The organism is Cupriavidus sp. FW305-F7, from assembly GCF_058782875.1.
Window position 1 is genome coordinate 1 of sequence record NZ_JBYSYC010000003.1, and the last position, 224,119, is coordinate 224,119.

At 67.7% G+C, this 224,119-nt stretch carries 204 protein-coding genes and 1 pseudogene (1 of these 205 cut by a window edge); 87 read left to right on the plus strand and 118 right to left on the minus strand.

Translation table 11 applies throughout. The features are described from left to right. From AC3WL8_RS03355 to AC3WL8_RS03370, 4 genes and pseudogenes are all read right to left on the minus strand, one after another. Window positions 1-212, minus strand: a pseudogene (locus AC3WL8_RS03355) (allantoinase); the annotation flags it as partial. Window positions 213-250: 38 nt separating this feature from the next. Beyond that, the gene (locus AC3WL8_RS03360; RefSeq protein ID WP_013954002.1) at window positions 251-985 is read right to left on the minus strand and encodes an aspartate/glutamate racemase family protein; all 735 of its coding nucleotides are present in this window, start codon (window positions 983-985) and stop codon (window positions 251-253) included. A gap of 57 nt (window positions 986-1,042) precedes the next feature. Continuing rightward, window positions 1,043-2,566: an NCS1 family nucleobase:cation symporter-1 gene (locus AC3WL8_RS03365; RefSeq protein ID WP_013954001.1), complete on the minus strand. Its 1,524-nt coding sequence runs from the start codon at window positions 2,564-2,566 to the stop codon at window positions 1,043-1,045. Between the two features lie 278 nt (window positions 2,567-2,844). Beyond that, complete coding sequence (locus AC3WL8_RS03370; protein WP_211979487.1) at window positions 2,845-5,007, minus strand: TonB-dependent siderophore receptor; 2,163 nt, start codon at window positions 5,005-5,007, stop codon at window positions 2,845-2,847. A 228-nt stretch (window positions 5,008-5,235) separates the two neighbouring features. Between AC3WL8_RS03370 and AC3WL8_RS03375 the strand changes: the two genes are divergently transcribed. Further along, window positions 5,236-5,466 (plus strand): type II toxin-antitoxin system RelB/DinJ family antitoxin, encoded by a 231-nt coding sequence (locus AC3WL8_RS03375; RefSeq protein ID WP_153956959.1) that lies wholly within the window; start codon window positions 5,236-5,238, stop codon window positions 5,464-5,466. Between the two features lie 102 nt (window positions 5,467-5,568). On the opposite strand, the gene AC3WL8_RS03380 is transcribed toward AC3WL8_RS03375, so the two are convergent. Next, complete coding sequence (locus tag AC3WL8_RS03380) at window positions 5,569-7,245, minus strand: amidohydrolase (protein WP_492377908.1); 1,677 nt, start codon at window positions 7,243-7,245, stop codon at window positions 5,569-5,571. A gap of 70 nt (window positions 7,246-7,315) precedes the next feature. Next, window positions 7,316-8,851 (minus strand): amino acid permease, encoded by a 1,536-nt coding sequence (locus AC3WL8_RS03385; RefSeq protein ID WP_153956961.1) that lies wholly within the window; start codon window positions 8,849-8,851, stop codon window positions 7,316-7,318. A gap of 409 nt (window positions 8,852-9,260) precedes the next feature. On the opposite strand from AC3WL8_RS03385, the gene AC3WL8_RS03390 reads away from it, so the two are divergent. Next, a complete protein-coding gene (locus AC3WL8_RS03390) occupies window positions 9,261-10,937 on the plus strand; it encodes a phospholipase D family protein (RefSeq protein WP_041228748.1) in 1,677 nt (558 codons plus the stop codon). Window positions 10,938-11,083: 146 nt separating this feature from the next. Beyond that, on the plus strand, window positions 11,084-12,016 hold the full coding sequence (locus tag AC3WL8_RS03395; protein ID WP_013953995.1) for a LysR family transcriptional regulator: 933 nt from the start codon (window positions 11,084-11,086) through the stop codon (window positions 12,014-12,016). A 29-nt stretch (window positions 12,017-12,045) separates the two neighbouring features. On the opposite strand, the gene AC3WL8_RS03400 is transcribed toward AC3WL8_RS03395, so the two are convergent. From AC3WL8_RS03400 to AC3WL8_RS03445, 10 genes are all read right to left on the minus strand, one after another. Continuing rightward, window positions 12,046-12,552 carry a DUF6630 family protein gene (locus AC3WL8_RS03400; RefSeq protein WP_211979484.1) on the minus strand — a complete coding sequence of 169 codons (507 nt, stop codon included), beginning with the start codon at window positions 12,550-12,552 and terminating at the stop codon, window positions 12,046-12,048. A 26-nt stretch (window positions 12,553-12,578) separates the two neighbouring features. Further along, window positions 12,579-13,268 carry an ArsR/SmtB family transcription factor gene (locus tag AC3WL8_RS03405; RefSeq protein ID WP_153956963.1) on the minus strand — a complete coding sequence of 230 codons (690 nt, stop codon included), beginning with the start codon at window positions 13,266-13,268 and terminating at the stop codon, window positions 12,579-12,581. Between the two features lie 341 nt (window positions 13,269-13,609). Continuing rightward, on the minus strand, window positions 13,610-14,845 hold the full coding sequence (locus AC3WL8_RS03410) for an adenylate/guanylate cyclase domain-containing protein (protein ID WP_492377909.1): 1,236 nt from the start codon (window positions 14,843-14,845) through the stop codon (window positions 13,610-13,612). 213 nt (window positions 14,846-15,058) lie between these two features. After that, entirely contained in the window at window positions 15,059-16,003 is a 945-nt protein-coding gene (locus AC3WL8_RS03415; RefSeq protein WP_249221143.1) for a SphA family protein, read from the minus strand. Window positions 16,004-16,047: 44 nt separating this feature from the next. Beyond that, window positions 16,048-16,827: a cyclase family protein gene (locus AC3WL8_RS03420; protein ID WP_153954089.1), complete on the minus strand. Its 780-nt coding sequence runs from the start codon at window positions 16,825-16,827 to the stop codon at window positions 16,048-16,050. Between the two features lie 27 nt (window positions 16,828-16,854). Further along, on the minus strand, window positions 16,855-18,453 hold the full coding sequence (locus tag AC3WL8_RS03425; RefSeq protein ID WP_013953988.1) for a phytoene desaturase family protein: 1,599 nt from the start codon (window positions 18,451-18,453) through the stop codon (window positions 16,855-16,857). A gap of 100 nt (window positions 18,454-18,553) precedes the next feature. Further along, the gene (locus tag AC3WL8_RS03430) at window positions 18,554-19,078 is read right to left on the minus strand and encodes a flavin reductase family protein (RefSeq protein WP_013953987.1); all 525 of its coding nucleotides are present in this window, start codon (window positions 19,076-19,078) and stop codon (window positions 18,554-18,556) included. A 75-nt stretch (window positions 19,079-19,153) separates the two neighbouring features. After that, window positions 19,154-20,443 (minus strand): styrene monooxygenase/indole monooxygenase family protein, encoded by a 1,290-nt coding sequence (locus tag AC3WL8_RS03435; protein ID WP_211979481.1) that lies wholly within the window; start codon window positions 20,441-20,443, stop codon window positions 19,154-19,156. An 80-nt stretch (window positions 20,444-20,523) separates the two neighbouring features. Next, window positions 20,524-21,312, minus strand: coding sequence for an SDR family oxidoreductase (locus tag AC3WL8_RS03440; RefSeq protein WP_013953985.1), 789 nt, complete (start codon window positions 21,310-21,312; stop codon window positions 20,524-20,526). Window positions 21,313-21,617: 305 nt separating this feature from the next. Then, entirely contained in the window at window positions 21,618-22,682 is a 1,065-nt protein-coding gene (locus tag AC3WL8_RS03445; RefSeq protein ID WP_492377910.1) for an AraC family transcriptional regulator, read from the minus strand. A gap of 460 nt (window positions 22,683-23,142) precedes the next feature. On the opposite strand from AC3WL8_RS03445, the gene AC3WL8_RS03450 reads away from it, so the two are divergent. From AC3WL8_RS03450 to AC3WL8_RS03465, 4 genes are read left to right on the plus strand one after another with little or no spacing between them, the layout of a single operon-like run. Further along, window positions 23,143-23,820, plus strand: a complete 678-nt coding sequence (locus AC3WL8_RS03450) for an alpha/beta hydrolase (protein ID WP_492377911.1) — start codon at window positions 23,143-23,145, stop codon at window positions 23,818-23,820. A gap of 51 nt (window positions 23,821-23,871) precedes the next feature. Continuing rightward, window positions 23,872-25,494 carry an AAA family ATPase gene (locus AC3WL8_RS03455; protein WP_492377912.1) on the plus strand — a complete coding sequence of 541 codons (1,623 nt, stop codon included), beginning with the start codon at window positions 23,872-23,874 and terminating at the stop codon, window positions 25,492-25,494. Window positions 25,495-25,552: 58 nt separating this feature from the next. Next, complete coding sequence (locus AC3WL8_RS03460) at window positions 25,553-26,146, plus strand: sigma-70 family RNA polymerase sigma factor (RefSeq protein ID WP_041228744.1); 594 nt, start codon at window positions 25,553-25,555, stop codon at window positions 26,144-26,146. Window positions 26,147-26,187: 41 nt separating this feature from the next. After that, window positions 26,188-26,394, plus strand: coding sequence for a zf-HC2 domain-containing protein (locus tag AC3WL8_RS03465; protein ID WP_013953980.1), 207 nt, complete (start codon window positions 26,188-26,190; stop codon window positions 26,392-26,394). 52 nt (window positions 26,395-26,446) lie between these two features. On the opposite strand, the gene AC3WL8_RS03470 is transcribed toward AC3WL8_RS03465, so the two are convergent. Then, on the minus strand, window positions 26,447-26,791 hold the full coding sequence (locus AC3WL8_RS03470) for a hypothetical protein (protein ID WP_492377913.1): 345 nt from the start codon (window positions 26,789-26,791) through the stop codon (window positions 26,447-26,449). Between the two features lie 285 nt (window positions 26,792-27,076). Between AC3WL8_RS03470 and czcI the strand changes: the two genes are divergently transcribed. The 7 genes from czcI (at window position 27,077) to AC3WL8_RS03505 (ending at window position 35,718) form a co-directional block, all read left to right on the plus strand. Beyond that, entirely contained in the window at window positions 27,077-27,451 is a 375-nt protein-coding gene (gene czcI, locus AC3WL8_RS03475; RefSeq protein WP_013953978.1) for a cation efflux protein, CzcI family, read from the plus strand. A 94-nt stretch (window positions 27,452-27,545) separates the two neighbouring features. Continuing rightward, complete coding sequence (locus tag AC3WL8_RS03480) at window positions 27,546-28,814, plus strand: TolC family protein (protein ID WP_492377914.1); 1,269 nt, start codon at window positions 27,546-27,548, stop codon at window positions 28,812-28,814. Between the two features lie 16 nt (window positions 28,815-28,830). Then, entirely contained in the window at window positions 28,831-30,099 is a 1,269-nt protein-coding gene (locus AC3WL8_RS03485; protein ID WP_153954093.1) for an efflux RND transporter periplasmic adaptor subunit, read from the plus strand. A 12-nt stretch (window positions 30,100-30,111) separates the two neighbouring features. Next, window positions 30,112-33,288 (plus strand): CusA/CzcA family heavy metal efflux RND transporter, encoded by a 3,177-nt coding sequence (locus AC3WL8_RS03490; protein WP_492377915.1) that lies wholly within the window; start codon window positions 30,112-30,114, stop codon window positions 33,286-33,288. A gap of 150 nt (window positions 33,289-33,438) precedes the next feature. After that, window positions 33,439-34,569, plus strand: coding sequence for a cytochrome P450 (locus tag AC3WL8_RS03495; RefSeq protein ID WP_492377916.1), 1,131 nt, complete (start codon window positions 33,439-33,441; stop codon window positions 34,567-34,569). Window positions 34,570-34,595: 26 nt separating this feature from the next. Next, complete coding sequence (locus AC3WL8_RS03500) at window positions 34,596-34,952, plus strand: antibiotic biosynthesis monooxygenase family protein (protein ID WP_010810707.1); 357 nt, start codon at window positions 34,596-34,598, stop codon at window positions 34,950-34,952. A gap of 13 nt (window positions 34,953-34,965) precedes the next feature. Continuing rightward, the gene (locus tag AC3WL8_RS03505) at window positions 34,966-35,718 is read left to right on the plus strand and encodes a sulfite exporter TauE/SafE family protein (RefSeq protein ID WP_013953972.1); all 753 of its coding nucleotides are present in this window, start codon (window positions 34,966-34,968) and stop codon (window positions 35,716-35,718) included. A gap of 30 nt (window positions 35,719-35,748) precedes the next feature. On the opposite strand, the gene AC3WL8_RS03510 is transcribed toward AC3WL8_RS03505, so the two are convergent. Both AC3WL8_RS03510 and AC3WL8_RS03515 read right to left on the minus strand, forming a co-directional pair. Continuing rightward, window positions 35,749-36,498: a carbonic anhydrase gene (locus tag AC3WL8_RS03510; RefSeq protein ID WP_013953971.1), complete on the minus strand. Its 750-nt coding sequence runs from the start codon at window positions 36,496-36,498 to the stop codon at window positions 35,749-35,751. Window positions 36,499-36,809: 311 nt separating this feature from the next. Beyond that, window positions 36,810-37,010 carry a DUF3606 domain-containing protein gene (locus tag AC3WL8_RS03515; RefSeq protein ID WP_010810704.1) on the minus strand — a complete coding sequence of 67 codons (201 nt, stop codon included), beginning with the start codon at window positions 37,008-37,010 and terminating at the stop codon, window positions 36,810-36,812. A gap of 132 nt (window positions 37,011-37,142) precedes the next feature. On the opposite strand from AC3WL8_RS03515, the gene AC3WL8_RS03520 reads away from it, so the two are divergent. Then, entirely contained in the window at window positions 37,143-38,240 is a 1,098-nt protein-coding gene (locus AC3WL8_RS03520) for an extracellular catalytic domain type 1 short-chain-length polyhydroxyalkanoate depolymerase (protein WP_492377917.1), read from the plus strand. Window positions 38,241-38,292: 52 nt separating this feature from the next. On the opposite strand, the gene AC3WL8_RS03525 is transcribed toward AC3WL8_RS03520, so the two are convergent. Together AC3WL8_RS03525 and AC3WL8_RS03530 are read right to left on the minus strand one after the other, a co-directional pair. Continuing rightward, a complete protein-coding gene (locus AC3WL8_RS03525; protein WP_153954096.1) occupies window positions 38,293-38,607 on the minus strand; it encodes a 2Fe-2S iron-sulfur cluster-binding protein in 315 nt (104 codons plus the stop codon). Beyond that, a complete protein-coding gene (locus tag AC3WL8_RS03530; protein ID WP_041228740.1) occupies window positions 38,600-39,217 on the minus strand; it encodes an IMPACT family protein in 618 nt (205 codons plus the stop codon). The genes AC3WL8_RS03525 and AC3WL8_RS03530 overlap by 8 nt, the downstream gene beginning before the upstream one ends. A gap of 297 nt (window positions 39,218-39,514) precedes the next feature. Here AC3WL8_RS03530 and AC3WL8_RS03535 point away from each other — a divergent pair, with 297 nt between their 5' ends. From AC3WL8_RS03535 to AC3WL8_RS03545, 3 genes are all read left to right on the plus strand, one after another. Next, window positions 39,515-41,500: a PhoX family protein gene (locus tag AC3WL8_RS03535; protein WP_492377918.1), complete on the plus strand. Its 1,986-nt coding sequence runs from the start codon at window positions 39,515-39,517 to the stop codon at window positions 41,498-41,500. 112 nt (window positions 41,501-41,612) lie between these two features. Next, window positions 41,613-42,125, plus strand: a complete 513-nt coding sequence (locus AC3WL8_RS03540) for a GNAT family N-acetyltransferase (RefSeq protein WP_492377919.1) — start codon at window positions 41,613-41,615, stop codon at window positions 42,123-42,125. 130 nt (window positions 42,126-42,255) lie between these two features. Next, window positions 42,256-42,885: a DUF938 domain-containing protein gene (locus AC3WL8_RS03545; protein WP_013953965.1), complete on the plus strand. Its 630-nt coding sequence runs from the start codon at window positions 42,256-42,258 to the stop codon at window positions 42,883-42,885. A 34-nt stretch (window positions 42,886-42,919) separates the two neighbouring features. On the opposite strand, the gene bcsS is transcribed toward AC3WL8_RS03545, so the two are convergent. Both bcsS and AC3WL8_RS03555 read right to left on the minus strand, forming a co-directional pair. Next, entirely contained in the window at window positions 42,920-43,651 is a 732-nt protein-coding gene (bcsS, locus tag AC3WL8_RS03550; RefSeq protein ID WP_492377920.1) for a cellulose biosynthesis protein BcsS, read from the minus strand. After that, a complete protein-coding gene (locus AC3WL8_RS03555; RefSeq protein ID WP_211979467.1) occupies window positions 43,648-45,807 on the minus strand; it encodes a glycosyltransferase in 2,160 nt (719 codons plus the stop codon). The genes bcsS and AC3WL8_RS03555 overlap by 4 nt, the downstream gene beginning before the upstream one ends. Before the next feature lie 427 nt (window positions 45,808-46,234). Between AC3WL8_RS03555 and cysK the strand changes: the two genes are divergently transcribed. Next, window positions 46,235-47,152 (plus strand): cysteine synthase A, encoded by a 918-nt coding sequence (gene cysK / locus AC3WL8_RS03560; protein WP_153954100.1) that lies wholly within the window; start codon window positions 46,235-46,237, stop codon window positions 47,150-47,152. Window positions 47,153-47,211: 59 nt separating this feature from the next. On the opposite strand, the gene AC3WL8_RS03565 is transcribed toward cysK, so the two are convergent. From AC3WL8_RS03565 to fliF, 9 genes are all read right to left on the minus strand, one after another. Further along, window positions 47,212-47,700, minus strand: coding sequence for a GFA family protein (locus tag AC3WL8_RS03565; protein ID WP_211979466.1), 489 nt, complete (start codon window positions 47,698-47,700; stop codon window positions 47,212-47,214). 84 nt (window positions 47,701-47,784) lie between these two features. Beyond that, window positions 47,785-48,447: a DNA oxidative demethylase AlkB gene (alkB, locus tag AC3WL8_RS03570; protein WP_211979465.1), complete on the minus strand. Its 663-nt coding sequence runs from the start codon at window positions 48,445-48,447 to the stop codon at window positions 47,785-47,787. Window positions 48,448-48,478: 31 nt separating this feature from the next. Then, the gene (locus AC3WL8_RS03575) at window positions 48,479-48,895 is read right to left on the minus strand and encodes a type II toxin-antitoxin system HicB family antitoxin (RefSeq protein ID WP_492377921.1); all 417 of its coding nucleotides are present in this window, start codon (window positions 48,893-48,895) and stop codon (window positions 48,479-48,481) included. A 202-nt stretch (window positions 48,896-49,097) separates the two neighbouring features. Further along, entirely contained in the window at window positions 49,098-50,522 is a 1,425-nt protein-coding gene (locus tag AC3WL8_RS03580) for a flagellar hook-length control protein FliK (protein ID WP_492377922.1), read from the minus strand. A 26-nt stretch (window positions 50,523-50,548) separates the two neighbouring features. Further along, a complete protein-coding gene (fliJ, locus tag AC3WL8_RS03585) occupies window positions 50,549-51,007 on the minus strand; it encodes a flagellar export protein FliJ (protein WP_013953957.1) in 459 nt (152 codons plus the stop codon). After that, a complete protein-coding gene (fliI, locus tag AC3WL8_RS03590; RefSeq protein WP_211979462.1) occupies window positions 50,985-52,460 on the minus strand; it encodes a flagellar protein export ATPase FliI in 1,476 nt (491 codons plus the stop codon). Before fliI ends, fliJ begins: the two co-directional genes overlap by 23 nt. After that, window positions 52,453-53,271 (minus strand): flagellar assembly protein FliH, encoded by an 819-nt coding sequence (fliH, locus tag AC3WL8_RS03595; protein ID WP_153954105.1) that lies wholly within the window; start codon window positions 53,269-53,271, stop codon window positions 52,453-52,455. The genes fliI and fliH overlap by 8 nt, the downstream gene beginning before the upstream one ends. Beyond that, complete coding sequence (fliG, locus tag AC3WL8_RS03600; protein WP_013953954.1) at window positions 53,258-54,268, minus strand: flagellar motor switch protein FliG; 1,011 nt, start codon at window positions 54,266-54,268, stop codon at window positions 53,258-53,260. The genes fliH and fliG overlap by 14 nt, the downstream gene beginning before the upstream one ends. Further along, the gene (gene fliF / locus AC3WL8_RS03605; protein ID WP_013953953.1) at window positions 54,255-55,985 is read right to left on the minus strand and encodes a flagellar basal-body MS-ring/collar protein FliF; all 1,731 of its coding nucleotides are present in this window, start codon (window positions 55,983-55,985) and stop codon (window positions 54,255-54,257) included. The genes fliG and fliF overlap by 14 nt, the downstream gene beginning before the upstream one ends. Before the next feature lie 406 nt (window positions 55,986-56,391). Between fliF and fliE the strand changes: the two genes are divergently transcribed. Continuing rightward, complete coding sequence (fliE, locus tag AC3WL8_RS03610; protein ID WP_041688225.1) at window positions 56,392-56,715, plus strand: flagellar hook-basal body complex protein FliE; 324 nt, start codon at window positions 56,392-56,394, stop codon at window positions 56,713-56,715. Between the two features lie 77 nt (window positions 56,716-56,792). On the opposite strand, the gene AC3WL8_RS03615 is transcribed toward fliE, so the two are convergent. The 9 genes from AC3WL8_RS03615 to AC3WL8_RS03655 form a co-directional block, all read right to left on the minus strand. Continuing rightward, window positions 56,793-57,080, minus strand: coding sequence for an EscU/YscU/HrcU family type III secretion system export apparatus switch protein (locus AC3WL8_RS03615; RefSeq protein ID WP_211979460.1), 288 nt, complete (start codon window positions 57,078-57,080; stop codon window positions 56,793-56,795). After that, the gene (fliK, locus tag AC3WL8_RS03620) at window positions 57,077-58,402 is read right to left on the minus strand and encodes a flagellar hook-length control protein FliK (protein WP_211979459.1); all 1,326 of its coding nucleotides are present in this window, start codon (window positions 58,400-58,402) and stop codon (window positions 57,077-57,079) included. The genes AC3WL8_RS03615 and fliK overlap by 4 nt, the downstream gene beginning before the upstream one ends. Before the next feature lie 70 nt (window positions 58,403-58,472). Next, a complete protein-coding gene (locus AC3WL8_RS03625; protein WP_013953949.1) occupies window positions 58,473-58,814 on the minus strand; it encodes a flagellar protein FliT in 342 nt (113 codons plus the stop codon). 1 nt (window position 58,815) lies between these two features. Next, on the minus strand, window positions 58,816-59,241 hold the full coding sequence (gene fliS / locus AC3WL8_RS03630) for a flagellar export chaperone FliS (protein WP_013953948.1): 426 nt from the start codon (window positions 59,239-59,241) through the stop codon (window positions 58,816-58,818). A gap of 38 nt (window positions 59,242-59,279) precedes the next feature. Further along, window positions 59,280-60,686, minus strand: a complete 1,407-nt coding sequence (gene fliD / locus AC3WL8_RS03635; protein ID WP_013953947.1) for a flagellar filament capping protein FliD — start codon at window positions 60,684-60,686, stop codon at window positions 59,280-59,282. A gap of 33 nt (window positions 60,687-60,719) precedes the next feature. Further along, window positions 60,720-61,097, minus strand: coding sequence for a flagellar protein FlaG (locus tag AC3WL8_RS03640; RefSeq protein ID WP_211979458.1), 378 nt, complete (start codon window positions 61,095-61,097; stop codon window positions 60,720-60,722). A 137-nt stretch (window positions 61,098-61,234) separates the two neighbouring features. After that, window positions 61,235-62,542, minus strand: a complete 1,308-nt coding sequence (locus AC3WL8_RS03645; protein ID WP_211979457.1) for a FliC/FljB family flagellin — start codon at window positions 62,540-62,542, stop codon at window positions 61,235-61,237. 225 nt (window positions 62,543-62,767) lie between these two features. Further along, entirely contained in the window at window positions 62,768-63,094 is a 327-nt protein-coding gene (locus AC3WL8_RS03650; RefSeq protein WP_211979456.1) for an RNA chaperone Hfq, read from the minus strand. A gap of 745 nt (window positions 63,095-63,839) precedes the next feature. Beyond that, on the minus strand, window positions 63,840-64,796 hold the full coding sequence (locus AC3WL8_RS03655; RefSeq protein ID WP_371827363.1) for an oxygenase MpaB family protein: 957 nt from the start codon (window positions 64,794-64,796) through the stop codon (window positions 63,840-63,842). A 235-nt stretch (window positions 64,797-65,031) separates the two neighbouring features. Here AC3WL8_RS03655 and AC3WL8_RS03660 point away from each other — a divergent pair, with 235 nt between their 5' ends. Both AC3WL8_RS03660 and AC3WL8_RS03665 read left to right on the plus strand, forming a co-directional pair. Continuing rightward, window positions 65,032-65,280, plus strand: a complete 249-nt coding sequence (locus AC3WL8_RS03660; RefSeq protein ID WP_194946805.1) for a hypothetical protein — start codon at window positions 65,032-65,034, stop codon at window positions 65,278-65,280. A gap of 287 nt (window positions 65,281-65,567) precedes the next feature. Beyond that, complete coding sequence (locus AC3WL8_RS03665; protein WP_013953942.1) at window positions 65,568-66,008, plus strand: BON domain-containing protein; 441 nt, start codon at window positions 65,568-65,570, stop codon at window positions 66,006-66,008. A 70-nt stretch (window positions 66,009-66,078) separates the two neighbouring features. On the opposite strand, the gene ku is transcribed toward AC3WL8_RS03665, so the two are convergent. From ku to ligD, 4 genes are all read right to left on the minus strand, one after another. Next, window positions 66,079-67,098 carry a non-homologous end joining protein Ku gene (gene ku, locus AC3WL8_RS03670; protein WP_211979455.1) on the minus strand — a complete coding sequence of 340 codons (1,020 nt, stop codon included), beginning with the start codon at window positions 67,096-67,098 and terminating at the stop codon, window positions 66,079-66,081. A 214-nt stretch (window positions 67,099-67,312) separates the two neighbouring features. Further along, the gene (locus AC3WL8_RS03675; RefSeq protein WP_153954114.1) at window positions 67,313-69,322 is read right to left on the minus strand and encodes a response regulator; all 2,010 of its coding nucleotides are present in this window, start codon (window positions 69,320-69,322) and stop codon (window positions 67,313-67,315) included. 311 nt (window positions 69,323-69,633) lie between these two features. Continuing rightward, the gene (locus AC3WL8_RS03680) at window positions 69,634-70,029 is read right to left on the minus strand and encodes a hypothetical protein (protein WP_153954115.1); all 396 of its coding nucleotides are present in this window, start codon (window positions 70,027-70,029) and stop codon (window positions 69,634-69,636) included. Between the two features lie 144 nt (window positions 70,030-70,173). After that, the gene (gene ligD / locus AC3WL8_RS03685; protein WP_211979454.1) at window positions 70,174-72,912 is read right to left on the minus strand and encodes a DNA ligase D; all 2,739 of its coding nucleotides are present in this window, start codon (window positions 72,910-72,912) and stop codon (window positions 70,174-70,176) included. A gap of 255 nt (window positions 72,913-73,167) precedes the next feature. On the opposite strand from ligD, the gene AC3WL8_RS03690 reads away from it, so the two are divergent. Then, the gene (locus AC3WL8_RS03690) at window positions 73,168-74,175 is read left to right on the plus strand and encodes an SDR family oxidoreductase (RefSeq protein ID WP_492377965.1); all 1,008 of its coding nucleotides are present in this window, start codon (window positions 73,168-73,170) and stop codon (window positions 74,173-74,175) included. Between the two features lie 189 nt (window positions 74,176-74,364). Then, window positions 74,365-76,371 (plus strand): hybrid sensor histidine kinase/response regulator, encoded by a 2,007-nt coding sequence (locus tag AC3WL8_RS03695; protein ID WP_153954117.1) that lies wholly within the window; start codon window positions 74,365-74,367, stop codon window positions 76,369-76,371. Here AC3WL8_RS03695 and AC3WL8_RS03700 read toward each other — a convergent pair. Further along, complete coding sequence (locus AC3WL8_RS03700) at window positions 76,356-77,417, minus strand: sigma-54 interaction domain-containing protein (protein WP_013953935.1); 1,062 nt, start codon at window positions 77,415-77,417, stop codon at window positions 76,356-76,358. The two genes, AC3WL8_RS03695 and AC3WL8_RS03700, sit on opposite strands and share 16 nt — an antisense overlap. 356 nt (window positions 77,418-77,773) lie before the next feature. On the opposite strand from AC3WL8_RS03700, the gene AC3WL8_RS03705 reads away from it, so the two are divergent. From AC3WL8_RS03705 to AC3WL8_RS03735, 7 genes are all read left to right on the plus strand, one after another. Further along, complete coding sequence (locus AC3WL8_RS03705) at window positions 77,774-79,174, plus strand: sigma-54-dependent transcriptional regulator (RefSeq protein WP_013953934.1); 1,401 nt, start codon at window positions 77,774-77,776, stop codon at window positions 79,172-79,174. A 141-nt stretch (window positions 79,175-79,315) separates the two neighbouring features. Next, on the plus strand, window positions 79,316-80,122 hold the full coding sequence (locus tag AC3WL8_RS03710; protein WP_041228732.1) for a sensor histidine kinase: 807 nt from the start codon (window positions 79,316-79,318) through the stop codon (window positions 80,120-80,122). Between the two features lie 200 nt (window positions 80,123-80,322). Beyond that, entirely contained in the window at window positions 80,323-80,697 is a 375-nt protein-coding gene (locus AC3WL8_RS03715; RefSeq protein ID WP_013953932.1) for a hypothetical protein, read from the plus strand. An 85-nt stretch (window positions 80,698-80,782) separates the two neighbouring features. Further along, a complete protein-coding gene (locus AC3WL8_RS03720; protein ID WP_010810663.1) occupies window positions 80,783-81,256 on the plus strand; it encodes a PRC-barrel domain-containing protein in 474 nt (157 codons plus the stop codon). Between the two features lie 745 nt (window positions 81,257-82,001). Beyond that, window positions 82,002-82,568 carry a low affinity iron permease family protein gene (locus AC3WL8_RS03725; RefSeq protein ID WP_013953931.1) on the plus strand — a complete coding sequence of 189 codons (567 nt, stop codon included), beginning with the start codon at window positions 82,002-82,004 and terminating at the stop codon, window positions 82,566-82,568. Between the two features lie 54 nt (window positions 82,569-82,622). Next, window positions 82,623-83,816: a DUF3182 family protein gene (locus tag AC3WL8_RS03730; protein WP_013953930.1), complete on the plus strand. Its 1,194-nt coding sequence runs from the start codon at window positions 82,623-82,625 to the stop codon at window positions 83,814-83,816. Then, on the plus strand, window positions 83,803-84,657 hold the full coding sequence (locus AC3WL8_RS03735; RefSeq protein WP_013953929.1) for an alpha/beta hydrolase family protein: 855 nt from the start codon (window positions 83,803-83,805) through the stop codon (window positions 84,655-84,657). The genes AC3WL8_RS03730 and AC3WL8_RS03735 overlap by 14 nt, the downstream gene beginning before the upstream one ends. A gap of 37 nt (window positions 84,658-84,694) precedes the next feature. Here the strand turns inward: AC3WL8_RS03735 and AC3WL8_RS03740 are convergent, their stop codons facing one another. After that, entirely contained in the window at window positions 84,695-85,330 is a 636-nt protein-coding gene (locus AC3WL8_RS03740; RefSeq protein ID WP_211979452.1) for a ParB-like protein, read from the minus strand. Window positions 85,331-85,337: 7 nt separating this feature from the next. Continuing rightward, window positions 85,338-86,390, minus strand: a complete 1,053-nt coding sequence (locus AC3WL8_RS03745; RefSeq protein WP_013953927.1) for a BON domain-containing protein — start codon at window positions 86,388-86,390, stop codon at window positions 85,338-85,340. A 343-nt stretch (window positions 86,391-86,733) separates the two neighbouring features. Between AC3WL8_RS03745 and AC3WL8_RS03750 the strand changes: the two genes are divergently transcribed. The 3 genes from AC3WL8_RS03750 (at window position 86,734) to AC3WL8_RS03760 (ending at window position 88,873) form a co-directional block, all read left to right on the plus strand. Then, complete coding sequence (locus tag AC3WL8_RS03750) at window positions 86,734-87,591, plus strand: SDR family oxidoreductase (RefSeq protein ID WP_013953926.1); 858 nt, start codon at window positions 86,734-86,736, stop codon at window positions 87,589-87,591. 174 nt (window positions 87,592-87,765) lie between these two features. Further along, a complete protein-coding gene (locus AC3WL8_RS03755; RefSeq protein WP_041228949.1) occupies window positions 87,766-88,185 on the plus strand; it encodes a hypothetical protein in 420 nt (139 codons plus the stop codon). Further along, window positions 88,169-88,873 (plus strand): ParB-like protein, encoded by a 705-nt coding sequence (locus tag AC3WL8_RS03760; protein ID WP_041228731.1) that lies wholly within the window; start codon window positions 88,169-88,171, stop codon window positions 88,871-88,873. Before AC3WL8_RS03755 ends, AC3WL8_RS03760 begins: the two co-directional genes overlap by 17 nt. Window positions 88,874-88,964: 91 nt before the next feature. Here AC3WL8_RS03760 and AC3WL8_RS03765 read toward each other — a convergent pair whose 3' ends face one another. The 4 genes from AC3WL8_RS03765 to AC3WL8_RS03780 all read right to left on the minus strand — a co-directional run bounded on the left by AC3WL8_RS03765 (window position 88,965) and on the right by AC3WL8_RS03780 (window position 92,352). Beyond that, window positions 88,965-89,153, minus strand: coding sequence for a DUF3008 family protein (locus tag AC3WL8_RS03765; protein WP_010810654.1), 189 nt, complete (start codon window positions 89,151-89,153; stop codon window positions 88,965-88,967). Window positions 89,154-89,315: 162 nt separating this feature from the next. Continuing rightward, entirely contained in the window at window positions 89,316-89,474 is a 159-nt protein-coding gene (locus AC3WL8_RS03770) for a DUF3309 family protein (protein WP_013953922.1), read from the minus strand. Between the two features lie 200 nt (window positions 89,475-89,674). Beyond that, window positions 89,675-90,331 carry a response regulator gene (locus tag AC3WL8_RS03775; protein WP_013953921.1) on the minus strand — a complete coding sequence of 219 codons (657 nt, stop codon included), beginning with the start codon at window positions 90,329-90,331 and terminating at the stop codon, window positions 89,675-89,677. Further along, on the minus strand, window positions 90,328-92,352 hold the full coding sequence (locus tag AC3WL8_RS03780) for a type IV pili methyl-accepting chemotaxis transducer N-terminal domain-containing protein (RefSeq protein WP_153954120.1): 2,025 nt from the start codon (window positions 92,350-92,352) through the stop codon (window positions 90,328-90,330). The genes AC3WL8_RS03775 and AC3WL8_RS03780 overlap by 4 nt, the downstream gene beginning before the upstream one ends. 313 nt (window positions 92,353-92,665) lie before the next feature. On the opposite strand from AC3WL8_RS03780, the gene AC3WL8_RS03785 reads away from it, so the two are divergent. Next, window positions 92,666-94,060: a hypothetical protein gene (locus AC3WL8_RS03785; protein WP_211979451.1), complete on the plus strand. Its 1,395-nt coding sequence runs from the start codon at window positions 92,666-92,668 to the stop codon at window positions 94,058-94,060. Window positions 94,061-94,154: 94 nt separating this feature from the next. Here AC3WL8_RS03785 and AC3WL8_RS03790 read toward each other — a convergent pair whose 3' ends face one another. Next, window positions 94,155-95,324 carry an NAD(P)H-dependent flavin oxidoreductase gene (locus AC3WL8_RS03790; protein WP_013953918.1) on the minus strand — a complete coding sequence of 390 codons (1,170 nt, stop codon included), beginning with the start codon at window positions 95,322-95,324 and terminating at the stop codon, window positions 94,155-94,157. 270 nt (window positions 95,325-95,594) lie between these two features. Here AC3WL8_RS03790 and ubiU point away from each other — a divergent pair, with 270 nt between their 5' ends. The 3 genes from ubiU to ubiT are packed head-to-tail and all read left to right on the plus strand — an operon-like array spanning window position 95,595 to window position 98,082. Further along, the gene (gene ubiU / locus AC3WL8_RS03795; protein ID WP_013953917.1) at window positions 95,595-96,641 is read left to right on the plus strand and encodes a ubiquinone anaerobic biosynthesis protein UbiU; all 1,047 of its coding nucleotides are present in this window, start codon (window positions 95,595-95,597) and stop codon (window positions 96,639-96,641) included. Window positions 96,642-96,688: 47 nt separating this feature from the next. Next, window positions 96,689-97,621, plus strand: a complete 933-nt coding sequence (locus tag AC3WL8_RS03800; protein WP_211979449.1) for a U32 family peptidase — start codon at window positions 96,689-96,691, stop codon at window positions 97,619-97,621. Beyond that, window positions 97,618-98,082, plus strand: coding sequence for a ubiquinone anaerobic biosynthesis accessory factor UbiT (gene ubiT, locus AC3WL8_RS03805; RefSeq protein WP_013953915.1), 465 nt, complete (start codon window positions 97,618-97,620; stop codon window positions 98,080-98,082). The genes AC3WL8_RS03800 and ubiT overlap by 4 nt, the downstream gene beginning before the upstream one ends. Before the next feature lie 9 nt (window positions 98,083-98,091). On the opposite strand, the gene AC3WL8_RS03810 is transcribed toward ubiT, so the two are convergent. The 3 genes from AC3WL8_RS03810 to norR form a co-directional block, all read right to left on the minus strand. After that, complete coding sequence (locus AC3WL8_RS03810) at window positions 98,092-99,666, minus strand: histidine kinase N-terminal 7TM domain-containing protein (RefSeq protein WP_013953914.1); 1,575 nt, start codon at window positions 99,664-99,666, stop codon at window positions 98,092-98,094. A 210-nt stretch (window positions 99,667-99,876) separates the two neighbouring features. Then, window positions 99,877-100,305, minus strand: coding sequence for a polyhydroxyalkanoate granule-associated phasin (locus tag AC3WL8_RS03815; protein ID WP_013953913.1), 429 nt, complete (start codon window positions 100,303-100,305; stop codon window positions 99,877-99,879). 146 nt (window positions 100,306-100,451) lie between these two features. Beyond that, a complete protein-coding gene (gene norR / locus AC3WL8_RS03820) occupies window positions 100,452-102,017 on the minus strand; it encodes a nitric oxide reductase transcriptional regulator NorR (protein ID WP_041228948.1) in 1,566 nt (521 codons plus the stop codon). Between the two features lie 150 nt (window positions 102,018-102,167). On the opposite strand from norR, the gene ytfE reads away from it, so the two are divergent. Together ytfE and AC3WL8_RS03830 are read left to right on the plus strand one after the other, a co-directional pair. Then, complete coding sequence (gene ytfE, locus AC3WL8_RS03825; protein ID WP_013953911.1) at window positions 102,168-102,884, plus strand: iron-sulfur cluster repair protein YtfE; 717 nt, start codon at window positions 102,168-102,170, stop codon at window positions 102,882-102,884. Between the two features lie 34 nt (window positions 102,885-102,918). Continuing rightward, the gene (locus tag AC3WL8_RS03830; protein WP_013953910.1) at window positions 102,919-105,207 is read left to right on the plus strand and encodes a nitric-oxide reductase large subunit; all 2,289 of its coding nucleotides are present in this window, start codon (window positions 102,919-102,921) and stop codon (window positions 105,205-105,207) included. 72 nt (window positions 105,208-105,279) lie between these two features. On the opposite strand, the gene AC3WL8_RS03835 is transcribed toward AC3WL8_RS03830, so the two are convergent. Next, window positions 105,280-106,188 (minus strand): LysR family transcriptional regulator, encoded by a 909-nt coding sequence (locus AC3WL8_RS03835; RefSeq protein ID WP_013953909.1) that lies wholly within the window; start codon window positions 106,186-106,188, stop codon window positions 105,280-105,282. A 51-nt stretch (window positions 106,189-106,239) separates the two neighbouring features. Between AC3WL8_RS03835 and AC3WL8_RS03840 the strand changes: the two genes are divergently transcribed. From AC3WL8_RS03840 to AC3WL8_RS03850, 3 genes are read left to right on the plus strand one after another with little or no spacing between them, the layout of a single operon-like run. Then, a complete protein-coding gene (locus AC3WL8_RS03840) occupies window positions 106,240-109,713 on the plus strand; it encodes a molybdopterin-dependent oxidoreductase (RefSeq protein ID WP_013953908.1) in 3,474 nt (1,157 codons plus the stop codon). A gap of 30 nt (window positions 109,714-109,743) precedes the next feature. Further along, complete coding sequence (gene lhpI / locus AC3WL8_RS03845; RefSeq protein ID WP_013953907.1) at window positions 109,744-110,688, plus strand: bifunctional Delta(1)-pyrroline-2-carboxylate/Delta(1)-piperideine-2-carboxylate reductase; 945 nt, start codon at window positions 109,744-109,746, stop codon at window positions 110,686-110,688. Window positions 110,689-110,719: 31 nt separating this feature from the next. Then, window positions 110,720-112,168, plus strand: a complete 1,449-nt coding sequence (locus tag AC3WL8_RS03850; RefSeq protein ID WP_013953906.1) for a short-chain fatty acid transporter — start codon at window positions 110,720-110,722, stop codon at window positions 112,166-112,168. A gap of 57 nt (window positions 112,169-112,225) precedes the next feature. On the opposite strand, the gene AC3WL8_RS03855 is transcribed toward AC3WL8_RS03850, so the two are convergent. Then, entirely contained in the window at window positions 112,226-112,888 is a 663-nt protein-coding gene (locus AC3WL8_RS03855; RefSeq protein WP_492377923.1) for a DsbA family oxidoreductase, read from the minus strand. A gap of 166 nt (window positions 112,889-113,054) precedes the next feature. Next, the gene (locus AC3WL8_RS03860) at window positions 113,055-113,456 is read right to left on the minus strand and encodes a hypothetical protein (protein WP_041228726.1); all 402 of its coding nucleotides are present in this window, start codon (window positions 113,454-113,456) and stop codon (window positions 113,055-113,057) included. Window positions 113,457-113,634: 178 nt separating this feature from the next. Here AC3WL8_RS03860 and AC3WL8_RS03865 point away from each other — a divergent pair, with 178 nt between their 5' ends. Then, window positions 113,635-114,015, plus strand: coding sequence for a c-type cytochrome (locus AC3WL8_RS03865; protein WP_492377924.1), 381 nt, complete (start codon window positions 113,635-113,637; stop codon window positions 114,013-114,015). Here AC3WL8_RS03865 and soxR read toward each other — a convergent pair. Then, a complete protein-coding gene (gene soxR / locus AC3WL8_RS03870) occupies window positions 113,978-114,493 on the minus strand; it encodes a redox-sensitive transcriptional activator SoxR (protein WP_049800654.1) in 516 nt (171 codons plus the stop codon). The genes AC3WL8_RS03865 and soxR overlap by 38 nt on opposite strands. A gap of 173 nt (window positions 114,494-114,666) precedes the next feature. Between soxR and AC3WL8_RS03875 the strand changes: the two genes are divergently transcribed. After that, on the plus strand, window positions 114,667-115,119 hold the full coding sequence (locus AC3WL8_RS03875; RefSeq protein ID WP_010810824.1) for a RidA family protein: 453 nt from the start codon (window positions 114,667-114,669) through the stop codon (window positions 115,117-115,119). 157 nt (window positions 115,120-115,276) lie between these two features. On the opposite strand, the gene AC3WL8_RS03880 is transcribed toward AC3WL8_RS03875, so the two are convergent. Both AC3WL8_RS03880 and AC3WL8_RS03885 read right to left on the minus strand, forming a co-directional pair. Next, window positions 115,277-115,663: a nuclear transport factor 2 family protein gene (locus tag AC3WL8_RS03880; protein ID WP_013953899.1), complete on the minus strand. Its 387-nt coding sequence runs from the start codon at window positions 115,661-115,663 to the stop codon at window positions 115,277-115,279. 107 nt (window positions 115,664-115,770) lie between these two features. Then, on the minus strand, window positions 115,771-116,664 hold the full coding sequence (locus AC3WL8_RS03885; protein WP_153954124.1) for a LysR family transcriptional regulator: 894 nt from the start codon (window positions 116,662-116,664) through the stop codon (window positions 115,771-115,773). 87 nt (window positions 116,665-116,751) lie between these two features. On the opposite strand from AC3WL8_RS03885, the gene AC3WL8_RS03890 reads away from it, so the two are divergent. Continuing rightward, window positions 116,752-117,528 (plus strand): NAD(P)H-dependent oxidoreductase, encoded by a 777-nt coding sequence (locus tag AC3WL8_RS03890; protein WP_013953897.1) that lies wholly within the window; start codon window positions 116,752-116,754, stop codon window positions 117,526-117,528. A 30-nt stretch (window positions 117,529-117,558) separates the two neighbouring features. Here AC3WL8_RS03890 and AC3WL8_RS03895 read toward each other — a convergent pair whose 3' ends face one another. Together AC3WL8_RS03895 and AC3WL8_RS03900 are read right to left on the minus strand one after the other, a co-directional pair. Beyond that, window positions 117,559-118,548, minus strand: coding sequence for a Bug family tripartite tricarboxylate transporter substrate binding protein (locus AC3WL8_RS03895; RefSeq protein WP_153954125.1), 990 nt, complete (start codon window positions 118,546-118,548; stop codon window positions 117,559-117,561). 80 nt (window positions 118,549-118,628) lie between these two features. Beyond that, on the minus strand, window positions 118,629-120,083 hold the full coding sequence (locus AC3WL8_RS03900; RefSeq protein WP_153954126.1) for an amidase: 1,455 nt from the start codon (window positions 120,081-120,083) through the stop codon (window positions 118,629-118,631). A gap of 118 nt (window positions 120,084-120,201) precedes the next feature. Between AC3WL8_RS03900 and AC3WL8_RS03905 the strand changes: the two genes are divergently transcribed. Further along, window positions 120,202-121,128, plus strand: coding sequence for a LysR substrate-binding domain-containing protein (locus AC3WL8_RS03905; RefSeq protein WP_013953894.1), 927 nt, complete (start codon window positions 120,202-120,204; stop codon window positions 121,126-121,128). A gap of 36 nt (window positions 121,129-121,164) precedes the next feature. On the opposite strand, the gene AC3WL8_RS03910 is transcribed toward AC3WL8_RS03905, so the two are convergent. Both AC3WL8_RS03910 and AC3WL8_RS03915 read right to left on the minus strand, forming a co-directional pair. After that, the gene (locus AC3WL8_RS03910) at window positions 121,165-122,100 is read right to left on the minus strand and encodes a BON domain-containing protein (protein WP_153954127.1); all 936 of its coding nucleotides are present in this window, start codon (window positions 122,098-122,100) and stop codon (window positions 121,165-121,167) included. 309 nt (window positions 122,101-122,409) lie between these two features. Beyond that, the gene (locus tag AC3WL8_RS03915) at window positions 122,410-123,024 is read right to left on the minus strand and encodes an OB-fold protein (protein ID WP_153954128.1); all 615 of its coding nucleotides are present in this window, start codon (window positions 123,022-123,024) and stop codon (window positions 122,410-122,412) included. Between the two features lie 394 nt (window positions 123,025-123,418). On the opposite strand from AC3WL8_RS03915, the gene AC3WL8_RS03920 reads away from it, so the two are divergent. After that, a complete protein-coding gene (locus tag AC3WL8_RS03920) occupies window positions 123,419-124,093 on the plus strand; it encodes a response regulator (protein WP_013953891.1) in 675 nt (224 codons plus the stop codon). Window positions 124,094-124,141: 48 nt separating this feature from the next. Then, window positions 124,142-125,989 carry a sensor histidine kinase gene (locus AC3WL8_RS03925; RefSeq protein WP_492377925.1) on the plus strand — a complete coding sequence of 616 codons (1,848 nt, stop codon included), beginning with the start codon at window positions 124,142-124,144 and terminating at the stop codon, window positions 125,987-125,989. Between the two features lie 54 nt (window positions 125,990-126,043). On the opposite strand, the gene AC3WL8_RS03930 is transcribed toward AC3WL8_RS03925, so the two are convergent. Further along, window positions 126,044-127,264, minus strand: coding sequence for an MFS transporter (locus AC3WL8_RS03930; RefSeq protein ID WP_153954131.1), 1,221 nt, complete (start codon window positions 127,262-127,264; stop codon window positions 126,044-126,046). 106 nt (window positions 127,265-127,370) lie between these two features. On the opposite strand from AC3WL8_RS03930, the gene AC3WL8_RS03935 reads away from it, so the two are divergent. Then, window positions 127,371-128,393, plus strand: a complete 1,023-nt coding sequence (locus AC3WL8_RS03935; RefSeq protein WP_492377926.1) for a LysR family transcriptional regulator — start codon at window positions 127,371-127,373, stop codon at window positions 128,391-128,393. Window positions 128,394-128,658: 265 nt separating this feature from the next. Further along, complete coding sequence (locus AC3WL8_RS03940; protein WP_153954133.1) at window positions 128,659-130,608, plus strand: methyl-accepting chemotaxis protein; 1,950 nt, start codon at window positions 128,659-128,661, stop codon at window positions 130,606-130,608. Window positions 130,609-130,623: 15 nt separating this feature from the next. Here the strand turns inward: AC3WL8_RS03940 and AC3WL8_RS03945 are convergent, their stop codons facing one another. Beyond that, a complete protein-coding gene (locus tag AC3WL8_RS03945; protein ID WP_041228724.1) occupies window positions 130,624-130,824 on the minus strand; it encodes a DUF2905 domain-containing protein in 201 nt (66 codons plus the stop codon). 469 nt (window positions 130,825-131,293) lie between these two features. Between AC3WL8_RS03945 and AC3WL8_RS03950 the strand changes: the two genes are divergently transcribed. Beyond that, window positions 131,294-132,676 carry an MFS transporter gene (locus tag AC3WL8_RS03950; protein WP_211979443.1) on the plus strand — a complete coding sequence of 461 codons (1,383 nt, stop codon included), beginning with the start codon at window positions 131,294-131,296 and terminating at the stop codon, window positions 132,674-132,676. Here AC3WL8_RS03950 and AC3WL8_RS03955 read toward each other — a convergent pair. Further along, window positions 132,670-133,623: a LysR substrate-binding domain-containing protein gene (locus AC3WL8_RS03955; RefSeq protein WP_492377927.1), complete on the minus strand. Its 954-nt coding sequence runs from the start codon at window positions 133,621-133,623 to the stop codon at window positions 132,670-132,672. The two genes, AC3WL8_RS03950 and AC3WL8_RS03955, sit on opposite strands and share 7 nt — an antisense overlap. A 94-nt stretch (window positions 133,624-133,717) precedes the next feature. On the opposite strand from AC3WL8_RS03955, the gene pcaH reads away from it, so the two are divergent. From pcaH to pcaDC, 4 genes are all read left to right on the plus strand, one after another. Further along, window positions 133,718-134,419, plus strand: a complete 702-nt coding sequence (pcaH, locus tag AC3WL8_RS03960) for a protocatechuate 3,4-dioxygenase subunit beta (protein ID WP_013953882.1) — start codon at window positions 133,718-133,720, stop codon at window positions 134,417-134,419. A gap of 4 nt (window positions 134,420-134,423) precedes the next feature. Further along, complete coding sequence (pcaG, locus tag AC3WL8_RS03965) at window positions 134,424-134,993, plus strand: protocatechuate 3,4-dioxygenase subunit alpha (protein WP_013953881.1); 570 nt, start codon at window positions 134,424-134,426, stop codon at window positions 134,991-134,993. A 107-nt stretch (window positions 134,994-135,100) separates the two neighbouring features. Continuing rightward, the gene (locus AC3WL8_RS03970; protein ID WP_228772415.1) at window positions 135,101-136,456 is read left to right on the plus strand and encodes a 3-carboxy-cis,cis-muconate cycloisomerase; all 1,356 of its coding nucleotides are present in this window, start codon (window positions 135,101-135,103) and stop codon (window positions 136,454-136,456) included. Window positions 136,457-136,526: 70 nt separating this feature from the next. Next, a complete protein-coding gene (gene pcaDC, locus AC3WL8_RS03975) occupies window positions 136,527-137,702 on the plus strand; it encodes a bifunctional 3-oxoadipate enol-lactonase/4-carboxymuconolactone decarboxylase PcaDC (protein WP_492377928.1) in 1,176 nt (391 codons plus the stop codon). Between the two features lie 4 nt (window positions 137,703-137,706). Here the strand turns inward: pcaDC and AC3WL8_RS03980 are convergent, their stop codons facing one another. After that, the gene (locus tag AC3WL8_RS03980) at window positions 137,707-138,612 is read right to left on the minus strand and encodes a helix-turn-helix domain-containing protein (protein WP_211979441.1); all 906 of its coding nucleotides are present in this window, start codon (window positions 138,610-138,612) and stop codon (window positions 137,707-137,709) included. 126 nt (window positions 138,613-138,738) lie between these two features. On the opposite strand from AC3WL8_RS03980, the gene pobA reads away from it, so the two are divergent. Continuing rightward, complete coding sequence (gene pobA / locus AC3WL8_RS03985) at window positions 138,739-139,908, plus strand: 4-hydroxybenzoate 3-monooxygenase (protein ID WP_492377929.1); 1,170 nt, start codon at window positions 138,739-138,741, stop codon at window positions 139,906-139,908. Window positions 139,909-140,034: 126 nt separating this feature from the next. Here pobA and cobA read toward each other — a convergent pair whose 3' ends face one another. The 12 genes from cobA to AC3WL8_RS04045 all read right to left on the minus strand — a co-directional run bounded on the left by cobA (window position 140,035) and on the right by AC3WL8_RS04045 (window position 151,947). Continuing rightward, complete coding sequence (gene cobA, locus AC3WL8_RS03990; protein WP_153954137.1) at window positions 140,035-140,808, minus strand: uroporphyrinogen-III C-methyltransferase; 774 nt, start codon at window positions 140,806-140,808, stop codon at window positions 140,035-140,037. Between the two features lie 35 nt (window positions 140,809-140,843). Beyond that, window positions 140,844-142,343: a cytochrome D1 domain-containing protein gene (locus AC3WL8_RS03995; protein ID WP_492377930.1), complete on the minus strand. Its 1,500-nt coding sequence runs from the start codon at window positions 142,341-142,343 to the stop codon at window positions 140,844-140,846. After that, a complete protein-coding gene (gene nirJ, locus AC3WL8_RS04000) occupies window positions 142,340-143,503 on the minus strand; it encodes a heme d1 biosynthesis radical SAM protein NirJ (RefSeq protein ID WP_153954139.1) in 1,164 nt (387 codons plus the stop codon). Before nirJ ends, AC3WL8_RS03995 begins: the two co-directional genes overlap by 4 nt. 12 nt (window positions 143,504-143,515) lie before the next feature. Beyond that, window positions 143,516-144,016 (minus strand): siroheme decarboxylase subunit beta, encoded by a 501-nt coding sequence (gene ahbB, locus AC3WL8_RS04005; RefSeq protein ID WP_013953873.1) that lies wholly within the window; start codon window positions 144,014-144,016, stop codon window positions 143,516-143,518. Further along, on the minus strand, window positions 144,016-144,480 hold the full coding sequence (locus AC3WL8_RS04010) for an AsnC family transcriptional regulator (RefSeq protein ID WP_153954140.1): 465 nt from the start codon (window positions 144,478-144,480) through the stop codon (window positions 144,016-144,018). The genes ahbB (AC3WL8_RS04005) and AC3WL8_RS04010 overlap by 1 nt, the downstream gene beginning before the upstream one ends. After that, window positions 144,477-145,466 (minus strand): siroheme decarboxylase subunit beta, encoded by a 990-nt coding sequence (gene ahbB, locus AC3WL8_RS04015; protein WP_013953871.1) that lies wholly within the window; start codon window positions 145,464-145,466, stop codon window positions 144,477-144,479. Before ahbB (AC3WL8_RS04015) ends, AC3WL8_RS04010 begins: the two co-directional genes overlap by 4 nt. 7 nt (window positions 145,467-145,473) lie before the next feature. Further along, window positions 145,474-146,709, minus strand: coding sequence for a cytochrome D1 domain-containing protein (locus AC3WL8_RS04020; RefSeq protein WP_153954141.1), 1,236 nt, complete (start codon window positions 146,707-146,709; stop codon window positions 145,474-145,476). Then, window positions 146,649-147,011, minus strand: coding sequence for a c-type cytochrome (locus AC3WL8_RS04025; protein WP_153954142.1), 363 nt, complete (start codon window positions 147,009-147,011; stop codon window positions 146,649-146,651). The genes AC3WL8_RS04020 and AC3WL8_RS04025 overlap by 61 nt, the downstream gene beginning before the upstream one ends. Window positions 147,012-147,023: 12 nt before the next feature. Continuing rightward, a complete protein-coding gene (locus AC3WL8_RS04030; protein WP_153954143.1) occupies window positions 147,024-148,688 on the minus strand; it encodes a nitrite reductase in 1,665 nt (554 codons plus the stop codon). A 220-nt stretch (window positions 148,689-148,908) separates the two neighbouring features. Beyond that, complete coding sequence (gene leuD / locus AC3WL8_RS04035) at window positions 148,909-149,553, minus strand: 3-isopropylmalate dehydratase small subunit (protein ID WP_153954144.1); 645 nt, start codon at window positions 149,551-149,553, stop codon at window positions 148,909-148,911. Next, window positions 149,546-150,964 (minus strand): 3-isopropylmalate dehydratase large subunit, encoded by a 1,419-nt coding sequence (leuC, locus tag AC3WL8_RS04040; protein WP_013953866.1) that lies wholly within the window; start codon window positions 150,962-150,964, stop codon window positions 149,546-149,548. Before leuC ends, leuD begins: the two co-directional genes overlap by 8 nt. A gap of 20 nt (window positions 150,965-150,984) precedes the next feature. Continuing rightward, window positions 150,985-151,947, minus strand: a complete 963-nt coding sequence (locus tag AC3WL8_RS04045; RefSeq protein WP_211979436.1) for a tripartite tricarboxylate transporter substrate binding protein — start codon at window positions 151,945-151,947, stop codon at window positions 150,985-150,987. A gap of 102 nt (window positions 151,948-152,049) precedes the next feature. On the opposite strand from AC3WL8_RS04045, the gene AC3WL8_RS04050 reads away from it, so the two are divergent. Continuing rightward, window positions 152,050-152,976, plus strand: coding sequence for a LysR family transcriptional regulator (locus AC3WL8_RS04050; RefSeq protein ID WP_013953864.1), 927 nt, complete (start codon window positions 152,050-152,052; stop codon window positions 152,974-152,976). 117 nt (window positions 152,977-153,093) lie between these two features. Then, on the plus strand, window positions 153,094-153,666 hold the full coding sequence (locus AC3WL8_RS04055) for a DUF2889 domain-containing protein (protein WP_041228722.1): 573 nt from the start codon (window positions 153,094-153,096) through the stop codon (window positions 153,664-153,666). Here the strand turns inward: AC3WL8_RS04055 and mobB are convergent. The 9 genes from mobB to AC3WL8_RS04100 form a co-directional block, all read right to left on the minus strand. After that, on the minus strand, window positions 153,632-154,189 hold the full coding sequence (gene mobB / locus AC3WL8_RS04060) for a molybdopterin-guanine dinucleotide biosynthesis protein B (protein ID WP_013953862.1): 558 nt from the start codon (window positions 154,187-154,189) through the stop codon (window positions 153,632-153,634). The two genes, AC3WL8_RS04055 and mobB, sit on opposite strands and share 35 nt — an antisense overlap. Before the next feature lie 4 nt (window positions 154,190-154,193). After that, window positions 154,194-154,901, minus strand: coding sequence for a carbonic anhydrase (locus AC3WL8_RS04065; RefSeq protein ID WP_153954147.1), 708 nt, complete (start codon window positions 154,899-154,901; stop codon window positions 154,194-154,196). Window positions 154,902-154,916: 15 nt separating this feature from the next. Next, a complete protein-coding gene (locus AC3WL8_RS04070) occupies window positions 154,917-155,669 on the minus strand; it encodes a peptidylprolyl isomerase (protein ID WP_013953860.1) in 753 nt (250 codons plus the stop codon). 27 nt (window positions 155,670-155,696) lie between these two features. Next, window positions 155,697-156,380 carry a respiratory nitrate reductase subunit gamma gene (gene narI / locus AC3WL8_RS04075; RefSeq protein ID WP_153954148.1) on the minus strand — a complete coding sequence of 228 codons (684 nt, stop codon included), beginning with the start codon at window positions 156,378-156,380 and terminating at the stop codon, window positions 155,697-155,699. 48 nt (window positions 156,381-156,428) lie between these two features. After that, window positions 156,429-157,103 carry a nitrate reductase molybdenum cofactor assembly chaperone gene (gene narJ / locus AC3WL8_RS04080; RefSeq protein WP_492377931.1) on the minus strand — a complete coding sequence of 225 codons (675 nt, stop codon included), beginning with the start codon at window positions 157,101-157,103 and terminating at the stop codon, window positions 156,429-156,431. 29 nt (window positions 157,104-157,132) lie between these two features. Then, entirely contained in the window at window positions 157,133-158,683 is a 1,551-nt protein-coding gene (gene narH / locus AC3WL8_RS04085; protein WP_013953857.1) for a nitrate reductase subunit beta, read from the minus strand. Further along, the gene (locus tag AC3WL8_RS04090) at window positions 158,680-162,417 is read right to left on the minus strand and encodes a nitrate reductase subunit alpha (RefSeq protein ID WP_492377932.1); all 3,738 of its coding nucleotides are present in this window, start codon (window positions 162,415-162,417) and stop codon (window positions 158,680-158,682) included. The genes narH and AC3WL8_RS04090 overlap by 4 nt, the downstream gene beginning before the upstream one ends. 188 nt (window positions 162,418-162,605) lie before the next feature. Then, window positions 162,606-163,991, minus strand: coding sequence for a NarK family nitrate/nitrite MFS transporter (locus tag AC3WL8_RS04095; RefSeq protein WP_013953855.1), 1,386 nt, complete (start codon window positions 163,989-163,991; stop codon window positions 162,606-162,608). A gap of 36 nt (window positions 163,992-164,027) precedes the next feature. Beyond that, window positions 164,028-165,308 carry an MFS transporter gene (locus AC3WL8_RS04100; RefSeq protein WP_013953854.1) on the minus strand — a complete coding sequence of 427 codons (1,281 nt, stop codon included), beginning with the start codon at window positions 165,306-165,308 and terminating at the stop codon, window positions 164,028-164,030. Window positions 165,309-165,567: 259 nt separating this feature from the next. Here AC3WL8_RS04100 and AC3WL8_RS04105 point away from each other — a divergent pair, with 259 nt between their 5' ends. Together AC3WL8_RS04105 and AC3WL8_RS04110 are read left to right on the plus strand one after the other, a co-directional pair. Continuing rightward, window positions 165,568-166,794 carry an NnrS family protein gene (locus AC3WL8_RS04105; protein WP_153954150.1) on the plus strand — a complete coding sequence of 409 codons (1,227 nt, stop codon included), beginning with the start codon at window positions 165,568-165,570 and terminating at the stop codon, window positions 166,792-166,794. A gap of 21 nt (window positions 166,795-166,815) precedes the next feature. After that, window positions 166,816-166,980: a hypothetical protein gene (locus tag AC3WL8_RS04110; RefSeq protein WP_420872283.1), complete on the plus strand. Its 165-nt coding sequence runs from the start codon at window positions 166,816-166,818 to the stop codon at window positions 166,978-166,980. An 11-nt stretch (window positions 166,981-166,991) separates the two neighbouring features. Here the strand turns inward: AC3WL8_RS04110 and AC3WL8_RS04115 are convergent, their stop codons facing one another. After that, the gene (locus tag AC3WL8_RS04115) at window positions 166,992-168,014 is read right to left on the minus strand and encodes an AraC family transcriptional regulator (RefSeq protein WP_228772408.1); all 1,023 of its coding nucleotides are present in this window, start codon (window positions 168,012-168,014) and stop codon (window positions 166,992-166,994) included. A gap of 445 nt (window positions 168,015-168,459) precedes the next feature. On the opposite strand from AC3WL8_RS04115, the gene AC3WL8_RS04120 reads away from it, so the two are divergent. Beyond that, window positions 168,460-169,077 (plus strand): hypothetical protein, encoded by a 618-nt coding sequence (locus AC3WL8_RS04120; protein WP_228772409.1) that lies wholly within the window; start codon window positions 168,460-168,462, stop codon window positions 169,075-169,077. A gap of 77 nt (window positions 169,078-169,154) precedes the next feature. Here AC3WL8_RS04120 and AC3WL8_RS04125 read toward each other — a convergent pair whose 3' ends face one another. After that, entirely contained in the window at window positions 169,155-169,463 is a 309-nt protein-coding gene (locus AC3WL8_RS04125; protein ID WP_010810880.1) for an H-NS histone family protein, read from the minus strand. A 283-nt stretch (window positions 169,464-169,746) separates the two neighbouring features. Here AC3WL8_RS04125 and AC3WL8_RS04130 point away from each other — a divergent pair, with 283 nt between their 5' ends. Continuing rightward, window positions 169,747-170,157: a VOC family protein gene (locus AC3WL8_RS04130; RefSeq protein ID WP_013953848.1), complete on the plus strand. Its 411-nt coding sequence runs from the start codon at window positions 169,747-169,749 to the stop codon at window positions 170,155-170,157. Between the two features lie 181 nt (window positions 170,158-170,338). Here the strand turns inward: AC3WL8_RS04130 and AC3WL8_RS04135 are convergent, their stop codons facing one another. After that, entirely contained in the window at window positions 170,339-171,733 is a 1,395-nt protein-coding gene (locus AC3WL8_RS04135) for an NCS2 family permease (RefSeq protein WP_013953847.1), read from the minus strand. Between the two features lie 467 nt (window positions 171,734-172,200). Here AC3WL8_RS04135 and AC3WL8_RS04140 point away from each other — a divergent pair, with 467 nt between their 5' ends. Then, window positions 172,201-172,407, plus strand: coding sequence for a hypothetical protein (locus tag AC3WL8_RS04140; protein WP_013953846.1), 207 nt, complete (start codon window positions 172,201-172,203; stop codon window positions 172,405-172,407). A gap of 14 nt (window positions 172,408-172,421) precedes the next feature. Here the strand turns inward: AC3WL8_RS04140 and AC3WL8_RS04145 are convergent, their stop codons facing one another. Together AC3WL8_RS04145 and AC3WL8_RS04150 are read right to left on the minus strand one after the other, a co-directional pair. Next, window positions 172,422-173,045: an N-acetyltransferase gene (locus AC3WL8_RS04145; protein ID WP_492377933.1), complete on the minus strand. Its 624-nt coding sequence runs from the start codon at window positions 173,043-173,045 to the stop codon at window positions 172,422-172,424. Window positions 173,046-173,212: 167 nt separating this feature from the next. After that, window positions 173,213-173,398 carry a hypothetical protein gene (locus AC3WL8_RS04150; protein ID WP_013953844.1) on the minus strand — a complete coding sequence of 62 codons (186 nt, stop codon included), beginning with the start codon at window positions 173,396-173,398 and terminating at the stop codon, window positions 173,213-173,215. Window positions 173,399-173,620: 222 nt separating this feature from the next. Here AC3WL8_RS04150 and AC3WL8_RS04155 point away from each other — a divergent pair, with 222 nt between their 5' ends. The 3 genes from AC3WL8_RS04155 (at window position 173,621) to AC3WL8_RS04165 (ending at window position 176,266) form a co-directional block, all read left to right on the plus strand. Beyond that, window positions 173,621-174,781 (plus strand): glycosyl hydrolase, encoded by a 1,161-nt coding sequence (locus AC3WL8_RS04155; protein WP_492377934.1) that lies wholly within the window; start codon window positions 173,621-173,623, stop codon window positions 174,779-174,781. Between the two features lie 27 nt (window positions 174,782-174,808). Next, entirely contained in the window at window positions 174,809-175,069 is a 261-nt protein-coding gene (locus AC3WL8_RS04160) for a MoaD/ThiS family protein (RefSeq protein ID WP_013953842.1), read from the plus strand. A gap of 228 nt (window positions 175,070-175,297) precedes the next feature. Then, window positions 175,298-176,266, plus strand: coding sequence for a chemotaxis protein (locus AC3WL8_RS04165; protein WP_492377935.1), 969 nt, complete (start codon window positions 175,298-175,300; stop codon window positions 176,264-176,266). 278 nt (window positions 176,267-176,544) lie between these two features. Here the strand turns inward: AC3WL8_RS04165 and AC3WL8_RS04170 are convergent, their stop codons facing one another. Next, window positions 176,545-177,201 carry a peroxiredoxin gene (locus AC3WL8_RS04170; RefSeq protein ID WP_013953840.1) on the minus strand — a complete coding sequence of 219 codons (657 nt, stop codon included), beginning with the start codon at window positions 177,199-177,201 and terminating at the stop codon, window positions 176,545-176,547. 94 nt (window positions 177,202-177,295) lie between these two features. Then, complete coding sequence (locus AC3WL8_RS04175; protein ID WP_153954153.1) at window positions 177,296-177,733, minus strand: universal stress protein; 438 nt, start codon at window positions 177,731-177,733, stop codon at window positions 177,296-177,298. A gap of 212 nt (window positions 177,734-177,945) precedes the next feature. Here AC3WL8_RS04175 and AC3WL8_RS04180 point away from each other — a divergent pair, with 212 nt between their 5' ends. Next, entirely contained in the window at window positions 177,946-179,619 is a 1,674-nt protein-coding gene (locus tag AC3WL8_RS04180; RefSeq protein ID WP_153954154.1) for a SulP family inorganic anion transporter, read from the plus strand. A 1-nt stretch (window position 179,620) separates the two neighbouring features. On the opposite strand, the gene AC3WL8_RS04185 is transcribed toward AC3WL8_RS04180, so the two are convergent. The 5 genes from AC3WL8_RS04185 to AC3WL8_RS04205 all read right to left on the minus strand — a co-directional run bounded on the left by AC3WL8_RS04185 (window position 179,621) and on the right by AC3WL8_RS04205 (window position 184,344). Beyond that, window positions 179,621-179,815 (minus strand): hypothetical protein, encoded by a 195-nt coding sequence (locus AC3WL8_RS04185; protein ID WP_013953837.1) that lies wholly within the window; start codon window positions 179,813-179,815, stop codon window positions 179,621-179,623. A 190-nt stretch (window positions 179,816-180,005) separates the two neighbouring features. Further along, entirely contained in the window at window positions 180,006-181,124 is a 1,119-nt protein-coding gene (locus tag AC3WL8_RS04190; protein WP_153954155.1) for a dihydrolipoamide acetyltransferase family protein, read from the minus strand. A 34-nt stretch (window positions 181,125-181,158) separates the two neighbouring features. Beyond that, window positions 181,159-182,136 (minus strand): alpha-ketoacid dehydrogenase subunit beta, encoded by a 978-nt coding sequence (locus tag AC3WL8_RS04195; RefSeq protein ID WP_013953835.1) that lies wholly within the window; start codon window positions 182,134-182,136, stop codon window positions 181,159-181,161. Between the two features lie 45 nt (window positions 182,137-182,181). Next, window positions 182,182-183,267 carry a pyruvate dehydrogenase (acetyl-transferring) E1 component subunit alpha gene (gene pdhA / locus AC3WL8_RS04200; RefSeq protein ID WP_013953834.1) on the minus strand — a complete coding sequence of 362 codons (1,086 nt, stop codon included), beginning with the start codon at window positions 183,265-183,267 and terminating at the stop codon, window positions 182,182-182,184. 255 nt (window positions 183,268-183,522) lie between these two features. Beyond that, on the minus strand, window positions 183,523-184,344 hold the full coding sequence (locus AC3WL8_RS04205; protein WP_013953833.1) for a MetQ/NlpA family ABC transporter substrate-binding protein: 822 nt from the start codon (window positions 184,342-184,344) through the stop codon (window positions 183,523-183,525). 184 nt (window positions 184,345-184,528) lie between these two features. Here AC3WL8_RS04205 and AC3WL8_RS04210 point away from each other — a divergent pair, with 184 nt between their 5' ends. Genes AC3WL8_RS04210 through AC3WL8_RS04220 form a run of 3 tightly spaced genes read left to right on the plus strand, consistent with a single transcriptional unit; the run spans window position 184,529 to window position 186,139 of the window. Then, the gene (locus tag AC3WL8_RS04210) at window positions 184,529-184,894 is read left to right on the plus strand and encodes a hypothetical protein (RefSeq protein ID WP_013953832.1); all 366 of its coding nucleotides are present in this window, start codon (window positions 184,529-184,531) and stop codon (window positions 184,892-184,894) included. A 40-nt stretch (window positions 184,895-184,934) separates the two neighbouring features. Continuing rightward, window positions 184,935-185,183: a hypothetical protein gene (locus AC3WL8_RS04215; protein WP_153954157.1), complete on the plus strand. Its 249-nt coding sequence runs from the start codon at window positions 184,935-184,937 to the stop codon at window positions 185,181-185,183. Next, window positions 185,180-186,139 carry a lysylphosphatidylglycerol synthase domain-containing protein gene (locus AC3WL8_RS04220; RefSeq protein ID WP_013953831.1) on the plus strand — a complete coding sequence of 320 codons (960 nt, stop codon included), beginning with the start codon at window positions 185,180-185,182 and terminating at the stop codon, window positions 186,137-186,139. Before AC3WL8_RS04215 ends, AC3WL8_RS04220 begins: the two co-directional genes overlap by 4 nt. A 105-nt stretch (window positions 186,140-186,244) precedes the next feature. Here the strand turns inward: AC3WL8_RS04220 and AC3WL8_RS04225 are convergent, their stop codons facing one another. From AC3WL8_RS04225 to AC3WL8_RS04255, 7 genes are all read right to left on the minus strand, one after another. Further along, on the minus strand, window positions 186,245-187,516 hold the full coding sequence (locus AC3WL8_RS04225) for an O-acetylhomoserine aminocarboxypropyltransferase/cysteine synthase family protein (RefSeq protein ID WP_013953830.1): 1,272 nt from the start codon (window positions 187,514-187,516) through the stop codon (window positions 186,245-186,247). A 230-nt stretch (window positions 187,517-187,746) separates the two neighbouring features. Beyond that, entirely contained in the window at window positions 187,747-189,120 is a 1,374-nt protein-coding gene (locus AC3WL8_RS04230; RefSeq protein WP_211979430.1) for an LLM class flavin-dependent oxidoreductase, read from the minus strand. A 31-nt stretch (window positions 189,121-189,151) separates the two neighbouring features. Next, window positions 189,152-190,114: a TauD/TfdA dioxygenase family protein gene (locus AC3WL8_RS04235; RefSeq protein WP_153953284.1), complete on the minus strand. Its 963-nt coding sequence runs from the start codon at window positions 190,112-190,114 to the stop codon at window positions 189,152-189,154. A gap of 30 nt (window positions 190,115-190,144) precedes the next feature. Further along, a complete protein-coding gene (locus AC3WL8_RS04240) occupies window positions 190,145-190,939 on the minus strand; it encodes an ABC transporter ATP-binding protein (RefSeq protein WP_013953827.1) in 795 nt (264 codons plus the stop codon). A 33-nt stretch (window positions 190,940-190,972) separates the two neighbouring features. Beyond that, entirely contained in the window at window positions 190,973-191,770 is a 798-nt protein-coding gene (locus tag AC3WL8_RS04245; RefSeq protein ID WP_013953826.1) for an ABC transporter permease, read from the minus strand. A gap of 12 nt (window positions 191,771-191,782) precedes the next feature. Further along, entirely contained in the window at window positions 191,783-192,619 is an 837-nt protein-coding gene (locus AC3WL8_RS04250; RefSeq protein WP_211979429.1) for an ABC transporter permease, read from the minus strand. Between the two features lie 4 nt (window positions 192,620-192,623). Further along, the gene (locus AC3WL8_RS04255; protein WP_013953824.1) at window positions 192,624-193,754 is read right to left on the minus strand and encodes an ABC transporter substrate-binding protein; all 1,131 of its coding nucleotides are present in this window, start codon (window positions 193,752-193,754) and stop codon (window positions 192,624-192,626) included. A 215-nt stretch (window positions 193,755-193,969) separates the two neighbouring features. Between AC3WL8_RS04255 and soxC the strand changes: the two genes are divergently transcribed. The 7 genes from soxC (at window position 193,970) to AC3WL8_RS04290 (ending at window position 200,533) form a co-directional block, all read left to right on the plus strand. After that, window positions 193,970-195,211 carry a sulfite dehydrogenase gene (gene soxC / locus AC3WL8_RS04260; protein WP_492377936.1) on the plus strand — a complete coding sequence of 414 codons (1,242 nt, stop codon included), beginning with the start codon at window positions 193,970-193,972 and terminating at the stop codon, window positions 195,209-195,211. Continuing rightward, entirely contained in the window at window positions 195,198-195,785 is a 588-nt protein-coding gene (locus AC3WL8_RS04265; protein WP_013953822.1) for a c-type cytochrome, read from the plus strand. Before soxC ends, AC3WL8_RS04265 begins: the two co-directional genes overlap by 14 nt. Window positions 195,786-195,938: 153 nt before the next feature. After that, a complete protein-coding gene (locus tag AC3WL8_RS04270) occupies window positions 195,939-196,868 on the plus strand; it encodes a TauD/TfdA dioxygenase family protein (RefSeq protein WP_492377937.1) in 930 nt (309 codons plus the stop codon). Window positions 196,869-196,947: 79 nt separating this feature from the next. Next, window positions 196,948-197,958, plus strand: a complete 1,011-nt coding sequence (locus tag AC3WL8_RS04275) for an ABC transporter substrate-binding protein (RefSeq protein ID WP_492377938.1) — start codon at window positions 196,948-196,950, stop codon at window positions 197,956-197,958. A 2-nt stretch (window positions 197,959-197,960) separates the two neighbouring features. Further along, the gene (locus tag AC3WL8_RS04280; protein WP_153953288.1) at window positions 197,961-198,797 is read left to right on the plus strand and encodes an ABC transporter ATP-binding protein; all 837 of its coding nucleotides are present in this window, start codon (window positions 197,961-197,963) and stop codon (window positions 198,795-198,797) included. Window positions 198,798-198,813: 16 nt separating this feature from the next. Next, window positions 198,814-199,695, plus strand: a complete 882-nt coding sequence (locus AC3WL8_RS04285; protein WP_211979428.1) for an ABC transporter permease — start codon at window positions 198,814-198,816, stop codon at window positions 199,693-199,695. 67 nt (window positions 199,696-199,762) lie between these two features. Then, window positions 199,763-200,533: a class I SAM-dependent methyltransferase gene (locus AC3WL8_RS04290; protein WP_492377939.1), complete on the plus strand. Its 771-nt coding sequence runs from the start codon at window positions 199,763-199,765 to the stop codon at window positions 200,531-200,533. Between the two features lie 276 nt (window positions 200,534-200,809). Here the strand turns inward: AC3WL8_RS04290 and AC3WL8_RS04295 are convergent, their stop codons facing one another. Next, window positions 200,810-201,043 carry a hypothetical protein gene (locus AC3WL8_RS04295; RefSeq protein WP_010810922.1) on the minus strand — a complete coding sequence of 78 codons (234 nt, stop codon included), beginning with the start codon at window positions 201,041-201,043 and terminating at the stop codon, window positions 200,810-200,812. 450 nt (window positions 201,044-201,493) lie between these two features. Between AC3WL8_RS04295 and AC3WL8_RS04300 the strand changes: the two genes are divergently transcribed. Both AC3WL8_RS04300 and AC3WL8_RS04305 read left to right on the plus strand, forming a co-directional pair. Then, window positions 201,494-202,243, plus strand: coding sequence for an IclR family transcriptional regulator (locus AC3WL8_RS04300; RefSeq protein WP_013953816.1), 750 nt, complete (start codon window positions 201,494-201,496; stop codon window positions 202,241-202,243). Between the two features lie 204 nt (window positions 202,244-202,447). Then, on the plus strand, window positions 202,448-203,701 hold the full coding sequence (locus AC3WL8_RS04305) for a GGDEF domain-containing protein (RefSeq protein ID WP_492377940.1): 1,254 nt from the start codon (window positions 202,448-202,450) through the stop codon (window positions 203,699-203,701). A 5-nt stretch (window positions 203,702-203,706) separates the two neighbouring features. Here the strand turns inward: AC3WL8_RS04305 and AC3WL8_RS04310 are convergent, their stop codons facing one another. From AC3WL8_RS04310 to nfsB, 3 genes are all read right to left on the minus strand, one after another. Next, window positions 203,707-204,591, minus strand: coding sequence for a citryl-CoA lyase (locus AC3WL8_RS04310; RefSeq protein ID WP_492377941.1), 885 nt, complete (start codon window positions 204,589-204,591; stop codon window positions 203,707-203,709). Next, a complete protein-coding gene (locus tag AC3WL8_RS04315) occupies window positions 204,588-205,787 on the minus strand; it encodes a CaiB/BaiF CoA transferase family protein (protein WP_492377942.1) in 1,200 nt (399 codons plus the stop codon). The genes AC3WL8_RS04310 and AC3WL8_RS04315 overlap by 4 nt, the downstream gene beginning before the upstream one ends. A 145-nt stretch (window positions 205,788-205,932) precedes the next feature. Further along, window positions 205,933-206,577, minus strand: a complete 645-nt coding sequence (nfsB, locus tag AC3WL8_RS04320; RefSeq protein WP_041228718.1) for an oxygen-insensitive NAD(P)H nitroreductase — start codon at window positions 206,575-206,577, stop codon at window positions 205,933-205,935. Between the two features lie 251 nt (window positions 206,578-206,828). Here nfsB and AC3WL8_RS04325 point away from each other — a divergent pair, with 251 nt between their 5' ends. Next, on the plus strand, window positions 206,829-208,088 hold the full coding sequence (locus tag AC3WL8_RS04325; protein WP_013953811.1) for an Hsp70 family protein: 1,260 nt from the start codon (window positions 206,829-206,831) through the stop codon (window positions 208,086-208,088). A gap of 18 nt (window positions 208,089-208,106) precedes the next feature. Here AC3WL8_RS04325 and AC3WL8_RS04330 read toward each other — a convergent pair whose 3' ends face one another. The 4 genes from AC3WL8_RS04330 to AC3WL8_RS04345 all read right to left on the minus strand — a co-directional run bounded on the left by AC3WL8_RS04330 (window position 208,107) and on the right by AC3WL8_RS04345 (window position 212,168). Continuing rightward, complete coding sequence (locus AC3WL8_RS04330; RefSeq protein ID WP_013953810.1) at window positions 208,107-208,793, minus strand: phosphorylase; 687 nt, start codon at window positions 208,791-208,793, stop codon at window positions 208,107-208,109. Further along, a complete protein-coding gene (shc, locus tag AC3WL8_RS04335) occupies window positions 208,790-210,808 on the minus strand; it encodes a squalene--hopene cyclase (protein WP_013953809.1) in 2,019 nt (672 codons plus the stop codon). Before shc ends, AC3WL8_RS04330 begins: the two co-directional genes overlap by 4 nt. Before the next feature lie 59 nt (window positions 210,809-210,867). Further along, complete coding sequence (gene hpnD / locus AC3WL8_RS04340) at window positions 210,868-211,737, minus strand: presqualene diphosphate synthase HpnD (RefSeq protein ID WP_013953808.1); 870 nt, start codon at window positions 211,735-211,737, stop codon at window positions 210,868-210,870. A gap of 227 nt (window positions 211,738-211,964) precedes the next feature. Continuing rightward, window positions 211,965-212,168, minus strand: a complete 204-nt coding sequence (locus tag AC3WL8_RS04345) for a cold-shock protein (RefSeq protein WP_010810931.1) — start codon at window positions 212,166-212,168, stop codon at window positions 211,965-211,967. Window positions 212,169-213,185: 1,017 nt separating this feature from the next. On the opposite strand from AC3WL8_RS04345, the gene AC3WL8_RS04350 reads away from it, so the two are divergent. The 6 genes from AC3WL8_RS04350 to pelF form a co-directional block, all read left to right on the plus strand. After that, complete coding sequence (locus AC3WL8_RS04350) at window positions 213,186-216,086, plus strand: bifunctional glycoside hydrolase/polysaccharide deacetylase family protein (RefSeq protein WP_492377943.1); 2,901 nt, start codon at window positions 213,186-213,188, stop codon at window positions 216,084-216,086. Next, window positions 216,049-220,137 (plus strand): tetratricopeptide repeat protein, encoded by a 4,089-nt coding sequence (locus AC3WL8_RS04355; protein ID WP_492377944.1) that lies wholly within the window; start codon window positions 216,049-216,051, stop codon window positions 220,135-220,137. Before AC3WL8_RS04350 ends, AC3WL8_RS04355 begins: the two co-directional genes overlap by 38 nt. Window positions 220,138-220,196: 59 nt before the next feature. After that, window positions 220,197-220,763, plus strand: a complete 567-nt coding sequence (locus AC3WL8_RS04360; RefSeq protein WP_041228943.1) for a transporter — start codon at window positions 220,197-220,199, stop codon at window positions 220,761-220,763. Between the two features lie 66 nt (window positions 220,764-220,829). After that, window positions 220,830-222,269, plus strand: a complete 1,440-nt coding sequence (locus tag AC3WL8_RS04365) for a PelD GGDEF domain-containing protein (protein ID WP_013953804.1) — start codon at window positions 220,830-220,832, stop codon at window positions 222,267-222,269. After that, window positions 222,262-223,248 carry a tetratricopeptide repeat protein gene (locus tag AC3WL8_RS04370; protein WP_492377945.1) on the plus strand — a complete coding sequence of 329 codons (987 nt, stop codon included), beginning with the start codon at window positions 222,262-222,264 and terminating at the stop codon, window positions 223,246-223,248. The genes AC3WL8_RS04365 and AC3WL8_RS04370 overlap by 8 nt, the downstream gene beginning before the upstream one ends. Further along, window positions 223,245-224,119, plus strand: partial view of a GT4 family glycosyltransferase PelF gene (gene pelF / locus AC3WL8_RS04375; protein ID WP_492377946.1) — the 5' portion only. The gene runs 724 nt beyond the window's last position; the window shows 875 of its 1,599 coding nt (coding positions 1-875); it begins with the start codon at window positions 223,245-223,247; the stop codon falls past the right edge of the window. The genes AC3WL8_RS04370 and pelF overlap by 4 nt, the downstream gene beginning before the upstream one ends.

Genomic DNA, 224,119 nt, shown 5'->3' on the forward strand with positions numbered 1-224,119 from the left:
ATGCTCATGTGGCGGTCGGGGTAGGCCGCGGCGCCGACGATCTCGGAGAGGAACTGCTCGGAGGCGGCGTCGCCGTGCAGCACGCAGTTTTCGCCGCCTTCTTCGTAGTTGAGGACGAACTGCACCGCAACGCGCGCGCCGCCCGGCCAGCGGGCGTGCGGCGGCCGGGCGCCGTAACCGATGAGATCGCGTGGATAGCGGGACTGGAGCATGGCGGTGGAGTCGGAAATGGATCGGGAAGTCATACGGTTCAGTTCAACGCATAAGGGGCCAGCATGCCCGCATACGCCTTGGGCAGCGGCCGCGCCCAGTCGCCGCGCTTGCTGGTGCCCAGTCGCACCGAGACCAGCGCCTCGGCCATCTTGACCGCGCACACCACGCCGTCGATCACCGGCGCGCCGATGGCGTCGGCGATCTCGTCGCACAAGTCGGTCATGCCGGCGCAGCCCAGCACGATGCATTCGCTGCGGTCTTCAACCAGCGCCTGGCGGCAGGCCTCGGTGATGATGCGGCGCGCGTCCGAGCCCGGGCGCTCCAGTTCCAGCACCGCCAGGTCGCAGGCGCGCACGTTGTTGCAGAAGCGCTTCATGCCGTAGCGCTCGGCCAGGTGCCAGGCGATATTGCAGGTGCGCGCAAGCGTGGTCACCACGCTGAAGCTGCTGCCGACCACGCTGGCCATATGCATGGCGGCCTCGGCAATGCCGATCACCGGCCCGCGCGCCACCTCGCGCGCCGCGTACAGGCCGGGGTCACCGAAGCAGGCAATGACGTAGCCGTCCACGCCTTCCTGCTCGCCGGCCAGGATCTCGTCGAGGATGCCGGGCACGGACAGCGCCTCGTCATAGTGGCTTTCGATGGAAGCCGGTCCCATGCGCGGGCTGACCGCGCTGATGCGCGTGCCCGGTGCCGCCACGGCGACGGCGCACTGCCTGATCTTGTCGGTCATGCTCTGGGTGGTATTGGGGTTGATGATCTTCAGCTTCATGGGCGCGGCTTTGCTAGGTGCGGTCGAAATCGTGCAGTCGAAAGAATGGTTCGGGGATCAGGCCTGGCTGGCGGCGCGGCTGCCGAAGTGGCCGGGCATCATGCGCAGCGCCAGTTGCCGGTACAGCACCAGCGCGATGCCCATGCCGATAAACCAGCTGTAGTTGGCCGCGGGCTGCCACGCCGGCACCACCACGCACAGGATCGGGATGATGGCCGCCGGGATCATGGTGGTCACCGCCGCCGGGTTGAAGCCGTTGCGGTACCAGTAGCGGCCGCGCGGGTTCAGCGTGTACAGGTCGTCGACGTCGATATGCTGGCGGCGCACCAGGTAGTAGTCGGCAATCAGGATGCCGAACAGCGGCCCGATGAAGGCGCCCAGCACGTCCAGCGTGTAGTGGATCACCGCCGGGTTGTTGTACAGGTTCCACGGCGTGATGAAGATCGAAGCCACGGCCGCGATCATGCCGCCGGTGCGCCAGCTGATGTGCTTGGGCGAGACGTTGGAGAAGTCGAATGCCGGCGAAACAAAGTTGGCGACGATATTGATGCCGATGGTGGCGGTCATGAAGGTGAACGCGCCCAGCAGCATGGCGAAGGTGCTGTCGATATGGCTGACGGTTTCCACCGGGTCGGTGATCAGCTTGCCGAACACCGGCAGCGTGGCCGAGGTCGTGATCACGGTCAGCAGCGAGAAACCCAGGAAGTTGACCGGCAGGCCCCAGAAGTTGCCACGCTTGACCGACTCGAAGTCTTTGGCATAGCGCGAGAAGTCGCCGAAGTTCAGCATCGGGCCGGAGAAATACGACACCACCAGCGCAATTGCGCTCAGCATTACCGGCACCGCTTCCCAGCCGGTGTACTTGACAAAGCTCAGCGTGAAATTGACGTTCTCCCAGCCGGCCTTGTTCACCAGCCAGATCGCCAGCGCGATCATCACCACATACACCGCCGGGCCAGCCCAGTCGATGAACTTGCGGATGGTCTCCATGCCGGTCCAGAACACCAGCGCTTGCAGCACCCACAGCACCATGAATGCGGCCCAGCCCAGCGTGGAGAGCCCGGCAAAGCCGTGCAGCTTCACGTCGGCATACGGCGCCAGCGCGGGGAAGAAGTGCAGCGCCAGCACCAGGAAGGCGCTGGAAGCCAGGTAGGTCTGGATGCCGTACCACGCCACTGCGATCAGCCCGCGGATCACCGCCGGGATATTGGCGCCGAGCACGCCGAACGAGGCCCGGCAGATCACCGGATAGGGCGTGCCGGTCACCTGGCTGGGCTTGGCCACCAGGTTGCAGAAGAACTGCACGATCAGGATGCCGACCAGCAGCGACACCAGCACCTGCCAACTGGTCAGCCCCAGCGCGAACAGGCTGCCGGCGGTGATGTAGCCGCCCACGCTGTGCACGTCCGACATCCAGAAGGCAAAGATGTTGTAGGTGCCCCAGGTCTGCTTGCGCAGCGGCGCCAGGTCCTCGTTGGTAAGGCGTTCGTCATAGCTCGGCTTGATCAGGGCGTTGCCGTGTGCGGCACCCCCCGCCTGCACCTGCGGTGCGTCTGCGGTCGTTGCGGTCGTTTGCATCATCTGAGTCTCCTGGCAGATGTGTGTCTTGACGATAGGCGACGTGCGGCCGTTGGGCTCTTTGGTGTGCGCCGATGGGAAGCTGGTTTCTGCTGTCTACTAAATTGTCTACAAAAGTTATTAAGTGTGTAGACGATGTTGTAGATCACGGATTGGTGATTGTCAACATTCGATTTCCCTGAAGTCGCCCCGGGGGCGGGAAGCCAGTTTTCGCTGGACCAAAAAAGAACCCCGCTCCGGAGAGCGGGGTTCTGCGAGGCATCGTTGCGTTCGGGTGAACCTCAATACGCAATCCTGGCCGTCAGGCTCACGCTGCGCGGATCGGCCGGCTGGATGTAGTTCTCATACTGGAAGCCCCAGTAGCGCTTGTTGGTCACGTTGTTCAGCGCGGCGCGCAGCGTCAGGTCCTTGCCGGCGACGCGGGTGTTGTAGCTCGCGCCGAGATTGAACACCGTGTAGCCGCCGGCCTCCAGCGTATTGCCCGCGTTCAGCTTGGTATTGCCGGTGTACTTGCCATCGACACCAAGGCGCAGGCCCGGTACGAACGGCACGCGGTAGCTGATGCGTCCGGCCAGCACCAGGTCAGGCGCACCGGCGACGCGCTTGCCGTTGTTGGCCATGCCCTTGTCGTAGTACGAGTCCAGGTACATCGCGCTCGCGCCGAATTCCCACTGCGAGCCCAGCCGGTACACGCCAGCCAGCTCCAGCCCCTGGTAGATCGAGGTGCCGTCCTGCTGGCGCGTCGGCACGCCGCCGTTGATGTTGTCGTACTCGGCGCCGCGCTCGATGCGGAAGGCGGCGGCGGTGGCGCTCCAGGCGGCCTGGTCGGCCTTGACGCCGATTTCATACTGCTTGCTGCGGATCGGGCTGAGCAACTGGCGTGCATTGGTGTAGCCATCCGGCACGATCGAGCCGGGCTCCAGCGCTTCCACGTAGCTGGCGTAGACCGTGGCCGTGGGCACCGGCTTGAACATCAGCGCCAGCGTGGGCGTGACCACGCCGTTCTTGCTGTAGCTGGAGGTCACCGGCACGTAGCCGTTCTGCTCGAAGTTGGTCACGCGCAGGCCGGCCAGCACCGACCAGCGCTCGCTCAGCTGCACGGTGTCGCTGGCGAACACCGACTTCTGCGTAATGTCGCTGTTGCGCACCTTGTTGAAGGCGGTCGAGCTGTAGTACGTGTTGGTATTGGGCTCGAAGATGTTGCCGGTGCCGATGACGGCGCCGAAGCCGTTGTTGTCATAGCGGTCGATCTGCTTCTGCCACGACAGGCCCGCTACCAACTGGTGCCCGAACGGCCCGGTGCGGAACTTGCCTTCCAGCATCGCCTGCCATTGCCCCACCTGCTGGTTCTGCGCGGTGTCGTAGCGCTGGTCGTTGTAGTCGCCGGCCTGGTTCAGCAGGTTGTAGGTGCTTTCGTTGCGGCTGCGGTTGACCTTGGTGAAGCTGTACTTGGTGCTGACCGCCCAGTCCGGATTGATCTGGTAGCGCAGGCCGGTGCTGTACAGCTGCAGGTTGGTGTTCAGGTGCTGGTCGGCACCGGCGAAGTTGCGGATGCGGCCGGACACCGCGGCCGGCAGGGCCGTGTCGCCGTAGCTCCACAGGCTGAACGACGGCATCTGGCCAGTGGCGCGGCGGTCCTGGTAGATCGAGTCGAAGGTCCACGTCAGGTCCCTGGTCAGGCGCGCATCCAGGCCCAGCGAGACGCTGTCGCGCTGGATATTGCGCGCGTTGTAGGGCGTGCCTTCCTCGTGCGTCACGTTCAGGCGGTAGCCGAACATATTGCTCGGGCCGGCGCGCCCGCCCAGGTCGACGTGCTCGCTCCAGACATTGGCGGCGCGGTAGCCCAGTTCGAACGAGGCGGTGAAGGTGTCGGTCGGCTTCTTGGTGACGTAGTTGACGATGCCGCCCGGGGTGGCAAAGCCGTACATGAAGCCCGGCAGCCCCTTGAGCAGTTCCACCTGCTCCATGTGCTCGTAGGGCAGCGTGATGCCGTAGGCCACGAACGGCAGCCCGTTGATCTTGAAGCCGTTCTGCCAGTCGATCTGCAGGCCGCGCACGCTCAGGTAGCTGGACCAGCTGTTGTAGCCATTGCCGTTGTCGCTGACCGACGCATCCATCGCAAACACATCGCCCAGCTTGGCCACCTGGCGGTCGGCCAGGTCTTCGCCGGTGACGATGGTGGTGGAGTACGGGGTGTCGAGCTGCGTGCGCGAGCCCAGCGCGCCGGTGCAGGCCTTTTTCTCAAGCTGCAGGCCGAAATCGTCGACCGCCGAGGCGCTGACGGTCACTGCAGGTAGTGATTGCGCATCCGCTGGCGCCGCGGCTTGCTGTGCCAGCGCGGCGGTTGCCGGAAAGCCGGCCAGGACGGCCAGTTGTGCCAGCGCGGCGAGGTGGCAGGGTTTGGGTGCGCGCAGGCGCGCGGCGCGAATGACTTGGCGGCTCATGAGGGACAACAGGAGGCAGGCGGGCCTGTATGTAAATACAAATGCGACTTATTCGCATTTGCGAAAAGCCGAATGATGCCTACGCTCGTTGCGGTGGTCAAGGTGTGGGAGGGGGTGTTGCGATGAAAGCAACGGTGGCTGGCGTAGCCGGTTCGCGCTAGCCTCCCTGCTCCCCTATCGATTGCTGGAGCCTGCCATGGTCATGTCGAACATTCGTGTCCGATTGACCTGCGAACCAAGGAAGAGGCTTCTGCCGTGCTGGAAGCAATGGGCCTGCCGGTGTCCGATGCAGTGCGCATGCTGCTGAAGCGCATAGCGACAGACAAGGCACTTCCTTTGGCGTTGATGACGCCAAATGCGGCGACTATTGGTGCGCTGAGGGAAGCGCGGGCCGGCGGGTTGCGCAGGTTCGAGTCGCTGGACGATCTAAGGGCCGATCTCTGTCGTGCAGGCGACTGATGCGGTCAGTTAGCTCCTCTCTCCCGCGTGCGGGAGAGAGGAGTGCTAGCCATGGCTAGCTGGTGAAATTCGCCGCGTGCGCGCGGGATGTCAGGGAAACGCTCAGCGCTTGCCGTCCTTCACGTACACCCGCTCACCCGCCACCCAGGTCTCCAGCACCTGGGTCTTCCAGATGTCGGCAGGCTTGGCCTTGAACAGATCCTGGTCGACCAGGATGAAGTCGGCCCACTTGCCGGCTTCGAGCGAGCCCAGCGTCTTCTCCTGGTGCTCGGCATAGGCCGCATCCAGCGTGAAGGCGCGGAATGCCTGCGGCAGGGTCATGGCCTCTTCCGGATGCCAGCCGCGGATCGGGCGGCCCTCATGGTCGGTGCGGGTCACCGCGGCGTGCAGGCCGTAGAACGGGTTGGCCGATTCCACCGGGAAGTCCGAGCCGCCCGCGATCACGGTGCCTTGCTTGAGCAGCGTCTGCCAGGCATAAGCGCCCTTGATGCGGTCCTTGCCGACGCGGTCCTCGGCCATGTTCATGTCGCTGGTGGCGTGCGTGGGCTGCATCGAGGCGATCAGGTCCAGCGTCTTGAAGCGCGGGATGTCCGGCAGCGCGATCACCTGCGCGTGCTCGACGCGGTTGCGCAACTGGCGCCCGCCCACATCCTTGTAGGCCGCTTCCATGGCATCCAGCACCTGGTGGTTGGTGGCATCGCCGATGGCGTGGATATTGACCTGGTAGCCGGACTTGATCGCGGTCTTGACGGCGGCCTGCATGGCTGCGTCGCTCATGAAGAGCAGGCCGCTGTGCACGTGGTCGTCCGAATACGGCGCCATCAGCGCGGCGCCGCGGCTGCCCAGGGCGCCGTCGCCGTACAGCTTGACCGCGCGCAGGTAGTAGCGGTCGTTGCCATAGCCCACCAGCGGCCCCTTGGCCGAAAGCGCCTTGAAGTCGTCGCCGGTGTCGCGGATCATGCCATAGATGCGCGTGGTCAGCTTGCCCTGGTCGGCGAACTCGCGGTAGATCTTGTCTTCGGCAACGGTCACGCCGGCGTCGCCCGCGGCGGTCAGGCCGAGCGCGTTCATGTGCGCCAGCGAGGCGGCCAGTGCGGCGCGGCGGTCGTCGTCGCTGTACGGCGGGATCACGCTGTTGACCAGCGCCATGGCCTTGTCGACCAGCACGCCGGTGGGGTTGCCGTCGGCGTCGCGCTCGATTCGCCCGCCGGCCGGGTCCCTGGTGTCGCGGGTGATGCCGGCGGCCTGCAGCGCCTTGGTGTTGAGCCACGCGGCGTGGCCGTCCACGCGCACCAGCCGCACCGGGCGGTCCGACACCGCCGCGTCCAGCTCGGCCGCTGTCGGGAAGCGGCCCAGCTTCCAGTTCACCTGGTTCCAGCCATAGCCCAGCAGCCACTTGCGCTGCGGGTTCTTGTCGCCGTAGGCGCGGATCATGCCTTGCGCCTCGGCCAGGGTCCTGGTGCCGGACAGCGAGATCTCGGTGGTCTTGAAGCCCAGGCGGAACACATGGCCGTGGGCGTCGATCAGGCCCGGCAGCAGGGTCTTGCCCTGGCCGTCGATGCGTCTGGCATCGGGGTACTGCGCGCGCAGCGCGGCGGCGTCGCCGGTGGCCAGCACCTTGCCCTGGTCGAACACCAGGCCGGTGAAGCTGGTGATCTTGTCCTGCTTCAGGGTGTAGCCCTGCACCGATTCCACCAGTGTCGGCGCGGCATGCGCGGACAGGCTCAGTGCCATGCCGGCGCCAAGCGCCAGCATGCTCATGCGGATTGCTCTCTTCAAAGCGATGCTCCTTGTTGTTGTGCTTTCTTGCTTTTATGTACTGCTGCTTGTGAGCGCCCGGGAATGGCGCTTATTCACCGGTTGCCGGTACGGCGGCGCGCGCCGGGGCGGCATCGCGTCTGGCCGGCAGGGCGGGGAAATGCATCTCGGCATAGGACACGAAGCGCGTCTTGCGCGCAATGCGGTAGCCCAGCCAGATCAGGAGGAAGATCGGGATGCCGATATAGGTGGCGGCCACGCTGACCCAGTCGATCTTGCCGCTGGTGAAGGCCTGGTAGTTCTGGCCCAACGTGACGATCAGGCACAGCGCAAATGCGAAGACCGGCCCGTAGGGGAAGAACGGCGAGCGGTAAGGCAGCCGGTCCAGGTCCAGCCCCTGCGCGACAAAGCCCTTGCGGAAGCGGTAATGGCTGACCGCAATGCCCAGCCAGGCGATAAATCCGGTCATGCCGGACAGGTTCAGCAGCCACAGGTAGACCGACCGGCTTTCGAACAGCGAGGTGAGGAAGCACAGCGCGCCCACCGCGGTGGTGGCCAGCAGCGCCATCAGCGGCACCCCGTTGCGCGTCAGCTGCGCAAAAATGCGCGGCGCGCGGCCTTCGGTGGCCAGGTTGTACAGCATGCGGGTGGAGGCATACATGCCCGAGTTACCGGCCGACAGCACCGCGGTCAGGATCACCGCGTTCATCACGCCTGCCGCAAAGGCCAGGCCCGCATGGCGGAACACCAGCGTGAACGGGCTTACGCCCACGGTCTGCACGTCGTTCTTGAGCAGGTTCGGGTCGGTGTAGGGGACCAGGATGCCGATGATCAGGATCGCCAGCACATAGAACAGCAGGATGCGCCAGAACACCTGGCGCACCGCGCGCGGGATGTTTGTGGCGGGATCGGCCGATTCGCCGGCGGCGACACCGATCAGCTCGGTGCCCTGGAACGAGAAGCCGGCGATTATGGCCACGCCGATCAGCGCCGGCAGGCCGCCGACAAAGGGCGCATCCCCGATGGTCAGGTTGGCCAGCCCGTGCGTGGCCGATACATCGCCGCGCAGGATGCCGAAGATCATCAGCGTGCCGATGCCGATAAAGGCGATCACTGTCACCACCTTGACCAGCGCGCACCAGTACTCGGCCTCGCCGAAGCCGCGCACCGAGATCGCGTTGAGCAGGAACATCAGGCCCAGGAAGAGCGCGCTCCACAGCACGCCGGGCGTGTCGGGGAACCAGTACTGCATCACCAGCTGGGCCGCGGCCAGCTCCACCGCGATGGTCACCGCCCAGTTGTACCAGTAGTTCCAGCCGAGCGCGAAGCCGAAGCCTTCATCGACATAGCGCGCGCCATAGGTGGCGAACGAGCCCGACACCGGCATGTAGGCCGCCAGCTCGCCAAGGCTGGTCATCAGGAAATAGACCATCGCTCCGATCAGGATATAGGCGGCCAGCGCGCCGCCGGGGCCGGCCTGCGCGATGGTGGCACCCGAGGCCACGAACAGCCCCGTGCCGATCGAGCCGCCGATGGCGATCATGGTGAGATGGCGTGCCCGCAGGGTGCGGCGCAGCGTCGGCGCGGGGGCGCCGGAAGAGATGGGCTGGGAAGGTTGGCTTGACATCAGGATCCGGTCTGGGCGCGCGTCAGGACTAAAGGCGCGAAGGGGGCGCAACTATGCCGGCATCGCCAAGAGGCGGCAAGCTGCGCCAAAGCGCCAGCCGCATGGGTCCCGGCGGCCCGCCGCCAGTGCCACCTCCCGGTTCTACCGGCCGGTATATTGGGCGGCATCATAAGAGAAATCGCTGTGCAGGGAAAGCCGCTGCGCGGGCCGTGCGCCGTCATATGTGCGGCATTCGCCGCGTGGTGCCTTGTTTGTCCATGAGGTGTAGGACAAACACCCGGCGTGGAACAGGAATGGCACCGCTGTTGCGGCCACGGCGCACGGTATATCGTGCGAAGTAGCAGGCGCTGCATGCCGGCCGGTGCGCGGAGCCAGCCCCATCCCATCCCGCCGCAGGGGGACCTCACGGATGTTCCAGACGCTCTGCCATGTCCCGTTCGATGCCCGGCCACTCAGTGCCGCGGGGCATGCGGGCGCCAGCCGCTGCCGGGGCCTGCGCCGGATGACGGCGCTGATGCTGGTGTCCGCGCTGGCGGCCGGGGTGCTGGCAGGGTGCGCCAGCCTGCCGGCCTCGGCGCAGCGCACCCCCTCGAGCGCTCCGGCCAGTACCGCCGATACCCCGCTGGGCAAGGTGCTGGCGCCGCGCCTGGCGCAGCGCCCCGGCGAGTCGCTGTTCTATCCGCTGTCGTCCGGGCCCGACGCGCTCGCTGCGCGGCTGGCGATGGCGCGTGCGGCGCAGCGCAGCCTGGACCTGCAGACCTATATCTTCGAGACCACCGGCACCGGCGCCGCCGTGCTGGGCGACATCCTCGACGCGGCCGACCGCGGCGTGCGCGTGCGCATGCTGCTCGACGACCTGCATACCGGCGGCATGGACCAGATCCTGTCGGCCATCGATTCGCATCCCAATATCGAAGTGCGCCTGTTCAATCCCTTTGCCAACCGCAGCGTGCGCTGGCTGGAAATGCTGGCCGGCTTCAAGCGGCTGGACCGGCGCATGCACAACAAGTCGATGACGGTGGACAACCAGATGTCGCTGGTGGGAGGGCGCAATATCGGCGATGCCTACTTCTCCGCGCGCACCGACATGGACTTCAGCGACCTCGATGTGCTGATTGCCGGACCGGCGGTGCCGCAGGTGTCGGCCGTGTTCGACGAATACTGGAACGACCAGTCCTCATATCCGGTGGTGGCGCTGATCCCGGCAGGCAAGGAAGCGCCGGTTGAGATGCGCAGCCTGCGCAAAGGTTTGGAGGCACGCGGCGACCAGGCCATCGCCAGTCCCTACGTGAAGGAATTGCTGGAGTCGGGCCTGGCCAAGAGCATCGAGAGCGGCCATATGCCTGCTTACAGCGGCAACGCAGTCGTGGTCTCCGATTCGGCCGCCAAGATCACGCACCAGACCGATGACGATCCCGGCTACGCCACCGCCCGGCTCGAGAAAATGATCAACGGCGCGCAGAAGGAAGTGCTGCTGATCTCGCCGTACTTCGTGCCGGACGACGACGGCGAGGCCTGGCTTATCGCGCTGGCAAAGCGCGGCATCCGCGTGCGCATCCTGACCAACTCGTTTGCCGCCACCGATGTCAGCCCGGTGCATGCCGGCTACGCCCCGCACCGGCTGGCCCTGGTGGCCGCGGGCGTAGAGCTGTACGAGCTCAAGCCCAGCGCCTACGCCGAACTGGCAAGCAGCGGCAAGGCCGCGCGCGGTTCACGCTCGCGCTCTTGGCTGTCGTCCAGCCGCGCCAGCCTGCACGCCAAGAACTACATCGTCGACCGGCGCCTGGTATTCATCGGCTCGCTCAACATGGACCCGCGCTCGGCCAAGCTCAATACCGAGATGGGCATCGTGCTGGACAGCCCCGCGCTGGCCGAGCGCATGATCAAGTCCACCGAGAACGCGCTGCTCGACATGACCTACCGCGTCGGGATGCAGACCGATGGCGACGGCGGCAACCGGCGCCTGACCTGGACCACGCGCGAGAAGGGGCAGCTCATGGTCTACGACAGCGAACCCGGCATGGGCCCGCTGCAGCATCTGGGCATCGGCGTGCTGCGCGTGCTCCCGATCAAGGAAGAACTGTAGCTGGCGCGCATCAACAATGCCTTCGACGAACTGCGCCGCGGCAAGCTGGTGCGTTCGGTGATCCTGTTCGATTTAGGGTCGCCGCCCACAGCGCCATTGTTCGCGCTGTGGGACAATCGCGGCGCACCGCAATGACGAGGCGCCGCATGAAGACAATCGAATGGAAGGACTGGGAGATTTTTTGCCGCGTGGTGGAAGGCGGCGGCTTCACCCAGGGAGCCGAGCTGGCCGAGGTACCCAAATCTTCCGCCAGCGCCGCGGTGGCGCGGCTGGAAAGCCAGCTTGGCATCCGCCTGTTCGAGCGCACCACGCGCCGCGTGCGCGTGACCGAACGCGGCCAGCGCCTGTATGAGCGCGTGGCGCCGCTGTTCGCCGAACTCCATGACATCAGTGCCGAGGCCACCTCGGACAGCGCCGAAGTCAGCGGCCTGCTGCGCATCTCCACCCCTTATGAAGTCGGCTCCCAGCATTTGTCCGAAAGCCTGACGCGCGTGCTGCGCGCCCACCCGGGCCTGCGCGTGCAAGTCGATGTCAGCTGGGACCAGCCCGACCTGATCCGGCACGGCTACGACCTTGCGTTCGTGATGACCGACACCGCGCTGCACGACACCTCGTTCGCCAGCAAGCGCGTGGTGCTGATTGAACGCGCTTTCTATGCCGCGCCGGCACTGATCAAGGCGCGCGGGCTGCCGCGCACGCCGCAGGACCTGCAGGGCTGGCCGACGCTGGGCAACGCCGACGACCGGCACTGGGAGTTCCTGCGCGACGGCGTGGAGATTGCACGCCTGGATGTCGAGCCGCGCATCTGCACCCATAACGCCGAGCTGCGGCTCAAGGCGGCGCTCGACGGGCTGGGCGTGACGCGGCTGTCGCCGCGCTTCGTGCAGGATGCGGTCGGACAGGGGCAACTGGTGCGCGTGCTGCCGGGCTATGCCTCATCGCCGCTGAAGGTCTACGTGCTGATGCCGGCGCGCAAGCTCATGCCGGCCAGCGTGCGGCTGCTGCTGGACGTGCTGGAGCAGACGCTGGGGGTGCCGGAGGCGCGGCGCCCGGCCGGCAAGCGGAGGGAGAACGCTTAGCTGCCGCGGCCTCCGCTCGCAGGCATCGGTCAATAAGGCTGCTCGGCCGGCCGCACATCAAAGTGCAGCACTTCGGCAAGATCCAGCATCTCCTCATCATCCTCGCTGCGCGTGATCCAGCCGCCGTAGGCATCGCCGCCCGTATCCCAGTTCCACAGCGTATAGCCGGCCACGCGCAACTGGTTGTGCGCCAGCTCCATCAGTTCGGGCACGCTGGTGGTCTCCAGGAAGGCTTCTTCCTCGGGGTCATCGCTGCCCCAGTTGATCTCCAGGTCGATCCGTTCGCACAGCTGGTTCAGGCAGCCGATAAAGGACTGGGCATCCTTCCAGTCGACAAAGAACCCGGACTGCCAGTCGATGACCTCGCGGATCACCCACAGCAGTTCCTGGCCATCGGTGTCATCGTCCTCGGCATCGAGCAGGGCATCTTCAAACATCGACAGCTGCGCCGAGGTCTGCGCGCTGTCGCCAAGGTTGATCAGGGCGAAGAAACGCGCAATCGCGTCCTGCGTGTCGTCGTCCAGTGGTCTGGCCATCTACTTTCTCCTGTTGCTGCGGTCTTCTAGGCCGCGATGCGCATGATCTCGCGTTGGCCGGCCGGTGTCACGCGCAACGCGCGCGAGGTGCGCGTAGGCTCGACCCAGCCGCGCGCCAGCAGGCTGCCCAACAGCGCCGCGCCGAGCGCGCCGCCCAGATGCGGCTTGCGCTCACTCCAGTCCGGGCAGGTGCAGGCAAACTGGCGCCGCTTGCGCCGGGCGGCCTCCACATCCACGCCCAACCCTGCCAGCGCCTGCGCGCCGTCGCCGCTCAGGTCTACGCGCTGTCCGTCCAGCATCAGCCAGCCTGAATGCGTCATCCGCTCGAACAGGCCCACCGCGAGTTCTCCCGCAAGGTGGTCATAGCACGTACGCGCCTGGCGCAGCGCCGGTGGAGCGGTGCGCGATACCGGCACGTCGCGCAGCCGCGGCGGCTGGCTGGCCAGCGACGCCGAAGCCAGCGCCTCGATCGCCACGCCGATCTCCGGCGCGGCCAGGCGGTAGTAGCGGTTGCGCCCGCGCGTCTCGGCCACCAGCAGCCCGCCTTCGGTCAGCCGGGCCAGGTGGCCGCTGGTGGAAGAGGCCGACAGCCCCGCGATCAGCGCCAGCTCGCCGGCGGGCCGGGCGCTGCCGTCCATCAGGGCCCACAGCATGGCCGCGCGGCCGGGATCGGCGAGCAGACCGGCGAGGTGGCTGATGCCGGGCGTGTAATCCATGGTTTGGCTCCGGATGAAATGTGTCATGCGGAGTATAGGAGATGGGCGGGTCGTTGACCTCGGACATTCGCTGAGTCAGGCTTGGCGACATGTCTGGACTTAACACGATTGTTCTGCGCCGCCGAGCCAGACTTCGAAGAGGCTCCGGAGTGGGGAGATAAGGGATGCGACGAGAGCCAATTGAATGGCCGGCCTTCGGTGAAATAGTGGCTGCCATTAGCCGGAATAGTGATCTGCAACAGCTGCTGATAAATGCGGGGCTTGCAGCGTCGTGACGCGCAGTCGAAAAACGTGGAAGCGAAGATGGCTCGGGGGATCTGGTCAGGGGGAAACAACTATCGCTATAGCGCCTCGCGGCGGCCAGTCAGGAACCAGGTATGCACTGCACCGACCCCCTTTGCCACGATGATGCCGCGTTCTTCGAACTGAAAGGATTCTCCCAATCGATTGCGAGTTGCGTCGGTAACTTGAATCCGTCCAGCCAGACTATGGGATTCCATCCGACTGGCAGTGTTGACGGCATCGCCCCATAAGTCGTAAATGAACTTGCGCTTACCGATAACGCCGGCCACGACCGATCCACTATTGATGCCAATTCGCATTCGGAGGTTATAGCCGGTGCGTCGATTGAACAGTCTGAGCGCGTCTATCATGTCCAGTGCCATGTCGGCAGCGCGGACAGCATGGTCAGAAACTGGTTCCGGTAGCCCAGCTGCTGCCATGTAAGCGTCCCCGATTGTCTTGATCTTCTCAAGTCCGCGACGATCCGCGATTGTGTCGAATTCGGTGAAGATCTCATTGAGCACTGCGACCAGGCGCTCGGCGCTCATGCCCACCGAGAAACGGGTGAATGCCACGATGTCCGCAAACAAGACCGTCACTTCCGGGAAGCTGTCGGCTATGACTTCAGGAATGCTGTTGGCTACGATTTCCGGACGTGCTTTCAGTCGTTCAGCTATCGGAGAGGGCAGCAGGTTCAAAAGCAGCCGCTCCGAAAGCGTCTGTTCGACCATGAGTCGATCGTAAAGACTCTGAAGTTCATCGCGCTGACGGCAGATTAGATCCCAGCTGGCTTGAAGCTCCTCGTTTTTCCGCGCAAGCGCTGCTTCGGTGCGCTTCTTTTCCGTGATGTTGCGCCCTTCAGGCAGCAGGAACACCACCTCGCCATCCGAATCTCTAATAGGTAATAGCGAGAAGTCGACAATGATCGTCTCCTCGCCCATCTTTTGGCCGTATACCTCGAAGTCACCGCGGACGAACTCGCCTTGGCCTGCGCGCCGGATCAGCTCTCGCAAGACGCGCTGGGTCTCCGGAGAGATGACCCACCATCTGGCCTCCCAGAATGGCATTCCGCGAATGTCATCCATTTGAATGCCGATTCCCTCGAGCGCTGCGCGATTGATCTCGAGCATCTTGCCGTCGACGTCTAGCAGGCCGACGAACTGGTACATTGCGTCCAGCATGATGCTTGCAAGCTTGGCTCGCTGGGTTTGGAAGTCGTCGTGTGCGGAAAGCGTTACATCTCGCACCTGAATTTGCGGGCTGGCCGAGAACAGCTGGCGGCTAATAAGGGCCATGCTTCACCTCTTCCGCTCCGCCGCAAATTCATACAGGAGTCAGCCTGACGGGCTGGCTTTCGACGGCAGGGCTTTTGCTATTGGAGCATATCTGCAACGGCGCGGCACGCCCTGACCGGCAGGCCACGTTGCCGTTCGCACCGAGGCGAAAATCAGCGCCGTCTTCTCGCATGGCTACAGAAGCACAGCACAGGGCCTCGCGGGCCCATTCCGTCAGAAAGCGGTGACCACCTTGACCCAGAATTTGTCGCCGCCAAACCGGTTCCTGGCATACGCTTCATGCTGCCATTGGGTGATGAAACTAGTTCCCTTGGCGTTGGTGTAGGAGACGCTGGGGCCGATAGCCAGCACCTCGCCGCGACGGCCACGGCTCCACACCCCAGGCACTTCTGGCACCACGGCGCCATTGAACTTGTCGTCCGTGACCTGTTTCAGGTAGTACCCGCTCAAGCCGACAGTCCACGGGCCGATGTGCTTGCCCAGGGCGTAATCGACGTGCAATTCCTGTCCGGACTGGTAGCTTCCTGTCATGCCGCCGAAGTTGGAGTCCTTGTTCTTCCCCTTAATGTTGTACATGAACTTGGCAGAGATTTCCCAGCCACTCTGGTTCAGCCAGGTGAATGCCGCAACTGGCTCGAAGGCCCAGTAGTTCGCGCCGATGCTGGCCCTGGGATCATTCTGGTCGTAGCGGCCCGTGGGCGCGTAGATGTCCAGACCCGTCGTGACATGCCAGTTCGCACCATGCCAGCCGAGCACTATCGGGTCGATCGTGATGTCACCCAAGCCGGTGGCGTTGCGACGGCCGCCCATCTGGGGCAAATTCATGGACTGGTAGACGAGCGGAACGATGGCCTGCATGCCCCAGCTCGCGCCAAGAAGCGTGATGTTGGTGACCTTCACCACCCGCAACGCGTCGAACCAGGCGTCAACCTTTGCAGGATTGCCGGCGATGTTTGCGTTGTCGCCGTTGCCGTCTTTGAGCTTACCGCCGTAATAGCCGGTGTAGTTGAGGAGATAGGTGCCGGGCGGGGGCAATGCTCCCGACATCCAGCTTTCAGCTCCATTGGGATACTGGTCTGCGCCCTCCTTTGCGAGCGCCTGATTGCCGACTAGCGCAAGCGAACCGGCCAGTACGGCCGAGATTGCTCGTTTCTTCACTTCGTTCTCCTCCTTTTTGTGGTGATGGGCGGGTTAGCGGAATATCAGCCGGGAATAAGAGCCAGGACGCGAAGCGGGCTGCCTGAACCGTCCTTGATCTTCAGCGGGGCGGCGACAATCAATGCACCCTGCGGCGGGAGTTGGTCGAGATTGGTCAGGCATTGCAGACCGTAGCGGTTGTTGCCATGCATGAGGTAATGGCACGGGAACGGTAACTCCCAGCCATAGGACTGGCCCGCGTCGGTGCCAATTGCTTCGACGCCAAATCCATGGACATCGCGCTGTTCAATCATCCACTGGACGACGCCCAGGTCAGGGCCGGGTGTGTGCATGCCGTCGTCACGCGCATTCAGGTACGCCTCGGGACTATTGCGCTTGGACCAGTCGGTGCGCATCAGGACCCAGGAGCGCGGAGGGATGCGGCCATGCCGTGCTTCCCAGGCTTTGACGGCGTCGACAGTGAGCAAGTAGTCCGGGTCTTCCGCGGCCTCCCTCGAGCAGTCGATGACGCAGGCGGTGGCGAAGAATTTTTCGGCAGGGATGGTGTCGGTCGTATTGTCCGGCAAGTCCTTACCAGAGATCCAATGGACTGGTGCGTCGAAGTGGGTCCCGGTATGTTCGCCGCAGGAGAAGTTATTCCAGTACCAGTTCGGTCCGCGATCGTCGTAGCGCGAGATGGTTTCTTGCCGGAAGGGCCAGGTCTGGCCCATCTCCGGAGGCAGCGAGATGGTCGGAAATTCAGAACTCAAGGTCTGCGTCAGATCCACCACGCGGATGCGGCCGGACAGCAACTCTGCTGCAAAGTGGGCGAGGCTGTTGCTCATGGTTGTTGTCTCCTGTGGTTGCTTCACTTATGAGTTAGATTTCGCCCGTTTCTTTGCGAGCGCGTTTGCGACGTGGTAACCGGAGGTACCGCCAAGACCGGGGCCTGGATGGGTCGAGGCGCCGATGTGGTGCAGATGTTTAACCGGGGTAGCGTGATCCTTGACGCCAGGGACCGGACGCCAGAACATGAACTGGTCGATGCTGCATTCGCCGGAATAGGGATCACCGCCGACGAGGTTGACGTTCATCGACTCAAGATCCGCCGGGGAGAGGACCGTACGCCCGACGACGCTCGCCTTGAGATTTGGAACCTGGCGAGCAATGCGGTCGATAATCCGGTCGGCGTAGCGCTCACGGAGTTCGGCGGTCCAGCGACCATCCGCGGGAACAGCGATCTCTCCAAGCGCATCGCCTTTGACTTGACGCGGACACTCCGGAACCTGAATCCAGAGCACCCAGCCTCCGGCCGGGCTTCTGGAAGGGTCAACAGCGCAAGGCTGGGCAACGCAAATCGTGCCTTCGGCTGGAAGCAGGCCTCGCTCTGCTTCGCTGACTGCCCTGGAGACACCGTCCAGACCCGAGGTAAGGTGCAGGTAGATGACGTCGCGCAGATGTTCTTGGGGCCAGTCCGGAGGGGCGGACAGCGCCAAATGGATCTGCATGTTCCCCTTGCCGTAGCGGTACTCGGCCGCCTGCTGACGTAGGCCAGGGGGAACGTGCTTGGCGGCCAGCAGCTTTCCGTAAAGCTGGCCGGGCGTGACGTTGCAGATGATCTCCTTGCCCATGAAAACGCGGTTGTCCCGCGTCCTAACGCCGCGCGCCGAGCCGCCCTCGACCAGGATGTCCTCGACGTCGGCATTGACGTGGAAAGCACCACCCCTGCTCTCGATGATTCTGCGGAAGGCGTCGACGGTACGGGCATTGCCTCCTTGGACGATAGGCAGGCCAACCGCCTCCAGCGTGAAGGCGACGACTTTTCCCATCAATGCAGACATGGCGCTTTCCGGGCCAAGGCCTGTATGCAGTACCCACGGCGCGAGCAGCGCCTGGACCAGGTCGGATTTGACCCGGGTCTCCAGCCAGCTGCGGCAACTCATCAGTGCAGGGGAAAAGAAGGCGACGGTGTCATGCACGCCTTGTTTCCACAGGCGGCCGGCCACGGTCTTTGCAACACCGGCACTCCACAGTTCGTTGCCAAGCAGCGAGAACACCAGGCCGGCGTTTTGCTCGACCTCTTGCATGGCGGCCTGAAAGGCATCACCGTCGCCGCTTGCCAGCGTATTGAATGTGCTGACATTGCGCTCACGGGACGTGCTCAGAACCAGCGAACGGTTATCGGGTAACAGTACGCCAGTGGGTGTACTGTTATTGCGGTAGCTGAGCCCTGCCTGATGAAGTTCATCCTTCAGCTCCGCGTAGCCTGGCGACGTGACAAACAGCGGATGTGCCGTGGACAACGTGTCGTGGAGATAGCCCGGTGCATTCAGGGCCTCCGTGCGAATGCATCCGCCCAGCGTGCTATTGCGTTCCAGCACGCAGACACGCTTGCCGCGTCTGGCTAGGACGGCAGCGCAGACGAGCGAATTGATACCACTGCCGACAATGACGGCGTCATACGTACTCATTGGATTATCCCGGGGGCAAGGATAAGAGAGGCGGGCAAATACGTTCGGTCGCGGCGTTGGCCAGCTTCCTTTAGACGAATTGCCGCGTGCGGTACCGGAATCAGGTCGCGGCGACGTATTCGGTGCGGATCAGCTCTGACAGCTCCGTAAGAGCGTTAGCGGTACGCGCGTAGTTTCCCTTGTAGAAGAGCAGGGATTCCCGATCCGATGTGTCAAAGTGCCGGACCTCGCCCAGGAAGATGATGTGATCGCCGCCGTCATACTGATGCGTGTTTCGGCATTGGAATACCGCTGCGCAACCTGACAGGACAGGCGAGCCATCGATGCCATCCGTGCAGGGGACGCCCGAAAACTTGCCTTCCGCGCCTCGTGCGAAGCGGTTGGAGACATGTTCCTGGTCGGCTGCCAGGACGTGGATCACGAAACTCCCGGTCTTCTGGAATGCCTCGAGGCTGTAGGACTTCTTGGCGAGGCTCCACAGCACCAGGCGAGGCTCCAGCGATACCGAGCTGAAACTATTCACGGTCACGCCCCAGGGTTCTCCGTCGGGGGTGCGCGTTGTGACGATGGTTACGCCCGTGGCAAAGCGGCCGAGGGCATTCCGAAATTCGCGAGCGTCGGTCATGGCTGTCTCCTGTCGCCTGCTCAACCGTTGCACGGTGAGCAGGCTGCTTGCTTTCGTGTGGGTGATCTTTTTGCCTCAGGCGGCCTTGGACTGCGACTCTTCAGCGATCCAGGCCTCGGTGGCTTCCTCGTTGAACCAGTAGCTGCCATAGTCGCGCGGATCGTTGAATCCGTTGGCGATGCGCTGGGCGATGCGCGGCGCGTGCTGCGCTGTGGCCAGCAGTTTGACGATGTGGTCTGGCGGCGGGAAAAGCAGGGAATTTGTCCAACGGATGACCGGTTCGGCATAGCCTTCGTAAAGGCCGTCGAAGGTCTGCTGCATCCATGCCTTATCGAAGGGCTTGTCCCCATGGCGCAGGATGGCCTCGAAATAGTGCAGAGCGCCCTTGGTGGCGTTGTTCGAGCCCTGGCCGGTGATCGGATCGTTGACCATGACCGCGTCGCCGAGCCCCATTACATGCCGGCCGGAAGGCAGGGAAAGAGTAGGGTTGCGCACGGTCGGGGTGACGCGTCCGCTCAGGATCCCATTGGCATCGGTGAGTCGTACATTGGCACAGCGCTCGCTTTCCCACGGCAGGTAGTCGCGCAGGATGCCCAGGCAGACATCCAGATGCTGGTCGGCGGACTTGATGTCTGCCCAGCGGTCCATCGGGCCGCCAGGAATGGCTTCGAAGACCATGATGTCGCAGGCTTGCGTTTCGCAACTGCCCTGGGTGGTGAGGGCCGGGAAGACAAAGTACTCGCCGATGCCGGGAATCAGATTAAAGTTGACGCACTCAAACGGACCACTGCGCTGCATGCCCGTCACGTAAGCAAGTGCCAACTGGCGTTGGGGATGACGAACAGGCGAGCGTGCATCATTGCGTGTCAGCAGATTGACGATCTCTCCCTTGCCACCGGCCAGGAGAACAAGATCATGAGATTCGACCAAGGCTTCAAGCTGGGGAATCTCGACATTTTCGATACGTAGAATGCCGCCACGGCTTTCGAACTCCGCCATCCAGCCTGGCATCTTTACACGTTGATCAACAGACTGGGCGTAGGAATTCAGGCGGGCGCGCCAGTGGATGGCAACTTCGCCCTTGCCGTCGTCGGTGGGGATGGTCAGGCCGATGCCGTCCACCGTGGGGCACTGCCTTTCCCATTGATTCATCCGGAAATTGCGCTCGATCTGGAGTGCTTGGTCGAAGATGCACTGGGACGACATCACTTTGCCGCCCCATACCTCGTCAGCGGTGCGGTTTGTCACTAGCGTGACCTCATAGCCTTGATCCAGCAGGCCGCACCCGAGCAATAGTCCTGCCTGACCCGCGCCAACAATCGCAATCTTGCGTGGCGTGATCTTGTCGATGGAATGGGGGATCATGTGTCTCTCCTGTGGGATTGTCTTGTGTGCAATTCACTTCGTGCCGGGCGAACCGAGGTCGCCCGGAATCACCGGCCGGTTTATGCCGTCAGCCGGTTGATGGCTGCTTGCCGACCCTCGGGGCCGAGGGCGCCGTATCCGCCGTCACATGCATAGTCGGCGCCGGTAACAAAGGCGGAAGCATCTGACAGGAGGAAGCGAACCACTTGCGCGACTTCTTCTGGCTTGCCGAGCCGGCCGAGTGGGTGAAAATCTGCGGCGATACCGTCGGCTTTCGCCTTGTCGCCGCCGCTCAGCGCGCTGATGACGGAGGACCACGTCCAGCCCGGCGAGACGGAGTTGACTCGAATGTTGTCCGGGGCTAGATCCAATGCGGCGCTACGTGTGAATTGCTGCATCGCTGCCTTGGTAATCGGGTACAGCCAGCGCCCCGACTGCGCCACGCCCGCGGAGATCGAGGCAAAGTTGACGACCGCTCCGCCGCCGCGCTTTTTCATCTCCGGCACGCACGCCTTCAGCATCATCGCCGCGCCGACTACATTGACGTTGTAGGACTCCAGCCACTGCTCGCGTGTGGAATCGGCACCGTTATCCACGTAGGTGCAGGCGCAGTTGACGAGCAGGTCGATGCCGCGGAAGGTCTCCATGGTGTCGGCGATGCAGGCAGCGATGTCGGCATCGCTGGTCACGTCCACGGCCACATAGCGGCAGCGCTCCGGATGCCGCTCGGCAACATTGCGGCCGCCTTGCTGGTCGATGTCGACGACAACGACGTTGGCGCCAGCCGAGACCAGGGCCGATACCACGGCCTCGCCAATCATGGTCGCGCCACCGGTGACAATCGCCGTCTTGCCTTCGATTCCTTGCATGTCCGTCTCCACTTGTTGTATTGGCTCGCATGTAGCCATGTGCAACGTAGTTTGGTGTGGCGGTGATGACGCTGCTATCCACAATCCGCCGGCCAATATCCAGATAACGAGCCGTCGCTGGCGGACCGGGAAAAGGAGGCGGTGGAGTCAGGAAAAGGTGGGGCGGCAGCCTTGCCGGATGGCCGGGCGTGCAGGTATCCGTTCACGCGCGAGCGCGGCCTGGCGTTGTTGTATCAACGACTGCAAGTCAGTGAAACGGGTCGATGCCGCAGGGGTATTGCGAGGTCTAAAGAGCCCGCTGATTATCAACGCCCGGCATCGCTGACATGGCGCTCCGCTGCACCCCTGCGCAGGGTCGCCGACGGAGAAACGCCGAAGCGCTTCTTGTAATAGGCCGCAAACCGGCCGAGATGTGTAAAGCCAAAGCGATATGCAAGATCCGTGATGGAGGCCTGCTCCGCTCCGGCGGCAGCAATCAACGCTTGTCGGACGCAGTCCAGTCTCGCATCCCGCAGATAGGCTAACGGCGTCGTATTGAGATGGCGGCGAAAGCCTTCTTCCAGCGCCCGGATACTCACGCAGGCGACTTGCGCCAGGTCGGCGACGGTCAGCGGTGTGTCGGCATTCGCGCGGACATAATCTATCACCCGCTGCATATGACGTGGCCTGGCGGGCTCGGCGCTGCGCGCAAGGAGATAGGTGTGGGTGTGCGGTTGAAGCGGCAGCAGCGTCCGCAGCAGGTAGTCCTCCATCGACGCCACCGCGGCCGGGAACTGGAGCCAGTTGGTGCCGTGCTGGTCGATATTCCTGGTAAGGTCGAGTACGGACTGGCTCCATGCGTGCTGGGGCAGCCCCGGATCGAATGAAAGGGGCCCGCTGGGATCGCGCCCGGTCAGCAATGCGAAACGTTGCTCGATGGCTTCCTTCTGAATCCAGAGCAAGACTTGCGCACAATCCTCATGCCAGTGCATTCGGGTTGGGGTGTCTGGACTCAGCAAGCTGGCGGTGCGGACGTCGGAAAGTATCTCCTGCGAGCCACACTTGATTTCGGCATGGCCCGCAACCGGGATCTGGGCGAGATAGAAGTGCTCTAGGCAGCCAGGGTCGATCTCTACATGGGCGCCATAGGCAAGGAAGTTGAGTGCGGTCTCATGCAGTCGTACCAGGTTGTGCTGGACATGCAATTGCTGCAGTGCACCGACCACTCGCAGTTCATGCGGGCAAAATACCGAAGCGATCTTGCCCTGGGCCTCCTTCACATCCTCGGAGCGGAATGAGGGGTAGTTCGCCAGCATGCCTTGCGGCGCGCAGTTGTGGTCACGCGCCGGAGAAGACGGGATGTCGGCGGGTGACTGGGGGGCGGTCTGCATCGTCTCACTCCTGCAGGATTGCAGCGTGCCTGGCTCGCCTGCGAAGCGAAGGAAGCCCGCGCAATCAGTTACTTTATACCTAAACTTCCTGCGCGCGCCAAGAAGGCGGCCGGGCTGCCCTGTTGGCCGACCGCCAGGGAATCTCTGCGCGATCGTCGCCACGCTCCTTCTTGTCCATATAGTTTAGGCATAAAAATATGATTATGGAAATATGCGCTTCGAGCCGACGCGGGTAATCCGGTCGGCGCCTCGACGGGAGGCGCAGGGGGCAGATGCCGCTGGCGGACCTGATGCAGGGCATCCTGCGCGGGCGGTATTTCTCGCTGCTGGAGAACCAGGAATAGGACTGGTGCAGGTTTGCTTGCGGAGGAGGGAGGCCGCCGTCGGTCTCCGGGTTCATGGTCTATACTTAGATATGTGATATACAATATATTACGTGTGCATAACGCCTCCTGCCGCCATGCTTGATCCCTCGCTGTTCGGTCGCCTGTCATTCACCTACGCGGATCCCGTCGACGGCCCGCTGCCACCCGGGCGTAACCCGCTGGGCGTGGCCCCGGAGCGCGATGCCGTGCTGTTCGTTCCGGACGGCCTGCCGGAGAGCGGGCCGGTGCCGCTGCTGGTGATGTTCCACGGCGCGGGCGGGTTTCCGGAAAAGGTGCTGCCGCATATCGAGCCGCATGCGCGGCGCCACAAGTTCCTGGTGCTGGCGCCGCATTCGCTCTACCCGACCTGGGACATCGTGATCGGCGGCAACGGCCCCGACCTGGAGCGGCTGCGCCAGGCGCTGATCGCGGTGACATCGCGCTACCGGGTCGACGCGGGCCGGCTGGCCTTTGCGGGCTTCTCGGACGGGGCCAGCTACGCGCTGTCGATCGGCATCACCAACGGCGACATTGCCAGCCATGTGATTGCGTTCTCCGGCGGCTTCATGTCGGTGTTCATGCAGGAGGGCGCTCCCAGGGTGTTTGTCGCGCACGGGCTGGCTGACGAGCAATTGCCGGTTGTCACCAGCGGCCGCGCCCATGCGACCAGGCTGAAGGCCGCGGGCTACGACGTGCAGTACGTCGAGTTCGATGGCCTGCATGTCATCCATCCGCCCGTGGTCGAGCGCGCGATCGATTTCTTCCTGCAGTGAAACCCCGGCCGCTGGCCGGCGCGGCCACGCCATTCAACGGGAGTGCGGTACATGGATTTCGAGATTCCAGAGGCGCTGATCCACCCCCTGCTGGCGATGATCGAAACCGGGTCACCGTTGGCGCGGCAGTTGCAGGAGCACGGCGTCTGCCACGGCAATATGCTGGTGTCGAGCAAGCTATTCGATGCGCAGTCGCTGAGCTCGCTCTACACGCTGAGCAAGACGCAAAACGAGCGCGCGCTGATGTTCCAGATGCTGGCGCTGGACAATGTCTACAACGCGCCGCAGGCGCGCGTGATTCCGGGGCTGGACCAGCTGGTGGCGGGGCTGGCCGCCTACCTGTCGCGCGATGCCATCGATGGCTGGCTGTACCAGCGCAGCCGCGACGGCGTGCTGCTGCCCTGGCTGGTGCGCCGGATGCGCTATGTGTCGCCCGAGCAGGGCATGCCTTATGTGGTGGTGGACATGCTGGCCAACACCATGCAGTCGGCCAACTCCACGCTGACTGACCACCACCTACGCCGCTCCGGCATGACCACGTCGATGGTGATCACCCGCGACGACATCGCTAACCGCACCATCCCGGAGTTGCTGGCCGAGTTCGGCTTCTACAAGGAGTGCGCGGAATTCCGGCACGAATACGAGCAGCATGCGCAGCGCTTCGTGCGCTACCAGCGCCGCTTCGGCGCGCAGTTTGTCGCCACCCGCGCGGCGTTCTCGCTCGATGCCAAGGGACCCGCCGAGCTGACGCCGATTGCCGACACCGCGGGCGCGCGCTGCGTGAATGATGAGGAACGGCTGGAGCGCCGCTTCGAGATGACCTGCGACCCGGCGTTCTGGCGCGATGCCGGGGTCATGGAGGGCTTTGAGCGCGTGCCGCTGCATGGCTACGTGCACCTGTTCCACCTGGAGTGGCATCGCAACATCTGGGTGCATGTGCAGCACCTGACCGAGTATCGCTACCAGCCGGCCCTGCGCGACAAGCTGGTCCTGCCCGCGCATCACCGCGACCTGATCGATATCCTGACCTCGCACATGGACATGCTGGTGCCGGACTTCGTGCCCGGCAAGTCCGGCGGTACCACCATCCTGTGCCAGGGCGCCCCAGGCCTGGGCAAGACGCTGACCGCGGAGATCTACGCCGAGGTGGTGGGCAAGCCGCTGTACCGCGTGCATTCCGGGCAGCTGGGCACCACTGCCGCGTCGGTCGGTGCCACGCTGATGACGATCCTGCGCCGGGCCATGCGCTGGAACGCGATCCTGCTGCTGGACGAGGCCGACGTCTATATCCGCTGCCGCGACAACGACCTGGAGCACAACGCCATCGTCGCGGAATTCCTGCGCACGCTGGAGTACTTCAACGGCCTGCTGTTCATGACCACCAACCGCATCGGCGACGTCGACGATGCCATCCTGTCGCGCTGCATCGCGACCATCCATTACGAAACGCCGTGCAAGCAAGACGCCATGCGGCTGTGGCGCCTGCAGGCCGTGCAGTTCGGCGCGGAACTGGGCGACGCGCTGATCGATGCGCTGACCGCCGCCTACCCCAAGGCGAGCGGACGCGACATCAAGGAGCTGCTGAAGCTGGCAACCCGCTACGGCAAGGCCAAGGGGATCCCGCTGTCGGAAGACGTGTTCCGGCTGTGCGGGCAGTTCCGCGGGATAGGGTAAGGCGCCGGTGCGCGGGTATCATGGGCCATCTGTGCAGGCAACCGCGCCCCGATCCCCGATGAGCCTCGACCCCGCCGAACTCCAGGCCATACGCCCCTACCTGCTGCGCTTTGCCCGCCTGCAGCTGCGCGACGAGGCGGTGGCCGAGGATGCCGTCTCGGAAACGCTGCTGGCGGCGCTGGAGCACCCTGAGCGCTTCGCCGGCCAGTCAACGCTGCGCACCTACCTGGTTGGCATCCTCAAGCACAAGATCATCGACACCCTGCGCAGCGGCAAACGTGAGGTCAGGCTGGCGCTGGCCACCGATGCCGAAGGCCAGCCGCAATCCGACGACGATGCCTTCGATGTGCTGTTCACGCGCAACGGCCACTACCAGGACCCGCCGTCCGACTGGGGCAACCCGGAACGCGCCTTTGAGCGCCGCGAGTTCTTCGAGATCCTGCAGCTTTGCGTGGACCGCCTGCCGGAGCGCACCGGCCGGATCTTCATGATGCGCGAGTGGCTGGAGCTGGACACCGAAGAAATCTGTCAGCATTTGCAGATCAGCGCGACCAATGCCTGGGCGATGCTGTACCGCGCCCGCATGCGCCTGCGCGGATGCCTGGAACTGCACTGGTTCGGCCAGCGCGGCCGGCCCGGCAAGGCCGGTTGAGCCCGGCCCCCGCCCATGCAACGGATAAGTCACTGACCTACATGCCAGATTCCCGCCCCTCCCGCCGCCTGCTGCCGAACTGTGAAGAGGTGCATCACCTCACCATGAAGGGCCTGGACCGGCCGCTGTCATGGGGCGAGCGGCTGCGCATGCGCGCCCACCTGGCGATCTGTGACGCCTGCACCAGCTTCAGCGCCCAGATGCGGACCCTGCGCGAGGCCATGCACAGGCTGGGGCGCGACGAATGACAAAAGGCCAGCGGATCCGCTGGCCTTCTTGCTGGCTGGGTGCCGGTATCGCTCAGGCGCGAGCGCCTTCGCCGTAGGGGTCGAAGCGGCCAGCGCGGCTGCCTTCGGTAAAGGTGTCGAAGCTGCGCGACGGCGATGCCGACACGCCGCTGCGCTCCAGCCCGGCCACCGTGCGGGCGCCGTCGACAAACGGATCGACCTTGCCCACGCGGGCGCCTTCCGTGAACACATCGTGGCTGCGGAACTCATAACCATACTTGTCGCCGGGCACGGTGCTGCGGAAGCTGTAGCCGTACTTGTCGCCGGGCAGCTGCTCGGCGACGGTGGCGGCTTGCGCGGCGCCCAGGGCAGCCAGCGACAGGAGCAGGGCAGTAGCGAGGCGGGTGGTCTTGGTCATGATGGTTCTCCTTAAGCTCGTTGAATTTGTCAGAAGGCTTTGCGTTGTGTGCGTGCCGTTCATGTACAGAACTATAGAAGCGCCATCGATACGGAAACAGGCCAGTTGCCGGACAAGTTATTCAAAAAAATTGAAGTTACGGCCGAGGGCGGAAGCGGCCCGTGGCATGACGCAAATGTAATGTCCCCGTCGCCGGAATGCCCGGCGCGGCTCGGTTAAACTTGCGGCTCGCTGCAATCCCCCGTCGCCTGATGCCAGGCGGCCAGGGCAGCTGCCACTTCCCTTATGCAACGGCTCATCCTCATCCTTCTTGCGCTCGTCCTGCCGCTCCAGTTCGCCTGGGCGGGAGCCGCCGCGTATTGCCGACATGAGGTGGCGGCTCCGGCCAAGGCCCATTTCGGGCACCATGAGCACCAGCACAAGGCCGACAGCGGCAAGCAGGACCAGCCCGCGCAGAAGGCGCAGGACAAGGCCAAGCTCGGCCTGCCCGATCCCGACTGCGGCGTCTGCCATATCGCTTCGCTGCCGTTTGCACGGGCCGACGCGCCCGACGTGCACGCCATGCGCCGGGTGGAACTGGCGCCACCGGCGCCGCAGCCCAGCTTCTCTTCGCACAGTGCGCGGGCGCCCGACCGTCCGCAGTGGCCGCGTCTCGCTTAACCGGCGAGACGACGCTTCCATTTCATGGTCTTCCTGATTTCCTGACGTCAGGCGTCTCGCCGAATTCTCCCGGTTTCTTTCCTGGTGCAATTCGATGCGAAGACTTTTGCTGCCGCTTGGGCTGGCGGCCGTTCTATTCAGCCCACATGGCGTCGCGCAGACGCCGCCCCCTGCCATGGCGCAGCCATCGGCATCCTTGCCGGCCCCGGGCCAAGAGCCTGCCGGCACGCTGAGCCTCGACGCCGCGCTGGCGCTGGCCGAAGCCGGCAGCTTCGCGTTGTCCGCGGCGGGCAAGGAGCTTGACGCCACCGAGGGCGATGTCACGCAGGCGCGCGTGCTGCCCAATCCCGAACTGGCCGTGTCGATCGAAGACACGCGCAAGGCCACGCGCTCCACCACCGGCCAGATCAACCTGCCGATCGAACTCGGCGGCAAGCGCGCCGCGCGCATCGGTGTGGCCGAGCGCGGGCGCGAACTGGCGCAGGTCGAGCTGGGCGGCGCACGCGCCGAGCTGCGCGCCGCGGTGATCGCACGCTTCTTTGGCGTGCTGGTGGCGCAGGAACGCGTCAAGCTGGCCGAAGGCTCGGTCGGCATCGCCAGCAAGGCGGCCGCGGCGGCCGGGCGGCGCGTGGCCGCCGGCAAGGTCGCGCCCCTGGAAGAAACGCGCGCCAGGGTCGAACAGGCCAATGCCGAGCTGGAACTGGCCGAGGCTACCGGCGCGCTGCAATCCGCACGTCAGTCGCTGGCCACGCTGTGGGGCAACGCCTTGCCGCACTTTGCGCAGGCGCAGGGCGACCTTGACGCACTGCCCTCGCGCCCCGCGCCGGCAGCACTGCAAGCGGCGCTGGAAGACTCGCCTCAACTGGCGGCAAGCCGCCTCGTGGCCGAGCGCAGCCGCGCCGAAGTCGCCGTGGCGCGCAGCCGCCAGTATCCCGACGTGACCGTGAGCCTGGGCGCCAAGCGCGACAACGAGGCCAACCGCAATATGGCCGTGCTGGGCGTGGCGATCCCGCTGCCGCTGTTTGACCGCAACCAGGGCAACCTCTACGCCGCATTGCGCCGGGCCGACAAGGCGCAGGACACGCACGCGGCCACGCGCATCCGCCTGGTGGGTGAGCTGCAGCAGGCGTCGACGCAGCTGTCGGTATCGCGCGCCGCGGCGCAGACGCTGCAGGCCTCGGTGCTGCCCGCGGCGGAGCAGGCCTATGCCGCCGCCTCGCGCGGGTTCGAGGCCGGCAAATTCAATTTCCTCGATGTGCTGGATGCCCAGCGCACGCTGTTCCAGGCGCGCATCCGCTACCTGGACGTGCTGGCCCGCACCTATGACGCGGCGGCCAGCATCGACCGCATCCTCGGACACTGATACGGACGCCGAAGACATGGCAATGAGCAAGCAACAACGGGCCGCCGTGGTGGCCATCCTGGTCGCGGGGCTGCTGGGCGGCGCGGCGATCCTGTTCACCGGCAAGGGCGGCAGCGCCACCGGCGAGGCCGGGCACGGGCAAGCCGAGCATGGCGACGAGCACGAACATGGCAAGGAAGGAGACAATGCGGCCGCGCACGCTGACGCCAGCGCTCCCGCGGCGAAGCCGGAAGCCGAAGGCAAGCCGCACCTGATCGCGCTGACGCCCGCGCAGATCCAGCAGGCCGGCATCGGCATCGCCAGCGCCGCCGCGGCGCCGCTGCGCAGCAGCGTCGATTTCCCCGGCGAGATCCGCTTCAATGAAGACCGCACCGCGCACGTGGTGCCGCGCGTGGCGGGCGTTGCGCAGGCGGTGCCGGCCAACCTTGGCCAGCAGGTACGCAAGGGCGAAGTGCTGACGCTGCTCGCCAGCACGACGCTGGCCGAGCAGCGCAGCGAGCTGCTGGCGGCGCAGAAGCGCGAGGCGCTGGCGCGTGCCACCTACGCGCGCGAGAAGACGCTGTGGCAGGAGAAGATCTCCGCCGAGCAGGATTACCAGCAGGCCCGCACGGCGCTTGAGGAAGCGCAGATCGCGGTCCAGAACGCGCGCCAGAAGCTGACCGCGATTGGCGCCACGGAGAAGAGCGCGGGCAAGGGCGGCAGCCTGAACCAGTTTGCGCTGCGTGCCCCGTTCGATGGCATCGTGGTCGAGAAGCACCTGGCGCTGGGCGAAGCGGTCCAGGAAGCCACCAGCGTCTTCACCGTCTCCGACCTGAGTTCGGTGTGGGCGGAGTTCGTGGTGTCCGCGCGCGACCTGGACCAGGTGCGTGTGGGCGAAGCGGTCACGGTGCGCTCGAGCGCCTCGGACACGCAGGCCGAGGGCAAGGTGTCCTACGTCGGCGCGCTGCTGGGTGAGCAGACGCGCACGGCCAAGGCGCGCGTGACGCTGGCCAATCCCGGCATGGCGTGGCGCCCGGGGCTGTTCGTCACGGTCAGCGTGCTGGGCGCGCCGGCGCAGGTGCCGGTGACGGTGGCGGCCGACGCGGTGCAGCAGGTCGACGGCAAGAGCGTGGTGTTCATCGCCGTGCCGGGCGGGTTTGCGGTGCAGCCGGTCAAGACCGGGCGCGCTGGTGGCAAGCTGGTGGAGGTGACCGAGGGCCTGCAGGCCGGCGCGCGCTACGCCGCGGCCAACAGCTTCATCCTCAAGTCCGAGCTGGGCAAAGCCAGCGCCGGGCATGAGCACTGAGCGGAGGCACGCATGTTTGAACGCCTGATCCGCTTTGCCATCGAGCAACGCTGGCTGGTCCTGCTGGCGGTGCTGGGCATGGCCGCGCTGGGCCTGTACAGCTACACCCGGCTGCCGATCGACGCGGTGCCCGATATCACCAACGTGCAGGTGCAGATCAACACCGCAGCGCACGGCTATTCGCCGCTGGAGACCGAGCAGCGCATCACCTATCCGGTCGAGACCGTGATGGCGGGCCTGCCCGGGCTGGAGCAGACCCGCTCGCTGTCGCGCTACGGGCTGTCGCAGGTGACGGTGATCTTCCGCGACGGCACCGATATCCACTTTGCGCGCCAGCTGGTCAACCAGCGCATCCAGGAAGCGCGCGACAAGCTGCCCGCCGGCATCACGCCCGCGATGGGCCCGATCTCGACCGGGCTGGGCGAAATCTACCTGTGGACGGTCGAGGCCGACCCCGGCGCGCGCAAGCCGGACGGCACGCCGTATACGCTGTCGGACCTGCGCGAGATCCAGGACTGGGTGATCCGCCCGCAGCTGCGCAACGTGCCCGGCGTGACCGAGGTCAATGCCATCGGCGGCCATGCGCGCGCCTATGTGGTTGCGCCCAGCCTGGAGCGCATGGCGTCGTACGGGTTGTCGCTGGCCGACGTGGTGAGCGCGCTGGAGAAGAACAACGACAACGTCGGCGCCGGCTATATCGAGCGCCGCGGCGAGCAGTACCTGGTGCGCGTGCCGGGGCAGGTGCGCTCGCTCGACGATATCCGCGACGTGATCGTCGGCACCGCGCAGGGCCAGCCGATCCGCGTGCGCGACGTGGCCACCGTGCAGACCGGCGGCGAGCTGCGCACCGGCGCGGCCACCGAGAACGGCCGCGAGGTGGTGCTGGGCACCGTGTTCATGCTGATCGGCGAGAACAGCCGCACGGTGTCGCAGGCGGCGGACCGCAAGATGGCCGAGATCAACCGTACCCTGCCCAAGGGCGTGCAGGCCGTCACGGTGTACGACCGTACCACGCTGGTCGACAAGGCCATTGCCACGGTCAAGAAAAACCTGCTGGAAGGTGCGGTGCTGGTGATCGCCATCCTGTTCCTGTTCCTGGGCAACCTGCGCGCGGCGCTGATCACCGCGCTGGTGATCCCGCTGTCGATGCTGTTCACCTTCACGGGCATGGTGCAATACCGCATCAGTGCCAACCTGATGAGCCTGGGGGCGCTGGACTTCGGCATCATTGTCGACGGTGCCGTGGTGATCGTCGAGAACTGCGTGCGCCGGCTGGCGCATGCGCAGGAGCGCCACGGCCGGCCCCTCACGCGCGGCGAACGCCTGCATGAAGTCTTTGCCGCGGCGCGCGAGGCGCGCCGGCCGCTGTTGTACGGGCAGCTGATCATCATGGTGGTGTACCTGCCGATCTTTGCGCTGACCGGGGTGGAGGGCAAGATGTTCCACCCGATGGCCTTCACCGTGGTGCTGGCGCTGCTGGGCGCGATGGTGCTGTCGGTGACCTTCGTGCCGGCGGCGGTGGCGCTGTTCATCGGGAACCGCGTGGCCGAGCGCGAGAACCGGTTGATGGCCTGGGCGCGCCGCCGCTACGCGGTGCTGCTGGAGCGCTCGCTGGCCGCGACGCCGGTGGTGCTGACGTTTGCCGGCGTGGCGGTGGCATTGTGTCTGGCCATCGGCACGCGCCTGGGCAGTGAGTTCGTGCCCAGCCTGAACGAGGGCGACCTGGCGATCCAGGCCTTGCGCATCCCCGGCACCAGCCTGACGCAATCGGTGGCGATGCAGCAGCAGGTGGAAACCGCGCTGAAGGCCAAATTCCCGGAGATCGAGCGCATCTTTGCGCGCACCGGCACCGCGGAGATCGCCTCCGACCCGATGCCGCCGAATATCTCCGACGGCTACATCATGCTCAAGCCTGTGTCGCAATGGCCCGAGCCCCGCCGCACGCGCGACGAGCTGATCGCCGCGATACGCGATGAGGTGGGCAAGCTGCCGGGCAACAATTATGAGTTCTCGCAACCGATCCAGCTGCGCTTCAATGAGCTGATCTCGGGCGTGCGCTCCGACGTGGCGGTCAAGGTGTTCGGCGACGACAACGCCGTGCTGGAGCAGACCGCCAATCGCATCGCGGCAGTGCTGCAGGGCATCCCCGGCGCGGCCGAGGTGAAGGTCGAACAGACCACCGGCCTGCCGATGCTGACGGTGCAGATCGACCGCAACAAGGCGGCGCGCTACGGCCTGAACCTGAGCGATATCCAGGATGCGGTGGCGATCGGCATCGGTGGCAAGGTGTCGGGCACCTTCTTCAGCGGCGACCGGCGCTTCGACATCGTGGTGCGCCTGCCCGATGCCGTGCGCGAGGACGTGGAAGCGCTGCGGCGCCTGCCGGTGCCGTTGTCGAAGGAGGCAGCGGCGCGCACCAGCTATATCCCCCTGAGCGAAGTCGCCAGCGTGGAGATCGCGCCGGGCCCCAACCAGGTCTCGCGCGAGAACGGCAAGCGCCGCATCGTGGTCAGCGCCAATGTGCGCGGGCGCGATATCGGCAGCTTCGTGCCCGAGGCCGAGGCTGCCATCCGCGCGCGCGTGCAGATCCCGGCGGGCTACTGGACCAGCTGGGGCGGCACCTTCGAGCAGCTGCAGTCGGCCACCGCGCGGCTGCGCATAGTAGTGCCGCTGGCGCTGGGCATGGTGTTCGTGCTGCTGTTCGCCATGTTCGGCAACGTCAAGGACGGGCTGCTGGTCTTCACCGGCATCCCGTTCGCGCTGACCGGCGGCATCCTGGCGCTATGGCTGCGCGGCATTCCGCTGTCGATCTCGGCGGCGGTGGGCTTTATCGCCTTGTGCGGCGTGGCGGTGCTCAACGGGCTGGTGATGCTGTCGTTTATCCGCTCGCTGCGCGAGGATGGCCATGGGCTGGATGCGGCGATCCGCGATGGGGCATTGACGCGGCTGAGGCCGGTGCTGATGACGGCGCTGGTTGCCTCGCTTGGCTTCGTGCCGATGGCCTTGGCAACGGGCACGGGTGCCGAAGTGCAGCGCCCGCTGGCGACAGTCGTCATCGGCGGCATCCTGTCGTCGACGGCGCTGACCTTGCTGGTGTTGCCGGTGCTGTACCGGCTGGCGCACCGGAACGACGAGGCGGTGGCGGACGCGGCGCAGGGGGAGGGGGAGTTTGCGCGGGTGGAAACGTAAGCTGCGAAGCCACGTTGAAGCCACTGGGTTTCCGCGAAGGCGGGAACCCAGTGGCTTTTGCAAAGGCAATCGACCTTTCATGACGCCATGAAGCGTTCACCCCCGCGCACGCGGCAAACTGGCAGCACATCCAGTCCCCAACGTGCCGCCATGCAGACAGCCACCCTGCCCGATACCGGGATCGACCCGCTTCGCGCCGTCACCGATCCCGACCCCTACCCGTACTACCGGGAGCTGGCCACCCGCCAGCCGTTCTACCGCGATGACCGTCTCGGCCTGTGGGTCGCCGCCGGCCCGCGTGAAGTGGCGGCAGTGCTGGCCCATCCTGACTGCCGCGTACGCCCGCCGGCGCAGCCAGTACCGCCCGCGCTGGCCGGCACCGCAGCCGGTGACCTGTTCGGCCGCCTGATCCGGATGAACGACGGCGCTGCCCACGCACCACTGAAGCAGATCCTGATGCCGATGCTGGCGGGCCTTGACGCGGCCGCCACAGCGCGGCGCGCGGCGGCGATGGCAACGATGATCGATGCTGGCGCTGCCGCCGGTACGTCTGGCGAGCGCGTCAACCGCTGGCTCTTCACATTGCCTGTGGTGACAGTGGCCGACCTGCTCGGTTTGCCCATTGCCGAAGGTGGCAAGGCGGCCGAGGTCGCACAACGCGTCGCGGCCTTCGCCGCCGCGCAGTCGCAGCTGGCCGATGCGCACACCGTCCGTGCCGGTGCTGACGCAGCGCAATGGCTGGGCGCGTGGCTTGCCGGTGCCACGCCGGGCGACGGCCCGCTTCCGGCGCTGCATCAAGCCGCGCATGCCGCCGGCATCGACGCGCAGGCTGTCGCCGCCAACATCATCGGCCTGCTGGTGCAGGCCTGCGAAGCCACCGCGGCGCTGGCCGGGAATACGCTGCTGCGGCTGGGTCGCGACACGCCGCAGTCAGAGCTGCCGCTCGATGCCGTGGTGGCGCGGGTCGCCCGGGAGGATCCGCCGGTGCAGAATACGCGCCGCTTCCTGGCCGCCGATGCGCAACTGTGCGGCCACGCCGTCAAGGCCGGCGATGCGGTGCTGGTGCTGCTGGCCGCGGCGTCGTGCAGTGGTGCCGCAGCCGGCGAGCGGCCATGGACCTTCGGCCACGGCCGCCATGCCTGTCCCGGTGACCGCGTGGCGCAGACGCTGGCTGCTGCCACGGTGGCAGCGCTGCGTGCGCGTGGTGCCGATCCGGCCGCGCTGGCGCAGGCGTTCCGCTATCGTCCGTCGCTAAACGCGCGCATTCCGCATTTCCTTTGATCCCCGCCATTGCCCCAGGAGACAACATGATCGCAGTCATCTTCGAAGTCGAGCCCGCACCGGGCCGGCAGGACAACTACCTCGACATCGCCGCGCACCTGCGCCCGCAGCTGGAAGCCATCGACGGCTTTATCTCGGTGGAGCGCTTCCAGAGCCTGACCAACCCCAACAAGCTGCTGTCGCTGTCGTTCTTCCGCGACGAGGCCGCGGTGATCGCCTGGCGCAATACGCTGGCGCATCGCCAGGCGCAGGCGGCCGGTCGCGGCGGCGTGTTTGCCGGCTACCGGCTGCGCGTGGCGCAGGTGCTGCGCGACTACGGGCTGAATGAGCGCGACCAGGCGCCGGCGGACAGCCGCGCGGTGCATGACCACAAGGCGGGCTGAAGGAGGCGCAGCGATGACGATGGAAGCGATCGGCACCCAAGCCGCGTTTATCGGCCTGACGTTCTTGCTGGCAGGCTTTGTCAAAGGGGTGGTGGGCCTGGGCTTGCCCACGGTTGCGGTGGGCATGCTAGGGCTGGTGATGCCGCCCGCGCAGGCGGCGGCGCTGCTGGTGGCGCCGTCGATGGTGACCAACGTGGTGCAGCTGTTCAGCGGCGCGCGCTTCGGGCAACTGATGCAACGGCTGTGGCCGATGCTGGTGGCGATCTGTGCCGGCACCTGGCTGTGTGCGGCATGGGTGCCGGCCGGCATGATGACGCACGCGACCTCGGCCTTGGGTGTGGCGCTGGTGCTGTACGCGGTGGTCGGGCTGGCCGCGGTGAAGCTGGTGGTGCCGGCGGGGGCGGAGCGGTGGCTCGGGCCGTTGATCGGGCTGGTCACGGGTGGCATTACGGCGGTGACCGGTGTGTTCGTGATTCCCGCCGTGCCTTACCTGCAGGGGCTCGGGCTGGACAAGGAAAGCCTGGTGCAGGCGCTCGGGCTGTCGTTCACGGTATCGACCATTGCGCTGGCGGTGAGCCTGGCCATGGGCGGGTCGCTGCTGCATTTGCCGGTGCTGGGCGCCTCGGCGCTGGCGCTGGTGCCGGCGCTCGGCGGCATGTTCCTGGGCCAGTGGCTGCGCCACCGGATCAGCGCCGAGCGCTTCCGCAAGCTGTTCTTCTGCGGGCTGCTGGTGTTGGGCGGCGAACTGGCGCTGCGAGGGCTGTGATCAAGCCCCCATGCTCCCCGCCCTGCACGCTCAGTGGCTGGCCTGCACCGTGCGGCCGTTCAGCGGCTGCACCGGACGGGCGTTCATCGGATAAAGCTGGCGGAATGCGGCCAACTGCGCAGGCGACACTTCCACCGGCGTCTTGAGCACCTGCCAGCGCACGTCCTCGCTGCACGGTGGCGTGGTCAGCGAGCCGGTGAAGGCCCAGTACGACTGCCGGGCCGGCAGCAACGCCGCCACATCCAGCGGCGCCGTCAGTTCACGCGACTCCCCGGCCTTGGCCGGCAGGCTCGCGAAGACGGGTTTCAGCGCCGCATTCTCCCGCCCGGACTTGAACAGCACCGCCACCACCGCCAGCTTGCCTTCTGCATTCTGGTGCACCAGGTGCGCGACCAGCGGATAGGTCTTGCCGTTGATCTTCTCTTCGCTGGGCGTATGGAAGTGGAACTGCAGCAGCTTGTAGGCCACACCGTCGAGTTCGATCTGCCCCGCGGCGGGCAGGTTGACCTGCACGGTGTGGCCGTTGTTGACCACGGTGGCGGGCGCCGCGGCGTAGCCAAAGCCGATCGGCTTCAGGTCCGCGGGTTGGGTCTTGCCGGTGCGGATATCGATGGGCGACTGGTGCTTGCCTAGCGCACAGGTCTTGTAGTCCTGGTCGAGCTTGGCCCAGTGGCTGGTACCGGTTGGTCCGATATAGCTCCAGTGCGGGTCATTGCCGGCCCACGCGGCAGGTGCAAGCAAGGCGGTGCAAACGGTGATAATCGGCAGCCTGATGTTCATTGTCGATGCGTCCTAGTGTTGGTAACCCCTTGGTTTCCGACGTGGTGTTATCAAGCTGTCCCAGTCTTGAGTGCCGGGTCTTTGCCCGGCCGGGAATCATGCAGCAAAACTGCCGTCCAGCGAATAAGGCATTGCTGAATTCCGGTCTGCACTGCATTTAACAGGGGTATGGACTGCATGCACGCATGCGATTGATGCATGCCGCGCATGCCGTCATGGAACGGACACGGCGCCGACATCTCACGTGGCACGCTCCACAGGCATCCCCGCTCAGCCGGGGATGCCTGCCTGCCACCGTTTGTCTCGGGATTTCAGCCAGGCCGCGCGCCGGCCTGGTTCGACTCCAGTTGCGCGCGTACCGCGGAGATATGGTCGCCCGCGGCATCGACGGCGTTCTCCAGGTCGCTGGTGCTGCAGCCCAGCTCCCGGCACCAGTACTGCACTTCAAGCGGATCCATCAGGTTGATGCGGCCAGGATCCAGCGGCCTGAACTCGTTTGTCACATCGCTCATGCTTGCCTCCTGTCCATGTCTCGGGGCGACACGGCCCTTGCATTGTAGGCAGTCATCCGGCGCGCGTTGCATGCAAGACGGCCTGAGCTTGCGCATATGATGTACGGGTTACCCCAGCCGACAGGACGCCGCATGCCCCGCTCATCCGGTGCAAAACTCTGGTCCACGCTGAACAAGGCCGCGGCCCGCAATGCGCGCCGCATGCAGCGCGCCGTCAACCAGAACCTGACCAAGCCGATGACCGAGGCCATCGTGCGCAACGCGGTGAAGCAATCGGCTGCAGTCACGGCCGCCACCCAGCGCGCACTGTCGGGCGTGGTATCGCCGGTGCAGGCGCCGCAGAACCGCGGCAGCGGGCGCTGGGAGGAAGGCGCATGGGGCGCGCCACTGGCACCGCGCCGCTACCGCATCTTCGTGCCGGCCGGCGTCACGGCGTCGCGTCGCGCGCCGATGCTGGTGCTGCTGCATGGCTGCGGCCAGGACGCCGCCAGCTTTGCCGCGGTCACGCGCGCCGCCGCCGTGGCGCGCGAAGCCGGCTGGGTGGTGCTGCTGCCTGAACAGACCTCGCAGGCCAATGCACAGCGCTGCTGGAACTGGTTCCGGCCCGCCGCGCGGGGTGGCGTCGAAGCCGGGCTGCTGATGGCGCTGATCGACCAGGCTTGCCGCGGCCATCCGGTTGCCGTCGACCGCGTCAGCGTGCTGGGGCTGTCCGCGGGCGGCGCGATGGCGCTGATGCTGGGGCTACGCTACCCGGAGCGCTTCGCCGCGGTCGGCTCGCACTCCGGCGCGGTGCCCTGGAGCGCCACCAATGCCGCCCAGGCAGCGCGTGCCATGCGCGGGGGGCACGGGCCCGATGCCAAGACCATGCAGGCGCTGCGGTTCGGGCTGGCGGGGCGCCGCCCGCCGCCGTTGCTATTGCTGCATGGCGATGCCGACCACGTGGTCGACTTCAGCAATGCCACCGCCGCGGCGGGCATGTGGATGCACCTGCAGCCGGAGGATGCGCACCCGCTGTCCGCGGTGCCGGCACGGCGCATCCAGCGCGGCATGCGCCGTGCCATGGATGTCTTCGACTGGATGGAGGGAAAGTCCCCTTACGTTCGCCTAGTGCGGATCGAGGGTCTGGGTCACGCCTGGAGCGGCGGGGCAGGCGGCCAGGCGTTCTCCGATCCGGCGGGGCCGGATGGGTTGAAGCTGGCGTTGCGGTTTTTTCTGGCGGTTTGGGGGTGAGAGAGTAGTCTTGACGCCGCACAACGGGTGAGGTTCTCTTCAGGCCTGAGACCTACCCCAGCCTGACAGGCTCAATCACCACATCACTGGCCGGACAAGCCACACACGGCAGGATCAGCCCCTCTTCCCTCTCATCCAGACTCAACCCCGGCCATTCGATCCGATAGCGGATCGTCCCCGCATGCAGCCGGCTGGCGCAGGCGCGGCAGGTGCCATTGCGGCAAGAGTTGGGCAGCGCCACGCCTTCGAGCAGTGCAGCTTCCAGCAGGCTCAACGCCGCCGGCGCGGCGAAGCGGGTATTGCCTGGCAGCACGCTTGCGGTGAATTCCGCGCGGTCGTCCGGCGCCACCGGCTCGCGTTCAGCCATGGGCCTCATCCTCCGCTTCCGGGAATTGGGCGCGTCCGTGGGTCGCGTCGCGCAGGGCATCGCGCGCGGCGTCGAGCTGGGTTGCGGGCATGCGCAGGACCAGCGTGGCCTGCGCGCCATAGGCGGTGCCGGCCAGCGTGCAGCCTGGCTGCGCTTCATAGTCGAGCCAGCGGCGCACGCGCGGCTCGTCGGCATAGTCGACTGACACCGTCAGGGTGCCGTAGGCGATGCGTTCCACGCGCTCGGCCTTTTTCAGCGCGGCCGCGATGGCATCGGTGTAAGCGCGCACCAACCCGCCCGCCCCCAGTTTGACGCCACCGTAATAGCGCACCACCGCCGCCAGCACGCCGTCCAGGTCATGGTGGCGCAGCACTTCCAGGATGGGCCGGCCGGCGGTGCCGGAGGGCTCGCCATCGTCGGACATGCCCGAGGCGCCGCCAGCCAGCAATGCCCAGCACACGTGGGTGGCGGTGGGGTGCTCGGCGCGCAGCGCCTGCAGTGCCGCCAAGGCGGCGTCACGGTCGGCAACGGGCAGCGCCAGCGCCAGGAAGCGGCTCTTGCGGATTTCGATCTCGGCCTGGACGGGGGTGGCTAGCGTGTATGTGGGCAAGCGGCAGGGCGGAAGGGGGGCAGAAACGGAGGCTGCCGGCATTCAACGGATCCGCGCCTGTGGAGCCGCGGATGCAAAGGGCGAGTGTACCGCAGCGGCATCCGGGGCCTGGCCGAAAGCGCCGCTTTTGTGTCGTATCGTCAACTTGTTGTCACAAACTGCGCCTACGATCCGCTCCGGCCATGCGCAATGCCGCCCGCCGCCCGCCTGTGCCAACAGGTGCCCGGTCCCACCCGCGGGGGCCGGCGCAAATACGCAGTGAACAACATATCCCTTCCTCTTCCCCGGATCGAGAACATGCTTGAACAACCCAATGCTGGCCGCCGCAAGGCCCTGAAGCTCCTGGCCGGCGCGCCGATGCTGCCGCTTGGCCTTGCCTCCACCGGCCTGCTGGCAGGTTGCGGCGGTGGCGACGACGCTGTCGCCGCGCCGCTTCCGCCGGCCCAGGCCGCCACGTTCACCACGGCCGAGTTCGTCGGCATGAGCGCGCCGACGCTGGCTACGCCGGACGCGATGGCGACAACCACGGTGGGCTCCAGCCTCAAGGTGTCGTTCAGCGACGGCAGCAGCCAGACCTACAAGCTGGCCTACCAGCCGTTCTTCATCACCGGCGACACCCTGCCCGACGGCAAGGGCGGCACCATCCTGGCCGGCGGCTACTACGACATCAACAACAGGCCGATCATGGACACCTCCGTGGCCGGCAAGGAACGCCAGTTCTTCTCCGACGCGCCGGACGGCAGCTCGCTGCTGACCCTGGCCAACCCGACCGTGCCCGGCGTCAAGGGCAAGACGGTGTTTGCGGTGGTGCAGTTCGAGTACACCACGCGCAACCAGGGCAATGCCAGCATGTACGGCCTGCTGCCGTCGCCCATCGCGGTGGTGACGCTGGACCAGGACCCGGCCACCGGCAAGCTGACCCCGGTCAAGTACCACAACGTCGATACCTCGGGCGTCAACGGCCTGTGGATCACCTGCGGCGCCAGCCTGTCGCCGTGGAACACCCACCTGTCGAGCGAAGAGTACGAGACCGACCTGCTGAACGCCAGCGCGGTCACGCAGCTGCAGGGCTACAGCCAGAACCTGTACGGCGACCCGGCGCGCGCCAACGCCTACAACTACGGCCACCTGCCGGAAGTCACGGTCAACCCGGACGGCACCGGCACCATCAAGAAGCACTACTGCCTGGGCCGCATCTCGCATGAACTGGTGCAGGTCATGCCCGACGAGCGCACCGTGCTGATGGGCGACGATGCCACCAACGGCGGCCTGTTCCTGTTTATCGCCGACCGCGCCCGCGACCTGTCGTCCGGCACGCTGTACGTGGCCAAGTGGCACCAGACCTCGGGCGTGGGCCCGGGCAGCGCCACGCTGTCGTGGATCAGGCTGGGCAGCGCCACCAGTGCCGAAATCCGCGCGCTGGTCGACGGCGGCATCAAGCTGGCCGACATCATGGACGTCAAGACCGCCGATCCGGCTGATGTCAGCTACACCCGCATCCTCTACAACGGCAAGCCGAACTGGGTGAAGCTGATGCCGGGCATGGAAAAGGCCGCGGCGTTCCTGGAAACGCACCGCTACGCCGCACTGGTCGGCGGCAGCCTGGGCTTCACCAAGATGGAAGGCACCACGGTCAACATCAAGGACAAGAAGGCCTACTCGGCAATGTCGCGCATCGAGTCGAGCATGCTCACGGCCAATGCCGCCAACGCCGGCGACATCCAGGTGGAAGGCCCGTACTCCGGCGCCGTCTATGAGCTGAACCTGAAGGGCGGCCAGGCCGACAAGACCGGCACGGCCATCAACAGCGAATGGGTGCCGGTCGACATGGCGGCGGTGCCGGCGCTGGTCAGCGAAGACCTGGGCGGCGGCAAGATGAAGCAGCAGGATGCGCTGGGCAACTTTGCCAACCCTGACAAGGTCGCCACGCCCGACAACCTGAAGTTCTCGGAAAAGCTGCGCACGCTGTTTGTCGGCGAGGACAGCAATACCCACGTCAACAATTTCCTGTGGGCGTACAACGTCGATACCAAGGTGCACAGCCGCGTGCTGTCGTGCCCGGTCGGCGCCGAATCCACGGGCCTGCACGCGGTGGACGAGATCAACGGCTGGACCTATGTGATGAGCAACTTCCAGCACGTTGGCGACTGGGAATCGCCGCTGCACGACAAGGTCCGGCCCGCGCTTGAGGCGAAGGTGATGGCCAACTACAAGGACCGCTTCGGTGCCGCCGTGGGCTACCTGACGGGCGACCCGACTGGCGTCAGGCTGGCCAAGGCCTGACGCGGTAGCGCAGTGCCTGGATGAAGGCGGCGGGCTTCGGCCCGCCGTTTTTTGTTGGGGCGCGATCGTCTAACATGGCAACTCCGGCATCATGCCCAGCCTCCCGCCCGTCATGCCTGACCAGCTTCCGCACATCCACTCCGCGCGCCTTAGCCTGCTGCCCTTTCGCGGCGACGACGCAGCCGAGGCCTTTGCCTGCATCACCCCGACGCTTGCGCGATTCATGGACTGGGAGCCATCGCCCACGCCGGCGGCTTTCGAAGCCGTGTGGCAAGGCTGGCTGATAGGCATGGCGCGAGGTTCGGAATGTGTGCTCACCATCCGGCGTGCCGACGACGGGCTGTTCCTGGGGCTGGCGGGATTGCACCACGCCGACACGCCCGCGCCGGAACTCGGCATCTGGATCCGCGAGGACTGCCACGGCCATGCCTTCGGCCTGGACGCGGTCACCGCGCTGGCGCAATGGGCGCAGGACAACCTGTCGCCGGCGCACCTGGTCTATCCCGTGGCCGAACAGAACTGGCCCAGCCGCCGGATCGCAGAGTCGCTTGGCGGCACGGTCGTGGGCCAGGCCACGACCCTCAAGTTTGAGCGCTTGATCTACCAGATCCCGGGGCGCCGTTGAGGTACAGCGGCATCGCATCCTGCCCAGGCTGCCGCCCCTCATCAGCTGACACGCTGCCCCTCAGGGCGGAGCGCCCCCCGGCGGGCCGATTCTGCTACGCTAGGCGCTTTCCCCCGCTGAGCATGCCATCATGACCGGCTCGACCCAAGACCCCGACGCACGCCGCATGGCGCCCGCCACCGAGCGCAACCGCGAGCCTATCCTTGCGGTGTTGCGCAACGTGCTGCCCGCCAGCGGCACGGTACTGGAAATTGCCAGCGGCACCGGCCAGCATGCCGTGCACTTTGCCGCAGCGCTGCCGGGACTGACCTGGCAGCCAAGCGATCCGGAAGCCGCCGCGCGCGCGTCGATCGCAGCCTGGACCGCGCATGCGGGCCTGGCCAATGTGCGCGCGCCGCTGGCGCTGGATGTCTGCCGCCAGCCATGGGGCATCGATGCCGCGGATGCGGTGGTGTGCATCAACATGATCCATATTGCCCCATGGGCCGCGGCCGAGGCGCTGTTCGAGGGCGCCGGCAAGCTGCTGGGCCCTGGCGGCGTGCTGTTCCTGTACGGCCCCTATCGCCGCGGCGGCGCGCATACGGCGCCGAGCAACGCGGCCTTCGACGCGCAATTGCGCGCCACCGACCCCGACTGGGGCGTGCGCGACATGGAAGCCGTGATCGCGCTGGGCGAGGCGCAGGGCATGCGCTGCGACGAGCCGGTGCCAATGCCGGCCAACAACTTCAGCCTAACGTTCCATGTCAATGGAATCAAATAGTTAGCGTATTTTCTTGGGTGCGGCACAAGCGCCATCAGAACGCCTTGCTGATTTCCAGCCCGCCATAGAATGCGCGCGGCTGCCCACCGGTCTTCTTGGCACCACCATAGAAGCCAAGCTTCACGGTCTGGCCGAGCGAGATGCCGGTCAGCACCAGACCGCCCTGCGTGGAGTGGTAAAACGGATCGCCATGCTTGATGACCTCCGCGCCGGCCCACGCATCGCCGAAAATCTTGTAGAGAATCCGGCCGCGCGCCCAATACGCCTTGGGCCCGATGTTGTAGCTCGCGATCCCGTTGACGGCCCAGTGTTGCGCGAACTCCTGCTGGCCGAGGACTGTCAATGCCAGGCCCCATTCGCCGCCGTCGGCACGGTTATCGGCGCCTTCTGGCGACACGCGATTGTAGCGATAGCGCGCGCCGGCCGTGGCTTCAACCCAGCCGGTCTTCCAGCCCTTCTGTACGCCAAGCGCCGCCTCGGCCGACTGTCCGTTCACTGACACCGTCGTGCCGTTCGAGCCGTACTTGTAGTGGTAGTCGCTGACGACGAGCTTCTGGGTGAGGAAGGGCACCGGCAGCCAATTGCCGGTGACACCAGCGTATTCGCTACGCTCACCTCCACCGGCGAAGCTTGCCCCGCCGAACAACGTGCCCGCCATAGCCGGCAACGGGACGATGGCCGCGCCACAGAGGGTTACGATGGCGAGCGCACGGTCGGCCCGAATATTCTTGCGCGTGTCCTGCGTCATGCGGCCTTTTTCTTTCATACCGTCGTCGCGTGCGGCGTAATGTTGTAAAGGTGGAAATCGCCGGTTGGCGTCGCTAGCCTGCCCGTGGGCGTCAGCCTGACCGCATGTTCCGTGGCCATGCCTTTCGCTGTGCGACGCAACGTGGCACCAGTGTCCAGATCGAGTTCGATACTGCTGAACAGCAGCGGCGCCGCGCCCTCGATCGTGGCAATGACCACCGGCAACACACCGGCGCGCAGCGGCTGCATCAGCAGTCCCGGCGCCCAGTTCTGCGTCAGCAGTGGCGCGCCCCCGTCGCGGCTCAGCAATTCAGCCAGGCGAGTAAGAGGCGGGGTCTCGGTTTCGGAAAGGTTGCCCATTTCAAGCTGCAGCCGACTGCCGTACAGGAACGTCTCGAGTGCGCCGGTGTTGCCCTGCGCATCCCAGTTGAAGCGCAGTCCCACTGTGGCCTCCCCGGCGACGCCCGCCGCGGCCTTTTCCGCCCACGCCGCAGATCGGTTGACGAACGTTGCGGCGGCCGCATCGCATACGATCAGATTGGGCAGGTGGATGGCTATGTTTACCGTGTCGCCGCGGGATAACGTTGGAATTGGCTCCCCGATGTAAAGCGCGCCGTTGGGGGAAAGGTCCGATGTCAAGCCAAGGTATGACGTGCCATCAAGGGTCAGCGTGATCGGCAGCCGCAGCGGGAAGCGGTACTCGGTGCGGCGGTTGCTTGCATGGCGGTGAGCGTACACGATCACCATTGCTGCCGTGAGAAGGGTCGCGCAGGTCCATATGAGCGTGACGACGCCTGCACCGACCGGAATGCTCCCTGTATGCATCCGGTACAGGCCTGTCGGCACGCTGATTGCCGTAATCCCCGCCAGCACTAGCACCGGCGACATCCAGAGCCACATCCTGCCAGTATCGGAAAGCTGCTTGTCGGTCACGGCAAACGGGATGTTGCGACGAAACAGTCCAACGCTCGTTGACATGAAGGCAAAGAATCGAGTCATGGCGTACTGCTCGCTGAGAAGCAGCGAGTTGTAGCCGCGTCCCAGCTCAAGGTGAACCAACATCGACAGCAGGTAGTACAGGCAGAACAGCAGCAGGAAGGTGTTGAGCGATGCGACGATGGGTAGGTCGCCCGAGAGAAATACTGCCGGCGGTGTCAGAAAGAAAACAAGCTTCTGCCAACCTTCGAAGAAGTAAAGTGCCGACGCGAAATAATTGAGTCGCTGGCCCAGCGTCAGGCCTCGGCTGAAAAGAATTCTTTCGCGCCGGAACACCTGCATCGCTCCCATTCCCCAACGCATGCGCTGCTTCAGGTAGGTGTCAATGCTGTGCGGCGCCAGGCCAAAGGCGAGTGATTCGGCGTAGTACACAGACTTGAATCCCAGCTTGTGCAGCTTGACGGCCGTATGGACATCCTCCGTAACGGTCTCGGTGGCGAAGCCGCCGATTCTCTCCACCGCGGAACGTCGGATCACCGCACAACTGCCGCAGAAGAAGGCCGCATTCAGTGCGTCCTTGCCGCGCTGTATGACTTTGAAGAAGAGCGCCTGCTCATCCCAGACCCGCTTCTTGCCGATGCGGTGGTTGAACGAGTCGATATTGAAGAAGTCCTGCGGTGTCTGCACGAACGCAACGTCTGCATCGTGGAAGAATCCCAGTGTATTCACCAGGAAATCCTTGCGAGGAGCATGGTCGGCGTCGAAGATCGCAATGAATTCGCCTTCGCAGAACTGCAGCGCGTGGTTCAGGTTGCCGGCCTTGGCGTGGGAGTTGTTATCGCGGGTGAGGTAGCGGCAGCCCAGATCCTCGGCCAGCTTGCGCATGTCTGGCCGCCGGCCGTCATCGAGTAGCCAGGTAACATGCGGGTACTCCATCCGCGTGGCCGCCAGCAGCGTACGGCGCAGCAGGTCCACGGACTCGTTGTAAGTGGGCACGAATACATCGACCTTCAGTCCCGCTGGCGGCGGTACTACCTCCCGCACGCTGAGCCGAAAGGTCATCAGCACGAACAGAAGTCCGCTCAGATAACCGTAGACTTCAGCGGCATACAACGGCAGAGACAGCCACGGCGCGTCCATGTTGACGGTTCCTACGCGCCAGGCGAGATACGCGAATCCGCAAGACACGTAGACGGCCACTAGCAAGGCGATATAGCGTTTGGGCTGCTCAGTCTTCATGTTGGCTTCCAATGGGCGCCTTGCCCGTCGAGCTACAAGCGGAGACCTATATCGGCATAGTCATACGACTAGTCCGCATGGTGCCATAGGCGGGAGCTCTTTGACGACTTCATGTCGCATCAGACGGTTGTTGTTTATTTCTGATATGAAGATCATTTAAGGCAGGGGCGGGGACGAGCTGGCTAGTGACCAAAATCTACGCGCAGATTCCACGGTTGCGTGAGTTGATCGCCGAGCGCCTGCGCGATAGAGCGGTGGCCTGCGCAGGGCATACGGTCAATGGTTAAGGAGGGCATTGCAGACGATACGATCCTGGCATGAAGCGTTCCGCCTGCGTGGCGCTTTGCTCTAGAATCGTCCCGTCATTCGATCCTGCGATGCCAGTGCCTTACAGGCCTGCGGCATCGCGCCCGCCACGGAGAACAAGATGAAGGTCCAGAACATCCTGCAGACGATCGGCAATACCCCGCATATCCGCATCAACCGGCTGTTCGGCAACGGCCACGAGGTCTGGATCAAGTCGGAGCGCAGCAACCCCGGCGCCTCGATCAAGGACCGCATCGCGCTGTCGATGGTGGAAGACGCCGAACGCCGTGGCGTGCTCAAGCCGGGCGGCACCATCATCGAGCCGACCTCGGGCAATACCGGTATCGGCCTGGCCATGGTGGCCGCGGTCAAGGGCTACAAGCTGGTGCTGGTGATGCCGGACAGCATGTCGGTGGAGCGCCGCCGCCTGATGCTGGCTTATGGCGCCACCTTTGACCTGACCCCGCGCGAGAAGGGCATGAAGGGCTCGATCGCGCGCGCCGAGGAACTGGTCGCCGCCACGCCGGGCGCGTGGATGCCGCAGCAGTTCGAGAATCCGGCCAATGTCGACGTGCACGTGCGCACCACCGCGCAGGAAATCCTGAACGATTTCCCCGAGGGGCTGGATGTACTGATCACCGGCGTTGGCACCGGCGGTCACCTGACGGGCTGTGCCCGCGTGCTCAAGGACAAGTGGCCGCAGCTCAAGGTGTTCGGCGTCGAGCCGGTGGCCTCGCCGGTGATCTCCGGCGGCGCGCCGGCGCCGCACCCGATCCAGGGCATCGGCGCGGGCTTTATCCCGAAGAATCTCGATACGTCGTTGCTGGACGGTGTGATCCAGGTCGATGCCGAGCCCGCGCGCGAGATGGCACGCCGCTGCGCGCGCGAGGAAGGCATCCTGGTCGGCATCTCGTCCGGCGCCACGCTGGCCGCGATCGCACAGAAGCTGCGCGAACTGCCGGCCAACGCGCGCGTGCTGGGCTTCAACTACGATACCGGCGAGCGCTACCTGACCGTCGAAGGGTTCCTGCCCGCATAAGCAGGCATGAGCGCCCTGGCCCGTGCGGCCCGGGCGCTCAGAACGCTTTGGGCAGCCGCTCAGCGCGACGACAGGCCGTGCCGCTTGTGCCAGTCCGCCAGCGATTCCTTCGGCCAGGTGTCGCAGTGCACATGGCCTTTGCCCTTGGGCACGTCGACCCAGGGCGCGACAGAATCCAGCGCAGCCTCCACCACCTCCGGCGGGCGCGGCAGCGCTGTGTCGATGGCCGATGCATGCGGATGCACCAGCTCTGGCCAGCGCGGGTCCCAAAGCCACAGCGCGCTGCCGCACTTCACGCAGAAATGCCGCTGCGCCGGCGAGCGCCGCGCGCGCTTGCCGGGCTCGCGCAGCACGGCGTGATAGATGCCAAGGTGCTTGCGCCCGCGCACGCGCAGCGTGGCCGCATCGCCGCCCAGGTTGATCGCGTAGCCGCCACTCCCCGCCGTCTTGCGGCAGATTGAGCAATGGCAGTGCATATACGGGTAGGGCGAGTCGGATTCGAGCGAGAAACGGATGGCGCCGCAATGGCAGGAGCCGTCTAGATGCATGGTGTGGGCCTTTGCACGGTGGCGTTCAGGACAGTCCATTGACTGTAGAAAACCCCCGGCAAAGTGCCAAGGCGGCGGTGATGGCTAGAGCGCCTTGCGGAATGTCAGATTGATGCGCAGCCGCCCCAGCAGCGGATGGTCGCCATCGGCCAGTGGCGCCACGCCGTGGAAGGCCAGCCGCGACGGCCCGCCCCACACCACCACGTCGCCATGCGCCAGCCGCACCCGCTGCGGACGGTCCGCGCGGCGCATGCCGCCGAACAGGAACACCGCGGGCAGCCCCAGCGAGACCGAGACGATGGGCGCGCTGAAATCGCGCTCGTCGCGGTCCTGGTGCAGCGAGAGCCGGGTGCCCGGCTCATAGCGATTGATAAGACAGGCATCCGGCTCGAAACCGGCAATGCCCGCTTGCGCCGCCGCGGTGGTGGCCAGTTGCCGGAAACTCGCCGGCATCTCCGGCCACGGCTTTCCGTTCAGCGGATCGACGGGGTCATAGCGATAGCCGCGCGCATCGGAGACCCAGCCGACCGTGCCGCAGTTGACCATCGCCACCGACATTCTCAGCCCGCCGGGGGTGATCATGTGCCGCCAGGGGGCAAGCGCGATGACGGCCTGGACGTCGGCCAGCAGCACTTCGGCATCCGCACGGGCCAGGCCGCGCAGGACTACGGCGCCGTCGGCGAGGGGTTCGATGGCGGGGCTGCCGGAGCCGCTCGGTGGCAGGTCGTCGAACAGGTCGAAAGTCATGAGATGGAGGATTGCGGACGCCTTGGCGCGGTCAGGCGACCGTCAGTTCCAGCCGCTTCCCCAAGGCCAGGAATGCAGCCTCGATCGTATCGATCTTGGTCGCATGGTCCAGGTCGACGATACGCTGCACCTCCTGCTTGCGCGTATGCAGCCGGCGCGCCAGTTCCGCCTGCGTCACGCCCTGCGCGATCATCTCGTTAAGCAGGAGCACCTTCGCCGACACGCTGGCCGGCAGTTCTACCAGATGCTGGCCGCGTCTTGCCTTCGACGGCAGCGGCACCGGGCGGCCATCTTCGAAATAGAACTCCATGGCCGTAGCGAGCGCATCGGCGGCCATCTCGCGGGCCTGCTCGATGGTGTCGCCGCTGGTCAGGGCTTCGGGGATATCGGGAAACGACACAGCAAAGCCACCGTCGTCCGAGACGATGTTGGCAGGGAAACGCAGCATATTGGGACTCCTCCTGCGACAACGGATGCCGGGTGTATGGTAAGCAAAAATGTTTACTGATTCTAGCAGCAATCCGTTAAATCTGGTTGCAGGATTGTGAGCGAAATACATGAACCGGCCGCCGCTGACATGACAAAGGCCGCCCGTCGGGCGGCCTTGCATTCTTCCTTGGCGCAATCACCACGCGCTGCGTAGCGCGAACTCAGGCAAACGTATCGATCTCGCCACGCCCAAGCACGCGTGCGGGACGGGCCGTCGTACTGGCCACCGCCGCCGGCTCAACAGCCGCCAGCGTGCCGGCACCAAAGCTGGTTTGCCCGCGCCCATTCTCCGGTGCCTGCTGTTGCTGCCCGTTGCCATTGCCCGCCTGGCTGGCAAAGCCGTCTGCGCCCACCGAAGTCTGTCCAAGCTGGATGCCGCTTTCCGACAGCGCGGTGCGCAGGTGCGGCAGCGCCGCTTCCACCGCGGCGCGCACGGCCTGGTGGGGCGAGACGAACTGGGCCTGGGCCTGCTCGTTGACCACGTTGAGCACGACCTTGAGCGGCCCGAGGTCGGGCGGGTTCAGCTGCAGTTCGGCGCTTTGCTGGCCTTGCGTGCTCATGCGGATCATCTGCTGGCCAAGGGCCTGCGGCCACTGGCTGTCATACAGCGGCGGGGTGACCACGGGACGGGCGGAGGCGGCTGCAGCGGCTGCAGTAGCCGACGGGGTGGCCTGGCCGGCCAAGGCGGCGGCCGCGGCTTGCGTGTTGTCGGGGCTGGCGGCGGTAGCCTCGCCGGTGCGGGCGGCAGCCTGTGCGACGGCGAACGGTGTTGCCACGGGTCTGGTATCCGCCGTGCCGGGGTTGGCGGCGAGCGGATCGGCGCGGTGCTGGGCGATGCCGCTGTCGGGGCGATTGCCCGATCCGCCGGCAGACTGGCCGGTGGTGTCCTGCTGCTGGACGGCCAGTACGTCGCCCGGGATGGCCTGGGCCGTGCCGGCCTTGCCGTCGGTGCCTGCGCCGGTGCCGGCCTGCATCGCGGCGCGCTGGGATGCGATGGTGGCCAGCGTGTCGGCTACCGAAGGCTGTGCGGGCCGGGCTTCGGTGGTGACGACCTGCAGCGTGTCCGGCTGCGGCGTGGCGGCCGCCGGCATGGCATCGGCCTGGACATCTGCCGTGGCCGGCTGCGTGGCATTTGCCAGCGCCGCCTGCAGTGCGGCGCCGCCGCCGGTGTCGGCAACGCCCGCGAGGGCGGAACCTGGCGCGCACGGTGCGGCAGCAGGGCTGGTCGGGGCGGCGGCAGGCAGCATCAGTGCCAGGGCCGCTGCGGCAGCGGCTGCGGCGTCCGTCGGCGTGGCTGCCGTGGTGTCGTCCTGGTCCTGGTCTTCATCCTTGTGGCCGGCCGTGGGCTTCTTGCCGGCCGCGGCGACTGGCTGGGGCTTGCCGGCATCGGCCTGCGCCGCGGGCTGGCGCGATGCGGGCTGGTCGCGCGCGGTGGTTTCCCTGGCCGGCGACGCGGGGGCCTTGCTGCTTTCGCGAGCGCGCGACAGCGCGTCGCCGAATCCGCTTGCGGTTGCGTCGGCGGTGGCGCGCCTGGCGCTCTCGACCGCATTGGCGGCGCTGCTGACAATCTGGCTGATATCGATCATGGGGTTGGCTACGGGTGTGGCCCGGGTCAGGCTTCGCTGAGGCGGCTGGCCGTGGTGCGGACCAGGCGGGCTGCGTATTCGTCGTTGGCGCGCTGCTCGCGGCGCGCGGCAACCTGGTCTTCCTTCGCTTCGGCGCGCGCGATCAGCGTGTCGAACGAGTTCAGGCGGCGCTTCTGGTGCTGCCAGTGGTTGCGCCCTGCCAGCAGGTCGGCCTCGGCCTTGGCCAGCGCCGCGCCCTGCTGGCGGATGGCATGGTCGAGCGAATCGAGAAAGCGCGAGAAATCCTGCCAGCGGCTCGAGGTCATGCCTTCGGCGGCCACCACCTGCATGCGCGCGCGGTACTCATGGCGGTACTCGGTGAGCTGGTTGAGCTGCTGCTCAGCCTGCGTGCGCAGTCCCTGCAGCCTGCCCAGCTCGCGCGCGGCGGCGTCGGTATCGTTCTGGGCGAGGTCAGCCAGCGTATTAAGCGGTGAATGCCTGGGCATGTTCACTCCTGTCGAAGAGGCTGTGAAGCTGGGCGATGGCGTCGTCGTAGCCGGCGCGCTCGTGGATGTCTTGCTGCAGGAAAGCTTCCATGCGCGGGTGCAGGCGCATCGCCAGGTCCAGCTCCGGGTCGTTGCCCGGCACGTAGGCACCCACGCTGATCAGGTCGCGGTTGCGCTGGTAGCGCGACATCAGCTGCTTGAAGCGGCGCACCGAGCCGAACTGGGCGGCCGGGATCAGCGCGGTCATGGCGCGGCTGATCGATGCTTCCACGTCGATGGCCGGGTAGTGGCCGGATTCGGCCAGGCTGCGCGACAGCACGATATGGCCGTCCAAGATGGCGCGCGCGGAATCGGCGATCGGGTCCTGCTGGTCGTCGCCTTCGGTCAGCACCGTGTAGAACGCGGTGATCGAGCCGCCGCCCTCGGGGCCATTGCCGGTGCGCTCGACCAGCGTCGGCAGCTTGGCAAAGACCGAGGGCGGGTAGCCCTTGGTGGCCGGCGGCTCGCCGATGGCCAGCGCGATCTCGCGCTGCGCCATGGCGTAGCGCGTCAGCGAGTCCATGATCAGCAGCACGTGCTGGCCCTGGTCGCGGAAATACTCGGCCAGCCGCGTCGCATAGGCGGCGCCCTGCATGCGCAGCAGCGGCGAGGTATCGGCCGGCGCGGCCACCACCACCGAACGTGCGCGGCCGTCGGGGCCAAGTATGTTCTCGATGAACTCCTTCACTTCGCGGCCGCGTTCGCCGATCAGGCCGACCACGATCACGTCGGCGCTGGTATAGCGCGCCATCATGCCGAGCAGCACGCTCTTGCCCACGCCCGAGCCCGCGAACAGCCCCATGCGCTGGCCGCGTCCGACGGTCAGCATGCCGTTGATGGCGCGCACGCCGGTATCGAGCACAGTCTCGATCGGCGCGCGCATCAGCGGGTTGATCTGCTCGCCGGCCAGCGGCACCTCCATGGCGGCGGTGATCGGGCCCAGCCCGTCGAGCGGACGGCCCGCGGCATCCAGCACGCGGCCCAGCAGGCCGGCGCCAACCGGCAGGCGCTTGGAGCCCGGCTCGCGCGGCGCGGTGATGCCGGCCGGCTGCGGCGATGGTTCCAGCGGATAGACGCGCGCGCCCGGCAGCAAGCCCACCACATCCGATTGCGGCATCAGGTAGAGCCGGTCGGCGCCAAAGCCCACCACTTCCGCTTCCGCGGTGCGCGGGGCATTGCTGTCGGTGGTGAACTGCCCGGCGGGCAGCTCGATCAGGCAGTCGCTGCCCACCGGCAGGCGCAGGCCCACGGCTTCCAGCACCAGGCCCGCGGCGCGCGTCAGACGGCCGCAGCTGCGCTTGCTGTCGAGCCCGGCGATGCCGGCCGTGGCGCTGTCCAGCGCGCCGATCCAGCGTTGCGCATGAGCCAGCGCGGAATCCGGCGCGGGCGTGGCTTGCTCGGCGGCATCAGGCATGTGGCGGCTCCCACGGATCGTCGCGGCCCAGCGCCTTGACCACGCGGGTCCAGCGCGTAGGCAGCGTGGCATCGCGCTCGCCGCTGGCGGCACTGGCGATGCAGCCGCCGCGCGCCACCGACGGATCGGCGCGCACGGTCCAGCCGGCGGCCGCCAGTTCGCCATGCAGGTGGGTTTCCACCAGCGCCACGTCGTCGGGATGCAGCAGCAGGCTGGGCGATCCGCACAGCGCTGGTTCGCTTGTCAGCAGCTCGCGTACGGCCGGCAGCAGCACTGCGGGGTCGTTTGCCAGGGCGGTGCGCACCAGCTGGCGCGCCACGTCCAGCGCCAGCGACACCAGCGCGCGCGCGACCTGGTCGTCCACGCCGCCGAGCGCGCTGCGAAAGTTGGTGGCCAGCGCCTGCAGCTGCGTGGCCTCGTTGCGTGCGGCTTCCAGGCCGCGGGCGTAGCCTTCGCGGTGGCCGTCGCCGTAGCCCTGGGTCTGCCCCTGGGTGTAGCCCTGGGCATAGCCTTCCTTGCGCGCGCCTTCGCGCATCGCGTCGAGCGCCTCGAAGTCGATCGGCGGCGGTGCGGGCTCGGATGGCATGGCGGCCAGGGCTTCGGGCGGCTCCATATCCCGGGGATCGAGCGAGCCCATCTGCCAGCGCTGCCAGCCGGCTGCGCCGCCACGCGCGCGGCGCGGGGGCTCGAACGGCGCAAAGCCGCCAGGATCGGCGGCCGCGCCGTTGCCGGCAAGGGAAGAGAGCGGGTCGCCGCGCGGCGCGCGGCGTGCGGCCTGGCCGCGCTCAGGGTTTGCCTCAGACATAGGCATCGTCGCCTCCGCCGATCTGCACTTCGCCCGCATCCGCCAGGCGTCTTACCACCTGCAGGATTGCCTTCTGCTCGGCCTCGACCTGCGACACGCGCACCGGGCCCAGCGCGTCCAGGTCCTCGCGCAGCATCTCGCCGGCGCGGGTGGACATATTGCGGATGAACTTGTCGCGCAGCTCCTGCGGCGCGCCCTTGAGCGCGACGATGAGCGACTCGGTGGCGATTTCCTTGAGCACGCGCTGGATGCCGCGGTCGTCGACCTCCAGCAGGTTCTCGAACAGGAACATCTCGTCGATGATCTTCTGCGCCAGGTCGCCGTCGTGCAGGCGCACGCCGTCGATGACGGCCTCTTCGTGCGCGGTGCTCATCAGGTTGATGATCTCGGCCGCGGTGCGCACGCCGCCCATGCGGCTGCGCTTCAGGCTCTGGCCCGCCAGCAGCTTGGTCAGCACGTCGGTCAGTTCCTGCAGCGCGCCCGGCTGCACGCCGCCGAAGGTGGCGATACGCAGGATCACGTCATTGCGCAGGCGGTCGGTGAACAGCGCCAGCACTTCGGAAGACTTCTGGCGGTCCAGGTGGATCAGGATGGTGGCGATGATCTGCGGGTGCTCGTCACGGATCAGCTCGGCAATGGCCGTGGCGTCCATCCAGTTCAGCGAATCGATGCCGCCGCCCGGATCGCGTGATTCCAGGATGTCTTCGATCACCGACTGGGCGCGTTCCTCGCCCAGCGCCTTGTTCAACACGCTGCGGATAAAGGCGTTGGAATCGACGTTCAGGGCCAGGTACTGCTCGGTCTCGGAGCGGAACTCGCCCAGCACCTCGGCCATTTCCTCGCGGGTGACCGAGCTGAGCGTGGCCATGGCCGAGCCCAGCTCCTGCACTTCACGCTGCGACAGGTGCTTGAACACCTCGGCCGCGGCATCCTCGCCGATCGCCATCATCAGGACGGCGCTCTTTTGCAGGCCAGATTCGGACATGCCCTTAGCGGTTGTCATTGGCAATCCAGTTCTTGATCACGCTGGCGACCAGGCGCGGGTCGCGCTGTGCGGCGTCGCGCACCAGCGCGAGGTCGCTTTCATACTTGGCGGCAAGCCGCAGGATTTCCGGGTTGGCGGGCTCGTCCGGCGGCAGCAGCACCGCCTCGGTCTCGTCCCTGGCTTCCGGCGCCGGCAGCGGCGGCGAGGTGTAGCGGCGCAGGATCGGGCGCGCCACCTTGAACCACACGAACAGCGCCAGCACTGCCAGCAGCAGGTAGCCCGCAAGGGTCTTGCCCAGCTCGATCATGTCGGGCTGCTTCCACAGCGGCACCTCGGGCGCGGCTTTCTCGCGCTCGGCGGTGAACGGGCTGTTGACCACGTTGATGGAGTCGCCGCGGTCGGCCGAGAAGCCCATCGCTTCCTTGGTCAGGTTCTCGATCTGCGCCAGCAGTGCCGGCGGCAGCGCTTCGGCCACGAGCTTGCCCTTGGCATCGGCCTGCTGGCGGTAGTTGACCACCACCGCCACCGACAGGCGGCGCACGCCGCCCGGTGCCTGCTGCACGTGGCGCACGGAGCGGTCCAGCTCGTAGTTGACGGTGGAGTCGCGCCGATTGCTGCTGGGGCCGCTGGAAGCCGTGGAATTGGCGCCCGGGGCCCCCTGGCCTGGCTGGGCAGCTTGCGCCGGCTGTCCGGGCTGCCCGGCAGCCGGAGCACCGGCCTGTCCCGGCGCCTGGCCCGCACGCGGCGTCTGCGGCGTGGTCACGGGCGCGGCGGCGGCGGCCGGCGGCTGGTTCGACAGCGCGCCGGGCACGCCGCCCGGCGGCGTGGCACCCTGCTGGGTCGATTCGCTGGTCTGCTGGCTGCGGATGGCCGAGCGGGTCGGGTCCTGATTCGGCTTGTAGCTCTCGTCGGTGTGCTCGACGATGGAAAAGTCCACGTCGGCGGTCACCTGCGCGCGCACGTTGTCCTTGCCGACGATCGGCGTCAGGATCGCTTCGATGCGCTTCAGGTAATTTTGCTCCAGCGCCTGGACGTACTTGAGCTGGGTCGCGTCGAGCATGCGCTCGTTGCCGGTGTTCGACAGCAGGTTGCCGTGCTGGTCGACGATCGAGATCGACTTGGGCGTCAGCTCCGGCACGCTGGACGACACCAGGTGGCCGATGGCCGCGACCTGGCCTTCATCGACGGCGCGGCCCGGGTACAGCTGCAGCACGATCGACGCGGTCGGCTTCTGGCGCTCGCGCACGAACAGCGTCGGCTTGGGGATGGCCAGATGCACGCGGGCGGACTGCACCGCGGCGATGGATTCGATCGAACGCGCCAACTCGCCTTCTAGTCCGCGCTGGTAGTTGACCTGCTCGGCAAACTGGCTGATGCCGAACTTCTGGTTGTCCATCAGCTCCATGCCGGCGGTGCCGCTCTTGGGCAGGCCCTGCGATGCCAGGCGCAGGCGGGTCTCATGCACCTTCTCGGCCGGCACCATCACCGCACCGCCGCCTTCGGCGAACTTGTAAGGCACGTTCATCTGCTGCAGCGACTGCAGCACCGCGCCGCCGTCGCGCTCGGAGAGGTTGCTGTACAGCACCTTGTAGTCCGGGCTGCGCGACCACAGCACGCCCACCGCGATGGCCGCGGCCAAGGCTGCGCCGCCCAGCATCAGCGGCAGCTTCGGGTTGGCCTTCAGGCGCTCGAGCACTTCTGCCGGGCGCCCGGGCAGTGCCACGGCCGCGGTCATGCGCGTGCTCCGGATCCGGCGCCGCGATGCTCGCGACGGCACGGGCGATGCTGACCGCCTTGGTCGTCGGCGCGGCTCACGGCACGGCTCACATTACGCTGCAGAGAAAACACGCGTACTCCCGAATCGATGGTTGTCTGGTGATTTCCGGAGCCAGCACGGGACGACAGCCCGCGCTCTTCCGGCACGGTGGCAATGATCGGCCAGACTTGAGCGCGACAATCCGGCGAACAGACGCGGTTTTTTGTCCGATTTCGGCCCATGGGAGAGCGGAGGCGGCGGGTACTCTGCGGGGGCTGAAACTGGCTGCGAACCGCCTGAGGCCCACCTGCCGGTAGGCCGTTATGTGATGCAAGGGCGCGCCACAAGACGAACTCTGCCGGTGGACCGGCATACGACGAGCCAAATGACCACTATCTCTTCCATCGAGGGCATGCTGCAGCAACTGCGCGGGATGTCCCAGGTTGCCTCGGGCAACAGTGCCAGCCAGTCCGCCGCGCCGGTCGGCGGCGGCTTTGCCGGCGAGCTGCAGCGTTCGCTGGGGCGCATCAACGCCGCGCAGGAGCGTGCCTACGGCCAGGCCGAGGCATTCGAGCTGGGCAAGCCCGGCGTGGCCCTCAATGACGTGATGATCGATCTGCAGAAGGCCAATGTGTCGTTCCAGACCGGGGTGCAGGTGCGGAACCGGCTGGTGGCGGCATACCAGGAAATGATGAATATGGCGGTGTAAGCCTACCGGCCTGCCCAGAAAGCAAAGAGCCCCTGGCGCGCGCAAGCGGTCAGGGGCTCTTGTCGTCCGGGTCAGGTCTACGCTTCAGCGCCTGCGTCCATGCCCGCTTCAAGGTGGTAGATCCACGCCAGCAGTTCTGCCACGGCCACATAGAGCTGCGGCGGCACGTGGCTGTCCAGGTCGACCTGCATCAGCAAGTTCACCAGGGTGGGCGAATCGTGGATATAGACGCCCGCTTCGCGCGCGCGGGCGATGATGGCTTCGGCCACCACGCCATAGCCCTTGGCGACTACGCGCGGGGCCTTGTCGCTGTGCTGGTAGGACAGCGCGATCGCCGTGCCGCGGTCTTGCGCCGCTTCGCTCATCGCGCCTCTCCTTCTGTCATGTTGTCCTGGGTCTGCACGCTCAGGCGCTGCAGCACGATGCCCTGCGCCTCCAGCTGGTTGCGCAGCAGCGGCCGTGCCGCGATGAAACGCGCCGCGACATCGGTCTCGGGCGTTGCCACGCGGGCGTCGAGCCCTGCCGGTCCCAGTGTCAGCACCGCTTCGACGATGCCGAGGCTCGGCAATTGCAGCCGCAGGCGGCTGGACCATGGCCGGGCGTTGTCGTCATGGGCCTGCGCCGCGCCATCCGCATCGGGGCGCAGCAACTCCCACTCCATCGGCACGCCGGGCCAGGCTTCGCCGGCAAAGCGGAACTGCTGCGTGGCGAGCAGTTCCAGCTGCTGGCGGACCACGCCTTCGGTAGCCGGATGGATGGCCGGGCCGGCTGCCGCGGCCTGCCGGCCGGCGTCCGCCGAGGCGATGTCCGGCAGGCCCGCGGCGGCGCGCGCCGCGTGCGGGGCGAGGCTGTCCGGCGCAACAGTGCGCGCGCCAGCCTCCGCGGTAGTCTGGTAGGCCTGCCTGGCCAGCGCCGCGGCGGACTGGCGCTGGGTCCCGGGTTCGGCAGCGGCTTCGCGGCTGTAAGCCGCCGTGGTGGCGGTGCCTTGCCGCAGCGCCTGTTCCGCGGCCGCATGGCTGTGGGCCACGCGCGGATTGCCGGCCGAAGCCAGCGCTTCAGCCAGCACCTGCGAGGCCGGAATCAGCGGCGGCGCCGAGGGCCGCGCCGGCTCCGCCGCTGCGGCACCGCCGGCATAGGTCAGCAGCGCAGACGGCAGCGTTGTTGCTGCGGCCTGCGCAGTGCCACCTGGGGCAGCCGCTCGGGCCGGCACCGGTACTTGCGCCTGCGGCTCCTGGCGGATGCCGGACAACGCGCGCGCCCCGGCAACCCACTGCGCCAGGTGTGATTCGTAGAACAGGCCGCTCTGCCCGACCGTGTTGGCAAAGGCCGCCGCGGCGGCCTGCGCGGACGCTGGCGTGGGCGCGGCGGCCAGCAGCGGGCCGGCGCTGCGAACCGGCTGGGCCTCAGTGCCGTCCATCACCGCAAGGATGGCGCGCGCCGCCGCGCTCAGCGATTCCTGCGTCGAAGTGCCCGGCAGCAACGCAGCCTGGCCCGCCAAGGCGTTGGGGCCGGTGGCCTGCTGGCTGTGGCGGATCGCCTGGCCAGTGGAGTTCTGGACATTCGACTCGGTGGCCTCGGGCACGGGCTGCAGCGCCGCCAGCTTGTCGATGGCAAGCGCGGTGCGCAGCGGTTGTGGGTCCGGGGCCTGACCGGGTGCCAGGCCTGGAGGCAGATGGATGCCGGTCATACGGGTCGCTTGAATGCAGACGGCGGGCTTTCCGGCCCGCCGCAGGGAGCAGTGCAGCGGTCAGGCTGCGTCAGGCCGTGGCGCCATAGGCGGCGGATAGTTCGAACTGGCGGCGCGAGCTGGTCAGCATGTCGCCGAGCTTCTTCAGCTGCGGCATGGCCAGGTCACGGATGCGGGCGTCGTACGTGAGGATGCGGTCCAGCAACTGGTAGCGGCGCATGCGTTCCGCATCGGAAAACGGTGCCTCGTGGTCCATCTGGCGCAGGCGATCCACCTGGGCCAGGTAGCCCTGCTGCAGCTTGGCTACGGTGTCCCAGTCAGCTGCCTGGGCGGCCTCGTGCATGCGTGCGGACAGCGCGAGGATTTCCTCGTAGCAGTCCACGATCGGGGAAAACTTGGGAAGGGAAGCCATGTCAGTTGTCCTGCAAGGCGGGTTGCTGATCCGCGGCCGCGGCCGTGTCGTCGATCTGCGCCCAGGCCGAAGCCAGGCTTTCGAGCAGCGTGTCGACCTCGGCCAGCAGGGCTGCGTCGCTGCGCAGGTTGGCCAGCATCAGCCGGCGCACCATGTACTCGTACAGGGATTCGAGGTTGGCGGAGATCTCGCCGCCAGCCTCATGGTCGAGCACGGCGCGCAGGCCGTTGTCGATGATGTCGATGGCCTTGGAGATGGCGTTGCCGCGTTCGGCAATACTGCCGCCTTCCAGGTGGAACTTCGCCCGCGCAATCGCCGCGCGCGCGCCGTCGTACAGCAGGGTGATCAGCTTGTGCGGACTGGCGCTCATGGCACCGGTCTGGACGCCGACCTGGGCGTAGGCATTGGCGGATGCGCGGGCGAACATGGTTGGGTTCCTTCAGGCTGTGGGATGCGGCGGGACGGTTACTTTTTGGCGCTGTTGTTCAGCGCATTGAACTGCTGCGTCAGGTAGCTGCTTGTGCGGTTCATCTGCGCGACCACCAGGTCCAGTTGCGTGAACTGGGCCTTGTATCGAGCAACCGTGGCAGTAACGCGGTCCTGGACGCGGTCATAGTCGTCTTCCAGGTCCTTCAGCGTCTTGGTGATGCCATCCTGAGCCACCTTCAGCGCGCCATCGGTCTTGCTCAGGCCCTCGATATAGGTGCTGGCGCGCTTGCCGATTCCGCCGTCGCCGGTGGTGCTGGAAAACAGGGACGTGACGCGGCCCAGGTTGTCGTTTATCGCCTTGGTCAGCTTGGTGTCGTCCAGCTTCATCGTGCCGTCTTTGTCGAAACTGATGCCGACGTCGATCAGCGTGATCGTGCCGCCGTTGCCGTCATCCATGGCGCCGCCCAGCATCGACCGCAGGCCGGACTGGATCGTGCGCAGCGTGCCGTCGCCAGTCAATGCCGCGGACGTACCGGCCTTGGTATCGAATGCCGTCAGCGACTTGGCGGAACTCTGAATGTTGTTGTAGGCGGTGACAAAAGCCTGGACGGCGGCCTTGATTGCGACGTTGTCACGGGTCACCACCAGCGATGTCGTGCCTGGCTTGACAAGGTTCATGGTCACGCCCTGCGCTGCGTCCACCACTGAATTGCTCTGGCTGACCACGTCGATGCCGTTGATCTTCAGCGTCGCATTGGCAGGCGGCACCTTCTGTTCCATCTTGTTGGCGGCGGGCGCCGCGGCCGGGTCGAACGCAACCACGCTGTTCAGTGCAGCATCGGTCGACGACACGCGCATGGTGGCTTGCGTTCCGGTCTTGTCCGACGTCAATACCAGGCGGTATGGGCTGGCGCTGCCGTCATTGACGATGCTGGCGGTCACCCCGATGCCGGCCTTGTTGATGGCATCGCGCATCCCTTCGAGGGAAGAATCCGCGGGGATGGTGACCTTCTTGGTGGTAGTGGCGGCGCCACCGGTGGCCAGCGCTTCGCCGAAGTCGAACACGAGCTCGCCGCCGCCGATCGCGGCCTTCTGGTCGGCAACGTTGCTGCTCACCAGCGACTGCGCGGTGGCCAGCGTGTTGACAGTAATGCTGTAGCTGCCAGGCACGGCGTTGGCAGCGGTGGTGACGGTCATCACGTCCGTGTTGCCGACGCTGGCCTTTACGGCGCCGAAGGTGGCAGCATCGGACAGCTTCTTCGCCGCGCCCTGGTAGGCATCCAGCACGCTTTGCACCTGACTGTAGGCCGACAACTTGGTCTGGTAGCTCTTGGCCTGCGCATTGATGGCGTCAAGCGGTGCCTGCTCGGCCTTCTGCAGCTGGTCCAGCAGATCGCTCAGTTGCAGGTTGGAACCGATGCCGATGGAGGAGATCGTTGCCATATTATTGTCTCGTCTTCAACTGATATTCAGGGCTCAGGCCGCGTGGTTGATGAACAACCCCTGCAGCTTGTCGATGGCGCGGGCAATGCGCAGCACCTCTTCGGTGGGCATCTGCCGGATCAGGTCGCCGGTTTCCTTGTCGATCACCTTGGTGATGACGCGGTGCGTGGCGTCGTCGATCTCGAAGCGCAGGCCGATGGTGGTGGTCTTGAGCGCGTCGACCAGCTCGCCGATGGCGGCGCTGGTTTCCAATCCCTGGGCGGCTTCTGTGTGGTCGCTGGTTACGGCACGATCCTGTCGCTGCGTAGCCTGGCTGGCCATGGTGGTGGCGCCGCCAGACGGCATGGCAACGGCTAAGCCTTCGGCTGGCATCCGCACGGTAAAGGGGTTCACTGTCGGGGGAGGCGCCATCGAATACTCCGTCCGGGTTGGGAGGGTTCAGTTCCAGGAGAAACGCTTTGCAGGCAGTCGGGCTGCCTGCGAAATGCTCCTCGGGCAAAAAGGCCGGGCCTTGCGGCCCAGCCTTCTTGCGCGTTTCGCCGACGCGATTAACGCAGCAGCGACAGCACGCCTTGGGTGGTCTGGTTGGCTTGCGCCAGGACCGACGTACCAGCCTGTTGCAGGATGTTCGCGCGGGTCATGTTCGACACTTCCGTTGCGTAGTCAGCGTCCTGGATGCGCGAGCGCGACGAGGACAGGTTGGTCACGGTGGTGCCCAGGTTCGAGATGACGGAGTCAAAACGGTTCTGGACTGCACCCAGCGAGCTGCGCAGGTCGTCGACTTGCTTCAGCGCGGCGTCGATCTTCTTCAGCGCGTTGCCGGTGGGAACGCCCGTGAATTCGGCCGTGGGGGTGGCGCCGCTCAGGGAGATCGTGCCAACGGCCACGTTGAGCGTGGGGGCTGCACCGCCGTCGACCAGCGTATTGGCAGCGACGTAGTTCTTGCCCTGCACGGTGACGTAGCCCGTGGCAGCGCCTGTAGCATCGTTGGCAACGCGCACCAGTTGGTCTTGCAGCGTGACGGCGGCGCTGATGCCATTGGCGGTGTCGTCGAACGCAACATCGGCTTCGTTGAGCTTCACGGCCCCGGTGGTACGGTCGACCGAAGCGGCAAAGTAGTCGTCACCAGCCTTCACGACGAACTGGCCCGAGTTCGCACCGGCAGCCGTCTTGACTTCGTGCAGTTCGAGGTCCGCTGCGGCGAAGGTCTTGCCGGTTGCGGCGTTGATCTTGGTGACGTCGCCTGCAGCGAAGCTCACGTTGAACGAACCGGTACCAGCGGCAGCGTTGATCGTGGTGATCTTCGGGCCAACGTCCAGCGAGTTCTTGGCCACCGAGAAGCCGCTCAGGCCCAGCGTGGTCCTGTCGATCTGCTTCAGATCGATGGAGATGGTTTCGCCGTCGTTGGCGCCAACCTGGACGGACAGCTTGTTGCTGCCGGCCAGAACCTTGACGCCGTTGAAGTCGGTCTGTTGCGACGTACGGTCGATTTCAGACAGGCGCTGGTTGATTTCATCCTGAATCGACTTCAGGTCAGACGACGAGTTCGAACCCGTGGCCGCCTGGACCGACAGTTCACGAATACGTTGCAGGTTGTTGTTGACTTCGGTCAGCGCGCCTTCCGTCGTTTGTGCCAGCGAGATGCCGTCGTTGGCGTTGCGCTGGGCTTGCGTCAGGCCGCGGATGTTCGAGGTAAAGCGGTTGGCGATGGCCTGGCCGGCGGCGTCGTCCTTGGCGCTGTTGATGCGCAGGCCCGACGACAGGCGCTGGATCGCCGTGTTCAGCGACGATTGCGACGTGTTCATGTTGTTCTGAGTCATCAGAGACAACGAATTGGTGTTAATGACTTGCGCCATGGTACGACTCCTATATGCAAAGTTTTGGGCATTCCGGCTAGTGCCGTAACGTTGGCGGCCTGCTTTGCAGGGCGTAGAGTGCCTCCGTTGCTTGGGTTATCGACCGGGCAAGGGAAAGGTTTAGAGTGATCTCCGCGATAGTTTCGCGGGGTGCCGGCAGGGCGGGCGGAGGCCCGGCGCGGCAGGGGGCGCCGGAGCGGGAAGGCGTGTGGGGCGGGCGTTGGCCTAGCGGCGCTTGCGGGTGCGGGGGATGTAGATCGGCAGGAAGTCCGGCGCCGGGGCCGGATCCGGTGCCACCACCGGCGCGTCCGGCGCATTGGCCAGCGTGACCAGGCAGATGGCCCGCTTGTAGACCACCGTGGGCCGGATGTCGTCCGGCTGCCGGCCAAGCAGCACCACGTAGTCGTCGGACGCCAGCACGAGGCCCTGCAGTCGCGCGCCGTTGGACAGGTGGACGATCACAGGCGCCTGGCTGGTGCTGTACGCTGCAAATTGCTGGTGCTGCAGTTGCTTTCGGCTCGGTGACCTGGGCCGGGTTTCCTTCTTCTTCACAACGACTCCGGAAGAGCCCACTAGGGTTCTGGCGGCTGATAATGGTCCGTTGGCCGGCGGCTTGGGGTGCGGCGCGGCCAGGGCGGCAGGGGAAACATCCGCTCTCGGTAGCTGCGGCGTCGCCGGTTGGTGCTGCCAGAAGAGAAGGGGAATACTTCGGGGCTGAGAGTAACAAAGTTCTACAAGCGTTGACGAACCGCGCGCCAATTCGGATCTAGAGTCTTTGCTCTATAAAATGTGTTGCTCTCGAAGCTTGGATATTGTAACAGATTGTGCGCTGCCGCATGCTGCGGCGAGGGATGCAGGCCGGCAGGCCCGGTGTGGACGGGGCCCGTGAGGAAATTGCCAGCCCATGCGAAAAATGCCCTGATGTAGCGTCAGGGCCCAAATTATCAAAAGTGCGCAAACGATCTCATATCGCATGAGGGAATCCCCTGATAGAAACGGGATTTACACCTCATGTAAGCGCGTTTATATTCTTGGCAAGAGCCTTTCGGCTCGAGCAGTCCTGGAAAGCCTACGAGCACCCCGCGCGTAGGCTTCTTTTTTTGCCTGCGTCGTTTGAATCGCGCTCTGTGGCGCTGTGGCTGGTGCGGCTGGTAAATCCGACCGGCCGTTCGGAATGCCGAGGCAGATTTAACGCCACTTTCGCGGCGCGCAATCCTCCGAAATGCGAGGGTTTTTGCCGCCAATTCTCATTTCCCTTCAAGAAGTGTCCGCTGAACGCCGATAGCCGGCGCGGCCCTCAGCCGGCCGTGGTGGCGGTGCCGCGGGCCACGCGCCGCCGTGCACGCGCTGCCAGGCCGGCGCCCAGCACCCAGCGAAGCGCCGGTGCCAGCACATGCATGCCCGCGAGTGCGGCCGGGCGCCGTATCGAAGGGCCGTCCAGATCGAGCTGGTGCCGTGCCCACGGCGGCAGGAGGGCGATGCCGCCGTGGGCCATGATGCGCACCGCCGGCTGCAGCAGCGGGTTGGCCACCGGCATCTTCCGCACCAACCGCACCACTTCGCTGGTGCGTTCGCTGGCCAGCAGCGCAGGCCGCATGGCCTCAAGGTAGGCCGTGACTTCGGCGCGCGAGCGCGGCACGTCGGCCGCGCCCAGCATCTCGGCGATGCGCGCGACCTCGTCGTAGTAGCGATCCTGCTCGGCGCTGCTCAGTGGCCCGACATAGCGCAGGTAGCCAGCCAGGAAGCTCGAGACCTCGGCCACGTGCACCCACGTCAGCAACGCCGGATCGGAGGCTGCATAGTGCCGCCCGTCCGGAGCCACGCCAATCACGCCGGCATGGATGCGCCGTACGCGCCCGATCAGCGCCATGGCATCGGCACGGCTGCCGTAGGTGGTGCCGGCGATGAACTGCGCGGTGCGCCCCAGGCGCCCCTGCATGTCGGTGCGAAAGCTGGAGTGGTCCCAGACCCCGGCCAGCGCCAGCGGATGCAGCGTCTGCAGCAGCAGCGCGCTGACGCCGCCCGCGAGCATTGCCGGAAAGTCGGCGTGCACGCGCCAGCAGACCGCGTCGGGCCCGAACAGGCCGGGATCGCCCGGTGGGTTGTCGTAGTCGAGGGTCAGGCCGGAATTGCTGCGGGTCAGCGCGCGCACGTGCGCGCCAGCGCGCTCACGCAGCCTGGTGGAGAGATGGTTCAGCGGCCCGCGTCCTGGCTGCGCAGGGCGGCCGGCGGCGGGGTCGGTAAAGCTGGACAAGGCCGGTGGTGCCTGGATGGGGAAGTCAGGGCCAGCATACACGGGATGCGGGACGATGTGCGCGCGGTCATGCCGGTGCGCTTGCCGCAAAAAGGGCCGGAGCCCCCTTGCGGGAGTCCCGGCCTGCCAATCTCCGGCGTATGCCCCTGCGGCCGCACCGCATGTTGCTGCCGCACATACCCGGAAAGCTGCCTGTTGTCGTGGCTGTCGCTGGTTACGGCTGGCGTTGTCCGCCTTGCTGGCCACCCTGGCCGCTTTGCTGGCCGCTGCGTTGGCCACTTTGCTGGCCCGGTTGCGAGCTGCCGCGATCCTGCTGCTGTTGTTGGTCCTGCTTGCGGTCCTGGTTACCCATCTGACCGCCGCCTTGTTGTTGTCCCGGCTGTTGCTGGCTGCCGCGTTGGCCAGATTGTTCCTGCTGCTTCTGATCCTGCGGCTTCTGGCCCGACTGCGATTGACCCGGCTGTTGCTGCTGTCCCATTGCTAGCTCCTTGACGCGGCGAACTGCCGCGTTCCCTGATTCGCAATCGCCGTGCCAAGCATGGAAGGACCCGGGTGCCGCCGGCATCGGCCTGTAGCGCGCGATGCAGCACACCGTGCGGCGGGCGCTTTTACAACGGGCGGCCCGATTTACACACCCTGGGTCCCGTCAGGGACGCCTGGCGCGGCCTGGCCGGCAGGTATGGAGCTTGCTGAAAAATGGCTTACCAGTGGTTCCGCGTGCCAGGCAAGGCACGGCAGCGGATGCGCTGGTGACCCGAACAGGAGGCAGCCATGCGTTTTTCCCGAATCCCCGCGCGCACGGTGCGGATGGTCTGTGTTGCTGCGGCGCTGGCGGCGGCCGGCAGCGCGCTGGCGCTCGACAAGAGCGGCCTGATCTTGGTTGCGGCGGACAATACCCCTGCGGCGCCCGTCAATTCCGCGCCGGGCATGCCAGGCCGTGCCGACCCTGACCGGGGCGCCGCCTCGGACATGAGCGTCGACAAGACCAAGCGCGCCGTCGAGGACAGCGCCATCACCACCAAGATCAAGACCAAGCTGCTCACGACCAAGGACCTCAAGTCCACCGCCATCCATGTGAAGACCCAGCAGGGCACGGTCGACGTGAGCGGCACGGTGCCGAGCCAGCAGCAGCACGACATGGCGCTGGACGCGATCCGCAGCGTCGAGGGCGTGACGTCGGTCAATGACAACCTGAAGGTGTCGTCGCGCTGAGACATTGCTCCCTCTCCTGCAAGCGGGAGAGGGAGAACCCCATCGGGATTTGGCGAACCGCAGCGCCGGCCTAAGCCGCGTGCTTCCTGCGCGTAGTGCCTGCACTCTTGCGCGCGGCCGGCGCGTGCGACTCGCGCTTGGCCGGTGCGCGCTTGGTCTTGGCGGCAGTGCTGGCGCCCTTGGCAGGCGGGGTCGCAGCCCGCTTTGCAGCGGGCTGCTTACTGGCGGCGGCATGCCGCGCAGGGGTCTTGCGGCGCGCGGGCGCGGCGCCTTCCTTGTCTTCCTTGCCGCGCTGGCCCAGGCTCTGGCGCAGCAGCGCCACCATGTCGATGACCTTGGCGCCCTGGCGCGGCGCTTCTTCCTCTGCCGCAGGCGGGGTCAGCTGGTGGGTCTTGCCGGAATCGATCTTTTCTTCGATGCGCGCCATCAGGTCGTCACGATAGCTGTCGCGGTACTGTTCCGGCTCCCAGTCTTCGCTCATGTCGTCGACCAGCTTGGTGGCCATCTCGATCTCGCGCGCGTGCGCGCCGGTGGGTTTGCCGGTGGCTGCCTTGGGCAGGCGCAGTTCAGAGATGGGCAGCACCTCGTCGGCAAAGCGCATAGTGTTGAGCACGAGCGCGTCGCCGTGCACCAGCATCGCGGCCAGGTGCTGGCGGGCGCGCAGCACCACCAGCGCCAGCGCGGCACGCCCGGTGCGGCGCATGGTTTCATGCAGCAGCGCGTAGCCGCGCTCGCCGCGCTTGTCGGGCTCGAGGTAGTAGGGCGTATCGAAGTAGTACGGCGGGATGCTCTGCGCGTCGACAAAGCTGACGATATCCACCGTCTGCGTGGCCTCGACATTGGCCTGGCGGAAGTCTTCCTCGTTCAGCAGCACGTATTCGTCCTTGGCGTACTGGTAGCCCTTGACGATATGTTCCTTGTCGACCGGCTTGCCGGTGCTCTTGTTGATGCGCTGGTAGCCCACCGGCGCCATGTCGCGCACGTCCAGCAGGTCCAGGTCCAGCGTCTGGCTGCGCGACGCGGGCCGCAATACCACCGGGATGTTGACCAGGCCAAAGGTTATGGCGCCTTTCCAGATGATGCGTGACACGTGACGGCTCCTTTGCCAACCGCACGGGCACGTTGCGGCGGCGGTGGCGGCAGATCGCCCGGAGGCGGGTCTGCCACCGGCTCGGGCGGGCCCGGCGGAGGCTCCGGCGGCGGGGTTTCAGGCTTGCGCTGCGGGATGTCGGGGTCGGGCGTGGTATGCACGGAGCTTCCTTGTTCAAGGGTGGACGGGATCGGCGGCTGGCATTGGCATCGCGCTAGGGGTGGCCCGCGCTGAGGTCGTCCAGCAGCCGTGTCAGCGCGTCCAGGTCGGCCGGCTTGACCAGATGCTGGTCGAAGCCCGCTTCCAGCGCGCGGCGGCGGTCCTCTGGCTGGCCGAAGCCTGTCAGCGCCACCAGCGTGGCGCCGCGCATCTCGGGCAGCGCGCGCAGCCGGCGCGCGGTCTCGAAGCCGTCCATGGCGGGCATGCCCAGGTCAAGCAGCACTACCTCCGGACGGGCGTCGGTGGCGCACGCCAGCGCGCTGGGGCCGTCGGCGGCGGTCACCACCGTATGGCCGAGCGTCTGCAGTGTCATCATCATGGCTTCGAGCGCGTCAGGGTTGTCGTCCACCACCATGATCCGGCGCGGCACGCCGCGGTGCGGCGCAGCGCGGCCGGAGCCTGGGTGCCACTTCTGCCACGGCTCCAGTGGCAGCGTCACCGTGAAGGTGCTGCCCTGTCCGGGGCCGGGGCTGTCGGCGCGGATGGTGCCGCCATGCAGGCGCACCAGCTTTTGCACCAGCGTCAGGCCGATACCGGGTCCGTCCTGCTGGAACGCGCTGCGCGGCGACTCTGGCTCGGTGCCGTCGTCATGCGGGGCCAGCGGATCGAACAGCTGCCGCTGAAGCGCCTCTGACAGGCCGGCGCCGTTGTCGCGCACGCGCACGCTGACGCGGCCACCGGACGCGGCATCGGGCACAGTGTCCGCCGCGCTGTCTTCAAGACTGGCATCGACGGCGATCTGGCCGCCGGCGGGCGTATAGGCTGCGGCGTTCTGCAACAGGTTGCTGAAGATCTGCGTCAGGCGCACCAGGTCGCCCCGTACCGGCAGGGGCTGCTCGGGCAGCGACAGGCGCAGCGTATGGCCGCAGGCCTCCATCGTGGGGCGCACGGCTTCCACCGCGGTACTGAGCGCGGTGCGCAGTTCCACCAGCTCCTCGCGCAGCGTGATGCGGCCCTGGTTGAAGCGCGAGATGTCGAGCAGCTCATCCACCAGCCGCGTTAGGTGGTGCAGCTGCCGGCCGATGATGTCGCGCGCACGGAACATGTCCTCGCGCGACGGCGAAAGCTGCTGCAACAGGTCCGCGGCGCTGCGCAGCGGCGCCAGCGGATTGCGCAGTTCATGCGCCAGCATGGCCAGGAACTGGTCCTTGCGCCGTTCCTCGTCGTGCAGCGCGCGTTCGGCGCGGTTTTGCAGCGTCACGTCCTGGCAGGTGCCGGCAATGCGCGACGGCGGCGCGCCGGCCTCGGCCGGCGGGCCTTCCGCGCTGCGCACCGGAAACGCCTGCGCGCGGATATCGCGCCGCTCGCCGTCCGGGCGCGTCAGGCGGAACTCGATGTCCAGCCTGCCGTCGCCCAGCATGCTGGCAAAGGCCGCTTCCACGCGCGCACGGTCGGCCGGGGCCACGCGCTCCAGGCAGCGGCGCGGCGCTTGCACCAGCTGCTCGGGTGTATGGCCGCACAAGGCGGTGAGCGAGGGGCTGGCGAACAGCAGGCGGGGCTCTGCCGGGTCGAGGATCCACACCACGTCGGCCAGCGATTCGGCAAGCTGGCGGAACATGTCTTCATGCGCATGCAGTGCCCGCGAAGTGCGGTGATAGGCGTCCTCAGCACCGCGCAGCCGCAGCAGCGCCTGGATCCTCGACAACACCTCGTCCGGCTCCGCAGGCTCGACCAGGTGGCCGTCGGCGCCGCAGTTCAGCAGCTCTGCGCGCTGGCGCGATTGCGCCAGCCCCGGCGAGGTCAGCAGCACCAGCGTGTGCGCGGTCTGTGGATCGGCCTTGAGCAGCCGGCAGACTTCCAGCCCGCTGATATCGGGCAGGCGTGCTGCCAGCAGCACCAGCACGGGCGCATGCTGTCGCACCAGCGACAGCGCCGAATGGCCGGTGGCGGCCTCGATCACGGAATACCCGCCGCGGTGGAGGATGCGGCTCTTGACATAGCGCGGCCCCTCGCGGTCATCGACATTCAGGATCAGCGGGGCCGGGTTGGCGACGTGCGGCTTCATGGCATCACGCTGACAGGCGCTTGCGCGCCGGCGCGGAGGGTTGCTCGGGAGCAAGGCCTAGGATGGTCCGCGGCTCCGTGTAAAACCACGCCGGCCGCGCCGCACCGCTTGCAAGCTTTGCCGCGCCGGCGCGGCTGCCGGTTGTAGTTATTACATGCGTGCAGAAGTCGTCCATCGCCGTTCCCCCTTTTGCATCGGTACGCCTGCGGTCTGTGCCAGGCTGTTGCGCTGGTAGTGGCAAGAGACGTGCCGGGCAGGCGTCGCCCGGCACGCAGCGCGGCAAATGAACTGCGTGGCATGCGCTGCGCGCTTCAGTGGCGGGCCGCCTCGCCGCCATGCGCTTCCGCGCTGGGGGAGGTGCCGCCATGCGGTCCGGTTGAGCCGGTCGCCTCGGCAGCCTTCTGCGGGATCTTGCCGGGCTCGGTGGCGCTGCTACTGGCGGCGCCCTTGCCAAAGCGCGCGGCGATCCGGTCCTGGACCTGGCCCAATGCCTCGGCCTGCTGTTTGGCCGCTTCGGCTTCCTTGGTCTTCTTGGTTTCGGCGGCCTGCTGCTGCTCGGGCGTTGGCGCCGGCAGGCGTGCCTGCACCGGGCTGGCGGCGAAGGACAGCATTGCGCAGGAAACCAGCAGGTGACGCAAGGCGCGCTGGTTGCGTGGCGCGGCGGTGGCGGCTCGAATCTTCGCGGCGATCCTGAGTTGGCTCATCATCACGTCTCCATGTCGTCGCTGCACTGGCAGCAGTGCAACGCGGCGCACGCGGCGGGTGCGCCGGGCCGTGTGCCAATACCGGGATGCGGCAAGAAATGTGCCGCTTGGCGTTAGCTGCGGAATCCGGCAGAACGGGCGGGATGGCTAGCCGGTGCGAGCCAGTCGCGCAGCGGCGCGCGTGATCGCCTGCCGGGTGTCGGCGTAGTCCGCCCATGGGTCGTCGGCGGCCAGGGTGTCGAGCCTTGGGCCCGCATTGGCGACGGTCCACTGCGCCGCGCCTTGCAGGGTATCGAGTTCTTCCCACCACACCGGCATCGACACGCCCAGCCCCGGGCGTGCCCGCGCCGAGAATGCCGCCGCTGTGGTGGCACCGACGCCATTGCGCAGGTAATCGATGAAAATCTTGCCAACGCGGTTGCGTGGCCCGCTCTTGGCCACGAAGCGCTGCGGAATGGTCTTGGCGACATGGCGCACCACGTCATGCGCGAACGCCTTCACCTCGTCCCAGCCCGCGCGCGGCGTGATCGGCACCACCACGTGCAGCCCCTTGCCGCCGCTGGTCTTCAGGAAGCTGGCGAGGCCGAGTTCATCGAGCAGCGCCTTCATCAGCGTGGCGGCTTCCTGCATTTGTGCCCAGGGCACGCCTTCGCCCGGGTCCAGGTCGAAGACGATCCGGTTGGGGCGGTCGATGCTGCGTTTGCTGGCGTTCCAGGTGTGGAACTCCACCACGTTGAGCTGTGCCGCGGACACCAGCGCTTCGGCTGACGCGATTTCCAGCAGCGCGGGATGCCCGGGCCACAGGCCCGGATCAAGCACGTTGAGGCCGTCCACCCGCAGCGTGTCGCCATGGCGCTGGAAGAACTGCTCGCCGCCCACGCCCGACGGCGCGCGCACCATCGCGATCGGACGCCCGCGCAGGTGCGGCAACATCAGTGGTGCGGCGCGTTCGTAGTAGCGCACCAGGTCGCCCTTGGTCAGGCCGGATGCTGTGTCGATGACGCGCCCGGCATGGCTGATCGCGACTTTGCCGCCGGCGGCGGTTGCACGCTTTGCGGCGGTGCCGGCCTTCGGCTGTGTCCCGGTGTGCTTTGCCGCTTTTGGCGCCGGCTTGCCCTTGGCTGCCGGCGTTGCCGGCCGCTCCACCGACACCGCGCGCGCGGGCTTGTCGGTGCGCAGGCCGTGGAAGACGGCATGGCGCACGCGGCCTTCGCGGGTCCAGCTGCCGAACGAGACTTCGGCCACCAGCTTTGGCCGCACCCAGTGCCCTTTCACGCCTGCCGGCACGCTCTCAAAAGGCGCGGAATCGGTGCGCAACGCGTCCAGTTGCGTGCGCAGCGCAGCCAGGGTGCGCGTGTCGAAGCCGGTGCCGACATTGCCCGCGTAGCGCAGCCGCCCGCCGCTGTCGTGCACGCCAAGCAGCAATGAGCCGATGCCGGCGCGGCTGCCCTTCGGGTCGGTGAAACCCGCCACCACGAACTCCTGGCGCAAGGTGCATTTCAGCTTGATCCACGTATTGGTGCGCGCGCTGACATAGCTGGCGTCGGCGCGCTTGCCGATCACGCCTTCAAGCTTCATGCGGCAGGCTGCCTCTAGCATGTCGGCAGGGCTGGCCTCGAAGTCCTCGCTGAACTGCAGGCGCGGCGAGGTGTTGTGCGCGAAGATCCGGCGCAGCAGGGCGCGGCGCTCCACCAGCGGCACCTTGCGCAGGTCATGGCCGGCAAAGTAGGGCAGGTCGAACACGAAGTACTGGATGGCCTCGACGCGCGCGGTATCGAAGGCGTTCTGCAGCGCCTGGAAGTCGGTCGCGCCATGCTTGTCGAGCACCACGATCTCGCCATCGAGCCAGCCGTCGGGCAGGCCCAGGGTGCCGACGTCGCGCGCCAGCGCACGCAGCTTGCTGGTCCAGTCGTGGCCCTGGCGCGTGAACAGGCGCACATCCTTGCCGTCGATGCGGGCCAGTAGCCGGTAGCCGTCGAACTTGATCTCGTAATGCCAGGCCTGCGCGTCCGACGGAGGCTGTTCCACCAGCGTGGCCAGCTGCGGCGCCAGCGCCAGCGGCAAGGCCGCGCGCGGCGCGCCGCGCGGCGGCTTCAGGGACCTCGCCGTGCTGCGCGCATCTGGTGCGGCTTCGTCAGGCGGCTGGGCGGTCTTTGCGCGCTTTGCCGCAGGCTTGCGCTGCGTGCCGCCCAGCACGCTGTCCGGCAAGGCCTCGACCACGTCGAACTCCGATGCCGGCACGGCGGTCTCGTCGCGCTCCTTGATCAGCAGCCAGGCGTCCTGCTCCTTCTGCCGGCTGCCGTGCATGCGCACCAGGGTCCAGTGGCCGTGCAGCTTTTCACCGCGCAGCTCGAACTTCAGCTTGCCGGCGCGGTAGCCGGCCTCGGCATCGCCCACCGGCAACCAGGTGCCGCGGTCCCAGACGATGACCGTGCCGGCACCGTAGTGGCCGGCCGGGATCACGCCCTCGAAGCCGGCGTAGTCCAGCGGGTGGTCCTCGACATGGATGGCCATGCGCTTGTCGGCAGGGTCCAGGCTCGGGCCCTTGGGCACGGCCCAGCTTTTCAGCGTGCCGCCAAGCTCAAGGCGAAAGTCATAGTGCAGCCGACGCGCCGCGTGCTTCTGGATCACGAAGGACAGTTCGCTGGCGCGCGTGCGCGGCTGGCCGCGGGTGCGCGCGGCGCCGCCGGCGGGCTCCGGCGTGGCGCCGAAGTCGCGCATGCGGCGGTATTTATCGAGTGCGGCGGGGGCCTTGGCGGCTGGCGCGCCGCGTGCCGCCGGGCGCGCCGTGCTGGCGCGCTTGCCCGTATGCTTGCCGGCGCCTTTTGCTAAGGCGCGGCGTTTGCCTGGATCCTGTGGCGCTGTCGGTCGCGTGGTCTTGGCCATGGCTGTCGCCGGTTACGTGGGATGTATCCAGCTTAGGCAGCACATGCCGCCGCTGAAATCGGCGCCCGTCCTACAGTGCCCTGTGGCAGCCCCATGCGCGCGCCGCGCATGTGCTTCTTACCGGGCGTTGTAAATCTGCGGCGGCTAGCCTGTCGTGGCGCCGCCACCCAGGGCCGCGCCGGACAGGAACGCTCCTTGCGACTCCCCAGCGGCATGCCCGGCACCGTGCCGGGCCTCCCCGAGGAGGAAGCGGCGATGAAACCAACCCTGAAGAACATTGGCTCGCAGGTCATCGTCCTGACCGGTGCCAGCAGCGGCGTGGGCCTCGTGACGGCGCGCAAGGCGGCGCAGCAGGGCGCACGGCTGGTGCTGGTGGCGCGCAGCGAGGGTTCGCTGCACCAGCTGGCCGAAGAGTTGCGAGAGCATGGCAATGAAGTCATCACCGTGGTGGCCGATGTCGGCAAGCATGAAGAGGTTGGCAAGGTGGCGCAGGCTGCCATCGAGCGCTTCGGTGGCTTCGATACCTGGATCAACAACGCCGGCGTGACCATCTTCGGGCGCCATTGCGATGTGCCGCTGGAAGACCAGCGGCGGCTGTTCGATACCAACTACTGGGGCACCGTGCATGGCTCGCTGGCGGCGGCCGCGCATCTGCGCGAGCACGGCGGCGCCATCATCAACATGGGCAGCGAGGCGGCGGACGGCCCGCTGCCGCTGCAGAGCGCCTACGCGGCCTCGCAGCACGCGATCAAGGGCTTTACGGATTCGCTGCGGCTGGAACTGGAGCAGGAGCAGGCGCCGGTCAGCGTGACGCTGATCAAGCCTGCCGGACTGGAAACGCCGCTGGCGATGCACGCCAAGAATTTCCTCGATGTCGAGCCGCGCCTGCCGCCGCCGCTGTATGACCCGGCGCTGGCCGCTGACGCAATCCTGTTTGCCGCCGCGAACCCGCGCCGCGAGCTCTTCGTCGGTGCGGCCGCCAAGGCGTTCTCGGCCGCGGCGTACCATGCGCCGCACACCTTCGACCGCTTCATGCGCCGCTTCATGGGCCGCGCGCAACAGACGCACCACCCCGCGGGTCCGCTCGAGGACAACGCGCTGTATGGCAGCGGAAGCGGCCTGCAGGAACGGAGCGGCAGCCACAACGCGCTGCAATCCTGCCCCTACACCACTACGGCGCGCCACCCGATGCTGGTCACTGCACTGGTGGTGGGCGCCTCAGCCGCGGTTGCCGCGGTGTACCAGTTGCGGCACAAGCGCTAAGGTCTGTTCCCATATGGAACAGACCCTGCTGTCCGGTGCCGCGCACATTGGTGGCGCATGGGCCGCGAACACCTATCATTGACTCGGATGCCCGCATTTGCGGGCATTCGGCCCTCCGCCTCGCGGCGCCGCCAGGCCGCCCGCGCACGGGGCCTGCTGGCTTCACCCCATCACACAGAAGGTGTGCTCATGTCCGAGCCGCGAGCGGCAAAAGGTGTCCGTGCGTCACCCGTCGGCGAGCCGGACGGCACCAGGGTGGACGATGCCGGCGTCCCGCTGGCGGCACGGTACGGGCGCCTGCTCGACGCGGTGGAAGACTGCGCCGTGTTCGAGACCGATGCGCGCGGGTGCATTGCAATGTGGCCGAATGCCGCGCGGCGCGTGTTCGGCTACAGCGCCGGGGAAATCACCGGCCGTCACTTTTCCTGCCTGCATCGCCCTGAAGATGTCGCTGCCGGCCTGCCGCAGCAATGGCTGCAGGCGGCCGCACTTGGCGGCAGCGCGCGCGACCAGGGCTGGCGCGTGCGGCGCGACGGCAGCCTGCTGCAGGCGTCCTGCCGCATGCGGGCCATTGGCGCGACCGACGAGCCGGGCGCGGCGCTCAAGCATGCCGATGCCTTGTCCGGAGAGTCCGCAGCGGGCCAGGCCACCGGCTTTATCGTGTCGTGCCGCGACATTACCGTGCAGCAGGCCGCATCCGAGCACGCCGGGCTGGCCGATACCCGGCTGCGCCTGCTGGCCGAAAACCTGCCCGGCACCGCGGTGTGCGACCTTGACCTGGACGGCACCATCCGCACCTGGAACGTCGGCGCGCAGGCCCTGGCCGGCTACGCCGAGGCCGAAGCAGTCGGCCAGCCGCTGGCACTGCTCTATTCCCGCCAGGATGCCGCCGCGGGGCGCGACCGCGCGGCGCTGGAAGCCGCGCACGCCTGCGGCCAGTGGGCCGGCGACGAGCGCGTGGCACGCAAGGACGGCTCGGTGGTGCGTTGCCATACGCGCATGGTGCTGGTGCGCGACGCCGCCGGCTGCCCGACCAGCCTGCTGTGGACTGCCCGCGACCTGAGCGATGCGCTGCGGCTGGAAACGCTCGAGGCCGGCAACCGCCGGCTGCAATCGTTCCTGGCCATCCTGGCGCATGAACTGCGCAATCCGCTGGCGGCGGTGCGCAACGCGGTGGAAGTGATCGCGCTGACCCCGGATGCCGACACGCGCGTGGGCCGCTGCGCGGGGATCATCGACCGCCAGCTGCATCAACTGGAGCGGCTGGTGAATGACCTGCTCGACGTGGGCCGCGTGACCGCCGGCAAGCTGAAGATGGAACTGACGCCAACCTCGTACAACGACGTGGTGACCACCAGCATCGAAGCAATCCGCCCGGCGCTGGAGGCGGCCGGCCAGCAGCTCGTGGTGGCGCTGCCGGCAAGCTCGCCTTACGTGCGCGCCGATGCCGCGCGGCTGGGGCAGGTGCTGCTGAACCTGCTCAGCAACGCGGTCAAGTACACCCCGCGCGGCGGCACCGTCAGCGTGCACGTGAGCGTGGAGCCAGCGCGCGTGATCACCGCCGTGTCGGATACCGGCCGGGGTCTCGCGCCGGCGGCGCTGGACCGCATCTTCAACCTGTTCGCGCAGGAGGGCGACGCCGACAGCCGCAGCGGCCTGGGCATCGGGCTGGCACTGGCCAAGGCCGTGGTGGAGGCGCACGGCGGCGCGATCCAGGCCGACAGCGGTGGCGCGGGCAAGGGCAGCACCTTCACCGTGATCCTGCCGCGCGCCACCGCCCGCCGGCGCGAGGCCGCCACGCCGCCGCGGGGGCCGGTGCCGCGACGGCGCGTGCTGGTGGTGGACGACAATGCCGATTCAGCCGACAGCATGGCCGAGCTGCTGGGCCTGCTCGGCCATGAGGCGCGCGCGGCCCATGGCGGCCAGCAGGCACTGGACATGGTCGCCGAATTCCGCCCGGATTGCGTGCTGCTCGACCTGGAGATGCCCGAAATGTCGGGCTTTGACGTCCTGCCGGCATTGCGCCAGGCGTGCGGCCCGCGCTCGGTGCAGTTCCTGGCGCTGACCGGGCGCTGCACTGCTGAACACCAGCGGCGCAGCGAACTGGCCGGCTTCCATGCGTACCTGACCAAGCCGCTGGCGATCGAGGCCCTGTCGCGCGTGCTGGCCGCGCCGGCGCCTTACAAGGAACGGTAGGCGTCCAGCCGGTTGTACAGCGTCTTCAGGCTGATGCCGAGCGCGCGCGCGGCCTGGCGCTTGTCGCCGTCAAAGCGCGCCAAAGTGGCCATGATGATTTCGCGCTGGGTGTCGGCCAGCGTGGTACCCACGCGCACGCTGACCACACCGTCCACCGTGGTGGGTCGCGGCGGCTGCGTGGCCAGGTTGGGGTTGCCGATTTCCACGACCTTGTCCGCCAGGATAAAGGCGCGGTAGACCGCGTTCTTCAGCTCGCGCACATTGCCCGGCCAGTCATAGCGCACCAGCCGCTCCAGCGAGGCGGCGGAGAAGGCCTTGTCGGTGCGCTCCATGGCGTTGTATTCGGCCAGGAAGTGACGTGCCAGCGGCACGATATCATCGGGCCGGTCGCGCAGCGGCGGGATATGCAGCGGGAACACGGCCAGCCGGTACAGCAGGTCTTCCCGCAACTGGCCGGCACGCGCTGCCTCGACCGGGTCGCGGTTGGTGGCTGCCAGGATGCGCACGTCCGTGGTGATGGGCGTGTCGCCGCCGACGCGGTGGAAGGTGCGGCCTTCCAGCACCCGCAACAACTTGATCTGCATGTCGAGCGGCATTTCGGTGACTTCATCGAGAAATAGCGTGCCGCCATGGGCCTGCTCGAAGTAGCCCGCCTTCTGCTCGATCGCGCCGGTAAATCCACCTTTCTCGTGGCCGAACAGCTCTGATTCGATCAGCGTGGGCTGGATCGCGCCGCAGTTGACCGCGATGAAGGGGCCCTTGCGGCGCGCGCTGCGCTCATGCACCGCGCGTGCCACCACTTCCTTGCCGGAGCCGCTTTCGCCTACCGCAAGCATGGTGACATCGGTGGGCGCTACGCGCTCGATCTGGGCCAGCAAGCGCTGCATGACGGGCGACGCGCTTTCCCACAGCAGCGAGACCTGCGAAGGGATGGCGCGGCGCGGCGCGGCCTCGCGCGCCTGCTCGGATAGGCTGGCGGCGTGGCTGGCGGGCTGGCCAGAGGGAGCGGCGTTGCTGCGCCGCGGTGTGCTGGCGGTCACGGGCACAATGAAGGCCTCGGTCGAGATCGGGCTTGTCGTGGGAAGTTCCTATGCTAGCCTTTGGCGCAGTGGCTTGCCATAGATGCACAACCCCGCGCGGAAACATCCGACAGCTGTGTCAGACGGACACCGGCAACGACCGTGCCCGCCCGCGCTTAGACTGGGATTACGCAGTGGACTTGTGCAACCGGCTGACCATGTCGCAGTCGAAATCCTTGCCGCCCCTGTGCCCGTCGCGCCACGCCTCGCATGGAGCGCGCCGGCGGGCGTCCTGAGCCCGGCAGCAATGGCCGCCGTGGCGCGCGAACGCAGGTGCCAGTGGATTTCGCCCAAGTTTCCAATAGGTCTCACTGACGGATCGTATGCCCCACATCCTGATTGTCGATGACGACGAAAACGCATGTGCCGCGCTAGCCGAGATCGTGGCCATGGAAGGCTTCAGTTCCGCCACCGCCGGCACCCTGCGCGAGGCACGGCTGCAGATCGGCTGGCGCATGCCGGAGGCGATCGTGGCCGACCTGCGCCTGCCGGACGGCAACGGCATGGAGCTGTTCGACGAGGTTGGCGCCTCGGGCGTCGAAGTGATCCTCACGACCGGCTATGCCAGCGTCGAAAGCGCGGTCGAAGCGCTGCGCGCTGGTGCCACCGATTACCTTGTCAAGCCCATCAACGTGGCGCGGCTGCAGACCGTGCTCAGGCGCCTGGCCACCACCGGCGAGTTGCGCGCCGAGATCCATTCGCTGCGCGGCGAGTTGCGCCGCTACGGCCGTTTTGGCCGGCTGATGGGCAGTTCCGAAGTGATGCAGGTGGTCTACGACCAGCTCGCGCGCGTGGCGCCGACTGAAGCCACGGTATTGCTGATCGGCGAAAGCGGCACCGGCAAGGAACTGGCCGCGCAGACCGTGCATGAGCTCTCGTCGCGGCGGCGCCAGCCGTTCCTGGCGGTCAACTGCGGCGCGATCTCGCCCACGCTGATCGAAAGCGAGATGTTCGGCCACGAGCGCGGCAGCTTTACCGGCGCGGACCGCCAGCACAAGGGCTATTTCGAGCGCGCCGACGGCGGCACCCTGTTCCTGGACGAGATCACCGAGATGCCCGCCGAGCTGCAGGTCAAGCTGCTGCGGGTGCTGGAGACCGGCACCTTCATGCGCGTGGGCACCAACCGCGAATGCCATGCCGATGTGCGCGTGCTGGCCGCCACCAACCGCAACCCCGAAGATGCGGTGGCCGACGGCAAGCTGCGCGCGGACCTGTTCCACCGGCTGAACGTGTTCCCGGTAGAACTGCCGCCGCTGCGCGCGCGCGGCGACGACGTGATCCAGATCGCCAACCTGATGCTGGAGCAACTCAATGCCGAGCAGGGCACCCGGCGCCGCTTCGCGCCCAATGTGCTGGACAGCCTGCGCCTGCACGCCTGGCCCGGCAATGTGCGCGAGCTGCGCAACTTCGTGCAGCGCGCCTTCATCATGTCCGACGACGATCTCATCACCGAGGTGCAGGTGCCGTTGCAGGTCGCGGCCACGCAGGCGCCGGGCGCGGCGGTGGTGTCGGTGCCGGTGGGCATGTCCCTGGCCGATGCCGACCGGCAGCTGATCTTCGCCACGCTGGAGCAATGCGCCGGCGTGAAGAAGCACGCGGCCGAGATCCTCGGCATCAGCCTGAAGACTTTGTACAACCGGCTGGAAGATTATGCCGCGCGCGGCGAATTGCCAGAGTGGCTGCGCGCCTCGCGCAACGACACCGGATCGTCGGCTACCGGCTGACGGCGCGAGCCAGTGCCTGCGTTTGCGGGGATTGCGCCGGTGCCTGCGGACCGCAGCGCCCTGTGCAGCACGTTTCTTGCTTCCGTCCAATGCATCCAGCCCGGCCAATGCGGCCGGGGACGTGCCAATGCCGAGCCGCACATGACGCAGCAACCCGCGCAGTCCGCGATGCCGGACGCTCCGCTTTCTTCGCCAGCCGCTGCCGTGCGCAGCGTGCAAGAGGTGAGCGCGCTGATCGAGCAATCGGCGCATGACCTGCGTTCCGCGCTGAACGCCATCCAGAGCTGGGCCTACGTGCTGGACCGCGCCTTCGATACCACGCCGGCGCCCGCGCAGCGCGCGCTGGACGGCATTCGTTCCGGCACGCAGCAGCAGCTGGCGCTGATCGAGGAGATGGAAGAAGCCGTGCGGCTGCTGGCCGACGAGGGCGCACCGCGCTGGCAGCGCCTGGACCTGCTGGCGCTCACGGCCCAGGCCGTCGCCGACCGTCGCCCCGCGGCCGAAGCCCGGGGCGTGCTGCTGTCACCGGTCGCCACCGACGGTACGGTCGAATCGTCCGAATCGGCCTACCTGATCGATGGCGACGCCGTGCGGCTGGCCCCGCTGCTGCGGCACCTGCTGGTGCACTGCATCTGGCGCGCGCCGGCCGGCGGCTCGGTCGCCGTGCATGTTTTCAGCGAGCCGGATCACGTGAAGCTGCGCATCACCGAGAGCCCGCCGCTGGACCAGCAGCGCAGCGCCAGCCGGCTGGCCGCGCTGACCGATTTCTTCGGGCGCCGGGCGGCACCGGACGGTGCGACCCCGGCCCGGCAGAGCAGCGCGCTGCTGCTGACGCGCCGCATGGTGGAAATGCACGGGGCGGCGCTGAGCGCGGAAAGCGATGGCTGCGATAGTGACAGGATCAGCGTCTGCATTGTTGTCAGGTTCCCGCGCCACATGCAGGCCTGACGCGGCGCGGCGCATTGATGTAGTTTTTACCGGCATGTCGCATGCGCTACGCGTAGCGCTTGCCGGCCGGCCTTTGCCGCACTCGCCGCCCCCGCGGCGTTACGGCAGCGCCCGCACCGCTCCCGGCCGCTCTGCTGGCCTCTCCCGTTTCTGGCCCGCGCCTTGCATGGATGAATGACCCAACCAAGGAGGGTACAACCATGCCCAAAGCCAGCCGCAAATCCGACAAGGCCGCGCAGGTTGCTCACAAGCCGTCCGGCGCGAAATCCGACAAGTCTCGGGCTGCCCGCATGAGCGGGCCATCCGCAGGCAAGGCCGGCGCAGGCAGCAAGGCCGTCGCCGGCGACAAGCAACGGGGCAAGGAAGCCAAGACCTACCAGGCCGCCGTGGACGACTCACTGGAGATGACGTTCCCGGCCAGCGACCCGATCTCGCCGAGTGCAGCCATGCACGCTGAGAAGAAGACGCAGACCGCGCGCGACGACGTCGACTGGAAGCTCAAGCGGGGCAGCGAAAAGCAGCCCGTGGGCGCCAAGCCGGCCAGCCAGCGCAAGGGGTCGGCCACGAAGCGCTGAAGCGCATGTCCGCAACCCTGAAGTCCAGGTGCCGCGGCGCGGCGGCTCAGTGCCCTGCGCCGCAGCCCGCCAAACGGAGATAGCCATGACCCGAGTCCAACCTGAACCCCCTGAAGAACGGCCGCCGCACGGCGCATCCATCGTCGGCGGCATCGACCGCGATTCCCCGGGTCCCGGCCCGTTCGTGATGGCAGCCGACACGCTTGAGGGCAACAAGGTGGTTGACCCCGCTGGCGATGATATCGGCACCATCGACCACATCATGATCGACGTGCTGGGCGGGCGCGTGGCCTACGCAGTGCTGGCCATGGGCGGCTTCCTTGGCATTGGCGAAAAGCTCTTCGCCTTGCCGTGGTCGGCGCTCACGCTCGACACGCGGCGCAAGTGTTTTGTGCTTGGTGTTGAAAGGGACCGGCTCAAGGCCGCGCCGGGGTTTGACAAGGACCACTGGCCCAGCATGGCGGATTCGCAGTGGGCTACCAGCATTCACCAGTATTACGGGATTTCGCCTTATTGGGAGGCGGATCGGTATGACCCTTGGGATGAGAGGAGGAGGTGAGGGGGAAGGTGGGGTATGGCTCTTGGGCTCTTTAGCTTTGCGCCATGCGGCTGCTTGTCGTTCTTGGCGGGCGTCGCTGTTTCGCCGGCGTAGCCGGCGAGTCACTTTTTGTCCGAGCGACAAAAAGTAACCAAAAAAACGCGTCGCCTGAGCGGCTGGCAATCAATTCCACGGCGTTGGTGGTTCACACGGTGGTGCTTGACGTTAGGCTTGGGTGCCCGTTCGACCCTGCTACGCCATGTGAGTGTGGGACAGTGCCTCCGTTAACCCACTATTGAACGATCCCCATGCAGGGCGTAGGCCGCATGCTGCAAGCGGCATCGCGGGGACGCCTACGGCTGCTGCGCTGGCCCAAAATGCGCTGACGGTCATTGGGCGCTTGCGCGAAGCGCAGCCGAAGGCGTTGATGCGATATCGCTCGAGAGCGCGGGCCACCGCCCGACTTGGGGATCGTTCAAAAGCCGGTTATCGCAGGCACTGTCCCACACTCACATGGCGTTAGCAGGGTCGAACCGCGACCAAAACGGCAAGCACCGCCGCCCATATGACCAACGCCGCGTAATTGATTGCCAGCCGCATAGGCGACGCGTTTTTTGGTTACTTTTTGTAAAGCTAAAGAGCCACGCCCGCCAAGAGCGACTAGCGACCGCATGGCGCAAAGCCAAAACCACCCACGCCCGCCAAACACCCTAAACCAACCACATGAAGGCCATTCCAAACATCCACACTCCATGAGAGCGCAACAATGAACAATTCCAGCCCAATCCCGCCAGGCGTTAGCCATCGCACCGGGTCCAGCAAGCATGGCGTGCTGCATGCCTTTGACCGCTTCGCCGGCGCCGCCACACGCCAGGCCGGATCGCCCGTCGCATTCGTGCTGGCCGTCGCCGTGATAGCCGCATGGGCCATCACCGGCCCACTGTTTGCCTATTCCGAAACCTGGCAACTGGTCATCAATACCGGCACCACCATCGTCACCTTCCTGATGGTGTTCCTGATCCAGCAGAGCCAGAACAAGGACGCGGTCGCGGTCCACCTGAAGCTCAATGAACTTCTCGCCTCGCACCGCGAAGCCAGCAATATGCTGGTGTCGATCGAGGACCTGGATGAGGAAGAACTGCGCCAGCTGGTGACCTTCTATCGCCACCTGGCCGAGCTGGCTGACAAGGAAGACGGTATCAAGTCGAGCCATTCGCTGGACGAGGCGCGCGAGAACCACGCCGCCAAGCGGCAGGCGCGCGCAGCGCGCGGGCGCCGGCTGGCCGGCAGCGATGCCGGGAGCCGCTCACCCACCGTGGCGCCCAGCTCTTAGCCCATGCGGCCCCTCCCACGCCATCGAGCGAGAGCTACCAGCAAGGAGCCGCCCGTGTCCGAACCGAGCAAGTCAACGCATCGAAAACGCGCTGCCCCGGGCAACCCGCCGGCACGCAGCCGCGCGGTGATGGTCTACGGTTGCGAGTCCCTGGGCAAGGCCGACAGCCACCTCGGCACGACCCTTGCCAATATTGCCCGCAAGGTCGCTGACATCGCGGGCTTTTCCTTTGCAGGCCCCTACTCCGCGCCGGATGCGGGGCTGCCTGCGCCATACCTGGTGCCCGCGCAGACTCTGGTAGGCCGTACGCTGGCGCAGGACCTCGGCGTGCGGGACGCGGGCGACCTGTTTGGCGGGGTGGTGCCCTACGCCTTCGTGGCCACCAAGGCGATCACGCACGGCCTGGTGGCGCCCGGCGCCGCAGCGCCGCGGGGCTGGTCCGAGGACTTTGTGCGGCGCGTAGTGGGCGCCACGCTGCCGGGCTTTACCGCCTTCACGCTCAGCGATGCGCGGATTGCGGCAATGCGCCTGCTGGCGCTGGGGCCGGTACGGCTGAAGGAACCGTGCGGCATCGGCGGGTTGGGCCAGCGCGTGGTCCACGACGAACGCTCGCTGGACGAGGCGCTCGCCGCGATGGCGCCCGATGTGGTGCAAGCCCATGGCCTGGTGGCGGAGCGCGACCTGGACGCGCCGCAGACCTACAGCGTGGGGCAGGTGGAGCTGGCGGGCCTGCGGGCCAGCTATTGCGGCACGCAAGGGCTCACTGCCAACAACCACGGGCAGAAGGTCTATGGCGGCTCCACGCTGACGATGGTGCGCGGCGGCCTCGAGGCGCTGCTGCAGCATCCGTTCGACGCCCGCACGCTGGCCGCGGTGCGGGCCGCGATGGTGTACCACGAAGCCGCGCTGGCCTGCTATGGCGATGCCGGGGGCATGGTGCTTTCTCGCTGCAACTACGACGTCGCCTTCGGCCCGCCCGCGGGCAGCGCCGGCCACGGGCAAGTGCTTGGGGGCGTGCTGGAACAGTCCTGGCGGGTGGGCGGCGCGACCGGCGCCGAGCTGGCGGCGCTGGCCGCGCTGCTCGAGGATCCGCGCCGCACCCGCGTGGTGGCTGCCACGCGCGAGGTCTATGGCAAGGGCGTGCGCGTGCCGGACGACGCCGAGATCTACTTCCAGGGAGAGGACCGGCACGCCGGTCCGTTGACCAAATACGCACGACTGGAGCCTGAATCCGATGGCAACGCATGAAGACCTAGTGCAGATACAAAGCGAAGGCGGCACCATTGCCGGCACCTTGATCAGCCCGCAGACCAGGCTGCCGGGCGTGCTGTTCGTCCATGGCTGGGGCGGCAGCCAGCAGCAGTACCTGGCCCGCGCGCGCAAGGTGGCGGGGCTGGGCTGTGTCTGCCTGACCTTCGACCTGACCGGGCACGCCGGGACCCAGGCGCAATACGAGACGGTCAGCCGCATGCGCAACCTGGCCGACGTGGTGGCCGCCTACGATGTGCTGGTGCGCCAGCCCGAAGTGGACCGCAACGCCATCGCGGTGGTGGGCAGCAGCTACGGCGGCTACCTGGCTGCGTTGCTGAGCACGCTGCGCCAGGTGCGCTGGATGGCGTTCCGCGCGCCGGCGCTGTACATGGACTCGGGCTGGGAACTGCCCAAGCGCCAGCTGCATCGCGAACAGGACCTGGTGGCCTACCGTCGCAGCGTGGTGCCGCCCGAGAGCAACCGAGCCCTGCGCGCTTGCGCGGAATTTGCCGGCGACGTGCTGGTGATTGAATCCGAGCACGACCAGGTGGTGCCGCACGCCGCGGTGATGAGCTACGTGGATGCCTGCGTGCACGCCAGCTCCATGACCTACCGCGTGATCAAGGGGGCCGACCACGGCCTGACGGAAGAGGAAAGCCAGCGCGCCTACAGCAGCCTGCTGGTCAACTGGCTGCGCGAGATGATTACCGTCGCGCGCGCCGGCCCGGTCAGCGCCGAACGCGCGGAGCCGCCCGCGCCGCAGGTGCCGGCCGACGAACCGGGCATGCCGCTCGCCGAGTCCGCCAGCGCCCCGGCAACGGCATCCGGCGCGCAATAGCGTGTCGCTGACAGCAGGCAAAGACGGCTGAACCCGCTCAGCACCCCAATGAGCCGATATAGCCCGGTAGGCCGCGCGCGCCCGCTGCGTGCGCCAGCCGGAACGCCTGCGCCAGCGCGATGGCAAAGTGAGGCGTGGTATCGAACGGGCCCGCCACGTGGCGGCGGAAGTAGTCGGCCCAGCGAAAATCCATGTAGGCGGTCTTGACCTTGCGATAGCCGCCGGCCAGCTGCACGAAGGCCTCCAGGCTGCGATACGGGTCGTCGCGCATGTCGTGGATGCCGCCGGGCAATTCCGTCAGCGGACGGCGGCGCCCGTGCTCGTCGTAAGGGTGGACCATATGCTCGGCCACCATGTGGCGCCAGAACGCCGGCACGTTCATGTCGCTCAGGTCGGCGCGCACCAGGCCCGGCACATGGGTGAGCCCGAGATCGTGCCAGGCGCGCACCCAGTGATGGTGATCGACCACGTACAGGGCCTGTTCCGGACCGATCACCAGGTGTACGCGGTGCCGGTCCAGGAACGCGGCGCGGCGTTCCGGCGGCACGCGCCGGGTGACATGGACCTTCTGCGCGACGTGGTAGCCGCCTACCGTGATTTGGGTGGGACGCAGGGCATCCAGCGGCACCATCAGCTTGCTGCCGGGGCGCAGCTTGCGAGGCTGGCGACGCATGGGCGCATCAGCTCTTGTTCAGCGTGCGCTCGGGCGAGGTCCCCGGAGCCGCCGTGCCGGCGGCATCGTCGCCGCCGACCTCTGAGCCGGCCGCCCACGCGGCGCCTGGCTGGCGCTGTACGCGCAGGCGATTGTCCACCTCGGTGACGCCGAACACAGCATCGGCAATGTCCTCGATCACGTATTTCTCGCGGCGCTCGCGCACGGTGCCGTCCAGCGTCACCACGCCGTTGGCCACTTCCACGCTGACGTCGCCGACATCGACATACGGGTTCATCGCCAGGCGTTCGCACACATCCTCGCGTACGCGCTCATCGGTGCGGCGGTAGCCCTTGGGGCCAACCGGACGGCGCCCGCGCTGGCCGCCTGGCGCTCCCGCTTGCGCTGCATAAGGCGCGTAGCGCCGGTAGCCCGGATCATCCGGGTACACACGCTGGCCGCCGCTGTACGACTGGCCACCGCTGCCGGCGTCGCCAAAGTAGCCGCCGCCATAGCTGGGCTGGCCGGCGCGCTGCGCGCGGTCGCGTTCCATGCCTTCGCGCCAGTGCATGGCGCGGCCGCCGCGTTCACCCCAGTCTTCTTCACCGTGCCAGGCACGGCCAGGCCGGCGCGGGTCGTCCGCTTCGCTGCGGCGTCCGCGCGGGCCGAAGCGGTCTTCATCGCGGTAGCCATAGCCCGATTCGCGTTCTTCGCTGCGGTAGCCGCTGTCCTGCGGGGCCGGCCGGTAGCCACCGTAGCCGCTGCTGTACGGATGGCCGGTGCCGCCTGTGTCGGCCGCGCCATAGCCCTGTTCGCCCCAACTACCGCGGCGCTGGCCGGCAGGCGTGTCCTGCTGGTACCACGGCCCGCCATGGCGCGCGGACTCGCTGTCGCGGCCCGCCGGAGCGGATTGGCTGCTGCTGTCGCCGCGCCAGTCCTCACCCCATTCCTGTCCCCAGTCCTCCGAGCCGCGGCCCTGGTCCTGGTCGCGCATCCGTTGCGCCGGGCCGCGCTCGCGGCGCTGCGTTTCGGTGCCGCTGCGGGGGCCGCTGCGGCTGCGCTCGTTACGGAAGTTGAACATGGTTGCCTCCTGGCTGTGGGGCCCGGGCGTCCTCCGCCGCACTGCCTGGTGCGGCAGGCCGGTGCGGCAACTGCCGCAGGCACGCCGGGCCGGTGACGTTCATGCCTGCAATGGCCGCAATATCCGTGCCCCGGTGCGCGGGCGAGGCCATGCTGGCTGTCGCGCATGGCGCGCTGTAAGGATTGCCGGGCGATGTAAGGTTTGCGGGCGGCGTGCCGGCCATGGCGGCGGGCCGTGGCCACGACGCGCGAACTGCGGCGCGGCGTGGGCTCGCCGCTTGCGGCATGGAACTTGCGCGGCACCTGCAAGGGCCGTAATGCGGCCACGCAGACAGGAGCCAGCCATGTCCACACCGACCAGCATCCCGCCCCAGCACCAGCCACGCCAGCCGGGCCTGGAGGCCGCCATGCGGCCGCAGCCGGACAGTGGTGCCGAGGACTATGTCGGCAGCGGCCGGCTGCGCGGGCGCGTGGCGCTGATCACCGGCGGCGACAGCGGCATCGGGCGGGCCATTGCGGTGGCCTTTGCGCGTGAAGGCGCCGATGTCGCCATCGCCTATCTCGATGAGCATGCCGATGCGCGAGAGACCGTCGAGCTGGTCGAGGCGGCAGGCCGCAAATGCCTGGCAATCGCGGGAGACCTCGCCGACCACGCGCATGCCGAGGCCGTGGCGCGGCAGGCGTTGCAGCAGTACGGCAAGCTCGACATCCTGGTCAACAATGCCGCCGAGCAACACCCCAAGGCCTCGCTGGAAGAAGTCGACCCCAGCCAGGTGGAGGCCACCTTCCGCACCAATGTGTTCGCGATGTTCCACCTGACGCGCGCGGTGCTGCCGCACCTGAAGGCGGGCGCGTCGATCCTGAACACAACCTCGGTGACCGCGTATCGCGGCAGCAAGCACCTGCTGGATTACTCCGCCACCAAGGGTGCGATCGTGTCGTTCACGCGTTCCCTGGCGCTGCAGGTGGTCGAGCGCGGCATCCGTGTCAACGGCGTCGCACCGGGCCCGATCTGGACGCCGCTGATCCCGTCGACCTTCACGGCGGAAGAAGTGGCCGAGTTTGGCAGGAAGACGCCGATGGGCCGCCCGGGACAACCATTCGAGGTGGCGGCGGGCTTTGTGTTCCTGGCCTCCGACGCGGCCAGCTACATCACCGGGCAGATCCTGCACATCAACGGCGGCGAGGTCGTCAACGGCTGAGGCGCCAGGGCAAGGCATGTAGTTCCGGGGCCGCCTTTGCAAATATTGCACGCCGGCGTGCGCGCCATGCAGGCCGTGCGCGCGGCGTGACGCACAGCGGGCGCGGGCGTGGCTCTTGCAATGTGGATGGCAGCAGTCATGACCATCGCCACTATCTCATGGGAGTCAGTCATCATGTCAGCGATCGTAGCCGGACGTTTCGATTCGATTGCCAGCGCCGAAGACGTGGCACGGACCCTGTTCTCGCGCGGCTTCTCTGTGTGGGACGTATCCATCATGTCGGTGGGGCCGGACACTGCGCCGGACCGCGTCATGCTGGCGGCGTGCGTCAACAACGGCCTCGGTTCCGTCGCCGTGGACGTGCTGCGCGAGGCCGGTGCGAGCGGACTGGAACGTGCGCAAGGCAACTGGGAATGCGGCCAGTGGACGGATTTCAATCCCGCCCGCCACGGCGAGCCCGTACATGACGGTGAGGGCGAATACTGGCCGCGCCCGCTCACACGCGAAGCGATTGCCGAAGAGAGCACCGGCAACGAAGACCCGGGCAGCGAGCTTGAGCACTTCGTTGACCAGAAGCGTGCCGAGCACGACTGAGCGCCGCGCTGCCGACAGCGCGGAACACCGCGCGCCGCGCAGCAAGGCCGTTGCCGAACTGGCTCGCCTGCGCCCGACCCAGCTGACGCTGGGCTATGCGCACGTCAGCTACAAGATGGACGTCACGCAGCGCCACGCGGACCCGGACGACCACGCGGCGCTGCGGCGCTTCATGCGCCGCCATCGCATCAAGACCGTCGCCGGGCCGGGCGGCGGCCTCTATATCATCGATCACCATCACTGGGCGCGGGCATGGCTGGATCTCGGCTACGAGCGGGCACCCGTGCGCGTGCTGCATGACTTCAGCCGCCTGAGCCCGTCTGCGTTCTGGAAACGGATGCGCCGTCTCGGCCATGTCCATCCCTATGACGAGCACGGCAGGCTGCTGGGCCCGAAGGCACTGCCGCCCACTGTGCGGGGCATGCGCGACGATCCCTATCGCAGCCTGGCGGCCTTTGCGCGCGAGGCCGGGGCCTACCGCAAGCCTGGCAGCGCGGCTGGCGACTTCTCCTGGGTCCGCTTCCTGCGCGAGCGGGTGGAAGAGGACCTGGGCAGTGTTGCGGGATTCGGGCTGGCGCTGACGGAGTCGATCCGGCTGGCGCGCAGCGCCCGCGCAAGACGGCTGCCGGGCTATTGCGGCGGGCCGGTGAGGGGGAGGGTCGGGGGAAAGAAGGGCGGTGCCGGATAATCAGCCAGTCTGGCAAACCGCTTGGGTGCTCCCTTCTCCCGCAAGCAGGAGAGAGGAGCAAACCGGCAGCATTGCTGACGCTGGTTCCAGATCAACTGTCTGACTTGTGCTTCGGCATGCCCTTGGTCTTGGTCGAAGCCATCTTGTCGAGTTCCTTCTCGCTCATCGACTTATACATTGAGCGGGAAGGTCCCTTGAGCGATCCGGCCTTCTTTTCGCCGCGCTTTGCGGAGAGCGCCGCTCCCGCGGCCTGTTGTTGCGCCTTGGATTTTGCTGGCATCTGAGTCTCCTTGCGAAAGGGGGGGAAGGAACCGGGCGATGCGGTGACACACGCCCGCGCTTCGTTATAGGGCGCCGGCGCGGCAGCGACAAGGGTCGCCCCGCGCCGGCGCCGCTGCGTGCGCGTGCCGGCGTGCATCGCCCGCAGGCTGGCCGGGAAACACTAGATCCGGCCAAGCACCACGAGCAGCACCACGATCAGGACGATCAGGCCCAGGCCGCCACTAGGCCAGTAGCCCCAGCCGGAGCTGTAGGGCCAGGCCGGCAGCGCGCCGAGCAGCAGCAGGACAAGAATGATCAGGAGGATGGTGCCGATTCCCATGGCGTGCTCCTTGTTTGTGGATCTGGCAAGCCGGGGGCTTCCGGACCGGGTGGCCTCGGAGAACCAACTGCTTACTGTTCAGCCTAGATCAGGGGGCGCCGGCATCCCCCCGGACTAGGGCTGATATCGGTGTAGGAATCGGACGACGCTGGGGCGCGGGGGGCACATGCAGGGCTGTCGTGGCGGACGCCGCGCCGCGTTCAGCACGCTGCGTTCAGCCCGTGCTCGACGGCATAGACGGCCACCTGCACGCGGCTGGCCAGGTTCAGCTTTTTGAGGATGTTCTGCACGTGGATCTTCACCGTGCTTTCCGCCACGCCCAGGTCGCGCGCGATCTCCTTGTTGCTTTCGCCGCGCGCCAGGCCCTGCACGATCTCGCGCTCGCGCGCGGTCAGCCGTGGCGCTTCGTCCTGGCGCGCCGCGGCCACCGGTGCGGGAGCGCGGAACTGGGCCACCAGCTTGGCGGTCATGCTGTCGGAGATGACCGGCTCGCCGGCCGCGGCACGGCGGATGCCGGCGATCAGCGCCTCGGTCTCGATATTCTTGATCAGGTAGCCGCGCGCACCGCCGCGCAGCGCGGTGGCCAGTTCCTCGGCTTCTTCCGACACGGTCAGCACGATCACGGCGGTCTGCGGCAGGTCCTCCACCAGCAGCTGCAGGGCCTCCAGGCCGGACAGGCCGGGCATGTTCAGGTCCAGCAGGATCACGTCGGGGCGGTGCTGCTTGGCGCGCTTGATGCCTTCCACGCCGTCGGCGGCTTCGTCGACGATCTCGAAGTCGGCCTGCCGCTGCAGCAGCGCGCGGATGCCGGAGCGGAACAAGGTGTGGTCGTCGATCAGCAGGATGCGGATGGTCATGGCTGGGTCTCGGTGGTCGTGGGGGCGGGGCGGGTGTCGGCGAGCTTGCGGGCGCCGGAAGCGCGGCCGGCGGGCAGCACCAGTTCGATGCGAACGCCGTGGCCGGGGCGGGCCTGCACGTGCAGCTGCGCCCCCAGCCGCGCCGCGCGCTCGCGCATGATGTTCAGGCCGATATGCGCTTCGGCGCGCGTGGCAAGTTCCTCCGGATCGAAGCCCTCGCCGTCGTCCTGCACCACCAGGCGGAAATCGCGGCCGTGGCTGAGCGCCACCGCCACGTGTGCCGCCATGGCGTGCTTGCGCACATTGGAGAGCGCCTCCTGCAGGATGAACAGCACCTGCAGCTGCTGCTCCGGCGCCAACGGCCAGGCGCCGCCGCTCTCGTCAATGGAGAGCGTGGCCTCGGTGCGGCATTGGCGGCGAAAGCGGCCTACGGTCTCTTCCACCGCCGGGCGCAGCTCGCCGGTGCCGAGCCGCGAGCGGAAGTTGTTCAGCAGTTCGCGCACGTCCTGGTAGCTCTCTTCCACGCCGTGGCGCAGCATCGGCACGATCTCGCGGGTCTCGGCCAGGTCGTCGCGCTCGACCGCGGCGTCCAGCAGTTGCACCTGCAGGTTCAGGTAGTTCAGGCCCTGGGCAATGCTGTCGTGCAGGCCCTGCGCTACCAGGTTGCGCTCTTCCACCACCGCCAGCTGGCGCGCGGTCGCGGACAGGCGCAGGTGTTCCAGCGCGGTGCCAAGGTGCTGGCCCAGTGTTTCCAGCATCTGGCGGTCTGACGGGGGCAGCGCGCGCGGCGTGCGGAAGTGCAGCGCGAACACGCCGGTGGCGCCGCGCTGGCTTTCGATGCGGAAGGCCGCCAGCGACTGGAAGCCGTTGCGGCTGCAGGGCGTGGCATCCGCGGCGGCGCCCTGGCGCTGCGCCGCGCGCAGGTCGACGATGGCGACCACGGCCTCGCGCGTGGCGTCGCCACAATGGCAGGCGTTGGCCGCCGCGCAGGATTCGGATTCGGCCAGCGCGGCCGGCAGGCCTGCGGCTGCCAGCAGGTGCATCCTGCCGTGGCGGCTGTCCAGCACGCGCACGCTGCCGCCATCGGCATCGAACTGGCGCATCACGCGCTCCAGGAAGCCGCGCGCCATGGCCTCGGCATCGGCGGCCTGGTTCAGGAAGGCGGCCATGTCGTAGAGCGTCTCGAGGTCGCGGTTCTGGCGTTCCAGCTCGGCGGTCTTCTGCGCCACGCGCGTCTCCAGGTCGTGGTACAGCCCCTGCAGTTCGCCGGCCATGCGGTTGAAGCCTTCGCTGAGGGTGCCGAACTCGTCGCGGCTTTCCACCGGCAGGCGCAGCGAGAACTCGCGCGCCGCCATGCGCCGCAGGCCGTCCTGCAGCCGCAGCACCGGCAGGATGATCCACAGGTAGAGCAGGTAGATCACGGCCACGGTGCCCACGCACGCCATTGCCGCCAGCGCGATCTGCGACACGCGCAGCCAGTCGGTCTTGCGCGCGCTGTCATGCTCGATCATGCCGACCAGGCGATCGGCCTGCGCGACGAAGCCGGGCAGTGCGGCGATATAGCGTGCCGGCGCAGCGTCGTTGCCCGCTCCGGCCACTGCCAGCGGGCGCAGCCGTTGTTGCCAGTCCTGCGTGACGCGGGCCATCTGCGCATGAATGGCGGGTTCGTCCGGCAGGAACAGCGGGCGCGCTGCGTCGCCTTTCCTGAGCAGGGCCAGCGTGGCGTCCAGCGCCTGCACCTGTTCGGCCAGTGCATTGTCCTGGCGCGCCTGTGCCAGCGTCAGTTCGATCGCCACGCGGTTGGCGCGCATGCGCAGGCTGCCGGCGTCATTGATGGCGGCACCCGCGCCTTCCAGCTTCCATGACAGCCACAGCGTGCCGGCAATCATGCCCAGCACCACCAGCAGCACGGCCAGCGAGAGCGAGATGATGCGGGTGGAGAGGCGGTCGCGCAGCGCCGGCAGGCCGGCAGCGCCGGAGGCCGCCGTGGCGCTGGCGGCTGGAGGATCGGTTCGGAACATGGCGGTATCGGGGGCTACCAGTCGGGGAAGCCGGGTGTTGGCCCGGCGGCCGGCGCGTGCATGACTGTGCGCTGGCAGTGGAAGCCATTTTCCCTGCGTAGCAGACGGGGCTTCCTGCGCCAGATCAAGAAAGTCCGGCTTTGGTGCAGTGTATGTGCGGTCGGCGGCGCATCGGCGGATCCCACCAGACCTGTCACGTCGTGATATATCGATCCGCCGCATGGGGCGGGGATATGCCGTCAAACTTGGCTGCGGTCAAATCCCCACGACCTGCCCTGGCCTAGCATCCGGTCAACATTGATGGGAGAAGCTCTTGAAGGCAGCCAGTTTCGACTACGAACGCGCCCCGCGCCTGGCCGTGGTGTTCGGCTGCCTGATGCCGGCGCCGTGGCTTGGCGCCGCGGCGGGCGTCTTGCTTGCCGCCGGTCCGCCCGACGGCTTGCCGGACCGCTTTGCGCCACTGGCGCTGGTGGCGGTGCATGTGCTGGCGCTGGGCATGCTGCTGCCGGTCATGGTGGGCGCGCTGTTCCAGATGATGCCGGTGGTGGCCGGCGTGGCCGTGCCGGGTGCGGGGCTGCTTGCGCCGTGCATGGCCGCGGCAGGCGCGGGCGTGGCCACCGCCCTGGGCATTGGGCTGCTCGGCGGCGAACCTGTGGCGATGCAGGCGGCGGTGGCCGTGGCCGTGATCCTGTTGCTGGCCGGGGCCATTCTGCTGGCTGCTGGCCGGCGCGTGGCCGCAGTGGATGCCACCACGCGCACCCTTGCCGGCATCGGCGCGCCGCTGATGGTCGCGGTGCTATGCGGCATGGTGCTGGCCGGCGCCTTCGGCGGCTGGTGGCACGTGCCGGTGGCGCGCTGGCTTGGCCTGCATATGGCGTGGGCGCTGGGCGGCTGGCTGGCCGCGCTTGTGACCGGCGTGGCCACCACCGTGCTGCCGATGTTCTGGCAGGCGCCGCGCCTGCCGGCGGCGATCGGGCGCTGGCTGCCCATGGCGCACTGGTTGCCGCTGGCGCTGTTCAGCGCCGCGGCAATGCTGTGGCCGGATCACCGGGCACTGGCGCATGGCGTGCTGCTCGCGTGGCTGGCGTTCTTGGCGGTGGTGGGAGCATGCGGGCTGGCCGGCACCCTGTGCGCGCGGCGGCGCCATGATCCACTGTGGCTGCTCTGGCCGGTAGCATGCGCCAGCATGATGGGTGCGGCGCTGCTGGGGGCGGCGGCAGTCGTGCTGCCCGCCGCCGGGCTGCCGCTGGCATGGTGGGCCGGGACCATGGCGCTGGTCGGCGTGGGCGTGCTGCCGGTCACGGCCATGCTCGGCAAGATCGTGCCGTTCCTGGCCTGGCTGCACCTGCGCCGGCTGCTGCCGCCGCGCGCGCGGGTGCCGGCCATGCAGGCCATCATCGTGCCGGGCCGGCAACGGCGGCAGGCATGGCTGCTGCTGGCGGCCTACGTGCTGCTGCTGGCGGTACCGCTGGCGCCGGCGCCGCTGGCCCGCGCTGGCGGCCTGCTGCTGGCGGGCGCCAATGCGTGGCTGGGGTGGCAGCTGCTGGGAGCGTTGCGGTGCATGCGGGAGATGAAGAAGCGCGGCGGATTACCGCCGCGCATTGCAGACAAGGTTCCCATGCTGCCGGTTTGCTCCCCTCTCCCGCCTGCTGGAGAGGGGCCGGGGGAGAGGGCAGGCGCTGGCACACCGACGCGCCTCACTTCGTAGACACTCCGGCCCTCTCCCCCACCCCTCTCCCGCAAGCGGGCGAGGGGAGCCTTGTTCGCGCGGCGTTGGGCACGGCACGCACAACAGGCATGCGTCAGGCTGGTGTCGGGGTTTGAGTCAGCCCCGCAGGCTTTTCCCCGGTCAACAGGTAGTGCATCAGCTCCGCCACCGGCCGGATCGCCTCGCCGAAGGGCAGCGCACCCCGGCCGCGGAAGAACAGGCCGCGCTCCACGTCGCCGCGCACGGCCTGCGCCAGCTTCAGGTCGATGCAGAACTGGCCGATGCGGGCAATGCCGTCGCGCAGCCCGCACGCCTGCAGGCAGTCGAAGCCCTCCAGGCATTCACGCGGCTTGGCGCGGCGCTGCAGCCGCGACTCGCTCGACAGGTAGCGCGACAGCCACGGCGTCAGCACCGCGCGCGCGGGCAGCCCGGCTACGCTGGTGAACTCGCGCAGGGTCTCGGGCCGCGCCGTTGCCAGCACCTGTTTGAAGGCCGGGTGGGCATCGCATTCCTCGGTCACGGCGAAGGCCGTGCCCAGCTGCACCGCGGCGGCGCCCTCGCCCAGCCAGTGGCGCACCTTGGCATGGCTGTCGATGCCGCCGGCCAGGATCAGCGGAATGCTGTCCCAGGCCAGTCCCAGCTGCGCAAACAGCTCGCGGCATTCGGCCAGCACGCGCGAAAACGAGAAACGCGGCTCCGACAAGTCCTGGATGGTGGCCGCGCCCAGGTGGCCGCCCGCATGCGCCGGGTGTTCGACCACGATGGCATCGGGCAGCCGGCCCTTCTTCATCCAGCGGCGCAGCACCAGGCCGATGCCGCGTGCCTCGGACAGGATCGGGATCAGCGCCACCCTGGGGTGGCTGGCGGTCAGCTCGGGCAGGTCCAGCGGCAGGCCGGCGCCCATGACGATGGCATCGGCGCCGCTTTCGCAGGATTGCCGCACCAGCGCGGCGTGCGAGCCCACCGCCTTCATCACGTTGACGGCGATCAGCCCGCGGCCTTCGGACGCCGTGCGCGCGGCACGGATCTCGCGATCCAGCGCCTCGAGGTTGGCGGCTTCGATGGCGGGCTTGTCACGGCTGCCGCGGGTGCGTTCCATCAGGTCGGGGTGGTGGTGGCGCAGGTCGATGCTGGCGATGGTGCCGACGCCGTTCTCGCGCGCGACGGCGCCGGCCAGCCGGTGGGCCGAAATGCCGATGCCCATGCCGCCCTGCACGATGGGCAGCAGGCGGCGGCCGGCCAGCTTGAGCCAGGGTTGATTCATAAATACGTCTCCGGGAGAGGATGGGCGCGGGGCCGGCGTGCGGCCAGCCGCGGGGATGACCGGGCAAGCGTGGCACAGCGGCACGGGCCGGCGTTTGCCGCAGGTCAAGCGCGCGGTGGTGGCCTGCCATCGGCCTACGCCAACCGGCATAGGCCAACGCGGGCGGTGTGCCGTTGGCGTGGGTTTGCGCGCGGTCAAGCCCCTGCTGCAAGCGCTTGGCTAGCATCGGCCGCTGTCTTCATCTTCGCGCCGCCGCCGGCGCCATCACCGATGACCCCTGCCTCCCCAGCCCCATCCGCCGCGGCAAGCCTGCCGCGCCGGCCCCAGCTTGTTGCGCCCGCCGGTTCGCTGGCGGCCCTGCGCATGGCGCTGCAGCACGGCGCCGACGCGGTCTACCTGGGCCTGCGCGATGCCACCAACGCGCGCAACTTCGGCGGCCTGAACTTTACCGAGGCCGACATCCGCACCGGCGTGGCCGAAGCCCACGCGTGCGGCGCCGAGGTGCTGTTCGCCATCAACACCTTCGCCCAGATGGGCGCGGTGGCGCAATGGCAGCGCGCGGTCGATGCGGCGGCGGACCTTGGCGCCGACGCGGTCATCATGGCTGATGCCGGCCTGATGGGCTATGCGTGCGAGCGCCATCCTGAGTTGCGGCTGCACCTGTCGGTGCAGGGCTCGGCCACGCATGCCGACGCCATCGAGCTGATGCGCGAGCGCTTCCATATCCGCCGCGTGGTGCTGCCGCGCGTGCTGTCGCTGGCGCAGATCGGCAAGCTGGCGCGCCAGACCAGCGTGGAGCTGGAGGTGTTCGGCTTCGGCAGCCTGTGCGTGATGGCCGAGGGGCGCTGCCTGCTGTCGTCCTACGCCACCGGCGACTCGCCCAACAACAAGGGCGTCTGCTCGCCCGCGCACGCGGTGCGCTGGACCGAGCAGGACGGCACCATGCAGGCTCGCCTGTCGGGCATCCTGATCGACAGCTATGCGCCGGGCGAGCCGGCCGGCTATCCCACGCTGTGCAAGGGCCGCTTCGAGGTGGAGGGCGAGCGCGGCTACGTGCTGGAAGAGCCGACCAGCCTCAATGCGCTGTCGCTGCTGCCGGCGCTGATCGACATGGGCATCGCCGCCATCAAGATCGAAGGCCGGCAGCGCAGCCCGCGCTATGTGGGCGATGTGGTCGGCGTGCTGCGCGCGGCCATCGACGCCGCCTGCGCCGATCCGGCGCGCTTCGTGCCGCGGCAAGAGTGGCAGAGCACGCTGGGGCGCCATGCCGAAGGCGACCAGGTCACGCAAGGCGCCTACGACCGGCCATGGCGGTGACACCCATGACATCGATCTGCGTTGAACCGGCCATGACGGAGCTTCCCATGCCAGAGATTGCCGCGGCCGCGATGCCGCAAGCCGTAGCGATGCCAGACTTCGGCATCGCCCTGGGCCCGCTGCTGTACTACTGGCCGCGCGAGGCCGTGATGCAGTTCTATGCGTCGGTCGCCGATGCGCCGGTCGACCGCGTCTACCTCGGCGAGACCGTCTGCACGCGCCGCCATGAAGTCCGCCATGCGCAATGGCTGGAGATTGCGCAGATGCTGCGCGATGCCGGCAAGGAGGCGGTGCTGTCGACGCCGGTGCTGGTGGAGTCCGACACCGATATCGCCTGGATGCGCCGCGCCTGCGCGCAGGACGACTACCTGGTCGAGGCCAACGACCTTGGCGCGGTGCGCTGCATGGCAGGGCGGCCCTTTGTCGGCGGCCCCCACCTCAATGTCTACCACGCCGATACGCTGGCGTGGCTGGCCGGGCTGGGCGCGGCCGGCTGCGTCGCGCCGGTGGAGATGGACGGCGGCACGCTGGCCGCGCTGGCAGCCGCGCGCCCCACTGGCATGCGTTTGGAAGCCTTTGTCTGGGGCCGCCTGCCGCTGGCATTCTCGGCGCGCTGCTTTACCGCGCGCCACCATCGGCTGCGCAAGGACAGTTGCGAGTTCCGCTGCATGGACTATCCCGACGGCCTGGTGGCCGCCACCGGCGAAGGGCAGGCGTTCTTCACGCTCAACGGCGTGCAGACGCAGAGCGCCACCTGCCTGGACCTGTGCGCGGAGGCGCTGGCGATGGCGCGGATGGGGGTGGGGATGCTGCGCGTGAGCCCGCATTCATCCGGCACGCTGCAGGTGGTGCAACAGCTCGCGGCGATTCGTGCAGGTGAACAGGCACCCGCTGCCAGCGGCATCACGCCGGCCGGCGCCCAGCCGTGCAACGGCTACTGGCACGGCAGCGCGGGCATCGCCTGGGAGGCCCGGGCATGAGCGCGCTGCACAAGCTGATCGCGGGCGTGCACCGGCGCATGCCCGCCCGTGCGCGGGCGTTGCCGCTGGTGGCGGCGCTGGAGCTGGCGCGCCGCGCGGGATGGCTGGAGCCGCCGGCCGCACTGGACGGGCACGCCTTCCTGCTGACGGTGCAGGACCTTGGGCTGGCCGTGCCGTTCCGCTGCGAAGGCGGGTGCTTTCGCGCCGCTGCAGCGGACGCCGAGCCTGAACTGACGCTGCGCGCCTGCGCGGTCGACTACCTGCGCCTGCTGGGCGGCGAGGCCGATACCGACACGCTGTTCTTCCAGCGCCGGCTGGTGATCAGCGGCGATACCGCGCTGGGCCTGGAGGTCAAATACTGGCTCGATGCCGCGCCGCGGCCCGCATGGGTCAGCCAGGCCGCGGCGCGGCTGGTGGCCCTGCACGGGGCCACCGTGGGGCGGGCCGGTGCGGCGTCGTAGCCGTGGCGCTCAGGCGTCGCCGTCCAGCATGAAGCGGTTGCGTCCCGCGCGCTTGGCCCGGTACATCGCGCTGTCGGCGCGGTGCAGCAGCGGCTCCAGCCGCGGCGCTTCCGGCACGGTGCAGACCGCGCCCACGCTGATGGTGACCACCGGCTGCACCGGCGTGCCGTTGTGCGCGATGCGGAGATCGCGCACAACCGCCACCATGCGGCGCGCCACGTCACGGGTCTCGTCGCGCGTGGCGCCGGGCAGCACCGCCGCGAATTCCTCGCCGCCCAGCCGGGCGCAGAACTGCTCGCCGGACAGCGTGCGGGTCAGCGCGCCGGCAATCTGCCGCAGGCAGTCGTCGCCGGCCACGTGGCCATGCAGGTCGTTGTATTGCTTGAACTGGTCCACATCCAGGATCAGCAGGCCCAGCGCCTGGTTGCGCTCGCACGCCCGGGTCACGGCCGCGATCGACTCGCGCTGGAAGTAGCGCCGGTTGCGGATGCCGGTCAGGGCGTCGATGTCCAGGTCGGCCTGCACCTGCCACAACTGCTCTTCGGTCTGGCCGAGCCGCGCGGTCAGGGCCAGCTCACGCGACTGGAAGCGGCTGATGTCGCGCAGGAACAGCAGGCTGCCGATCTGCCTGCCGTCCAGTCGGGCAACCCCTTCCACGGTAAGCTCGAAGGGCGCGCCCGGCGGCACGAAAGGCGTGGCCGCGTGGCTGGCAGTGTCGGCAGGCGAGTGCTGCAGCGCGGCTTCCCAGCCGGAGGGCAGGAGGTCGCCGCGGCGCAGGGCCGGCCAGAGCTGCGCCGCGGCCGGATTGAATTCGACGATGACACCATGGCTGTCGACGATCACGCAGCCTTCGCTGAGGGCATCGAACACCCGCAGGCGGGCGTAGTGGCCGATATCGTCAAGGTGCGTGCGCAGCGCGCAGAACCAGACCAGCGCCGCCATCAGCGAGAACGTCGCCGGCGTCAGGTCCCCGCCCAGCGGCCCGGTCCAGCGGTTGAGGTAGGCGACATTGGCAACCAGGGGCAGGGCCAGGCCCGACGCCAGGATGGCGCGGCCCCGGCGCGACAAGGCCCCGTTGGGCACTTCGGCCGTGACCAGGAAATACAGGCTCACCCCCAGCAGCAGGTATGACCAGACGGCCACTGCGGCATAGCCGATGCCATGGTCGAACACCGCGCCGGGCAATACGCCGGGAGGCATCAGCGTGATGCGCGGCCAGATCAGCCGGTGGCGCTCGTTGGTGAAGACCATCACCACGGTGACGACGGCCACCAGCACGGGCAGCCACAGCCTGGACCAGGGCACCACATAGCGCGGGCGGCTCAGGTGCACCATCGCCACCAGCCAGCCGATCGGCACGGCGACGATCCCGAGGTACTGGATCTTGGCCCACAGGATGCGCCCCTCCAGGTCGGTGGCGCTGATCTCGAGCAGGCGGCCGCCGCTCCAGGTCGCCGCGCCGAATGCCAGCACCAGGAACGCCTGGACGGTCGGATCGTCGCGCCGCGGCCAGGTGGCGATGGCCATGCCGATGCAGGCAACCACGGCGACGGTAAGCAGGAGAACCAGGGAATATGAGGGCATTGAGGGCGGAGCGCGTCCCGAGACCCGGGCGTTGGTTCCGGCGATCCGCGATCTCGTCAGCCAGCATGATACCGGGCTGCGCGGCTGGCTTGGCTGTGGGTGCGCCGATGCAACAGCTGGCAGGCAAGGGACGCGGGGCGCCCCGCTACCTGGCGTCGAGCGAATCGATCGCGATGATCGCCGCGACGGGGCAAGGCGGGGGTGGCCGGGTCATGCCGGCCGCGGGGTTTCGCGGACCAGCCAGAACGGGATATCGGTGACGTCCCTTTGCATGCCTTGCCAGTCAGGCATCAGGCCCTGAGTCAACAGGTGGCCCCAGCCATCGATCCACTTCTGCTGGGCCCGAGCGCACAGCTCCAGCATGGCCGACGCATAGTGCAGCGGGCCGCCGATCAGCGGCAGCTCGCAGGCAATCTCGCGCGCGTAGAAGGCCTCTGGCTCCGGCGCGAGGATCGGGCCCATGGCATCGAACTGGAGTTCTTCATACATGGTGCGGGCGAAGTCCAGGTTGAGCTCGGCCATGCGGCGCCAGTTGTCCGACAGGTCGGCTTGCATGGCCTCAAACTGGTGCGCGCCGGAGTAGAAGGTGGGAAACGGCCAGAAGCCGAGCGGCCAGAAGACTTGCGTTGCGGTCATCATCACGGGAACCTCCGGTGGTGGGCGTGCGCGCAGCGGGGCGGCAGTTGCTGCACACGGCGATGCCGCGATGCGGGCTGCACCCGGACTAGCTTATGCGGTAACGGCGCGCATCGCCATGCCGGCATCCTGGCACCCGAGTGTGTTAATCACTTGCACCCCAGCCGCTTGGCCAGCTTGTGCAGGTTGCTGGCATCGATACCCAGCTGGCGCGCTGCCTGCGCCCAATTGCCTCCCTGGTCCGTCAGTGCCTGTTCGATGCAGGCGCGCTGGGTTTGTTCCACCGCGTCGCGCAGGGTGATGCCTGCGGCAAGTGCCGGGGCGGCGAACGCGCTGGCCATGCCGGCGCCGGCATGGTGTGCCGCGGGCACATCCAGTCCGTAGAGATCGAGCAGTTCAGGCTCCAGCGTCACGATGTCGTTGCGGCCCGCGCCGCGGCTGACGGCACGCAGCGCCGCGCGGCTGATCACGTGTTCCAGCTCGCGCACGTTGCCGGGCCAGCGGTAGCTGCGCAGCGCATCCTGCGCACCACCTGACAGCCGCAGGCTGCGCAGCCCCAGGCGCGCGCGGTTCAGCTCCAGGAAGCGCCCGGCCAGCAGCAGCACGTCGTTGCCGCGCTCGCGCAGCGGCGGGATCGGGATCGGGTAGACCGACAGGCGGTGGTACAGGTCGGCGCGGAACGAGCCGTCGCGCACATGCTCGCGCAGGTTGCGGTTGGTGGCGGCGATCACGCGCACGTTGACGCGGCGCGGGCGGTCCGAGCCCAGCCGCTGGATCTCGCCGTTCTGCAGCGTGCGCAGCAGCTTGGCCTGGATCGCCAGCGGCAGTTCGCCGACTTCATCGAGGAAGAGGGTGCCGCCGTCGGCGGCCTCGAAGCGCCCCGGGCGCTCGCCGGTCGCGCCGGAGAAGGCGCCGCGCGCGTGGCCGAACAGCTCGCTTTCAGCCAGCGACTCCGGCAGCGCCGCGCAGTTGACATGCACCAGCGGCTGCGCGCGCCGGCGCGACTGGCGGTGCAGGCGGTGCGCGAACAGCTCCTTGCCCACGCCGGTCTCGCCCAGCAGCAGCACCGGCAGGTCGGTATCGGCCACCACTTCCAGCTCATGCAGCAGGTTGGCGATGGCCTCGCTCTGACCGATGATCTCGCCGCCGATGTCGCCATGCTGGGCCGTGCCTTCGTCGGCATCGGGCGTGCCGCGCGCCAGCTGCAGCGCGCGGATCTCGCCTTCCAGCCGGGTGGTGCGGATGGCCGCTTCGACGATCACCGTCAGCCGCTGCAGCTCGGCCTGGGCCGCCGCATCGAAGGTGCCGATCGCCAGCGCGTCCAGCGTGAGCGCGCCCCAGGGTTGGCCGTCCACGGCCAGGCTGGTGCCCATGCAGTCATGCACCGGCAGCGGCTCGCCGACGTGCTCGTCGATCAGGCCGTCGTACGGATCGGGCAGCACGCTGTCGTGATGAAAGCAGGTCACGCCGCGCCGCGCCAGGATGGCGGCCAGGCGCGGGTGCAGGCCGACTGCAAAGCGCCGGCCCAGCGCATCGCGCACCAGGCCATCGACCGCGACGGGGCGCAGGTGGTCTTCCTCCAGCCGCAGCAGCGCCACCGCGCCACAGCGGAAATGCGTGCGCAGCATGCTGACCAGCCGCTGCAGGCGCACCGCATGCGGCAGGTCGGTGACAAGGTCGGCCAGCAACTCGGGATACATCGCGCTCGGTAGCATGGTGAAAAACACCGTCAGGGTAATTAGTACCACGAGAAGTATAAGGTATTAATCACCATCACTGTTTCAAGTCATTGATCCGGATAGGTTTTTTTCAGGCACGCTCCTCGCTAAGTCATGCAGGCATAACTTCGACACGGAGCAACCATCATGACTTTGCAGGACCACTCGCTTGGCCAACTGGCCCGTCTGATCCCCGGTGCCACCCGGATCTTCCACGACTACGGGCTGGACTTCTGCTGCGGGGGCAAGCAGACCCTGCGCGACGCCGCGCAGCAAAAGGGTCTCGATGCGGCTGCCGTCGGCACCATCGACGCCCGGCTGCGTGCGCTGCAGGACGAAACCGGGCCGTCGGCGCAGGACTGGAACACGGCGGCGCCGGCCGAGCTGATCGACCATATCCTCACGCGCTTCCATGCGCGCCATCGCGAGCAGTTGCCCGAGCTGATCCGCCTGGCGCGGCGCGTAGAGCAGGTGCACGGTGACCGGCCCGATTGCCCGCTTGGCCTGGCCGACCACCTGAGCGAGATGCTGGGCGAGCTGGAAATGCATATGCAGAAGGAAGAGCAGGTGCTGTTCCCGATGTTGTCGCGCGGCCTGCATGCCGCCGCGGGCCGGCCGATCATGGTGATGCGCGCCGAGCATGACGACCACGGCGTGGCCTTGCAGCGGCTGGCGGCGCTGACCAACGACATCACGCTGCCGCGCGCGGCCTGCAATACCTGGCGCGCGCTCTACCTGGGCCTGCGCACGCTGCGCGAAGACCTGATGGAACACATCCACCTGGAAAACAACGTGCTGTTCGAGATCACCACGGCACCCGCCGCCGCGCAAGCCACCGGATGCGGTTGCTCGACGCACGCCTGAGCCCTCCCGCCACCATAACCAACGACTTCGCATCATGGGTTCCTACCGCAGACTCTGGTTCCTGCTGATCGCCGTGCTGGCGGTCACGTTCTCCCTGCTCGGCTACTACGGCGTCGAGGTGTACCGGCAGGCCCCGCCAATGCCGGCCAAGGTCGTCACGACCGAGGGCCGCACGCTCTTCACCGGTGAAGAGATCCTCGACGGCCAGACCGCCTGGCAGTCCGTGGGCGGCATGCAGCTTGGCTCCATCTGGGGCCACGGCGCCTACCAGGCGCCGGACTGGACCGCCGACTGGCTGCACCGCGAACTGACCGCGTGGCTGGAGCTGGCCGCGCAGGACGCCTACGGCCGGCCCTATGCGCAACTTGACGCGCCGGCGCAGGCCGCGCTGCGCGAGCAGCTGCGCACCGAGTACCGCGGCAATGCCGCCGATCCGGCCACCAAGGTACTGACTGTGTCGAAGCGCCGCGCGCAGGCCATTGCCAATACAGCCGCCTACTACGACAAGCTCTTCTCCGATGCGCCCGCGCTGCACACCACGCGCGAGCACTACGCGATGAAGGAGAACACGCTGCCCAGCGCCGAGCGTCGCGAACAACTCACGCACTTCTTCTTCTGGACCGCGTGGGCCGCATCGACCGCGCGCCCGGGGCACGAAGCCACCTACACCAACAACTGGCCGCATGAACCGCTGATCGGCAACCAGCCCACCAGCGAGAACGTGGTGTGGTCGGTGATCAGCGTGGTGGTGCTGCTGGCCGGGGTCGGCTTCCTGGTATGGGCGTGGGCCTTCCTGCGCGGCAAGGAAGATGCGCCGCCGCAGGCGCCGGCGCGCGATCCGCTGCTGTCCGTGGCGCTGACGCCGTCGCAGCGCGCGCTCGGCAAGTACCTGTTCCTGGTGGTGGCGCTGTTCGTGTTCCAGGTGTTGCTGGGCGGCTTTACCGCGCACTACACCGTCGAGGGCCAGAAGTTCTACGGCATCGACGTCTCGCAGTGGTTCCCGTACGCACTGGTGCGAACCTGGCATATCCAGAGCGCGCTGTTCTGGATCGCCACCGGCTTCCTGGCCGCGGGCCTGTTCCTCGCGCCGCTGATCAACGGCGGTAAGGACCCGAAGTACCAGCGCCTGGGCGTGGACATCCTGTTCTGGGCACTGGTGGTCGTGGTGGTGGGATCGTTCACCGGCAACTACCTGGCGATCGCGCAGAAGCTGCCGGCCCACCTGAACTTCTGGCTGGGCCACCAGGGCTATGAGTATGTCGACCTGGGCCGGCTGTGGCAGATCGGCAAGTTCGCCGGCATCCTGATCTGGCTGGTGTTGATGATGCGCGGCATCCTGCCGGCGCTGCGCGCGCGCGGCACCGACCGCAACCTGCTGGCGCTGCTGACCTCGTCGGTGGTGGCGATCGGCCTGTTCTACGGCGCGGGCCTGGCCTACGGCGAACGTACCAGCCTGACGGTGATGGAGTACTGGCGCTGGTGGGTGGTGCACCTGTGGGTGGAAGGCTTCTTCGAAGTCTTTGCCACCACCGCGCTGGCCTTCATCTTCTCCACGCTGGGCCTGGTGTCGCGCCCGATGGCAACGGCCGCCAGCCTGGCCTCGGCCTCGCTGTTCATGCTCGGAGGCATTCCCGGCACCTTCCATCACCTGTACTTTGCCGGCACCACGACGCCAGTGATGGCGGTGGGCGCCGCATTCAGCGCGCTGGAAGTGGTGCCGCTGATCGTGCTGGGCCATGAAGCCTGGGAGAACTGGAGCCTGAAGCAGCGCGCGCCGTGGATGGCAGACCTGAAGTGGCCGCTGATGTGCTTTGTCGCGGTGGCGTTCTGGAACATGCTGGGCGCCGGGGTGTTCGGCTTCATGATCAACCCGCCGATCGCGCTGTACTACATCCAGGGGCAGAACACCACGCCAGTGCACGCCCATGCCGCGCTGTTCGGGGTGTACGGGTTCCTGGCGCTGGGCTTCACGCTGCTGGTGCTGCGCTACGTGCGTCCGGCCTACCGGCTCAGCCCAACACTGATGAAGACCGCCTTCTGGGGGCTGAACATCGGCCTGGTGCTGATGATCGGCACCAGCCTGCTGCCGATCGGCATCATCCAGTTCCTGGCCAGCGTGGAGCATGGCACCTGGTATGCGCGCAGTGAGGAATTCATGCAGCAGCCCATCCTGCAGACCCTGCGCTGGGTGCGCACCTTCGGCGACGTGGTGTTTATCGTCGGCGCGGTGTCGTTTGCCTGGCAGGTGGTGCTGGGGCTGGCGAATCGGACGCCGCTGGCGGCGGACGCGGTGCCGGCGCGGATGAAGACGGCGGTGCGCTGACGGCCGGTTTAACGAGAAGCAATGCTTGGCCCGCCGGGGGTACGCGGCGGGCTGCTTTTTTTGCCAACACGTCTAACGCATGGTCTCCAGCAGCGCGATCCTCAGGAACTCCCGCAGCGCATGCGTGTGCTCGTCAGGTCCTGGATCGAGTCTCCAGATCAGGCCGACGTCCATGGATGGGACCCGGTCGGAAAGGCTGCGGCGCAGGATGCGCTGGCCCTCCAGTGACCACAGCCGGTAGACCAGATCGGACAGGATGGAGACGCCGCGTCCCGCCGCTACCAGGCTGCGGACGGCTTCGATCGAGCAGCTTTGCAGGCGGACGCTCGGCGTGAGCCCGTACTGCCTCCAGTACTTGATCACGGTGGCAATATGCTCGTCCATGTCGAGCAGTATGTAGTCGTGCCGCGCCACGTCCGTCAGGCTAATCTGCTCGAGCTGCATCAGAGGATGGTCAGGATGGCCCCAGAGTTGCCGCGGCGATCGAAGCAGGGTTTCGCAGCCGATGTGATGCATCTCCGGCAGGTTGGAAACCAGCAGCAATGCCAGGTCGAGCTTGCCGGCCTGGATATCGGCCTCGATATCGCCGCGAGGCCTTTCCAGGATTTCGAGTTCGAGTAGCGGAAACTTTTGTTCAAGCGCCGGCAGCAGCTTGGGCAGCACGTACGCCGTGATGGTTTCGGTGACACCGAGGCGGATGGCGCCTGTCACCGTGCTGGGGGTCACCGCCGCAGCGCTGACGGCATCCCGTACCGCAGCCTCGATCTGCTGGGCATGCCGCAGGAAGCGGATGCCGGCCGCAGTCAGCTTTACGCCGGCTGCGTGCCGGGAGAACAGCGGGGCGCCTACGACGTCTTCCAATCCCTTGAGTGAGGCGGTCATGGACGATTGCGAAACATTGCAGCGTTGCGCCGCTCTCGATACCTGGCCCGTCTCAGCAATCGCCACAAAGTGCTGTATCTGTTTCAAGGTTGGGAGCATCGATTTTTCCGATATTGCAATGTCAGAACTATGAATTAGCTATATCGCCCCATGCTAGCTAGCATCCAGCACAAATACAAGTTGCTGGAAGTGGCGATGAGCGAAGTCGAAAAGAAGGGGTTTTGCACGCTGTGTCGTTCCCGCTGCGGAACGATCAATGTCGTGAACGGAGACACCCTCGTTGCGGTCCGCCCGGATGGCGAACACCCCACGGGCAAGGCGATGTGCCTCAAGGGAAAGGCAGCGCCCGAACTCGTGCACAGCGCCGAGCGGCTGTTGCATCCGATGCGCAGGACGAACCCAAAAGACGCAGCGGATCCAGGGTGGGTGCGCATTTCATGGGAGGAGGCGCTCGATCAGATCGCGGCGCGCCTGATCGAGGCGCGCACCACGCTGGGTGCGGAGTCGGTTGCCTTCGCCGTGACCACACCCAGTGGCACGGCGCTGTCGGACAGCATCGACTGGATCGAGCGTTTCGTCCGCCTCTACGGCAGCCCCAACATCTGCTACGCCACCGAGATCTGCAACTGGCACAAGGACTTCGCGCATGCCTTTACCTTTGGCTGCGGGATGCCGACGGCGGATTACCGCAATGCCGAACTGATTCTTCTGTGGGGACACAATCCCGCCAACACGTGGCTGTCGCAGGCAGAGGCAATCGGCGCCGGACGGGCCGCCGGCGCCAGGCTGATCGTGGTCGACCCGCGGCAGACCGGACTGGCGGAAGAAGCCGATCAATGGCTGCGTGTGAAACCTGGCAGCGATGCCGCGCTGGCCATGGCATTGGCCAACCTGCTGATCGAGGCCAATGCCTTCGATATCGATTTCGTGCGGCAATGGACCAACGGTCCGCTGCTGGTACGCAAGGACAATGGCGCCTTCCTGCGCGGGCGCGACATCGGTATCGGGCAGACAGACGCCTTTGTCGTCTGGGACGCCCACCAGCGCATGGCCGTGCCGGCGGGCGGCCAGTGCCATGTTCCCGGCCGCATCGCGCTGCGCGGAACCTTTGAGGTGACCGTTGGCGATCGCCATGACCAGTCCATGCTGATGTGCCAGCCGGCGTTCGAGCTCTATGCGGCGGAATGCGCGCGCTATCCCGCCGATCGCGCGGCCCGGCTGACGTGGATTCCGGAGGGCGATATCCGCCATGCCGCGAGCATGATCGGCACGGCACGGCGCGTTGCCTATCACGCCTGGTCCGGCGTCGGGCAGCATGAGAACGCCACGCAGACCGAGCGTGCGATTGCCTGCCTCTACGCCCTGACGGGCAGCTTCGACCGGCGCGGTGGCAACCGCATTTACCAGAAGCCGCCGTTCAATGCGGTGAGCCGCCTGGACCTGCTGAGTCCGGAGCAGGGGCGCAAGGCCCTGGGATTGTCAGAACGCCCGCTGGGGCCGCCCGCGCAGGGCTGGATCACCGCGCGCGACCTGTATCGCGCCATTACCGACAAGAAGCCCTATGCGGTGACGACGCTGATCGCGTTCGGCACGAATCCGCTGCTCTCGCAGCCGGATGTGGCAATGGGGGAGCGGGCACTGCGCGCGCTGCCGTTCTACGTGCATTGCGATCTCTTTGAAAATCCGAGCGCGAAGTATGCGGACATCCTGCTGCCCGTGAGCACGCCATGGGAACGCGAGGGGCTGCGCATCGGCTTCGAGGTTTCTGCCGAGGCTGAGAAGTTGGTGCAGCTGCGTCAGCGCATGGTCCCGCCGCGCGGCGAGGCGCGTTCGGACAACGAGATTGTGTTTGCGCTGGCGGCGCGCATCGGGCTGCAGGAAGCATTCTTCGGCGCAAGCCTGGAAGCCGGCTGGGACTACATGCTCGCGCCGATGGGGCTGACCGTGGCAGCGCTACGCGCCAAGCCAGAAGGGGTTCGCATCCCGGTCGAGGACACCGAGATGAAATACCGCATGGGCAAATCCGCCAGGCCTTTCAATACGCCGACAGGCCTGGTCGAGCTGTACTCCGAAGGGCTGCTGGCGCATGGCTATTCGCCTTTGCCCGGCTACCAGGAACCTTCGATTGAACAGGGAGATGCCGCGCGATCTGCGTTCCCCTATTTGTTGACGTCGGCGAAGAATGGCTACTACTGCCATAGCCAGCAGCGCGGTGTCGCGTCTTTGCGGCGCAAGGCGATGCTGCCGCGGCTGGATATCTCCAGGGAAGCCGCCGCGGCACGGGACATCCGCAGCGGCGACCCCGTGCGCATCTCGACGCCGGGCGGCAGTGCATTGTTCACGGCACGCATCGATCCGGGCCTGCATCCCGCCGTGCTGGTGGGCGAGTACGGCTGGTGGCAACGCTGCGACGCGATGGGGCAAGCACCGCTCGCCGTGTGTGGCGCGGACAGTGTCAACTTCAACGGGTTGATCGACGCGCAGCGCCAGGATCCGGTCAGCGGCTCGTCGCCGTTGCGCGCCTATCGCTGCAGCATCGAGCGCGAAACCGCTTTCGATATCCGGCGCCGGCCGTGGGAGGACTTCCGCGTGTTCCGCGTGGTGGCGCTGTGCAAGGAAGCCGCCGATGTCACATCGGTGTACATGGCACCCACCGATGGCGGCCGCCTGCCCGACTTTCTGCCGGGCCAGCACGCGACCATCCGGTTGTTCATCGGCGGCGGGGGGCAGGAGGTGATCCGGTCCTACTCGCTGACCGGACCCGCGATCATGGCAGACCGCCAGTGCTATTCGATCTCGGTGCGACAGACAGTGGCGCGGCTCGCCAATGGTGAACTGGTGTCCGGCCGCGCCTCATCGTTCATCAACCAACAGCTCGCAGTCGGCGACGTTGTCGAACTGCGCGCGCCCGGCGGCACCTTTGTCATGCCGACCCGTACCGCGCGGCCCCTTGTGCTGCTTGCCGGCGGCATCGGCATCACGCCTTTCATCAACTTGCTGGAGTCATTGGCCGGCCAGGCGGAGCCGCCCAGGATCCTGCTGCTCTATGCGAACCAGAACGGTGCGACGCACGCCTTCAAGCGCAGGATTCGCGAACTGGAAGCGGCGATTCCCACGCTGTCGGTGATCAATTACTACGATGCGCCGGCTGACGGGGACATCGCGGGGCGCGACTTCCACGTGCATGGGCGCGTATCCGCCGACGCGGTCCCGCAAGCGCTGCTCGCCATGCGCCCGCTGATCTACATGTGCGGCCCGGTCCCGATGATGACTGCCTTCGCCGAGGGCATGGCCGCCAGAGGCGTGCCGCACTTCGATATCCACAAGGAGATCTTTCGCTCTCCGGCTGTCGCGAAGATCGAGCACGGACAGGCATTCCAGGTGCATTTCCGCAAGTCGGGGGTCGTCCACCAATGGCGTTCCGAGGACGGCGCTCTGCTCGGCTTTGCCGAGGCGCGTGGCGTGCGCTTGCCCAGCGGATGCCGCGTCGGGCAATGCGAAAGCTGTGCCGTCAGGATCGTTTCCGGGTCGGCGCACCACTTGCAAGGCGAGGTACCTGATGACCCCGGTATTTGTCTCGCGTGCCAGGCCGTACCGGCCAGTGACCTGGTGATCGATGCCTGACTCCCTTTCTACTTCTGACCCGATAACGCCATGCTGAATATCGATGCAGAGAGCGCCCGCGCGTCGCTCCCTTTTGACCGGCTTGTTGATGCACTCAAGGAAGCGTTTGCCTCTGGCTGCGAGGTGCCGCTGCGGCATAACCATACCGTCACCACCGCGCAGGGCCAGCAGGGGACGCTGCTGCTGATGCCGGCCTGGAGCCCGTCGCAGGGATACCTTGGCGTCAAGACCGTCTCGATCTATCCCGGCAACTCCGCGCGCTCGCTGCCGGGACTGTTCTCGACCTACATCCTCTACAGCGTGGAGACCGGCGAGCCACTGGCGCTGATCGACGGCAACGAGATCACGTCCCGGCGCACCGCGGCCGCGTCGGCGCTCGGCGCATCCTTCCTGAGCCGCAAGGACGCCAGATCCATGCTCTTGCTGGGCGCCGGTCGGGTGGCCAGCCTGGTGCCGTATGCCTGGCGCAGCGTTCGGCAGATCGAGCGGGTCGGGGTGTGGGACATCAACCCTGCTCAGGGCCGCCGGCTGGCCGAACAGCTTTGCAGCGATGGCTTCGACGCATACGTGGTGGACAGGCTCGAGACGGACACCTGCGCCGTGGACGTCATCAGCGCGGCGACGCTTTCGACCGAACCGCTGATCCGTCGCGAATACCTTCGTCCCGGCACCCATGTCGACCTGATCGGTGGCTTTACGCCAGCGATGCGTGAAACCGATGACGCTTGCTTTGCGGGCACCTCTGTATTTGTCGATACGGACGAGGCGGCAACCAAGGCCGGCGACCTGCTGTCCCCGCTCGGCAACGGCGTGATCGCCCGGGAAGATATCCGTAGCGACCTTGCCGGTCTCTGTCGGGCCCGGCACGCAGGAAGAGTTTCAGACGATGAGATTACGGTCTTCAAGGCTGTCGGTACCGCCCTGGAAGATCTTGCCGCCGCGGCGATGTGTTTCGAAGCCGTGGCAAATAACTAGAACGATCAAGGAAACTGCCAAGGAGTTCAGCATGAAAGAGACAACGAGGATGGCATTTGCCGATGCCGGCAAGCCGCAGCAAGGTGGCCTGGAGAGCCTGGCCGTACGGGTGACGAACTGGTCAGAGCGCTGGTTTCCGGATTCCTACATCTTTGCCGCGATCGCCGTCGTGGTGGTGGCGCTCGGCGCCATGCTGGTCGGGGCGTCGGCACCGGCCGTGGCGAAGGCATTCGGTGACGGCTTCTGGAGCCTGATCCCGTTCACGATGCAGATGGCGGTGGTGGCGATCGCCGGCTATGTGGTGGCGGTCTCGCCGCCAGCGTCGATGCTGATCGCGCGGCTGGCATCGCTGCCGCGTACGGCCCGCGGCGCAGTCGCGTTCGTGGCGCTGGTGAGCCTGCTGACGTCGCTGCTCAACTGGGCCATCAGCCTGATCTTCAGCGGCTTGCTGGTGCGCGCGATTGCCCGACGTGGGGGCTTGCGCGTGGATTATCGGGCCGCGAGCGCGGCGGCCTATCTGGGGATGGGCGCAACGTGGGCGCTAGGGCTCAGTTCCTCGGCCGCGCAGCTACAGGCAAATCCTGTCAGCCTGCCGAAGTCGCTGCTGGATATCACCGGGGTGATCCCGTTCGCTGAAACGATCTTCCTGTGGCAATCGATGGCGATGACCGTCGTGCTGATTGTCGCGTCACTGCTGATTGCATATTTTTCTGCGCCCACCGGGGAGCGGGCCCGCACCGCGGCCGATATGGGTGTAGACCTGAACGATGCCGACGACGGCGTCGCGTGGCCGTCGCGCCCTGGCGAGTGGCTGGAATACAGCCCGCTACTGACGCTGGCGCTGGTGGCGATGGGCGCAAGCTGGCTCTACCAGGAGTTTTCCGCAAAAGACCCGATCCTCGCCATCTCCAACCTGAACACCTACAACTTCCTGTTCTTGCTTCTCGGCATGTTGCTGAACTGGCGCCCGAAGCGCTTCCTGCGCGCCGTGGCCAGGTCGGTGCCGTCGACCTCAGGCGTGCTGATCCAGTTTCCGCTGTATGGCGGTATCGCCTTTATCCTCACCAAGGCGACCGGAGTCGACGGTGCGACGCTATCCCATCATCTCGCGTCGGCCTTTGTTACGATGGCGACCACCGAATCGTTCTCAGCGGTCATGGGCGTGTATTCGGCCGTGCTGGGGTTCTTCGTGCCGTCGGGCGGCGGCAAGTGGATCATCGAGGCTCCGTACGTGATGCAGGCCGCCAATGAACTGCAAGTCCACCTGGGATGGGCGGTACAGGTCTACAACGCGGCCGAGGCGCTGCCGAACCTGATCAATCCCTTCTGGATGCTGCCGCTGCTCGGCGTGCTGGGGATCCGGGCCAAGGATGTGGTCGGCTTCACCTTCACGCAGTTGCTGGTGCACACGCCGCTGGTGCTGCTGATGCTGTGGGCGTTCGCCACGACGCTGCCTTACCATCCACCGGTCATGCCTTGAGTCCCGGGAGGAACGTCGGCAGGGCGACTGAGGTGTCGCCCTGCGATCGAGGCTGGTTCACCCGTTCGCGGGCTGCTGCGGCGCCTCGGCCACGATCTCCCGGATCCCCTGTTCGAAAGCCTCCACCGGCTGCCCGCCGGTAACCAGGTAGCGGTTGTTGAAGATGATGGACGGCACTGACTGGATTCCCATGCGCTGGTACTCCTGGATTTCCGCGCGCACCGCATTGGCATAGTCATCGCTGTCCAGCACCTTGCGCGCCGCCGCGGCATCCAGGCCAACGCCCTGCGCGGCTTCGACCAGTACCTCGTGATTGCTCGGGTCTTTGCCGTCGGCATGGTAAGCGCGCAGCAGCGCCAGCTTCAGCGGCACCTGCTTGCCTTCCAGGCCTGCCCAGTGCAGCAGCCGGTGGGCATCGAAGGTGTTGTAGACATGTGTGCGCTCGCCAAACGGAAAGCCCACGCCGGCGCCGCGCTCGCGGATCATGGCCTGGGTCTCTGCGATCTGCGCCGGGGTGCGCCCGTACTTCCTGCCTAGATAATCGACGATCGCCTCGCCCTCCGGGCGCATCCCCGGGTTGAGTTCAAACGGATGCACGACGATTTCGGCATCCACCGCATCGCCAAGGCGCTGCAGCGCCAACTGCAGTGAAGACAGGCCGATGGCGCACCAGGGGCAGGCAATGTCGGAGACGAAGTCGATCTTGATGGGTTGGGGCATGGCTACTCCTGGCGTGGGCAGGGGCGTGGCCCCGGCCCGGATCTGGAAATTGCCGACAGGGTAGCCTGACTGGCGAATCCTTGCAGGCGGGCGCCGCGGCCGTGGCCGGGCGCCCGCCCCATCAGTCCCATCAGTCCCATCAGTCCCATCAGTCCCATCAGTCCCGTCAGTCCCAGCGGCGCCCGTGGCCGTGGCCGTCATTGTCGCCATGACGATATGCCCATTCGCGCTCGCGCCAGTCGCGGCGGTTGTCTCGATAGCCTTCCCGGTAGTAGTCCCGGTGGTAGTCCCTGCGATAGCCGCGGTCATAGTCATAGCGTACCGGCACCGGTGCCACCACGACGGGGCGCGGTGCCACCACTACCGGGCTGGGCGCATAGGCAACCGGAGCCGGCGCATATACCGGCGCGGGAGCATAGACCGGGGCCGGACGATAGACCGGCGCCGGCTGGGCCACCACCACGCCCGGCACGCCGATGCCGATATCGATATTCACACCGGCGTGAGCCCCGGCGCTGGCCACCAGCATTGCACCACCTGCTACCGCCATTGCGATGATTCGTTTCATGGTTGCCTCCCAAGGGGCGTTGGACATGGGCTCACTGTAGGGGGCGGGCTTGTAATATGGGGCGCGCGAAGTGTTGCAAGTGTGACGTGGTGTAACCTTGCTGCAGGGCTGGGACGTCTTGGCTACGCCTGTATCATGCAACCCCGTTGCCGAAGCTCTTTCCTTCCTTAGCTGCTCCATGCCTCGTACCGCCCTTGTCCTGCTGGCCCTGACCGCCTTCACCGCCATCCCCACCGCAGCCACTGCCGCCGCCGATATCCAGGCCGTCAAGGCGCTGTTCACCACGCGCTGCGCCTCGTGCCACCACGTCGGCCGCAACGCGCGCGCAGGCTTTGGCCCGCAGCTGAACGGCATCTTCGGCCGTGCCGCGGGCGGCACCAGTGATTTCCAGTATTCGGAGGCAATGCGCGCTTCAAAGATGGTGTGGTCGCATGACACGCTGCGTGCCTTCATCCATTCGCCCGGCAAGGTCGTGCCTGGCACGAAGATGCGCTTCTGGGGTCTCAGTGATGACAAGCAGATCAGCGATCTGCTGGCTTACCTGCAGACATTCCAGTAGGCGGGAAATGCGGCCCCGGCCCTTCCCCGGCCAGCGCGTCATGCGGATTGCGCAACGGACACGCCTTCAACGACAGACACCCACACCCGATACACCCATCTAGCTGGTCACGCAATTGCGTGAGCGTGCGAATGCGTTCATCCAGGTCATCGCGCCAGCTGGCCGACAGCCGGCGCCAGTCGGCCACAGTGGGCGCACGCCCGTCCGGCAGCTTCTGCATGGCATCGGCGATCACCGCCAGCGGCAGCCCCATGCGCTGCGCCACGCGGATCACGGCCAGCCGCCGCAGCACGGCGCGCGCATAGCGGCGCTGGTTGCCCCCGCTGCGGGTGCTGGCGATCAAGCCGCGCGATTCATAGAAATGCAGGGCGGACACGGCGATGCCCGTGCGCGCGGCGACTTCGCCGACGGAGAGCAGTTCTTCTGAGGGCGCGGTACGGCGCCGGCGCGGTGAAGGGGGCTTGTTCGCGGAGGCCATCGGCAGTGGAAGACACCAGTGGAACGGAGGAATGTCCATGCTACCACCAAGGCCGCGCTTGACCTCAAGCTAAGTTGAGGTTTGATACTTGCGACTCCACTGTTCGCCACGCCTCAAATACAGAGCTGATGATCATGTTCCCCTTCTCGCCCTCATCCTTGCGTTCACCCTCGATGCCCGCGCTGCCTTCCATGCCCACCATGCCGGTCGCCCGCCCCAATCCCTCGCTGAGCCTCATCAATCCCGAGGGGCTGTACGACCCGCGGCCCAACGGCTATTCGCATGTGGCCATGGTGGAAGGCCCGGCCCGCATCGTCTATATCGCGGGGCAGGGCGGTGAGGACGCGGCCGGTTGCCTGCCGCTCGATTTTCCGCGCCAGGTGGCGCGCGCCATGCAGAACCTGCGCATCGCGCTGCAAGCGGCAGGTGCCGACGTGGGCGATGTGGCTAAGCTCACGGTGCTGGTGGTCGACCACTCGCACGACCGCCTGCGCACCTTCGGCGCGGCGCTGCGCGAGATGTGGGGCGACAAGCCAACGCCGGCCTGCACGCTGATTCCGGTGCCGCGGCTGGCGCTGGACAATATGCTGTTCGAGATCGAAGCGACGGCGGTGCTGCCGGGCTGAACGCAACTCAACGACTGCGTGATTGCCGAAGTGGCGCGCGTGGTCGGGCGCGGGCGGATGAAGGCAATGTTCTTCGGGCCGATGTCAAAGGCAGGATTGCCTGCAGCCGCAAAGTAGGCCTGTGCTGCGGCGCTTTGCCGCAGCGGATGTCCTATCTTCAGCGCGGTGCGGCGCTGAAAGTCTTGTTGACGATCTTCCAGACGCCGTCGATCTCCAGCAGCGTCATATAGTCGGTGAAGGTCACGCCCGGGTATTCCAGCACCACCTTGGCGACGCCGGCATTGCCCACCACATCGAACTGCGTGATAAGGCGCTTGCGCTGCGCCTCGTCCGCCGCGGGATGGCCGGGGCAGCGCGCCGAGGTGAACTCCTCAACCGTCAGCGAATGCAGCTTGCCGTCACGGAACGAGACGATGCGCGCGTCGGCGGCAAACGCCTTGTACATGAATTCGGCCTTGCCGGTGATATGGCCCTGCAGGTAGTCCTCGATCGGCGCGAGCGCGGCCACGTGGCGGGAAGTCAGGCCCGTTTCTGAATACGTCATGGTCTCCTCCAAAACTGGGGCGGCACCGGGTTATCCACCCCATGCCGCGGCGTTGAAAGCGTTGATTGTATTCTAGGTTTGTATGCAAAAGTACAGGGCGCTGTCGGCTAGACCAATGTGGCGATGAGTTCACGCAGCCAGCGGTGTGCCGGATCGCGATGCACGCGCTCTGGCCACAACATCGACATCTCATAGCCCGGCACTTCGACTGGCGGTTCCACCACCTTTACTGCCGGCACGCCGCGCACCAACCGCTCGGGCAGCATCGCCACCAGATCGGTGCTGGCGACGGCCGACGTGACAAACAGGAAGTGGGGCACGGACAGCACGACACGCCGCTGCATGCCGGCCAGCGCCAGCGCCTCGTCGGTGACGCCGTAAAAGCCGCCGCCGTCCGGCGACACGATCACGTGGTCGAGCGCGCAGAACTGCGCCAGCGTGGGCCGCCGCTTCAGCCGCGGATGACCGGCGCGACCCACCAGCACATAGCGCTCGGTGAACAGGGCGCGCCGGTGCAGGCCCGGCGGCGAGCCATCGGTGGTGTGGAGGGCCAGGTCCAGTTCGGCACGCTCGGCCTGCCGGGCGATGCGCGGCGGCACCATCTCCACTACGGCCAGGCGCGCGCCGGGAGCCGCCATGCGCAGCGCCTGCAGCGCCGGCAGCACGATGGTCAATTCGCCGTAGTCGGTCGCGGCCACGCGCCAGGTGTGGGTCGAGGCAGCGGGATCGAACGGACTATCGGACGAGACCGCGTGCTCCAGCGCGCCCAGCGCTTCACGCAACGGTTCGCGCAGCGATTCGGCCTTGGCGGTGGGGCGCATGCCGCGCGGGCCCGGCAACAGCAACGGGTCGCCGAAGTAATCACGCAGCCTGGACAGGTGGACGCTGACCGAAGGCTGTGACAGGTGCAGCCGCTGCGCCGCGCGGGTCACGTTGTGCTCGGACAGCAGCACATCCAGCGTCACCAGCAGGTTCAGGTCCAGCCGCCTGAGATTAGTCATGACAATACCAGGGATATTGGATATTCATTTCTAATATAGCGGACGACGGCCTATGCTGGCTTCACTCAATCATTGGAAGCCGCTGTCATGAACGTATTGCTTGTCTATGCCCATCCGGAACCGAGGTCGCTCAACGGGGCGATCCGCGACTTTGCCGTGCAGCGCTTGCGCGATGCCGGGCACCAGGTCCAGGTCTCGGACTTGTATGCGATGCAATGGAAGGCGCAGATCGACGGCGCCGACACCAAGGCGCAGCCGGGCGATGCGCCCTTCCACCCGTCACTGGATTCCAAACATGCCTTCGAGAACGGGCTGCAGAGCGATGACATTGCGCATGAGCAGGAAAAGCTGCGCTGGGCCGACACGGTCATCCTGCAGTTCCCGCTGTGGTGGTTCTCGATGCCGGCCATCCTGAAGGGCTGGGTCGAGCGCGTCTATGCCTATGGTTTTGCCTACGGCGTAGGTGAACACTCCGACGAGCGTTGGGGCGACCGCTATGGCGAAGGCAGTCTCGCTGGCAAGCGTGCCATGCTGGTCGTCACCACCGGCGGCTGGGAATCCCACTACAGCGCGCGAGGCATCAATGGCCCGATCGACGACATCCTGTTCCCGATCCACCACGGCATCCTGTACTACCCCGGGTTTGACGTGCTGCCGCCGTATCTGGTTTATCGGACCAGCAAGGTCGATGAGGCGCGCTTCGCGGAGATTCGCGAGGAACTGGGCCAGCGGCTGGATACCCTCAGGACTACCCCACCGATCCCGTTCCGGCGGCAGAACGCGGGGGACTACCGGATTCCGCAGCTGACGCTGCGCGAGGAGGTGGCGCCGGGAACGGTGGGGTTCGCGGCGCATGTGGAGTAAGGGCGGCAACCGATGGCCGCCCCGGTGGACTTAGTCCGCCCGAATATCCGCCCGCGCCGCCACCGCCCGCATCTCCGGCAATTCCTTCTCCACCCGCGCCTTCACTGCTGCGCCATTGCCATAAGCCGGCGTCAGCGCCAGTTCGACCATGCGCGCCTTGGTAGCCGGCGCGTTGGCGACGTCGGCCAGGGCCTTCTCCAGCTTCTGCTGCACCGGCGCGGGCAGGCCCGCGGGTGCCAGCAGCGCGAACCACGTGCCCATCTGGAAGCCGGGGTAGCCACTCTCCGCGACGGTAGGCACCTGCGGCAACGCTGGCAGTCGCTGCGGCGACAACACCGCCACCGGCCGGATCTTGCCGCCCTTGATCAGCGGCAGGGTGGCCACCACGGTATCGACCGCGACCGGCACCTGGCCGCCGGCCAGCGCGGTCAGGCTGGGGGCGCTGCCGTTGAAGGGCACGTGGACCATGCGGATGCCGGTGGCGGACTTGAGCATCTCCGCACCGAAATGCACCGAAGACCCCGCGCCGAACGAGCCATAGGAGAACTTGTCCGGGTGGGCTTTGGCCTGCGTCACCAGATCCTTGAGCGAGGTGATCTGCATGTCCGGGTTGGCCACCAGTACCAGGCTCATGTCGGCGACCAGGCCCAGCGGGGTGAAGCTCTTGATGGGGTCGTAGCCCAGGTGTTGGCGGATGGCCGGGTTCAGTGTCAGCGTGGTGCTGGCCGCCAGCAGCAGCGTGTAGCCGTCGGGCGCGGCCTTGGATACCTGGGTGGCGCCGATCACGGTGCTGGCGCCGGGCTTGTTCTCGACCACCACTGACTGGCCGAGTTTTTCGCCAAGGCCGACCGCCAGCAGGCGGCCCAGCACGTCAGTGGCGCCGCCCGCGGCGAACGGCACCACCAGCCGGATCGGGCGGTCCGGCCAGGATTGGGCCTGCGCGGCGGCGGGCGTTGTGGACAGCACCGCGGTCAGGGCGGCGGCGCAGGCGAGAAACAGCTTCGGGGGCATTGCGGTCATCGTTGGCACTCCTGCCGGCAGTTGTAGGAATAGAAGGCAATCGGAAGCAATACGAAGCGGGGCCAGGACTAGCCGAAGGCTCAATCGAGCCAGGGGCTGCGCACGCGCGAGAAGCCGCCGGCCTGGTCATAGGCATGGCCGAGCTGCAGCACGGCGGCGTCGGCCTGCGCCGGGCCGATGATCTGGATGCCGGCCGGCAGGCCCCGGGGGCTGAAGCCGGCTGGTGCGGCCAGGGCCGGCAGTCCGGCCATGGTGGCCGGCACCACCACCTGCATCCAGCGGTGGTAGGTGTCCATGTCGCGGCCGTCGATGACATGCGGCCAGTCCCAGTCGGCATTGAACGGGAACACCTGCGCGGCCGGCAGCACCAGGTAGTCGAAGCGCTCGAACAGCGCGCGCAGTGCCTGGTACCACGCGCTGCGCTCGCACAGGGCCTCGTACACGCGCGTGCCCGGCAGGGCCAGGCCTCGCTCGATCTCCCATGCGGCCTCGGGCTTGAGCAGCGCGCGCCTGGCCGGGTCGTGGTACAGCGCCGCGCTGGCGCCAGCCACCGAGAAGCTGCGCAGGTCGATCCACGCGCGCCACAGGCGCTCCAGGTCGAATTCGGGCAGCGCGGCGTCCACGGTGCAGCCGAGCGTGCGCAGGTGCGCGAGCGCCTGCTCGCAGGTATCGAGCACGCCGGCTTCGGTCGGCAGGTGGCCGCCCAGGTTGCCCAGCCAGCCGATGCGCACGCCGGCCCAGTCGCGTTCGGGCGGCAGCTTGAAGGTGCCGGGTGCTTCGGCGCGGTGCGTCAGCGGCAGGCGCGCGTCGAAGCCGGCCTGCACCGACAGCAGCAGGGCCAGGTCCGGCACGTTGCGCGCCATCGGGCCGGCCACGCTGAACTGCTGGAAGAAGACCTCGTCGCCCGGGCCGTGCGGCACGCAGCCGACCGAGGTACGCAGGCCATACACGTGGTTGAACGCCGCGGGCGTGCGCAGCGACCCCATCATGTCCGAGCCATCCGCCACCGGCAGCATGTGCAGCGCCACCGCCACCGCGGCGCCGCCGCTGCTGCCGCCGGCGGAGCGTGCCGGGTCGAAGGCGTTGCGAGTGGTGCCGTAAACCGGGTTGTAGGTATGGCCGCCCAGGCCGAACTCCGGCGAGTTGGTGCGCCCGACAAAGACCGCGCCGCCGGCGCGCATGCGCTCGAAGATCACGGCGTCGGCCTCGCTGACCTGCCCGGCGAAGATCGGCGAGCCCTTGGTGGTGACCATGCCCGCGGCCGGGCTGATGTCCTTGGGCGCCTGCGGGAAGCCATGCAGCGGGCCGCGGCTGGTGCCGCGTGCCAGTTCGGCGTCGAGCCCGGCGGCCTGCGCGCGCAGGGTGTCGCGCTCCATCGGCGCCACGATGGCATTGACGCGCGGGTTGTGGCGGTCGATCTGGCCAAGGAAGGCATCGAGCACTTCCACGCACGAGACCTCGCGTCCATGGATGGCGCGCGACAGGGCGACGGCATCGAGTTCGGTGATGGGATCAGGGGTCTGGGTGGGCGCCATGGCTCGGGTGTCTCCTGTGGTGTCGGGAAAAAGCATACGGGCGGCGCACGGTTTCCCGCAATCGATGTTTTTTTCAAATATCCTTGCGTAAAACGCAAACCAGCCGCCGGAGCCGCCCATGCTGTCGCATCGCCTGCAGGAAACCTCGCTGCGCTATTTCCTGGAGGTGATACGCAGCGGCTCGCTGACCGAGGCGGCGCAGCGGCTGAATGTCACCGTGTCGGCCGTGAGCCGCCAGGTCGGCGCGCTCGAGGCATTGCTCGGGGTGCCGCTGTTCGACCGCCGGCCGCGTGGCATGGTGGCCAGCGCGGCCGGGGAGTTGCTGGCGGCCTATGCCCTGCGCGGCGCGCTGGAAGCCGATCGGGTGGTGTCAGAGATTGCCGCGCTGCAGGGCCTGCGCCGGGGCCGGGTGCGGCTGGCCAGTTCGGCGGGATTTGCGATCGAGTTCCTGCCGCGCATCATTGCCGAGTTCCGCCAGCGCTATCCGGGCCTGCAGTTCCATGTGCGCGTGGCGCCGCCGGCCGAAGTCACCGGCATCGTGCTGCATGGCGATGCGGACATCGGTATCACCTATAGCCGCGCCGCGGAGCAGGGCATCCGGGTGGAGCACCGCCAGCCCGCGCCGGTGATTGCCATCATGCGTCCGGACCATCCGCTGGCGCGCTTTCGCAGCGTCACGCTGGCGCAGATGCAGCCTTACCCGCTGGCGCTGCCGGAGGGCGACAACACCGTGCGCCAGCTGTTCGACATCGCTTGTGGCGAACGCGGCATGGTGTTTGAACCGGTGCTGGTGACCAATCACTTCGAGACCCTGACCAACTTCGTGCTGCACGGTGGCGGGCTGTCGATCTCTGGCGCCGTCACCGTGGGCGACAGGTTGCGCCGCGGCGAACTGCGCGCCGCCTCGATCCGGGAGCGCGGCATGCGCAGCCGCGCGGTCGAACTGCAGACGCTGGCCGGCCGCACGCTGCCTGAGGGCGTGCGTGCGTTCCTGGGGTTTATCCGCGAACGGCTGGCGGCGGAGGTTGGTGTGGCGGGCGCCTAGGCCGAAGCTGGCCTGCGGCGCCCGCCATCGCTGGCGTCATCCGCGCCAGGTGCTGCCGGTCACATCGCCGGTGCTGCGGGCTTCGGGGAGCTCGCGGCGCACGCGGATGTCGTTGTTGACCTCCTTGACGCCGTAGGTGCCGTCGGCCAGGTCTTCGATATAGAACTTCTGGCCGCGGTCGCGCACGGTGCCGGTCAGTGACACCACGCCTTCGCTGACGTCCACACTGACGTCGCTGACGTCAACGCCGCGCGCATAGCTCAGCTGCTCGCAGATCTGGTCGCGGATGCGTTCGTCGCTGCGCTGGTAGCCGCGCGGGCCAGTGTGGCGTTCGGAGGTGCCGAACCAGTCGCCCACGGCTTCACCGATGCGGCGGCCCAGGTTGTAGAGCACGCCATGCGAGCCTTCGCGCTCGTCATCGAGATCGTCGGTTTCCCAACCGCGGCGCTGCGCATATTCCCGGTAGCCCGGGCTGTGACGCCGTGCCTCATAGCGCTGCTTTTCTTCCCAGTCCTCGTGCGGGTCGACCCAGTAGCGGGTGTCGCTGCGCAAGTCGCTGAAGTAGGTGTCATGGCCGCGCGCGTGAGGCGATTCACGCGGATCCCGTGCGCGTTCGGCGCTGCGGCGCCACTGGCGCTCGGCGTACTCGTCGTCGCGTTGCCATGCCTGCGGATCGCGCCATTCGCTGGCGCGTTCCCAGCCATAGCCGCCGTTCAGGCCGTAGCGCAGGTTGCTGCCGGAGCGTGCGCCGGAGGGGTGTTCCGGGTACCTGCGGGCGCCGTACGCTTCGTTGAAATCCCGGTCCGGGCGGGCGGAGCCGCCGTAGCTGGTCTGGCCCGGGGCCATTTGCTGGCGCCGACGCCGCGCTTGCCAGCGCTCCTGTTCGGATTCAGGTTGCCAGTCATCGTCTTCCCATGCCTGGCGGCGTTGGCGCGCGGCGCGCGCATTGCGCTCATCGTAGTAGTAGCCCATGCTGTTTTCCTGACAGTGTGCGTGTGGCGCCATGTGCGGGCGCAGGCGCACACGCCGTGCGCGAACCGCTGGCGGGTAATCAAGAAGGGGCAAGATTCGTACCGTGCGGCGGGATGCCCCGCGGACGGGGGTTTGCCGGCACTTTGGCGCATTGCCATCCATGCAAGGGTTTCAGAGCTTGTAAGGGATGCCGGTCCGGATGGGCGGGGCGTGCCGCAGTATCCACATGGCGCGAGGCAGGGCGCCACGCGCACCGGGGCAGGCGTGCTGGGCGGCCGTACTGCCGCCCGTCGCCACCTTTTTGCCGGTTTACTTCGTGCTGCTGGTCTTGGTCGACTTTGTCGATTTGGTCGACTTGGTGGCCATGGCTTTCGCAGGGGCGGCTGCGCTGCCAGCGGCCGTGGTCGCCGGGGCCGGTTCGATCTTCGACTTGGCGAACGCAAAATAGCATTCGGTATTGCTGTTGTTGTACGTTTCCGAATCGCTTGTGGCCAGCACGCCGGTGACGTTGATCTTGTCCCCGGTCTGCAGGTTGCTGATCTTCTTCTGGTTGACCATCAGCGCGTCGCGCATTAGCGCCTTGCCGGTGCACTGCGGATTGACCGAGTCCTTGAAGTAGACGGCAATGGTGTCGTCCGACTTGCGCAGGCCATCCACCTTGGTGATGCGGGCGACCGTACCCGTTACCAGGATCGCCTGCGAATCCCACTTCTTCTTCGCGGTGATTTCGTTCTTCTTCCAGTCCGACCAGATATCGCCCAGCGAAGCCGGCTTCGGATCCGCCAGCATGCGGAAGTCGCCGCTCAGCACGTCGCCGGTGCCGTCGAGCACGCCGCTGATGGAGGACATTGCGCCGTCCATCGATTCACACCCCGCCAGCAACCCGGCTAGCGCTAGCCCTACCACCAGTTTTCCCGTCTTCATTCTTTTTTTCTCCAGGTCCGCCAGCACCCTCGGCCAGCGCCGGGGCATTGTATTCGTACAGCCTGCAAAATCCAACAGAACTGGCAAAAACGCTCTATTTTCGGCAAAAATGGGGTGGCATCCCCCGAATGGGGCTGTCCCGGCGCAAGCTCAGGAGCCGGCCGGTTCGACGCCTCCCCAGAATATGGGATGGGCAACGACGCGCGGCTATGCGATGAGTAAGCGCGGGGGCGTTTACCCTGAAGGGATCCGCCCGGCCGTCCCATGCGCGGGCGGATATGTCAGAATCCGCCGTCGTGCCCGGAGCACAGCATGCAGTAGTACGGGCAGCAAGACTGGCCCGACAACGGGCAGCACAACGGGCAGCACAACGGCATGGCTCGGGAACACAGGCATGGCAAGCACAACAAGAGTCCTGATCGTCGAGGACGATCCCGCGGCACTGAGCCGGCTGGTGCAGGCCGTTGAGATGCATGCGCCGGCCACCGTGGTGGCAGGCTGTACCGCCAGTGCGGCGGAAGCCCTGGCCTGGCTGGCGCAGCACCAGCCCGACGTGCTGCTGTGCGATCTCGGCCTGCCGGACGGCAGCGGCATCGACGTGATCCGCGACGCGCGCGAGCGCTATCCCGCCTGCGACTGCATGGTGGTCACGGTGTTCGGCGACGACCAGCACGTGCTGGCCAGCATCGAGGCGGGCGCCATCGGCTACCTGCTCAAGGACGAAACCACGGACCGCATCGCCGCCTCCATCGGCGAGCTGCGCGCGGGCGGCTCGCCGATGAGCCCGCTGATCGCGCGACAGGTGGTGAACCGGCTGCGCGGCGCGCCGGCCGAGGCGGTTGCGCGCGATACCGCGGCCACCGGCGCCGTGGTGCTGTCGGTGCGCGAGAACGAGATCCTGGACCTGATCTCGCGCGGCTATACCTATGCCGAGACTGCCCGCTACCTGGGGCTGAGCGTGCATACCGTGCAATCGCACATCAAGAACATCTACGGCAAGCTGGCAGTACGCTCGCGCGGCGAGGCCGTGTTCGAGGCGGCCAAGCTGGGCCTGCTCAAGTCCTTGTGACCCCACCTAATGCTGCATCGGCCGCGCCACCTCCGGACCTTGCTTGCCGTGCTGCTGGCATGGGCCTGCCTGATGCTGTCCGGCATGGCGGCAGCCGCGGGCACGATGGAACTGGCCGCGGCCACGCGCTCGGCCACGCTGACCGACGGCACGGTGCTGCCGGCGCTCCCGCTGACGCTGCCTGATTACTGGGACCGGGAGATGCCGGGCAAGTCCGGCACGCTAGTCTACGAACTGCGCTTTGACCGCAACTGGCCCGCGGCTGACCCTGGGGGGCTGTTCGTACCATGGGCCGGCGGCAGCTACGAGGTGCGGCTCAATGGCGTGCTGATCGCTGCCGGCGGGCGCCTGGACGCACCCTCGTCGGCGCTGGCCAAGCGACCCTACTACGTGGCCATGCCGCCCGAGCTGGCAAGCACGCACGGCAACCTGCTGCGCATCACCGTGGCGGCGCGCGCCTATGCGCGCTCGGGCCTGCTGCTGGTGACGGTGGGCCCGGCCGCCGAAGTGCGCGCGCAGTTCGAGCAGGCCTTCCGCCTGCGCGTGGTCGGCCCGTTAATCGCGGCGGTGCTCAGCGTCGTGCTGGGCGGCCTCGCGCTGCTGATCTGGTGGCGCCAGCGCGATCCGCTGTTCGGCCTGTACGGGCTGGCCGAGGTCGCGTGGAGCGTGCGGCTGCTCGACTACTTTGTCGATGACCTGGCGATTCCCGCGGAACTGCGCAGCTATATCGTCGCCGCCGCGCGCGAGGTGTTCCTGGGCGCCATCGCCCGGTTCTGCCTGCTGGTGATCCGCGTGCCGTGGCGCTGGCTGCATCGCACGCTCAATGCCTACCTGTGGCTGGCGCTGCCGGTGATCGCGCCGCTGGCCGCCGTGTCAAGCCACCCGATGGTCTTTCCGCTGAGCTGGCTGGTCAAGGTGGGCATCATCCTGACCGTGGCCGGCGCGATGGTATGGGGCGCATTGCGCCGGCCCAGCCGCGAGGCAACGCTGCTGGCCGCCACCGTGGGCGTGTCGGCGGTGCTGTTCCTGGCGGACTGGATCAAGGTCTGGCTGACCGGCGACTACTACTGGGTCCATTCCATGACCCGCTATGTGTCGGTGCCGTTCAGCGTGGTGATGGCGTGGATGCTGGTGGAGCGCTACACCAGCGCGGTGCAGAGCCTGCAGGACGCCAACCAGGTGCTGACCGAGCGCGTCGCGCAGCGCGAGGCGCAGCTGCGCGCGGCCTTCGCACGCACGCAGAAGATCGCTGCCGAGGAGACCGCCCTGCGCGAGCGTGGCCGCATCCTGCGCGACATGCACGATGGCCTGGGCAGCCAGCTTGTCACCACGATCTCGATGCTGGAATCCGGCAAGGCCAGCTCGCCGGAAATCGCCGTGCAGGTCCGGCACGCCCTGGATTCGCTGAAGCTTTCCATCGACGCCATGCAGGACACCGGCGGCGACCTGGCGGCGGTGCTGGGCAACCTGCGCTACCGCCTGGGGCCGCGCATCGCCGATGGCGGCCTCGATATCCACTGGGAGGTCGAGCGCCTGCCCACGCTGGCGCATTTCACCGCGCGCAAGGTGCAGGAGCTGCAATACCTGCTGCTCGAAGGCATCACCAACGTGCTGCAGCACGCACGGGCAACCGCCCTTACCGTGACCGCCCATGCGGACATGGACGCGCAGGTGATCCGGATCACGCTGGCCGACAACGGCCGCGGCTTCGACACCGAGGCCACGCGCGGCGGGCGCGGGCTGCGCAATATGCAGGTGCGCGCGGCGGCCATCGACGGGCGGTTGCAGATCCGGTCGGCGCCGGGCAGTACGGCGCTGACGGTGGAGGTGCCGCTGGCGCCGGGAGACGGCGATGAGGCTGGCGCCGACCGGGAGGGCATCGCGCCCGCCGCGTAGAGGCCCGGGCGGGCTGGGCGCGAAGGCTCAGCATGCCAGGCCGGGGGCTGGCGCTCAGCGCGCGCCACGCCGCGGCGCCAGCCGCACGGCCAGCGCAGCCAGCGCGGCGGCGGTCGCCAGCGCGGCCACGCCGGTCCAGCCGAAACGCGCCAGTGCCAGGCTGCCGAGCGCGGCGCCGACGGCCATGCCGGTGAACATGCAGACGAACAGCACGGCATTCAGGCGGCTGCGCGCGCCCGGATCGATGCCATAGACGATGGTCTGGTGCGCGACCAGGGCGATCTGGACACCTAGGTCGAACCCGATGGCGCTGGCGCCGATCAGCCACAGCTGCGCATGCGGCGATACCAGCGGGGTCAGCAGCATGCCGGCAAACGACAGCGCCGCCAGTGCCGCGCCCAGCCGGGTCACCCGCTCCGGCCCGCTGCGGTCGGCAAGGCGCCCGGCAAGCGGCGCGCCCAGCGCGCCGGCGGCGCCGGCCAGGCCGAACGCGCCCGCGGCTTCACTGCCAAGATGGAACGGTGCGCCATGCAGCATCACCGCCAGCGTCGACCAGAACGCGCTGAAGCCCACCGACAGCAGCCCCTGCGCCAGCGCAGCGCGGCGCAAGGCGCCATGCTCGCGCCACAGGGCCGCCAGCGAGGCCAGCAGCGCACGATACGGCAGCACCGTGGTGGGCGTGAAGCGCGGCAACTGGCGCCGGGCAACCAGCGCGACCGCCGCGATGCTGGCCGCCGCAATCATGAACATGGCGCGCCAGCCGAAGTGGGCGGCGACGAAGCCGCTCACCACCCGCGACAGCAGGATGCCCAGCAGCAGTCCGGTCATGACCGTCCCGACCACCTTGCCGCGCTGCGCCGCGGGCGCCAGCGCCGCTGCAGCGGGCACGATGTCCTGGGCCATGGTGGCGGCCAGGCCCACCACCAGGCTGGATACCAGCAACGCGCCAATGCCGGGCGCCAGGCCCGCCAGCAGCAAGGCGCCGACCAGCGCCACCGCCTTGGCCACGATGATGCGGCGGCGGTCATAGCGGTCGCCCAGCGGCGCCAGCAGCAGGATGCCCAGCGCATAGCCGAGCTGCGTCAGGGTCGGGATGGCGCCGGTTGCTGAATCGGAAGCACGCAGGTCGGGTGCCATCACCCCGAGCATGGGCTGGCTGTAGTACAGCGAGGCGACTGAAAGGCCTGCGCCGACGGCAAGCAGCAGCACCAGGCGTGCCGGCAAGGACGGGCTGGCAACGGTGGCGGCGGATGGGGTGGCGGGAGCAGAGGACATGTTGGGGTTGCGTGGTCCGCAGGCGGGTTTGGATGGCTCGAAGTGTTGTCCACGCGGGCGGATTCTGGTAGACGTGCGGGATGAACAATGGTTATACGAGATACGTATGAAACGCCAGCCAGCATTGCCGCGAACTCCCGCCACGCAGGGCAGGGCAGCTGCCCGCGGCGCCACCAGTGCCGACCGCATCGAGCTGATGCAGACCTTTGTGCGCATCGTCGAGGCGGGCAGCCTGTCGATGGCGGCAGCGCAGCTGCAGACGACCCAGCCCACCGTCAGCCGGCGCCTGCAGACGCTGGAGCGGCTGCTCGGCGTGCGCCTGCTGCAGCGCTCCACGCATGCGATGAAGCTGACCGAGGACGGCGAACGCTGCTATGAGCGTGCCAAGGGGCTGGTGGCCGACTGGACCATGTTCGAGGCCGACGTGCGCGGGGTCGGGCATGCGCCGGCAGGCACGTTGCGCGTGGTGGTGCCGCACGCTTTCGGGCAGGAGCTGCTGGTCGGCCCGCTGGCCGGCTTCCTGCAGCAGTACCCCGAAGTCTCGGTGGAATGGCTGCTGCATGACCGTACCCCGGATTTCATCGCCGAGGCCATCGATTGCGCGATCCATGTAGGCGAGGTGCATGAACCCGGCGTGGTGGCGGTGCGGCTCGCCGACGTGCCGCGCGCGGTCATTGCCGCACCGTCGCTGTTTGAGGGTAAGCCGCTGCCACGCCGGCCGGAAGACCTGGAGGGCCTGCCATGGCTGGCGCTGCGCACCTTCTATCGCAATGAGGTCGTGCTGCAGAACACGCAGACGCAGGCGCGCCAAGGCATCTCATTCCAGCCGCGCATGAGCACGGACAGCCTCTACGCGCTGCATTCGGCGACCCGGCTGGGGCTGGGTGTTGCCGTCGGCTCGGCCTGGATCTTTGCCGACGACATTGCCAGCGGCAGGCTGCTGCACCTGCTGCCGCAGTGGCAGGCCGATCCCTTGCCGATCTACCTGGTCTACCCCTATGCGCGCTTCTATCCGGCGAAGCTCAGGTCGTTTGTCGATGCCATGCGGCAAGCCATTCCCACGCCGGGTATGGTCGGGAGCGCGGGCCCGCGGCGGCGCGAGCGCGGCGAGCGGACCCGTCGCGCATGAGCGCGCTAAGGGAGGCGCGGAAGACGACGCCGTCAAGGGCACAAGGCCGGACAGGCCGCTGTGACCCTTTGCCCAATGCCCCACACCTCTTCGGTGCAGGTGGGCAGGCAGCGGTGCCGACGCTGCCCGCAACCCGTGCTTTTTGCCCCACTTCAGCGCGTTTTCTGCACCGGATTTGCGCATTATCAAGGCCTTCGAAATCCGCGCTTCAGGCCTGCAAATCAAGGCCGATAGGAGGAAATCCAAGCCAGGTTCTGTGACCGCCATGAATCCCTTTTTCCTTCCCGCCGAGCGCCTGATGGCGCGCCTGAATATCAACCGCAAGCTCGCGCTGATCGCCGTGCTGTTCCTGGTGCCGCTATGCGGCGCGATGTACGTGGTGCTGAGCGATGCGGCGCGATCGATCCGCACCACCGGCGATGAAGTGCGGGGGCTTGCCGTGGCCGGGCATGCGCTCGACTTCATGCGCGAGACCCAGGTCCGGCGCGGCGCCGGCAATGCGGTGTTGTCGGGCAATGCGGCCTTTCGCGCCACCTTCGACGCGGCCGACAACAAGGCCGCGGCCAGCCTGGCGGGGCTGATGCGCAGCATCGCGGAGAATCCTGCCTTTGAACTGGCGGCCGGGGCGCGCAAGCTGGAGCAGGACTGGCAGCATCTGCGCGGGCTTGGCCTGGACACCACGGCGGGGCCGCTGTTCGAGCGCCACAGCGCGCTGGTGCGGCAGACGCAGGCGTTTATCGGCGACGTGGCCGAGCGCTCGCAGCTGGCGCTGGACAGTGAAGCGGGCTCGTACTACCTGCTCAACCTGTTGGTGGGCCCGATGCCGCGCCTGGCTGAGCTGAGCGCGCTGGCGCGCGGCCGCGGGGCCGGCATCATCGCGCAGGGCGGCTATGCCGATGCCGCGCAGCAGGCGGGCCTGGGCGCGCTCGCCGAGCAGATCCACGAGGGGCTGGAAACGGTGCGGCGCGACATCGCGCGCGTCGGGAACGCGGCACCCGCGTACCGGCCGCGCATCGATGCCGCGCTGGCGCGGCTCGCCGCGATGGACAACTTCCATCGCACGCTCAAGGTGCGGATGCTGGGCGCGACCGGCATCGATATCGATGCCAAGACCTACTTCGACGAGGCCACCGCGGCCATCGAAGGCGTGGCGGCCGCCAACAAGGCGTTTGCCGGGATCGTGGACACCATGCTGGCACAGCGTGTCGCGGCGCAGGAAGGGCAGTTCGTATTGCTGGCGGGCATTGCGCTGGTGACCGTGGCCGCAGCGTTCTACCTGTTCATCGGCTTCAGCCGCGGCATGCGCGGCGACGTGCGGCAGGTGGCGGAGATGGTCGAGCGCATCAACGCGGGCGACCTGACCCTGCGCATCGCGGTGCGCGGGCGCGACGAACTGAGCGAGATCAAGCGGCACCTGCTGTCGCTGGTGGACAGCTGGCGCGCGCTGATCGGCGACACCAAGGCCGGCGCGCACAACGTGCTGGCGGCGGCGGGCGATATCGCGCAGGGCAATATCGACCTGTCGCAGCGCACCGAGGAGCAGGCCTCGTCGCTGGAGCAGACCGCGGCCAGCATGGAGCAGCTGACTGCAACCGTGCAGCAGAACGCCAGCAATGCCGGCCAGGCCAGCGAGCTGGCGCGCGAGGCGTCTGGCGTGGCGCGCGCCGGCGGCGATGCGGTCGGGCGCATGCAGCAGACCATGCAGGAGATCGAGGCCGATTCGCGGCGCATCGTCGACATCATCGCGGTGATCGACGGCATTGCCTTCCAGACCAATATCCTGGCGCTGAACGCGGCGGTGGAGGCCGCGCGCGCGGGCGAGGCAGGCCGCGGCTTTGCCGTGGTGGCGACTGAAGTGCGCGGGCTGGCGCAGCGCGCCGGCAGCTCGGCCAAGGAGATCCGCACGCTGATCTCGCAATCGGCGCAGCGCGTGGCGTCGGGCAACACGCTGGCGCTGGACGTTGCCGCGACCATGGAGAACACCGTTGCCGCCATCGGCCGCGTGACGGCGATGATGGATGAGATCAGCCATGCCTCGCGCGAGCAGAGCAGCGGCATCGCCCAGGTCAACCAGGCGGTGACGCAGATGGATCAGGTCACGCAGCAGAACGCGGCGCTGGTGGAGGAGGCCGCCGCGGCGGCGCAGTCACTGCAGGAGCAGGCGCTGCATATGCAGCGGGCAGTGGCGGTGTTCCGGACCGAGGCGCATGCCTAGTGCACCTCGCAGTGCTCAGCGCCGGAAGACCCAGATCACGACCGACACCAGCACCGACACCAGGATGCAGGTCGTGATCGGAAAGTAGAAGCTGAACCCGTCCCGGACGATATGGATATCGCCGGGCAGCCGCCCGAGCGGCAGCTTCGACAGCCAGGGCCAGGCAGCGGCGGCTGCGATCAGCAGGCAGCCAAGGATGAGAAGCAGGCGTTGCATGATCGGATGGATTTGTTCGGGCCGGCGGCTTGTGGCGCCCCGGGTCCTGAGACGTTGGACAGGCACTTCGCCGCAGGATTGCATCGGCTCGGCGCACCGGGGGCAGGGACTATAGGTCGCGGGTTTCGGAATGTAAATTGAGAGTTGGCGCTCTTTGCATGAAATTTGGTTATACCGCCGGAATGCCGCAAGGTTAGTCTGATAGTAAATTTCACGATCAGCCGGTTTTCTGATAGAAAGCACTGTTCCGTGATCCAGATGTTCAGTCTGGTTCCACAAAAATGGCGCCTTCCGGCGAAATCCACACGCTGGATGGCCAATTTCCCGCCGGGTTAACGCTAATTCTGAGTCCCAACGCCCGTTGCCTAAGATTCCGTTCAATTGGAGAACAGCAGTTCGCAATTAGAACAATATCGCATGTCCGGCCCACAGGACGGCTCGTGCGATTTCCAGGCAAACGGAGACAGCAGTGCAACATCCCACCCAAACGAAGGGCGGCGTCACGGACGTCCAGGCCCTGATCGACGGACAGCGATTCACTGGTTACCAGTGGCTCATTCTTGTGCTGTGCTTCCTGATCGTTGCCATTGACGGTTTCGATACCGCCGCAATCGGATATATCGCGCCGGCGCTGGTGCAGGAATGGGGGATCGAGAAAGCCGCCCTCGGGCCCGTCATGAGCGCGGCGCTGTTCGGTCTTGCTTTCGGTGCGATCTTCGCCGGTCCGCTGGCTGACCGTGTCGGCCGCAAGAAGGTGCTGGTGCTGTCCGTCTTCTTCTTTGGCGCCTGCAGCCTCGCCACCGCGTTTGCGCCCACGCTGGGCTGGCTCACGGTCTGGCGCTTCCTGACCGGCCTGGGCCTGGGTGCCGCCATGCCCAATGCCGTGACGCTGACATCGGAGTTTGCGCCGCAACGCCGCCGTGCCGTGCTCGTGAACACCATGTTCTGCGGCTTTCCGCTTGGTTCCGCGGCCGGCGGCTTTGTCGCCGCCGCGATGATTCCGCACTTCGGCTGGCACAGCGTGCTGCTGCTTGGCGGCATCGTGCCGCTTGCGCTCGCGCTGTTGCTGGTGGTGCTGCTGCCGGAGTCCGTGCGCTACATGGTCCTGCGCAACTATCCTGCCACCCAGATCCGCAACGTGCTGCGGCGCGTGACTGGCGCAGACCTGTCCGAGGCCAACAACTTCATCATCGGCGAGCAGGCCCCTGCGACCCGATCCGCCATCGGCACCGTGCTGGCGCCCGGCTATCGCCTGGGCTCGGCGATGCTGTGGACCACTTACTTCATGGGCCTTGTCATCTTCTACCTGCTGACGAGCTGGATGCCGACGCTGATGAAGGACGCCGGTTTCTCGATCCAGCACGCGTCATTCCTGACGGCGCTGTTCCCGCTCGGCGGCGGCATCGGCACCATCGCGGCCGGCTGGTTCATGGACCGCTTCAATCCGAACAAGGTCATCGCCATCACCTACGCTGCAACCGGCGTACTGATCTACGCCGTGGGCCACGGCACCGGCAGCCAGGTGCTGCTGGGCGTGCTGATCTTCCTCGCCGGTACGGCCATGAACGGCGCCCAGTCTTCGATGCCTTCGCTGGCCGCGGCCTTTTACCCGACGCAGGGCCGCGCCACTGGCGTTGCCTGGATGCTTGGCATCGGCCGTTTCGGCGGCATCACCGGTGCGCTGCTCGGTGCCGAACTGCTGCGCCTGCACCTGGGCTTCGACACGATCTTTACGCTGCTCACCGTGCCGGCATTCCTTGCCGCCGGAGCGCTGCTGGTGAAGCATTTCAACAGCCGCCCCGTGGCTGCCGCCGACTCGGTCAATGGCGGCGCAAGCGTGGCAAGTCACTGAGCGGGAGCAGGCTGCGCCGCGGCGCGAATGCAGTTCGCCAGCGCCTCGGCCATCGGCGTGAGCGTGCGGTCGCCGTGCCGCAGCAGGCCGATCGGTTCCTCGGTGCCCTGCGTATCGATTGGCAGGAGTACCAGATCCCCCTCGGATACCGCACGGCTGGTGGCCGAGAGCGGCGCTGCCCACACGCTGTCGCTCTGCCGGGCCAGCAGCCGTCCGAGATAGGCGTCCGAAGTTTCCACGCAGCCGTCCGGCAGCGGCAGGCCGTGCCGGGCGAGCAGGCTTTCGGTGTTGTGGCGGGGAATCGAGCCTGCGGCCGGAATCACCAGCGGCCACGCCAGTGCGTCAACCAGCGTTGGCCGCGATACGGCGGCGAGGGGATGCCCGGGACGAACCGCCAGTGCCAGCGAGTCCGGGCCCAGCGACTCGAACCACAAGCTCTCCATGGCCACCGGGTCGTCCATCCGGCCAATGACCAGATCGAGCACATCCGCCTTGAGCTGGTCGATGAGGTTGCGGTTCATGCCGGTCTGCACGGCCAGACCGACCTCGGGATGCGCGGCGCGGAAACGCAGCAGGGCATCAGTCAACACCGCCGGCACCACGCTTGGCAGCGCACCTAGCCGGATGCGCTCCTGCGGCGGCGCATCCGCGCCGGCCATGCTGTCCGCCGCGGCATCGATATCCGCGAGGATGCGCAGGGCGTGGCGCAGGAAGCGCGTGCCGGCGGTGGTCAGTTCAGTGCCGGCCCGCTGCCGGACCAGCAGGCGGGTGCCGGCCAGTTCCTCGAGCTCGCTCAGTGTCTTGGAGACAGCCGGCTGCGTCAGCCCCAGGCGTTCGGCGGCGCGGCCCAGGTGCTGGGTCTGGGACACGGCCACGAAACAATAGAGGTGCCGCAGCCGCACGCGATTGCGGAAGATTTCGAGCGCGAGTGGGCCTTGGAGTTTCATGTCAAAAAGTTATCGTATTTCGACGAATTCTTAATTTACATGACTTTATGTGTTGTTTAAAGTCAAACCATTCCAATGACAAGGAGACTGCGCGATGACCCGTCTTGCCCAGTACCGCCGTCCCTACTGGGACACCCAGCCCGAATACCGCTTCGATCCCTATGCCTCGACGCAGAAGCGCTCGCCGGGCCAGCCGCTGATTGCGCTGCCGCAGTCGCTGTCTGAAGTGACCGGTCCCACCTTTGGCGCCGAGTTCGTCCGTGAAGGCGATAACGACCTCACCGTCGGCAACGGCGGCGAGCCCATCGGCGAGCGCATCCTCGTGACCGGCCGCGTGCTGGACGAGAATGGCAGGCCGGTGCCGAACGCGCTGATCGAGGTCTGGCAGGCCAATGCGGCCGGCCGCTACGTGCACAAGCGCGACCAGCATGATGCGCCGCTCGACCCGCATTTCTCGGGCGAGGGCCGCACCGTCACCGATGCCAGCGGGCGCTACCAGTTCAAGACCATCAAGCCGGGCGCCTATCCCTGGCGCAACCACCACAATGCCTGGCGGCCGCAGCATATCCACTTCTCGCTGTTCGGCAACGCCTACGCCACGCGGCTGGTGACGCAGATGTATTTCCCCGGCGATCCGCTGTTGCCGTTCGATCCGATCTTCAACTGCGTGCCGGACGAAAAGGCGCGCGACCGGCTTGTGGCCAGCCTCGACTGGGAGACGACCCAGCCCGAATACGCGCTCGGCTACCATTTCGATATCGTGCTGCGTGGCCGCGATGCCACGCCGATGGAGTAAGACCATGCTTTACGCCACCGCATCCCAGACCGTCGGCCCTTATCTCCATATCGGCCTGAACGGCCTGAACTGCGCCGACCTGACCGCCAGCGCGCCGGAACTGGCTGGCCAGCGCATCGTGATCGAAGGCCGCGTGACCGACGCCGACGGCGAGCCCGTGCCGGACGGCATGGTCGAGATCTGGCAGGCCAACCCCGCCGGCCGCTACCGCCACCCCGACGATGCGCGCGAGCTGCCGCTGGTGCCTGGCTTTACCGGCTTCGGCCGCGTGCCGACCGAGGCCGACGGCTCGTTCCGCTTTGTCACCGTCAAGCCCGGCACCGTGCCCGGTCCGGACGGCCGGCCGCAGGCGCCGCATATCATGGTGTCGGTGTTCATGCGCGGGCTGGTCAAGCATGTCGCCACGCGCATGTACTTCCCGGACGAAGCGGCCGCCAATGCTGCCGATGCCGTGCTGGCGCTGGTCCCCGCCGAGCGCCGCGGCACGCTGATTGCCAGCGATGCCGGCAACGGCACGCTGCGCTGGGACGTGGCGCTGCAGGGGCAGGGCGAGACGGTGTTCTTCGATATCTGAAGGCCCCGCTGCCGGCAACAGACGCATAATCGGGTGGCCGTCGATGTCACGGCCACTCACGCTACCCATCGCCCCCAATGCCAACCGCTATGCGTCTTACCGATCCCATGTCCGGCAGCCCGGCCGTGCTGGACATTTTCTCCGACGCCGGCACGGTGCAGCGTATGCTTGCCGTGGAGGCCGCGCTCGCGCGCGCCGAAGCCGACAGCGGCGTGATCCCTGCCGCGGCCGCGGCCGTGATTTCAGACGTCTGCCGCGACCCCGGCATCATTGACCGCGACGCGCTTGCGCAAGCCGCTGTCGCTGCCGGCAATCTCGCCATTCCCTTCGTCAGGCAACTGACCGCCGCCGTGGCCGCGCGCGATGCCGAGGCGGCGCGCTTTGTCCACTGGGGCGCCACCAGCCAGGACATCATCGACACCGCACTGGTGCTCCAGGCCGGCGACGCGCTGCGCGCGCTGGATGCCGACCTGGTGCGCCTGGGCGAAGCCTGCGCCGCGCTGGCTTCGGCGCATCGGGCCACGCCGATGGTCGCGCGCACCTGGCTCCAGCATGCCCTGCCAGCCAGCTTCGGCCTCAAGGCCGCGGGCTGGCTCGATGCGCTGCGCCGCGATCTCGGCCGTCTCGATGCCACCCGTGTCCAGACCCGCGTGCTGCAGTTCGGCGGCGCCGCCGGCACGCTCGCCAGCCTTGGCCAGGCCGCGCCCGCGGTGACCGCCGCGCTGGCCCGCGAACTGGACCTGGCCGCCCCTGTGCTGCCGTGGCACGCACATCGCGACCGCATGGCCGAGATCGCCACCACGCTGGGCATGCTGATCGGCACGCTCGGCAAGATGGCGCGCGATATCTCCCTGATGATGCAGACCGAGGTGGCGGAAGTGGCCGAGCCAGCCGGCCCCGGCCGCGGCGGCTCCAGCACCATGCCGCACAAGCGCAACCCGGTCGGCTGCGCGGCAGTGCTGACGGCCGCGGTGCGCGTGCCCCCGCTGGTGGCGACGATGCTGGCGGGCATGGTGCAGGAACATGAACGCGCCCTGGGCGGCTGGCAGGCAGAGTGGGACACGCTGCCGCAGATCGTGACGCTGGCCGCCGGCGCGCTGCGCCAGATGGGCGAGGTCGTGGCGGGGCTGCAGGTCGATACGGCGCGCATGCGTGCCAACCTCGGCCTCACCCATGGCCTGATCCTCGGCGAGGCGGCGATGCTTGAACTTGGCAGCAGGATCGGTCGGCTGCCAGCGCACCATCTGGTAGAGCGTGCCTCGCAACGTGCGGTGGCCGACGGCACCAGCCTGCGCGACGCGCTGGCCCTCACGCTGCAATCCGACCCGGCGCATGCCGGCCTGCTCGATGACGCCGTGCTGGACCGCCTTGCCGACCCGGCCAACTACGCGGGCCAGTCAGCTGCCTTTGCGGACGCCGCCGTGCAGGCCTGGCAATCCGCGCTGGCGGCGCGCCAGTCCTGAGACTGCCCTGAGCCCGGAACTACCGCGATGCGCCGGCCACGCCGCCGGCCGCGCACCCAAGGAGACTGTATTGCCCTACCTCGACCACGCCGGCGCCCGGCTCTTCTACACCGTTGACGGCCCCGATTCCGCGCCGGCCATCCTCTTCTCGAACTCGCTCGGCACCGACCACACCATGTGGGAGCCGCAGGCTGCCACGCTGGCCGGGCGCTTTCGCGTGGTGCGCTACGACACCCGCGGCCACGGCCGCTCGACCGCGCCTGGCGATGCCTTTACCGTGGCGCAGCTCGGGCAGGACGTCATCGCCATCCTGGATGCGCTGGGGATCGGGCAGGCGGTGTTCTGTGGCCTGTCGATGGGCGGGCTCACCGGGATGTGGCTGGGCATCCATGCGCCGCAGCGGTTCTCGCATATCGTGCTGGCCAATACCGCCGCGAAGATCGGCAATGCCGACGGCTGGAATACCCGCATCGACACCGTGCTGCGCGAAGGCATGGCCGTGATGGTCGCGCCTTCGGTCGAACGCTGGTTCACGCCGGGGTTTGCCGCCACGGCGGAGCGCGCCCTGGACGGCTTGCGCGATGTGCTGGCCGGGCTCGATCCGCGCGGCTATGCGGCCAATTGCGCGGCCGTGCGCGACGCCGATTTCCGCGAGTCGGTCGCGTCGATCCAAGTGCCGGTGCTGGTCATCGCCGGCAGCCAGGACCCGTCGACCCCTGCGCAGGAAGGCCGCGAGCTGGCTGATGCGATTCCCGGCGCCCGCTTTGTCGAACTGCCCGCCGCGCATATTTCCAGCATCGAGCAGCCCGGCCGCTTCACGGCAGCGCTGCTCGATTTCGTGCGCGGCCGGCTGCCGGTGACCGATGATCATGCGCGCTACGACGCCGGCCTTGCCGTGCGGCGCGAGGTGCTGGGCAGCGCGCACGTGGACCGTTCGCTCGCGCGGCTGACCCCGCTCAACGAGGAATTCCAGAACCTCATCACGCGCTATGCCTGGGGCGAGATCTGGACGCGCGAAGGCCTGCCGCGGCATACGCGCAGCCTGCTGACCATCGCCATGATGGTGGCGCTGAACCGCCCGGAGGAGCTCAGGTTGCATCTGCGCGCCGCCGCCAACAATGGCGTGACGCGCGACGAGATCAAGGAGGTGCTGCTGCAGACCGCGATCTATTGCGGCGTGCCGGCGGCGAACTCGGCCTTTCATCTGGCCGAGGAGGTGTTCGCCGGGATGGACCAGGCCGGCTGACCGGTCACCCCGCCGCATCCGCGGGCGGCGGCATGGCTGCCGGCAGCCGCGCGCGCCCCGATTGCCGGAACTCTGTCGGCGACTGTCCTACCAGCCGCGCGAAGAAGCGCGAGAAGTAGGCGGCGTCGGAGAACCCGAGCGACAGGGCGATGTACTTGACCTCCAGGTCGCTGAAGAGCAAGTCGCGCTGCGCCTCGGCCAGCACGCGCGCATGGATCATCTGCAGGGCCGACTGCCCGCACGCCTGTCGGCACACGCGGTTGAGCTGTGTGGGCGTGATGCCGATGGCGCCGGCATAGTGCGCGATTTCCTTCTGCTCACGATAAGCTGACTCGAGCATCTGCTGAAAGTGCTGGAAGTGCCGCGCGGGCCGGCTGTTGCTGCGCACCGCGGCCGGCGCGGTGGCATTGGCCAGCCGCGCGATGCCGATCAGCAGCAGCGTCATCAACGCCGACAGCGACGCCCCCGGCCAGGCGGACACAGTTTCCATCTCGCCACGAACGAGCGCCAGCGTATCGGCCAGCGCGTGGCCCCGGCGCACGCGGTCGTGGCGCGGACGGGCGAACAGCGGCAGCGCATCCGGCACACCGGCCAGCAGCGTGCGCAGGTGGCTGTCGGTCATGGTCACAACCATGCCGTCGGTGTCCGGAGTGAAGACAAAGCCGTGGATGTGCCGTGGCGGCATCGTCACCAGCGAACCGCTGCGCAGCGGTTCGCGCCGCTCCTCCAGCAAGGCTTCGCCGGCGCCTGAGTGAATGTACAGAATTTGCAGGAAGCGCTCATGCCGGTGTGGCTTGATCTCCCACCCGTGCAGGCGGCTGCGCGCGGCGATGGACTCAAAATGCAGCTGGTTTGACAGCAATTCCGAGGGATTGGTGCCGTACAGCGAGTACGTCGGGACAGGTCTCACGGTGGCTTCAGTGTTTACCAGCGATGTTCCGATTGTCCTGTCATTGGTTCGATCTGTCCATTCCTTGGCGGGCCACCGCCGACTATCTTTAGCGGCAGAAGACGGATACCCACAAGGAGACAAGACATGCGCACCCAGGTTGCCATCATCGGCGCCGGCCCGGCCGGCCTGCTGCTCGGCCAGTTGCTGACACGCGCCGGCATCGACAACATCATCATCGAACAACGCAGCCCCGAATACGTGCTTGGCCGCATCCGCGCGGGCATCCTGGAGAGCGTCACCGTCGACGCGCTGGAACGCGCCGGCGTGGCCCGGCGGCTGCATGCGGAAGGCCTGGTCCACCACGGCATCGCACTGTCGTACGGCGGGCAGCGCCACCATATCGACCTGCATGCGCTGATCGGGCGCAGCGTCACCGTGTACGGGCAGACCGAGGTCACGCGCGACCTGATGGAAGCGCGCCGCGCCGACGGCACCCCCACCATCTATGAAGCGCAGGAAGTCAGCGTGCAGGGCTTCGACGGCAGCACGCCGTCGGTGCGCTATCGCAAGGATGACGCCATGCACGAGGTTGCCTGCGACTACATCGCCGGCTGCGACGGCTTTCACGGCATCTGCCGCGAGAGCGTGCCGGTGGCGGCGCGGCAGGTGTTCGAGCGCGTCTATCCGTTTGGCTGGCTGGGGCTGTTGTCGGAGACGCCACCCGTTGCCGATGAGCTGGTCTACGCCAGCCATGAGCGCGGCTTCGCGCTGTGCAGCATGCGTTCACGCCACCGCAGCCGCTACTACGTGCAGGTGGCGTCGAGCGAGCGCGTGGAAGACTGGTCCGATGAGCGCTTCTGGCAGGAGCTGCGCAGCCGGCTCGATCCGCAGACGGCAAGCGCGCTGGTGACCGGGCCCAGCATCGAGAAGAGCATTGCGCCGCTGCGCAGCTTTGTGTGCGAGCCGATGCGTTTTGGCCGGCTGTTCCTGGCGGGCGACGCGGCGCATATCGTGCCGCCTACCGGGGCCAAGGGGTTGAACCTGGCGGCCAGTGATGTGCTGGCGTTGTCCGAGGGTTTTGAAGCCCGTTACCGCCATGCCGATGCCAGCGGCCTCGATGGCTATTCCGCGCGTTGCCTGCAGCGGGTGTGGAAGGCCGAGCGCTTCTCGTGGTGGATGACTTCGCTGTTGCACCGGTTTCCGGATGCGGATGCGTTCTCGTTGCGGATGCAGCGGGCGGAGCTGGAGTATTTGGTGGGGTCGGAGGCGGCGTCGCGGGCGCTGGCGGAGAATTATGTGGGGTTGCCGTATTGAGCTGAGTGCGCTGCGCGATTGCTGACAGCTTTTGCATGCTGCGGGTTTGCTCCCTCTCCCGCGAGCGGGAGAGGGAGCAAACAATCGGGTTCCCGGAACTCGGTAGCACCTTGCCGGCAGCCAACGCTACGCTACCAGCGCGCCGGCACCCGGCACCATCGCCTGCACCGCCTGCAGCGTGTCTCCGACCACCCCACCCACCAGCACCACGGCCGGGCTGGCCAGCCCCGCTGCGAGCGATTCGGCGAGCGTGCCGAGCGAGCCGGTCCAGCTGCGTGCCTGCTCGCTGCCGGCATGCATCACCACCGCCGCTGGCATGTCGCTGCACATGCCCGCCGCCAGCAAGCCGTCGCGGATCGCCGCGATCCGGCTCATGCCCATATAGATCACCAGCGTGGTGCCGCCACGCACCAGCGCCTGCCAGTCGGGCGAGCCGTGCGCGCTGGTATGGCCGGTGACAAAGGTCACGCCATGGCAGTGCGCGCGGTGGGTCAGCGCAATCCCCAGTGCCTGCGCGGCGGCCATGCCGCTGCTGATGCCGTTGACGATCTCGACGGCCATGCCCTGGCCGCGCAGGAAGGCCGCTTCTTCGCCGCCGCGCCCGAACAGCAGCGGATCTCCGCCCTTGACGCGCGCCACGTTGCGGCCGGCCAGCGCATGCTGCAGCGTCAGCTGCTGGATGCGTTCCTGGCTGACCGAGCAGCGCCCGCCGCGCTTGCCGACCCACTCCACATGGGTGCCGGGGCTGGCATAGCAGGACATCTCCGGCGCGACCAGGTCATCGACCAGCCAGACCTCGGCCGCGGCCAGCGCGCGCATGGCGCGTACCGTGACCAGGTCCGGGCTGCCGGGGCCGACGCCGACCAGCCAGACCTTGCCGGGCTTCAGGGGGGAATTCATCTTGGCCTCCTGCAATGGGGCATCACCACGCCGGCTCAGTGGCTGGTGCCGGCCGAGCGCGTGGTCTTGTTGAAGACGTTGTACTTGCCGATTGGCTTGTCCATCGGCAGGCGCCTGACCTCCTGCAAGGTGGCCGCGTCGTACACGACGATGGCGCCGTCGCGCTCCATCAGGCTGACCAGCGCGTAGCGCCCGTCGCGCGTGAATTCGACGTGGGCGGCGGTGCGCCCAGGGCTCGGCGTGACGCTGCCGACCACCCGCAGGCTTTGCTTGTCGATCACCTGCAGCGTGTCGCGCTTCGGGCTCATCATGGCGTCGGCCCAGGCGTAGGGGTTGTTTTCATGGCTACGCAGGAAAAAGCCCGGGCCGTTGGTTGGTATGGTGGCGATCGTATGCCAGGCCTGCATGTCGATCACCGTGATGCGCCCCTGCCCGAGGTCGGGCGAGGCCATCACTTCACGGCCATCGCGCTGCCAGGTGATGCCGCTGCCCAGGTGCGGCATGCCGCCAAGCGCAAGCGCCGCAACCTTGCGGCCCTTCTGCAGGTCGATCACTTGTCCGCCACCTTTGCGCGAAGCGCCCAGGATATGGCGATAGGACTGGTCGAAGAAGAAGTCATCGAGCACATCATCCAGCACCACCACGCGCGGTGCCAGCGCGGGCAACGGCGCGCCGGCCGCATCGGCATACGGAATCTCCCAGACCTCGGCGATATCCTTCAGCGCGGCAAAAAAGCTGTGGCGCGGCGCGGCGTCGTAGACGGCGGAGACGCGCGAGGCCTCGCCATCGCGCCCCCTCACGTCGATCACCCGCGCCAGCGACAGGTCTTCGGCATGGAGCAGCACCAGCGTGCGCGGCAGCGTATTGCCGGCCAGCACCCAGCGGCCGTCGTCGCTGACGGCGACGTTGCGCGTGTTCACACCGGCCCGGATCTCCGCCACATAGGCCAGGTTCCACACGTCGTATTTGCTGACCCAGCCATCGCGGCTGGCCATGTAGACATAGCGGCCGTCGCGGCTGAACTTGGGGCCGCCGTGCAGCGCAAAGCGGGTGGCAAAGCGATGGACCGGTGCCAGCCGATCCCCGTCCAGCACGGTCACATGATGGCTGCCGGCCTCCACCACCACGAACAGGTTTTGCGGATCGGCGCTGAACACGGGCCGTGCCGGCAGGCTGCCGGGGGCGTGGTGGACGATATGGCTGGCGCGAATGGCCTCTGCGTTCCATTGCGGCGTGGCTGCGGGCGCCGTGCGCAGCCAGCGCGCCAGCGCCTGCAAGTCGGGTTCGGCCAGCGTGCCGGCGAATGCCGGCATCTGCGTGGCGGCACGGCCATCGTGCAGCACCTGGTCAAGTTCGCTGGCGCGCAGGCGTTCCAGGCTCTCCGGCAGCAGCGCGGGGCCCATGGCGCCGAGGCGGTCGGTGCCATGGCAGGTGGCGCAGTGCTGGCTGTAGACCGCCGCGGGTTCGGCGGCCATGGCGGATTGCGCGGCGCCGGCAAAGGCCAGGGCGATCAGCCATCGGAGCACGGTCTTCATGCTGCGACCTCCGTGCCCGGCGTATGCGCGATCTCGTCATCGCTCAGGTAGCAACCCGGGTCCTCCGCCCAGGGGTTGCCCGTCAGCGCAAAGGCGCGCACCCGGGTGTTGCCGTTGCAGATGGCGCGATATGCGCAGCCGGCGCAACGCCCCTGCAGCGGACGCGGCGTGCTGGCCAGGCCCGCCATCAGCGGATCGGCGCGGCTGGCCCAGATATCGCCGAACGGCCGCTCGCGCACATTGCCCACGGTCACGTGCCACCACATCGTGTCGGGATGGACATTGCCCAGGTTGTCGATATTGGCCACGCCGACGCCGGTGGCGTTGCCGCCCCAGTGTTCCAGCCGCTGGCGCAAATCGGCCAGGCGATGCGGCAGGCGCCTGGCGATCCAGTACAGCAGGTACACGCCATCCGCATCGTTGTTGCCGGTGACGAAGTCGCCCGCATGGCCCTGCTGCGTGCGCTGCCAGACGTGGTCGAACAGCCAGTCGAGCGCGGCGCGGGTGCGGGCATGGTGCGCGTCTTCGGCGCGATGGCTGCGCGCACGGCCGGCATAGTTGAAGTGAGACAGGTAGAACTTGTCGATGCCCTCGCATTCGGTCAGGGCCACCAAGTCGGGCAGTTGCGCCGCGTTGGCTTCGGTCAGCGTCATGCGCACGCCCACGCGCAGGCCGGCCGCACGCGCGGCGCGCAGGCCGGCCTGCGCCTGCGCGAAGGCGCCGTCGCTGCGGCGGAACCGGTCGTGCGTGGCGGGCAAGCCGTCCAGGCTGACGCCGACGTAGTCGAAGCCCGCTGCCGCGAGCCGGGCGGCATGCCCTGCATCAAGCAGCGTGCCGTTGGATGACAGCGACAGGTGGAAGCCGAGCGCGCGCGCCCGTGCGGCAATCTCATAGAGGTCAGGCCGCAGCAGCGGTTCGCCCCCGGACAGGATCAGCGCGGGCACGCGCGCATCGCGCAGCTGGTCGAGCACGCGCAGCGCCTCGGCGGTATCCAGCTCGCCCTTGAAGTCCGTGTCGGCGGAGGTGGCATAGCAATGCCGGCAGTTGAGGTTGCAGCGGCGGATCAGGTTCCAGATCACCACCGGGCCGGCGGGCTTGCGCGGCGGCGGCACCGGGCCGGCATCGCGCAGGGCTTCCATGAAGCGGGACAGGCGGAACATGGGCGGGGTTTCCTATTGGTCTGGGCCGGGCGACGGCAGGCGCAGCCCGGTTTTCTTGAGGATGCGGGTGGACCACAGCACGTCGTGCGCGCGGCAGGCGTCGCCAAGCAGTGCCGCGATCGCGGCAACCTGCGGCGCGGCGTCTTCGCGGGAGCGCGCATGGACCATCGCGAACAGGTTGTAGGGCCAATTCGGCAAGTGGCGCGGACGGCGATAGCAATGGCTGACGAAGGGCAGGGCGCCGATGCGCTCGCCCAGCGTGTCAATGCACGCATCGTCCACGTCCCACACGGTCATGCCGTTGGCGCGCCAGCCCAGCCGGTAGTGGTTGGGCACGGCGCCGATACGGCGCAGCACGCCGCGCGCCTGCATCGCAGCCAGCCGCGTGATCACCTCGTGCTCGGTCAGGCCGAGTTCGCAGGCCACCGCCGCATAGGGCGCCGGCACCAGCGGCAGGCCGGCTTGCGTGGCGCGGATCAGCGCCAGGTCGACGGGATCGACAGGCTCGGACATCAGGCGGGCAGGTAGAGGTTGACGAAGAACTCGCGTTCCTTCGGGAACGGCAGGATCTCGACGCCGGCCGCCGCGGCAATGCGCGCGAGCACCGGTGCGACCTCCCCCGGCCTTGCCACCGCCAGCACGAACCACAGGTTCAGGTGATGCGTCCGCGCATAGTGGTGGGCGACCTCGGGGTGCGCGTTGACGGCGGCGATCACAGCTTCAATCCGTTCGGCTGGCGTATGGCAGGCGCACAGCACGAAGCTTCCGCCTGCGCGCTCGATCTGGTACAGCGGGCCGACGCGCGTCAGCACGCCTGCGGCAAGCAGCGCGCGCAGCCGCTCCAGCAGTTCGGCCTCGGTGATGCCGAGGGCCGATGCGGCTTCGGCATACGGATGCGGCACCAGTGGCAGGCCGCGCTGCAGCGCGTTGATGATGCGGCGGTCGAGCGGGTCGAGTGCTGCGATTGCACGGGTCATGCCGACACCTGCATGGCATAGCGTGTGCCGCGCTGCTTGTAGCAGCGCGTGCCGACCAGCACGGTCCCGGGCGCATGTTCCAGCCCGGCGGTGGCGTGGATGCGCGCCAGCGCGGGCTGCAAGTCCTCCGCATTGCGCGCATGGACCATCGCAAACAGGTTGTAGGGCCAGTCGGGCAGCCGGCGCGCGCGGCGGTAGCACAGGGTCACGCGCGCCTGCCGGGCCAACCGCATGCCGATGGCGTCCACGTGCGCGTCGGGCACGTCCCACACGCACATGGCGTTGTGGCCGAAGCCGAAGCGCCCATGCTGCAGCACCACGCCCAAGCGCCGGATCACGCCCTGCGCGGACCAGCGCGCCAGCCGCTCCAGGACCTGCGGCATCGGCATCCGCGCTTGCGCCGCCAGCGCGTGGAACGGGCGCGGCGTCAGCGGCAGGCCGGTTTCCAGTGCTGCCACCAGGCGCCAGTCGTCATCGTCCAGGGCGACAGGTGCGGCGGGAGCGGCCGCGCTGGCTGCGCGGCGGGCGCGTGCGCTGCCCGGGCGCGCGAGCGGGAAACCGAGGTCGATGTGATACTCGCGGGCCATGGGCAGGTCCAGCGGCGCCAGGCCGGTCATGTCCCCGATCGACGCCAGCGTGACGTCGAGCATGCGTCGCTCGCGCGCGCCCGCGACAAACCACAGGTTGTACGGGTGGCCGCTGCGCGCATAGTTGTGGCTGACCGCCGCGCAGGCGCTGACGCGCGCCGCCACGCGGTCCAGCTGGGCCGGCGGCACGGACAGCGCCGCCAGCGTGCTGACGCCGATCACGTTGGGCGCGAACACGGCGCCGACGCGGCTGATGCGCCCGCTGCCCAGGTCGCGCGCCAGCAGGCTCAGCAGCGTGTGTTCACACAGGCCGAGCTTGCCGGCCAGCGCCTGGTAGGGCCGCGGCTGCAGCGGGAAATCGCGCTGCAGGGTGTCGTAGAGGTTCAGTTCATCGTACATGGGGCCCTTACATGCCGAACCGTTGCGCGCGCACGGTGAAGAAGATGCCGCTGGGGTTGTCGGCGGGCAGCGTGGCAATGCGCGCCAGGCTGGCGGTGTCGTAGACCTCGACACGGTTGTCGTCGCGGCAGGACAGCCACAGCGACTCGCCCTTGGGTGTGAACTCCATGTGCAGCACGCCTCGGCAGGGATGCAGCGTGCGCACCACCTGGCGCGTGGCGGTGTCGATCACCTGCACCGTGTCGTTGTGGGGGAAGGCGAAGTTGACCCAGACCTGGCGCCCGTCTGGCCGTGCCATCACAAAGACCGGCTGGCCGGCCAGCGGCACGCGCGCGGCCTGCTGCCAGCCGTTGGCGGGGTCGGCCACCAACACCTCATGACGGCCGATCGCCGGCAGCCAGGCCATGCCCTGGGCCATGGCCCAGCCGCGCAGGTGCGGCATCTTGTAGACCGGCAGCGGCGCGCTGCCGCGGCCGTAGCCGGAGAGCACGCGGCGCGACAGCAGCGGCGCCTGCCACAGGTCGACCAGCGCCAGGCCGTCCTCACCGAACAGGCCGGCCAGGTACCAGCGGCCATCGGGCGTGACCAGTCCGTCGTACGGCTCGCGGCCGGCGGGCAGGCGTGTCACCTGCGGCCGGCGCGGATAGCTGGCGTCGATGATCCAGATCTCGCCGGATTCGAACAGGCTGGCGGCAAAGCGGCGGCCGGGCAGGTCGGCCAGGCCCACCACCTTGGAGCGGCGGCCGTCATTGCCGATCGCCGGCAGGTCAGCCAGCGGTTCAAGGGTCTGTGCGTCGAACAGGCGGATGCCGCCAGGCGCGTAGTTCTGCGCGGCCACCACGCGGCCATCCTGCGAGATCGCGCCGCCGATGCTGTTACCCGCCTGCAGCATGCGGTGGGTGATGCGGGCGCTGAGCAGGTCCACGCGCGTCAGTCCCCCGTCGCGGCCGAAGACATAGGCGTAGCGTGCATCGCGCGAGAACACCACGCTGGCGTGGGACAAGTCGCCGAGTCCTTCCACCGTTGCCAGCCGGGTCATGCCGGTGGTCTCGACAATCTGCAGCTGCCCGGCGGCGCGCTCCACCACCACGCCCAGGTCGCCGGTGCCGCGCACGGCGCTGGCACAACCCGCCACCAGCGCGGCGGCAACGGTGGCGCACAAGGCCGCGGCCAGGCCGCGGATCAGTTGCCTTGCGGCGAGGCGGCCGGTGGCTTGCCGGCCTGCAGTCGATCGATCAGCCATTGGGCTTCATCCTGCGTCATGAAGGGTTGCCAGGGCGGCATCGCGGTGCCGGGGCGGCCGTACAGCACGGTGGCGATCAGGCCCGCGGGCGGCTTGCCGGACAGCGCCTCGCGCGTCAACGGCGGGCCCAGCCCGCCGCGCAGCGTCATGCCATGGCAGGCGCCGCAGTCATCGCGCAGCCAGTGCGCAAGCTGCGCCTGCCGGGCAGGGGTGGGCTGGGCCGCCGCGCCGGGCGCTGCGCCCAGCAAGGCAGCTGCCAGCCCCGCCAGTGCAGCGCGCCGCCAGGCGATGTGATCACGCATGGTGGTGCCGGCTCAGTACACGTCGTGCTGCGTGTTGTAGGCGTTGAACTTGCCGGTCGGGGTGACCAGGCGCTTGTCCTTGATCACGGTCTTGAGCGTGCGGGTCTTGTCATCGACCACCACCAGCGCGGACTCGCCGTCCTTGGTGCCCCAGACCGAGAACCAGACCTCGTCGCCGGCCTTGTTGTATTCGGCCTGCACCACGCGCCTGGCGCCCGCGCCCTTCAGCTCGGCCCATTCAGCGATCGGCAGCACCTTGTAGCCGGCTTCCAGGTTGCGCGTGTCGAATACCGCCACCGACTGGTTGAGCTTGGCGTCAGGGTTCAGCGGCGTGTCGACCCACAGGTTGGACGACTTCGGGTGGGTCTTGATGAAGAGCGAGCCGCCGCCCTGGCCCTTGATGGTCTGCACCACCTTCCACGCCTGCGCCGGGTGTCCGACCGGATCGGTGCCGATCAGGCTGATCGTCTCGTCGCCAAGGTGGCTGGTGGTCCAGACCGGGCCGAACTTCGGATGCGTGAAGTTGGCGCCGCGTCCCGGATGCGGGGTCTTGCCCACGTTGATCAGTGCGGCCAGCTTGTTCTCCTTGGTGTCGACCACGGCGATCTTGTCGGACGCATTGGCGGCCACCAGGAAGTAGCGGCCGGTGGCGTCGAAGCCGCCGTCATGCAGGAACTTGGCTGAATCAATCGTGGTGGTCTTCAGGTTGGACAGGTCCGAGTAGTTGACCATCAGGATCTTGCCGGTCTCCTTGGCGTTGATCACGAACTCCGGATGGAAATGGCTGGCGACGATGGCCGCCACGCGCGGCTCGGGGTGGTATTCGTTGTCCACGGTCATGCCGCGCGTGGAGACCACCTTGAGCGGCTTGAGCGTGTCGCCTTCCATGATCACGTACTGCGGCGGCCAGTAGGACCCGGCCACGGCGTACTTGTCCTCATAGCCCTTGTACTTGGAGGTCTCGACCGAGCGCGCCTCCATGCCGACCTTCACTTCCGCGACGATATCGGGCTTGGGCAGCCACAGGTCGATCAGGTCCAGCCGCGCATCGCGGCCGATCACATACAGGTAGCGCCCGGACGCCGACATGCGCGAGATATGCACCGCGTAGCCGGTCTTGACGATATTGATGATCTGCTTGCTGTCGCCGTCGATCAGCGCCACCTCGCCGGCATCGCGCAGCGTGACCGAGAAGAGGTTGTCAAGGTTGTACTGGTTCATCTTCCTGGTCGGGCGCTGGGCCACCGGCAGGATGTCCTTGCGGCTTTTCTCGATATCGGCCAGCGAGTACTCGGGCGGGGTCGGCGGGTCGAGCTGGATATAGCGCGCCATCAGGTCGACTTCCGGGTCGGAGAGATCGCCCGAGGTGCCCCAGTTCGGCATGCCGGCGGGGCTGCCGTACTTGATGAAGGTCTTCAGGTACTCGGTGCCGCGCGCGCGGGTGATGTCCGGCGTCAGCGCCTTGCCGGTCGCGCCCTTGCGCAGCACGCCGTGGCAGCCGGCGCAGCGCTCGAAGTAGATCTGCCGGGCGTGGTCGAACTCAGCGGCAGTGAGGGTGGGGATGGCGGCCTTCTGTTCCGCCTTCGGTTCTGCCTTGGTGGCTGCATGTGGCAGCCCGAGCCAGAGTGAGAGCGGCAATGCCGCGATTGCCGGGTACAGCCAGTTTTTTGCTTTCATGGGTGCCGTGGATCAGCGGTGAGGAAAGCGGTTTCGCGGTGCCCATGCCTGGGTGGCGGGCACCTGTCGTCATGTGGGAAGCATGCGGACACACTGACGACATGGAATTGACTGGCATCAAACGGCGGCGGTGGTGCGGGAACGAAGTGTGGGTGGTTGATGTTTGTCGTTTGCGATGGTGCAAGCGCACCGTGGAGGCGATGCGCTTGCAAGGCAGGGTTCAGGTCGGGCCCAAGCGGTCGCGCGTGCGCCTGGCCACGTTCGTTGTCCACGGGAACGCGCCCCGGTACTGCTGGATGAACTGCTCGATCTCGCCGCGCTGCCGCAGCGACAGGCCGATCATGTCCAGCCCTTCGATAAACATGCGGCGGTGCCGTGCCGACAGGTCGAAGGCGTAGTCGCCAGACGGAGTGCGCACCCGCATCGCCTCGACATCGATGCTGATGGTGTTGCCCGCGTCCGCATCCACGTCGTTCATCAACGGCTCGATCACCTCACGCGGCAGCATCACCAGCAGCAGCCGGTTGTTCATCGCGTTCGAATAGAAGATCTCGCCGAAGCTCGGCGCAATCACGGCGCGGATGCCAAATTGCTGCAGGCCCCAGACGGCGTGCTCGCGGCTGGAGCCGCAGCCGAAGTTGGCGCCGCTCACCAGGATACTGGTGCCGGCGTACTCGGGCCGGTTCAGCACGAAGCCAGGGCGCGGCGCGCCGCTGGCATCGAAGCGGTGGTCGTAGAGGATGCCCTCGGCCAGCCCGGCCTTGTCGATCCCGCGCAGAAACTGCTTGGGGATGATCTGGTCGGTATCGAGGTTCTCGAAGCGGATGGCGGCGCCTTTGCCGGCGATGCAGGTGTGTTCAGGCATGGGTGATCTCCAACTTGCGGACGTCGGTGATGACGCCGGTGACCGCTGCCGCGGCGGCCATGGCCGGGCTCATCAGGTGGGTGATGGCACCGCGTCCCTGCCGGCCCTCGAAATTGCGGTTGGTGGTGGAAGCGCAGCGCACGCCGTCGGCGAGCACGTCGTCGTTCATGGCCAGGCACATCGAGCAGCCCGGTTGCCGCCATTCAAAGCCGGCGGCGGTGAGGATCCCGGCCAGGCCCTCGCGCTCGGCCTGGGCCTTGACCGCGCCCGACCCAGGCACCACCATGGCCCGGACCCCTGCAGCGACCTTGCGGCCGCGCACTACGCTGGCCACCGCGCGCAGGTCCTCGATGCGGCCGTTGGTGCAGGAGCCGATGAAGACGTGCTGGATCGGCGTGCCTGCCAGCGCGGCGCCCGGTTGCAGGTGCGTGTACGCCAGCGCGCGCTCGACCGAGCGCTGCTCGGCCTCGTCGATCTGGTCTTCCGGGAACGGGATCTGCCCGGAAACCGGCAGCACCTGGTCCGGGCTGGTGCCCCAGGTGACGTAGGGCTCGATCTCGCTCGCGTCGAACACGAAGTCCATGTCGAACACGGCGTCCGGATCGCTCTGCAGCGTGGCCCAGTAGCTGAGCGCGGCGTCGCGCTGCGGGCCTTCGATATCCACGGCGCGGCGCAGCACATAGTCGGTGGCGACCGCGTCCGGCGCGATCAGCGCGCCGCGCGCCGCGGCTTCCACGGTCATGTTGCACAGCGTGAAGCGGGCCTCGACGCTCAGGTCGCGGATCGCCGATCCGCAGTACTCCACCACGTAGCCGCGCGCACCTTGCGCGCCGATCGCGCCGATGATCCTGAGGATCAGGTCCTTGGCGGTGGTGCCGGCGGGCAGCTTGCCGTCCACGCGGATGCGCATGGTCCTGGCCATCCGGTAGACCAGCGTCTGGGTGGCCAGCACATGCTCGACCTCGGACGTGCCGATGCCGAAGCCCAGCGCGCCGAGCGCGCCGTAGGTGGTGGTATGGCTGTCGCCGCAGATCACCACCATGCCCGGCCGGATCATGCCGTGCTCGGGCGCGATCACGTGCTCGATGCCCTGCAGCGTGTCGTTGGTGTCGAACAGCGGGATCGCGTGCCGCTCGCAGTTGGCACGCAGGTTGGTGGCCTGCAGCGCCGAGGCCGGGTCCGCGATCACGCGGATCGCTGTGGGGTGCGTCGGGATGATATGGCTGACCACCGAGACGTTCTGTCCCGGCACCAGCACGCCGCGGCCCTGTTCATGCAACCCGGCGAAGGCCTGCGGGCTGGTGTACTCGTTCATCAGGTGCAGGTCGCAGTACAACAGCACATTGTCGTCGTCGATCCTGGCCACGGTATGGGAGTCGACCAGCTTCTGGTATAGCGTCTTGGGGGTCATGGCAACTGCCTTGTCTGTCGTTATTCCGCGGTGATGCCGCGCTGCCTGATCAGGTTGGCCCACACAGGCATCTCCTTTTCCAGGCGCTGGCGTGCCGCCTCGGGCGTGGTCGGGGTGGGCTCGAAGCCTTCCTTGAGCATGCGGTCACGGGTTGCCTGCGCGGCCAGCGCGGTGTTCAGTGCCGCGTTCAGCTTGTCGATCACGGGCTTGGGCGTGCCGGCCGGGGCAAACACCATGAACCAGGTCTCGAAGGCATAGCCGGGCAGGCCCGCCTCGGCCGCGGTCGGCACATTGGGCAACTGCGGCGAGCGCCTGGTGCCGGTGACGGCGAGCGCCTTGAGCTTGCCGCCCTGCACATGCTGCTGCGCGGCCGAGACCACCGGGAAGCTCATGTCCACCTGGCCCGCAATGGTGTCGACCAGGGCCGGGCCGCCGCCGCGGTACGGCACGTGGACGATGGAGACGTTGGCCACCGACTTGAACAGCTCGGCCGACATATGAAAGGTGCTGCCGTTGCCCGCGGACCCGTAGGTCAGCTTGCCCGGCGTAGCCTTGGCCGCCGCGATCAGTTCCTGCAGGTTCTTGGCGGGCACGTTGTTGTTGACCACCAGCACATGCTGCGAGCTGGCGACCATGCCGATGGGGGCCAGGTCTTTCAGCGTGTCGTAGGGCATGCGCGGGAACAGGCCCGGGTTGATCGCCAGGGACACGGTCTGCAGGCCGATGGTGTAGCCATCGGCGGCGGCCTTGGCCACGGCATCGACGCCGATATTGCCGCCGGCGCCGGCACGGTTCTCGACCACGATGGTGCCGCCCAGGCTCTTCGACCAGGCATCCGAGACCAGGCGCGCGGCGATGTCGGCGCTGCCGCCCGGGGCGTACGGCACGATCAGGCGTACCGGGCGCTGGGGATAGGACTGCGCCGCGGCCGTGCCGATCGACGCGGCACACAGCAGCAAGGCCGTGAGGTGGGCAACTTTCATGAGTGTCTCCTGGTTTAGGAATCGTTATGGAAACCATCGTATCATTCACTCAGAAGCACATAATTCAAACTCAGTTACTTCTTTGTTTCCTGGTATTCACTAATGGATAACCTCTCGGACGTCGCGTTCTTCGCGTGCATCAACAAGCACGGCAGCCTGGCCGGCGCAGCGCAGGAGCTTGGCGTGACGCCGCCCGCGGTCAGCAAGCGGCTGGCGGGGCTGGAGGCACGGCTGCGCGTCCGGTTGCTGCACCGGACCACGCGCCGCATCAGCCTGACGCCGGAAGGGGAAAGCTATCTGGTGGAAGGGGCGCGGATCCTTGCGGAGATGGAGGCGCTGGAGCGATCGATCGCGGGCACCGGCAGCACCCCGCACGGCTTGCTGAAGATCGGCGCAACGCTCGGCTTCGGACGGCGGCATATCGCGCCGGCACTGTCGGGGTTCTCGCGCCGCTTTCCGAATATCGAGGTCCAGCTCTACCTGAGCGACCGGCCCCTGAACCTGGTCGAGCAGGGCCTGGACGCCATGATCCACTTTGGAGAGATGCCGGACGTGCGGCTGACGGCGCGCCTGCTGGCCAGCAACCGCCGCCTGCTCTGTGCCGCGCCGTCCTACCTGGAAGCGCGGGGCGAGCCGTCGAGCCCGCGCGAGCTGGCGCGGCACAACTGCATCTTCATCCGCGAAGCCGACGAGACCTTCGGCACCTGGCACCTGCGCCATGGCGCACAGCAGGAGACCGTCAAGGTCCGCGGCACCATGAGTACCAATGACGGGGAATCGGCGCTGGCCTGGGCGCTGGATGGCCAGGGCCTGATCGTGCGCTCCGAGTGGGATGTTGCGGAGCACCTGCGCAGCGGCGCCCTGCGCCGGGTGCTGCCGCAATGGCAGTTCGCGCCCGCGGATATCCATCTCGTGTTCCCGGCGCGCAACCATCGTCCGGACAAGGTGCGGGCGCTGGTGGACTTCCTGCTGGACCACTTTGCCAGCCACCGTGCGTCCGGCGCGGGCAGCGCGGACAACTGCTGGTAGCCATCCGGCGGCGATCATGCGCGGTATCGGGGCCGCGCCACCCGATACTGGGGGGCGATTCCAGCGCCACTAGCGTCCATCATGACTGGCAATACCAGAAGCCTGATGGAAACGCGCATGGAAACAGCCCCCACGCCCCAACCCGGACGCACGCTGCGTCACACCCGCCAGATCGAATGCCGCGGTTATCTGCGCGACGATGGCCTCTATGACATCGAGGCCGATATGCATGATATTTCCGCCGACGCCACCGAATTGCCCTTTGTCAGCGTGCCCGAAGGTGGCCTCATTCACCAGATGCGCCTGTGCATGACCATCGACGCGGACCTGGTGATCCGGCGTTTCGAGGCCCGCACCGAGACCGGCCCGACGCCGTACTGCGCGGAAATCAACGCCGCCTATCGGCAGCTGGAGGGTCTGCGCATCGGCGGTGGCTTCCGGCAGCAGGCCAGGGCGCGCCTGGGGGGCGCCAAGGGTTGTACCCACCTGACGGAACTGCTGGGGCCCCTGGCCACCACCGCGATGCAGACCATGATGTCGGTCCAGCGCGAACAGACGCCGTGGGATGCCAAGCTGGCAGGAGACGAGCCCGTACCCCGGCCCTGGATACTGGACACCTGCCACGCCTACCGCAACGACGGCGAGGCCGTGAACGTCATATGGCCGTTGCACCGTCGCGCGAGCGACTGAACGCGGCAGCCGCGGTCGCCGCCCCCGCCTCGTCCTTCATGGCGAGGATGAAGCCCCCCACCTGTGCAATGTCATCAAGAGCCATGCAGGGCAGCACCGTGTCCATGCGCGCATCGGTGGCCAGCGCGATGATCGAAGGATCGCCCGGATAGTAAGGCGCGCGCCCGTGCGCCGGCCGGTAGACCTCGATGCGCGGAATCGCCTCGCGCCGGAAGCCTTCCACCAGCGTGATATTGGCCGGCCGCAGGCGCGCCACCTGCTCGGCCAGCGTCGGCTCGGCCTCGTCGGCCAGTTCGCGCACGATGGCAAAGCGATAGGGCGATGCCACCATCACCTCGGCCGCGCCGGCGGCGCGAAAGCGCGCGCTGTCCTTGCCCGGCGGTTCCAGTTCCAGCGGATGATGGCTGTGCTTGATCACGTTGACGGTCAGGCCCTGTGCGCGGAACCACGGCAGCAGCGCCGTGATCAGCGTGGTCTTGCCGCTGCCGGAGGTGCCGGTGATGCCTAGGATGAAGGGATGCATGGTGTCAGGGTTCGCAGGATTCGCGGAGTTCAGTTTGGGCGGGCAGCGGGCACACCAGCGGCAGGAAGCTGTCGGCACGCTGCGAATAGGCCAGCAGTGCGCCGGCCTGCAGGTCGAAATACCAGCCGTGCAGCGTCAGCCTGCCGGCCTCCAGCGCACGCCGCACGAATGGGAAAGTCTGCAGGTTGCGCAGCGACACCAGGGTCGCCGCCTGCTCGCAGCCGCGCTGGCGCTCGGCGGCGCTGGCCGTGGCCAGGGTTTCCTCTACCTGCCTGCGCGCCGGTGCGGCGATGCGCACCCAGGCGCCGATGTAGTCGGGGTCTTCGCCTTCATCGGGCGGATGGTCGCCGGCGTCGGCCGGCTGCGCCAGCAAGGCGCGGATGCCGCCGCAGCCGCCGTGGCCCATCACGATGATGCGGGCCACGCGCAGCTGCTGCACGGCAAACTGGATCGCTGCGGATACGCCGTGCAGGCTGCCTTCATGGCGGCCGGTGCAGGGCGGCACCAGGTTGCCGATATTGCGCACGGTAAAGAGCTCGCCCGGATCGCAGCCCAGCAGCAGGCCAGGATCGACGCGTGAATCGCTGCAGCCGATCAGCAGCGTGGGCGGGCGCTGGCCGGTGCGCAGCGTGTCGAACAGCCCGGGCTCGTCGTCGAAATAGCGTTGCTGGAAGCGTTCGAAACCTTTGAGCAGTTGTTCGATGTGATGCATGGCGGCATCCAGGCACTACTGCACCAGCGGGCTGTCGGCGCCTTCCAGCTCGATGCCTTCGATGCGCGCGCGCCCGATCAGCAGGCTGGCGTATTGCTTCCAGGCACGATCGCGCGCGGCGCTGGCCAGGGCGCGGGCAATGTCGCCGCGTACCGCATCAAAGGGCAGGCGCGTGCCGGGGCAGCGTTCCAGGACGCGCACGATATGCAGGCCGAAGCGGGTTTCCACCAACTGCGGCAGCACGCCGTCCTGCTGCGCGGCGAACAGCGCGCGCTCGAATTCCGGAGCGGTCTCGCCGCGGAACACGCGGCCAAGCCGGCCGCCGTTGGCGCCGCTCGGGCAATTGGACAGCGCGCGGGCGTGCTCGGGGAAGGTGGAAGGATCGCCCCGCACCAGTGCCAGCGTCTGCGCGGCGATCTCGCGCAGCGCGTCCAGCGGCACGCGCGGCGTGACCTGGAACAGGATATGGTCGGCCTCGACCCATTCGCCGTCGCGAAAGCGCTCCGGGCGGCTGTCGTAGTGGCGGCGGCAGCTGGCTTCGTCGGGCTCGGGGATGCCGGCCTCGCGTTCCAGCAGCGCCAGCGCCAGGGCGTCGTCGTCCAGCCCTTCGGCGGCGAGGCCGATGCGGTCGGCTTCGGCACGTACCAGCTGGCGCAGGATGGCCGAAATGGTGGCCAGCCGCGCCGGGTTGGCCGCATCGTGATGGTGGTCCAGTTCGCGTTCGATATCGGCGTCGCGCAGTTCCACGCCATTGACGGTGACAGGCATGCTGTTCTCCTTGTCGGGTTGCGGCGCTCAGCGGCTACGCACCAATTGCCAGGCGCGGCCGAGATAGCCGACCGAGGCAAAGCCGCTCCACACATGCACCAGCCGCGTGAACGGGAAGATCGCGAACAGCGTGATGCCCATGAACAGGTGCGCCTTGAACAGCAGCGGCGCATCCGCGACATAGCCGGCGGCGTCGCCGCGCAGCGTGACGATGTGCTGCGCCCAGGTCATCAGCTGCACCATCATGTGGCCGTCCATGTGGCTGGCGGATTCGAAGATGGTGGACAGGCCCAGCAGCAGCGTCACCAGCAGCCACAGCAGCAGCACCTTGTCGCCGGTGCGGGTGACCGCCGACACGCGGGCGTTGGTCAGGCGGCGGTGCAGCAGGATCAGCAGCCCGGCCAGGCACATGGTGCCCATCACGCCGCCGGCGGCCATCGCCACGGCCTGCTTGAAGCCGTGCGAGACACCCAGCGCATCCCACACCGCCACCGGCGTCAGCAGGCCAACCAGGTGCCCGAAGAACAGGCCCAGGATGCCGACATGGAACAGGATGTTGCCGGTGCGCAGGTTGCCGCGGTACAGCACCTGCGAGCTGTCGGTCTTCCAGGTGTACTGCTCGCGCTCGAAGCGCGCCAGGCTGCCGAACAGGAAGATGGCGGCAGCGATATACGGGTAGATGCCGAAGAGGAATTGGTGGATCGTTGCCATGGTGTGTTAACCCATTGTCTGGTGTTCAGTTTGCATTGCCATGCCCGGTCAGCAGGCAGCCGGCACTGGCGCCCTGACACGCGGATCGCGCGGATAGAATTTCACCGCTTGCGGACCCGTCTGCGGCGCCAGCAACGGTTCCACGCCGTCGGCTCCCGGCCCGAAGGTCTCCAGCGCCTCGTCCATGTCGCGCACCGGCGGTTCCTGCTGCGGTTGCGGCTGCACGTCGGTCAGCGTGTGCAGCACCGCGAACACGCTGGCGTAAGGGCTCTGGTTGCGCGTCAGGCGCTCGCCGATCGCGGCCAGCACGTGGATGGCCTCGCCCAGCAACTGCTCGGCGCGTGCTTCCTTGCCGTCGGCCACCAGTGCGCCGAGGAACTCCAGGAACAGCGGCACGTAGTCGGGCAGCTCGGACGCCGCGGGTTCAAAGCCGTCGCGCCGGTACTCGTCGATCAGGTCGACCATGGCCTGGCCGCGGTCGCGGCTCTCGCCGTGCACGTGCTCGAACAGGTGCAGCGAGTGCGCCGGGTTGCGGTCGAAGGTGGCGACGTAGTTCTCCTGCAGCGCGATCAGCGACTCGCTGCGCAGCAGGCCGGTCACGGGGGCCAGCAGCTCGCGCGCCTGCGGCCATTCGGCCAGCGCGGCATCGATCTCGGGCAGGGCGTCCAGCAGATCCTGCTCGGGATAGCCGAGCAGGGCGCTGAGGATGGGATAGAGGGGCATGTTGTTCTCCGTGCGGTTCGTGGGACGCATCAGCTCATCACGGCGTTCTTGCGCGACTTGGGCATGTCGACAAAGTGGACGCTGCCCTGCGGCTTCTTGCCGAACAGCGAGCCGTCCGAAGTACCGCCCGAGCAGCCGTTGCCAAAGGTGAAGCCGCAGCTGGCCTTGTCATTGAAGCTGTCCTCGACCATCTCCTTGTGCGAGGACGGAATCACGAAGCGGTCCTCGTAGTTGGCGATGGCCATGGTCTGGTACATGTCCTCGACTTGGGCGGGCGTCAGGCCCACCTGCTCCAGCACACCCAGGTCCTGCACACCGTCCACCACCTGCGAGCGCTTGTAGGCGCGCATCGCCAGCATGCGGTCCAGCGCGGACAGCACCGGCATCACATCACCCGCGGTCAGCAGGTTGGCCAGGTACTTGACCGGGATGCGCAGGCTCTTTACGTCCGGGATCACGCCGTTCAGGCCCATGTGGCCGGCCTCGGCCGCCGACTGGATCGGCGACAGCGGCGGGATGTACCAGACCATCGGCAGGGTGCGGTACTCCGGGTGCAGCGGAAAGGCAACCTTCCACTCGCACGCCATCTTGTAGACCGGAGACTTGCGCGCGGCATCCAGCCAGCTTTGCGGAATGCCCTGGCGCAGCGCCTCGGCCTGCACCGCCGGGTCGTGCGGATCGAGGAAGACGTCGAGCTGCGACTGGTACAGGTCGCGCTCATCGGCCACCGATGCCGCCTGCTCGATGCGGTCGGCGTCGTACAGCATCACGCCGAGGTAGCGGATGCGGCCGACGCAGGTCTCGGAGCAGACCGTGGGCTGGCCGGCCTCGATGCGTGGATAGCAGAATAGGCATTTCTCGGCCTTGCCGCTCTGCCAGTTGAAGTAGATCTTCTTGTACGGGCAGCCCGAGATGCACATGCGCCAGCCGCGGCACTTGTCCTGGTCGACCAGCACGATGCCGTCGTCCTCGCGCTTGTAGATCGAGCCCGAGGGGCACGAGGCCACGCAGGCCGGGTTCAGGCAGTGCTCGCACAGGCGCGGCAGGTACATCATGAAGGTGTTCTCGAAGGTCGAGTACATCTCCTTCTGCACGTCGTCGAAGAGCTTGTCGCGCCCGCGCGAGCTGAATTCGCCGCCGAGGTCGTCTTCCCAGTTCGGGCCCCACTCGATCTTTTCCATCTTGCGGCCGGTCAGCACCGACACCGGGCGAGCGGTGGGCGGGGTCTGCACCAGCGGCGCCTTCTGCAGGTGCTCGTAGTCGTAGGTGAAGGGCTCGTAGTACTCGTCGATCTGCGGCAGGTTGGGGTTGGCGAACAGGTTCGCCAGGATCTTCAGCTTGCCGCCCTGGCGCGGCTCCAGCGTGCCGTCGGCGTTGCGCTTCCAGCCGCCCTGCCACTTGTCCTGGTTCTCCCATTCCTTGGGGTAGCCAATACCGGGCTTGGTCTCGACGTTGTTGAACCAGGCGTACTCGACGCCGTCGCGACTGGTCCAGACGTTCTTGCAGGTCACGGAGCAGGTATGGCAGCCGATGCACTTGTCGAGGTTCAGCACCATGGCCACCTGGGCACGGATCTTCATTGCGAGGCTCCTTCCTTAGTCTTTTCCACGAGCGGCCCTTCCAGCCAGTCGACCTTCTTCATCTTGCGCAGGATCACGAACTCGTCGCGGTTGCTGCCCACGGTGCCGTAGTAGTTGAAGCCGTAGGCCAGCTGCGCGTAGCCGCCGATCATGTGGGTGGGCTTGGTCACGGCGCGCGTGACCGAATTATGGATGCCGCCGCGCATGCCACTGGTTTCGGCGCCGGGCACGTTCACGATCTTTTCCTGGGCGTGGTACATCAGGCACATGCCCTTGGGCACGCGCTGCGACACCACCACGCGGGCGGTCAGCGTGCCGTTGACGTTGAACACTTCGACCCAGTCGTTGTCGCGGATGCCGTTGGCCTTGGCCTCCGTCTCCGAGATCCACACGTGCGGGCCGCCGCGCGACAGCGTCAGCATGCGCAGGTTGTCCGAGTAGGTGGAGTGGATGCCCCACTTCTGGTGCGGCGTGATCCAGTTCAGCACCAGCTCCGGATTGCCGTTGGGCTTCTTGCCCAGCATCGGCGCCACGGTCTTGGTGTCGATGGCCGGCTTGTACACGCACGCGCCTTCGCCGAAGTCCAGCATCCAGCGGTGGTCCTGCCAGAACTGCTGGCGGCCGGTCAGCGTGCGCCAGGGGATCAGCTCATGCACGTTGGTGTAGCCGGCGTTGTAGCTGACCTCTTCCGATTCCAGGCCCGACCAGGTCGGCGCGGAGATGATCTTGCGCGGCTGCGCCTGCACGTCGCGGAAGCGGATTTTGTCGTGCTCGCGGCCTTCGGCCAGGTGGGTGTGGTCGCGTCCGGTGATCTTCGACAGCGCTTCCCACGCCTTGACGGCGACATGGCCGTTGGTCTCGGGCGCGAAGGTCAGGATCATCTCGGCGGCGTCGATCGCGCTTTCCAGCCGCGGGCGGCCCTGGCTGACGCCTGGTTCCTTCACGGTGTGGCTGAGCTGGCCGATCTCCTTCACTTCATGCTGGGTGTTCCAGTTGATGCCCTTGCCGCCATTGCCGAGCTTGTCCAGCAGCGGCCCGATCGAGGTGAACTTCTTGTAGATGTCCGCATAGTTGCGTTCCACCACGGTCATCGACGGCGCGGTCTTGCCGGGGATCAGGTCGCATTCGCCGGCCTTCCAGTCCTTGGGCTCGAACGGCTGGCCCAGTTCGCCCGGGGTGTCGTGCAGCAGCGGCGTGCACACCAGGTCCTTGCGCGTGCCGAGGTAGGGCCCGGCGATCTCGCTGAACTTCTTCGCGATGGCCTTGTAGATCTCCCAGTCGGTCTTGCTTTCCCAAAGCGGCTGCACGGCTTCGGACAGCGGGTGGATGAACGGGTGCATGTCGGACGTGTTGAGGTCGTCCTTCTCGTACCAGGTCGCCGTCGGCAGCACGATGTCGCCATACAGGCAGGTGGTGCTCATGCGGAAGTCCAGCACGGTCAGCAGGTCCAGCTTGCCTTCGGCGGCCGGGCGTACGTTGACCTCGCTCGGCGTGATCGCATCGTTCTCGTCGCCGAATACGGCGTTCTGCGTGCCGAGCAGATACTTCAGGAAGTACTCATGGCCCTTGCCCGAGCTGCCCAGGATGTTCGAGCGCCACACGAACATATTGCGCGGGAAGTTGGCCGGGTTGTCGGGGTCGTCGCAGGCGAACTGCAGCTGGCCGGACTTGAGCTGTTCGACGGTGTAGGCCACCGGGTCCTGGCCGGCGCGCTCCGCCGCATCGACCACGTCGAGCGGATTGCTGCCGAGCTGCGGTGCCGACGGCAGCCAGCCCATGCGTTCGGAGCGGGCGTTCAGGTCCAGCAGCGAGAGGCCGTCGTAGCGCTTGCGGTCGGCGGTCGGCGACAGGATCTCGTCGACGCCCAGCTTCTCGTGGCGCCACTGGCTGGTGTGGTTGTAGAAGAACGAAGTGCCGTTCATCTGGCGCGGCGGGCGCGACCAGTCGAGGCCGAAGGCCAGCGGGGCCCAGCCAAACTGCGGGCGCAGCTTTTCCTGCCCGACGTAGTGGGCCCAGCCGCCGCCGCTCTTGCCGATGCAGCCGCACATCATCAGCAGGTTGATGATGCCGCGGTAGATCATGTCGTTGTGGTACCAGTGGTTGAGCGCGGCACCAACGATCACCATGCTCTTGCCTTGCGTGCGGTCGGCGTTGTCGGCGAACTCGCGCGCTACCTGCGTTACCAGGCGGGCCGGGACGGTGGTGTGCTTTTCCTGCCAGGCAGGGGTGTAGGGCACGTCATCGTCATAGGAAGCGGCAACGTTCGGGCCGCCGAGTCCCTGATCCACGCCGTAGTTGGCCATCTGCAGGTCGTATACGGTGGCCACCAGCGCGGTACTGCCGCCAGCCAGCGTCAGCCGGCGGGCCGGCACGCGGCGGCGCAGCAGCTCGTCGTGTTCGCCGCCGAAGTAGGGGAAGCCGACTTCGACCACTTCATCCTGCTGGCTGACCAGCGACAGGCGCGGATCGATCGTGCGGCCGCTGCCGCCATCCTTCATCTCCAGGTTCCAGCGGCCCACCTTCTCACCGCCGTTGTGCGCGGCTTCACCCCAGCGGAAGCCGATCGAGCCGTTGGGCGCGACGATCTCGCCGGTGGCGTCGTCAATCTGCAGGGTCTTCCACTCGGGATGGTTGGCTTCGCCGAGGTTATTGGCCAGGTGCGAGGCGCGCAGGAAGTGATCCGGCACCAGCGTGCCCTGGTTCTCACGCAGCAGCACCAGCATCGGCATGTCGGTGTACTGCTTCACGTAATCGCGGAAGTACGCGGACTTGCCGCTGGCGTGGAATTCCTTCAGCACGACGTGGCCCATGGCCATCGCCAGCGCGGCGTCGGTGCCTTGCTTCGGCGCGAGCCAGATGTCGCCGAACTTGACCATCTCGCCGAAGTCGGAAGAGACCGCCACGGTCTTGGTGCCCTTGTAGCGGACTTCGGTGTAGAAGTGTGCGTCCGGGGTGCGCGTCTGCGGCACGTTGGAGCCCCACACCATCAGGTAGGTGGAGTTGTACCAGTCGGCCGATTCCGGCACGTCGGTCTGTTCGCCCCAGACCTGGGGGCTGGCCGGCGGCAGGTCGCAGTACCAGTCATAGAAGGACAGGCAGGCGCCGCCCAGCAGGCTCAGATAGCGTGCGCCGGCGGCATAGGACACCATCGACATGGCGGGAATCGGCGAGAAGCCGATCACGCGGTCCGGGCCGAACTTCTTCACGGTGAAGGCATTGGCCGCCGCGATCATCTCGGTCGCCGTGTTCCAGTCCGCACGCACGAAGCCGCCCAGTCCGCGCACGCTTTTGTAGCGGGCGGCCTTGACCGGGTCCTGGCTGATCGATTCCCACGCGGCGACGGGGTCCATGGTCTTGCGGGCCTCGCGCCACATCTCCATCAGGCGGCCGCGGATCATTGGGTACTTGACGCGCTGCGCGGAGTAGACGTACCAGCTGTACGAGGCGCCGCGCGGGCAGCCGCGCGGCTCATGGTTGGGCAGGTCCGGGCGCGTGCGCGGATAGTCGGTCTGCTGGGTCTCCCACGTGATCAGGCCGTTCTTCACGTAGACCTTCCACGAGCAGGAGCCGGTGCAGTTCACGCCGTGGGTCGAGCGCACGATCTTGTCGTGCTGCCAGCGGCTGCGGTAGCCGTCTTCCCACTTGCGGTCCTCGTTCACCACCGCGCCGTGGCCGTCCGCATAGGTGGACTTGACGCGCGACATGAACTTCAGTCGATCCAGGAAATGACTCATTGCTTTGTTCTCCGCGAGTGCTTTGCTGCGGGCGCTCCGGTGGTTTCAGGCGCTTTGCAGGGACACCCTCAGCTTATGGGGGAGGCGGGCGGCAGCCAATTCGCTGGTGGAACAGCCGCCGCATGGCGATCGGGCTAGGTGCCGCGCGCGGGACTAGTTCGACAGAACTAGTCCGGCCGGCGAGACGGTCAGCAGGGCATGGGGGCGTTGCGGCGCGCGTAGTGCCACCACGTCACCAGCACGCAGCTGACGTAGAAGGCGATAAAGCAGTACAGCGCGGCATCCGGTGCGCCGGTTAGCTCCAGCGAGGTGCCGAAGCTCTTGGGGATAAAGAAGCCGCCGTACGCGCCGATCGCGCCTGAGAAGCCCAGTACCGCCGCGGATTCCTTGCCGGCCTCCTGCAGCGCTTGCCGCTGCGCGGCATCGCCCTTGCCTGCGGCAGCGCGCTGGCGCTCCGTCAGGAAGATCACGGGGATCATGCGGAAGGTCGAGCCATTGCCGATGCCGGTTAGCGCGAACAACGCGATGAAGGCGGCCAGGAAGAAGGTGAAGTTGCCGCCGGCGCCGTCATGCGGCAGCGTCGCCAGTACCGCGAATACTGCCGCGATCATGCCGACGAAGGTCCACAGCGTGACGCGCGCACCGCCGAGCTTGTCGGAGATCCAGCCGCCCACCGGCCGCGTCAGCGCGCCCACCAGTGGCCCCAGGAAGGCATAGGCGGTCGGGTTCACTCCGGGGAACTGCGACTTGGTCAGCAGCGCCAGCCCCGCCGAGAAGCCGATGAACGAGCCGAAGGTGCCCACGTACAGCCAGCACATCAGCCAGTTGTGCTTGCGCTTGAAGATCACGGCCTGCTCGGCAAACGAGGCCTTGGCGTCCGCGATGTCATGCATGCCGAACCACGCCGCCAGCGCCGAGACGATGATGAACGGCACCCAGATGAAGCCGGCGTTCTGCAGCCACAGGTCGCGCGTGACGCCATTGGCCTGGTACTGCTGCGGCTCGCCGCCAAGCGCGCCGAAGATGGCCACCGACACCACCAGCGGCGTGACGAACTGCACCACCGACACCCCCAGGTTGCCGATACCCGCATTCAGCCCGGTGGCAAGCCCCTTCTTCGCCTTGGGGAAGAAGAAGCTGATATTGGCCATCGACGAGCTGAAGTTGGCCCCGCCCAGCCCGCACAGCAGCGCCAGCACCAGCAGCGTCGGGTAGCCGGTGGACGGGTCGCGCAGCGCGAAGCCCATGCCCAGCGCCGGGATCAGCAGCAGCGCGGTGGAGATCGCGGTGAAGCGGCGCCCGCCGAACACCGGCACCAGGAACGAGTAGAAGATGCGCAGCGTGGCGCCGGACAGCGCCGGCAGCGCGGTCAGCCAGAACAGCTGGTTCTTGGTGAACTGGAAGCCGGCGCGGTCGAGGTTGACCGCGACCACGCTCCACAGCATCCAGACCACGAAGGCCAGCATCAGCGCCGGGATTGAGATCCACAGGTTGCGGTAGGCGATGCGTTCGCCCTGGGTTTGCCAGAAGGCCTTGTTCTCGGGCTCCCAGCGGGTGAGTACGGAAGATGACATGACAGTGTGCCTTGGTTGTTTGCGTGACGGGGGCCGTCAGGCGGCCTGGGTGAGGCCGACGGCCTGTTCTTTGTGCCGGCGCTCGCCGCGCTGGCTGTAGTGCATCCACACCAGGCTCACGCACACGGTGCCGTACATCAGCATGAAGCAGCTGCTGCGCACGCCGGTCAGGTCGGCCAGCATGCCGAACAGGATCGGCAGCACGAAGCCGCCCAGCCCGCCGGCCAGGCCCACCACGCCCGAGACCGCGCCGATGTTGTGCGTGAAGTCGTTGGAGATGAACTTGAAGACCGAGGCCTTGCCGATGGCAAAGGCGATGCCGACCACGAACAGCAGGAAGGTGAAGACGGTGGGCGTCAGCGCGATGCGGAAGGCCTGCGGGCCACTGATGGTCTGGATGATGAAATCCGTCTGCGGATAGCTCAGCAGGAAGAAGCCGACCCAGCTCACCCACATTACCCACCAGGTGGTGCGGTGCGCGCCGTAGCGGTCGGAGATCCAGCCGCCGATGGCGCGCAGCACGCCGCCGGGCAGCGAGAAGCAGGCAGCGAGGATGGCCGCGGTCTTGATGTCGAAGCCGTATTCGCCGATGTAGTACTTGGTCATCCACAGCGACAGGCCGACATAGCCGCCGAACACCACCGAGTAGTACTGCGAGTAGCGCCACACGCGCGGGTCGCGCATCACGGCGAGCTGCTCGCGCCAGCCGACGCTGGACTTGACCAGGTGCGCCGGGTTGCTGCGCGAGCACACCCAGAACAGCAGCGCGGTGACCAGCATCGCCACCGAATACACGCGCGGCACCACGGTCCAGGTGCCGGCGGCCAGGATCATCGCCGGCGCGACGAACTTGGTCAGCGCCGCGCCCGAGTTGCCGGCGCCGAAGATACCCATCGCCAGCCCCTGGCGCGAGCGCGGAAACCAGCGCGCCACATACGGCGTGCCGACCGAGAACGAGCCGCCCGCCAGGCCGACGAACAGGCCCAGCACCAGCAGCTGCCACAGCGTGTGCGCATACGAGATCAGCCAGATCGGGATCACCGTGGCCAGCATCAGCACGAAGAAGACGATACGGCCGCCGTAGCGGTCGGTCCAGATGCCCAGCGGCACGCGGATCAGCGAGCCGCTCAGCACGGGGGTTGCCGCCAGCAGCCCGAATTCGGTGTCGTTGAGGCCGAGTTCCTGCTTGAGCGGAATGCCGAGGACGGCGAACAGCATCCAGACGGCAAAGCAGATGGTGAAGGCGAAAGTGCTCGACGCCAGCGTGATTGCGGCACCGGGCGGTACGGGCTCGGGCGCGCGTGGTTGGGTGGCCATGGCCATGCTCCTGTGTCAACTTTGGCGGGGGTGATGCCAGAGTAGGGGCGGCCACTGGTGCTGCCTATTCGCCGGCAGCACAGCGCACACGGGTGCGCAGCCTGCCTTTGGAGGTAGTTCTACCGGCGGAGGTCTTCGGCGCGGCGGCGGTGCTATCGTGCAGTCAGCGTGAATGGCATCCGTTTGCGCACCTGCGGCAAGCCGTGCGCCGGATCAAGAAGCCGGCGCGCGCCGCATCACCTGATTCCCGTAGCCAGCCATGGACACCATCCCTATCCTCCCCGCGCGACGCTCGCCGCCCCCCGGCAAGGCACCCGCCGGGCCGCCGCCGCGCGGCTTTGCCTTGTTTGCGCTGGGTTTCCGGCCGTTCTACCTGGGCGGGGCGGTGTTCGCCGCGCTGGCCATCGCGGCGTGGTCGGCGATGCTGGCGGGCGTCGCCGCAGCCGGCCCGGCGCCGGTGATGCCGGCGATGTTCTGGCATGCGCACGAGATGGTGTTCGGCTTTGCCGCGGCCATCGTGGTGGGCTTCCTGTTCACCGCGGGGCGTGCCTGGACCGGTCAGCCGACGCCCACCGGCGCCGCGCTGGCCGCGCTCTTCCTGCTGTGGCTGGCCGGGCGCGTGGGCATGTGGGTGGCGCCGGGCACGGCGGCCTTCGTGATCGAGGGCGCGTTCCTGCCGCTGGCGGCGCTGGCCTTCACGCGCACGCTGGCCCGCGCCGGCAACCGCCGCAACTATCCGCTGGCCCTGGCGCTGTGGCTGCTGGCCACGGCCGATATCGCCAGCCTGTGGCTGCAGGCGCGCGGCCATGACGCCGGTGCGATGCTGGCCTGCCGCGCCGGCGTGGCGCTGGTCACGCTGTTCGTGGTGGTGATCGGCGGGCGCGTCATCCCGATGTTCACGACCAACGCGATCCCGGGGTTCCGCCTGCGCCAATACCGGCAGGTGGACCGCATGGTGGTGCCGGCCGCGGTGCTGGGACTGGCCGCAGGGCTGCTGCCCTTGCCGGGCTGGCTGGCGGCGGCACTGTCATTGCTGGCCGCGGCGGTGCTGGCCGTGCGCGTGGCTGGCTGGCGCAGCCATGCGGTGGGCAACCGGCCGATCCTGTGGGTGCTGCACCTGGCCTACGCGTGGCTGCCGGTGGCGCTGCTGCTGCAGGCGCTGGGTGCGCTGGGGCTGGTGATGGCGGGGCTGGCGACGCATGCATTCACGGTGGGCGTGCTCGGCGTGGCGATCATCGCCATGATCACGCGTACCGCACTGGGCCACACCGGCCGCATGCTGGTGGCCGGCCGCGCGGAAACCGCGGCGTACTGGCTGGTGGCTGCGGCAGCGGTGTTGCGCGTGTTCGGGCCAATGCTATGGCCGGCCGGGTATTTGCATTGGATCTGGGGGGCGGGCGCGTGCTGGGTAGCGGGGTTTGCTCTCTACGCGCTGACCTATGCATCGCGGCTTGCGCGCCCGCGGGTGGACGGCAAGCCGGGCTGAAGCGCGGGATCAGGGGCAGGCTTGCGCCACGGACACGGCGAACTGTTGTCCGATGCGGCGCTGGCGGTCTTTGGCATCGCCCTGCATTCCACCTGGGATATCAGCGCCGACCTGCGCGCCTTTGTGGATTTCCTGGCCGGGCGCTTCGGCGACAACCCGCCGTGGGAGCAACCCGACGGCGGGTGAGTCGGCCTGCGCTAGGCGGGCGGATGCACCGCCGCGCGTCGGTAGTCGCCCGGCGTCATGCCGGTCCAGCGGCGGAAGGCGCGGAAGAACGAGTTGGCATCGTCAAAGCCGAGCCGGAACGCGATTTCTCCCAGCGACATCGTGCCCCCGGCCAGGTAGCCGCCAGCCAGGTCGCGGCGCGCCTCCTCGCACAGCGTGCGAAAACTCGTGCCCGCTGCCATCAGCCGGCGCTGCAGCGTGCGCTCGCTGATGTCCAGGTGGCGTGCCACCGCGGCCAGGCTGAGGGCGCGCTCGCCGGCCAGCGCCTGCAGGGCCGCGCGCACATCGTCCAGCGAAGCGGACGCCGGCCGCGCTTCGCGCATGGCGTGGCCCGGGCCGGCCGGTCCGCTGCGCACGCGGGCAGCCAGGCGCAAGGCCAGGTCGCGGCGGCCGAACACGATGGCGTCTTCCGGCTCGCCAAAGCGCACCGGGCAGTCGAATGCCTCGGTATAGCGCAGGTGCCAGTCGGGCTGGCCGATGCGCAGCGACACCCGCAGCGGATGCAGCGGCTTGCGCGTGAACTGGCGCCCGAAGGCCAGCAGCGAGCACAGCTCCATGTCGATGCGCGGGCGGGTGTCGGGCGCCTCGGGGTCGCTCGGGCGGATGCAGACCCAGGCTTCGTCGCCCTGGCGGCGCAGTTCGATGCGGTCGCCGGCGAGCAGCTTCTGGTAGCGCGCGATGCGCCGCAGCGCGGTGCCCAGCGACGGCCCGGCCATGGCCGGCAGGCCCGCCAGCCCGAGCAGGTCGGTCTGCATCCGGCTGCCCAGCCATAGGCCGATGGTTGGATCGCCGGTGGCGCGGTAGACCGCGCAGAGCACGTGGCAGGCCTGTTGCGGGCCTGGCGCCGGCACGGCAGGCGTGAGGTCGCTGGGGTCGGAGTCGGAGTCGGATTCCGGGGCAGGCGCGAGTCCCGATACGTCGTAGCCGCCATCACGCAGTGCGTGCAGCAGGTCACGAGGCAACGGCCCGGCCTGGATAGGCTCTTGTTGTGTCATTGTCATTATCTGGCTGGCAAGTTGGCGCAAGTGCGCCAGAGCAGCCCCCGGTAACAACGAGATTACGCGGTGCCGGTGACCCCTTCAAGGGCATGCGGGGGGACGAAGTGTGGCCTGGGCAGCGCAACGGCGTGGTGGCGGCGGGCGGTGCCGTACCGTTGCCGGGTTCCGGGGCGCCTGCAACCCGTTGCCTAAAATTTGGGCGCTCCGGTGGGTTCCCGCACAGACCGGGGCTTTCGGGGAGGGTAGGGGGAGGATATCCACAGATTCTGTGGATATCACATGGAGGTTTTCAACATGGGTTTGTGCGGCTGCCGCAAGGCATCGGATACGGGGTATGCTGGGTAGTTTGAGCGCGCGGCATCTGCGCGGCCGGGCCTGCCCGCGCTGTCATCGTGTGGCATCCCTACAAGATTTGCCGCCATCGTGCCGCCAACGCCCGCTGTTGGGCCAATTTCGACTCTACCTGCCCGCCGCCATGCGCCATGACCGGTCGTCCGCAGTCCTGCCTCGCCTTGCCTTGTTGCCGATGCTTGCCGCCGCGCTGGCGCTGTCCGGCTGCGTGGCGCAATACCGGGTGCCCGCTGGCGCCCCGGCCGCCAGCGTGCGGCTGCTGACCAGCACCGACGACAACACTTCGTTCACCGTGGTCGATCCGGCCAAATGCCCGGTGCCCGCGCGGCCGCTGGTGCTGGCGGGAACCGGCAGGCAGTTGTCTGCGATGGGGCGGGACCGGAGCCTGGACATGGCCGGGCGCTCGCCCGAGCCGCCGGCGCGCACCCGCGAACGGCTTGTGGAGGCGGGCCGGCGTATCTACGTGGCGGTGACGTCGGCCGCGGTGCCGCCGCTGCCTGAGCTGCGTTGCGCGGCGGGCGTGTCATTCGTGCCGGCTGCCGGCGGCCAGTATGAGATCCGCTACCAGCGGGACGAAACCGCGAGCCAGTGCTCGGCGCAGGTATTGCGCATGCAGCCGCTGCCCGACGGCGGTGCGCGCCTGACGGCGGAGCCGACCCAGCAGGGCTTCAGGGCGCTGCGCAAGGACTATGTCTGCCAGGCGCAGTAGCGCGCGCCCGGCAGACCGATGGCACCATCGATTGAAGCGGGCGTTTGAGGCAGGCGCCCGCTGGCCGCGCAGGCGGCTTACTGCTCGATCAGGAAACGCTCCGGGCGCTTGCCCAGCCATGCCGGCGCACGGCCGCGGCCCGACCAGGTCTTGCCGGTCTTGGGGTCCATGTACTTCGGCGGCAAAGCGGATGCAGGCTTCTTGGCGCTCGAACCAGCCGGGCGGCCACGCTTGCGGCGGGGCAGGATGTCTTCGGCGGTCAGGCCGTATTCAGTCATCAGGTCCCGGATTTTGTCGATTACGCCGGCGACTTCCGTCGCACGCACTTCATTCAGCTTGGCTTCCAGCGCTTCCTTCTCAGCCAGGAGTTGCTTGTATGTCGCCATTTATATCCCCTTTCTGCAAATAGGCCGCTGCATGGTACTAGAAGTTGTGGTGTCGGTTCACCTAAAAAAATTTTACAAAAAATAACGGAGAATGCACGGACTGATTGTTTGCCGGCCTGAATTGACGGTTGCACAGCCCATGATGCAGCCGGTATTGGGCGGTTCATCGGCCGTTTTGCCTGCATTTAAGGACAATGAAAATACGCACGAGCCGAGACTTTAGCGCCTAGACTGCTTGTCTGCGCCCGGCGCAGCCCCCCTGACACGACTACCGGAGCCCCTGATGAGCCAGCAGATCTTTGTCAATTTGCCCGTCCGCGACCTGCAAAAGTCGATCGCTTTCTTTACGCAGTTGGGTTTTTCCTTCAATCCGCAATTTACCGACGACACTGCCACCTGCATGATCGTCGGTGACAACATTTTCGTGATGCTGCTGACGGAAGCCAAGTTCCGCAGCTTCTCGCCCAATGAAATCTGCGATGCACGGAAATCGACGGAGGTGCTGGTTTGCCTGTCGATGGAAACCCGTGCCCGCGTGGATGAAATGGTCAATGCCGCGGTCGCGGCGGGTGGCAATACTTACAAGCCGCCGATGGATTTGGGATTCATGTACGGGCATGGATTCCAGGATCCGGATGGCCATGTCTGGGAACTGGTGTACATGGATATGGCCGCAATGCAGGCCGGGCAATGAAGGCGATTTAGCGAAACCCCATTCACCATCCGCGGGAGCTTTCAGGCAAGCCACCAAAAAAAACAGCCCGGGAAAGCAGGAAGCCCGGGCTTGAAATCCACCTGGATCACGGTGGAGGAGACATCTGGTTGTCAGCGTCCCGGGCGTGGCGCCCGGGACGCGGCAGTAGGTTTCGGCAGGGTCAGATGGCCCAGCCCCCGGCATAGAACGCAGCCAGCATGACCGCGATGGCCACCGTGCCGACATTGAGCTTGCGCCATTCGCCAGCCACCACGCGGCCCACCACCAGGGTGCAGAAGCCCAGCATGATGCCGGTCACGATATTGCAGGTCAGCACGATGAACACGGCGCAGACCAGGCCTGCCATCGCGTCGACCATGTCGTCCATGTGCAGGCGGCTCACGCTCGACAGCATCAGCAGGCCCACGTACATCAGCGCGGGCGCGGTGGCGTACGACGGCACCAGCCCGGCCAGCGGCGAGAAGAACATCACCGCCACGAACAGCAGTCCCACCACCACCGCGGTCAGGCCGGTCTTGGCGCCGGCGGCCACGCCGACGGTCGACTCGATATAGGCCGCGGCCGGAGCACCGCCGAACATCGCCGAGAAGATCGAGCTGACCGAATCCGCGGTCAGCGCGCGCCCGCCGTTATGCATATGGCCGGCTGCGTTGAGCTGGCCGGCTTGTCCGGCGACAGCGCGGATCGTGCCGGTGGCGTCGAACACCGCGGTCATCACCAGTGCCAGCACGCTCGGCAGCACCGCGGCCGTCAGCGCGCCGCGCATGTCCATGGCGCCGATCAGCGATTCATGGCCGGGCGCGCTCAGCGACGGCAGCGCGAACACGCCGGTGAACTTCACCGCCGGGTCGAAGGCCAGGCCCAGGGCGGAGATCGCGATGATCACCAGCAGGATGCCGCCCGGCACCTTGCGGCGCTCCAGGCCGAAGATCGCGGCCAGGCCCAGCACCGACATCACCACCGGGAACGAGGTGATCTTGCCCAGCGACACTGGCAGGCCGGGGTGAGCGTTCTTGACCACCAGGCCGACTTCATTCGAGGCGATCAGCAGCAGGAACAGGCCGATGCCGATGCCGGTGCCGTGCGCCACGCCGGCGGGCAGGTTGCGCAGGATCCAGGAGCGCACGCCGGTGACGGAGATCGCGGTGAAGATCACGCCCATCAGGAACACGGCGCCGAGCGCGACCGCCGGCGACAGGCCCTGCCCCAGCACCAGCCCGAAGGCCATGAATGCGGTCAGCGAGATGGCGCAGCCGATGGCGATCGGCAGCTTGGCCCACAGGCCCATCAGCAGGGAGCCGAAGGCGGTGGTCAGGCACACCGCGACAAAGACCGCGCTGGTGTCAAAGCCGGCCTTGCCCAGCATGCCGGGCACGACAAAGACGGCGTAGACCATCGCCATAAAGGTGGTCACCCCGGCAATCACTTCCTTGCGCTGGGTGCTGCCGCGCGCGGTGATCTCGAAGAACGCGTCGAGCCGGCTCCGGACTTCGGGGACTTGGGGGCGTGCGGCATCGGCTTCCGTCGCGGGCGACGGATAGGGCTGTTCGATCATGATGAGCTGTCTCCTTGCGGGCGCTGCAACGTCCGTCGTACGGACTGTCGTCAGGCTTGTCTCACGTGGTTCTGGTCTGGGCTGGAGGCGCAAACCTGGCCAACCCGCTGTTATCGGTGTGCCGCTTGTCGGTGCCTCTGCGGGCGCGATCCGGGCAAGGCTGAAGGCTAGGTGACCACGCGCCATGCATCATCACCGGCAGACAATGCGCGGCATGTGCATCGAGGAATATCGAATGTGATGATTAATTTACTTCGATTGGCGGATTCGCATCAGGTGGCGCTTGCGGCAGGCGGCTATTATCACGCACTCCATATACGGCCTATAGGTACAGACCCGGATGATTCAGGCGCAACTTCTCTATACTAGGGATAACCCTGAACCGCCTCCCGATCCGGGCCGAATCACGGCTGGATGTGCTTCGTGAGGCGCACCAACTTCCATCCCAACCGGAAAGGATATTCGCCATGCAAGTACTCGCCGACACCCTCTATCGCCAGCCCGCCCAAGCCAAGGCATCGAAGCCCGCCGCCCAGCCGGCACGCGATGTTGCCTACTACGCCCGCGTGGGCGGTGGCCTATCGCTGGCCGCGCGGGTGCGCGCTTACTTTGCCCAGGGTTGGGCCCTGTACGCAGCCAATGCCCGCGAAGGCGCGCCGATCCGCTGGCTGTAAGCGGGCGCGCTGCCTCAGTACATGCCAGTGCGGGCCATGAACGCGTCCAGCGTCCAGCCGCGCCCGAGCAGCAGCATGCGCGTATGCAGGCCCTCACGCACGGGCGCATCGACGGCCTGGCCCAGCCAGGTCAGCGTCTTGTGGCGCAAGTCCACATAACCCATCGGGTGATCGGCGGCCAGCGCCTGCCATAGGGCGTTGGCACTGGCCGACTGGCGCGCCCCGCTCAGCAGGCACAGCCCGCCGTCCAGCGCCCAGCAGTACAGCGCTCTGGCCAGGCCGCGGCGCTGGTAAGCGAGCGCAAACTTTGTGTGCGGCGCCCGTACCCATGGGTCAGCGCGGCGGCCGACCTCGATCAGCCGGTTGAAGACCGTATAACCGGCCAGCCGGCGCTGCATCACATCTTCCACATACACGTAGTACTCGCCGTCGGCCTCGCGATAGCGCAGACGCAGGCCCGGCGCGCCCGCGGGCAGCGCCGGCATCGCATGCAGGCGGTCGCCGGGTTGGCCGATGCGGTCGTGCAGGGCACCCAGTTCGCGTTCGATATCGCCCGGCGCCAGCTCAACGTCGATGCGCAGCTCGAGCGCGCGCGGCAAAGCCGGCGCCGGCACGCGCAGGGCATGGAAATTCACCATGGCAAGACTCCGCCGGGGCTCAGGGATTGAGGATCAGGTAGAGGGCGGCAAGCGCCACCATGGCGCAGAAGGTATGGCGGTAGAGCGGGGACATGTCTGGCTTTCTCCTGGCTGCATGATCAAGCGGGTGCCGGATGGCATCCGCGACATGGGCCGTGCGGGAAAGCTCAGGACTGGAGGGTGGTGCCCCGAGCTGCCCGCACGGCCAGGAAAAGCACGGCGCGGCGGACCTGGGCGTACGCGTGGAAGCGGTCGGCCAGGTCGATGGCAACACCCGGGCGCTGCGCCGCGCGCACGCCTGCCGCCGGCAGGGCCGGGCGGTTCAGGGTGGCGAAGCGGGCAGTGCGAAGCATGGGTGTCGGGGCGCGAAAGCATCGGGGGAACATTGCTTATGCCACACTTCGTGCATAATGTCCAGCCAAGTCGCCAGCTTCCGCATTTAACTCCGTTCTACTTCGCAGTCTTTGTGGCTGCCGCTGACCTGCCGCCGACAGCTTTGGTCATCCTTCAATTGTGAACACTGTCTACATGTACTAGACTCGGAAGCATCGTTCGCCGGCCTTCTTGCAGGAGCCATGATGACGACTTCCCCCATTCCCGAAACCGATAGCGGCCCCGTCTGGCTGCTGGTGGCCACCACCAAGGGCGCCTGGTTCCTGACCAGCGACGCCGCCCGCCGCAGCTGGCTGATCGAGGGCCCGATGTTTCTCGGCCATACCATCCACCATATCGTGCAGGACCCGCGCGACCCGTCGCGCATGCTGATGGCGGCGCGCACCGGCCACCTGGGCCCGACCGTGTTCCGCTCCACCGACGGCGGCCGCAACTGGACCGAAGCCGCGCGCCCACCCGCCTTCGACGAGGCGCCGGAGGGCGAGGCCGGCCGCGTCGTCGACCACGTGTTCTGGCTCACGCCCGGCCATGCCAGCGAGCCCGGCACCTGGTACGCCGGCACCTCGCCGCAGGGGCTGTTCCGCAGCGCCGACCATGGCGCGACCTGGGAGCCGGTGTCCGGCTTCAACGACCACCCGAACTGGCGCACCTGGACCGGCGGCGAGCAGGACGGCACGCCCGACGGCCCCAAGATGCATTCCGTGCTGGTCGATCCGCGCGACGCGCGCCACCTGTATATCGGCATGTCCAGCGGCGGTGTGTTCGAGAGCACCGACGGCGGCGCGGACTGGAAGCCGCTGAACCGCGGCAGCCTTGCCACTTTCCTGCCCGATCCCAACCCCGAATACGGCCAGGACCCGCACTGCATGCTGCAGCATCCCGCCGATCCGGACATCCTGTACCAGCAGAACCACTGCGGCATCTATCGCATGGACCGCCGCGAAGGCGTGTGGAAACGCATTGGCGAAGCCATGCCGGCGGAGGTGGGCGATATCGGCTTCCCCATCGTCGCCCACCGCCGTGATCCGCGCACGGTGTGGGTATTTCCGATGGACGGCAGCGACGTCTGGCCGCGCGTCAGCCCGGGCGGCCGCCCCGCGGCCTATGTCACCCGCGATGCTGGCGAGACCTGGCAGCGCCAGGACCGCGGACTGCCCGCTGAACAAGGCTGGTTCACCGTCAAGCGCCAGGCCATGGCCACCGACGGCCACGCGCCGGTGGGCGTGTACTTCGGCACCACCGGTGGCGAGATCTGGGCCAGTGCCGATGAGGGCGAGGGCTGGCAATGCATCGCCCGCAACCTGCCGCAGGTCTACGCGGTCACCGTGGCGCGCCCTGCCTGAATGCCATCAGCCGACCGGAGAACTTCCATGCAGGTCCGTATCGCGACGCCGCTCTTCTCCTATACCGGACAGCGCGAATACGTCGAAGCCCGCGGCGCCAGCATTGCTGAACTGCTCGACGACCTCGACCGCCAGTTCCCCGGCATGCGCTTTCGCATCGTCGATGAGCAGGGCAAGCTGCGGCCGTATATCCGCGTCTTCGTCAATCGCACGCAGCTGATGCGGCTGGACGCGGCGTTGAAGGAAACCGACGAGGTGCATATCCTGCAGGCGCTGGCGGGCGGGTAAAGCCGATCGCCGGCGACGCGGCATCACGCAGCATCACGATGCCGCATCACGTCGGGCATCGAGCGATGCGCCTCATGCCCATCGCTGAGGACAGGCCATGCCGCTCTCAACTCCCAACGGCCCGCCGCCGATATCCAGTCATGAACCCTGCCGTCCGCCATCCGCCGCGGCCGCAGGCAGACGACAACGACGGCGGCAAACACCACACGCACGGCACGGGAGCAACGCATGAGCAGTTCCATGAGGGACATCGACGAACGGACCAACCTCACCAACAACAACCAGTTCGAGCTGCTGCTGTTCCGGCTTGGCGATGCCGAGCACTCCGGCCAGACGGAGCTGTTCGGGATCAATGTCTTCAAGGTGCGCGAGATCCTGGTGATGCCGCACGTGACGACCGTGGTGGGGGCCGATCCGTCGATCTTGGGCATGGCGGATATCCGCGGCCAGGTGATTCCGGTGATCGACCTGCCCAGGCTGGTCGGGTGCAAGCCGCGCAGCGGCCTGGGCATCCTGCTGGTGACGGAATATGCACGTTCGACGCAGGGCTTTGCGGTGGAAGCAGTGGAGGAAATCGTGCGCCTGGAGTGGAACCAGGTGCATTCGGCCGAGGCCAGCGTGCGGACCGGTCACGTCACCAGCATCGCCAAGCTGGACGGGGACACCGCGGGGAGCACGGACGCGTCGCGGCTGGTGCAGGTGCTGGACGTTGAGCAGATCCTGCGCGATGTGCTGCCGACGCGGCAGCCGGACGTGGACCCGGGCACGGTCGGCCCGCAGCTGAGCCTGCGCCCGGGCGCCAAGGTCATTGCCGCCGACGATTCGGCACTGGCGCGCGGCCTGATCGAGCAGGGGCTGAAGGCGCTGGGCGCGCCGGTGGTGATGACCAAGTCCGGCAAGGAGGCGTGGGAGCTGCTTGACCGCATCGCCGCCGAGGCGGCCAGCCATGGCAAGTCAGTGCAGGATGAGGTGGCGCTGGTGCTGACCGACCTGGAGATGCCGGAGATGGACGGTTTCACCCTGACCCGCAAGATCAAGGCGGATAGCCGGCTGAAGTCGCTGCCGGTGGTGATTCACTCGTCACTGTCGGGAGAGGCCAGCGAGGAGCATGTGCGCAAGGTGGGCGCGGACGCCTATGTGGCGAAGTTCGTGGCCAAGGAACTGGCTGACACCATCCGCGACGTGCTGACGCGCTGAGCGCCTGATGGCGGAAGAATCGCAACAGGCACAAAATTCAGACGCCCGCAACCATTCCCGTACCCCGGCGGGTTGCCTATAAAACGGGCACTCCAGTGAGTTCCAGCGCCGGCGCGCCCTTTGCGGTTGTCAAGAGGGGGGATATCCACTGAAGCTGTGGATAGTTCCTGTGGACAAGTCGGGCCTCCCGGCCGTGACTGACCGGGAGGCCCGGCGGCGGCCGGCGTGACCTCCACGCCTGGCCGCACTCCCTGGTGCTGGCGCTCCTCGCTCCCCCCTTATTTGGGTTGCTCCACCGTGCGCAGGTAGGGCTTCAGGGTCTTGAAGCCCTGCGGGTACTTCTTCTTGGCATCCTCGTCCGAGACCGAAGTCGGGATGATGACGTCCTCGCCCGGCTTCCAGTTCACCGGCGTGGCCACGGTGTGCTTGGCATTGAGCTGCAGCGAATCCAGCAGGCGCAGCACCTCGTCGAAATTGCGCCCGGCGCTCATCGGGTACACCAGCATGGCCTTGACCTTCTTGTCCGGGCCGATGATGAACACCGAGCGGATGGTGGCGTTGTCTACCGCCGTGCGCGGGCCGCTGCCGCTGGCCTCGGGGTGGATCATGTCGTAGAGCTTGGCCACGGTCAGGTCGGCGTCGCCGATCATCGGATAGTTGATCGCATGGCCTTGCGTTTCCTCGATGTCCTTGGCCCAGCGCTGGTGGTCGCCGACCGGGTCGATGCTCAGGCCGATGATCTTGGTATTGCGCTTGTCGAACTCGGGCTTGAGCCCGGCCATATAGCCCAGTTCGGTGGTGCACACCGGCGTGAAGTCCTTGGGATGCGAGAACAGGATGGCCCAGTTGTCGCCGATCCACTCATGGAAGCTGATCTTGCCTTCCGTGGTGTCGGCGGTGAAATCAGGGGCTTGCTCGCCCAGTCGAATCGCCATGGTTGCGCTCCTTGCAGTTGGCGTGGTTTGGAAACGCGCGTCGCGCGCACTGTTGCCCGCTATCTCGCTATCTCGTTCTTCGCCCGACCGCCGCCTAGCGGAAGACCAGCACCGGGATCGTGCTGTGGGTCAGGACCTTGTGGGTCTCGCTGCCGATCAGCAGCGCCTGCAGCCCGCGCTTGCCATGCGACGACATCACGATCAGGTCGCAGTCGCGCTGGTGTGCGCACTGGATGATGGCCTGCCAGGGATGGTCGTCGGTGGCGGTGACGGTCTCGCAGGCCACGCCGGCCTGCGCGGCGGCGTGGCTGAGCGTGGCCAGAAAGGTATCCGCGTGGCGCGCGGCCTCTGCGGCAAAGGTGTCCTTGGTGTCCTGCAGGCTGGTCAGCCGGTAGGTCAGTACGTGGTACTCGGGAATCACATGCAGCCCGGTCACGCGGGCGCCGATGCGGCTGGCGAAGGCCATGGCGCGGGCCGCCATCGCGTCGGCGCGTGCGGAGCCGTCGGTAGGCACAAGGAGGTGCTTGAACATGATGGGCCTCCGATTGCAGAAGATTGCCGCGTCCGCCTGGGCCCGTACCCCGTGCGCCCCGGGCGAGCCAATCCAGTATAGGAATTGAGTGGCATAAGCGACAGGGCAGACATGGCGAATATCACGGCGCAAGCCGCAAGCCGGCGGGCATTAACATGCTGTTATCATCCAATGCACCATCATCATCCTGTACGAACCCGAGGGATTGACGCATGAGCGCGCTGCGCGAAGCTTGGCTGGCCGGACTGTTCCGACGCGGCAACTGGCTGCCGAACATCGTGTCGGGCGTGATCGTCGGGGTGGTGGCGCTGCCGCTGGCCATGGCGTTTGCGATCGCGTCGGGCGCCAAGCCGGAGCAGGGCCTGTACACGGCCATCGTCGCCGGGCTGGCGGTGTCGCTGTTCGGCGGCAGCCGGCTGCAGATCGCGGGACCCACCGGCGCGTTTATCGTGGTGTTGTCCGCCGTGACCGCGCGCCACGGCATCGACGGCCTGCAGATCGCCACCCTGATGGCGGGCCTGATCCTGCTGGCGATGGGGCTGACGCGGCTGGGCAGCGTGATCCGGTTCATTCCCGCGCCGGTGATCGTCGGCTTCACGGCTGGCATCGGCGTGATCATCTTCGTCGGCCAGTGGCGCGATTTCTTTGGCCTGCCACCGGTGGCAGGCGAGCATTTCCACGAAAAATTCTGGCACCTGCTGCAGGCGCTGCCCCAATGGCACCCGGCCACCACCGCGCTGGCGCTGGGCAGCCTGGCGCTGGTAGTGGGCGCGCCGCGCGTGCGCTGGCTGCGGCGCATCCCCGGGCCGCTGGTGGCGCTGCTGGTGGCCACCGCGGTGCAGGCGCTGTTCCGCTTTGACGGCGTCGCCACCATCGGCACCGCCTTTGGCGGCCTGCCGCGCGGGCTGCCCGTGCCAGCGCTGCCGGACATCACGCTGGCGCGCGTGCTGGAACTGGCCGGGCCGGCCTTCACCATCGCCATGCTGGGCGCAATCGAGTCATTGCTGTCCGCGGTGGTGGCCGACGGCATGGCGGGCACTCGGCACGATTCCAACCAGGAGCTGGTCGGCCAGGGCATCGCCAATATCCTGGCGCCGCTGTTCGGCGGGTTTGCCGCCACCGGCGCCATCGCCCGCACCGCCACCAATATCCGCAATGGCGGCAACAGCCCGCTGGCCGGCGTGGTGCATGCGCTCACGCTGGTGATGGTGCTGCTGTTCCTGGCGCCGCTCGCGGCCAGCGTGCCACTGGCGACGCTGGCCGCGATCCTGTTCGTGGTGGCCTACAACATGAGCGAGGGGCGCCAGTTCGCGCGCATGGTCCGCCGCGCGCCGCGCGCCGACGTGGCCATCCTGCTGATCACCTTCACCCTGACCGTGCTGACCGACCTGGTGGTGGCGGTCAATATCGGCGTGATCCTGGCCATGCTGCAGTTCCTGCGGCGCATGTCGGCGTCAGTGGAGGTGGCGCGCCAGGATGCCGTGGACGTAGAGCGCGAACTGGGCGACGCCGGCACCGGCCCGGCCGCGCGGATGCCGCCGAGCGTGCTGGTCTATGTGATCGACGGGCCGTTCTTCTTCGGTGCTGTGGAAGCCTGCGAGCGCGCGCTGGTGCAGACCCATACCGAGCCGCGCGTGCTGCTGATCCGCCTTGGCCGCGTGCCCTTCATGGACATGACCGGCCTGCAGACGCTGGAGGCCGTGATCGTGACGCTGCAGAAACGCGGCGTGGCGGTGGTGCTGGCCGAAGCCAACGAGCGGGTCAGGGAAAAGCTGGCGCGCGCGGGCGTGCTGGCGGCGCTGGGGGAGGGCAACTATGTGGATTCGCTGGCGCAGGCGGTGCAGCGCTGCAGCGAACTGGCAGGCGAAGGTAACGCCCCGCGCTGAGTTACTTCTTCTGTCGCGTGCTGCCCGCAAGCTTGGCCTTGGTGGCGTATTCCACGCCATGCTGGGCCAGGTATTCGCGGATCAGCTGGCGCACGACCTGCGACGGTGTCAGGTCCTGCGAGGCGCACAGGGTTTCAAAGGCCTTTTTCTTGACCGGATCGATCAGGATGGTAAGGCGGGCGGTCTTGGATTCCATGAGGGGTGTCCGGCTGTCCGGATAGGTCCGGCTTGACGGCAGCGGCGATCGGAAACGCATTATATACAGGGCCGCCGCAGCGCCCGATTGGTGCCAGCACACCGGCGGTCTGCACCCCTCTCCCGCTTACGGGCGAGGGGTGCGTTCACGAGGGGCTGCGGTGTTCGCAGACGCCCTGATCCGGCCACCCCTACACCGCCATCTCCAGATCCGCAATCACCGCCGCCAAAAACCGCGCCGCCTCCCCACCCGTCACCACCCGATGGTCAAAAGTCAGGCTCAGCGGCATCACCCGGTGCACCGCCGGCACGCCGCTGGCCGCCACCACTTCTTCGCGCACGCGCCCGGCACCAAGGATTGCCACGGTCGGCGGCACCACGATGGGCGCGGCATAGCGTCCCGCGATCATGCCGAAATTGGACAGCGTGATGGTGTTGCCGCGCATCTCCTCCGGCGCGATGGTGCGCGCGCGGATATCGGCGCGCATGCGGTCCAGGCCGTGGCGCAGGTCTGCGGCATCGCGGTTGCCGACGTCGCGCAGCACCGGCACGAACAGGCCTTCGGGCAGGTCCGCCGCGATGCCGACGTCGATCTTCTTCAGCACGTGGCGGCGGGCGGTCTGGCCTTCGTACCAGGCATTGAGGCCGGGCTCGGCGCGGCAGCCGGCCACCAGGGCGCGCACCAGCCGGATGGTGACATCGGCGCCGGGCTGCCAGGCGTGGATGTCGGCGTCGTCCATCACGGTGGCGGCGGCCACTTCGGCTTGTGCACGCGCCATGTTCTGCGCCATCGCCCGGCGCACGCCGCGCAGCTGTTCCGGCGCGCCCAGCTCGGCCAGCGTGCTGGCTACCCGCTCGACGTCGGCGGCGGTGACCACGCCCTCGGGGCCCGATGCCGTGGCCATTGCCAGGTCCACCCCCAGCTGGCGCGCCAGCGCGCGCACAGCCGGCGTGGCCTTGATGCGCGCGGCCATGGCCGCGGCGGGTGCCGCGGTGCCCGCAGGCGCGGCTTCATTGACCACGTGCGTGCCGACCTGGACCGAGCCCACCACGGTGCCGGCGTCGGCATCCTCGCCCGCACCCTCGAAGCCGACCAGCGGTGCGCCCAGGTGGACGATATCGCCGGGCTGCGCAAACAGCTTGTCGATGGTGCCGGCATACGGCGACGGGATTTCCACGATGGCCTTGGCCGTCTCCACTGACAGCAGCGGCTGGTCAGCGGCCACGGTCTCGCCGGTCTTGACGTGCCAGGTCACGATCTCGGCCTCCTGCAGGCCTTCGCCCAGGTCGGGCAGCTTGAAGACTCTCATCGGCACTCCTTGCCTATCGTCGGCAATTCCCGCGTTATGCCGCCATCGCCTTGCGCGCCGCGTCGACGATGCGGGCGACGCCAGGCAGGTAGGTATATTCCAGCCGCGCCAGCGGCACCACGGTGTCGAAGCCGGTCACGCGCTGCACCGGCGCTGCCAGTGAGTAGAGGCCCGCGTCGGCCAGCTGCGCCGCGATCTCGGCGCCGAAGCCGGCGGTGCGCGGGGCCTCGTGCACGATCACGCAGCGGCCCGTGCGTGTCACCGATTCCAGGATGGTCTGCATGTCCAGCGGCTTGAGCGTGGCCACGTCGATGACCGTGGTCGTCACGCCCTCGCCGGCCAGTGCGTCCGCGGCGGCGAGCGTCTCCTGCACCATCGCGCCCCAGCTCACCAGCGTGATGTCGCTGCCTTCGCGCAGCGTGAAGCAGGTGTCCAGCGGCAGCGCCGCGCCGTCGTCGGCCACTTCCTGGCGGAACAGGCGGTACAGCCGCGTGGGTTCGAGGAAGATGACCGGGTCCGGGTCGGCGATGGCCGCCAGCAGCAGCCCGTACGCGCGTGCGGGCGATGAGGGCACCACCACGCGGATGCCGGGCATATGCGCGAACATCGCTTCCGGGCTTTCGGAATGATGCTCGGGGGCATGGATGCCGGCACCGCAGGGGGAGCGCACCACCATCGGACACGACAGGCGCCCGCGCGTGCGGTGCCGCATGCGTCCGGCGTGGTTGATGATGTGGTCGACCGCCGGGTAGATAAAGCCGGTGAACTGGATCTCGGCCACGGGCTTGAGCCCCATTGCCGCCATGCCGATCGCGGCGCCGACGATGCCGCCTTCGGCCAGCGGCGTATCCATGACGCGCGCCGCGCCAAAGCGCGCCTGCAGGCCCGCGGTGGCGCGGAACACGCCGCCATTGACGCCGATATCCTCGCCCAGCAGCAGCACATCGGGATCGTGATCCAGCGCATGGGCCAGCGCCAGGTTGACTGCTTCGACCAGATTGATTTCCGCCATGGTTCGCTCGTTGTGGTCGCTACGTGGAGGCACAGGGTTCGCTGTTTATCCGTGCGGCGCCGGGAAGCGCCGGGCAATCTCCAGCTGCGCCTGCAATTCGGCCGGCATGGCCGCGTACAGGCAGTCGAACATCGCGGCCGGATCCGGCGGCGGCATGGCCAGGTAAGTCTCGACGGCCTGCGCCACCTGCTGTGAGCAGGCCTTGACCAGCGCTTCCTCGCGCGCCGCGTCCCACGCGTGCAGCGCCAGCAGGTGCGTGCGCAGCCGCAGCAGCGGTTCTTCCTGCCAGTGCGCCTTGACGCTGGCCTCGTCGCGGTAGCGCGAGGCGTCGTCGGCGGTGGTGTGGTCGCCCAGGCGGTAGGTGATGGCCTCGATCAGCGCCGGGCCGCCGCCATCGCGCGCGCGCGCGATGGCCTCGCCGACGCGGTGCCGCACTGCGACCACGTCGTTGCCGTCAACCTGCTCGCCGGGGATGCCGGCGGCAATGGCCTTCTGCGCCAGCGTCTGCGCCGCGGTCTGGCCGCTGCGCGGCATCGAGATTGCCCACTGGTTGTTGTTGATTACGATCACCAGCGGCGCGTGCCACGCGCCGGCCATGTTCATGCCCTCATAGAAATCGCCCTTGGAGGTGCCGCCATCGCCCAGCAGGCAGACCGCCACGCGCGGCTCGCCGCGCAGCTGGAACGCATAGGCGGCTCCGGCCGCGTGGCAGACCTGGGTGCCGATCGGCACGCAGTTGGCAAAGTCATGCGGCGCCGCCGCAAAGCCGCTGCCGCGTTCGTCGCCGCCCCAGTACAGCAGGCTCTCGGTCATGGTGACGCCGCGCACAAACTGCGCTGCGTGATCGCGGTATGAGGGCACCAGCACGTCTTCGGGCCGCATCGCAAAGGCCACGCCCACGCCGATGGCTTCCTGGCCGAGTGCCGAGGCAAAGGTGCCGATCTTGCCGGTGCGCTGCAGCGCAATCGCTTTCAGGTCGAACTGGCGCGTCAGCACCATCGCCTGGTACAGCGGCAGCAGCGCGTCGGGGTTGCTGGCAAGGGGTGGGGGAGGGGATGTGGGGGAGGAGGTGTCGCCCGGCGGGGCAAGGTAGCGCGTGTAGCCGATCTCGAAGCTCGCAACCGTGGACATGGCAGGTCTCTCGATGCTTGTCTCGACAGGATCCGCAGGGACGGCCGCGAGGATCTTCGCAGCGCTGTCCGCAGCAATGATCGCGTTGTGATCCCCGCCATGCTTTTTGGGCGCGGGGGGACTTGAGCTTGAGTGTAGGGCATTTGCGCGGCGGGCGCGGCGCAAAATCGTCTTGCTGTGCACAATGCGGGTGGTGCTGCCCACAACGCAGAAAAGCGCCTGACGGCGCTTTTCTGCTGGCAACAGCGGTGTGCCTCAGCGCTGGTACGGCGGTTGCACGAAGCCCGCAAAGCGCTGCTGCGTCACGGTCTTGAACTCCGCCGACTCGTAGGCCTCTCGGATGTCCTTGACGAAGGGCTTGTTCAGGTCCGCCGTCTTCACCGCGACCAGGTTCATGTAGTAGTCGGGAATCTTCTCCAGCGCCAGCGCCGAGGTCAGCTTAAGGCCGGAGGCCAGCGCATAGTTGCCGTTGACGAAGGCATAGTCCACGTCATCGAGCGAGCGCGGCAGCTGGGCGGCTTCCAGCTGGATCAGCTTGAGCTTGTGCGGGTTGGCGTCGATGTCGCGCTCGCTGGCGCGGATCGGGTCGGTGCCCGGCTTGAGCGTGACCCAGCCGATCTGCTGCAGGATGGCGATGGCGCGCGCCAGGTTGGTGGGATCGTTCGGCAGCGACACGGTATTGCCGGGCTTCACCTCGGCCAGGCCCTTGTGCTTGCGGCTGTAGATGCCGATCGGCGCGGTCGGCACCTGGATCACGTCGGTCAGCGCCAGCTTGCGGTCGGCCGAGAACTTCTTCAGGTAGGCCACGTGCTGGAAGGCATTGGCGTCGATGGCGCCGTCGGCCAGCGCCAGGTTGGGCTGCACGTAGTCGCTGAACTCAATGATGGTGACCTTGTAGCCGCGCTTTTCCAGCACCGGCTTCACGCCATAGCGGATCTGGTCGGCGTAGGGGCCGGCGGTGGCGCCGAAGCGGATTTCCTTCTTGTCCGGATCGGCCGCGCCCGCACCCTGCATCACGCCCAGTGCCAGCACTGCCGCGGCCAGCCGTGCGACGAAGCCGAATTTCCCGTATTGCATCTGATGCTCCCCGTCATGTTGTTGGAGGCCTGTAGCGTCCCGCTGCGGCGTCGGGTCATTGTATGGAAAGGCAGGCAATAGGCGAACGAGTTATTCCGCATGGTCATATGCCGCTGGTGAATAAGGGTGCCGGCAGCCTGGCTGCACTACGCTGAAGGACAGCGTCACCGGTTTGGAGGCGGCCATGCCCGAACAACTTACCCGGCATCCCGAAGTCACGATCCAGGTCTTGCGCAGCGCCGGGGCCAACTGCGGCGAGGGCGCCCCGCAGGCCATCCTCAAGGCCTGCCCGCGCGAGCGCTTCTGCAAGCTGCCGGGCGGGGAGATCTGCGTGTACGGCCTGGACGGGGCGCAGGCGATGACGCAGTTCACGGCTGTCGACTGGCAGTCGCTCGCGCCCCTCGCGCGGGGCCGTGCGGATGTGGGCGCCGCGACGGGCTGGGCGGGGACCACTGCCGCGGTGTTCATTGCCGGGCTCGCCGCCGGTGCGCTGGCGTCCGCGGCCCTGGCACGCTGGCGGCGCAGCCGTGGCCGGGGTTTAGGGGGGTGACGCACCCGCGCTGGCACGTTGTTTGCGGCTTTCTCAGGTCATGACACCGATGCAGTCCGCCTCCAATCGTTTCCACCGGCCAGGGCACGGCGCGGAGCGCCGCCTGTCGTGCGGGTTCGGCGCGAACCCGTGCGCGCGCGAAAGCGCACTGCCGGAAACTTTTATCCTGTTTGAAGCCGAGGTAGGCCAGAAATTGCATGCCGGGCTGACGGACGCAGGCCTGCATTCCTGCACATCCCTGCTGCGGCCGGCCTTGCGGCGCGCGGCGACGAGGGGAGGCGCGCAATGATGGGCGCGACGACCTTCTCGGCCATCCGCGAGCACGCGCACTGGCCCGCGTGGCGCCGTGCCATCGGCATCCTGTTCATTGCCGCGGTGCTGGCGCTGATCGCGCGCAAGCTGGGCACCATCGACTGGGACGCGGTGCTGGCAGCGCTGCGCGGCTTCAACGCCCGCACGCTGGTGCCGGCGGCGGCCTTCGTTGCGCTGAGCGGCTTGCTGTACAGCCAGTTCGATCGGCTTGGCTGCCACTATGCCGGACACCCGTTGCCGGCGCGGCGGGTGATGGCGATCTCTTATGTCAGCTACACGCTCAGCCTCAACCTCGGGGCCACGCTGGGGGGCGCGGGCGTGCGTTATCGTCTGTACACGCGCGCCGGGCTGACCCTGCCACAGATCTGGAGCCTGTTCGTGGTGGTGGTGAGCAGCAACTGGCTCGGGTATGCCTTGCTGGCGGGCGGCATCCTGGTGGCGCAGCAGGTGGTGCTGCCGCCGGAATGGGGCATTCCCGCGGCGCTGACACGGGTGCTGGGCGCGCTGATGCTGGCGGTGCCGGCTGCCTACCTGGCTGCCTGTGCTATCTGGCACGGCCGGCACCGGACCGTGCGCGACCATGACATCCATGTGCCGTCGGTGGGCTTCGCGGCGCTGCAGTGCCTGTTGTCGGCGGCCCACTGGATGGCGATGGCGGCCATCCTGCATTCGCTGCTGCATACGCATGCGGGGTACTTCACGGTGCTTGGGGTGTTGCTGGCCTCGGGGCTGGCGGGCGTGGTGGTGCGGATCCCGGGGGGCCTCGGCGTGATCGAGACCGTGTTCCTGACGATGCTGGGCGGGCAGGTGCCGCACGGGCTGCTGCTGGCGGCGCTGATTGTCTATCGCGCGTTGTATTACCTGATTCCGTTGATGATCGGGTCGATCAGCTACTTTGTGCTGGAGGCGCAGGGCAAGCGTGGTGACGGGTAGGTTGTGCTGGCGGTATGCCACCGCCTGCCCTCACCCCGTGCCCCTCTCCCACAAGCGGGAGAGGGGAGCAAATCAGCCGGTCGCTTTGACGTCTGTGGCCTGGGCTCAGGCCGCGAGCGCGCGGTCCAGGTCCTCGATCAGATCATCGATATGCTCGATGCCGACGGAAAGCCGCACCATGTCCTCACTGACGCCAGCCGCCTTCAGTTCATCCGCATTGAGTTGCCGATGCGTGGTCGACGCCGGATGCGTGGCCAGCGACTTGGCATCGCCGATATTGACCAGCCGCGTGAACAGCTGCAGCGCATCCAGGAAGCGCGCGCCGCCTTCGCGGCCGCCTTGCTTCAGGCCGAACGACAAGATGCCGGGACCTCGCCCGCCCAGGTACTTCTGCACCAGCGCGTGGTCGGCATGGTCGGGCAGGCCGGCAAAGTTGACCCAGTCCACCTTGGGATGCTGCTGCAGGTGGCGGGCGATCGCCAGCGCGTTCTCGGTGATGCGGTCCAGCCGCAGCGCCAGGGTCTCGATGCCCTGCAGGATCAGGAAGGCATTGAACGGCGACAGCGCCGCGCCGGTATTGCGCAGCGGCACCACGCGCGCGCGGCCGATATAGGCCGCCGGGCCCAGCGCCTCGGTGTAGACCACGCCGTGGTACGACACGTCGGGCTCGTTCAGGCGCTTGAAGCGCTCCTTGTGCTGGGCCCACGGGAACTTGCCGCTGTCGATGATGGCGCCGCCGACGCTGTTGCCATGGCCGCCCAGGTACTTGGTCAGCGAATGCACGACGATGTCCGCGCCATGCTCGAACGGCCGGCACAGGTAGGGCGACGGCACCGTGTTGTCGACGATCAGCGGCACGCCGTGGTTGTGCGCCACGCGCGCAATGGCTTCGATATCCACGACGTTGCCGAGCGGGTTGCCCACCGACTCCACGAAGATCGCCTTGGTGCGCGCGTCGATCAGGTCGCCGAAGCTGGCCGGGTTGCGGCCATCGGCAAAGCGGGTCTCGATGCCGGACTGCGGCAGCGTGTGTGCCAGCAGGTTGTAGGTGCCGCCATAGAGCTGGCTCGACGAGACGATGTTGTCGCCGGCCTCGGCAATGGTCTGGATCGCATACGTGATCGCCGCCATGCCGGACGCCAGCGCCAGCGCGCCCACGCCGCCCTCGAGCGCGGCCAGGCGCTGCTCCAGCACGTCGTTGGTCGGGTTCATGATCCGGCTGTAGATATTGCCGGCCACCTTCAGGTCGAACAGGTCGGCGCCGTGCTGGGCGCTGTCGAAGGCGTAGGCCACCGTCTGGTAGATGGGCACGGCCACCGCGCGCGTGGTGGGATCGGGCGAATAGCCGCCATGGACAGCCAGGGTTTCGAGTCTCATCTTCTTCTCTCTTCGTCTCGCTGTTGGGTGCCGGACCGGCGCGACGGGGCAAGGCCTGCCGTGGCGCCGGGCATGCCGAGCGGTGCGCCGCGCGGGCGCACCAGGCCGTGCGATGGTAACAGCCGGCCCGCGCACGCCCCTGCGGCGTGGCCGCTATGGTTGCCGACGGCGCTCGCGCGAGGCAAGGAAACTTATTGCATTTGGATATGCGCGGCGCCGCAGCGCACGGGTCATGCCCCGACCGCGAGCGGCGGTTCTTCCTGCTGCCAGCGCAGGTTCTCCGGCCGGCGCAGCCCCAGGTGCTCGCGTAGCGTGGTGCCCGTATAGCCGTCGCGAAAGAGCCCGCGCCGGCGCAGCTCCGGCAGCACCAGTTCGATGAAGTCATCGAGCCCGCCCGGCAACCAGGGCGGCATGACATTGAAACCATCGGCGGCCTCGCCCTCGAACCACGCCTGCAGCTGGTCGGCGATGGACTGTGGCGTGCCGTGGATCGACCAGTGGCCGCGTGCGGTGGCCACGCGCAGGCACAGCTGGCGGATGGTGAGCCGCTCGCGCCGGGCCAGGCCGGTAACCAGCTGGAAGCGGCTCCTGGCGCCGTTCGGTTCGGCCAGGTTGTCGGGCAGCGGGCCGTCCAGCGGATAGCCGCTCAGGTCGATCCCGCCCAGGTGCTGCGACAGCAGGGCCAGCCCCACCGACGGATGGATCAGGCTTTGCAGCGCTTCGAATTTCTCCCGCGCCTCGGCCTCGCTGCGGCCTACCACCGGGAACACGCCAGGCAGGATCTTGAGCTGGTCGGGCGTGCGGCCATAGCGCGCGAGCCGCGCCTTCAGGCCACGATAGAAGGCCTGCGCATCGGCCAGCGACTGCTGCGCGGTGAAGATGACCTCGGCGGTGCGTGACGCCAGCTCCTGCCCCGCCTCGGACGAGCCGGCCTGCACGATCACCGGATGGCCCTGCGGCGGGCGTGGGACGTTGAGCGGCCCGCGCACCTGGAAGTGCGCGCCGCGATGGTCCAGCGTGTGCAGCTTGTCCGCATCGAAATGCCGGCCGCTGTCCTTGTCGTACAGGAAGGCATCGTCCTCCCAGGTGTCCCACAGCCCGGTCACCACGTCGACGAACTCCTCGGCACGGGCGTAGCGGTCAGCATGCGCGGGATGACGTTCGAGGCTGAAGTTGCGTGCTTCGGTATCCGACCACGACGTCACCACATTCCAGCCCGCGCGGCCGCCGCTGAGGTGGTCGAGCGAGGCGAACTTGCGCGCCACATGAAAGGGCTCGTTGTAGGTGGTGGAGACGGTTGCCACCAGGCCGATGCGCTGCGTCACCGCCGCCAGTGCCGACAGCAGCGTCAACGGCTCGAAGGTGGCGGCGCGCGCGGTGCGCGGCAGGGTGGCATCGTCCATGCCGCGGATGGCGACGCCGTCCGCCAGGAACAGCGCATCGAACCCCGCGGACTCGGCGCGCTGCGCCAGCGCGATGTAGTGCGCCAGGTTGCGCCCGGCATCGGCCTGCGCGGCCGGATGGCGCCACCCGGCGACATGGTGCCCGGTGGCCTGGAGAAAGGCGCCCAGATGCAGCTGGCGCGGCGGCTTTTGCTGTGACATCGATCGTGCTCCCCGGAAGACACTGGCTGGATCAGGCCGCTTGCCGTTGCGCGGCAGCGGCGGACTGGTTGGCCGGCGCCGCGCCCTCGCCGCGCACGCCCGCCTTCACCGCCTTGCTGCGGCGGCCATCCACACCGACCGGTATATCGCCGGCCACGGTGGCGCGGCGCACCACGCGGTGCGCGTCGCCATAGTCGTTGATGGCGTAGTGCTGGGTGGCGCGGTTGTCCCAGATGGCGACGTCGCCCGCGCGCCAGCGCCAGCGCACGGTGTTCTCCAGACGGTGCACATGGCCCTGCAGCACGGCAATCAGGTGCGCCGAATCGGCCGACGCGTAGTCCAGCAGCTTCTTGACGAAGTGGCCCAGCACCAGCGTGCGTTCGCCGGTTTCCGGGTGCACGCGCACCACCGGGTGTTCGGTCTCGTAGAGCGCCGAGGTGAAGACTTCGCGGTAGCGCTTCAGCCCTTCGTCGCTCGGATTGACGCGCGTGGCCGCGTAGTCGTAGTCGTTGGTGTGCAGCGCCCGCAGCTTGTCGGCCAGTTCGCGCAGCGGCTCGGGCAGGTCCTGGTACGCGGCGGCGGTGTTGGCCCACACCGTGTCGCCGCCGGCGGCGGGAACGGTCACGGCGCGCAGCACCGAGACCGCGGGGTAGGCCAGGTCGAAGGTCACGTCGGTATGCCAGGAGTTGGCGCGGCCGCCGTGCTGCGAGTCGAGCTCTAGCAATTGCGTGCCGTCGCGCGAGGGCACGGTCGGGTGCGGCACGGTGTCGCCGAACAGGCGCGCAAAGCCCTGCTGTGCGGCATCGTCCAGATGCACCTGGTCGCGGAAGAACAGCACCTTGTGCCTGAGCAAGGCTGCGCGGATGGCGGCGAAGGTGGCGGGCGGCAGGTCGCCGTGCAGCGTGACGCCGCGGATCTCGGCGCCGATGCGGCCGGCAACCGGGTGGATGTCGAGCTGGACGGTCTGGTCTTGCGTAGCGTTGGCTTGGGTCATCACGAAGCTCCGGAGGGGATCAGGGTTGGGTCAGGCGAGTTCAGGTTCGGGCGCCCGCTGCACGACAGGCTCCTGCCCGGCGAATTCGCGCAGCACGGCATCGCGCACGCGCGCGAACGGAAGTCCGGCGCGTTCGCGCGGATGCGGCAGGTCCACCGGCAGGACGCGGCGGATGCGGCCGGGCCGGGGTTCCATCACCACCACGCGGTCGCCCAGGAAGACGGCTTCCTCGACGTCGTGCGTGACCAGGATCATAGTGATGCCCTCGGCCTGCCAGATCCGCTGCAGTTCCTGCTGCAGGTGGGCCCGCGTCATGGCATCGAGCGCGCCGAAGGGCTCGTCGAGCAGCAGGATCTCCGGCCGCGTCACCAGTGCCCGCGCAATCGCCACGCGCTGCGACATGCCGCCAGAAAGCTGGTGCGGATGGGCCTGCTCGAAGCCGCGCAGGCCAACCAGCGCGATATGCTCGGCAACGTTGCGGTCTTTCTCCGCATCGCTGCCCGGCGTGTTGAGCAGCGCCAGCCGGATGTTCTGCTCGACTGTCAGCCACGGGAACAGGCGGTGCTCCTGGAACACGATGCCGCGCTGCAGGCTGGTGCCCGATACGCGCTTGCCGTCCAGCAGGATCTCGCCGCGGTAATCCTCTTCCAGGCCCACCACCAGCCGCAGCAGGGTGGACTTGCCGCAGCCGCTGGCGCCGACGATGCTGAAGAACTCGCCCGGGGCGATGGTCAGGGTGATGTCCTCGAGCACGGGCAGCGCCCGGCCCTCGACTTCGTACTGCTTGTGCAGGTGCGCGATGCTTAGCGTGCCGGCGTGTGGCATTTGTGGTCTCCGTTCAATAAGGGGCTGCGTGGTTCAGCCCGCGGCTACCGAGCGCCCGCGCCAGGCAAGCAGGCGGGATTCGATGCGGCTGGCGATCCAGTTCAGCGTGAAGCCGACCAGGCCGACCACGATCACGCCGAAGATCACCAGGTCCATCCAGAAGTTCTCGCGGCCGTCGGTCATGGTGTTGCCGATGCCCTTGCCGGATACCAGCAGGTACTCCGCGCCGAGCGTGGCCAGCCACGCATAGATCAGCCCCAGGTGGATGCCGGCGAAAATCGACGGGGCCGCCGACGGCAGCACCACGCGCCACAGCACCTGGGTGCGGCTGAATCGCAAGACGCGCGCAACCTCGAGCAGGTCGGCCGGTACGGCGCGGATGCCTTCGAAGGTGTTCAGCACCACCGGGAAGAATGCGGCCAGCGACAGGAACACCACCTTGGCGGCATCGCCCAGCCCGAACCAGACCGAGATCAGCGGGATCCATGCAAACAGCGAGATCTGCTTGACCGTGTGAAAGCTCGGGCCGACCAGGCGTTCGAACAGGCGCGACAGGCCCAGCGCCGTGCCGAACACCAGCCCGGCGCTGGCGCCGATGGCAAAGCCGGCCAGGTCACGCCACAGGCTGGCGGCCAATGCCGTGGCCAGCGCGCCGCTCTGCACCTGACGCACCGCGGTGTCCCAGACGCTGGAGACCGGCACCAGCAGCGGCGAAGTGGTCCAGCCAAAGCGCACGGCGGCCCACCACAGCGCGAGCAACGCGAGCGGCAGCACCCAGCCGCGCAGGGCGCGGGGCAGGCGGATACGGGGGCGGATTACAGAAGTGGTCATCGCGGCCTCGCCTCAGAAGCCCGGCTTGCGCCAGCGCAGCACCGCGCCTTCGGCCAGCGCCAGCGCCTTGTCCAGCGCAAAGCCCACCACCCCCACCACCACCACGGCGGCCAGCACCATGTCGAGCTGGAACAGCTGGCGCCCGTAGACGATCATGTAGCCCAGCCCCTCGGACGAGGCCAGCAGCTCCACCACCACCAGCGCCAGCCACGCGTGCGTCAGGCCGTAGCGCACGCCGTTCCACACCGGCGCGGCCGCGGCGGGCAGCACCACGCGCGACAGCGTCTGCCAGCGCGTGAGCTGCAGCACCCGCGCCACTTCCAGGTAGCGGGTCGGCACGCTGCCGATGCCCTTGTACGTGTTCAGCGCCACCGGCACGAAGGCGGCCTTGGCGATCAGGATCACCTTGAGCGCCTCGTCGATGCCGACCAGCAGCATCAGCAGCGGCAGCCAGCCCAGCACCGGCACCTGGCTGAAGGCCTTGAAGGTCGGGTAGATGTAGTCGCGCAAGGTCGGCGACAGGCCCATGGCCGCGCCCAGCGCCAGCCCACCGGCCAGGCCCACGGCAAAGCCGCCGGCCACGCGCAGCGCGCTGATCGCCAGGTTGGCCTGCAGCTCGCCGCTTTGCCACAGGTCGGCCAGCGTGCGTGCGACGTCTTCGGGGGCGGGCAGCACCTGCGGCGGAATCCAGGCATTGCGGGCAGCCACATACCAGACCAGCAGCAGCGCCAGCGGCACCGGCCAGGCCAGCAGCCAGCGTGTGGCATCCTGCCAGCGCAGTGGCTTGCGCGGAGCAGCCACGCGCGGCGCTGCGGCGGCGGGCAGTGAAAGCGAATCGGCGACGGACATGATGTCAGGCTCCCAGGATCTTGCCGTTGGGTTGGTAGACGGGCCAGTAGCTCTGCAGGCTCAGGTCGGTGAGCGCCGCCTTCAGGAAGCGCTGGTCGATCCACTGGTCCACGTCAAATCGCGCACGGCTCAGCTTGAAGCGATAGGCCTGCTCGACCGCATCCTTGTAGCGGCTGACCAGGAAGGGATCGAAATTCGGGTTCAGCCGCACCCGCAGCGGCTCGCCGTCAAAGTCTTCCTTCCAGTGGTCATAAGGCGTACCCGCACGCGCCCAGGTGCGCAGCACTTCTTCTCGATGGCTCTCGTCCGAGGCCCACCGCGCCGCCTCGACCGCGGCCTTCACCAGGTGCTGCGTGGCCTCCGGATAGCGCCCGGCGAATTCGTCGCTCACCAGTACGTGGCTTTGCCGTGTGTAGATCGGCGACTGGTTCTTGCTGGAGTACAGGATGCGCACCGCGCCCTTGTCGCGCAGGCGCAGGATGTCCATGGCGCCGATGGCGGCGTCGATGTCGCGCGTGGACAGCGCCGCCAGGTAGCCGGCCGTGTCCAGGTTCAGCAGACGCAGGTCCTTGTCGGAGAGCCCGTTCGCTTCCAGCAGGCGCAGCGCCGGCAGATGCATATTGGTGCCCTTGAACAGCGACACGCGCTTGCCGCGCAGGTCGCTGACCGTCTTCAGCGGCGAATCGGGTGGCACGCCCACGTAGATGTTGGCGCGCACGCCGGTGGCCAGCACCAGCCGCGTTTTCAGGCCGGCGGAGCGGGCCACGATGGACGGCAGGTCGCCCTGCAGCGCAAAGTCGAGCTGGCGGTTGGCCAGCGCCTCGTTGACGGCGGGGCCGGCGCCCTTGAAGAAGAACCACTCCACGCGGGTGCCGGTCGGTTTGAACGATTCCTCCAGCCAGCCGCGCGCATGGGCAATCGCCAGCGAACTGCCGGCAAAGCTGGGCGGGGTGCCGGTGGCGGGCTGGGCCACGCCGACGCGGATCACGTCGGGACGCGCGGCCGGGCTTGCGCTGAACGCGGACAGCGGCGACAGCGAAGCCGCCATGCCCAGCCCGGACCAGGCCACGCAGCGCAGCAGCTCGCGGCGGGTCAGCGTGGGTGCAGCGGTGGCATGGGGGCGCGGGGTCGTCATCGTGCAGACCTTCTTGAAGTGGAGGACGGCTCCACGATAAGCGGCGCTGCGCGCGGACCAGAACGAATGATTCCGACTTTGGTTATCGGCCCCGCGCATATGGCGCGCAGCGCGGCGTTGGCATATCGGCATGCAATCTTCTTCGTTGGCCGAGCGCCGGTGCTGTCCTACAGTCTGCGCATTTTGATCCCTGCCAGGCTGACCAAGCCCTCACGATGAGCAATGACCTGACTTCCGGCCGCCGGCGCTTCCTGCAGCGCGGGGCGGTGCTGGGCGCCGCCGCGGCTGGCGCCGCTACTGCGGCGCGCGCAGAACCCCTGACGGTTGCGCCGTGGACGCGCACGCCGGGCGAGCCCGTGCTGTGGCATCCGTATGGCCAGCCGTCCCCGTTCGAGAAAGACGTGGTGCGGCGCAGCCGCAGCGCGGCGCCGCTGCCCGGCGCCAACTCGTCGATGACGCCTTTGCAGGACCTGCGCGGCATCATCACGCCGACCGGGCTGGTGTTCGAGCGCCATCACGCCGGCATCCCGCTGATCGACCCGGCGCAGCACCGGCTGGCGGTGCTTGGCCTGGTGGCGCGCCCGCGCATCTTCACCATGGACGACCTGGTGCGCCTGCCGTCGGTGTCGCGCATCCATTTCCTGGAGTGCTCGGGCAACACCGGGCGCGAGTGGAAGGCGCCCGGTGCGAAGTCCGTGCAGATCAGCCACGGCTTGTTGTCTTGTTGCGAATGGACCGGCGTGCCGTTGTCCGTGGTGCTGGACGAAGTCGGCGTGGCGCCGGAAGCTGTGTGGGTGCTAGCCGAGGGCGCCGATGGCGCAGCGATGACGCGCAGCGTGCCGCTGGCCAAGGCGCTGGAAGACGCACTGCTGGTCTATGCGCAGAACGGCGAGATGCTGCGCCCCGAGCATGGCTATCCGCTGCGGCTGTTCCTGCCGGGCTATGAGGGCAACATGTCCATCAAGTGGCTGCGGCGCCTGAAGCTGGGGCGCGCGCCGTTCATGTCGCGCGAAGAGACTTCGAAATACACGGATTCCCTGCCCGACGGCAGCGCGCGGCAGTTCACCTTCCTGATGGACGTGAAGTCCGTGATCACCTTCCCCGCGCCGGATCACAGATTGCGTGAGCGCGGCTTCTACGAGATCGCGGGCCTGGCGTGGTCGGGCCACGGGCGTATCCGCCGCGTCGAGGTGTCGGTCGACGGCGGCCGCAGCTGGCGCGAGGCGCAACTGCAGGAGCCGGTGCTGGACCGCGCCCTGGTGCGCTTCCGCCTGCCGTGGCGCTGGGATGGCGGGCCAGCTTCGCTGGAGAGCCGCGCCATCGACGAAGCCGGCAACGTCCAGCCCACGCCGGACCAGCTGGTGGCCGCGCGCGGCGTGGCTTCCACCTATCACTACAACGCGATCCAGCGCTGGCGCGTGGCCGCGGACGGGAGCATTGCCAATGCGCGCGCTTGAACGATTCAGCGGTGCCGTCGCCGTGCTGGCGCTGGCCTGCGCTGCGCAAACGGTCCTTGCGCAGACCTTCGGCATAGGCCGCCCCGCCAGCGAGCGCGATCTTGCCGCGTGGAATATCGACGTGACCCCGGACGGCACTGGCCTGCCGCCAGGCAGCGGCACGGTCGCGCGGGGCCAGCAGGTCTATGCGCAGCACTGTGCCGCATGTCACGGCGTCAATGGCGAAGGCAAGCCGGCCGATGCGCTGGTGGGCGGGCAGGGCACGCTGAAGGACGCCGCCAGGGGCAAGGACCCCGTCAAGACCATCGGCAGCTTCTGGCCCTACGCGACCACGGTATTCGACTTCATCAACCGCGCCATGCCCTACAACGCGCCGCAGAGCCTGGCGCCGGACGAGGTCTATGCCGTCACCGCGTGGCTGCTGCACAGGAACGGCGTCCTGCCCGCAGATGCGGTGCTGGACGCGAGCACGCTGCCGCAGGTGAAGATGCCGAACCGCGATGGCTTTGTCGCCGACGCGCGCCCGGATACGGCCAACGTGCCGTGCCGCAGCGGTTGCCCCGGCAAGCCCTGATGGCCCGCAAATGTCGAGACATGGATATGCGATAAGCGGATAAGGGCCAGCGATATGATTCGTTGACCGGGCGATGGCCGGCTCTCTACAGTGCAAGCTTGTACGCGGCATCCCCGATGCCGCATCGGCTTCCCCCGTATGCCAGAGCTTGCCATGACGACCGCAACCGCCCACGCCAGTGTTTCGCGCCAGCAGAGCGCGCCGCTTTCCACCGCATTTTTCGCAGATGCGGGCAACTTCGAGATCCGTGCGCTGGACGCGCCGCTGGGCGCGGAAGTGATCGGGCTCGACTTGTCGCAGCCGCTGTCCGACGCGGATTTTGCCCGCATCCATCGCGCCCACCTCGACTACCACGTGGTGGTGTTCCGCGACCAGCAGATCACGCCCGCGCAGCAGATCGATTTCAGCCGCCGCTTCGGCCCGCTGCAGATCCACGTGCTGCACCAGTTCCAGCTGCCGGGCCATGCGGAAGTGCTGGTGGTGTCCAACGTGGTCGAGAACGGCAAGCCGATCGGGCTGGGCGATGCCGGCCACTTCTGGCATTCGGACCTGTCGTACAAGGAAAAGCCCAGCCTCGGTTCGTTGCTGCATGCGCGCGAGCTGCCCGCCGAGGGAGGCGATACGTTGTTCGCCAACATGCACCTGGCCTGGGACACGCTGCCGGCTGCGCTGCAGCGCGCCGTTGATGGCCTGCAGGCCGAGCACACCTACCTGGCGCGCTATGCCGAGCTGCAGCAACGCAGCCCGTGGCGGCCCAACCTGACGCCGGAGCAGATTGCGCAAGTCAGGCCGGTGCTGCAGCCGGTGGTGCGCACCCATCCGGAAACGGGGCGCAAGGCGCTCTTTGTCAGCGAGCATTTCACCACCCGCATCGTCGGCCTGCCCGAGAAGGAAAGCCGCGACCTGCTGGACCAGTTGTTCGCGCACAGCGTCAAGCCCGCCCACATCTACCGCCACCAGTGGCAGCCACATGACCTGGTGTTCTGGGACAACCGCTCGCTGCTGCATCTTGCCGCGGGCTGTCCGCCGGAACTGCGGCGCGTGATGTACCGCACCACCATCGAAGGTGGCGTGCCGCGCTGAAGGCGGCAGCAGTATCGCAAGTCACCGTACGCGCTTGCACTGGCAAGCGCTCATCCACGTATTCCCCGGAGTTTCGATCATGTTCTCTCGTTTTTCCCGCAGGCTCGGCCTGCTGGCGCTGAGCGCCGGCCTGGCCATCACCGGCACCGCGCACGCCGAAGGCAAGCTGCGTATTGCCGAACAGTTCGGCGTGGTCTACCTGCTGCTCAACGTGGCGCGCGACCAGCAGTTGATCGAGAAACACGGCAAGCAGCAGGGCGTCGACATCAAGGTCGAATGGACTCAACTGTCGGGCGGGGCCGCGGTCAATGACGCGCTGCTGTCCGGTGCCATCGATATCGCCGGCGCCGGCGTGGGCCCGCTGCTGACGCTGTGGGACCGCACCCACGGCAAGCAGAACGTGCGCGGCGTGGCGTCGCTGGGCAACTTCCCGTACTACCTGGTCAGCAACAACCCCAAAGTGAGATCGATTGCCGATTTCACGGAGAAGGACCGCATCGCGCTGCCGGCGGTGGGCGTGTCGGTGCAGTCGCGCGTGCTGCAACTGGCTGCGGCCAGGCAATGGGGCGACAAGGAGTACAACCGCCTCGACAAGTGGACCGTGGCGGTGCCGCACCCGGATGCGGCCGCGGCGATCATTTCCGGCGGCACCGAGATCACCGGGCACTTCGGCAATCCGCCGTTCCAGGAGCAGGAACTGGCCGGCAATCCGAACGCGCGCATCGTGCTGAACTCGTATGACGTGCTGGGCGGCCCCAGCTCCTCCACGGTGCTGTACGCGACCGAGAAATTCCGCGACGATAATCCCAAGACCTATCGCGCTTTCGTCGATGCGCTGGCCGAGGCCGCGGCCTTTACCACCGCCAATCCGGAAGCGGCCACCGACATCTACCTACGCCAGAGCAAGGCCAAGACCGACCGCGCGCTGCTGCTGCGCGTGCTCAAGAACCCGCAGGTGCAGTTCCGCGTGGCGCCGCAGAACACCTTTGCGCTGGCCGCTTTCATGCACCGCGTGGGCGCGATCCGCAACCAGCCCAAGTCCTGGCAGGACTATTTCTTCCAGGACCCGGTCACCGCGCAGGGGAGCTGAGCATGGCCACCCACAACCTGCGCGTGGTGTCGGACCGCGCCACGCCCCTGCTGCAGGTGGATGGCGTGTCGCTGGAGTACTGCACGCCCGAGCGCATCGTGCGGGCCACCCATCGCGTCAGCTTCGACGTGCATGCCGGCGACCGCTTCGTGCTGCTGGGCCCGTCCGGCTGCGGCAAGTCCACGCTGCTGAAGGCGGTTGCCGGGTTCGTTCCGCCCAGCGAGGGCGAGATCCGGCTGGAAGGCCGGCGTGTGCTGCAGCCCGGCCCGGACCGCATCGTGGTGTTCCAGGAGTTCGACCAGCTGCCGCCGTGGAAAACGGTGGTGCAGAACGTGATGTTCCCGCTGCGGCAAGCGCGCAAGCTGTCGCGGGCAGAGGCGCGCGAGCTGGCGCTGGACAGCCTGCACAAGGTGGGGCTGGCCGATTTTGCCGATGCCTACCCACATACGCTGTCGGGCGGCATGAAGCAGCGCGTGGCGATCGCGCGCGCACTGGCGATGCGCCCCAAGGTGCTGCTGATGGACGAGCCCTTTGCCGCGCTGGACGCCCTCACGCGCCGGCGCATGCAGGAAGAGCTGCTGGCGCTGTGGGACGACGCAGCCTTCACCTTGCTGTTCGTCACGCATTCGATCGAAGAGGCGCTGGTGGTGGGCAGCCGCATCCTGCTGCTGTCGCCGCACCCGGGCCGCGTGCGCGCGGAACTCAACAGCCACCAGTTCAGCCTGGCCAGCCAGGGCGGCGCCGAATTCCAGGCCGCCGCGCAACGCATCCATACCTTGCTGTTCGACGAGCCCGCCGCCGAGGCCGCGCCGCGTGCGCGCAGCGCGGCGGGCCGCTGATCCGGGACATCGCATCATGACGCAACCGACACTGACACTGGCCGACACGCTTCGGCCCGAATACGAACGCGATCCTGAACCCTTCACCGAAGCCCCGCTTGCGCGCGCGCTGCCGTGGTACCAGCGCCTGTGGCAACACGGCTGGCTGCGCAAGGCGGTGATCCTGCTGGCGCTGGGGCTGATCTGGGAGCTGGTGGCGCGCGTGCAGGACAACGACCTGCTGCTGCCGTCCTGCCTGGCCACGATGCGCGCCTTTGCCGAGGCGGTGGGCAGCGGCGAGCTGCCGGGCAAGGCGGCGATTTCGCTGTCGGTGCTGCTGCGCGGCTATGCGGCCGGCATCGTGCTGGCGTTCGTGCTGACCTCGCTGGCCGTGTCCACGCGCTTTGGGCGCGATGTGCTGGATACGCTCACCGCCATGTTCAACCCGCTGCCGGCGATAGCGTTATTGCCGCTGGCGCTGCTGTGGTTCGGGCTGGGCACCAGGAGCCTGGTCTTCGTGCTCGTCCATTCGGTGCTGTGGCCGCTGGCGCTGAACATGTACGCGGGCTTCCAGTCAGTTCCGCCGACGCTGCGCATGGCGGGCCGCAACTACGGCCTGCGCGGGCTGCGCTATGTCGCGCTGGTGCTGGTGCCGGCGGCGCTGCCGGCGATCCTGTCGGGCCTGAAGATCGGCTGGGCCTTTGCCTGGCGCACGCTGATCGCGGCCGAGCTGGTGTTCGGCGCGTCGTCGGGGCAGGGCGGGCTGGGCTGGTTCATCTTCCAGAACCGCAATGAGCTCTACACCGACCGCGTTTTTGCAGGGCTGGCCGCGGTGATCCTGATCGGGTTGCTGGTGGAGGGGCTGGTGTTCACCACGCTGGAACGGCTCACGGTGCGCCGCTGGGGCATGCAGCAGTAGCCGCCCGCTTGCCGTGTGCCGGCATGGGGCGTAGGCTACGCCTCCGGTACGCAACCGGAGCCCACCCATGACCGCCATCCACCAGGCCGCCGCACAGGGATTCGCCAGCCAGGCCGATACCTACGCGCGCGGACGTCCCGAGTATCCCACTGAAATCGACACCTGGCTGCGCGGCACGCTGGGCTTGCGCGCGGGCCGCACCGTGCTGGACCTGGGCGCGGGCACCGGCAAGTTCACGCGCCGGCTGGTGGAGACGGGGGCGACGGTGATCGCGGTCGAACCGGTGGCGCAGATGCGCGCGCAGCTGGCCACGGTGCTGCCGTCAGTGCAGGCGCTGGAAGGCAGTGCCGAGGCCATCCCGCTGCCCGATGCCAGCGTCGACGCCGTCGTCTGCGCGCAGGCCTTCCACTGGTTTGCCAATGCGCGCGCGATGGCGGAAATCGGCCGCGTGCTGCGCCCCGGCGGCCGGCTAGGGCTGGTATGGAACGTGCGCGATGAAAGCGTGGACTGGGTGGCGCAGCTGACGGCCATCATGACGCCGTATGAAGGCGACGCGCCGCGCTTCTACAAGGGCGACTGGAGGCGGGTCTTTCCCGCCGAGGGCTTCGGGCCGCTGGCGCTGCAGCGCCTGCCCTACACGCATGTAGGGGCGCCGCAGCAGGTGATCGTGGACCGGGTGATGTCGGTGAGCTTCATTGCCGCGCTGCCGGCGGCGGAGCAAGCCCGCGTGCGTGAACGGCTGCAGGCGGTTATCGACGGGCATCCCGCGCTGGCGGGCCGAGCCGAGGTTGCTCTCCCTTATCGCACCGAGGCCTATTGCTGCGAACGGCTGGCCTGACGCTACATCGTCGCCTGCCGCACCCAGAATGCGGCGCCGTGGCGCGCAACGGCGCCGGGTTCGGGTTTCCGGGCCGTCGCGGGAAGCTGACGCGCCGGTTGCTTGGGTAAGCCATGCCTGGGCCGTGGCCGGGGCATGCTTGGCGCTTGACTGGAAGCACGGTGCCCGGCGAATCGAAAGTGGATCGATCGTAGCGGGACGCAGGCTGGCTGGAGGGTGCGGCTTTCCGAAATGACCCCGGGAAATTTCTGCAATGCGGGGTGGTGCGAGCCGGGCTCAGTGCATCGGCAAATGGCCGATAGCGGTCAGCGCCTGCACCACTTCGGGCGACAGGCGGCGTTCCCTGCATGGCACGCCCGCGGTCTCGAGCGTGGTCCACAGGTCTGCGTCGCCGGTGACGATACGCTGCCGCAGGTGGGCCAGGTATGTGTACTCCGCGGAGGTCAGCGGGCGCGGGGCGCTACGCAGGTCATCCAGGATGGCGCCAAGCGAGAGGGCGGGAACGGTCATACCAGGGTCGGGAAAAGCACGGCGGTGAGACATTGCAGCGAGGGTACGGAAAGCAGCGCAGGGATTGCGCAGAGGTCAGGCAACGCATGATTTTATCCACGCCGTGCAGCGGCTGCTTAATCAAAAGCAGGTAACTTTCCCTCTAATTCCACTTGCAAACTGGGGAGTGGCGAGTACGCGCACGCAATGTGGCGCATGCGGTAGCCGGGGGGCCGGCGAAGGCGCTTGGGCGACGGCCTGGGCGGCAGGAGGCACTGGCCACGTGTTGCAGAAAAACGCCAGCGCGCCGCCGCCCGGATCCATGAATGCGTGCAGCGTCGTTTGCGCGGCTCCGGCGCACGTGTGCTGCTTCCTTGACACGCAGCAGGGCGGATTGACAAGCCGGGATGCGTTCTATACGTTGGCGCATCGTTCCGTCATCCGGTCCAGCCAGGATCGCCGCCGTCCGCCATGCCACGCAAAGCCGCACAGGTTTCAGAAGCCGACAAGCACGCCGCCGCGGGCGGCGCCATCGCCGTGGACCGGGCGCTGTTCGTGCTGTCGGTGTTCCGCCTTGGCGATACCGCGCTGGGGCTGGCCGAGCTGGCGCAGCGCAGTGGCCTGTACAAGAGCACGCTGCTGCGCTTGCTGGCCTCGCTCGAGCACGCCGGGCTGGTGCGGCGCCAGCCGGACGGGCGCTATGGGCTGGGTCCCGAGGTGGCGCGGCTCAATGCCGTCTACGCGGCGTCGTTCTCATTGGAGGCGGTGGTGATGCCGGCGCTGCGCGAGCTGGTGCGCATCACGCGTGAAAGCGCGGCCTTCCATGTCGAGCAGGGCGAGCACCGACTGTGCCTGTACCGCGTCGATTCGCCGCAGCCGGTGCGCGACCATGTCCGCGCCGGCGAACTGCTGCCGCGCGACCGGGGCGCCGGCGCGCGCGTGCTGCGCGCCTTTGCGGGCGAGTCCGGCTCGCTCTACGAGCGCATCCGGCACGAGGGCGTGGCGGCTCTGGTGGGCGACCGCAGCCCCGATCTTGCCGGGGTGTCGGCGCCGGTGTTCGGTCCCGGCGATGTGCTGTGCGGCGCGCTGACGCTGACCTGCCCGGCCTCGCGCTACCGGGAAGACTTCCGCGTCGATGTGCTGCATGCGGCGCGTGTGCTGACCCAGGCGCTGGGCGGCTCCTTTCCGGACAGCATTGCGGACAAGGCCACCCCGGACTGAGCTGCGTGTGCAGCCGGCCCGACCCGGCTTGTCGGGGGTGCCACGGCCCGGCATGTGCGGGCTATCATGCGGCTGGCATTGAAAACAACGCACGTCACATGTTGTGAAAACAAGTGCGGGAGATGCCTGCTTCGCGCCCCTGTGGCCTGATGCCCGCTGCTCGATATTGACGGCGCGGCAGACGGCATCCTTGAGGAAATCCCCGTGCACCTGGACCAGCAGACCATTGCGGTGGTGATGATGGTGTTTTTCTGCAGCACGCTGATTATTGCGGCGGGGCTGGTGTTCGCGCTGCGCGCGAGCGAGGCGGGGCGGCTGTGGGCGTTCGGGCACGTGCTGGTGTCGGCCGCGGGCCTGGCGCTGGCCATCAGCGCTGCCAGCGGCACGGGCCATCTGGGCACGCTGGGTGCGTTGGCGTTCGTGGCTGGCTGGCTGCTGATCTACCGCGGCGTGCGGGTCTATTACGGGGTGCCGGCCCATCCCGCGGCGCTGGCCGCCGCGGGCGTGATCGTGCTTGGCCTGATCGCGGCCACCAGCGGCATGCCCGACGGGCAGCAGGTGGTGCTGCGCATCGTCTACGGCTTGCTGGCGCTGGTGTCGCTGGCCACCTTTGCCACGCTGGCGCGCGCCGGGCGCGGGCGCCGCAGCATCGGCGCGCCGCTGGTGCTGGTGGCCAGCCTGGTGCATCTGGCCACGCAGCTGGCCGGCTTCAGCCATGCCATGAACCTGCCCGTGGCGGGCGGTGCGGGCGCCGCGCCGCTGACGCTGTTCTTTGCCGGCTCGGCCGGCTCGGCCTGGCTGCTGGCGCCGCTGATCGCCACGCTGCTGGGCCTGTTCGGCTTCACCATGATGGCGATGGAGCAGATCATCGCGCACAACGAAAGCGGCGCGCGCGTGGATGCCCTGACCGGGCTGCTCAACCGCGGGGCGCTTGAGATGTCGGCACTGTCGCTGGTGGCGCGCTGGCAGCGCGACGGGCAGGCGCTGTCCTGCCTGGTGATCGACATCGATTATTTCAAGCAGGTCAACGATACCTTCGGCCACCACGCCGGCGACGCCGTGCTGCGCGAGGTTGCGCATGCGCTGGACAATTCGCGCCGCGCCTCGGACGTGGCCGGGCGCTATGGCGGCGAGGAGTTCTGCGTGTTGTGCCCGCATACCGACGAGCAGCAGGCCTCGGCGCTGGCCAACCGGATCCTGCGCAAGGTGCGCGCGATCGAACTGCCCGCCGGCCATGGCCATGCCAGCGTCAGCATTGGCATGGCGCAGCTGCGCGGCGGCCCGGGCAGCAAGGAAGCGCTGTGGCGCCTGTTGTTCGCCGATGCGGATCGCGCCCTCTACCACGCCAAGGAACATGGGCGCGACCGCTACGTGCTGGCCTCGTCCATGGTGGCGCCGGCGGCCGCGAGCGCATCGCCGGCGTCAATGCTGGCGCCTGAGCCCGACCTGGCCGGCTGACCCCGTTATGCCTGCCGGCCTGGCTCTGGCACATCGCGCTGCGGCGCACCGTCATAGGTCCACAGGAACTGGCGCGGCATCGGGCCCTTGTTGCGCCCGCCCTCACAGGTCTGTTCCCAGGCATGCGCCAGGATGCCGACCGAGCGCGACAGGCAGAACAGCCCCCGCGCCAGCGGTGCGGCAAAGCCCAGTTCGGCATAGATCACCGCTGTGGCGCCATCGATATTCATTGGGATGGGTTTGCCGCGGCCGGCACCCAGCGCTGCCTCGACCGCGCGCGCGATCCCCGCGTAGCGCCCGCTGACCACGCCGTTGGCCGCGGCCTGGTCGACCAGCGCCAGCAGCCGCGGCGCACGCGGGTCGACCGGGTGGAAACGGTGGCCAAAGCCGGCAATGAACTTGCCGTGCAGGTCGCGGTAGTGCTGCAGCGCGGCGGCGACGGCGTCGTCCATGGCGCTGCTCGCATCCAGCCGCTGCGCCACGTCCTGGTAAAGCGCCACCGCCTGTTCACCGGCGCCGCCATGCACGTCGCCCAGCACGTTGACGGCGGAAGCCATGGCGTTGTTCAGCCCCACGCCGCAGGTGGCCGCCATGCGTGCGATGGCAATGCTGGGCGCCTGCGGGCCGTGGTCGACCGCGGCGATCAGCGCCGCGTCCAGCAGCTCGCCCTGCCCGGGGCCGGGCAGCTCGCCGCGCAGCATCAGCCAGATCATCTGCGCAAACGAGACCCGGCCGATCAGTTGTTCGATGGGGTAGCCGCGGTAGCGGATCTCGCCCGGGCGCATGTCGATGATGCCGGTGCGCCACCAGTCCTGCGACAGGCGCTGGCCCGGGTCCATGGCGTCATCCCGGGTGTGGCCGGGGTGGCTGCTGGTGTCGATGCCGCTCATATCGCGCGCTCCTCGCTCAGTTGGTCGATGTCCGCATTGCTGTAGCCCAGGCTGGCCAGCACCTGCCGCGTATGCTGGCCCAGCTCCGGCGGCGGCGTGTCCACGGCCGGGGCCTCGCGGTTGAGCTTGAAGCCGGTGCGCACCACGCGGATATCGCGGCCTACGCCGGGCGCATCGGCAAATTCGCCGATCATGCCGCGCTCGCGCACCTGCGGATGGGCCAGCGTCTGCGGCACGTCCAGCACCGGGCCGGCGGGCACGCCGGCCTCGGTCAGCAGCGGCCACCATTCGGTGGCCGGCTTCTTCGCCAGCTCTGCTTCCAGCGCCTGTGTCAGTTTCCCCCGGTTGGCCAGCCGTGCCTGGCGCTGCGCGAAGCGCGCATCGGCGGCCAGCTCGGGACGGCCCAGCACGCGGCACACGGCTTCAAACTGTTCCTGCTTGTTGGCGGCGATATTGAGCAGCCCGTGCGCGGTGCGGAACGTGCCCGAGGGGCTGGCGGTCATGTTCTCGTTGCCCATCGGCGCCGGCACCTTGCCGGCGATCAGGTGGTTGGACACCACCCAGCCCATGGTGGCCAGCGTGGCTTCCAGCATCGATACGTCGATGAAATAGCCTTCGGTGCGCTGGTGGTCCGCCAGCGCCGCCGACACCGCCAGCGCCGCGGTCAGCCCGCCGATGGTGTCCGAGACCGGATAGCCGACCCGCAACGGTGCGCTCTGCGCATCGCCGGTAATGCTCATCACGCCGGCCATGCCCTGGATGATCTGGTCATAGGCCGGCAGCCCGGCCAGCGGCCCGTCCTGGCCGAAACCGGAAATCGCGCAGTAGATCAGGCGCGGGTTGTCCTGCTTCAGGGTCTCGTAGCCCAGCCCGAGCCGGTCCATCACGCCGGGGCGGAAGTTCTCCACCAGCACGTCGGCGCTTTGCACCAGCTTGCGGAACACCTCCTTGCCGCGCGCGTGCTTCAGGTTCAGGGTGAGCGACTGCTTGCCGGGGTTCTGGGCCAGGAACGACACGCCCATCAGGCGCTGGTTCAGCTCGGCATCGGCGCCCAGCTGGCGCGCCAGGTCGCCGGTGCCGGGGGTTTCCACCTTGATGACTTCGGCGCCCAGGTGGGCAAGCTGGTGGCAGCAGAACGGCCCGGCCAGCACATTGGTGAGGTCGAGCACGCGGATATGGCGCAGGGGCTTTTGCATGGGGCTACGTCCGGCCGTACGTTCTTGATGTTCCGTAGAACAGAACAATGGTCTTTAATAAAGAACAGACGCAGCATAGGAGGCGCATGCTGGCGTGTCAAGGCACGCGCCAGCCCCTGCCGGGGCCGGACTTGCTGGAACGGAATTACAGGAACGTGAACACTTCTTCCCGCGACAGCCGCGACTTCGGCAGCGCGGCATTGAAGTCCTGCGCGCTGCGGTAGCCCAGGCTGACCAGCGCCACGCTGGTCAGTCCGCGCTCGCGCAGGCCCAGTTCGAGGTCGAGCGGGCCGGTATCGATGCCTTCCATCGGCGTGGCGTCCACGCCCAGCGCGGCCGCGGCCATCAGCAGGCCGCCCAGCGCCAGGTAGACCTGGTGTGTCATCCAGTGCTGCAGGTCGTAGCGGTGCAGGTCGACAAAGCCGCGGCGGATCTTGTCCATGCCGGCGCGGGCAGCGTCATCGGCAAAACGCCCGTCGCGCTGCTCGGCCGCCAGGATGCCGGCCAGGTGGGCGGCATCCATTTCCGTGCGCACGCACAGCGCGATCACATGCGAGGCGTCCTGGATCTTCTGCGTGTTGTAGGGATGGCGGTCGACGGTGGCGCGCGTCATCCGTGCCCGGCCTTCGGGCGTGGCGGCAACCACGAAGTGCCACGGCTGGGAATTGACCGAGGACGGGCTCTTGTGCAGCACGGCGAGCAGCTGGTCCACGGTGGCCTGGGGCAGGGTGCGGCCTGCCTCGAAGGCTTTGGTGGCATACCGGGTATCGACGATGTCGGAGAGATTCATGACCAGGCTCCAGTTGGAAAGTGGGTGATGCAGGGAGCACCACGCCGAGGTCGCCATGGTCCCAGTTGCCATGTCATTGAAAAAGAGACATTTGATTAGTACTGCCTTCAATGCATGTTTGAAAATAGCTTCCCGACAACATCGTCTGCCCCTCGGGCCTCCACGGTCAGCGCGACTGCCCTACAATGACGCCCCCGCCCGCGCCGGCCTTGCGCCGCGCGGGCTACTTTGTCTTGCAGGGAACGGAATCGATGATGTCAAACGCATGCGGCCTGGACTTCGGCACGTCCAATTCAACGGTCGGCTGGAGCCATCCGGAGCGGCCGGCGGCGCTGCTGCCGCTGGAGGACGGCAAGGTGACGCTGCCCTCGGTGATCTTCTTCCATGCGGAGGATCCGCTGGTCAGCTATGGCCGCGCCGCGCTGGGTGATTACCTGGCTGGCTATGAAGGCCGGCTGATGCGTTCGCTCAAGAGCCTGCTGGGCACCTCGATGATGGACGACAGCACCGAGGTGATGGGCCAGGCGATGCCGTTCCGCAAGCTGCTGGCGCACTTCATCCGCGAGCTGAAGACGCGTGCCGAGCAGGCTGCCGGCACGGAGTTTTCGCGCGCCGTGCTGGGCCGCCCGGTATTCTTCATCGACGAGAACCCGGCCGCCGACCAGCTCGCCGAAGACACCCTGGCCGAGATCGCGCGCGACGCGGGCTTCGGCGAGATCGCGTTCCAGTACGAGCCGATCGCCGCGGCCTTCGACTACGAGGCCCGGATCACGCGTGAGGAACTGGTGCTAGTGGCCGACATCGGCGGCGGTACCTCGGACTTCTCGCTGGTGCGGCTGTCGCCCGAGCGCGCCGCGCGCAGCGACCGGCGCGACGACATCCTGGCCAATGGCGGCGTGCATATCGGCGGCACCGACTTCGACCGTGCGCTCAGCCTGGCGCGCGCAATGCCGCTGCTGGGCCTGGGCAGCGCGCTGCGCAACGGCAAGGCGATGCCGTCCAGCCAGTATTTCGACCTGGCCAGCTGGCACACCATCAACCTGGTCTATACGCGCAAGGCGTGGTCGCTGGTGATGGACAACTACCGCGACGCAGCGGATACGGTCAAGCTCGACCGCCTGGTGCGGCTGATCCGCGAGCGTGCCGGGCACTGGCTGGCCATCCAGATGGAAGCCGCCAAGATCGCCTTGTCCGATGACGGCAGCACCGACGTGGACCTGCACCGGCTGGAGCAGGGGCTGACGCTGACCATCACGCGCGACGAGTTCGATGCGTCGATCGACAAGCTGGTGGTGAAGACCGAGCAGACTGTGCAGAAGCTGCTGGTGGACGCCGGCGTGGATGGCGCCGCGGTAGATACCATCTTCTTCACCGGCGGCTCCAGCAGCGTGCCGCTGCTGCGGCAGCGGCTGGCGGCGCTGTTGCCGGAAGCGCGTTGCGTGGAAGGGGACCGGTTTGGCAGCATCGGCAGCGGGCTGGCGCTGGATGCTGTGCGGAAGTTTGGCGGCTGACGCCGTCAGGGGATCCCCTCAGCCGGCCAGCGTTCGCATATCGCGCAAGCCGTATTCATCCCCCAGCGCCAGCCGGGCCGCCCGCAGCGCGCCGCGCGCGGCCGCCGCATCGCCCGCCAGCCGCAATAGCGCCGGCAGTTCCCACGGCGCGCGCAAGAGCCTGCCCAGCACCGCGCCCACATCGGTCTTGCCGTCATCACCCATGCCCGCCGCCGCGGCAGCCGGGACCGCGCGGCTGGCCGGGTCGATCACCACGCGGCAAGCCGCGAACGGCAGCCGGCAAGCCGCCGCCATGCGCGCGGCGAGGTGTGATTCCATGTCGACGCAAAGCGCCCCCGTGGCCCGGTGCAGCATCTGCTTGGCGGCAACCGAAAGCACCGGCTGGTCCGCGCCGGCAAGGACCCCGACCCTGGCATGCGGCAGTGCCGCGTGCATTGCCCGGGTCCAGGTCATGTCGGTGTCGTAGCGTTCGCCTGCCGCGCAGACCGAGTCCGCCAGCACGAGATCGCCCGGCGCCAGCGCGGGATCCAGCCCGCCCGCCACGCCAAAGCTGAGAATGCCCATGCAGTACCGGCTCGCCATCGCGGAAACGCCTTGTTCCAGCGCAAGGCCGCGCAGGCCGTGCACCACGCGGCAATGCGGGCCGGCGGCGATGCGCGCCTCGAACGCCATGCCGGTGACGACCAGCACGAACGGTGCCGTCATAGCCCCCAGGACACCTGGTGCGCGCCGCCGCGCTGCAGGTTGCGGTAGCGCGCCAGCGCCCACAGCGGGAAGTAGCGCGCATAGCCGTGATAGCGCAGGTAGAACACGCGCGGAAAGCCCACGGCGGTAAAGCGTGGCTCATGCCACAGCCCGCCGGATTGCTGCGTGCGCAGCAGGTAGTCGATGCCGCGTGCCACCGCCGGATGCCGCGCGGCGCCGGCTGCCATCAGCGCCAGCAGCGCCCACGCGGTCTGCGAGGCCACGCTCGGCGCCGGCTCGTAGCCGCGGTAATCGAGCCGGTAGCTGCTGCCGTCCTCGCCCCAGCCGCCGTCGGCGTTCTGGATCTGTTCGAGCCAGGCCACGGCGCGGCGCATCTCGGGGGCTTCCGGGGCCAGGCCCGCGGCGTTCAGCGCGCACAGCGCGCTCCAGGTGCCGTAGATATAGTTGGTGCCCCAGCGGCCGAACCAGCTGCCGTCGGGCATCTGCTCGGCCAGCAGGTAGCGCAGCGCGCGCGCGGCGGGTTCGCTCTTGCCCGGCGTGGCGCCTATCTGGCACAGCATCGACAGGCAGCGCGCGGACACGTCCGCGGTGGGCGGGTCCAGCAGCGCGCCATGGTCGGCAAAGGGGATGTTGTTCAGGTAGAGATGCGTGTTCTCGGGCTCGAACGCGCCCCAGCCGCCGTCGCTGCTTTGCATGCCGACGATCCACTCGGCGGCGCGCGCCACGGCTTCGTCATAGCGGCCCGGCACATCGTGCGCGCGCATGTAGCGGTCCATCGCGGCGGCCACCACGGCAGTGTCGTCCACGTCCGGGTAATAGGGATTGGCGTACTGGAAGGCCCAGCCGCCGGGGCGCACCCGTGGGCGGCGCACGATCCAGTCGCCGCGCACGTCCAGCACCTGCAGCGGCCTGAGCCAGTCCAGGCCGCGCCCGGCCGCGGCGGTTGCGCGCGCCTCGCCGGTTTCCAGCAGCGCGTGCGCGGCCAGCGCGGTATCCCACACCGGCGACAGGCAGGGCTGGCAATAGGCTTCGTCGCCGTGCTCGACCAGCAGCCGCTCGATGGATTGCCGCGCCACCGCGCGCGCCGGGTCGTCGGGCGGCACGCCCAGCACGTCGAACATCATCACGCTGTTGGCCATTGCCGGGAAGATGGCGCCCAGGCCGTCCTCGCCGTTGAGCCGCTCACGCACGAAGGCCTGCGCCGCGGCAATGGCGCGCCGGCGCAGCGTGCGCGGGACGAGCGGCTCGGCCACGCGCAGCAGCGCGTCCAGGCCGCGGAACACGGTGTACCAGCCGGCGTGCTGGTGCGCCGCGCGCGGCGGCAGCCGCACCGTATGGCAATTGCCGACGAACAGCTCATTGATGCCGACCCCGCGCGGGTTGCGCGCCTGCGGGCGCAGGCTGTTCAGCACCAGCAGCGGCACGATCACCGTGCGCGCCCAGTACGAGACCTTGGACAGGTGGAACGGGAACCACTGCGGCAGCAGCATGATCTCGACCGGCATCATCGGCACCGCCGACCACGGCATCACGCCGTACAGGGCCAGCAGCGTGCGCGTGAATACATTGCTGGCCTCGGCGCCGCCCAGCGCGTGGATGGCCCGGCGCGCGCGCTGCATATGCGCGGCCTGGGGATCGTCGCCGGCCATCTTCAGCGCGAAATAGGCCTTCACGCTGGCGCTGACGTCGGAGCGGCCTTCATGGAACAGCGGCCAGCCGCCATCGGGATTCTGGATGCGGCGCAGGTAGCGGGCCAGGCGGGCTTCAAGCTCCAGGTCCGGGGCTTCGCCGAGGTAGTGCACCATCAGCACGTATTCGGCGGGAATGGTGGCGTCGGCTTCCAGTTCATAGACCCAGTGGCCGTCGGGGCGCTGCTGGTGCAGCAGCGCGTCGATCGCGCGGCCGATGCCGTGGTCCAGTGCCTGCGCGGCGCCGCGCGGCGAGGGGCTGTCGCCCGCGCTGGCCGGCGCGATCCGTGGCACTGCCGTGGCAAAGGCGGTCTCATTCATCGACATGCAGACTCCTTATGCCGGTGCGCGGCGCGGCCGCGCCCGGCATGCATCGGGTGCAGCGCTCAGCCAATGGCGTGGCGCAGCACGATCCAGAGCAATTGGGCGCGCGGCAGGCGCACGCGCTGGCGCGGCGCGCGCCAGCCCTGCGTGCGCAGCCGCGCCAGGATGCGGTGGTAGACCTCGGCCATGATGCGCGGCGAGCGCACCTGCCGGGATGGGCAGCGCGCCATGATGGCATAGGCCTGGTCATAGTGCGCCTGGGCCTCGCGCGCCACGGCCGCGCAGGCCTGGCCGACGGCGGGGTGGGCCACCACGGCCTGGGGCGTGTCCGCCCCGATGCCGGCCGCGGCCAGCGCTTCCGCCGGCAGGTAGAGCCGGCCGATGGCAGCGTCTTCGTCGATATCGCGCAGGATATTGGTCAGCTGCAGCGCGCGGCCCAGGTGGTGCGCAAGCGCAATGCCGCACGCTTCTTCCAGGCCGAACACGCGCACCGCCAGCCGGCCGACAGCGCTGGCGACACGATCGCAATACAGGTCGAGGGTGGCCGCGTCGGGGGCACGGATGTCCTGCACCACGTCCATGGTCATGCCGTCGATCACGGCGAGGAAATCCTGCTGCTGCAGGTGGAAGGCCCGGATCTGCGCGCTCAGCGGCTGCAGGGCGCGAGGCGGATTGCCGGCGTAGCAGGCGGCGATGTCGTGGCGCCAGGCATCGAGCGCGGCAAGGCGCTCGGCGTGCGGTGCGTTGCCGTCGGCGATGTCGTCGACCGCGCGGCAGAACGCATAGATCTCGAACATGGCCTGGCGCTGCGCTGACGGCAGGATGCGCAGCGCGGCATGGAAGGAACTGCCGGCCGATGCCGCTGGGCCGGCCTGGCCGCCATGGTCGGCGGCGACAGGGGCGTCTTGCGTTGCGATTTGAGTACCGGCCACGTAACTCCTCGACACGCTGCATACCGTCCCGCACTGACCGCGCAGCATCCGTGCGCGCCCACTGGCGGGAGGGTGGTTGTGGGTCGGCCGATTATAGCAATTTCACCCGTTGCAGGATCGCAGTCTCCACCGCCCCGGTGCCGGCGCGCCAATAAAAAAGCCCCGCGCCGAAGCTGCGGGGCTTTCCTTTCGGCCGGTCCGCTGGACCGGCCCGGACTCCACCGGTATCAGAGGGCCTGAATCTTGGTGGCTTGCTCGCCCTTCTGGCCCATGGCCTTGACGTAGCGTACCTTCTGGCCTTCCTTCAACGACTTGAAGCCATTGCCTTCAATTGCGGAGAAGTGCGCGAACAGATCATTGCCACCTTCATCCGGCGTGATGAAGCCGAAGCCCTTGGCGTCGTTGAACCACTTAACGGTACCGGTTTCCATATCTATCTCAACCTTGAATTTCAAAATGAGCGAAAACGCTCGTTATACACCGTGTGCAACGCACCCAGCGGATCCTTTTTTATGTTCCCCGCCAGCGCATTCCATATGACTTCGATATGTCGCTGTCGTGACAACCGAAAACGTCACGGAACGACAACACCAAAAGACACACCGCATGGGCGCTGCACAAGTGGGAATCATTCTGCCGAATTTTCCCGGCGTGTCAATCAGGCTAAGCGCCTAATCATGATGAGAGGTTCCGATAGGAGATGTTAGCGTTTTCTACTTCGGCTTCAGTTCAGTGAATTCCCTGATTTTCTATTGGCGGATTTGGTTGTGCGTGCACCGTCAGCGAGCGCGATGCCACGCCCCCGGGCATAATGGCTTCCGTCCGGTGCATGGGCGTGCCATCTTTTTTACAAATTCTTACGGCAGCCAATGCCTACCGCGTTCGGGGGAAGCGGGCGCGGCCCGGAGATATCATTATGCTGGCAATAAAGGCCAGGCCGGTGGCCGCGCTCGCGTCATGCACAGACATACATGAGCGCGCTCACTGTATGCGGGCCCATACATAAAAGATCGGAACGGGGAATCCATCATGGCGTTTCAAACCTAGCTGTCCGGCATTGCGGTTGCGGACAGCCCCACCACCCGTCGCGCACGGGGCCTGGACTGTTTCCGTTGTTTGCATTTGAGACTGAGGGCCGCTCGCGGTGCGCCCGTACCACGAGCGTGGCTGGCGCGTGCCCTGCGGCGCTGCGGCGCGCGTTAATGCGCGAGCCGGCTCAATGTCTCAGTGTTGGGACAATTGTTGACAATGTGATCCATGCGTCTGTCCTAGCATTCGTTTGCCGGATACCATCGGATTTTTCCGATTCTGAGGTCCACAGTCGGACACAAGGCGGCGACGACCGCATCAGGAAATGTTGTGCGTGAGGCACTTGCCGGCGTGCGCAGAGAAGAGGAAGCAAGCCTGTGAAGCAGCTGGAGGAAGCACAAGGGAGCCGGGGCGGTCGCATGCCGTTCCGATCGGGGTGGGTAGGGATGCGCATGGCGCAGCGGGTGCAAGGCATCGCGCTGGCCCTCGGGGCGGCGACGGCTGCGGCCGCGCCGGTGCCCGCGGCGCAGACGGCATCCTTGCCGTCGATCGCCTTGCACTACGGCGCCAAGCCGCCGGTTGACGCCCTGCAGGCCTTCGACATCGCCGTGGTCGAGCCCGACAGCGGCTTCGACCCGCGCCAGGCGGCGACGCCGGCCACCGCCTGGTTTGCCTATGTCAGCGTGGGCGAGGTGCTGGAGAGCCGCCCCTACTTCAAGGACATCCCCAAGGCCTGGTTCGTCGGGCGCAATGACGCCTGGAACGCCCCGGTCATCGACCAGGCAGCCGACGGCTGGCCCGCCTTCTATGTCGACAAGGTGATCGCGCCGCTGTGGCAGCGCGGCTTCCGCGGCTTCTTCCTCGATACCCTCGATTCCTACCAGCTTGCCGCCAGGACCGACGCCGAGCGCGCGCGGCAGGAAGCCGGGCTGGTGCGCGTGATCCGCGCCATCAAGGCGCGCTACCCCGAGGCGCGCCTGGTCTTCAACCGCGGCTTCGAGATCCTGCCGCAGGTGCACGACCTGGCCCATGCCGTTGCCTTCGAATCGCTGTTCCGCAGCTGGAACCAGGCCCAGGGCCGCTATGTCAATGTGCCGCAGGCGGACCGCGACTGGCTGCTGGCGCAGGCGCGCACCATCCGCGAGCAGTACCGCCTGCCGGTAATCTCCATCGACTATTGCCCGCCGGCGGACCGCCGCTGCGCACGCGAAACCGCGCAGCGCATCCGCGCGCTGGGGATCACGCCCTATGTGGCCGATCCCGGGCTGCAGACGGTTGGCATCGGCAAGGTCGAGGTGCTGCCCCGGCGCGTGCTGGTGGTGCAGGAGCGCCGCCCCGGCGTGTCGATCGATGATTCCGAGGGCGTGCGCTTTGTCTCGATGCCGCTCAACTACCTTGGCTATCGCGTGGATTTCGCCGAGACCAGCGAGGACCTGCCCGAGATCGGGCCGGACCGCTACGCCGGCGTGGTGGTGTACCTGTCAGGCAATGTCACGGCGCAGCCGGGACGCTTCTATACCTGGGTGCAGGCGCGCATGGCGCAGGGCATGCCGGTGGTGTTCCTCAACGACTTCGGCACCAACGTGAGCGGCGCGGTGGCGCGCAGCTTCGGGCTGAAGACCGTCAAGGGCCGCGTGTCGGGCCCGGTCGAGGTGCTGGCCAAGGACCGGATGATGGGCTTCGAGATGCCGGTGGCCCCCGACCGCACCCAGGCCGAAGCGATCCAGGTGCCGGACGGCGATGGCTACCGTTCGCTGCTGCGCCTGCGCTCGGGCACGCTGACCTATGACGCCGCCGCGATCACGCCGTGGGGCGGCTATGTGCTGGGGCCGTATGCGGTGCGCCAGAGCGGCAACGGCAACCCCCAGAGCCGCTGGGTGGTGCAGCCGCTGGACTTCCTGCGCGAGGCGCTGCGCCTGCCCGCCATGCCCGTGCCCGATGTCACCACCGAGAACGGCCGGCGCCTGCTGACCATCCATATCGACGGCGACGGCTTTGCCTCGCGCGCCGAGATTCCCGGCGGCGGTTTCTCCGGCGAGGTGCTGTTCCGCGAGATCTTCGACCGCTACCGGCTGCCGATGACGATGTCGGTGATCCAGGGCGAAGTCAGCAAGGACGGCATGTACCCCAGGCTCAGCGCCGAGCTTGAGCCGATCGCGCGCAAGATCTTCGCGCAGCCTTATGTCGAGGTGGCCAGCCATACCTTCTCGCATCCGTTCGAATGGTCGCGCACGGTGCCGGCACCGCCAGGGCAGGCAGCGCAATCCAGCGGGGCCGCCGTGGTCGAGGGCGACGAGGCCTTCCACCTGAGCATCCCCGGCTACAGCATGGACCTGAACCGCGAGATCGGCGGCTCCATCGACTACATCAACCGCACGCTGGCGCCGGCCGGCAAGCCGGTCAGCATGCTGCTGTGGTCGGGCGACTGCCAGCCGCCGGCCGAGGCGCTGCGCCTGACCGACAAGGCGCGCGTGCTCAACATGAACGGCGGCGATACGCTGATCACGCGCAGCAATCCCAGCTGGACCGCGATTGCGCCGCTGGGCATCAACAAGCCCGGCGGCACCTTCCAGGTATTTGCGCCCAACCAGAACGAGAACGTCTACACCAACCTCTGGCACGGCCCGTTCTACGGCTTCGAACGCGTGATCGAGACCTACGAGCTGACCGACAAGCCTTATCGCTTCAAGCCGGTCAATATCTACTACCACAGCTATTCGGGCACCAAGGCCGCGTCGCTGAAGGCACTGCGCAAGGTCTATGACTATGTGCTGGCGCAGCCGCTGCTGCCGCTGCACTCGACCGACTACGTGCGCAAGGTGCTCGACTGGCAGGACATGGCCGTGGCGCGGGACGTTGGCGACGGCGGGCCGGGCAGCACCGGTGCCGAATGGATCGTGCGCGGCGACGGCAACCTGCGCAACCTGCGCTGGAGCGGCGCGGGCATGCCCGACGTGGGCGCGGCGCACGGCGTGACCGGCACCTCGCCGGCACCGGGCGGCGGCATCTACCTGCACCTGGATGGCGGCGATGCGCGCTTTGCCGTGCGCGACACCGTCACTGCCCCGGCCGCGCCGCAACTGGCCGAAGCCAACGGCATCGTGCGCGACTGGTCGCAGCGCGATGGCGTCACGCGCTTCGCCTTCAGCGGCTACTTCAAGCCATTCTTCCGTCTTGCCAACGCCGGCAACTGCCGTGTGAGCGTCGATGGCAAGCCCGTACAGGCCGTCCGCGAGCGCGACACGCTGCGCGTGGACACCGCACCCGTCACCGATCCGAACCATGCCAGGCAACAAGTCGAAGTCCGCTGCGCCGGTTGAGCGCGAGCGGCTGCTACCGCCGGCGCTGGTGCTGACTTTCACCGCGATGGTGGGGATCGGCCTGGCGTTGATGTTCCCGCGCGAGACCCTGCGCGAACGCCTGCTGGGCCAGGGCCGCACCATCGACGGGCTGACCATGGCCTACCTCGAAGCCTGGTGGAAGGTCACGCCCGACGACCCCGCTTTCATGGGCGTGCTGGCCGAACAATACGCGCGCACCGGCCGGCTGGAAGAGGCGCAGGCCATGCTGGCGCGCATGCAGGCGGTGCAGGGCACCGACCTGTCGGGCCAGATCCTGCGCACCCGCATCGAGATCGCGCAGCAGCGCGCCTGGGCCGCGCTGCCGGATACGCCTGAGCGCGAGCAGAACCTGGTGCAGCTGCGCAGCCTGCTGGACCAGGCTGCCGGGCGCAGCTGGGGGCTGGCCGACCTGCAAACGCTGGCCACGCAGTCCAGCCAGGCGGGCGCCCAGGACGCCATGCGCAAGTTCTATGCGGCGCTGGCCAGCCAGGACCGTAACAACGCGGCCTTCTGGAACCGCCAGCTGGCCGATATGGCGATCGCGGGCGGCGATTATCGCGACGCCGCCAACGCCTTGTTCGCGCAACAGGCGGCCGCCACCACGCTGGCCGAGCGGCGCGCGCTGTTCCTGAAGGCGGTGCAGACGCTGCAGTCAGGCAACCTGCTGGACGAAGCGCTGGCGCAGGCCGAGCGCCACGGCGGCAAGCTGCTGGACGATCCGGAGGTGCTGCGCTACCTGACGAAGCTGGCGCTGGCGGCCAACAAGCCGGAGCAGGCCAGCCGCTATGTGGAGCGGCTGCTGAAGGTCTCGGCGCGCATGCGCGATGCCGGGGACATGGCGTTGGCCGCGCGCCAGGCCGAGGTGCGGCGCATCGCCGCCAGCCAGCCTTGGGCCGAGCGCGGCCTGGTCTTCCTCGACGGGCCGCGCGGCCTTGCCTTGCGTGAAGCGCTGGCCGCTTCCGGCCAGCTGGGTACGCGCAAGATTGCGGCGCAAGCTGCTGCTCCCGCGCAAGCACCGGCGGAGCCAGCCGACAAGCCGTTCAACGCCGACGACTACGAGCTCGCCTATCGCGTGTTCCTGTCGGCCGGCAAGCTCGACCAGGCGCAGCGCGTGGCCGAGACCGCGGTGCGCCGGCTGCCGGGCGAGGCGATCTGGCGCGAACGGCTGGCCCAGGTGGCCGAATGGAACCGCCAGCCCGCCGTGGCCCTGAAGAGCTGGCTCGACTATGCCCGCGCCACCAACGACGAGCGTGCGTGGGATGCGGTGATGCGGCTCGCCCCCGGTCTGTCCGACGATCGCGCCTACCTGGCCGCGCTGCGCCACCGCGCGGGCGGCTCGGACCTGAAGACCGTGGACGAGGTGGTGGCGGCCTACGAACGCCTGGGCGAACCGGAAGAGGCCATGCGCTTTCTCGAAGGCCTGAGCCACGGCCCCAGGGCGCGCGACATCATGGAGCGCCACGCCGCGCTGGCCGAGCGCGCCGGCAACGACGAGCGCGCGTTCCAGATCTATACGCAGCTGCAGCAGCGCTTTGGCCCACGCCCTGCCTATGCCCTCAAGCTCGCCAACCTGCTCTATGTGCGCGGCAAGCTGGCGCAGGCGCTGGACGCCATGCTGCCGGCGCGTGCCGCGGCCGGGAAGGAAGACATCCTTTACTGGCGCACCTTTACCGAGCTGGCGCGGCTGAACCAGCGCGACGACCTGCTCAAGGACGGCTATCGCCAGCTGATGCTGGCGGCGGCACAGACGCAGGACGAACACTGCCTGCAGATGCCGGCGGGCCCGGCGCGCAACGACTGCCTGGACGAGGTCCGCGACACGCAGGAGGCGGATTTCTCCAACCTGATCGCCTACTACGACAAGACCCCGATCGACGCCGGGCGCATCGCCGAGGCCGACTGGCGCCGCAGCGGCAAGCCGGCATCGCTGGAGCTGGCGCTGTACTACTACACGCGTGCCCATGCCTACCCGCGTATCGAACGCCTGCTGCGGGACATGACGCCCGGGCAGCGCCAGGCGGCAGCGCAGTCGAGCCGCTTCCTGATGCGGCGCGCGGAGTACTACCGCGTGACCGGCCAGCGCGACCTGGCTCTGGCCGACCTGCGCCACGCCGCTGGCCTGCGCGATGCCGACAGCGAAACCCTGGCGGCGCTGCTGTGGACGCTGGTCGACCAGGGCAGCGCTACCGAGGTGCGCGCGGTGATGCGCCGGGTGAAGGACGACGCGGAAGACAACCCCGACCTGTGGGGCGCCTTTGCCGCGGGCCATATGCGCTTCCAGGACGGGCGCGCGGCCATGCACTACCTGCGCAGGCTCAATGACGGCAAGAGCGCCGATCCGCTCTGGCTCAGCCTGATGGCCGATGCCTATGAAACCATCGGCCAGACCGACATGGCCTGGCGCGTGCGCCGCCAGGCCTGGATCGACCTGCACCACGGCTGGTCCCAGGGCGGGGTGCGCTATGCCAGGCTGAGGCCCGACAACACCGACGGCGACGAGGAGTACGAGAACGAGTCCGGCGCGCCTTCGCGCGCGGACCTGCGCCGCCAGACCGTGGCGCTGGGGCAGATCTTTGCCTCGGGCGATGTCTCGCGCGCGCTGGTGATCCAGATGCTGCGCGCGGACCGCGCTTCCACCGCGGCGCGCGAACTGGCGCCGCCGATGGCGGGCGCGCCGTCGCAGTTGGGCGAGGTGGCCGGGCTGCCGCCGCTGCATGAGGCGGCAACTGCGCCCGCGGAGGTCGTGCGCAACGCGGCCCGCCGCGATGCCGCGCTGTCCGCGGCCGGTCGCGATGCCGCTTTGGCCTGGGCGATGTCCGCGGAATCCAACGAACTGGCGCGCGGCTGGCTGGCCCGCCAGTATGTCAACCGGCTGCAGCGCCCGGCCTATGCCGAGGTGGCGATAGCGCTGGACCAGCAGGACATGAACAGCCTGGACCGCATCCTGGAGCGCCAGGCCGGCCGCGTGCCGGTGGCCAACCAGATCGAGGCCAACCAGCAACTGAACCGCATCGGCGCCGCGCAGACGCTGGCCTTCGAGACCCAGGAGCGGGCCCGTTCCGACGACACGCTGCAGGACACCTTGCAGGAGACGCTGCTCTACAACGCCCAGGCGATCGAGCCGCGCGTGAGCTTCATGCACCAGAAGCCGCTGGAATATACCGAAGGCAGCCTCGCGGGTGGCGTGCGCCTGTGGGACGGGTATGACCTGAACCTACGCGGCACCTGGCGCGACCAGCGCAGCACCGACCCCCAGCAGCTGGTGAACGTGCCGTCGTCCGACCGGCGCGCCGACCTGTCGCTGGGTTATCGCGACAACAGCAAGCGCTGGCGTGCCACTGCAGGCTACCGCGAGGGACTGGACACGATGGCGACCGCGCGCTTCTTCGGCGAGTGGAACCAGCAGGGTCGGCTGCAGTTCAGCACCCTGGCCGGGCTGAACCAGCCGGCCGATGAATCGGCGCCGCTGCGCGTGGGCGGGGCCAAGGACGTGGTGGGGCTGGGCGCAACCTGGCGCTTCAGCCTGCGCGAGTTCGTCGGCGCGCGCATCGAGTACAGCAGCTTCCGCGGGCAGGACCGCAGCGCGCTGGGGCATGGCATGGTCTATGACGTCGAGGCCGGCTACAGGATCCGCACCTCGTATCCGGACTACACCGTGCGTGTGGTCGGCACGCATGCCAACTACAGCGCCAACGGCGGCAGCCTGACGCCGCGCATGGCGTCGCTGGTGCCGGTCGGCGACGAAGCCACGCCGGCGTTCTACATGCCGCAGGGCTTTACGCAGGCCGGCGTGCTGTTCGGCTTCGGCACTGAGCTGCTGGATGAGTACACACGCAAGTGGCGGCCGTTCGGTGAAGTGGGGCTGCTGCGCGACACGCGCGCACGGCAGAACTTCCGCGTGCAGGGCGGGCTGGCCGGATCGGTGTTCGGCAACGACCACCTGGCGCTGTATATCTCGCATGAGACCGCGGCGCGCAACGGTGGCAAGCCGCTGACGGAACTGGGAATGCGCTATCGCTGGCTGTACTGAGCCGGCGGCAGCGGATGGCACGGATCGGGTAACAACAGGACATGGAAAAGGGGATGAAGATGAACAAGCAAACCACGGCAGTGACGGGCAAGACGGTGGCCAGGCGGCTGGCGGCATGGTGCGGCGCGCTGGGCGCGGCACTGTGGCTGGCGGGTTGCGCGGTGACGGATGTCGGCCGCGCGCCGGCGCTGGCCCGCGGCGAGACCATCGCGGTGCTGCCGATCGTGAACTACACCGAGACGCCGCAGGCCGGCCTGCGCGCCGAGGCGATTGCCGAGAGCCTGCTGAAGACCGGCGGCGTGGCCAGCCTGAAGCGCTATCCGGCCAGCCTCAATCCGGAAACGCTGTTCGAGCCGGCCGAGCGCGAGGCCGTGGGCAAGGCGCTGGAATGGGCGCGTGCCGAGAAGGCCCGCTACGCGCTGACCGGCGCGGTGCAGGAGTGGCGCTACAAGGTGGGCGTGGACGGCGAGCCCGCGGTCGGCATCTCGCTGCAGCTGCTGGACGTGGCCAGCGGTGAAGTGGTGTGGTCGGCCACCGGCAGCGACAGCGGCTGGAGCCGCGCGTCGCTGTCGGGCACCGCGCAGAAGCTGCTGCGCCGCCTGCTGGCGCCGCTGATGCAGGGCTGAGGCGGCGGCAAGCCATCAGGACGAGGCTGCACACCGATGCGGCGATGGAATGGTTGAAGCAAGGGGATGAGCGTGGCCAATACGGCTGACAAGACATATCGCGCGCGGCAAGGACAGGGCATCGGCCTGGGTGGGCGCTATGCGCGCCTGCTGGCGCCGGCGGTCAGCGGGCGCGCGGCCGTGGTGGAACTGGTGGTGGCCATGCTGGCGGCAATGGGGCTGGCGTGGCTGGCGCTGCCGCAGAACCCGCTGCTGCTCGGCATGGGCTTTCCGTGGGCCTGGCTGCTGCCGGTGATCCTGGCACTGCGCTACGGCACGCTGATCGGCGTGGGCAGCGTGCTGATGCTGCTGGGCGGCTGGTACTTCTACCAGCAGACCGGCGTGATGGCAGGGCCTTTCCCGCGCCTGTTCTTCCTCGGCGGGCTGCTGCTGGTGCTGGTGGCCGGGCAGTTCGGCGATATCTGGGGCACGCGCCTGGCGCGTGCCCGCGCCGTGAACCGCTACCTGGACGAACGCCTGGCGGCACTGACCAAGAACCACTACCTGCTGCGCATCTCGCATGCGCGGCTGGAGAACGACCTGCTGGCGCGGCCCACCACGCTGCGCGACACGCTGTCGCAGCTGCGCAGCGTGGCGCTGGACGAGGCGGCACGCACCGGCCAGGTGCTGGCCGGCGCGCAACCGATGCTGCAGGTGGTGGCGCAGGCCTGCCAGCTCGAGGCAGCCGCGCTCTATGCCTGCGATGGCGAGCACGTGGACGGTGCCCCTGTCGCCAGCGTCGGCCCGGAATTCACGCTCGATACCACCGACCCGCTGGTGCGCCACTGCTTGGACACGCGCCAGCTGGCGCACCTGCGCGCCGACGGCCTGCAGCATGGCGCGCAGACGCGCTACGTGGCGGTGGCGCCGGTGCTGGCCGGCTCCGACCACCTGATCGGCCTGCTGGTGGTCGAGCGCATGCCGTTCCTGTCGCTGACCTACGAGAACCTGCAGATGCTGATGGTGCTGCTGGGCTACTACGCCGACGGCGTGGAGCACGCCGGCGCCACCCGCACCATCCAGGCGGCGCTGCCGGCCTGCCCGTACCCGTTTGCGCTGGACTATGCGCGGCTGTCGCGGCTGCGGCGCGAGACCGGCATCGAAAGCTCGGTGGTGGCGCTGGTGTTCGACGCGGATCCGGAGCGCGATGCGCTGTTCGAGCAGGTGGTGCGCAGCCGGCGCGCGCTGGATGTGGCGTGGCCGGTGGTCAACGCCCATCACCGTGCCATGCTGACGCTGATGCCGCTGTCCGATGCGCAGGCGGTGGCGGCCTACCTGGTGCGCATCGAAGACATGCTGCGCGCGCAGTTCGGCACCGACTTCACCAGTGCGGGCATCGGCGTCTATACGCTGGCGGTGCCCGGCGCCGGCTCGGAAGACGCGCTGGTCAAGCTGCTGCGCCGGGCCCAGGTCGATGGCGCGATCGCCCCCGCCACGCTGCCGGCCGGGGAAGCGCCCCATGTTTAAGCTCGGCGCCAGCGGGCTCGCCGCCCAGATCGCCGCGCTGGCGCTGCTGGCGCGCGCCGGCAACAGCACTGCGCTGCTGCTGGCCTTCTTCGGCATGCAGGCGGCGGCTGCCGCGCTGACGGCGCTGCTGCTGTGGCGCCTGCTGCCGCGGCGCTTTCGCGTGCCGTTCGCGTGGAGCTATGGCTTTCTCGCGCTGTTCTGCTTCTTCGTGCCGCTGGGCGGCGCGCTGGTGTGCCTGGGCAGCTACCTGTTCTCGAAGCTGTTCCCGCGGCGCGTGGACACCAGCGGCATCGGCACCGTGGGCTTGCCCGAGTTCGTCACGCACCTGATGTCGCGCGTCACCCACGGCGGCGGCGCGCGCCTGCGTGCGCAGCTGGGCAATGCGCGCGCGCCGCTGCCCGAGCGCATGACCGCGCTGGTGGCGATGCAGTCGATGCCGGCGCGCACCGCCAGCCCGGTGCTGCGCGAACTGCTGGCCGACAGCGTCGACGACGTGCGGCTGCTGGCCTACGGCATGCTGGATGGCGCCGAGAAGCAGCTGACCCAGCAGATCCTGGCCGAGCTGCCGCGGCTGGAGAGCGCCAACAGCGCCAGCGAGCGCGCCGAGATCAGCAAGCGGCTGGCCGACCTGTACTGGGAACTGATCTACCAGAACCTGGTGCAGGGCGACGTCTACCGCTACACCGCCGGCCAGGTCGAGCGCTACGCCAGCGCGGCGCTGGAGTACGACGACAGCAATGCCTCGCTGTGGTACATGCGCGGGCGCCTGGCGCTGGCGCGCAATGCCCCGCGCGAGGCGCGCGACTGGCTGCAGCGCGCCGAATCCCTCGGCTTCGCGCGCGAGCGCGTGCTGCCGCACCTGGCCGAAGCCGCTTACCTGGAACGCGACTACGCCGCGGTGCGCCAGCTGATGGCATCGTTTGACAGCCCCTCGCCGCTCCCGCTGGTGCGGCCCCTGCTGCGGTACTGGCAATCATGAGCGAGATCTTGATGAAAGGGACGTCGGCCGACGTCATGCTGCTGCTCGAAGGCACCTTCCCGTATGTGAGCGGAGGGGTGTCGAGCTGGGTCAACCAGATGATCCGCGCGTTCCCGGACCTGCGCTTCGGCATCGTCTTTATCGGCAGCCGGCGCGAGGACTATGGCGACATGGCCTACCAGTTGCCGCCCAACGTGGTGCACCTGGAAACGCACTACCTGTACGACTTTCCGCCGCCGCCGCTGGTCCAGGGCAGCACCGGCGATGCCAGGGCGTTCGACGCCTCGGACCGCCTGCACGAGCTGCTGCGCGACCCGGGCCGCGAGGCCGAGGCCGGCGCCATGATCCGCGAGCTGATGCCGACGCTGCGCGAGGGCGGGGCGCTGGGCGAGGACGCCTTCCTGTACAGCCGCCGCGCCTGGCAGACCATCACCGAGCAATACCGGCGCTTCTGCACGGACCCGTCGTTCACGGACTATTTCTGGACCGTGCGCATTATGCACAAGCCGCTGTGGCAGCTGGTGCGCATTGCCGACAACCTGATCCCGGCGCGCGTCTACCACACGGTTTCCACCGGTTATGCGGGCTTTCTCGGGGCGCTGCTGCGCCACCGCAACCAGCGCCCGCTGCTGGTGTCGGAGCACGGCATCTACACCAAGGAACGCAAGATCGACCTGTTCCAGAGCCAGTGGATCCGCGACAACCGCAATGTGTTCGAACGCGACATCTCCCAGATCAGCTACTTCCGCGAACTGTGGGTGCGCTTCTTCGAGACCATTGGCCGGGTCTGCTACGACGCCGGCGACGACATCGTCGCGCTGTACGAGGGCAACCGCCGCCGCCAGGTGCAGGACGGCGCCCCTGAGGCGCG

What these genes read in the sequence shown, in the direction of transcription:
- AC3WL8_RS03500 (WP_010810707.1), top strand. Translation starts at nt 34,596, where the DNA reads ATGATCGCAGTCATCTTCGAAGTCGAGCCCGCACCGGGCCGGCAGGAC.
- AC3WL8_RS03860 (WP_041228726.1), bottom strand. Translation starts at nt 113,456, where the DNA reads ATGAAACGAATCATCGCAATGGCGGTAGCAGGTGGTGCAATGCTGGTG.
- ytfE (WP_013953911.1), top strand. Translation starts at nt 102,168, where the DNA reads ATGACTTTGCAGGACCACTCGCTTGGCCAACTGGCCCGTCTGATCCCC.
- AC3WL8_RS04210 (WP_013953832.1), top strand. Translation starts at nt 184,529, where the DNA reads ATGCCCGAACAACTTACCCGGCATCCCGAAGTCACGATCCAGGTCTTG.
- AC3WL8_RS04220 (WP_013953831.1), top strand. Translation starts at nt 185,180, where the DNA reads ATGATGGGCGCGACGACCTTCTCGGCCATCCGCGAGCACGCGCACTGG.
- AC3WL8_RS04030 (WP_153954143.1), bottom strand. Translation starts at nt 148,688, where the DNA reads ATGAAAGCAAAAAACTGGCTGTACCCGGCAATCGCGGCATTGCCGCTC.
- soxC (WP_492377936.1), top strand. Translation starts at nt 193,970, where the DNA reads ATGAGCAATGACCTGACTTCCGGCCGCCGGCGCTTCCTGCAGCGCGGG.
- alkB (WP_211979465.1), bottom strand. Translation starts at nt 48,447, where the DNA reads ATGACTTTCGACCTGTTCGACGACCTGCCACCGAGCGGCTCCGGCAGC.
- AC3WL8_RS04065 (WP_153954147.1), bottom strand. Translation starts at nt 154,901, where the DNA reads ATGCATCACATCGAACAACTGCTCAAAGGTTTCGAACGCTTCCAGCAA.
- AC3WL8_RS04020 (WP_153954141.1), bottom strand. Translation starts at nt 146,709, where the DNA reads ATGGCTGATCGATCGACTGCAGGCCGGCAAGCCACCGGCCGCCTCGCC.
- AC3WL8_RS03850 (WP_013953906.1), top strand. Translation starts at nt 110,720, where the DNA reads ATGAAAGAGACAACGAGGATGGCATTTGCCGATGCCGGCAAGCCGCAG.
- AC3WL8_RS03940 (WP_153954133.1), top strand. Translation starts at nt 128,659, where the DNA reads ATGAATCCCTTTTTCCTTCCCGCCGAGCGCCTGATGGCGCGCCTGAAT.
- fliF (WP_013953953.1), bottom strand. Translation starts at nt 55,985, where the DNA reads ATGACCGCGGCCGTGGCACTGCCCGGGCGCCCGGCAGAAGTGCTCGAG.
- AC3WL8_RS03920 (WP_013953891.1), top strand. Translation starts at nt 123,419, where the DNA reads ATGGCAAGCACAACAAGAGTCCTGATCGTCGAGGACGATCCCGCGGCA.
- AC3WL8_RS03485 (WP_153954093.1), top strand. Translation starts at nt 28,831, where the DNA reads ATGGCAATGAGCAAGCAACAACGGGCCGCCGTGGTGGCCATCCTGGTC.
- narJ (WP_492377931.1), bottom strand. Translation starts at nt 157,103, where the DNA reads ATGCCCCTCTATCCCATCCTCAGCGCCCTGCTCGGCTATCCCGAGCAG.
- AC3WL8_RS03425 (WP_013953988.1), bottom strand. Translation starts at nt 18,453, where the DNA reads ATGAGTACGTATGACGCCGTCATTGTCGGCAGTGGTATCAATTCGCTC.
- AC3WL8_RS04310 (WP_492377941.1), bottom strand. Translation starts at nt 204,591, where the DNA reads ATGAGCGGCATCGACACCAGCAGCCACCCCGGCCACACCCGGGATGAC.
- AC3WL8_RS03680 (WP_153954115.1), bottom strand. Translation starts at nt 70,029, where the DNA reads ATGATGAGCCAACTCAGGATCGCCGCGAAGATTCGAGCCGCCACCGCC.
- AC3WL8_RS04010 (WP_153954140.1), bottom strand. Translation starts at nt 144,480, where the DNA reads ATGACCCGTGCAATCGCAGCACTCGACCCGCTCGACCGCCGCATCATC.
- AC3WL8_RS03895 (WP_153954125.1), bottom strand. Translation starts at nt 118,548, where the DNA reads ATGACCGCAATGCCCCCGAAGCTGTTTCTCGCCTGCGCCGCCGCCCTG.
- AC3WL8_RS04135 (WP_013953847.1), bottom strand. Translation starts at nt 171,733, where the DNA reads ATGATCGAACAGCCCTATCCGTCGCCCGCGACGGAAGCCGATGCCGCA.
- AC3WL8_RS04265 (WP_013953822.1), top strand. Translation starts at nt 195,198, where the DNA reads ATGCGCGCGCTTGAACGATTCAGCGGTGCCGTCGCCGTGCTGGCGCTG.
- AC3WL8_RS04070 (WP_013953860.1), bottom strand. Translation starts at nt 155,669, where the DNA reads ATGCCTGTCACCGTCAATGGCGTGGAACTGCGCGACGCCGATATCGAA.
- ubiT (WP_013953915.1), top strand. Translation starts at nt 97,618, where the DNA reads ATGAGCGCGCTGCACAAGCTGATCGCGGGCGTGCACCGGCGCATGCCC.
- ubiU (WP_013953917.1), top strand. Translation starts at nt 95,595, where the DNA reads ATGACCCCTGCCTCCCCAGCCCCATCCGCCGCGGCAAGCCTGCCGCGC.
- AC3WL8_RS03480 (WP_492377914.1), top strand. Translation starts at nt 27,546, where the DNA reads ATGCGAAGACTTTTGCTGCCGCTTGGGCTGGCGGCCGTTCTATTCAGC.
- AC3WL8_RS03515 (WP_010810704.1), bottom strand. Translation starts at nt 37,010, where the DNA reads ATGAGCGATGTGACAAACGAGTTCAGGCCGCTGGATCCTGGCCGCATC.
- AC3WL8_RS03580 (WP_492377922.1), bottom strand. Translation starts at nt 50,522, where the DNA reads ATGATCGATATCAGCCAGATTGTCAGCAGCGCCGCCAATGCGGTCGAG.
- narI (WP_153954148.1), bottom strand. Translation starts at nt 156,380, where the DNA reads ATGGCAACGATCCACCAATTCCTCTTCGGCATCTACCCGTATATCGCT.
- AC3WL8_RS03750 (WP_013953926.1), top strand. Translation starts at nt 86,734, where the DNA reads ATGTCCACACCGACCAGCATCCCGCCCCAGCACCAGCCACGCCAGCCG.
- AC3WL8_RS03645 (WP_211979457.1), bottom strand. Translation starts at nt 62,542, where the DNA reads ATGGCGCAAGTCATTAACACCAATTCGTTGTCTCTGATGACTCAGAAC.
- AC3WL8_RS03900 (WP_153954126.1), bottom strand. Translation starts at nt 120,083, where the DNA reads ATGGCGCCCACCCAGACCCCTGATCCCATCACCGAACTCGATGCCGTC.
- AC3WL8_RS04175 (WP_153954153.1), bottom strand. Translation starts at nt 177,733, where the DNA reads ATGTTCAAGCACCTCCTTGTGCCTACCGACGGCTCCGCACGCGCCGAC.
- cysK (WP_153954100.1), top strand. Translation starts at nt 46,235, where the DNA reads ATGAAGGTCCAGAACATCCTGCAGACGATCGGCAATACCCCGCATATC.
- AC3WL8_RS03865 (WP_492377924.1), top strand. Translation starts at nt 113,635, where the DNA reads ATGCCTCGTACCGCCCTTGTCCTGCTGGCCCTGACCGCCTTCACCGCC.
- AC3WL8_RS03540 (WP_492377919.1), top strand. Translation starts at nt 41,613, where the DNA reads ATGCCTGACCAGCTTCCGCACATCCACTCCGCGCGCCTTAGCCTGCTG.
- AC3WL8_RS03395 (WP_013953995.1), top strand. Translation starts at nt 11,084, where the DNA reads ATGAAGACAATCGAATGGAAGGACTGGGAGATTTTTTGCCGCGTGGTG.
- fliK (WP_211979459.1), bottom strand. Translation starts at nt 58,402, where the DNA reads ATGACCGGCATCCATCTGCCTCCAGGCCTGGCACCCGGTCAGGCCCCG.
- AC3WL8_RS03545 (WP_013953965.1), top strand. Translation starts at nt 42,256, where the DNA reads ATGACCGGCTCGACCCAAGACCCCGACGCACGCCGCATGGCGCCCGCC.
- AC3WL8_RS03705 (WP_013953934.1), top strand. Translation starts at nt 77,774, where the DNA reads ATGCCCCACATCCTGATTGTCGATGACGACGAAAACGCATGTGCCGCG.
- AC3WL8_RS04025 (WP_153954142.1), bottom strand. Translation starts at nt 147,011, where the DNA reads ATGCGTGATCACATCGCCTGGCGGCGCGCTGCACTGGCGGGGCTGGCA.
- fliD (WP_013953947.1), bottom strand. Translation starts at nt 60,686, where the DNA reads ATGGCAACGATCTCCTCCATCGGCATCGGTTCCAACCTGCAACTGAGC.
- AC3WL8_RS04130 (WP_013953848.1), top strand. Translation starts at nt 169,747, where the DNA reads ATGAGCCAGCAGATCTTTGTCAATTTGCCCGTCCGCGACCTGCAAAAG.
- AC3WL8_RS04215 (WP_153954157.1), top strand. Translation starts at nt 184,935, where the DNA reads ATGACACCGATGCAGTCCGCCTCCAATCGTTTCCACCGGCCAGGGCAC.
- ligD (WP_211979454.1), bottom strand. Translation starts at nt 72,912, where the DNA reads ATGGCCAAGACCACGCGACCGACAGCGCCACAGGATCCAGGCAAACGC.
- AC3WL8_RS03890 (WP_013953897.1), top strand. Translation starts at nt 116,752, where the DNA reads ATGAACGTATTGCTTGTCTATGCCCATCCGGAACCGAGGTCGCTCAAC.
- AC3WL8_RS04250 (WP_211979429.1), bottom strand. Translation starts at nt 192,619, where the DNA reads ATGTCCGTCGCCGATTCGCTTTCACTGCCCGCCGCCGCAGCGCCGCGC.
- AC3WL8_RS04240 (WP_013953827.1), bottom strand. Translation starts at nt 190,939, where the DNA reads ATGCCACACGCCGGCACGCTAAGCATCGCGCACCTGCACAAGCAGTAC.
- AC3WL8_RS04095 (WP_013953855.1), bottom strand. Translation starts at nt 163,991, where the DNA reads ATGTCATCTTCCGTACTCACCCGCTGGGAGCCCGAGAACAAGGCCTTC.
- AC3WL8_RS03765 (WP_010810654.1), bottom strand. Translation starts at nt 89,153, where the DNA reads ATGCCAGCAAAATCCAAGGCGCAACAACAGGCCGCGGGAGCGGCGCTC.
- AC3WL8_RS03625 (WP_013953949.1), bottom strand. Translation starts at nt 58,814, where the DNA reads ATGGCTTCCCTTCCCAAGTTTTCCCCGATCGTGGACTGCTACGAGGAA.
- AC3WL8_RS03910 (WP_153954127.1), bottom strand. Translation starts at nt 122,100, where the DNA reads ATGGGCTACTACTACGATGAGCGCAATGCGCGCGCCGCGCGCCAACGC.
- AC3WL8_RS04185 (WP_013953837.1), bottom strand. Translation starts at nt 179,815, where the DNA reads ATGGAATCCAAGACCGCCCGCCTTACCATCCTGATCGATCCGGTCAAG.
- mobB (WP_013953862.1), bottom strand. Translation starts at nt 154,189, where the DNA reads ATGCATCCCTTCATCCTAGGCATCACCGGCACCTCCGGCAGCGGCAAG.
- AC3WL8_RS04360 (WP_041228943.1), top strand. Translation starts at nt 220,197, where the DNA reads ATGAACAAGCAAACCACGGCAGTGACGGGCAAGACGGTGGCCAGGCGG.
- AC3WL8_RS04270 (WP_492377937.1), top strand. Translation starts at nt 195,939, where the DNA reads ATGACGACCGCAACCGCCCACGCCAGTGTTTCGCGCCAGCAGAGCGCG.
- AC3WL8_RS03770 (WP_013953922.1), bottom strand. Translation starts at nt 89,474, where the DNA reads ATGGGAATCGGCACCATCCTCCTGATCATTCTTGTCCTGCTGCTGCTC.
- AC3WL8_RS03815 (WP_013953913.1), bottom strand. Translation starts at nt 100,305, where the DNA reads ATGATGACCGCAACGCAAGTCTTCTGGCCGCTCGGCTTCTGGCCGTTT.
- fliJ (WP_013953957.1), bottom strand. Translation starts at nt 51,007, where the DNA reads ATGCCCAGGCATTCACCGCTTAATACGCTGGCTGACCTCGCCCAGAAC.
- AC3WL8_RS04055 (WP_041228722.1), top strand. Translation starts at nt 153,094, where the DNA reads ATGGAAACAGCCCCCACGCCCCAACCCGGACGCACGCTGCGTCACACC.
- nirJ (WP_153954139.1), bottom strand. Translation starts at nt 143,503, where the DNA reads ATGTTCCGCCTGTCCCGCTTCATGGAAGCCCTGCGCGATGCCGGCCCG.
- AC3WL8_RS04355 (WP_492377944.1), top strand. Translation starts at nt 216,049, where the DNA reads ATGCCAGGCAACAAGTCGAAGTCCGCTGCGCCGGTTGAGCGCGAGCGG.
- AC3WL8_RS04330 (WP_013953810.1), bottom strand. Translation starts at nt 208,793, where the DNA reads ATGACGGCACCGTTCGTGCTGGTCGTCACCGGCATGGCGTTCGAGGCG.
- AC3WL8_RS04105 (WP_153954150.1), top strand. Translation starts at nt 165,568, where the DNA reads ATGGACACCATCCCTATCCTCCCCGCGCGACGCTCGCCGCCCCCCGGC.
- AC3WL8_RS03840 (WP_013953908.1), top strand. Translation starts at nt 106,240, where the DNA reads ATGCTAGCTAGCATCCAGCACAAATACAAGTTGCTGGAAGTGGCGATG.
- AC3WL8_RS03455 (WP_492377912.1), top strand. Translation starts at nt 23,872, where the DNA reads ATGGATTTCGAGATTCCAGAGGCGCTGATCCACCCCCTGCTGGCGATG.
- AC3WL8_RS04155 (WP_492377934.1), top strand. Translation starts at nt 173,621, where the DNA reads ATGATGACGACTTCCCCCATTCCCGAAACCGATAGCGGCCCCGTCTGG.
- AC3WL8_RS03945 (WP_041228724.1), bottom strand. Translation starts at nt 130,824, where the DNA reads ATGCAACGCCTGCTTCTCATCCTTGGCTGCCTGCTGATCGCAGCCGCC.
- AC3WL8_RS03365 (WP_013954001.1), bottom strand. Translation starts at nt 2,566, where the DNA reads ATGATGCAAACGACCGCAACGACCGCAGACGCACCGCAGGTGCAGGCG.
- AC3WL8_RS04115 (WP_228772408.1), bottom strand. Translation starts at nt 168,014, where the DNA reads ATGACACAACAAGAGCCTATCCAGGCCGGGCCGTTGCCTCGTGACCTG.
- AC3WL8_RS04325 (WP_013953811.1), top strand. Translation starts at nt 206,829, where the DNA reads ATGATGTCAAACGCATGCGGCCTGGACTTCGGCACGTCCAATTCAACG.
- AC3WL8_RS03780 (WP_153954120.1), bottom strand. Translation starts at nt 92,352, where the DNA reads ATGTTCCGAACCGATCCTCCAGCCGCCAGCGCCACGGCGGCCTCCGGC.
- AC3WL8_RS03640 (WP_211979458.1), bottom strand. Translation starts at nt 61,097, where the DNA reads ATGGCGCCTCCCCCGACAGTGAACCCCTTTACCGTGCGGATGCCAGCC.
- pdhA (WP_013953834.1), bottom strand. Translation starts at nt 183,267, where the DNA reads ATGTCCACGGTTGCGAGCTTCGAGATCGGCTACACGCGCTACCTTGCC.
- AC3WL8_RS03435 (WP_211979481.1), bottom strand. Translation starts at nt 20,443, where the DNA reads ATGATCCCCCATTCCATCGACAAGATCACGCCACGCAAGATTGCGATT.
- AC3WL8_RS03510 (WP_013953971.1), bottom strand. Translation starts at nt 36,498, where the DNA reads ATGAACATCAGGCTGCCGATTATCACCGTTTGCACCGCCTTGCTTGCA.
- AC3WL8_RS04275 (WP_492377938.1), top strand. Translation starts at nt 196,948, where the DNA reads ATGTTCTCTCGTTTTTCCCGCAGGCTCGGCCTGCTGGCGCTGAGCGCC.
- AC3WL8_RS03390 (WP_041228748.1), top strand. Translation starts at nt 9,261, where the DNA reads ATGTTCCAGACGCTCTGCCATGTCCCGTTCGATGCCCGGCCACTCAGT.
- norR (WP_041228948.1), bottom strand. Translation starts at nt 102,017, where the DNA reads ATGCTACCGAGCGCGATGTATCCCGAGTTGCTGGCCGACCTTGTCACC.
- AC3WL8_RS03970 (WP_228772415.1), top strand. Translation starts at nt 135,101, where the DNA reads ATGTCCGGCAGCCCGGCCGTGCTGGACATTTTCTCCGACGCCGGCACG.
- fliE (WP_041688225.1), top strand. Translation starts at nt 56,392, where the DNA reads ATGACCACTATCTCTTCCATCGAGGGCATGCTGCAGCAACTGCGCGGG.
- AC3WL8_RS03665 (WP_013953942.1), top strand. Translation starts at nt 65,568, where the DNA reads ATGCGTTTTTCCCGAATCCCCGCGCGCACGGTGCGGATGGTCTGTGTT.
- AC3WL8_RS03385 (WP_153956961.1), bottom strand. Translation starts at nt 8,851, where the DNA reads ATGTCAAGCCAACCTTCCCAGCCCATCTCTTCCGGCGCCCCCGCGCCG.
- AC3WL8_RS04295 (WP_010810922.1), bottom strand. Translation starts at nt 201,043, where the DNA reads ATGACCGTTCCCGCCCTCTCGCTTGGCGCCATCCTGGATGACCTGCGT.
- AC3WL8_RS04050 (WP_013953864.1), top strand. Translation starts at nt 152,050, where the DNA reads ATGGATAACCTCTCGGACGTCGCGTTCTTCGCGTGCATCAACAAGCAC.
- AC3WL8_RS04345 (WP_010810931.1), bottom strand. Translation starts at nt 212,168, where the DNA reads ATGGAAACCGGTACCGTTAAGTGGTTCAACGACGCCAAGGGCTTCGGC.
- AC3WL8_RS03675 (WP_153954114.1), bottom strand. Translation starts at nt 69,322, where the DNA reads ATGAAGCCGCACGTCGCCAACCCGGCCCCGCTGATCCTGAATGTCGAT.
- AC3WL8_RS03445 (WP_492377910.1), bottom strand. Translation starts at nt 22,682, where the DNA reads ATGCAGACCGCCCCCCAGTCACCCGCCGACATCCCGTCTTCTCCGGCG.
- AC3WL8_RS04195 (WP_013953835.1), bottom strand. Translation starts at nt 182,136, where the DNA reads ATGGCGGAAATCAATCTGGTCGAAGCAGTCAACCTGGCGCTGGCCCAT.
- AC3WL8_RS03995 (WP_492377930.1), bottom strand. Translation starts at nt 142,343, where the DNA reads ATGAAGACCGTGCTCCGATGGCTGATCGCCCTGGCCTTTGCCGGCGCC.
- AC3WL8_RS04170 (WP_013953840.1), bottom strand. Translation starts at nt 177,201, where the DNA reads ATGGCGATTCGACTGGGCGAGCAAGCCCCTGATTTCACCGCCGACACC.
- soxR (WP_049800654.1), bottom strand. Translation starts at nt 114,493, where the DNA reads ATGGCCTCCGCGAACAAGCCCCCTTCACCGCGCCGGCGCCGTACCGCG.
- AC3WL8_RS03735 (WP_013953929.1), top strand. Translation starts at nt 83,803, where the DNA reads ATGGCAACGCATGAAGACCTAGTGCAGATACAAAGCGAAGGCGGCACC.
- AC3WL8_RS03575 (WP_492377921.1), bottom strand. Translation starts at nt 48,895, where the DNA reads ATGCTGCGTTTCCCTGCCAACATCGTCTCGGACGACGGTGGCTTTGCT.
- AC3WL8_RS03905 (WP_013953894.1), top strand. Translation starts at nt 120,202, where the DNA reads ATGCTGTCGCATCGCCTGCAGGAAACCTCGCTGCGCTATTTCCTGGAG.
- AC3WL8_RS04300 (WP_013953816.1), top strand. Translation starts at nt 201,494, where the DNA reads ATGCCACGCAAAGCCGCACAGGTTTCAGAAGCCGACAAGCACGCCGCC.
- AC3WL8_RS03880 (WP_013953899.1), bottom strand. Translation starts at nt 115,663, where the DNA reads ATGACGTATTCAGAAACGGGCCTGACTTCCCGCCACGTGGCCGCGCTC.
- AC3WL8_RS03830 (WP_013953910.1), top strand. Translation starts at nt 102,919, where the DNA reads ATGGGTTCCTACCGCAGACTCTGGTTCCTGCTGATCGCCGTGCTGGCG.
- AC3WL8_RS03465 (WP_013953980.1), top strand. Translation starts at nt 26,188, where the DNA reads ATGCCAGATTCCCGCCCCTCCCGCCGCCTGCTGCCGAACTGTGAAGAG.
- AC3WL8_RS03400 (WP_211979484.1), bottom strand. Translation starts at nt 12,552, where the DNA reads ATGGCCAGACCACTGGACGACGACACGCAGGACGCGATTGCGCGTTTC.
- AC3WL8_RS03715 (WP_013953932.1), top strand. Translation starts at nt 80,323, where the DNA reads ATGCCCAAAGCCAGCCGCAAATCCGACAAGGCCGCGCAGGTTGCTCAC.
- AC3WL8_RS03525 (WP_153954096.1), bottom strand. Translation starts at nt 38,607, where the DNA reads ATGGCTGAACGCGAGCCGGTGGCGCCGGACGACCGCGCGGAATTCACC.
- AC3WL8_RS04235 (WP_153953284.1), bottom strand. Translation starts at nt 190,114, where the DNA reads ATGACCCAAGCCAACGCTACGCAAGACCAGACCGTCCAGCTCGACATC.
- AC3WL8_RS04290 (WP_492377939.1), top strand. Translation starts at nt 199,763, where the DNA reads ATGACCGCCATCCACCAGGCCGCCGCACAGGGATTCGCCAGCCAGGCC.
- AC3WL8_RS04180 (WP_153954154.1), top strand. Translation starts at nt 177,946, where the DNA reads ATGAGCGCGCTGCGCGAAGCTTGGCTGGCCGGACTGTTCCGACGCGGC.
- AC3WL8_RS04245 (WP_013953826.1), bottom strand. Translation starts at nt 191,770, where the DNA reads ATGACCACTTCTGTAATCCGCCCCCGTATCCGCCTGCCCCGCGCCCTG.
- AC3WL8_RS03935 (WP_492377926.1), top strand. Translation starts at nt 127,371, where the DNA reads ATGAAACGCCAGCCAGCATTGCCGCGAACTCCCGCCACGCAGGGCAGG.
- fliS (WP_013953948.1), bottom strand. Translation starts at nt 59,241, where the DNA reads ATGTTCGCCCGCGCATCCGCCAATGCCTACGCCCAGGTCGGCGTCCAG.
- AC3WL8_RS04045 (WP_211979436.1), bottom strand. Translation starts at nt 151,947, where the DNA reads ATGAAAGTTGCCCACCTCACGGCCTTGCTGCTGTGTGCCGCGTCGATC.
- AC3WL8_RS03955 (WP_492377927.1), bottom strand. Translation starts at nt 133,623, where the DNA reads ATGAAACTCCAAGGCCCACTCGCGCTCGAAATCTTCCGCAATCGCGTG.
- AC3WL8_RS03360 (WP_013954002.1), bottom strand. Translation starts at nt 985, where the DNA reads ATGAAGCTGAAGATCATCAACCCCAATACCACCCAGAGCATGACCGAC.
- AC3WL8_RS03710 (WP_041228732.1), top strand. Translation starts at nt 79,316, where the DNA reads ATGACGCAGCAACCCGCGCAGTCCGCGATGCCGGACGCTCCGCTTTCT.
- AC3WL8_RS03520 (WP_492377917.1), top strand. Translation starts at nt 37,143, where the DNA reads ATGCCCCGCTCATCCGGTGCAAAACTCTGGTCCACGCTGAACAAGGCC.
- AC3WL8_RS04140 (WP_013953846.1), top strand. Translation starts at nt 172,201, where the DNA reads ATGCAAGTACTCGCCGACACCCTCTATCGCCAGCCCGCCCAAGCCAAG.
- AC3WL8_RS03775 (WP_013953921.1), bottom strand. Translation starts at nt 90,331, where the DNA reads ATGACCATCCGCATCCTGCTGATCGACGACCACACCTTGTTCCGCTCC.
- AC3WL8_RS04285 (WP_211979428.1), top strand. Translation starts at nt 198,814, where the DNA reads ATGACGCAACCGACACTGACACTGGCCGACACGCTTCGGCCCGAATAC.
- AC3WL8_RS04230 (WP_211979430.1), bottom strand. Translation starts at nt 189,120, where the DNA reads ATGTCACAGCAAAAGCCGCCGCGCCAGCTGCATCTGGGCGCCTTTCTC.
- AC3WL8_RS04280 (WP_153953288.1), top strand. Translation starts at nt 197,961, where the DNA reads ATGGCCACCCACAACCTGCGCGTGGTGTCGGACCGCGCCACGCCCCTG.
- AC3WL8_RS03495 (WP_492377916.1), top strand. Translation starts at nt 33,439, where the DNA reads ATGCAGACAGCCACCCTGCCCGATACCGGGATCGACCCGCTTCGCGCC.
- fliI (WP_211979462.1), bottom strand. Translation starts at nt 52,460, where the DNA reads ATGCCTGATGCCGCCGAGCAAGCCACGCCCGCGCCGGATTCCGCGCTG.
- AC3WL8_RS03875 (WP_010810824.1), top strand. Translation starts at nt 114,667, where the DNA reads ATGCCCGCGCTGCCTTCCATGCCCACCATGCCGGTCGCCCGCCCCAAT.
- AC3WL8_RS04090 (WP_492377932.1), bottom strand. Translation starts at nt 162,417, where the DNA reads ATGAGTCATTTCCTGGATCGACTGAAGTTCATGTCGCGCGTCAAGTCC.
- AC3WL8_RS04205 (WP_013953833.1), bottom strand. Translation starts at nt 184,344, where the DNA reads ATGCAATACGGGAAATTCGGCTTCGTCGCACGGCTGGCCGCGGCAGTG.
- AC3WL8_RS03420 (WP_153954089.1), bottom strand. Translation starts at nt 16,827, where the DNA reads ATGAGCAACAGCCTCGCCCACTTTGCAGCAGAGTTGCTGTCCGGCCGC.
- nfsB (WP_041228718.1), bottom strand. Translation starts at nt 206,577, where the DNA reads ATGAATCTCTCCGACATCGTCGATACCCGGTATGCCACCAAAGCCTTC.
- AC3WL8_RS03535 (WP_492377918.1), top strand. Translation starts at nt 39,515, where the DNA reads ATGCTTGAACAACCCAATGCTGGCCGCCGCAAGGCCCTGAAGCTCCTG.
- bcsS (WP_492377920.1), bottom strand. Translation starts at nt 43,651, where the DNA reads ATGAAAGAAAAAGGCCGCATGACGCAGGACACGCGCAAGAATATTCGG.
- pcaG (WP_013953881.1), top strand. Translation starts at nt 134,424, where the DNA reads ATGCTTTACGCCACCGCATCCCAGACCGTCGGCCCTTATCTCCATATC.
- AC3WL8_RS03490 (WP_492377915.1), top strand. Translation starts at nt 30,112, where the DNA reads ATGTTTGAACGCCTGATCCGCTTTGCCATCGAGCAACGCTGGCTGGTC.
- AC3WL8_RS03370 (WP_211979487.1), bottom strand. Translation starts at nt 5,007, where the DNA reads ATGAGCCGCCAAGTCATTCGCGCCGCGCGCCTGCGCGCACCCAAACCC.
- AC3WL8_RS03505 (WP_013953972.1), top strand. Translation starts at nt 34,966, where the DNA reads ATGACGATGGAAGCGATCGGCACCCAAGCCGCGTTTATCGGCCTGACG.
- AC3WL8_RS04165 (WP_492377935.1), top strand. Translation starts at nt 175,298, where the DNA reads ATGAGCAGTTCCATGAGGGACATCGACGAACGGACCAACCTCACCAAC.
- AC3WL8_RS03790 (WP_013953918.1), bottom strand. Translation starts at nt 95,324, where the DNA reads ATGAATCAACCCTGGCTCAAGCTGGCCGGCCGCCGCCTGCTGCCCATC.
- narH (WP_013953857.1), bottom strand. Translation starts at nt 158,683, where the DNA reads ATGAAGATCCGTGCCCAGGTGGCCATGGTGCTGAACCTCGACAAGTGC.
- AC3WL8_RS04365 (WP_013953804.1), top strand. Translation starts at nt 220,830, where the DNA reads ATGAGCGTGGCCAATACGGCTGACAAGACATATCGCGCGCGGCAAGGA.
- czcI (WP_013953978.1), top strand. Translation starts at nt 27,077, where the DNA reads ATGCAACGGCTCATCCTCATCCTTCTTGCGCTCGTCCTGCCGCTCCAG.
- AC3WL8_RS03555 (WP_211979467.1), bottom strand. Translation starts at nt 45,807, where the DNA reads ATGAAGACTGAGCAGCCCAAACGCTATATCGCCTTGCTAGTGGCCGTC.
- AC3WL8_RS03720 (WP_010810663.1), top strand. Translation starts at nt 80,783, where the DNA reads ATGACCCGAGTCCAACCTGAACCCCCTGAAGAACGGCCGCCGCACGGC.
- AC3WL8_RS04160 (WP_013953842.1), top strand. Translation starts at nt 174,809, where the DNA reads ATGCAGGTCCGTATCGCGACGCCGCTCTTCTCCTATACCGGACAGCGC.
- cobA (WP_153954137.1), bottom strand. Translation starts at nt 140,808, where the DNA reads ATGAATTCCCCCCTGAAGCCCGGCAAGGTCTGGCTGGTCGGCGTCGGC.
- AC3WL8_RS04150 (WP_013953844.1), bottom strand. Translation starts at nt 173,398, where the DNA reads ATGCTTCGCACTGCCCGCTTCGCCACCCTGAACCGCCCGGCCCTGCCG.
- pobA (WP_492377929.1), top strand. Translation starts at nt 138,739, where the DNA reads ATGCGCACCCAGGTTGCCATCATCGGCGCCGGCCCGGCCGGCCTGCTG.
- AC3WL8_RS04315 (WP_492377942.1), bottom strand. Translation starts at nt 205,787, where the DNA reads ATGCAAAAGCCCCTGCGCCATATCCGCGTGCTCGACCTCACCAATGTG.
- AC3WL8_RS03470 (WP_492377913.1), bottom strand. Translation starts at nt 26,791, where the DNA reads ATGACCAAGACCACCCGCCTCGCTACTGCCCTGCTCCTGTCGCTGGCT.
- AC3WL8_RS03885 (WP_153954124.1), bottom strand. Translation starts at nt 116,664, where the DNA reads ATGACTAATCTCAGGCGGCTGGACCTGAACCTGCTGGTGACGCTGGAT.
- ahbB (WP_013953871.1), bottom strand. Translation starts at nt 145,466, where the DNA reads ATGTACGATGAACTGAACCTCTACGACACCCTGCAGCGCGATTTCCCG.
- AC3WL8_RS03855 (WP_492377923.1), bottom strand. Translation starts at nt 112,888, where the DNA reads ATGCCCCAACCCATCAAGATCGACTTCGTCTCCGACATTGCCTGCCCC.
- AC3WL8_RS04190 (WP_153954155.1), bottom strand. Translation starts at nt 181,124, where the DNA reads ATGAGAGTCTTCAAGCTGCCCGACCTGGGCGAAGGCCTGCAGGAGGCC.
- AC3WL8_RS03810 (WP_013953914.1), bottom strand. Translation starts at nt 99,666, where the DNA reads ATGCCCTCATATTCCCTGGTTCTCCTGCTTACCGTCGCCGTGGTTGCC.
- AC3WL8_RS03430 (WP_013953987.1), bottom strand. Translation starts at nt 19,078, where the DNA reads ATGACCGACGCTCGCGAATTTCGGAATGCCCTCGGCCGCTTTGCCACG.
- AC3WL8_RS03450 (WP_492377911.1), top strand. Translation starts at nt 23,143, where the DNA reads ATGCTTGATCCCTCGCTGTTCGGTCGCCTGTCATTCACCTACGCGGAT.
- AC3WL8_RS04225 (WP_013953830.1), bottom strand. Translation starts at nt 187,516, where the DNA reads ATGAGACTCGAAACCCTGGCTGTCCATGGCGGCTATTCGCCCGATCCC.
- AC3WL8_RS04350 (WP_492377943.1), top strand. Translation starts at nt 213,186, where the DNA reads ATGCCGTTCCGATCGGGGTGGGTAGGGATGCGCATGGCGCAGCGGGTG.
- AC3WL8_RS03410 (WP_492377909.1), bottom strand. Translation starts at nt 14,845, where the DNA reads ATGGCCCTTATTAGCCGCCAGCTGTTCTCGGCCAGCCCGCAAATTCAG.
- leuC (WP_013953866.1), bottom strand. Translation starts at nt 150,964, where the DNA reads ATGACCCCCAAGACGCTATACCAGAAGCTGGTCGACTCCCATACCGTG.
- lhpI (WP_013953907.1), top strand. Translation starts at nt 109,744, where the DNA reads ATGCTGAATATCGATGCAGAGAGCGCCCGCGCGTCGCTCCCTTTTGAC.
- shc (WP_013953809.1), bottom strand. Translation starts at nt 210,808, where the DNA reads ATGTCGATGAATGAGACCGCCTTTGCCACGGCAGTGCCACGGATCGCG.
- AC3WL8_RS03915 (WP_153954128.1), bottom strand. Translation starts at nt 123,024, where the DNA reads ATGAAGACGGGAAAACTGGTGGTAGGGCTAGCGCTAGCCGGGTTGCTG.
- AC3WL8_RS04125 (WP_010810880.1), bottom strand. Translation starts at nt 169,463, where the DNA reads ATGGCGACATACAAGCAACTCCTGGCTGAGAAGGAAGCGCTGGAAGCC.
- fliG (WP_013953954.1), bottom strand. Translation starts at nt 54,268, where the DNA reads ATGACAACCGCTAAGGGCATGTCCGAATCTGGCCTGCAAAAGAGCGCC.
- leuD (WP_153954144.1), bottom strand. Translation starts at nt 149,553, where the DNA reads ATGCCTGAACACACCTGCATCGCCGGCAAAGGCGCCGCCATCCGCTTC.
- AC3WL8_RS03800 (WP_211979449.1), top strand. Translation starts at nt 96,689, where the DNA reads ATGCCAGAGATTGCCGCGGCCGCGATGCCGCAAGCCGTAGCGATGCCA.
- AC3WL8_RS03440 (WP_013953985.1), bottom strand. Translation starts at nt 21,312, where the DNA reads ATGCAAGGAATCGAAGGCAAGACGGCGATTGTCACCGGTGGCGCGACC.
- fliH (WP_153954105.1), bottom strand. Translation starts at nt 53,271, where the DNA reads ATGCCTATGTCTGAGGCAAACCCTGAGCGCGGCCAGGCCGCACGCCGC.
- AC3WL8_RS03615 (WP_211979460.1), bottom strand. Translation starts at nt 57,080, where the DNA reads ATGAGCGAAGCGGCGCAAGACCGCGGCACGGCGATCGCGCTGTCCTAC.
- AC3WL8_RS03725 (WP_013953931.1), top strand. Translation starts at nt 82,002, where the DNA reads ATGAACAATTCCAGCCCAATCCCGCCAGGCGTTAGCCATCGCACCGGG.
- AC3WL8_RS04255 (WP_013953824.1), bottom strand. Translation starts at nt 193,754, where the DNA reads ATGACGACCCCGCGCCCCCATGCCACCGCTGCACCCACGCTGACCCGC.
- AC3WL8_RS03565 (WP_211979466.1), bottom strand. Translation starts at nt 47,700, where the DNA reads ATGCATCTAGACGGCTCCTGCCATTGCGGCGCCATCCGTTTCTCGCTC.
- AC3WL8_RS03835 (WP_013953909.1), bottom strand. Translation starts at nt 106,188, where the DNA reads ATGCTCCCAACCTTGAAACAGATACAGCACTTTGTGGCGATTGCTGAG.
- AC3WL8_RS03740 (WP_211979452.1), bottom strand. Translation starts at nt 85,330, where the DNA reads ATGCGTCGCCAGCCTCGCAAGCTGCGCCCCGGCAGCAAGCTGATGGTG.
- AC3WL8_RS03930 (WP_153954131.1), bottom strand. Translation starts at nt 127,264, where the DNA reads ATGTCCTCTGCTCCCGCCACCCCATCCGCCGCCACCGTTGCCAGCCCG.
- AC3WL8_RS03695 (WP_153954117.1), top strand. Translation starts at nt 74,365, where the DNA reads ATGTCCGAGCCGCGAGCGGCAAAAGGTGTCCGTGCGTCACCCGTCGGC.
- AC3WL8_RS04100 (WP_013953854.1), bottom strand. Translation starts at nt 165,308, where the DNA reads ATGGCCACCCAACCACGCGCGCCCGAGCCCGTACCGCCCGGTGCCGCA.
- AC3WL8_RS04145 (WP_492377933.1), bottom strand. Translation starts at nt 173,045, where the DNA reads ATGGTGAATTTCCATGCCCTGCGCGTGCCGGCGCCGGCTTTGCCGCGC.
- AC3WL8_RS03690 (WP_492377965.1), top strand. Translation starts at nt 73,168, where the DNA reads ATGAAACCAACCCTGAAGAACATTGGCTCGCAGGTCATCGTCCTGACC.
- AC3WL8_RS03460 (WP_041228744.1), top strand. Translation starts at nt 25,553, where the DNA reads ATGAGCCTCGACCCCGCCGAACTCCAGGCCATACGCCCCTACCTGCTG.
- AC3WL8_RS03405 (WP_153956963.1), bottom strand. Translation starts at nt 13,268, where the DNA reads ATGGATTACACGCCCGGCATCAGCCACCTCGCCGGTCTGCTCGCCGAT.
- AC3WL8_RS04370 (WP_492377945.1), top strand. Translation starts at nt 222,262, where the DNA reads ATGTTTAAGCTCGGCGCCAGCGGGCTCGCCGCCCAGATCGCCGCGCTG.
- ahbB (WP_013953873.1), bottom strand. Translation starts at nt 144,016, where the DNA reads ATGTCCGAGCCTGTCGATCCCGTCGACCTGGCGCTGATCCGCGCCACG.
- pcaH (WP_013953882.1), top strand. Translation starts at nt 133,718, where the DNA reads ATGACCCGTCTTGCCCAGTACCGCCGTCCCTACTGGGACACCCAGCCC.
- AC3WL8_RS03755 (WP_041228949.1), top strand. Translation starts at nt 87,766, where the DNA reads ATGTCAGCGATCGTAGCCGGACGTTTCGATTCGATTGCCAGCGCCGAA.
- AC3WL8_RS03745 (WP_013953927.1), bottom strand. Translation starts at nt 86,390, where the DNA reads ATGTTCAACTTCCGTAACGAGCGCAGCCGCAGCGGCCCCCGCAGCGGC.